We start from the raw sequence: 230,686 nt of genomic DNA, 5'->3' as shown, positions 1-230,686 counted from the left end.
CGTCGCGGAACTCTTCGTACATCTGGACAAGGGCTTGCCATCTGACCTCGTCGTCGTGCCGTGCGTCGATATAGATCTTCAGCTTGTGGCTCCGAACGAGCCGGCAACGGTCCGCAGGCCGGATCTCGTGGTCGTAGATCGAGCTGAGTTCGACCGGTGTGCGGACGGTGCCGCGATCCTGAGCGCTCGCAATGCCCGGCTCGCAGTCGAGATCGTCGCGCTCGGATCCCGCCGAATGGACTATCTGACGAAGCGTGCGGAGTACGCCGAGGCGGGAATTCCGCACTACTGGGTTATTGACCTGAGCCCAGCTGTGCGACTGTTGGCATTGCAGCTCGCTGGAGAACATGGGTATGTCGGTGACGAGGTGACCGGCGCCTTCACGACCACCTCGCCCTATCCACTGACCATCCAGCTGGACCAGCTGGACCAGCTGGACCGCTACTGACTGCGGAAGTCAAAAGCTCACGCTCAGTTGTACTTAGGGAGTTCCTGGATCGCCCACCGGTTTCCGTCGGGGTCGGCGAAGTAGGTGAACTTGCCCCAGTCCAGGGTTTCCACCGGGGGTGCGTCGATTCCGGCGGCTACCAGTTCCTTGTAAGCGTCTTCTGCGCTGGACACCACGATCTGCATGCCGCGCACGCTGCCGGGTGCTGCGTCGGTGATGCCTTCGCCGATGCAGATCGAGCAGCCCGATCCGGGCGGGGTGAGCTGGACGAAGCGCAGGTTCTCGTTGACGCGGTGGTCGTGGTCGGCGTTGAAACCGATCTTGGTGTAGAAGTCCTTCGCGCGATCCACGTCGGTCACGGGGATCGCGATGAGCTCGATTTTCCAATCCATCGCCCGAGCATCCCATCGGTCACCGACAAAGTCTCGGCTTCCGGCCTACCCTGGGGACATGCCTGGTAAGGACGTCAACCGGATCAGGGCCCGCTCGGCCCTGGCAACGGTCAAGGAAAGCCCGGTGATCACCGCCATCGCGGTCGCACCGGTGGTACTCGCACTCGCCGTCGTGTGGTGGCTGCTCGGCGGGTTCGCCGCGTTCGTGCTGCTGGTCGTGCTCGGCGCGGTCGTGGTGGTCGGCGGCAAGCTGCTGCGCTGACGGCCGAGTCAGCGGGGGATGTGGAAACGCACCAGCTCACCGGTTCCCGGATCGACCTGCGTCCACGGCCGGTCGAACTCCAGCACGGCCAGTGCCGAGGTGGGGAACTTGCGGCTGAGCTCGATCGCGGGCGTCGAACTTCGATTGCTCGCCAACTCCCATGCCGTCCACGGCATTCCGGGCGCGTGCCCGATCACCAGCAGCGTCGACACGTCGTCGTCGCTGAGCTGGACCAGCTCGATGAGGCTTTGCGGGGAGGCCTCGTAGATGCCCGCCTCGTAGACCACCGGCGCGTCGATCCCGGTGGCCGCCAGGGTTTCCCGGGTGCGTGTCGCGGTGGAACAGCGCACCGCGTCGATCCGCGGCTGGGTTTTGCGCAACCATTCGCCCGCCAGCCCCGCCTCGCGCTGTCCGCGCGGCGCGAGCGGGCGTTCGTGGTCACCGACACCGTCGGGATACGCCGACTTGCCGTGTCGCATGAGGATCAGAGTCCGCACCATGGGGATACCGTAAGGCCTCCGGTCGCATGGCCTCGAACACACTCGAGGCAAACTGAAAGCGGCGTCACATCGCGGTGGTTCCGCGTCGTGTCGTTTCTGTCCACCTCTGCCCACCGGGTGGCCTACAGCCCACGTACATCTTCGAGGATCTGCACAATATGGCCTACGTAATCACGCAGCGTTGTTGCAACGACGCCAGCTGCGTTTCCGAGTGCCCTGTCGATTGCATCCGTCCGACCCCGGACCAACCGGAGTTCGCGACGACCGAGATGCTCTACATCGACCCCGACACCTGTATCGACTGCGGTGCGTGCGTCGATGCCTGCCCGGTGGAGGCGATCTTCTCCGAGGACGATCTGACCGCGTCGCTGGCCAGATACCGCGACATCAATGCCGCCTACTTCGAACGGCATCCGCTCGAGTCCAACTTCGACCCGATCGTCACCCCGCCGCGGCCGCCGAAGGAACTCGGCACTCTGCGGGTCGCGATCGTCGGTGCTGGCCCGGCGGCCTGCTATGCCGCCGACGAGCTGCTACGCCGGGCGGACGTGGAGATCGAGATGTTCGACCGGGTGCCGACCCCGTGGGGTCTGGTCCGGGCGGGCGTCGCGCCCGATCACCCGGGCACGAAGACGGTGTCGAGCTTGTTCGAGTCCGCGTTCCGGCGCGAGACCCTGCAGTACTACCTCAATGTCGAGATAGGCACGCACATCTCGCACGAGGAGCTGCTGCGGCATCACCATGCCGTCATCTACGCGGTCGGCGCGTCGACCGACCGCCGCCTCGACGTGCCGGGCGAGGACCTGCCCGGCAGCCACTCGGCCACCGAGTTCGTCGCCTGGTACAACGGTCACCCCGACTTCGCGGACCGGCAGTTCGACCTGTCCGGTGAGCGGGCGGTGATCGTCGGCAACGGCAATGTCGCGCTCGACGTCGCGCGTGTGCTGACCGTGGACCCGGACGAGCTGGCCAAGACCGACATCGCCGACCACGCGCTGGACGCCCTGCGGCACAGCAATATTCGCGAGGTCGTCGTGCTCGGCCGCCGCGGCCCGCTGCAGGCGGCGTACACGTCGTCGGAGTTCCTGGCGCTGGCCCACCTGAACGGCATCGACGTCATCGTCGACGAGTCCGACCTCGCGCTCGATCACGCCAGCCAGACCCTGCTGGACGACCCGGACATCGAGCCGTCGCTGAAGCTCAAGTACACCCTCGCCGAGGAGTACGCGGGCGGGCGGCGCGACCCGAGCCACAAGCGGATCGTCTTCCGCTACCTGGCCTCGCCGACCGCGCTCACCGGCACCGAGCACGTCGAGTCGATCGAGTTCGCGCACAACGAATTGTTCGAGGAGAACGGCCAAGTGGTGGCTCGGGCGACCGACCGCACCGAGCGGATCGAGACCTCGCTGGTGCTGCGGTCCATCGGCTACCGCGGCGCGGCCGTCGCCGACGTGCCCTTCGACGAGCGGCGCGGGGTCATGCCGAACGAACACGGCCGGGTGCTCGACACCGACGGCACCCCGCTGTCCGGTGTGTACGCGAGCGGCTGGATCAAGCGCGGCCCGCGCGGTGTCATCGGCTCGAACCGGACCGACGCCGAGGAAACCGTGGAGAACCTGATCTCGGACTTCACCAGCGGCAAACTCGGTGCGCCCGAGGCGGATCGGGCGGCGCTGCGCGCCTTGCTCCGCGAGCGGCAGGCCGATCTGGTGGATCGGGACGGTTGGCGGGCGATCGATCAGGCCGAGAAGGCCGCGGGCAAGTCCGCGGGACGACCGCGGGTCAAGTTCACCACCCGAGAAGATCTGCTGAAGGCGGCGCGCGGCTGACGGACGTACGGCCGACCGGATCCGCGAGGTTCCGGTCGGCTGCCGCCTATTCGGGCGGCAGCGGCATGATGCGGACGACGGTCGTAGTCGTTCCGCCGACCACGAACCACAGCCGGAGCACCGGCCGACCGGAGCGATCGCCCGGCTCGAAGCGGCTGCGCACGGTCACGTGCTGGCGGGCCAGCACCGGCGCGACGTACTCGATCACCGCGCGATGCGGACCGGCGAGCAGCTTGGGGTACTCGACCATGAACTGTTCCACCGCCTGCCAGTAGCAGGCGTTGTTGACGTGGTTGTACTGGTCGATGTCGGTCGCGCGCACCGGAAATGGCATGTCGGTGTCCGACTCCGACGGCGCGGTGTCGGTCAGGTACGGACGCCAGCGCAGCCGGTGCTCCTGCGTGGTCTGCGCCAGATAGGCCAGGCCCTCGTCGCTGATCCGCGCGGGCATCCCGGTCGACTCGCTGATATTGATCCAGAAGCCCTCGGTCTCGATCAACCCACCGTTCGCGCTGGTGACCCGCACTCGCATATTCGTCCAGCGGGTCGACATCGCCGAGCACCAGCGCAGCAGCTGCACCTCGTCCGGCCACAGGATCGGCCGGATGACATCGATGACCGTACGGCGCACAATCCAATTCGGATCGCTCCGGCTCAGGAACGTCTTGTGCAGATTCTCCCAGGCAATGTCCTGCAGATAGCGGGCGACGGCGTCGAATCGCAGCCGATCGTAAGGGTCCACATCACCTGCCCGGATGGGCCACGCCGAAGCAAAGCCCATGCCCTCCTGGGGAAGCGGGGCGAGTGGCTGATCGAGTGACACTGGTGCTCCTCGCGCTGCACGGTGTGCCGCGTTCTTCGTGTGGTGCTGTTGTGAGACGACTTTACGGGTCGTACGTCACACCATCGCGTCGAGTGCGTTGGTAGTCGGCGGTATGCCCGTGAACAACGCCGCTACCAGGCATCATGGACGTCATGAGCGATTCGGAGCTGCCCGGGAACCTCGGCAAACCCGCTGAACGAGCACTGGCCGCGGCCGGAATCCGCGACCTCGACGACCTCACCTCGTGGACCGAGCGAGATCTCGCCGCACTGCACGGCGTCGGCCCGACCGCGGTCACCAAACTCCGCGCCGCCCTCGCCGCGCGGAACCAAACCTTCGCCTGAAGATCGCGCCCGGCTACCCCAGGACGTGTCCCATCCGCACCGGTACGATCCGGCACAGGCACTACAGGGGAGGAACAGGGTTGAAGCCGCTCGGCCGACACGATCCGCGCGTGGCCGGCCGTCACCAGTTGATCGCGGTCATCGGCCAGGGCGCCATGGGCCGTGTGCTGCTGGGCCGCTCACCCGACGGCCGCCTGGTGGCGGTCAAGATGATTCACCGCCACCTCGCCAAGAACCCCGAGTTCCGAGCCCGCTTCCGCCTGGAAGTCCAAGCCTCCCAACGTGTCACCGGCGCGTACACCGCCGCGGTGATGGACGCTGATTCGGAAGCCGAAGAACCCTGGCTGGCCTCGGTTTTCGTGCCCGGCCCTGCGCTGCGTGAGGCCATCGACCAACACGGCCCCATGTCGCTCGGCGGCCTTCGCCTGCCGACTGCGGGTCTCGGTTCCGCGCTCATGGAAATCCACCGCGCGGGCATGATCCACCGCGACCTCAAACCCACCAATGTCCTTCTCGCGGAAGACGGTCCGCGCGTCATCGATTTCGGCATCGCCCGCGCGCTGGAAGCCGATCTGCAGATCACCAGTACCGGCACCCTCGTCGGTTCCCCCGCCTTCATGTCGCCGGAACAGGCGTCCGGTCATGAACTCACCACCGCCAGTGACGTTTTCTCGGTCGGCGCGATGCTGGTCCTGGCGGCGACGGGGGAGAGTCCGTTCCTCGGCGCATCGGCACCGCAGACCTTGTACAACGTTGTGCACAATCACCCCGACACGAGTCGGGTGCCCGCGCCACTGCGTCCCGTCGTGGATGCCTGCCTGGACAAGAACCCCGCGCATCGTCCGGATCCGAGGCAGCTGATCGACTCGGTGGCGGCCATCACGGCACGCTCCGCGTGGCCCGCCGGAATTCGGCAGCAGATCACTCGGGACCGGGCGGATGCCAAGCGCTGGGTCGACAGCGGCGGCGTGCTGCCCGAGCAACCAGCGCCGCGTCGAACCGCGAGATGGATTGCCGCGGCGGCTGTTCTGGCGCTGTTGGTGGCAGGCTCGATCACGGCGTTCCTGATCAACCGCAACAATCCGTCCCCTGATCCGCTGGCGAACCGGACGCTGGAACTGACAGACGAACAGCTGCGCCTCGCCGACACCTGCGCGCTGCTCGGCAACGACGTCGTCGGCAAGCTGGGGCAGCCGGTCAAGCCGGAGCTTGCGGATTCGTCGCTCTGTGGCACGAAGTTCATCGAGCCGGGTGGGCGGCAGACGCAGCTGACGGTCGGTGTCGGGACGTCGGTGGCCGGGAAGCAGCTCGCTGAGCAAGTCGCTGGCCGATCCGTGCTGGACACCACGGTGGCCGCACGTTCGTGTGGGCGGGCCGTCGCGGTGCGCGACCAACCCACGCTCGGTGTCGAGGTGAAAACCATTGAGGCCGAAGGTGATTCCTGCAAGCTGGCCGCGGACGCGTTGAAGGCGGTCGTCACCCGGCTCGTGACGAATCCACCGAGCGTGCATCCGTCGAAACAGTCTGTCGTTCGGATCGTTCCGTGTGAATCGGTTGCCCAGGATGTCATCAGCCCGCAAGTGGGCGCTGGTACACCGCCGACACCGGTCGACGCCCACACCTGCACCTGGTCCGGCTCCCCGTTCGTGATCACCGTGCACACTGCCGAGGGCAAACGAGTCGACTCCGATCCGAAATACACCAGGCTGCTGGTGAATGGCGGTAAGTTGGGCGATTTCCCGTCGGCGCGCCGTATCGACCCCAACGGAACGTGCGCCACCTACTATCTGGTGCGCCCGACCATCGAAGATCGAGGAGAACAGATCGCCGTGACTGCGCAACCGACTGGGGCAGGCGCCGCCGAAACAGCGTGTGCCGCTACCGAAGCGGTACTCACCGGGGTCGCGGCTCGGATGGGGAGTTCCTGATGGTGACCCGCCTGGAGCCCGGCGATCCCGATCGGATCGGCCGGTATCGCCTGCTCGGCCAGCTCGGTTCCGGCGGTATGGGGCGGGTGCTGCTCGGGGTCGGCCCCGACGGCCGCCTGGTCGCGATCAAACAGGTGCACCAGCACCTGGTGACCGAGGACGACTTCCTGCCTCGGTTTCGTCGTGAGGTGCAGACCTCCGCGCAGGTCTCCGGCGCCTTTACCGCCGCCGTGATCGACTTCGATGTCGAATCGGAAAACCCGTGGCTTGCTTCCGTTTTCGTCCCCGGCGTGCCGTTGGACAAGGCGGTCAAGGACTTCGGACCGCTCACCTCGGACGAATTGCACAAGCTGGCGATCGGACTCGCCTCGGCATTGCAGGCCATTCACGGTGTCGGGCTCATCCATCGGGATCTCAAGCCCGCCAACGTGATTCTCGCCGAGGACGGACCACGGGTCATCGACTTCGGTATCGCACGGGCGGTCGAGGGAAAATCCGAGCTCACTCATACCGGCTCGATCATCGGTTCGCCCGCGTTCATGTCGCCGGAACAGGCGCAATCGCTGCCGCTGACACCGGCCAGCGACATGTTCTCCCTCGGTGCGGTGCTCGCGATGGCGGCCGGCGGTTCGAGCCCCTTCGCCGGATCATCGCTGCCACATACGCTGTACAACATCGTGCACACCGAACCCGATCTCAGCGGATTGTCGGCCGAGGCAAGGGAATTGGTGTCCCCGTGCCTGAGCAAAGACCCGCAGGAGCGCCCGACGCCTGCCCAGCTCCTCGACTTCCTCGGACCGCTGCCACCGCAGCATCGACCGTGGTCGGCCCAGGTGCACAAGATGATCGGCGAACAGAAAACGGAGATGTCTGCATTGCTGGCCGACCCGGAAGCCACCCAAATCGTCGGAGCCGACCCGGAACCTGTCGCGGGGTCACAGAGCGTCGACGCCTTCGAACAGCGATTGCAGGCGCTCGTCGAGATCCAACGCGCAGGCACGTTGCGCAGGCGGCGCAAGAAGGCCCTGATCGCGGCTTCGGCGGTGGTGGTTTTGATCGCGGGCGTGCTCGCGGGAACCGCCCTGTTCGGTGGTAGCGACGATGAGCCGACCGAGCCGGGGGTGAATCCGCTTGCGGCGCTGAATCTCACGAAGCTGCGGTCGATCGACCTGTGCGCCGCGGTGCAGGATCCGCTGGTCTCGTCGCTGGGGGAATGGACGAAGGCGCCGAGCTCCGCGCAATGGGGGTCGTGTGCGGCCCAGGCGGGCGGATATCAGTTCGCCTTCGATATCAAGCGCATCGAGGGCTACCGGGACAATGGTCAGCGTGCGGCGGGCGTTCCGGTGCTGGAGGACGTGGCCAGTGGCACCGACAGCTGCGGACGGGCGCTCCTTTCCGCGAAAACGGATCCACAGTTCGGCATTGCGGTGCGGGTGCAGGGCGCGCCGACCGACAAGGTGTGCGGTATCGCGGATGAGGCCGCCGCCCAGCTTGCCCATCGGTTAACCGAAGGGCCGCCGCAACTTCCGAACATTCGCCGTTCGCTCGCCCGGCATGATCCCTGCACCCTGGTCGATTCGACTGTCGTCAAGCTGAACATCGGCGATCACGTCCGCGGTGCTCCGGATTCGCTGCATACCTGCAAATGGATTTCGACTGGCACAATCACCGTTTCCCTCGAGCGCTCGAAGGTTCTGGTACCGACAGAGAAGCCGATTCCGTTCGATCTCGGTGGCGGCAATATCGTTTTCGTGGATGAGGCGGAATTGGGATCACCGACATGCGAACGTCGCGGCCAGTATCGGACCATCGACAGCAGCGACGCAGAGGTGGTGACTGTGCACGTCGAAAACCCGGCCCTGACAGAACATCCCGAATTCAGATGTCTGACAGCACAAACGGTGCTGCAGAACGTCATGGACAACCTTCCGCAGGTGAGTTGATGAACCGGAATCCGCGATTCGCTACGACAATCCTCGCTGTCCTCATCACCGTGGTCGGAGCGGCGGGGTGTGCATCGACAGTGCATGGGACCGGCGTTTCTGCCGAGATCGACGTGCGAGCGTTGGATACGGGCAGGTTTCCGACCGCGCCGCCCAAAATCGCGACTCGGCTGGACGATGTCGGATACGCGCGACTGGAGGCCGCGCGACTGGCCGACGCGGTTCTGAGTCCACACGAGGTAGATCCGAAATACTCGGCCGGTGCGTCGGCACGTGTACACACCGACGTTCATTCGGTGGCGCAGTACCTCGCCGAGCCGACCATTCCGGTGTTGCTGAATCACGGCTTCGTGCTGGGCTTCTCGACCGGTTCCGCCGACGATGTGTTGCCACTAACCACTGCCGCTGTCGGCAGCCGCGAGCGTGACGGTCTCAACGTGACGGTGTTGCGTTTCCCGGACGCGACGGCGGCGAAGGCCGCGGCAGCCGAACTCGACGCCGTGGACTTCGGCCTCAACCCAGAAAACGTCGCAGTCAATCTGCCCAAATACCCTGACTCGCGCGCACATTGGCGTCCGTCAGTGCCGACACTGGGCAGCACGACCGCACATGGTGCCTATGTGATCAGCGTGCTCGCGGATTCGCGGGCCCCGGACATCAATCGGCTGGTCGACGCGACCCAGAAGTATCTCGATGCCGAGGTGGTCGAACTCGACAAGTTCACGCCGACGGCGGTCGGCAAGTTCAGCACGCTGCGCCAGGATCCGGACGGTGTACTGGTTCGCGTAATTCATGACAAAGGCGTTGTCCCCGCGCCCGATGGGCAGGGTGAGGTGGTGTTGACGCTGCGTGGGTACCTGAACTATGTGCTGGATCAATCGGGTCGGTTTCCGGTGCTGCAACGGGCCGGTGTAGATCGGGTGGCGGTGACGCCCGATGCCTTCGGATTCCGGACGCACGATGACGCTGCCGCAACGCGATTCGTCCAGGAATCAGCCGAACTGGGTAATGCCGTGGACCGGCGGGCCGTCGATCCACCGGACGATGTACCCGGCGCACTGTGCGTGCAGGACTACCTCGCGCCGAAGGATGCCCAGTTCCGATGCTTCGTTGCTTACCAGCGGTACGCGGCCCTGGTACTCGGTTCTCGATTGTGGGAAACACAGCAACGAGCGGCCGCGCAATACGCGCTGCTCGCCAACAGTCAGCGATGAGCGGATCGGGGCATCAGTAGCCCCGGTACGCACCACCTGAATTGACCGCCACAACGCCCGGAACATTCTTGACCGAGCCATACGTGTCGATCGAATAGCGAACGCCCGCAATGATGTTGTCCACCGGGTTCCAGATGTCGTCGTGGCCGGGTGCCTTGTAGGCATTGAAGGTGCCGTCGATCGTTTGCATCAGCCCCTTCGACGGATGTCCCGCCACCCAGTTGCTGTCCCACCGGTTTTCCGCGTAGGGATTACCCGCGGACTCATGCTCGATGATCATGGCGATGGCGCTCTCATCGATATCCTTGGGGTCGTAACCCATTTCGATGAGTTTCTGTTTGGCTTCCGCGATCCATTTCGCCATATCGCCGCTCGGCATCGGCCCCGTCGGCGCGCTCGAACTCGGACTCCCCGAACCGCTGTATGGAGTGCCGGAAGACGATCCGGAGTTGTGATTCCCCATCGCGTAATTGGGCTTGTTCGACGAGGACGAAGAGTTGTTGCTCACCGGAGCAGGTGAATTGACACCGGCCGGTGCCGTACTCGCCGCGGGCACCACGTTCGCGTTCGGGTCACCGAGCCCGCTGTACGCCTGCTCCAGCTTCGCCACCGCCGCGTCGACCTGCGTCTTCGCCTGCCCGGCAACGGTTTCCGCGGTCTTGAGCGCGTTGGTCAGCTCCCAGGTCCGCGACGCCGCCAGCAGCGACTCCTGGAAAACGAGGCTCTCGACGTTCGCCTTGTCCGAATGCTCACGGAGCGCCGCGATCCGGGTCGTGGCGTTGACAGTGCCGTTGGGTTCCACGTCGAACGGGGGCGACTGGTTGATCGCGTCGTCGCGCAGTCGCAGCACCTTGGTTTTCGCCTCGACCAGGTTCTGCGTCTGGGAGGTGAACGCCGTCTTCAGTTCCAGCAGTGCGGCACTGACCGCGGAGGACCGGGTCTTCTCGGTGTCCATCCGCGCGTTCGCGGCGGCGCCCGCCGTTCCGGACCACTTCTTGCCGTCTTCCAGCGACTTCGTCTGCGTGGCGCCCTTGCCTACGGCGGTGTCGAGGCCCTGCGAGATCGTGCCCGCCTGTTCGCCTGCGGTGGTGAGCTGTTCGGGCTTCCAGTTGTCCACGTCCGGGATGCTGAGTGTCATGGCAGTCCGATCGCGCGGAGCTTCGCGGCGAAGTCGTTTTCGGCCAGTTCGTATTTCCCCGCGGCGTTGTGCATGTTGTCGGCGATGGTGGTGAGGCGCCCGCCGATCCGCTGCAGGCAACGGTTGACCACGTCGTTCGCCTGCTGTGCCGCGGTACCGAATTCGGTGCCGGGTAGCGCGGTGGCCGCGGCGGACAACGCTCCCCCCGCGTTGAGCGCGGTCACCTCCCCGGCCTCGGTGCCGAGAGTTTGCGCGAACGATCGCAGTGCGTCCGGATCTACCTGCACACTCGTCGACGATGGTTGATTGCGCTCGACCATGAGTCCCCCTTCACGCCCGACCATAGGTCGCGGTCAGCATAGCAAAACGGGGTCGGCTGAACAGGGGCCTCGGGCGTGCCGGGCGAGTGCGCGACGCGGACAGGTTGAGCACGCCGAGTCGACGCGGGTTACGTTGATCACGGCGGCGCCGGCGTGGACGAAGGCCGGTGCCACGACAGAGAGGTCGGCAGATGCGCGCAGCCCAGGTCAGCAAGCTGGAGGGACCGGACTCGGTCGAGATCGTGGACATCCCGGAGCCCAAGGCATACCCGGGAGGCGTGGTGATCGACGTGCACGCGGCCGGTGTCGCGTTCCCGGACGTGCTGATGACACGCGGGCTGTACCAGATGAAGCCGGAACTGCCGTTCGTCGTCGGCGGCGAGGTAGCGGGCATCGTGCGCGAAGCGCCGGCCGACGCGCACGTCAAGGCGGGCGACCGGGTCGTCGCGCTGACGCTGCTTGGCAATGCCATGGCCGAGGTCGCCGTCGCGCCCACCCAGATGGTGTTCAAGTTGCCGGACAACGTCTCCCTGGAGGCCGGGGCAGGCATCCTGTTCAACGACCTGACCGTGCAGTTCTGCCTGCGCAAGCGCGGCAGGCTCGCCGAGGGCGAGACGGTGCTGGTGCACGGCGCCGCGGGCGGCATCGGCACCTCGACGCTGCGGATGGCGGCCGCGCTCGGCGCGGGCCGGGTGATCGCGGTGGTCAGCACCGAGGCAAAGGCCGAGGTGGCCCGCGCCAACGGCGCCACCGATGTGGTGCTGGCCGACGGCTGGCTCGCGGCGGTCAAGGAGCTCACCGGCGGCCGCGGCGTGGACATCGTGCTCGACCCAGTAGGTGGTGACCGGTTCACCGACAGCGTCCGCTCGCTCGCTTCGGCAGGCCGCCTGCTCGTGGTCGGCTTCACCGCGGGCGAGATCCCCACCATCAAGGTGAACCGACTGCTGCTGAAGAACGTCGAGGTGATCGGCGCGGCCTGGGGCGAATGGGTGATGACGCACCCCGGCTACCTGACCGAACAGTGGGACGAGGTGGAACCGCTGCTGGCCGCGGGCAAGATCGAGGCGCCCAAGCCGGTGCTGTATCCGCTGGAGCGGGCCGCCGAGGCGATCGCCTCGCTGGACAACCGCACGGCGACCGGCAAGGTCGTGGTCACGCTGCGCTGACGCGCGGGAGCGAAACATGAAGTTATCCAACCGAATACTGAACCGCACGTTGCTCGCGCGCCAGCACCTGCTGGCGCGTTCCGAGCTCTCCGTGCACGACATGTGCGACCACCTCGTCGGCCTGCAAGCGCAGGACTCGCCACCCCCGTTCGTCGCATTGTGGAGTCGCATAGCGGGTTTCGACCCCGCCGTGGTGTCGGCGGCACTCGAGGACCGTTCGCTGGTCCGAATCACCCTGATGCGCGGCACCATTCACCTGGTGACGCCGCCTGACGCACTGCGGATCGCGCCGCATATCCAGCCGGAACTCGAAAAGATCCCCTTCCGAAAGGGTTTCAACTACGGCGCGATGGTCGGCCTCGACCCCGACGAGGTCCGTGCGCACGGTGAGCAGGTCCTCGGCGACGAGCCGATGTCCGCCGCCGATCTGCGCCTACGTGCCGCCGAGCTGTACCCGGACCGCAATCCGAGCATGGTCGTACAGACGTGGCTCCTCCAACTGCCCGTGCTGCAAACCCCGCCGCGCGGCAAATGGAAGGACAGCAGCAGACCGATCTGGTCCAGGGTCGAGCCATGGCTCGGCGCACCGCTGGACCCCACTTATCCGTTGGCGGAGTTGCTCCTTCGCTACCTGCGCGCCTTCGGCCCGGCCTCCACCATGGACATGCAGACCTGGTCCAAGCTGCTCGGCATGAAGCAGGCGATCGACCAGCTCGGCGACCGCGTGCGCACCTACACCGACGAGCGCGGCCGCACCCTCTACGACGTCGCCGACGGCGAACTGGCCGATCCGGACCTCCCGGCCCCCGTGCGCCTACTCGGTTGGTACGACAATGCCGTGCTCTCCCACCAGGATCGGACCAGGATCGTGCCCGACGGCGGTGCACCACCCCTGCGCGCCTTCGCCGCCGCCGTCGCCCCGGTACTGGTCGACGGCTATCTCGCCGGTCTCTACAAGATCTTCCCGGAATCCGGCACCGCACGCCTGCGCATCAGCCCGACCCGCAAATGGACGAAGGCCGAGCACACGGCAGTGGAAGCCGAATCCCACGCCCTACTCGGCTTCATGGAAGCCGACAAGGAACCACGCGTAGAAATCCTGGAGCTGGACGCCGACCTGCGCCCCTGACTGCGGAGTAGCCGACTACCTTTCGTGCGCCGCGCGATAGGCGGGTGCCTTCGTGCTCCCCGCCGGATCGAGGGTGCGCAACAGCGGCAGCGTGCGGAACGGCACCACGGTCGACAAGACGATGACGCTGTGCGACCGCACCACCGAGGTGGTCCGGTCGATGCTCAGCAGCACCGACTGCAGCCCGGCGTGCGAATCCGCGCCGATCCGGCACCACACGTCACCCGTGCCGGTGGTCGCGTAGGCCTCCAAAACCCCTGGGATCATTTCCAGTTCGGCCGCGACCGCGTCCAGCTTGCCCTGGGCGATCTCCAGCGTGACGAAGGCCTGCACGTCGAAACCCGCTGCGGTGACGTCGATCTGCGGGTCGTAGGAGGCGATGACCCCGGATTCCTCCATCCGCCCGATCCTGGACTGCACCGTGGCCCTGGCCACCCGGGTCCGGCGGGACAGCTCGAGGATGCCCGCTTTCTGGTATTCATGCATCGCGGTCAGAATCGCGAGATCGAGTTCGTCCAGTTTCGCCGGCGTTCGTGACATGGCGGCCTCCGTTCCGAGCACAGGCTGGGCTTCCAGCCATGGATAGCACCAGCCAGCTGATGCTATTCAAATTGTCCAGCATTTCGGGGGACTTCCTAGCCGGATTCGCCAGAGTGTCTATCGAAAATCGCCGCTGTTGCCTATCGGCCGACCCTGACGATTACTTGGTGCATGACCATCGAGCAGATGCCCAATGCCCGGTCCAGCACGGCGCCTAGCCCCGCCAGTACCGCCCCTTCCGACACTGAGCTGCGCAAGCTCGTCGGTCTGGTGGACCACGACACCAGCGTCGACAACTTCCCGGTGATCGGCTGGGACGCCCTCGTCTGGGTCGTCGGCAACGCGACACAGACCGCGCATTTCCTGGAATCCGCCTTCGGCATGCGCCTGGAGGCCTACTCCGGTCCCGAGACCGGCAATCGCGACCACAAGGCGTACGTGCTGCGCAGCGGCGGCGCCCGCTTCGTGGTCAAGGGCGCGGTCGACCCGGACAGCCCCCTGGTCGCGCACCACGACCGGCACGGCGACGGCGTCGTCGACATCGCGCTCGAGGTGCCCGATGTGGATCGTTGCATCGAATGGGCGCGCAACCACGGCGCCACCATCATCGTCGAACCACATGACGAGACAGACGAATTCGGTACCGTGCGGTCCGCCGCCCTGGCCACCTACGGCGAGACCAGGCACACCCTGGTGGACCGTTCCGGCTACAACGGCCCGTACCTGCCCGGCTACATCACCCGTCGCGCGGGCTACCAGCCGCGCGAGGGCGCGCCGAACCGGCTGTTCCAGGCGATCGACCACGTCGTCGGCAATGTGGAGCTCGGCCAGATGGACGAGTGGGTCGAGTTCTACCGCCGCGTAATGGGTTTCACGAACATGGCCGAGTTCGTCGGCGACGACATCGCCACCGAGTACTCCGCCCTGATGAGCAAGGTCGTCGCCAACGGCAACCACCGGGTGAAGTTCCCGCTCAACGAGCCCGCGGTCAGCAAGAAGAAGTCGCAGATCGACGAGTACCTCGAGTTCTATCGCGGTCCCGGCGTCCAGCACATCGCGCTCGCCACCGGCGACATCCTCGCCTGCGTCGATGCACTGCGCCGTGAAGGCGTCGAATTCCTCGACGCCCCAGACTCCTATTACGAGGACCCGGAACTGCGCGCCCGGATCGGCCACGTGCGGGTCCCGGTCGAGGAACTGCAGAGCCGCGGCATCCTGGTCGACCGCGACGAAGACGGCTATCTGCTGCAGATCTTCACCAAGCCGATCACCGACCGCCCGACCGTGTTCTTCGAGCTGATCGAGCGGCACGGCTCGCTCGGCTTCGGCAAGGGCAACTTCAAGGCACTCTTCGAGGCGATCGAACGCGAACAGGAGGCCCGCGGCAACCTGTGATCGGTTGTGGCCCTGAGTATCCGGCAGTACGCTCCGAGGAATTCGCCGGATGCTTAGGGGACTGCCGCAGTGCTCGAGAGATCTGCCGCCGCCCTCGCATTGGCCGTCGCGCTCGCCCTCGGTGCGAGCGCGACGGCGCATGCCGAGCCCGCGCCGACCTATTACCCCACGTTGGACGCCTGCTTGAGCGCCATGTCGAAGTACAAGACGGGCCCGGCACAGTGCACCTACCTCGACTCGATCGGCGTCTACGAGCTGCGCGTCCCGAGCGGGTAGCGGGCGCCGGTGGCATCGCGTCGACCCCGCTGGCGGGCCGTGGGCGTGGGTAGAGTGCAGGCATGCGGATAGGGGCGTTGGTCGGCTGCGCGGCGGTGCTGTCGTTGTTGCTGACGGCGTGCGGTTCCGACGGCGACAAGGACAACAGCAGCACGCCGTTGCGCCCGCCGCCCAAGGTCGCCACGCTCGGCCCGTTCGTCGGCGAGTGCGGCCATGTGACCGACGACGAGGTGCGTGACATCGCCGGCCTCGGTCAGGTCTCCCAGGTGCTGAAGAATTCGGTCGGCTGCAATTGGCAGTCCGCCGGATTCAATTCACCCAGCGTCACTTTCGCGTCCTACCGCGGCAGCCCGATCGCCCGCGAGAAGGCCTGGGTGTCCACCCAGGGCCGCAACCCGCAGACGATCGATGTCGGCGGCCGCACCGGGTGGCAGGCGCTCGACCCGACCGGTGAGGTCTGCGACCTCGCCGTGCAACTCGACGACGACTTCTTCGAATGGTCCATGTCTTTCGGGTTCTTCGCGCCCAGCGGCAACCCGTGTGACCGGATGCACAAACTGGCCGAGTTGACCGTGCAGCGGCTGCAGTGAAGGGGAGACGGCAATGAACCTTCGTCGCGGCTCGACTCGCGGAATGCTTTCGGCGGCCGCCGTGTTGATAATCGCGGTCACCACTATCGGCTGTGGTCAGACGGTAAGCGGTTCGGCACATCCCGCGGGTTCGGGGACCGGGGACAAGGTGAACACCAACTTCGACAAGCTCCTGCGCGAATGCGAAATCGTCTCGCTCGATCAGGTCGCGGACGCGGTCGGCCAGGGCTCGCTGCCGGTGCAGTCGTTCTACGGCGCGATCTGCATGTGGAATCTGCAAGGCGCGCCCGGCGGCAACGCCATGGTCACGCTGAACTGGTATGAGATCGGCGGCCTGAACAACGAGAAGGCCAACAACGACAAGCTCGGCTACCTCACCAACAACATCACCGTGCAGGGTCGGCGCGGGTTGGAAACCAGGCGGCCCAACGACCCGGACTCCTGCGGGGTCAGCGCGGGCGCGGCGGACCAAGGCGTGATCGGGTTCTGGATCAACTATCGCCCCGGCTCCGGACACCCGGATCCGTGCGCGGGAGCCAAGAAACTCGTAGAGTTGACACTGAACTTGGCTAGGTAGCGGGGTCTCCAGTCACCCCGCTTTGACCCTGTGTCGCGACCACGAGTATCGTGGATCGCTGTGCCCGGAAGCATACGGGCAAGTTCGTGCGTAACCGTAGGCCAGCGAAAGCGGCTGACACCTCCAGCGTGCCCGCATTTCGGGCCCTACACCGCGCACGACACGCCCGACCTCGGGGCACGTAAAACGTGGCCGGACGTGCGAGTGAAAGCTCGATGACAAAGACATGAAGTTCCAGACACCGCGTAACTAATAAGGAAAGCCGGTCTATGCCAACCATCAACCAGCTGGTCCGCAAGGGTCGCCGCGACAAGGTCTCCAAGACGAAGACCGCGGCGCTCAAGGGCAGCCCGCAGCGTCGTGGCGTGTGCACTCGCGTGTACACCACGACCCCGAAGAAGCCGAACTCCGCGCTGCGTAAGGTCGCGCGCGTTCGCCTGACCAGCGCGGTCGAGGTCACGGCGTACATCCCCGGCGAGGGCCACAACCTGCAGGAGCACTCGATGGTGCTCGTTCGTGGCGGCCGTGTGAAGGACCTTCCCGGTGTCCGGTACAAGATCATCCGTGGCTCGCTCGACACCCAGGGTGTGAAGAACCGCAAGCAGGCCCGCAGCCGTTACGGCGCCAAGAAGGAGAAGAGCTGATATGCCACGCAAGGGCCCCGCACCCAAGCGTCCGCTGATCAACGACCCGGTCTACGGGTCCCCGCTGGTCACTCAGCTGGTCAACAAGATCCTGCTGGACGGCAAGAAGTCCACGGCCGAGCGCATCGTCTACGGCGCGCTGGAGCAGGCGCGCGACAAGACCGGTACCGATCCGGTCGTCACCCTCAAGCGCGCGCTGGACAACGTCAAGCCCGCCCTCGAGGTGAAGCCCCGCCGCGTCGGTGGCGCCACCTACCAGGTGCCCGTCGAGGTCCGGCCCGGCCGTTCCAACACGCTGGCCCTGCGCTGGCTGGTCAACTACTCCCGCGCTCGCCGCGAGAAGACCATGGTCGAGCGTCTCGCCAACGAGCTGCTCGATGCCAGCAATGGTCTCGGTGCCTCGGTGAAGCGTCGTGAGGACACCCACAAGATGGCCGAGTCGAACCGGGCCTTCGCGCACTACCGCTGGTGACGTCTGCCCGGCCCGTTGTTTCGGGTCGGGAGGCACAGTCGGCCGCGGCGGCAACCTGCCGCAGCCGGCGTTGAACAGAGACGACCACAGGGTCGTCCCCGAAAATCCCATCTAGCTACGAGCGGGGAAGATTTCCGTGGCACAGGACGTGCTCACCGACCTGAACAAGGTCCGCAACATCGGCATTATGGCCCACATCGATGCGGGCAAGACGACCACAACTGAACGCATCCTCTTCTACACCGGCATCACCTACAAGATCGGTGAAGTCCACGATGGCGCAGCCACCATGGACTGGATGGAGCAGGAGCAGGAGCGTGGTATCACCATCACCTCCGCGGCTACCACGTGCTTCTGGAAAGACAACCAGATCAACATCATCGACACCCCCGGGCACGTCGACTTCACCGTCGAGGTGGAGCGGTCGCTGCGCGTGCTCGACGGCGCCGTTGCGGTGTTCGACGGCAAGGAAGGCGTCGAGCCGCAGTCCGAGCAGGTGTGGCGTCAGGCCGATAAGTACGACGTGCCGCGTATCTGCTTCGTCAACAAGATGGACAAGCTCGGCGCGGACTTCTACTTCACCGTGCAGACCATCAAGGATCGCCTCGGCGCCAAGCCGTTGGTCATCCAGCTGCCGATCGGCGCCGAGAACGACTTCGAGGGCATCGTCGACCTGGTCGAGATGAACGCGAAGGTCTGGAAGGGCGAGACCAAGCTCGGCGAAGAGTACGAGGTCGTCGAGATCCCGGCCGACCTGGCCGACCAGGCGGAGATCTACCGCCAGGAGCTGCTCGAGACGGTCGCGGAGTCCGACGAGGCGCTGCTCGAGAAGCACTTCAGCGGCGAAGAGCTCACGATCGATGAGATCAAGGCCGCGATCCGCAAGATGACGGTCGCCTCCGAGCTCTACCCGGTGCTGTGTGGTTCCGCGTTCAAGAACAAGGGCGTTCAGCCCATGCTCGACGCGGTCATCGACTACCTGCCCTCGCCGCTGGACGTGGAGGCCACCACCGGCCACGTGCCCGGCAAGGAAGACGAGCTGCTGACCCGCAAGCCGAGCGTCGACGAGCCGTTCTCGGCGTTGGCGTTCAAGATCGCGGTGCACCCGTTCTTCGGTGAGCTCACCTACGTGCGCGTGTACTCGGGTCAGGTCGCCTCCGGCGCCCAGGTCGTCAACTCGACCAAGGGCAAGAAGGAGCGTCTGGGCAAGCTGTTCCAGATGCACTCCAACAAGGAGATGCCGGTCACGACCGCGTCTGCCGGTCACATCTACGCCGTGATCGGTCTGAAGGACACCACCACCGGTGACACCCTCAGCGACGCGCAGAACCAGGTCGTGCTCGAGTCCATGACCTTCCCGGACCCGGTCATCGAGGTCTCGATCGAGCCCAAGACCAAGTCCGACCAGGAGAAGCTCGGCACCGCGATCCAGAAGCTGGCCCGCGAAGACCCGACGTTCTCGGTCAAGCTCGACCAGGAGACCGGCCAGACCGTCATCGGCGGCATGGGCGAGCTCCACCTCGACATCCTCGTCGACCGCATGCGTCGCGAGTTCAAGGTCGAGGCGAACGTCGGCAAGCCGCAGGTGGCTTACCGCGAGACGATCACCAAGAAGGTCGAGAAGCTCGAGTTCACCCACAAGAAGCAGACGGGTGGCTCCGGCCAGTTCGCGAAGGTCATCATCGGCATCGAGCCGTTCGTCGGCGAAGATGGCGCGACCTACGAGTTCGAGAACAAGGTCTCCGGTGGTCGCGTTCCGCGCGAGTACATCCCTTCGGTGGACGCCGGTGCGCAGGATGCCATGCAGTACGGTGTGCTCGCGGGCTACCCGCTGGTGAACCTGAAGATGATCCTGCTCGACGGCGCATACCACGACGTCGACTCCTCGGAAATGGCGTTCAAGATCGCCGGCTCCCAGGCACTGAAGGAAGCGGCCCGCAAGGCCGGTCCGGTGATCCTTGAGCCGCTCATGGCGGTCGAGGTCATCACGCCCGAGGACTACATGGGCGAAGTGATCGGCGACCTGAACTCCCGCCGTGGCCAGATTCAGGCCATGGAGGAACGCAGTGGTGCCCGTGTCGTCAAGGCGCTGGTTCCGCTCTCGGAGATGTTCGGTTACATCGGTGACCTGCGGTCGAAGACCCAGGGCCGAGCGAACTACTCCATGGTGTTCAACTCGTACGCGGAGGTTCCGGCCAACGTGTCGAAGGAGATCATCGCCAAGGCGACCGGCGAGTAATACCGATGCTGGGGCAGGTGTAAGACTTGCCCCACATCAGCCGGGAGTCAGCACGACCCCAGTAATAACCGCACTGCTGCAACTGCACGCACCAACAAGTCCAGGAGGACACCACAGTGGCGAAGGCGAAGTTCGAGCGGACGAAGCCGCACGTCAACATCGGCACCATCGGTCACGTCGACCACGGCAAGACCACGCTGACTGCAGCGATCACCAAGGTGCTGGCTGACAAGTTCCCGGATCTGAACGCGGCGTTCGCGTTCGATCAGATCGACAAGGCGCCGGAGGAGAAGGCTCGTGGTATCACGATCAACATCTCCCACGTCGAGTACCAGACGGAGAAGCGCCACTACGCGCACGTCGACGCCCCTGGTCACGCGGACTACATCAAGAACATGATCACCGGTGCGGCGCAGATGGACGGTGCCATCCTCGTGGTCGCCGCAACCGACGGCCCGATGCCGCAGACCCGCGAGCACGTGCTGCTCGCCCGTCAGGTCGGCGTGCCCTACATCCTGGTCGCGCTGAACAAGTCGGACATGGTCGACGACGAGGAAATCCTCGAGCTCGTCGAGATGGAGGTCCGCGAACTGCTGGCCGCCCAGGAGTTCGACGAGGACGCGCCGGTCGTGCGTGTTTCCGGTCTGAAGGCGCTCGAGGGCGACCCGAAGTGGACCGAGTCGATCGTTGAGCTGATGAACGCTGTCGACGAGTCGATCCCGGACCCGGTCCGCGACACCGAGAAGCCGTTCCTCATGCCCGTCGAGGACGTGTTCACCATCACCGGTCGTGGCACCGTCGTCACCGGTCGTGTCGAGCGCGGCATCGTCAACGTGAACGAGGAAGTCGAGATCGTCGGCATCAAGCCGACCTCGACCAAGACCACGGTCACCGGTATCGAGATGTTCCGCAAGCTGCTCGACCAGGGCCAGGCCGGCGACAACGTCGGTCTGCTGGTTCGTGGCATCAAGCGCGAAGATGTCGAGCGTGGCCAGGTCATCGTGAAGCCGGGCACCACCACCCCGCACACCGAGTTCGAGGGCCAGGCCTACATCCTGTCCAAGGACGAGGGCGGCCGGCACACGCCGTTCTTCAACAACTACCGTCCCCAGTTCTACTTCCGTACGACTGACGTGACGGGCGTTGTGACCCTCCCCGAGGGCACCGAGATGGTCATGCCGGGCGACAACACCGAAATGTCGGTCGTGCTGATCCAGCCGATCGCCATGGAAGAGGGCCTGCGTTTCGCGATCCGTGAAGGTGGCCGCACCGTCGGCGCCGGTCGCGTCACGAAGATCATCAAGTGATTTCCTGAATCACTGACCTGAACGGCGTCGCTCCGAAAGGAGCGGCGCCGTTTGGCGTTTCGGGGATAACCGCTGAGAAAAGCTGGGCACCACCTCGAACATCCAAGGTAGTGTGGATGTCATGAGTGCAGCCTATGACGTAGTTCCGTTCAGCGACCTGCTACATCGGCCTGCCGTCACCGCCGGGCTCCTCGATCAAGTGCGTGCCGTCCGTCTGCGTCGCCGGGATGCGGGCGATCTCGCATTGATGCGGATCGAGCAGCTGGATGCCGAAGGCGCGGTGGTCGATTTCACCGCGCGTCTCCTTGCCGGACTGGTCCGTCGTATCGGTTCGGATGCCGTGCGCGATGTGCTGCCCGATGCCGTTCCCTGGGTCACGTTCCTCCCTGCGGCAGACGTCGACAAGTTTCTGACCGAGCTCGTCGCAGTGGCACAAGGTGCGGCCGCATTGGAGAATCTGGCTCCGCTGGCGGGCTTGCTCACCCAGTGGCGGCACACCGCAGAGGTATACGCCGACCCGGTATTGCTGGCACTGGTCACGAATGAGCCGGAGGGCGATTTCGGGCCTGCCCCGATGCCCGATCCCACCGAGCACGACCGGTGAGCCCGAAGCGCGGCGACCGTGCCGCGCCTCCCGCGGTCGTCGGCGAATTCGAAATCAGATTGGCCACCAGCGAATCCTGTGTCGGATGGGAGCAATTAGCAGCTCAGGCGCCGACCAATCTGCGTCGCGCGGTCGAGGCGATCAGAGCCGATCCGAGAGCGCGGACGAATCCCGACCGGCAACATCGGCTCAAGGGCTCCCTCAGCTCGGCTACCTGGAAGGGAATCGTGCTCAAGCGCTGGCAATACGAGGTCACCGGCAGCGGCCGAATCTGGTACCTCATCGACGACGATCAGCGCACGGCCTGGATCGTCTATGCGGGCACAGGACATCCGAAAGCCGCTGACTGATCAGGTAACTCCATAACGCGGGGCCGCTGGGTCACCGCGTTGTTCATCGATGAGGTCGCTCACCGTGCCGTGTGCTCGGACCGGTTCGGGTGCGGGTTGCTTCGGCCTTCGCGCAGGTTCAACTCGCCCCTCTTTTCGGAGCTGCTCCAACGTTGTCACGAGGCTAGTTCTCCTTGCCGGGTTTGATGTAGTCGACGTGCAGCAGGAGGTAGGCGGGTTTGGTGCAGGCGTCTGCGGCGAAGGGTTGGGTGACCGGGGGCGATTGGTTTGGGGCGTGGATCAGTAGGGATTGGGCTGGGGTGCGGTCGCAGTCGTAGTTGCCTGCTTGGGAGTAGTGCAGGGTGGCGTGGGCTGCTTCGGTCGGGGCGAGGGCGACCGGTTGGGGGGTGGCGGAGCCGGTGGCGGGTTCGGCTTCCGGGCCGAGTGGGGTCGGTGGGGAACCGGCGGCGAGGGAGACGCCTGGGTAGCCGGACAGCGAGCAGGGGGTGGGGCCGGTGTTCGTGAAGACGATGGGTACGTAGATGGAGCCTGCCGCGCCATCGCGTCGGCCTAGGGACACGGTGAGATTGGCAGGGGCGCAGGCCGGTACGTCAGTGGGCGCGGTAGTGCCCGGTGTTGTCGGCTTGCTCGGGACCGGCGAGGTCTGCTGGCTGGGCGTTGCCGCGGGTGCGGTGGTGGCCGCTGGTTCCGGCGTAGAACCGCCGCATGCGGCCAGTGGCAGTGTCGCAGCGAGGATGACCAGTGCTGTGCCGCGCATGCGGCAACACTAGCCCCGTCCGGCGTGGTTCTCGATGGAATGCCTTGCCGCCGAGGCGTGTCCGTTGGATTCGGCGGAGCGTCGCTCAGCAGCTGAAGGCTCGGCCGATCGACGGCTCCCGCTTCGATTCCGGGACTTCCGCGAGGCAGCCGAAGGGGACGATGCCGTCGTCACTCATCTGCACGCCGGTCCTGGTGGATGGGTTGACGCAGGTCAGGCCGCTGGTCGCGATGCGGCAGACGTAGTTGCCGAAGGTCAGCTTGCTGTCGTACGGCAGCGTCTGCCCGTCGCCGTGAATGAAAAGGCCTGGGTCGCCACGGAATTGGCCGACCGACAGGTGCTGGCCCGAGTAGTCGACGTAGCCGCCGTCCCAGTTTCCGAAGCCGTCGCCGGGTTTCGGGATCGGGTTCTTCAGTTTGACGACGCAGACGAGGCCGTCGATCTGGTACTCGGTTCCGGTGATGCAGCTGATCTTTCCGGAGGGGCTGACGAAGGCGACATCGCTTTTCAAGTCGGCGGCGGCCCCGGAGCCGGTGCTCGCGGAATGGTAATGGCTCGCATCGACCGCGTTGCCCGCCTGCGCCCAACTGATCCGGTCCTTCAGCTGACTCTCCGGACTCTGCGGGGTCGAGGAGGCAGGCGTCGAGATCGACGTCACCGGCGGTTGGTCCGGGGAGGGCTGTGGCCGACCCGAGGTGGATTGGGAGCAGGCGCTCAGCGCCAGGATTAAGGCAGCGAGTGCCGCGATTCGCATGGTCACAACACTAGTCGTTGTGTCGCAACGTAATCCGGTGGTGGTTCGGTCGCGAGGTGATTCCATGACCTCCGAGGTTATCGCGCAGCGGCGGACCACTCCGTTAGCGTCGGAAACGAGAACACGACCAGACGATTCGGAGAACACATGAGTAAGTCCAGCCTCGCCGCCGAACTCGACGTGACCTCAGGGGCGCTGCGGCACGGGATGCCGTACCTGGCGATGGGTGCCGGACGGCCGCTGGTGTTCCTGCGCTGGTTCACCCCGGACCACGCGAATCCGCGCGGGTGGATGCGGGAGTCCGAGATCAAGATGCTGGCACCGCTGGCCCGGCACTTCCGCGTCTACGCCGTAGGCCGGGCGCCGGGGATGGCCGAGGGCACCACGATGGCCGACATCGCCACCGAGCACGCGGACGCGCTGTCAGCCGAGTTCGGTGCACCGGTGGACGTGCTCGGCGTCTCGTCGGGCGGATCGATAGCACTGCAACTCGCGGCCGACTATCCGTCCGCCGTCCGCCGCTTGGTCATCGCCTCCTCCGGCTACCGACTCGATCCCCTCGCCAAGGAAAGCCAGATCCGCTACGGCGAAGCGGCGTTCGAGGGTCGCCGCGCCTTGCACCTCATGGCCTCGACCACCATCTCGTCGCCAGTGCTGGCCCGTGTCGCCGGTGCCGCCATGTGGTTGATCGACCCACTCGCCCGCCCGAAGAACCCCGCGGACACCCTCGCCTTCCTCCGTGCCGAAGACGCCTTCGACCTGTCCGACCGCCTCGGCCAGATCACCGCCCCGACCCTCGTCATCGGCGGCGAACGCGACGCGGGCTACAGCACCGAGAACTTCCGCTACACCGCCGACAACATCCCCAACTCCCGCCTGCTCATCTACCCCGGCACCAGCCACATGGGCGTCCCGAAGCACGCCCGCTTCGCCCCCGACGTCACCGAATTCCTCACCGCAGCCACCCCCCTCACCCGCTAACCGTTCGCGCTCGGCGGGCACACCCGCACTTCGCACACCCGCTTTGCCTTTCACACACGCTTCGAACCGGTACCAGCTGTGTGAAGGGCAAACCAGCTGTGCGAAGTTCAGATTGGCGGCGTCGGTGTCCAGCATCCGCGGCGGCTGGCCTGCGTCGCGACCTCGGCGGCGGAGCGGATGCGTCGGATCAGCTGGGCGGGGTTGTCCAGGTCGTCCCAGGTCCAGCGGACGACCATCCAGCCCAGCGCGCGTAACCTGTCTTCGCGGATCTTTTCCGCGATCACCACCTGCTCTGGTGTGCGCGCACGTCGTAACTCGCTCTGGTACTTGACCTTCCCGTCGAATTCACCCACCACCCCGAGTTCGGCGAACAGGAAGTCGACTCGGCCAACGCAGACTCCGTCATCGGTGAAGACGCGGGCCTGCAGCTCGGCTCCGGGCAACCCACCGCGATGAATGGCTATCCGGCTGCGGGACTCGCCAACGCTTTCGCTGCGACCATCCGCGAAGGAGACAACCTGAGCCGCCTTCCGGCATCCTGGTCGATACCGCGCCCTCAGCAGGTGCGCACGCAATTCGGCGGCTGTGGTCAGCCCTTGGCGTAGGAAGGCATCGGCGACAGCGACGGATTGCTCGAAGCCCTCCGTGCGCGCGATATCGATGACCGTCCGAGCCGGGGTGGTCACCCGAATACCGTTCACGATGGTGATCTCATCCGGTTCCATACGCGACGAGTGGACGACGAGCTGCTTACTCTTGCGTCCGCCGTTGATCCTGTCGCGCGTCATGTGCACACGGTCGAGCGGCAGAGCCCACGCCGGGCCGCCATGGATCACCACCGCCGAGCAATGGCTCGCCACCGCCGCGTCGGACATTGCCTCGCTTGTCGCGAGGGCCAGCAGCAGATGGCGACCCGCCGGAGTGAGCCCCGGTTGTGGCGCTCGCAAATAGCGCCCCGTCCGCACCCGTTGCCATGTACCGGCATGGCACAACCTGCGCAGATCCGTATCGGACATGCCGCAGGCCAAGGCCTGCTGGCGCGAAATCAGTTGCGGTCCTTCCATCCCCCGATCGTCGCCGACCTCCGAACACACCAACACCCCTCGCGCACCGATTGTGGACAACACGCACCCTGTGGATAACTCTCCGCCCGCCTTCGCACACCGAGGCCGCCCTTCACACACGGCTCAATCACCCAATAACTATGCGAAGGACCAACGTGCTGTGCGAAGTGTCAGCCGAGCTGGGTCATTCCCGCGGCGACCACCTGGGCGACGTTGAGGAGGTCGTCGGCGGTGGGTATGGGCACGCCGTCCAGGGCGTGCAGCCGGTCGGTGCTCGCGATGGCGAACATGGCGGAGACCCAGGCGGCGGCGCAGGCGCGCAGGGTGCCGGGGCGGACCGGCACTGTTGCGCTCGCCTGCAGTACGCGCGCGGTGACATCCAGCAATTGATCACGCAGCTGGCGTAATTGGCGACGTACGTCGGGATGGGTGTCGGCCTCGCGCCACATGATCACCCGCAGTACCGAGGAGTGGTGGTCGCGCAGGTTGAGCGCGGCATCGAGGGCGACCAGGCTGGCGGCCGGATCGCCGGGGGCGACCACGGTGTCGATGTCGTCGATCGGATGTGCGGGCACCCGTTCGTCCATCAGCGCCGACAGGATCGAATCCTTGGTCGGGAAGTAATAGAAGACAAGCCCTTTCGGCACCTCGGCCGCGCCTGCGATGGCGGCCGTCGCGGTGGCGTCGAATCCCTGTGCCGCGAAAAGTTTTTCGGCGGCGTCCAGGATGAGTTGCCGGGCGTCGCCGTCCACCTTCGCGCTACGCCGACGCCCGGCCCTCGGTTCCTTCCCCGGTCGCTGGGCTGCTGCCCGGCGACCGGGTTTCGGCATCTGCATCAGTGGTGTGTCGCCGCGCCGTGCAGACGTCCCGACACCGTCGGCAGCGCCGCTACCGCGACCACCGCCGTCACTACCCCGACTACCCATGCGGTCCAGGATGCGCCGCGGTAATCGGTGAAGTCCATCGCCCAGGGGGAAATGAACAGCAATACGCCGAACAGACCCATCGCGTAATCGGCGTTCGCGCCGAGTGCGGGCCGGTACATCTGCGCGAGGCCGGTGAGCGCGATGAGCACGCCGAGCACGACCAGTGACCACATCGCCTTGTCGGTGGTCTCCAACCACAGGGGTGACAGCGCGGCGAAGACTCCGAGCACTACTGCCAGGAAGTCCTGTGCGCGACTTTCGGTGAACATGGTGTGCCTCCTATGGGCTCAGGAATGTGTCCTGTCTTCGGTATAGACCTGATTGACCGCCCGATCAATATCGGAACGGCTACGATTGCACGGCGAATATCGAGTGATCGGGCTCACTCGGGCACCGAACCAAGCGGACGTTAGGGTGAGCTGCGTGGCACCTTCAGCAACAGATTCCGCGCCGATCGTGATCGTCGGCGCCGGGCTCGCCGGTCTGCGCACCGCCGAGGAACTGCGCCGCGCCGGCTACGAGGGCGCGCTGATTCTGCTCGGCGACGAGCCCCGGTTGCCGTACGACCGGCCGCCGCTGTCCAAGCAGTTCGTGCGCGGCGAAACCGACGACACCACCTTGCGTCCCGCCGAGTTCTTCGACGAGAAGCAGATCGACCTGCGGCTCGACACCGCGGCGACCGGCGTCGACACCGCGGCACACCGGCTACTCCTCGCCGACGACTCGACCCTCGACTACGACCAGCTGATCATCGCGACGGGCCTGCGCCCGCGCCGATTGCCCGGCCTGCCCGACCTGAAGGGCGTGCACGTGCTGCGCGGCCACGCCGACGCCTCCGCGCTACGCGCCGAATTGGCCGAGGCCACAACGGCACTCGTGGTCGGCGCCGGCTTCATCGGCTGCGAGCTCGCGGCCAGCTTCCGTACCCGCGGCGTTGCGGTGGTGCTGGTCGAGCCCCAGCCGACCCCGCTCGCCTCGGTCCTCGGCGAACAGGTCGGCGCATTGGTCGCCAGACTGCACCGCGATGAAGGCGTCGACCTGCGCTGCGGCATCGGCCTGGACACCCTGCTGGCCGATGGCGACCGGGTGCGCGGCGCCCTCCTCGCCGACGGCTCCGAGGTCGCCGCCGACCTGGTGGTGATCGGCATCGGCTCACGCCCCGTCACTGAATGGCTCACCGACTCCGGCATCACCCTCGCCGACCCGGCGGCAGGCGGCGGGGTAGTGGCCGACGAGGTGGGTCGCACGTCCGCCGAACGGGTCTGGGCGGTCGGCGACGTCGCCGCCTGGCTGCACCAGACCGGCCACCGCAAGCGCGTCGAACACTGGACCAACGCGGGCGAACAGGCCCGCCTGGTGGCCTGTGCCCTGCTCGGCGCCGCCCCGCCGACCGCGGCCAGGGTCCCGTACTTCTGGAGCGACCAGTACGACGTGAAGATCCAGGCCCTCGGCACGCCGAGCGCCACCGACGAGGTGCACCTCGTCGTCGACGACGGCCGCAAGTTCCTCGCCTACTACGCGCAGGACGGCAAGCTCACCGGCGTCGTCGGCGCGGGCATGACGGCCGGGGTGATGAAGACCAGGGCCAAGATCGCCGCGGGCGCTCCGGTGTCGGAACTGCTTACCCCCAGCTGAGTTCGTCCTTCGCCGTGGCCGGATCACGCCTGGTCGGCCCGCGGTGCGGCGTCGCGCGGCGGGCCGCCTTGGCCGGTCCGGCCGCTGCCGCGCATATCGCGTCGGGGCACTGTAATACGGTTGTCCCTGTGATCGTCGCGCTCATCGATTCGGGTCTCGGGCTGCTGCCCACATCCGCTTGGCTGCGCAAGCTGCGGCCGGACGTGGATCTGCTGCTGCAATTGGACCCCGACGGCGCACCGTGGGGACCGAAGCCGGACCGGTGGACGATCAACCGCGTGGTCGAAACCGCCCGCACCTCGATCGAGTTGGGTGCGGAGGTGATCGTGATTCCGTGCAACACCGCCAGCGTCACCGCGCTGGAACATGTGCGCGTGGAGGTCGGCCCTGATGTGCCGGTCATCGGCACCGTCCCGGCGATCAAACCCGCGGCCGCCGTCTGCCGCTCGGTGGCGGTCTGGGCGACCGCCGCAACCACCGCCAGCCGATACCAGGCGGATCTGATCGCCAAGTTCGGCGGCGACGCGGACGTGGTCGGCGTCGCCTGCCACGGTCTCGCGGACTCGATCGATCGAGGCGACCTGGTCGCGGCCCGCGAATCCATCGCACGCGCCGTGGAACAGACCCCCGACGACGTCGAAGGCGTGGTCCTCGGCTGTACCCACTACCCCCTGGTGATCGACTCCATCGTCGCCGCCCTGCCCGACGGTGTCCGCCTCTTCGACAGCGCGCAAGCCGTTGCCGCACAAACCATTCGGCGCATGGACGCGCTCGGCCGACCCACCCCGGGCAACGGTGAGGTGATCGTGCGCAACAGCGGACGACCGGGCGCGCTGCCCGCCAGCGCCGCCAGCTTCGAATCCGGCCGAATCCTCGGCGCCCAGGAGTGAAGTCCCGCGTCCGAAGGGAATTCGTGCGATGACCGAGCTCACGCCCACCGCCACGAACGTCCAGGCCGCCCTGCGCGCGGTCGCGAGTCCCGCGGACGCGATCCATCTGCAACGGTTCTTCAAGACCGGGCCGGGGGAGTACGGCGAGGGCGACGTCTTCATCGGCGTGCGCGTGCCTGCCACCCGCGGCATCGCGAAAGGCTTTGCGGCACTGCCGCTCGACGAAATCGACGCGCTGCTGGACAGTGCCGTGCACGAGGACCGACTGGCCGGGCTGGTCATCCTCAATGCCAGGTTCGCCAAGGCGTCCAAGCCGAACACCTTCGATGACGCGGCCCGCGCGGAAATGGTGGATCGCTATCTGGCCGCCGTGCGCCGTGGCCGGGTGAACAACTGGGACCTGGTCGATGTGTCCGCCGAAAACATCATCGGCCCATGGCTATTGGACAAACCCCGCGACCTGCTGTTCGAGCTGGCCCGAGCGGATTCGCTGTGGGAGCGCCGCGTTGCGCTGCTGTCCACCTTCGCGTTCATCAAATCCGGTGACGCCACAACCACTTTCGAGCTGTCCGAGCTGCTGCTCGACGACCGCCGCGACCTCATCCAGAAGGCCCTCGGCTGGATGCTGCGCGAGGTCGGCAAACGCGTCGATCAGCGACTGCTGACCGGCTTCCTCGACAAGCACGCGGCCGACCTGGGCCGCACCGCCCTGAGCTACGCCACCGAACACCTCGCCCCCGAACTCCGCGCCTACTACCGCGCGCAGTAACGCACCCCGCGCACGAACTCTCTTCTCGCGCACGATTCGTTCAGCAATTCCGTGCGCGGCAGGCGAACCGGTGCGCGCGAGCGGCAATCAGAACTGGATCTTGAGGTGATCCGTCACCGGATGTGCCTGGCAGCCGAGGATATAACCGTTCTCGATGTCCTCCGGGTCGAGGATCTCGGCATTGTCCATCTCGACCTTGCCCTCGAGCACCGTGCACGCGCACGAACCGCACTCGCCCTCCTGGCAGGAGTACGGCACGTCGAGACCCTTGGCCAGCATGATGTCCACCAGCGTCTGCTTGCGCGGCCACTTCAGCTCGTGCACCTCGCCGTCGAGTTCGACCTCGACCGTCGCCGCCCCGGCCGCCTCCTCGTCGGACACCGCGACCGGCGCCTGATCCGCGAACGGGTCTCCGGCAAGGGAATTGAACACCTCGGCGTGCGTGCGTGAGCGCGGCACGCCGAGCTGACCGAGCGCGTCGTGCACCCGATCCATGAACGGCTTGGGCCCGCACATGAACGCTTCGTAGGCCTGATATGGGGCCACCAGGGTGGCCAGCGCGTCGGCGGTCGGCAGTCCCTGCAGGTATTCGAGCCAGTGGATCACGGTCAGCCGCTGCGGATGCTTGTCCGCGAGCTCGCGCAGCTCTGCGGCGAAGATCACCGATTCGTGGTCACGATTGGCGTACACCAACACGATTCGGCCGTTGCCGCGCGCCAGCGCCGACTTCAGGATCGACATCACCGGCGTGATACCGCTGCCCGCGCCGAACAGCAGCAGATCCGCGTCCAGATCCTTGGGCGTGAAAACGCCTGAGGGCGGCAGTACTTCGAGCGAGTCGCCCGCTTTCAGGTTGTCGCACAACCAGTTCGAGCCGTAGCCTTCCGCTGTCCGCTTGACGGTGACCTTCGGCTGACCGTCGGTGAACGGCGAGCTGGCCAGCGAATAGCAGCGCGCCACCGAGCCGGTCCGCTCGCTGGGGATGCGTAACGTGAGAAACTGGCCCGGCTGGTAGCGGAAGCGCTCGGTCAACTCGTCGGGGACGTCGAAGACCAGCGAGCAGGTATCGGTCGTTTCGGTGATGACCGCGGCTACCCGCAGTACCACTGAACGCGAGCCGTGTGGAACCTCGACTGTGGGCCCACCCGCCACCCGACCGCCGCCCCTCATCGGATCGCTACGCGATGCTTCCATTTCGTCCTCTCGAACCAGGCACGGGCGCTGCACCGCGCCAAAACTAGAACGTGTTGCAGTTTTTATCGTACGTCGGACTCCGGCTGCCGGACAAGCTGAGCTTCCAGACCGGAGATCAGCACCTCCATGCCGAAGTCGTAGGCGTACTTGCCGCGCAGGTCCGCCATGTATTTGGTGGCGCGCTCGACCGTGTCGGGCAGTGCGACGTCCGAGAGTGGCGCGCGATCGCGCGGGTTCACCCGGCTGCGGCCGAACAGGTAGGTGTGGATCGTCGCGTACGCGGCGAGCACGTTGCGGTCGGTGAAGCCCGCCTCGAACAGGATCTCCATGATGGCCGCGATCAGGTCGAGCTGCTTGCCGAGCATCTGCTCGATCAGTACGTCGCCGAGGCCGGGGTGCTTGCGCAGCTTGTCGTCGATCTGGTCGATCAGGTCGCGCAGCCTGCGCTGCCACGGGCCGGATTCCAGTGGTGGCGTGCGCACTCCGGTCAGCGCGGCGGTGGCGACCAGGTCGAGCAGCTCGCGCTTGTCTGCGACGTAGTAGTACGGCGCCATCGGCGAGACGCCGAGTTCGCGGGAGAGTCGTCGCATCGACAACTTCTCTACCCCGTCTTCGCGGACCACCCGCAGCGCGGCCTCGACGATCTCGGACTCCGACAGGGTATTGCCGCCTCCGCTCGCCTGCATTCGTCCGACTCCCATGCCACCTCTACCACCGCGGGCGCGTGTCGCCCGTCACGTCCTGTTCAGCTGCTTTCCATCCGAAGTCTAGAGGGCGCAGTTGTCGCCGGTTCGGTCTGCGTACGACTGGGCGGAACCATCGACCAGGGATATTCGATCCGGCCGAGCATCAGGAGGGCCGTCTTTGTGGGCCTTGAGCAAGTATTCGCGGAGGAACAGGTTCCATTTTGTCAGCGAATGACGTTATCGTGTGATCGCGGCCACCATCGGGGTGGCCGTGGCCACGGATCGCTCGCTCGGAGGTAGAGATGCCGGATTACGGATCCAACGGACACACCGACACCGACCACTCGGGACCGGTCGGCACAGTCGAGGCGCACGACGACGCCGCACCGCTGATCGAGGAGACCCTCATCGAAGAGGTGTCCATCGACGGCATGTGCGGCGTTTACTGACAGGCGGTGGAGACCATGCTCGATCTCGATACCCGATGGCAGCTACATCCGCGGGTGGCCCTGCGGCCGGAACCGTTCGGTGCGCTGCTCTACCACTTCGGCACCCGCAAGCTCTCCTTCCTGAAGAGTCCGCGGATCGTCGAGATCGTGCGGTCGCTGCCGGAGCACACCTCGGCCCGCACGGCCATGCGGGCGGCGGGCATTACCGACGCGAATGCCGCGCAGTACGTGAAAGCGCTGACACAGCTGGTCGATTCCGACATGATCGTCGGTGCGCCGGCCGATGCTCCGCTGGCGCCCGCCGCCGTACGTGCGGCTCCGGCGGCGTCGGCGACGGGGGTGGTCCCGTCGTCCGACGCGGCGGTGCGCCTGGTCGATCGCTTCGAAACCGGCTTGGCCGCACCGATTTGCCTCACCTGGGAACTCACCTACGCCTGCAACCTGTCCTGTGTGCACTGCCTGTCCTCGTCCGGTCGCCGCGATCCGCGGGAGCTGAGCACCGAACAGTGCAAGGCGCTGATCGACGAGTTCGAGCGCATGCAGATCTTCTACGTGAACATCGGCGGCGGCGAACCGACGGTGCGCCCGGACTTCTGGGAGCTGGTCGATTACGCGACCGAACATCACGTCGGAGTGAAGTTCTCCACCAACGGAGTTCGGATCACACCGGAGGTCGCCGCACGGCTGGCCGCGAGTGACTATGTCGACGTACAGATTTCGCTGGACGGCGCCGACGCCGCGGTGAACGACGCGGTGCGCGGCCCCGGCTCCTACGACATGGCCATCCGCGCACTGGAAAACCTTGCGGCAGCGGGCTTCCGCGACGCAAAGGTGTCCGTCGTGGCGACCAGGCACAACATCGGTCAGCTCGACGAGTTCCGGGCGATCGCCGAAAAGTACGGCGCCACCTTGCGATTGACCAGGCTGCGCCCGTCCGGGCGCGGCGCGGACGTGTGGGACGACCTGCATCCGACCCAGGATCAGCAGCGGGTGCTCTACGACTGGCTGGTGCGCAACGGCGACGGCGTGCTCACCGGTGACTCGTTCTTCCACCTGTCCGCGTTCGGTCAGGCGCTGCCCGGTTTGAACATGTGCGGCGCTGGCCGGGTGGTCTGTCTGGTCGATCCACTCGGCGACGTGTATGCCTGCCCGTTCGCCATCCATGATCGGTTCCGTGCCGGAAATGTGGTGTCGGACGGTGGTTTTCGCACGGTGTGGCACGAGTCGGAGCTGTTCGCCGAACTGCGTGAGCCGAGCGGCGGAGGCGCGTGCGCGTCGTGCAGTCACTACGACTCGTGCCGCGGCGGGTGTATGGCGGCCAAGTTCTTCACCGGCCTGCCCGCGGACGGACCGGACCCGGAATGCGTCCAGGGTTACGGCGAGGCCGCGCTGGCCGACACCGCGCGGTTGATCCCGCGCTCGTCGGTCGATCACTCCCGGCGGGTGACGCCGCGGACGAGTGCGCGCAAACCCGCGCCGGTGCCACTGACGCTGTCCGTGACGCGCCCGAGCGTATTTCCCCCTGTTCGTCCCCCGGCACGGGCCTGCGACGAGAACCCGCTCGCCTGATGTCATGGGAGTAACCAGTCGGATGCTGATTGCCGCGCGGCGGCCACCTCCCGGTTCCGACCGGCCGGTTGCCGCCGCGTTGCCGGATGCTGGATTCGAGCAAATCTCGGCGCTTCATCGTCTGCCGCAACACGTGTCAGTGGGTCGCGCGGCACGGTTTCGTGCGGAATTCTGTCCTTTTAACCGAGCTGATGATGCTTGTGCGCGAATCTCCGCCTAGCATGCCAGGAATGCGCCATGATCGCCTGCCCGACGGATTCGGGGTGCGGATTGATCCACGGGTACGCGCATACTCCGGAGGGCGGGTGCTGATCGGCGGTTCGCCCGCCCGGTTGCTGCGACTTGCCCCGGAGGCCGCCGAGATGATCGGCGACGGGTACCTCGAGGTGACCGGCCCGAAGTCCGCGACCGTTGCCAGACGGCTGCTCGACTCCGGAGTTGCCAACCCGCGTCCCCGGCTGCTGCCGTCTCCCGAGGACGTCACCGTCATTGTGCCGCTGCACAACAACGCCGACGGGCTCGCCCGGTTGCTCGCGGCACTGCGCGGGCACAACGTCATCGTGGTCGACGACGGCTCGGACCAACCGGTGCAGATCCCGCGCGACCGGGGCACCCGCTGCCGGGTGACGGTGCTGCGGCACGACGAGAAGCAGGGCCCCGCCGCCGCGCGCAACGCCGGATTGAAGGCCGCGACAACCGACTTCGTCGCGTTTCTTGATTCCGACGTGGTACCGCGCAGCGGCTGGCTCGAGGTGATGCTCGGACACTTCAGCGATCCGGAGGTGGCGCTGGTTGCCCCGAGGATCGTCGCGCTGGACCCGGAGTCCAATGCCCTCGCCCGCTATGAGCACACCCGCTCCTCGTTGGACCTGGGCAGGCGCGAGGCCGCCGTGCAGTCGCACGGGCTGGTCTCGTATGTGCCGAGCGCCGCGCTGCTGGTGCGCCGCCGGGCCCTGCTGGCACAGGACGGCTTCGACGAGTCGATGCTGGTCGCCGAGGATGTCGATCTGTGCTGGCGGCTCGAGCAGGCGGGCTGGCGGTTGCGCTACGAGCCCGCCGCCCATGTCGCGCACGATCACCGCGTCTCCTTCCGCTCCTGGTTCGGCCGAAAGATGTTCTACGGCACGGGCGCAGCGCCGCTCGGCGAGCGTCATCCCGGGATGGTCTCGCCGCTGTCGCTGCCCTCCTGGACCATGCTGGCCGCGTTCCTGTTCGCCACGCTGTCGAAGTGGGGACTGATCGGCGGGGTGATCACCTTGGTCACCGCGCTGGTCCGACTACGCCGGGTCTTCGCCGAGCTGGACAACCCGACGCGGATCGCCGCCATCTACCTGTCGCGCGGTTTCTTCGCCGGTCTGTGGCGGCTGGCCTCGGCGATGTGCAGGCATTACTGGCCGGTGACGTTGCTGGCGATGCTTGCGTCGCGGCGTATTCGGCGTATCGCGATCACCATGGCGGTCGCGGACGGGCTGGCCGACTGGTTCACCCATCGTGATGCCGGTGGCCTCGATCCGGTGCGCTACGTGGCATACAAGCGGCTCGACGACATCGCCTACGGCACCGGCCTCTGGGTCGGCGCCTTCCGCGCCCGCAGCCCGGAATCGTTGAAACCCACTGCGCCGTCACACTGATCGGCGCGGTCACACTGATCGGACAGGTTCGGATGACCGACACGCTCATCGTCGGGGGCGGTACCGCGGGCTGCGTGCTCGCGGCGCGGCTGAGTGAGAATCCGGACCACACCGTGCGACTGCTGGAAGCCGGACCGAGGTGGCTCGCACCGGATGGATTTCCGGCGGAGCTGCTCGACGCGACCCGCCTGCCGGTCGGCGCGGACGCGCTATGGCTGTGGCGCTATCCGGTCACCCTCGCCGACGATGGTGTCGCGATCACGGGAAACATCGTGCGCGGCAAGGTGATCGGCGGGTCCGGCGCGGTCAACGGCAGTTACTTCGCGCGGGCCACCGCCGCCGACTTCGCGGCATGGAGCCGCGAGCTGGGTTCGTCGAAGACATGGTCGTTCGATTCGGTGCTGCCCGCGTACTGCCGTTCGGAGCGTGACGTCGACTTCGGCGATCGTCCATGGCACGGCCGATCAGGCCCTATTCCGGTGCGCCGCAGTATGAATCCGGTTCCGTTGAGCAAGCAGTTCGCCACTGCCTGTGCAGCAGTTGGCTTTCCGGCTATTCCTGATCTCAACGAAGTTTCGGGTTCTGTAGATGGCGTAGGCCCGGTGCCGTGCAATACCGAGGGTGGCAACCGGGTCAGCACGGCATCCGGATACCTGCTGCCCGTGTTGGATAGACCGAACCTCACCGTTCAAGCCGATACGTCGGTGGTGCGCATTCGTTTTCGCGGCCCTCGCGCGGTCGGTGTCGACGTACTGCACGACGACGGGACCGAAACCCTCTGGGCCGACCACATCGTGCTCAGTGCGGGCGCGATCGAATCCGCCACGCTGCTCCTGCGTTCCGGCGTAGGCAACGCCGAACATCTTCGGGCACTTGGTATCCCGGTCGTGCACTCCGCACCGGTCGGTGCCTGGTTCACCGACCACCCCGAGATCGGTCTCGACTACCAACTCGGCGCCCCCGAACGAGCAACCGTCCCAATGGAATACGTGCTCGGGCTGGACGACATCGAAATCCGGCCGTACACGGTCGCTTTCACGCCCGGTGTACAGCACCTCGGCGTCGCCCTGATGCGTCCACAATCCGCGGGCGTATTGCGGCTGCGCGCGGCCGACCCCGCGATACCGCCGATGATCGAGCACCGATATCTCTCGGCCGAGCACGATCGAACCCGACTGCGTGCGGCTGTCGAGACGGCGTCGGAGGTGCTGCAACGGATGCCCGCGCACGTGCGCACCGAACCGATGCCGGGGCCACCGAGGGCCGCCGATGCCTGGCTGCACGCGAATCTGGCTACCTCGCAACATCTGTCCGGTACCTGCCGAATGGGCCCCGCGGACGACGATCGCGCGGTGGTGGACGAGTTGTGCCGAGTGCACGGTCTGACCGGCTTGTCGGTGGTGGATCTCTCCGTCGTCCCGGTGCCGCTGAGCCGCGGCCCGCAGGCCACGACGGTGATGATCGCGGAAAACGTCGCGGACCACCTGAGGCGGTGAAGTGGAAGATGGATAGGTCACATTTGTAAGGGGTACAAACCCGGTGTGACCTGGCGGACAAACCCAGGCATCCGCCCGTGCCGCGGTATAACCGCCGGTACAGTTTGGGCAGGAAAGAAAGGCAAATGGTCAGCAACATTGCAGGTGGGCGGCCCCCACAGCACGGCGTCGAGCCCGGCACGCAACTCGGCGCGCTCGAGGCCTATGCCGCGCAGGCCCACGGATACCTTAGCGCGGGCGGCGATCAGCTCACCCAGCTTGCCGGTTTGTTGCGTCCTGCCGTGCTCGAATCCTGGCTGCGCAGTGTGCGCGGCGGCGTCGATCCGATGGACCTGCTGGACGGCCGCGGCCTGCGCGGCGCCGATCTGCTGCGCTACCGCGAGGCGCACCCGATCGCCACGCTGATGCCGCTGATCGACAAGCTCCTCGTACAGGACACCGCCAGAACGGGTTTGATCGTCGTGGTCGCCGATCAGTTCGGCCGCGTGCTGTCCGTGCACGGCAATCCGGATCAGGTCGGCGCCGCCGCCGAGATCGGCCTGCGGTCGGGCGACGATCTGAGCGAACGCCGCATCGGAACGAACGCGGTCGGTCTCGTGGTGCGCACCGGCCGGGCCGCCTGGATCCACGGCCCAGAACACTTCCTGCAGCGGATGCATCAGATCACCGGAGCCGCTGCGCCGGTGCATGATCCGGACGGCAGGCTGGTCGGCGTGCTGATGATCGCCGGTGGCGTGCGCGTCGCGCAGCCGGAGATTCTCGCACTGGTCAAGGCCACCGCGACCGCCGCGGAAATGGATCTGCTGCTGACCGCGATGCGGTCGAACCGGCACGGCTCGTCGGGTGGGCACGCGCTGGACGCACCGTCGGCGGACCGGTTGGGGCTGGACGTGCTCGGTCTCGGGCAGCCGCACCTGAGCGTCGCGGGCGACCGGGTTCCGTTGTCGCAGCGGCACGCCGAGATCCTGCTGTTGCTCACCGAACACCCGGAGGGGCTCGGCGCCGATCATCTCGCGCTGCTGCTCGACGATACGGATCTGGACAACGGCACCATCCGCGCCGCCGTGTCCCGGCTGCGGGCCGTGGTCGGCCCGACCGTATTCGGTTCGCGCCCTTACCGTTTGCGTGTCCATATCGCAACCGATGTGGAGGCGCTGCGCGCCGCGCTCGACTCCGGTGATGTCGATGCGGCATTGCGGCTCTACGCCGGACCGGTGCTGCCGCGCTCGGCCGCGCCGGGGATCATCGATATTCGGGACGAGTTGCGGGTGCGACTGCGCACCGCGGTATTGAGTTCCGGGGAATCCGGCGTGCTGCGTCGCTGGACGGCGGGCGCCGAGGGCCGCGACGACGCCGCCGCGTGGGCCGCCTACCGGTCGACAGTCGATCGTGATTCGCCCCTGTATGCGCAGATCGAGGCCAAGATTCGGGTGCTCGATCGGCGGCTCGGCGCCGATGCAACGTGGATGCAACGTTCCGGCTCATAGTCTGCACTTCCTAACGTGTGGTAGCTCACAAACGCGGCGCTTTCGAGGTCGCGCAGATACTTCTGTCCGGAGGCTTCGGCCCTGGTAGCCGCCCTGGTCAAGCGTCCAGAAGTTTTTAAGGGAAAAAGTTCCTTTTTATTAACCGAGCGCCTAGTGTTCGCAATGCACGGATCACCCCCGTGTGATGTAGCTGACATAGCCGCGACGCCCGCCGCGCGGCAGTGAAGTTGGAGGAACGAGCACGAGTTAGGCCGACGGCGGGAATCTGTCGGATCACGCGCGGTGATGCCTTCGCGTCACGCGCTTTCACCGAATCGCCTGTGGTGGTCGACGCCATGTGTCCGGGCTCGGCCCGCTGACGCAGGGGCTTATTCGCGCTGCCCAAAAACGTTCGGCCAGCTGTTTTTTCAAGCTAGGAGGCTCTGGTGCACGGTACGGAGTTGGGTGGATTCAGCGCGCCGCCGAAGGTCGCCGAATCGGCGACCCCCGAATCGTTTCCGCTCACCCCCGCACAGCTGGGCATCTGGTACGCGCAGCTGCTCGATCCGGACGTGCCGATCAATATCGCGCAGTACGTCGATGTGCGCGGCGAGCTGGATGCCGAGCTGCTGCAGCAGGTCTCGGCCGAGGCGGGCCGCGAGTACGAATCGGTGCTCGTGCGGCTCGGCGAATCCGGCGGCGTGCCTTGGCAATGCGTCGACCCGGCGCTGTCGATCGACATTCCGCTGATCGACTTGCGCACCCAGCCCGATCCCGTGGCCGCAGCGCACGAATGGATGCGCACCGACGCGAGCACACCGGTCGACCTGCTGACCGATCGCCTCTTCGCGGGTGCGGTGCTGCGGGTCTGTGAGCGCAGGTACTTCTGGTATCTGCGGGTCCATCACCTCGTGCTCGACGGCTACGGGGCGCTGACCAACATGATGCGGATCGCCGAGCGGTACACCGCGCGGCTGCGCGGTACCGAACCCGCGCCGGTGCGGCCGAGCCCGCTGGCCGCCCTGGTGGACGGCGAACTCGGCTACCGAGCCAGCGCCCGCCACACGACCGACCGCACGCACTGGGCCGAGCGGGTGGCCGGGCTGGACGGCGCGACCAGCCTCGACGGACGCACCGCACCGCGCGCGCCGAGCAATCTGATCGCCGGTCGGCCGCTGCCCGCTGCCCTCGTCGCACGCCTGAACATGCTTGCGGCCGACCAGGATTCGACGCCCGCGGTGGTGCTGCTCGCCGCCTTCGCCGGGTATCTCGCCCGGCTGACCGACCGGGACGAAGCGGTACTCAGCCTCCCGGTCACCGGGCGCACCACGGCGGCGCTGCGGCGGTCGGCGGGCATGCTGTCGAACATCGTGCCGCTGCGGCTGCCGGTCGGCGCGACCACCTGGGGTGCGCTGCTGCGGGCGACCAGGGTCGAGGTGACCGGCGCGCTGCGGCATCAGCGCTACCGCCACGAGGACATCCGGCGCGATCTCGAGCAGGACGGCCGGCCCGCGCGGCGGGCGCTGTTCGGGCCGCTGGCCAACATCATGCTGTTCCGCAACGACCTCACCCTCGGCGATACGGTCGGCTACTACCACGTGCTGTCGACCGGTCCGGTGGAAGATCTCAGCCTGAACGTCTACTACGGCGAACGCGACAGCGTGCACGTGGATTTCGAGGCGAACCCGAATCTCTACAGCGCCGACGACATCGCCAGGCACCACGCGCGTTTCCTCCGATACCTGACGCGGTTGCTCGCCACCGATGTCGGCACACCGCTGAGCGTGGTGCCGGTCGCGACCGAGCTGGAGCTCGAGGTCAGCACGCGGATCTGGAATGCCACCGCCTTCGACGTGGCCGCGGTGCTGGCGGATCGGTGCGCGGGCGTCACACCCGCGGCCACGCTGGTCGCGATGTTCGAGGCGCAGGCAGCGCGCACCCCGGACGCGGTGGCCATCCGGTACGCAGGCGCGGCGGATCTGACCTATGCCGAATTGTCCGCGCGCAGCAACCGATTGGCGCGGCACCTGATCTCGCGTGGTGTCGGACCGGAGACATCGGTCGCGGTGCACATCCGGCGCTCACCCGAGCTGGTGGTCGCGATATACGCGATCCTCGCGGCGGGCGCCGCCTATCTGCCGCTGGACCCGGACCATCCGGCCGAGCGCACCGCGCACATCCTGGACACCGCCCGCCCGGCTTGCATGCTGACCACCGAACACGACGCCGCATCTGCGGATTTCCAGACGCCGGTGCTGTACGTCGACCGACTCGACGAGACCCATTCCACGAGTCGCGTGTGGGATTGCGAGCGAACCGCCGCGCTGCGACCGGAGCACCCCGCGTATGTGATCTTCACCTCGGGCTCCACCGGGTTGCCCAAGGGAGTTCTGATCACCCACGAGGCGATCGTGAACCGGCTCGTCTGGATGCAGGCTACCTACCGGCTGAGCACCGAAGATGTTGTCTTGCAGAAGACTCCGGCCACGTTCGACGTCTCGGTGTGGGAGTTCTTCTGGCCGTTGCAGATCGGCGCGACGCTGGTGCTCGCCCACCCCGACGGACATCGCGACCCCGCCTACCTACGCGCGGTGATCGCCGAGTACCGCGTCACCACAGCACATTTCGTGCCGTCCATGCTCGAAGCGTTCCTGGCGAACCACGACTTCGCGCGCCGGACGTCGCTACATACGGTGTTCGCCTCCGGTGAGGCGCTGCCTGCCTCGCCCGCCCAGCGGCTGCGGGTGTCGACCGGCGCCAGGCTGCACAATCTGTATGGTCCGACCGAGGCGGCGGTCGACGTCACCTTTCATGAAGTGATCGACACCGATACCCTCTCGGTGCCGATCGGCGCGCCGGTGTTCAATACCCGGCTCTATGTGCTCGATTCGCGGCTGCGGCCGGTACCGGTCGGGGCGCCGGGTGAGCTGTATCTGTCGGGGGTACAGCTCGCCCGGGGTTATGTGGCGCAGCCGGGCCTGACCGCGGCGCGGTTCGTGGCCGATCCGTTCGACGGGGCGTCGGTGACCGGTGGCCGGTTGTATCGCACCGGCGATCTGGTCCGCTGGACCACCCGTGGCCAGCTCGAATACCTGGGCCGCACCGACTTCCAGGTGAAGCTGCGCGGGTTGCGTATCGAACTCGGCGAGATCGAATCAGTGCTCGGCGCAGTCGATTCGGTGGTGCGCGCCGTGGTCGTGCTGCGCGACGACGCCGGGGTCGGCGAGCAGCTCGTAGCGTATGTGGTCGAATCCGAGCCGGGGACCGTGCATTCCGCGCAGCTGCGCGCCGCCGCGGTGCGCGCCCTGCCCGGCTACATGGTGCCCGCGACGTACCTGGTGCTCGACGCGCTGCCGGTCAACGCCTCCGGCAAGCTGGACCGATCCGCGTTGCCCGCGCCCGTGCGACACCGCACGGAGTACCACGCGCCGCGAACGCCCACCGAGCAGGCGGTAGCGCGCGTGTTCGGCGAGGTGCTCGGCCGCGTGCGGGTCGGCCGGGACGACGACTTCTTCGCCCTCGGTGGCAACAGCTTGGTGGCGACCCAGGTCGCCGCCCGGCTCGGCACCGACCTCGGCTGCCTGCTCCGGGTTCGCGAGGTGTTCACCGCCACAACGGTGTTCGATCTCGCCGAACTCCTCGAGCGGGCGGGTGGATCCGGCGGCGCGCCCGTGGTCGCGCAGCTGCGGGCGCGGCTACGGCCGCCGCTGGTTCCGCTTTCGCCCGCGCAGCAGCGGATCTGGTTCCTGAACCGATTCGAGCGGGCGGGTGCGGCCTACAACATGCCGTTCGTGGTGCGGTTGCGCGGCGCGGTCGATATCGCCGCGCTGCGGCGCGCGCTCGACGATGTCGTCGGCAGGCACGAGGTGCTGCGTACGATCTTCCCCGCGCAGCTGCCCGGCGACGCCAACGGCGCCGCGGCACGGCAGGTGGTGTTGTCGGTCGCCGCAGTGAGCGGTGCGCCCGAATCGATCGGCGCGGACGAACTCGCCGCCGAGCTGGCCGAATTCGCGGCTCGCGGCTTCGATCTGGAACGCGAGATCCCGATCAGGGCACGAATCTTCGTCCTCGACGATGGCAGCTGTGCGTTGGCGCTGGTGCTGCATCACATTGCCGCCGACGGCCTTTCGCTGCGGGTGCTGGCCCGTGACGTGATGATCGCCTACGGCGCACGGCAGCTCGGTGCGGCGCCGGACTGGGCGCCGCTGCCGGTGCAGTACGCGGACTACAGCCTCTGGCAGCGGGAGCTGCTCGAATCATCCACCTATCCCGACCAGTTGGCGTTCTGGACCGAGGCGCTAGCGGGCGCACCGGAACAACTCGACCTGCCCGCCGACCGCCCACGGCCCGCGGTGAGCTCCGGGCGTGGTGCGATGTTCGGCTTCGAGCTACCCGGCTCGGTGCATGTGGGGATCGCAAACCTCGCTCGCACCCAAGGTGTTTCGACGTTCATGGTGCTACACGCCGCGCTGGCGGCGTTGCTGGCGCGGCTGTCCGGCAGCACCGACATCGTGATCGGGACCCCGGTCGCCGGGCGCGGTGACCGGGCGCTCGACGAGCTCGTCGGGATGTTCGTCAACACGCTGGTGCTGCGGACCCCGATCGATGCCGCCGCGCCCTTCTCGGCGCTGCTCGCCCGGGTCCGCGAAGTCGACCTCGCCGCCCTCGGACACGCCGAACTCCCGTTCGAGCAGCTAGTCGATGCCATCAACCCGGCACGCTCGCAAGCACGGCATCCGCTGTTCCAAGTGATGCTCGCCTTCGACAATGCCGAGGCAATCGCGTTCGAACTGCCCGACTTGTCGGTGCTGACTAGTACCCTGGACACCGGAGTGACCAAGTTCGACCTCCTGCTCGCGGTGACCGAGAGCTCCACGGTGACCGGAAGCTCGGAGGTTGCCGCAAGCTCGGCGGTCACGGAAAGCTTCGCCGGTGCCGGACTCAGGGAAGGTTCGGCACCGGCGGGGGATCCGGGCGGAATTCACCTACGCCACGGACCTATTCGACGAATCCACCATCGCCGACTATGCGCAGTGGTTCGTGCGTTTTCTACGGGCGATCATCGACGACACCGACAGCACGGTGGGCGAACTGCCGTTGCTCGACGCCGCAGGGGCACGCAAGGCCATCGAATGCGGGCGCGATACTCGGCGCGCGAGTGACGGCACGCTGCTCATGGCCTTCGAGGCGCAGGTGCGCCGGACGCCGGACGCGATCGCGGTCATCGAGGGTGACCGTGCGCTGACGTACGCGGAACTGGCAGCGGACGTCAATCGGCTGGCGCGGGTGCTGATCGGCGCGGGCGTCGGGCCGGAAGCGCTGGTCGTGCTCGGTATGCGCCGCTCTGTCGAGTTGGTGGTCGCGGTCTACGCCGTATTGACGGCAGGCGGTGCGTATGTGCCGGTCGATCCGGATCAGCCAGCCGCACGGATCGAGCATGTTGTCGCTTCGGCCCGTCCGGTTTGTGTGTTGACCAGATCCGCCGACGGGTGGGCGAGCGGAATCGTCGGCCTGCACGATGACGGAGCGGCGCGCGGCCGGAACCATATCGCGGTCGATGCTCTCGATTACTCCGCATATTCGAGCGCGCCGGTGACGGATGCGGATCGGCTTGCACCGCTGCGGTCTGCGAACACCGCCTATGTCATCTTCACATCCGGGTCGACTGGGCGGCCGAAAGGTGTGGCGGTACAGCACTCTTCGGCGGTAAACCAGATCACCTGGATCGCGGGCGAGTACGGCATCGGACCGAGCGACGTTGTGCTGTTCAAGACACCCGCGACGTTCGATGTGTCGGTGTGGGAGCTGTTCGCGCCGCTGGCCAGAGGTGCTCGTGTGGTCGTGGCCGAGCACGACGGGCATCGGGACAGTGCGTATCTCGCGGATGCCATTGCCGACCACGGGGTCACGATGACGTCCTTCGTGCCGTCGATGCTGACCGTGTTCGCCGCTGCGGTCTCGGCCACTGCCCTGGCCACGATGCGGACCGTGTTCGTTGCCGGTGAAGCGATGACGGGCGAGGCAGCTGCTGCGTTCGCCGAGGTCAGCCGAGCGAAACTGTACAACCTGTACGGCCCGACGGAATTCACGGTGCATGCCACCCACGCGCCAGTCGACCCCGCCGTGCGCGGCCCGGTGCCGATCGGTGGGCCTGTGCTCGGCAGCCACGCGCTGGTGCTCGACGCCCGCCTGCGTCCGGTGCCGGACAACGTGGTCGGTGAGTTGTACCTGTCCGGTGTCCAGGTCGCGCGCGGCTACCACGGGCGCGCCGGCCTGAGTTCCGAACGGTTCGTGGCGAATCCGTACGGGCCGTCCGGTGCGCGCATGTATCGCACCGGAGACCTGGTGCAGCGCAATCGGGCCGGTGCGCTGGAGTACCTGGGGCGCAGTGACTTCCAGGTGAAGCTGCGTGGACAACGGATCGAGCTGGGGGACATCGAGGCCGCGCTGCTCGCGTTGGCTGAGGTGCGTGCCGCTGCGGTCCGCGTATTCGCGCACCGGGCAGGCGAATTGCTTGTTGCCTATGTGGTGATGGCCACGCAACACCAAGACGGTGCGCTGGAGCTCGAGGCACGGTTGCGGGCAGTGTTGCCGTCATACATGGTGCCGACCGCGTATGTGTCGCTCGCGGCGATGCCATTGAGTGGTTCAGGCAAGTTGGATCGTCGAGCACTACCGGATCCGGTGATTGCTGCCAAGGCATTTCGAGAGCCGGTCACTGCTGCTGAGCGGGTTGTCGCCGAGATCTTCGGGCAGGTGCTCGGTGCCGATCGGGTGGGGTTGGACGACGACTTCTTCGCCCTCGGTGGGAATTCGTTGGTGGCCACGCAGATTGCGGCGCGGATCGCCCGAGCTCTCGGTGTCGATGTGCCGGTCCGGGCGCTCTTCGAGTTCCCGACCGTTGGACCGCTTGCCGCACACCTGGCTGCTTCTGGCACCGGAAGGATGCGGCAAGAGCTGACGGCATCACCGCGTCCGGAGCGTGTTCCGTTGTCGTATGCGCAGCAGCGGATGTGGTTCCTGCATCAGTTCGCCGCGGACTCGGTGGCGAACAATCTGGTCGCCGCGATTCGGCTGCGGGGCGTGCTCGAGTACGCGGTGCTGGCTGCCGCGGTCTCCGATGTGTTCGCAAGGCACGAAACGCTGCGCACCAGTTATCCCGCATCCGATGGCATTCCGCGCCAACAGGTGTTGGACGAAGTAGCTGTTGTCCTCGAGCCGGAGCAGGTCGACCGGACCCAGCTCGACGAACGACTGGCTTCCGCTGCGGTGGCACCGTTCCAGGTGGATCGTGAGCCGCCGGTTCGACTCACGTTGCTGCGCACAGGTCCCGACGAGCACGTGCTGGTCGTCGCGATACATCACCTCAATGCCGACGGCTGGTCCATCGCGGTACTGACCCGGGATCTCATGCGGGCCTACGCCGCTCGCCGTGCCGGTGGGGAACCGGACTGGGTACCGCTGCCGGTGCAATACGCCGACTACACACTGTGGCAGCGCGAAACGTTAGGTTCCGAGGACGATCCGGAGTCTCCACTGGCCGAGCAGATCCGGTACTGGTCGACCACGCTCGACGGATTGCCGGACGTGTTGACCTTGCCTGCCGACCGACCACGTCCTGCGACGGCTTCGGGTCGTGGTGCCCGCCATGCCTTCACGATCGATGCTGCCACGCACCGGCGACTGCGTGAGCTAGCCGATGCGGCAAACGCCTCGCTGTTCATGGTGGTACATGCGGCGTTCTCGACCCTGTTGACGAAACTCTCTGGGCAGCACGACATTGCGATCGGTACACCAGTGGCCGGACGCGGTGCGCGTGCACTGGACGACCTCGTCGGCATGTTCGTCAACACCCTCGTGTTGCGGGCCGAGGTGCGGCCGGAGTTGTCGTTCACCGCTCTACTGGCGGCCGTCCGCGACGGTGATCTCGCGGCATTTGCCCACGCCGATGTTCCGTTCGAGCGGCTGGTGGAGGTGTTGCGGCCGCAACGATCTGCGGCGCGGCACCCGCTGTTCCAGGTCATGCTCGACTTCCAGAACACCGCGCAGGCATCGATTGAGCTGGCCGGTCTCGAGGTATCGCGGATCGAGATCAGCACGAATACAGCGAAGTTCGATCTCCAGCTGACCTTGGCGGAAGGTGCCTCCGGCACCGGTGGTCTCGCCGCGGTCTTCGAGTATGCGACCGACCTGTTCGACGTGGCGACGATCGAGGTATTCGCGACCCGGCTGCAACTGGTGTTCGACGCGGTCGTGGCGGACCCGATGGTAGCGGTGGGCGATATCGACCTGCTGACCGCTGGCGAGCGGACGCTGCTGAGCACCTGGAACGACAACGCGTATGTGGTGGATGAGTCGGCGACGCTGGTGTCGATGTTCGAGGCGCAGGTGGGTCGGACGCCTGATGCGGTCGCGGTGACGTTCGAGGGGACGAGTCTGGCCCACCCGTCGCCCGACCACCACCCCTCATCGAGTCGCTACGCGACGCTGACGTATGCCGAGTTCTCGGCCAGGGTGAATCGTCTTGCGCGCCACCTCATCGCGATGGGCGTTGGCCCGGATTCGACGGTGGCGCTGGGCATGCGGCGGTCGATAGATCTGGTTGTCGGCACGTACGCGGTCAGTGTCGCTGGTGGTGCGTACGTGCCGTTGGATCCGGATCACCCGGCCGATCGCACCCGCTACGTGCTCGAATCGGCGCGCCCGGTGTGCGTACTGACGACAGCGCGGGACGTGTTCGATACGGAGGCCGTTGCCGTCGAGATCGACAGTCTCGACTTGTCGAGCTACTCGGATGCACCGGTGACCGACGCGGATCGTCTTGCGCCGCTGCATCCGTCGAACATCGCCTATGTCATCTTCACCTCTGGCTCAACCGGTCGGCCGAAGGGTGTCGCGGTCGCACACGCCGCGATCGTCAATCGCCTCACCTGGATGCAGGCCGAGTACGGCCTGGAGGCCACCGATGTGGTGTTGCAGAAGACTCCGGCCACCTTCGACGTGTCGGTGTGGGAGTTCTTCTGGCCCTTGCAGATCGGCGCGCGCCTGGTTGTCGCGAGACCTGATGGACACCGCGATCCGTCCTACCTTGCGGAAGTCATCAGCACCGAGCGAGTGACGGTGGCTCATTTCGTGCCGTCGATGCTTGCAGTGTTCGTCGCTGATACGGCGACTCAGTGTGATTCGCTGCGTTTGGTTTTCGCCTCGGGTGAGGCGTTGCCGCCCAAGCCTGCCCATCGTCTGCGTGAGCTGACCGGTGCGGCGCTGCACAACCTGTACGGTCCGACCGAGGCTGCGGTCGACGTGACCTTCCATGAGGTCGCTGATACTGACGTAGACACGGTGCCGATCGGCGCTCCGGTGTTCAACACTCAGGTCTACGTGCTGGATTCGCGCTTGCGTCCGGTGCCGGTGGGTGTCGCGGGTGAGCTGTATCTGGCAGGCACGCAGCTGGCTCGTGGATACGTTGGCCGACGGGATCTCACGAGCGACCGCTTCGTAGCGAACCCCTTTGCCACCGGCGAGCGGATGTACCGCACCGGCGACCTCGTTACCTGGACGATGCTCGGCGAGCTGGAGTACTTGGGCCGCACCGACTTCCAGGTGAAGCTGCGCGGGCAGCGGATCGAGCTCGGTGAGATCGAGACCGCGCTCACCGCGCTGGACGAGGTCGCCCAAGCGGTCGTGGTGTTGCGCGCTGACAGTCCGGCGGGGGAGCAACTGGTCGCGTACGTCGTCACCGCAACCGGTGCCGCTATCTATCTCGACGCGGTGAAAGCCGATCTCGCCCGCCGTCTACCCGCGTACATGGTGCCCTCGACGTTCGTGCCGCTGGAAGAGCTACCGGTCAACGCCTCCGGCAAGCTGGACCGTAAAGCATTGCCGATACCGGCATTCGAGGCCGCGAAGTTCCGCGCACCGGTCACACCGGTGCAGCAGATCGTCGCGAGCATCTACGCTGACCTCCTCGGCGCGGAGCAGGTCGGCCTGGACGACGACTTCTTCGCCCTCGGCGGCAACTCGCTGATCGCCACCCAGGTGGTGGCCCGCCTCGGCGCTGCCGTCGACGCGCACCTACCCGTGCGCGCGCTGTTCGATGCGCCGACGGTCGCGGCACTGGCCGACCATGCCGAAGCCCAGCGCGGCATCGGTGGCCGCGCGGCGCTGGAACCACGCCCTCGTCCGGCGCGGATCCCGCTCTCGCCCGCCCAGCAGCGCATGTGGTTCCGCAACCGCTTCCTGGTGGACGAGCAGACCGGTCCGGGCGACGCCGTCGACAACATTCCTGTCGCGCTCCGACTGACCGGTTGCCTCGATACCGCCGCATTGGCGGCCGCGCTCGCCGACGTAGTGCAACGGCACGAGACGTTGCGAACCAGCTATCCGGACGGCCCCGACGGCCCTGAGCAAGTGATAGTCGAAGCAGCGCAAGCTGTTCCGAATCTCCACATCGAGCGGGTCCCCGAAGATGAGGTGGCCGAGCGACTCACCGCGCTCGCCGCGACCACCTTCGACCTCACGCACGAAACCCCGGTGCGGGCAGCGCTGTTCGCGCTCTCCGATGACGAGCACGTTCTCGCACTGGTGCTGCACCACATCTCAGCAGACGGTTTCTCGTTGGCGCCCTTGGCCAGTGACCTGATGACCGCCTACTCGGCCCGCCGGGCTGGCACGGCACCGACGTGGGACGCACTGCCGGTGCAGTACGCCGACTACACCCTGTGGCAGGCCGATTTCGCGCACACGGACCGTCAGCTCGAATTCTGGCGGCAGGCTCTCGGTGGCCTACCGGAGCAACTCGACCTCCCCGCCGACCGACCACGACCGGCAGTGGCCTCTCATCGTGGCGCAACGCATCGACTGCGGATCGACTCCGACTTGCACAGCGAGCTAGGCGAATTGGCCCGCAAGCGCGAGACCACACTCTTCAGCACCGTGCACGCCGCACTCGCGGTCTTGCTGGCCAGGCTCTCCGGCAGCACGGACATCGCGATCGGCACCCCGGTAGCCGGTCGCGGTGTCGCCGCGCTCGACCAGCTCGTCGGCATGTTCGTCAACACCCTCGTGCTGCGCACCCGGATCGACTCCAGGGACCGGTTCGAGACCGTGCTGGATGCCGTACGCGACCAGGACATCGACGCGCTGTCGCAAGCGGATGTCCCGTTCGAGCGCCTCGTCGAACTGCTCGCCCCCGCACGGTCACAGAGCCGCCACCCCCTGTTCCAAGTAGCGCTGACCTTCCAGAACTTCACGCTGCCCCGATTCGAGATGGCCGGTTTGCGCGGAAAGCCCGTCGAATTCGACGCGGCCGCCGCCAAGTTCGATCTGCAGTTCACAGTGGTCGAGGCCATCGATCAGGACGGTCGCGCCGACGGCATGGACATCGAGATCACCTATGCCATAGACCTTTTCGATCCGGACACCATCTCGGTACTCGGCCGTCGATTCACCCAGGTGCTGGCCGCGATCGCGGCCGACCCGACCGTGGTGCTCGGCGACATCCAGTTGCTCAGCGCTGAAGAACAGCATCGGGCGCTCTACGAATGGGCAAGCACCGGAACGGATGAGGCTGCCGCAACCGGCACTCTCGCCGATCGGTTCGCACAGGCCGCCGCGCTGGACCCGACCGCGACCGCGGTTCGCGCAGGCGGCCGCACGCTGACCTACGCAGAGCTCGACGAGTGGTCCAACCGCCTGGCCCGCCGTCTCATTGCCGCAGGCGTCGGTCCGGAAACGTTGGTGGCGGTGGCGCTGCCACGGTCGGCGGAGCTGGTCGTCGCGCTGCTCGCGGTGGTCAAGGCGGGTGCTGGATACCTCCCGATCGATCCGAACCATCCCACCGATCGGATCGAGTACATCCTGGATGACGCCCGCCCGACCTGCGCGGTCACCAGTGCCGCAACGGAATTGGTCGCCGGCTGGTTCGGCGGACCGGTGATCGACATCGACGTGGCGCGGTCGACCATCACCGACGGCTCGCCGGTGACCGATGCCGATCGGCGTGCACCACTGCACCCGGCGCAGGTGGCCTATGTCATCTATACCTCCGGTTCGACCGGGAGGCCCAAAGGCGTTGTCGTCCCGCATCGCAACGTGCTGCGCCTGCTCGACAACACCCAGCGGCAATTCGGCTTCGGCCCGTCGGATGTGTGGACGATGTTCCACTCCTACGCCTTCGACTTCTCCGTGTGGGAACTGTGGGGGGCGCTGCTGCACGGCGGCACCCTCGTCGTGGTCGACTACTACACCTCCCGCTCACCCCAGCAGTTCCGTGAACTGCTGATCGCCGAGCGGATCACGGTGCTCAACCAGACGCCCTCGGCGTTCTATCAACTGATCGCCGCCGAGCTCGCGGCCGAGAACATCGGCGAATTCGCTTTGCGGCACGTCATTTTCGGCGGTGAGGCACTGGAGCCGCAGCGTCTCACCGGGTGGTTCGGCCGCCATCCCGACGGGTCGCGCCTGGTGAACATGTACGGCATCACCGAGACCACGGTGCACGTGTCGTATCGGTCCATCGACGCGGACCCCGGATCGGCGAGCGTAATCGGCGGCGCCATAGCGGGATTGGCGGTTCGGGTGCTCGATGATCGGTTGCGTCCGGTGCCGGTCGGGGTGCCCGGCGAGATCTATGTATCCGGCGGGCAACTCGCGCGCGGCTACCTCGGTCGCCCCGCGTTGACCGCGAGCCGGTTCATTGCCGACCCTTACGCCCAGAACGGTGCACCGGCCTACCGATCCGGCGATCTCGCCCGCTGGACCGTCGACGGCGACCTGGAGTACCTCGGCCGCGCCGATCAGCAGGTGAACCTGCGCGGCTTCCGCATCGAACTCGGCGAGATCGAAGCCGCACTGCTGGACCATCCCGCGATCCGCGAGGTGGCGGTTGTCGTCCGCGCCGATCTGGTCGACGAACCGCGCATAGTCGCCTACTCGGTGGCTGACGAGGACCTCGACGTCGCAGGACTGCGGCAGGCACTCGGGCATCGGCTACCGGAGCATATGGTGCCTGCCGCGATCGTCCCGGTGGACCGAATCCCTCTGACCGTCAACGGAAAGCTCGATCGCGCGGCATTGCCCGCACCCACCTTCGAGTCGAAGGTCTATCGCCGACCCGCCACGATGGCCGAGCAGGTCGTCGCCGCGGTCTTCGCCGAGGTGCTGGGGTCGGCGGCATCGGTGGGCGCGGACGACGACTTCTTCGCCCTCGGCGGCAGCTCCCTGCTGGCGGCCAAGGCTGTCGCGCGAATCGGCGCAGCCATGGACCGAACCGTCGGTGTCCGCACCTTGTTCGAAGCCCCGCGCGTCGCCGATCTCGCGGCACTCGTGAGCGCCACCGCGGCGGGCAATGCACGTCCCGCACTGGTCGCGGGTGCCCGCCCGGACGGAATCCCGCTGTCACCCGCGCAGCAGCGTATGTGGTTCCTGAACCGGTTCGATCGAAACTCGGTCGCCTACAACATCCCCCTGGCACTGCGTCTGTCCGGTCATTTGGACGTCGCCGCTTTGCAGGCCGCGGTCGGCGACGTGATCGGCAGGCACGAATCCCTGCGCACACGCTATCCCGAGCTCGATGGCACGCCGGTGCAGGTGATCCTGCCTGCGGCCGAGGCGGTTCCGTCGCTGTGTCCCGTCGACGTGTGCGAACCCGAACTGCCGCAGCGAATCCGCGAACTTGCCGACACCACATTCGACGTGACCACTGAAGTGCCGGTGCGAATGCGTTTGTTCCGCGTCGGCGACCTCTCCCGCAGCGATGACGGAACGGACGCAGGCGAGTTCGTGCTCGCCGCCGTCCTGCACCACATTGCCGCTGACGGATCGTCGGTCGCGCCGTTCGTCCGCGATCTGATGGTTGCGTACACGGCACGATTGACCGGGTGCGCGCCCGGTTGGGCGCCGATCGCGGTCCAGTACGCGGACTACGCGCTCTGGCAGCGCGCGCTGCTCGGAGCGGAGCACGAAGCCGAATCTGTTGCTGCACAGCAGCTCCAGTTCTGGACCGGGACGTTGACCGGACTGCCCGACCAGTTGACGTTGCCGACCGATCATCCGCGCCCGGCCAACCAGAGCCTTCGCGGCAAGAGGGTGCGGTTCGCGGTGGACGCGCAACTGCATGCGGATCTCGTGGCGCTCGGCAGGAAGCACGGCGCGACGCTGTTCATGGTGGTGCACGCGGCATTCGCGGCCTTGCTCGCGCGCTTGTCCGGCACCGACGATATCGCGGTCGGAACGCCGATCGCGGGGCGTGGGGCGGCCGAGCTCGACGACGTCATCGGAATGTTCGTCAACACACTGATATTGCGGGCCGACGTGCAGGGCGACGAGCCGTTCGAATCGTTACTCCAGCGTGTGCGAGCGGTGGATGTCGCGGCGTTCTCGCACGCGGACGTGCCGTTCGAGCGACTGGTCGAAGTGCTGAACCCGACCCGGTCGACGGCACGGCATCCCCTGTTCCAGGTCGGCTATTCGTTCCAGAACCACGATCGCGGCACTCTCCGACTACCCGGCCTCGAGGTGTACGAGATCGAATTCGACAGCGCGGTCGCACAATTCGACCTGCATCTCTTCGCCGCCGATCAATACGGACTCGACGGAACACCCGAGGGTCTCGACCTGACCCTCGGCTACGCGACGGACTTGTTCGAGGCCGAGACCGCAGAGCGGATCGCCGCTCAACTGCGACGCCTGCTCGAATCGGTAGTGGTCCAGCCTGATGTCGTTGTGGGTAACATCGATGTGCTCGGTGCCGAACGGGATCAACTACTGCGCCAGTGGAACTCCACCGCACATCCGGTCGAGTCGATGACGCTGGCGGACCTGTTCAATGCACAGGTCGCGCGGACGCCGCAGGCGGTTGCCTTGATCGATGCCGCAACCGAGCGCGAGCTCACCTATGCGGACTTCGATGCACGGGTAAATCGGTTGGCGCGCAGGTTGATCGCGTGCGGCGTCGGTCCCGAGACGACGACCCTGCTCGCGATGCGGCGTTCGATCGACCTGGTTGTCGCCATGTTCGCCGTGATTCGTGCGGGTGGAGCCTACGTTCCTATCGACCCCGATCATCCCGTGGATCGCATTGTCTACACCGTAGATACGGCGGCGCCGGTGGTGATCCTGACGACGTCTCGCGATGGCATGCCGATCGAAACATCGCTGCCCGCCCTGGAAGTCGACCGGCTCGATCTCTCCGACATGGCGGCGACAGCCATCGACGACGCGGCGCGAATCCGCCCGCTGCGCCCCGACCATCCGGCGTACGTGATCTTCACCTCCGGCTCGACCGGCCTGCCCAAGGGCGTCACCATCCCGCACTCGGCGATCGTGAACCAACTCGCCTGGCTGCGCGCCTATTTCGCACTCGGATCGGACGATCGCGTCCTGCTGAAGACCCCGGCCACGTTCGACCTGTCCGTCTGGGAGTTCTGGTCTCCGCTGGTGACCGGCGGCCGCCTGGTCATCACCGAGCCAGGCACCGAACGAGATCCGGATCGGTTACGCGCCCTCATCGAACGCCACGGCGGCACCGTGCTGCACGCGGTGCCCTCGCTGATCGGCATGCTGCTGTCGGCCGCACCCGACGCCCCGCTACCAGCTTCCCTGCGCCGGGTACTCGCGATCGGGGAAGCCTTGCCACCGGCGACCGCTATCGAGTTCCGACGCCACACCTCGGCGCAGCTGTTCAATCTCTACGGCCCCACCGAGGCCGCGGTGTCGATCACGGCCTTCGAGGTGGACGCCGATCCCGCACACACGGTGTCGATCGGCTCACCAGTCTGGAACAGTCGGGTCTATGTGCTCGACTCGCGGCTACAGCCGGTCGCGGTGGGCGTTCCGGGCGAGCTGTATTTGGCGGGTGCGCAATTGGCCCGTGGCTACCAGCGCCGACCCGGCCGGACCGCGGATCGGTTCGTGGCCGACCCGTACACGAACGGTCGGATGTACCGGACCGGCGACATCGTCCGCTGGCGATCAGACGGCACGCTCGAGTACCTGGAGCGGGCGGACTTCCAGGTGCAGCTCGGCGGATTCCGGATCGAGCTCGGCGAGGTGGAGGCCGTGCTGCGGCGACAGCCGGGGGTACGCGCGGCTGTCGCGGTGGTCATGGAGAACGAACGATCCGGTGCCCGGCTGATCGCGTACACCGCTGTGCCCGATCAGGATTCGCTTAGGAGCGCGGAACTCGCAGCCAACTTGCGAAGCGCTCTGGCAACCGAACTGCCGACGTACATGGTTCCTGCCGCGGTCGTCGTGCTGAAGGAGTTGCCGCTCAACGCGAATGGCAAGGTCGATCGTGCACGGCTGCCCGAACCTGTGTTCACCGAGGCGGTCTTCCGCGCTCCCACGACGGAGCTGGAGAAGGTGGTCGCGGCGACCTTCGCCGACGTGATCGGCACCGAGACAGCGGGTCTCGACGATCACTTCTTCGCCATGGGCGGCAATTCGCTGATGGCCACCCGCCTGGCAGCGAGACTGAGTGCGGCATTGAGCATCCAGGTGCCGGTGTCCGCGGTATTCGAGGAACCCACTGTCGGCGGGCTCGCCGAGCACCTCGCGGCCGTGGACGGCACCGACGCGCGACCCGTACTGTTGCGGCGGACCGACTCCGGGCCAGCGAAGTTGTCGCCTGCGCAGCAACGGATGTGGGTGGTCAACCGGCTGGCGCCGAATTCCGCGGCCTACAACATCCCGATGGCGCTGCGGCTCAGCGGCGCACTGGACGTACCCGCGCTGACAGCGGCGATCCAGGACATCCTCGCCCGGCACGATGCGCTCCGTACCCGGTATCCGGACACCGCGGACGGGCCGGTGCAAGAGGTGGTCTCGGTCTCGGAGCTGTCCTTCGATCTCACGCCGAGGGCCGTTTCGCAGGCGGACATCGCGGGGCGCATCACCGAATTCGTCTCTGCCGCCTTCGATATCACGGCGGCGCCACCGGTGCGGGCGGCGCTCTTCGCGATCAGCACCGCCGAACACGTGCTCGTCGTTGTGCTGCACCACATCAGCGCCGACGGGTACTCGGTGGCACCCATGACCCGGGATCTGGTGCGCGCCTACATCGCCCGATCGACGGGTCGGGAAGCCAACTGGGCACCGCTGGATGTCCAGTACGCGGACTACAGCACCTGGCAGCGAGACCTACTCGGCTCGGAGGCCGATCCGACCAGCGTGGCCTCTCGCCAACTCGCATATTGGACAAGGGAACTGGCCGGTGCTCCCGAACTGCTCCCAGTGCCGACCGACCGAGACCCGCCCGCCGCGACATGCGCGGAGCGAACGTCGAATTCGATATCGACGCCGAACTCACCGTCCGGTTGGACGAACTCGCCCGCGAACACAACACGACGCTGTTCACCGTGATCCACGCCGCATTCGCGGTGCTGCTCGCCAAACTGGCCGGAACGAACGACATCACCATCGGTGCCCCGGTCGCCGGACGCGGGGCACGCGAACTCGACGACCTGATCGGGATGTTCGTCAATACGGTGGTACTGCGCACCGAGGTCGATCCGCGCGCCGGGTTCCGCGACCTGCTGCGCCAAGCACACGAACGGGACCTGGCCGCGCTCTCGCACGCGGATGTCCCGTTCGAGCAGGTGGTCGATGCAGTCGGCCGCTCCAGGTCCAGTTCCTACCCGCCACTGTTCCAGGTGCTCTTCACCTTCCAGAACCTGCCCGGCACCACCGTCGCGCTACCCGGGCTCGACGTCGAGGCCCTCGATCTCGGCCTCGACGAGGCGAAGTTCGATCTTCAGCTCACGGCTGTCGAACGGTTCGGTAGCAACGGCGCTCGGACCGGTCTGAGCATGCGGTTCGGCTACGCGACAGACATTTTCGAGGCCGCGACTGTTGGCTCCTTCGCCGCACGGTTGCTCCGGGTATTGACCGCGGTGGCCACCGACCCAGAGAGCGCGATCCGCTCGATCGACATCCGCTCAGTGCGGGAACGACAACCACAGGCAGCTCCTGCAGACCTGCCCGCACTCATCGCCGCCGCGGCTCGCCGCGCACCGAATTCCATCGCGTTCACCCACGGCGATCGGGCGATCTCCTATCGCGAGCTCGACGCGAAGCTCACGACGGTCGCCAGGGCCATGGGCGCCGCGGCGAAACCCGAAGCCCTGATCAATGTCTCGCTCGCCGGGCTGGTGCCCGGCATCCTCGCCGGCCTCGGCGGTAGTGGTCTCGCGGCGCTGCTGCGGACCCTGCTGGCCGGCTCGGCGTCGGTGCTCGACTCGGAAGGAAACAGCTGATGTCCCATGAAGATTCGGTCGTACCCGGTGGACTCGGCGCCAGATCAGGGCTCGATGGTGCTGCGGCACTGCGTCGCGCCTACGGAGTCGACGACCTACCCGGCCTGATCGAGACCGTCGCCCAACTGGACCCGCAACGAGTCGCGCTGCGCCACGACGACGTGACCATCACCTACGCGGCGCTTGCCACCGAATTGGCGGCATTGGCCGAAGCCATGGGCGATGGTCTCGGCCCGGAGGCATTGGTGCCGGTGGTGGTGTCGGGTCAGCTTCCCGCACTGCTGGAATCGGCCGATGGGGCGCTGGGTGCGGTGCTGACGGGACTGCTGGACGATGCGCTCGCCGCGGCGGGACGTGTGCTGCCCGCGGACCTCGCTCCCGTCGAGACGCTGGTCAGCGAATTCGAGAAGCAGGTGCGGCTGACCCCGGACGCGGTGGCGCTCGAGTATGCGGGCAACACCCTTACGTACGCCGAGTTCGATGGCAGGGCGAATGCGCTTGCCTACCGGCTGATCACACTGGGTGTGCGCCCAGATGCCTTGGTGGGGCTGGCTGTTCGCCGTTCATTCGATCTGCTGATCGGCATGTACGCGATCCTGAAGGTGGGCGGTGCGTATGTGCCGATCGATCCCGATCACCCTGCCGAGCGCATCGCCTATGTGCTCGAGGTCGCGCGCCCGGTCCTGGTGCTCACCACGACGCGTGACCAGCCGGATCTCGGCGAGGTGCGCGCGCTCCGCATGGACGAATTCCGCGGCGCCGTAACCGAATCGCCGACGACCGATCAGTCCTTGCCGCGGCTGTACGCGGACAACACCGCGTACGTGATCTTCACCTCTGGTTCGACCGGCCGACCCAAGGGTGCCGCCGTATCGCATCGCGCGATCCTGGCCAATCTGCGCTGGCGGCAGCGGCTGTATCGGCTGCGGGCGGACGACGTCGTGCTGCAGAAGACGCCGTTCACCTTCGATGTCTCGGTGTGGGAGTTCTTCTGGCCGTTGCAAGTCGGCGCCCGGCTGGTCATCGCGGCGCCGGATGGGCATCGCGATCCCGGGTATCTGGCGGAGGTCATCGCCGAAAGCAGGGTCACCGTCGCGCATTTCGTGCCGTCGATGCTCGCGGTGTTCGCCGACGAACCGCAGGCACCGGCCGCGGTGGACTCGCTGCGCTTGGTCTTCGCTTCTGGCGAGGCACTTCCGGCCGCGACCGCCGCGGCGTTCCGCAACATCAGCGGGGCGACGCTGCACAACCTGTACGGGCCCACCGAGGCCGCGGTAGACGTGACCGCGCACGAGGTGACGGCCGCCGATGTGCCGAGCGTGCCGATCGGGGCAGCCGCGGACGACACCGATCTGCTGGTGCTGGACGACAATCTGCGCCCGGTGCCTACCGGCGTGGTCGGTGAGCTCTACCTCGCGGGCGTGCAGCTGGCGCGGGGGTACATCGCCCGCCCCGGTCTGACGGCGGAGAGGTTCGTCGCAAGCCCGGACGGACCGGCGGGTGAGCGGATCTACCGCACCGGCGATCTGGTGCGCTGGGTGCCCGACACCGGCGGCGGACCGGACGAACTGGAGTACCTCGGCCGCATCGACTTCCAGGTGAAGCTGCGCGGACTGCGGATCGAGCTGGGGGAAGTCGAGGCGGCACTGGTGCGGCACCCTGGGGTGACCCAGGCGGCGGTCACACTGCACCGACACCGGAGCGGTGATCATCTGGTCGGCTACGTCGTGGGCAGCGGCACGATTGATCCGGTTGCGGTGTTGACGTCGGTGCGGCGTGAGCTACCCGAGTACATGGTGCCGTCGCTGATCGTGGTGCTGGACGCGATGCCGTTGAACGTCAACGGCAAACTGGATCGTCGCGCCCTGCCGGAGCCCGATTTCGGTTCCGGCGCAACCGCATACCGCGCACCGGAGACTGTCGCCGAGTTGACGATCGCCGAGATCTTCGCCGGGTTGCTCGGCATCGACCGGGTCGGCGCCGACGACGATTTCTTTGCGCTGGGCGGGAATTCGCTCATCGCGACCAGAGCCATCGCCCGCATCTCGACCGCGCTCGGCGTCACGATCGACGTTCGAGACTTCTTCGACTGCCCAACAGTGGGTGCGATCGCTGCCTTGTCGCTGCACGGCATGGACCGCCCACCGTTGGTGGCCGGGCAGCGGCCTGAGCACATTCCGCTGTCGCCGCCGCAGCGACGCATGTGGTTCCTCAACCGATTCGGCACCGACGCGGAATCAGGTCGCGAATTCGACACCGCCGCAGTGGACAACATTCCGGTGGCCCTGCGACTCCGCGGTGAGCTCGATGTGCCGGCTCTCTCCGCAGCGATCACGGATCTCGTTGCGCGACATGAAGTCCTACGTACCGTCTACCCGCAGACGTTGGCGGGTCCCGCGCAGTTGATCCGCCGGGTACACGCGGTGTTCGACCTGACGCCGTCCGTGGTGCCGGAGCACAAGCTCGCGGCCGCAGTCCTGATGGTCGCCGCCCAGGGCTTCGATGTCGCCGAGGAGATTCCAGTCAGGGTTCGCCTGTTGCGCTGCGGGCCAACGGATCACACGCTGGTGCTCGTCGTGCATCACATCGCCGCCGACGGTGTCTCGCTCGGTCCGCTGGTGCGTGACCTCGGCACCGCGTACGCCGCCCGGCGCGGCGGGCGTGCGCCCGGCTGGTCTCCGCTGGCTGTGCAGTACGCGGATTACGCGCTCTGGCAGCAGCGGGTGCTCGGCGACGAGGCCGATCCCGACTCGTCCGCCGCCCGCCAGCTGGCGTTCTGGCGTGCCGAATTGGCCGAACTGCCCGCACAGTTGGATCTGCCCGTCGACCGGCCGAGACCGGCACGGGCCTCCTATCGCGGCGCCACCCACGAGTTCCGCATCGACGCCGCGCTGCGCACCGCGATCGACGAGGTCGCCGCCCGGTGCCACGCAACGCCGTTCATGGTCCTGCACGCCGCACTGGCCGCGCTGCTGGCCCGGCTGTCGGGCACGACCGACATCGCGATCGGCACACCGGTGGCGGGCCGCGGCGATGCGGCGCTGGACGACCTGGTCGGCATGTTCGTGAACACGCTCGTGCTGCGCACCGAGATCCATGGCGCGGCCACCTTCGCCGAGCTGATCGGCCACGCCCGCGAACGTGACCTGCGTGCCTTCGCGCACGCGGACATCCCGTTCGAGCGCCTCGTGGAGGTGCTGAATCCGGCACGATCCCAGGCCAGACATCCGCTGTTCCAGGTGGCGCTGTTCATGCAGAACCTGGGACTGGTCACCCCGGCGCTGCCTGATCTTGCCACCGATCTGGTCGATTTCGATCCCGGCTTCGCGAAGTTCGACCTACAGCTGACCGTTTCGGATGCCGATACGGAATACCGCGCTGAATTCACCTACGCGACAGATCTGTTCGACGCGGCGACGGTGCGTGAGTTCGCAGCCAAGTTCGTCCGGTTGTTACGTGCCGCGGTAGCCGAACCGCAGACGCCTGTCGGCGACATCACGCTGCTCGACGCGGGTGAACTCGACTACGTCACCGCGAGCTGGAATGCCAGCGGCCACAAGGTCGCCGACCGGTTCCTACACGAAGGATTCGACAACCAGGTCCGCCGCACCCCGAATGCCGTTGCCCTGGCGACCGATTCGCTGCGGCTGACTTACGCCGAGCTCTCCGATCAGGCCAACCGCATGGCCAGAATGCTCATCGACGCCGGTGTCGGCCCGGAATCCCTCGTCGTGCTGGCGATGCCGCGTTCGATCGAACTGGTCGTTGCCATGTACGCGGTCGCGCGAGCGGGTGGCGCTTACGTGCCGGTGGATCCCTCGCATCCGGCCGAGCGGATCGGGCACATTCTCGATACCGCCCGACCACATTCCATACTCACCACCCGAGCCGCCGGATTCACGCTTCCCGCAACGGTTAGCGTGCGCCACGTCGATGAGATCGATCTATCGGTGTACTCGGCCGCCAAGATCGGCGACCGCGAGCGGCGCGCTCTGTTGCATCCGGAACACCCTGCCTACGTCATCTTCACGTCCGGCTCGACCGGCAAGCCCAAGGGTGTGTCGGTCAGTCATCGCGCCATCGCCAACCAGCTGGCGTGGATGCATGCCGAATACCGCCTGCGCACCGGCGATGTCTACTTACAGAAGACGGCGACCACCTTCGACGTGTCTGTCTGGGGCTACTTCCTGCCGCTGCGCGCGGGTGCGACGCTGCTGCTCGCCGCGCCGGATGGGCACCGCGATCCGCGCTATCTAGCGGAAACCATTGCCCGCCAAGGTGTCACGCTCACCGACTTCGTGCCGTCCATGCTGTCTGTCTTCGCCGTGCATGCCACGCCCGGCGAACTCGATTCTCTCCGTGACGTCTTCGTCATCGGTGAGGCGCTCTCGCCGGAGACGGTGGCCGCGTTCCAGGCGGTGAGCGATGCCGGGTTGCACAACCTGTACGGGCCCACCGAAGCAGCCGTGTCGATCACGTCCCACGAGGTGACCACCGAGGACACAGCGGTCGTGCCGATCGGTGAGCCGGAGTGGAATTCCCAGGTGTATGTGCTGGACGCACGCCTGCGGTCGGTCGCGATCGGGGTGCCGGGGGAGCTGTACCTGGCCGGAAACCAGCTGGCCCGTGGCTATCACGGCCGAGTCGACCTCACCGCCGATCGCTTCATCGCGAATCCGTTCGGGATGAGCGGCGAACGCATGTACCGCACCGGCGATCTGGTGCGGTGGAGTCAGGACGGTGAACTGGTCTATCTGGGCCGCACGGACTTTCAGGTCAAGTTCCGTGGCCAGCGCATCGAACTCGCCGAGATCGAGACGGCGCTGCTGGCGGCGCCCGACGTGAGCCGAGCGGTGGCGCGACTCGTCACCGGTGCATCCGGGGACTACCTGGCGGGCTATGTGGTTCGGACACCAGGGGCCGAGCTTGATACTGCCGCCCTCAAAGTCACTTTGGCACAGCGTCTTCCCGCCTATATGGTGCCGACCGCGCTCGTGGAGCTCAGTGAGTTCCCGCTCGGTAGCAGCGGCAAGCTGGACCGTGCGGCGCTGCCGATTCCGGTGCTCGGGGTCGAGCAGTTCCGGGCTCCGGTTGACGCTGCGCAACGCTTGATCGCCTCGGTATTCACCGAGGTGCTCCGAGTCGACCGGGTCGGCCTGGACGACGACTTCTTCGCGCTCGGCGGAAGTTCGCTGGATGCCACCCAGGTGACCGCCCGGGTGGGCGAGGCCATCGGCGTTCGAGTTCCCTTGCGCGCCTTGTTCGAATCTGCTACCGTGGCAGGCTTTGCCGCCGCAGTGGATGCATTGAGCACTGCGGGGGAGCCCCGGGCGGCGTTGACGCGACGGACTCGGCCTGAGCGAGTGCCGCTGTCGCCCGCGCAGCAACGGCTGTGGTTCCTCAACCGCTTGGAGACCCAGGACGGGTCGTCCAGCGTCTACAACTTGCCGGTCGTGCTCCGGCTCACCGGGCGCCTCGATGTCGCCGCGCTGGAGCTCGCCGTGCTGGACGTGCTGGTCAGGCATGAGTCGCTGCGCACCCTGTATCCGGATACCGAAACCGGGCCCTACCAACTGATCCTGGACGGCGGGGACATCGGTCTAAGTCTCAACCCGGTTCCGGTCGAGCGGTCCCAAGTGGCCTCGGCCGTCGCGGCGATCACGCGGGCGGGATTCGATGTCACGACCGAACTGCCCTCGCGCGTGGCGCTTTTGCTGGTAGACCGAGTCGACGACGCACGCGGTGTCACCGGCGACGAGTACGTGCTCGTGTTCGCCGTCCACCACATCGCTGCCGACGCTTTGTCCATGCCGCCGCTGGTCACCGATCTGGTTCGGGCCTATCTCGCCCGGCTCATCGGCCAAGCACCGGACTGGACGGACCTGCCCGTGCAGTACGCGGATTACAGCCTGTGGCAACGGGAATTGCTCGGCTCGGCGGACGTCCCGGGTGATCCGGCCTACCAGCAGCTGCGATTCTGGCGCGACGTCCTCGACGGCGCTCCGGCACAGACCACCTTGCCGACCGACCGGCCACGACCGGCGGTGCCGTCGAAACATGGTGCGGAAGTGGATTTCATGGTGGATGCAGCGGTGGTCACCGGCCTGCGTGCCATCGCGCAACGCAGCGGCGCGACCTTGTTCATGGTGCTGCACGCCGCGTTCGCGGCCACGCTGGCGCGACTGAGCGGCAGCGACGACATCGTGATCGGCTCACCCATCGGCGGCCGCGGTGAACGCGAACTCGACGCGCTCATCGGCATGTTCGTCAATACGCTCGTGCTTCGGACACCGGTCGCCGCGGATTCTTCGTTCGGCGAGCTCGTCCGACAGGTACGTGATGCCGATCTGGCCGCGTTCGCCAACGCCGACCTGCCTTTCGAGCGGTTGGTCGACGCCATGGCCGTCGATCGAAGCGCCGGTGCGCATCCGCTGTTCCAGGTGATGCTCAGCTTCGGTGAGACACAGCCTGTTCTCCGCACCGGTGCCATCGAGGTGCCCTGGCTTTCGATCGAGCCGGTCGAGATCGAGGACGGCGGAGCCAAATTCGACCTGCACCTGGTGGTGAACGAAGGGCAAGACGGCGCGGGTCTGACAAGCAGCCTGCGCTACGCCACCGATCTCTTCGACGCGGCGACCATCGAATCATTCGTCGCCCGTTTCCTCCGGTTGCTCACTGCCGCGGCGGCGGATTCGGAGCAGCAGGTCGGCGATATCGAGCTGCTCGCCGAGACCGAACGTGAGCTCGTTCTGCGCGGATGGAACGACACCGCGCATCCGCTGGCCGAGACACACACGCTCGCTTCGCTATTCGCCGAGCAGGCGACTCGGACGCCCGATGCCACTGCCCTGACCTTCGAGGGGACGAGTCTGTCCTATGCCGAATTCGCGGGCCAGGTGAATCGATTGGCGCGCTGGCTCGTCGCACAAGGCGTCGGCCCGGATTCGGTTGTCGCGCTAGGTATGCGGCGGTCTATCGATCTGGTGGTCGGCATGTATGCGGTCATCACCGCGGGCGGTGGTTACCTGCCGCTGGATCCGGGCCATCCAGCCGAGCGCACCGCGCATATCCTCGACACCGCCGCACCGATCTGTGTGCTCACCTCAGGCGGCGATCTGAATTACGCTGTCGCGCAGCAGCGTATCGACCGGCTCGACCTGTCCGGCTACTCGGACGCGTCGCTGACCGACGCCGATCGAGGGGCTCCGCTGTATCCCGCGAATATCGCGTACGTCCTGTTCACCTCCGGCTCGACCGGACGGCCGAAGGGCGTGGCGATGAGTCACGCGGGCATCGTCAATCGGCTGCGGTGGATGCAGTCGGCGTATGTCGCGCTCGGTGCCGAGGACGTGCTGTTGCAGAAGACACCGGCCACCTTCGACGTGTCGGTGCCGGAGTTCTTCTGGCCGTTGCAGGTCGGCGCGCGGCTGGTGCTTGCCAAGCCGGACGGCCATCAGGACCCGGTCTATCTGGCGGAGCTGATGCGCCGGGAAGGCGTGACCGCAGCGCATTTCGTGCCATCCATGTTGGCGGTGTTCGTCGCCGACGCGGTCGAGGTGACCACGCTGCGCGACGTGTTCTGTTCCGGCGAAGCACTACCCGCTGGGACAGCGCAGCGGATGCGGGAACTGACGGGCGCGCGGGTGCACAACGGCTACGGACCCACCGAAGCCGCGGTCGAGGTGACGTTCCATGAGGTCACCGACGCCGATACCCGCACCGTGCCGATGGGCGCACCGATCTGGAACACCCGGACGTACGTGCTCGATGCGCGGCTGCGGCCCGTCCCCGCGGGTGTGCCAGGGGAGTTGTATCTGGCAGGGGCGCAGCTGGCCCGTGGCTATTGGGGAAGAGCGGATCTGACGGGTGATCGGTTCGTGGCTGACCCGTTCGGTCCGGCAGGCGATCGCATGTACCGCACCGGCGACCTCGTGGTGTGGACCTCTGCCGGAGAGCTGGAGTACCTGGGGCGCACCGACTTCCAGGTGAAGATCCGTGGGCTGCGGATCGAACTGGGCGAGATCGAGTCGGCACTGGTGTCCATGCCCGCCGTTGCCCAGGCTGTTGTTCTGGTTCGGGGTGACCACTCGACCGGCGACCGACTGGTGGCCTATCTGGTGGCGGAAAGCCCGGTCGACATCGACGAGCTACGTGCCGAATTGGCGACGCGGCTGCCGGGATACATGGTGCCGCAGGCCTTCGTGACGCTTGACCATCTTCCGGTCAACGCTTCCGGCAAGCTGGATCGTAAAGCGTTGCCCGCGCCGGTCCTTCCTTCTACGGAATTCCAGGAGCCTACCGGTCAGGCGGAAGTGCTTGTCGCCGAGACGTTTACGGCCGTGCTCGGCACCGACCGAATCGGCGCGGATGATGACTTCTTCGCGCTCGGTGGCAACTCACTGATTGCCACTCAACTGGCTGCCCGGCTCGGGAAGGCCACCGGCACCCAGGTCCCGGTGCGCACGATCTTCGACGCGTCCACCGTTCGTGGGCTGGCTCGGCGGCTCACGGTCGACCGGCTGGCCGACGCCGAATCCACCGTCCTGCCGCCGCTCACGGCACCTGATCGACCCGACCCGATCCCACTGTCGATCGCCCAGCAGCGCATGTGGTTTCTCAACCGGTTCGACACCACGAGCAGCGGCTACAACATTCCCTTCGCGCTGCGGCTCACCGGCGCGCTGAACGTCCCCGCCCTCGAGGCGGCCATCACCGACGTCATCGCGCGGCACGAGACGCTGCGCACGATCTACCCCGAACACGACGGTGCCGCAATACAGGTGGTGCTCCCCGCAGAGACAAAGCTGGTCGACCTGGTGGCCCGCCCGGTGCGCCCGGGCGAGCTCCCCGAACTCATCGCCAACGCGGCGTCGAACGGATTCGACGTCACGGCCGAGGTTCCGCTGCGAGTTCGCCTGCTGCGTTTGGACGATGGCGAGTCGGCCGTGTCAGCGGGCAGCCGCGTGCACGTCCTGCTCTTCGTCGTCCACCACATCGCAGCCGACGGTTGGTCTTTCGCACCGCTGACGCGCGACCTGGCGGCCGCTTACGTCGCACGATGCGCGGACTCCGCTCCGGCATGGAGTCGGCTGGCCGTGCAGTACGCCGACTTCGCGGTCTGGCAGCGCACCGCGCTCGGCTCGGCCGAAGACCCGCGCTCGGTACTGTCGCGTCAGCTGCGATTCTGGACGGACCGACTCGCGGGCATCCCCGACCTGTTGCTGTTGCCGTCGGACCGCCCGCGTCCCGCGGTCGCGACCAACCGCGGCGGGGCGATCACCGGGCGGCTGGATCCGGCGCTGCATCAAGAGATTCAAGACTTGGCTGCCACCCACCGGGTGACCCCGTTCATGGTGCTGCACGCCGCGCTGACGGTGGTGCTGAGCCGCTACGCCGCGACCACCGACATCGCGATCGGCGCTCCTGTCGCGGGCCGAGGTGACGCGGCGCTCGACGAACTCGTGGGCATGTTCGTCAATACCTTGTTGCTGCGCACCGAGATTCGGCCGGATGCGACCCTGGCCGAGTTGCTCGCCACCGTCCGTGCGACCGACCTCGCCGCATTCGACCACGCGATGGTCCCATTCGAGCAACTCGTCGACGCCCTGAATCCGGTCCGGTCTCAGGCACACTCGCCGCTCTACCAGGTCGCACTCACTCTCCAGAACCACGCGGAACCAGACTTCCAGCTGCACCGGCTGAACATCGCCGCGCTCGAGGTCGGCCCGGCACCGATCCAGCTGGACCTGGACTGGACGCTGACCGACCGCTACGACGCGAACGGCACGCCCGCGGGCATCGACGTCCACCTGCATTACGCGCTCGACCTGTTCGACGAGCCGACCGTGTTCGGTTTCCTCGCCGCCTTCGAGCGAGCCTTGCGGGCAATGGTGCGCGACACTCGCACACTGGTCGGCAATGTCGACCTGATGTCGGGTGCCGAACGCGGCCTGCTGCTGTGCGACCGCAACGCCACCGCCCGGGTGCTCCCGCCGGAGACGCTCGACGATCTGCTCACCACGCGAGCGGCGGCGAGCCCAGAGGAGATCGGGGTGTACTACGAGGGCACTTCGGTGACCTACGCCGAGCTCGCGTCACGGGTGAATCGCCTCGCCCGCTGGCTCATCGCGGCGGGTGTCGGCCCGGAGACGATCGTCGGCCTCGCGGCACTGCGGTCCGTCGACATGCTCGTGACGATGTCCGCGATCGTGCGTGCGGGCGGCGCCTATCTGCCGATCGATCCGGCGCACCCCGCCGATCGCATCGCCCAGCTAATCGATAGCGCTGCACCGGCATTGGTGTTGTCAGTCGGCGGCGCGGTGCTGCCGGAACTCGAAGACACCCGCGTGGTCGAGATCGCTGACCTCGTCCTCGACGACTTCTCCGACGCTCCCGTGACCGAGGCAGAGCGGAGAGTGCCGCTGCGCCAGGACAATACAGCGTACGTGCTGTTCACCTCCGGCTCGACCGGCCGCCCGAAGGGCGTTGCCGTCACCCACCGCGCCATCATGAATCAGCTGCGCTGGCTGGAATTCCGCTACGAGGTGACCGCGGCCGACCGGATTCTGCAGCGGGCCCCGCTGACCTTCGACGTGTCGGTGTGGGAATGCTTCCTGCCGATCGCCGTCGGCGCGCCACTGGTGATCGCCCGCCCCAGCGGGCATCTGGACCTGGCATACCTCGCGGGCCTGGTTCGCACGCACCACATCACCATCGCGGAGTACGTGCCGTCGGTGCTCGCCGCGCTGATCGGTGAGGGCATGGGCGATGCGCTGCGCTCCTTCCGGCACCTGCACTGCGGCGGCGAGGCGCTCACCCCGGATCTGCTCGCGTCACTCCGATCCGGCTTCGACGGTGCGGTGCACAACGCGTACGGGCCGACGGAAGCGGCGATCTCGGCCGTCTTCCACGAGTTCACCGACGCCGACGTCGATTCCGGTCGGGAGGTGGCGATCGGCCGCCCCTGCTGGAACACCCGCGCGTACGTGTTGGACACCCGGCTGCGCCCGGTGCCGATCGGGGTCACGGGTGAGTTGTATCTGGCCGGCGACCAATTGGCTCGCGGCTATCAGGGGCGGCCGGGGCTGACGGCGGAGCGGTTCACCGCGGATCCGTTCGGGGTACCGGGGCGGCTGATGTATCGCACCGGCGACCTGGTGCGCTGGAATCGCGATGGCGATCTGGTGTACCTGGGCCGCAACGACTTCCAGATCAAGCTACGCGGCCAGCGGATCGAGCTCGGCGAGATCGAGGCGGCACTGGCCGGTGTGGCGGGTGTGGCGAACGCTGCCGTGTTGCTCACCCGGGACACATCGGGATACGAATGTCTGGTCGGCTACGCCACCGGCACGGAGCTGATTCCCGAAGCCGTACTCGCCGACCTACGGGATCGACTGCCCGCGTACATGGTTCCCGCGCACCTGGTCGTGCTCGACGAGATGCCATTGAGCACGGCCGGCAAGCTCGACCGTGCTGCGTTGCCCGCCATCGAATTCACCGGCGCCACAGTGGGATTCCGTGCTCCGCGTGAGGGTGTCGAGTCGGTGCTCGCCGCGTTGATCACGGACCTGGTCGGCGCTGCGGGCAACCGGATCGGCGCGGACGACGACTTCTTCGCCCGCGGCGGCAACTCGTTGCTCGCCATGCGCCTTGTCGCCAGAGCGAATGCGACATTCGATTGCGCACTGACAGTCCGTGCGGTGTTCGAGGCACCGACAGTGGCTGAACTCGCCACGCGGGTTGCGCATTCCGCGCGGCTTGCCACGGAGACGCCAAGGCCGGAACTAGCGGCTCGCGAGCGTCCGGCTCGTATTCCCTTGTCGCTCGCGCAGACTCGGATGTGGCTGTTGAATCGCCTCGATCCGGCATCGGCCGTCTACAACATTCCGATCACCATCAGGCTCACCGGCGCCTTGGACACGGACGCATTGCGGGCGGCTTTGCGCGATGTCATCGACCGGCACGAAGCGCTGCGCACCGTATTTCCTGCCGACCAGGCGGGCCCCACGCAGGTGGTGCGCACCGGCGGCGAGGTAACCGAGCTCGACCTGCACCCCGTGGACGTGATCGAAGCAGACCTTGCGTCCTCGGTCCTGGCGGTGACTGCTGTCGGCTTCGACCTGCGCACCCGGATGCCGGTGCGGACAAGCCTGTTCCGTGTCTCGCCGGACGAGCACGTGCTGGTCGTCGTGGTTCATCACATCGCCGCGGACGGTGTCTCTACCGCGCCGCTCGCCCGGGATCTCATGGTCGCCTACACCGCACGGACAACCGGTGTCGCCCCGCAATGGCGTCCGCTGCCGGTCCAGTACGCCGACTTCACCCTGTGGCAGCACGAGGTACTCGGCGCGGCCGACGACCCGGATTCACTGCTGGCCGCGCAGATCGCGCACTGGCGCCATGAGCTCGCCGGACTCGCCCCGGTTCTCGAACTCCCCGCCGATCGGCCCCGCCCGCCCGTGGCCTCCGGGCGCGGTGCGGCCCTCGAGTTCGCCGTGCCGACCGCGTTGACCAGCGCGGTTGCGGATCTGGCACGCAGACATGGTGTTTCGTCGTTCATGGTCATCCACGCCGCCTTCGTCACCGTGCTGGCTCGGCTGGCCCGGGTGGACGACGTGGCCATCGGCACCCCGATCGCGGGCCGGTCCGAGGCGGCATTGGACGACCTCGTCGGCATGTTCGTGAACACGCTCGTGCTGCGTTCCCGAGTAGCGCCCGGCATGTCGTTCGCCGAACTGCTGCGGGAGGTCCGTGACACCGATGTGCGCGCCTTCGCGCATGCTGATCTCCCCTTCGAACGACTCGTCGATGAGCTGAATCCAGTCCGCGCACAGTCACATTCCCCGATCGTGCAAACCCTGCTCACCTTCGAACACCGCGGCGACACCGTGCTGCGACTGCCGGGGCTCGAGGTGTCGGCGTACCCGATGGACAGCCAGGTCGCGCAATTCGATCTCGCCCTCGAACTCACCGAACACCTCGCCGACAAGGGCACCGCACTGCGTGCCGTGCTGCGCTACGCGACAGACCTTTTCGAACGCAGCACCGTCGAGTCGTTCGCGGCCCGGTTCGTGCGCGTGCTCGAAGCTGTCGTGACGAACCCGTCCGTCCTGCTCGGCGACGTCGAGTTGCTGGACGCCGCAGAGCGCACGCTCGTGCTGGAACGCTGGAACGACACGGCACACCCGGTAGCTGCCGGACACACACTGGTCTCACTGTTCGAGGCGCAGGTAGCCAGGACACCGGAGGCGTCCGCGCTGACCTTCGAGGGCACCAGCCTGTCGTACGCGGACTTCGCGGCTCGCGTGCATCGCTTGGCACGGTGGCTCGTTGCCCAGGGCGTCGGACCGGATTCTCTTGTGGCGCTGGGCATGCGGCGATCGGTCGACCTGGTGACCGGCATGTACGCGGTCACCGTGGCTGGTGGCGCATACGTCCCGCTCGACCCAGACCATCCCGCCGAGCGCATCGACCACGTGCTCGAAACGGCCAGACCGGTGTGCGTGCTCACCTCCGGCCTGGACTTGGATGATGTTGCGGCGCGGCAGATCCGGATCGATCGACTCGATCTCATCGCGTACGCGCCGACACCACTGACCCACCTGGATCGGATCGGCGTGCTGACACCGGCGCACACCGCCTATGTCATCTTCACCTCCGGCTCGACCGGCCGCCCCAAGGGTGTCGCCATCCCGCATGCCGCCATCGTGAACCGACTGCTATGGATGCAGCAGACGTACGGGCTTACTGCCGACGATGTAGTGCTGCAGAAAACACCGGCCACTTTCGACGTTTCCGTGTGGGAATTCTTCTGGCCGTTGCAGATCGGCGCGCGCCTCGTGATTGCCCGCCCCGACGGCCACCGCGACCCCGCCTACCTGGCCCGATTGATCATCGAAGAGCGGGTCACCACCGCCCATTTCGTGCCCGCCATGCTGTCGATGTTCATTCTCGAGCGAAGGGCAAACGAGTGCATTACGCTCCGCAACGTATTCGCCTCCGGTGAGGCATTGCCCGCGCTGGCCGCGCAGCGGGCGCGTGAGGTGATCGGAGCGCGGGTGCACAACCTGTACGGACCGACGGAGGCCACCGTCGACGTCACCTGCCACGAGGTGACCGATGCCGATGTGGTGTGCGTTCCGATCGGCAAGCCGGTCTTCAATACCCAACTGCTGGTGTTGGATTCGCGGATGCGGCTGGTCCCGGTCGGAGTGCCGGGGGAGCTGTATCTGGCGGGTGTGCAACTGGCGCAGGGCTACCTATCCAGACCGGATCTGACGGCGGAACGGTTCGTCGCCAATCCTTTCGGCGCCAGCGACCGGATGTATCGGACTGGTGATCTCGTCAAGTGGACTACCAGTGGTGAACTGGAATACTTGGGCCGCACCGATTTCCAGGTGAAACTGCGCGGTCTGCGCATCGAACTCGGCGAGATCGAGACGGCGCTGACAGCGGTGGATTCGATCGCGCAGGCCGTTGCGGTGCTGCATTCCGACGATCGACTCGGCGATCGGCTGGTGGCGTACGTGGTTGCCGCCGCGGGGCATTCGGTGGAGACCGACCGGGTGCGATCCGTGCTCGGCACGGAACTGCCCGCGTACACGGTGCCGTCGGTGATCATGCCGCTGGCCGAGTTCCCGCTCAACGCCTCCGGCAAGCTCGACCGCAATGCCCTGCCCGCGCCGGTCTTCGCGGCGACCGCCTACCGCGCTCCGGCGACCGACACCGAACGCACGGTCGCCGACATCATCGGCGAGCTACTCGGCCTCGACCAAGTCGGCGCCGATGACGACTTCTTCGCCCTCGGCGGCAACTCGCTGATCGCGACGCAGGTCGCGGCCCGGCTCGGCGCCGCCTTCGACGCCGAGATCCCGGTCCGGATGCTGTTCGAGGCACCGACCGTGGCCGGGCTCGCGGCGCGGGCCGGACGGCACATCGGCACCGGCAGCAGACCACCACTCACCGCACGCCAACGCCCCGAACTGTTGCCGTTGTCACCCGCACAGCAGCGCATGTGGTTCCTCAACCGCTTCGACCCGACCGACACCGTGCACAACATCCCGGTCGTCGTCCGGCTCACCGGCTACCTCGACCCGAATACGCTGGCCGCCGCTGTCGCCGATGTGGTCGGCAGGCATGAAACGCTGCGCACCGTCTACCCGGATATCGACGGCACCGGCTACCAACGGATCCTCGAAGCCGAGCACGTGCCGCCGCTGCAAACACTGGATTCGGCTGCGGCACTGCCGGAGTTCGTCGGCACCCCGTTCGACGTGACCAGCGAAGTGCCGCTGCGCATCGGCCTGATCCGGTTGGCGGATCGTGCACACCTACTCGCCCTCGTCGTGCATCACATTGCTGCCGACGGCTTCTCGATGGCCCCGCTGGCGCGCGATATCGCCGCTGCCTACGCCGCCCGCGCCACCAGAACCGCACCGGCCTGGTCCGAATTGACCTTGCAGTACGCCGATTACGCGCTGTGGCAGCGCGAAGTGCTCGGCGCAGAAGACGATTCGGCGTCGGTGGCCGCCCACCAACTGCGCTACTGGCAGCAAGCGTTGCGTACCTTGCCCGTGCAACTCGATCTGCCCACCGACCGCCCGCGCCCGGCGGTCGCCACCCACGAGGCGGCCAGCACGACAATCACTCTGGACAGCGCTGTCCGCGAAGGCATAACAACCGTTGCGGCCCGCTACGACGCAACCCCGTTCATGGTGGTGCACGCCGCGCTCGCCACCCTGCTCGCACGGCTGTCCGGCACCGACGACATCGCTATCGGCGCACCGATCGCGGGCCGTGGCGATGCCGCGCTCGACGACCTGGTCGGCATGTTCGTCAACACCCTGGTGCTGCGCGCCGAGGTCGCCGGGGCGGACCCGTTCGCCGCAGTACTGCGGCGCGTGCGCGACGGCGACCTCGACGCCTTCGCCCATGCGGAGGTGCCGTTCGAGCGCCTGGTCGAGGTGCTCGATCCGCCACGCTCGGAGGCGCGCCACCCGCTCTTCCAGATCGCGCTGTTATTCCAGAATCTCGCCGACATCGAACTCGATATGGCGGGGGTTACCGTCGCCGAGTACGAGTTAAATTACGACACAACACCATTCGACCTCCAGGTGACCGTGACGGAAGACGCGCTCCGGTTCACCTACGCCACCGACCTCTTCGACGAGAACACCATCGCGACCTTCGGCTCGCGGTTCCTTCGCCTACTCGGTGCCGTCACCGCGGATCCGGAACAAGTGGTCGGCGACATCGACCTGTTCGGCACCGGCGAGCTGCATCGAGTGGTCACCGAGTGGAACGACTCCGCACACACCGCCTGCCTCGCCGAAATGCTCCTCGACGAGTTCGAGGCCCAGGCCGCGGCGACACCGGACGATCCGGCGCTGATCTACGTCCCCGACAGCGCCACCGCCGCGACGACGATGACGTATAGCGAGTTGGACCGCAGGACCAACCAGCTGGCCCGCCACCTGATCGCGGCGAACATCGGCCCGGAATCGTTGGTAGCTCTGGCGCTCCGGCGTTCGGTGGACCTGGTCGTCGCCATGTACGCGGTGCTCAAAGCGGGCGGCGCCTACGTGCCGATCGATCCGGACCACCCGGCCCGGCGGATCGCGCACATCCTCGATACCGCGCAGCCCGCGGCGCTGCTCACTGCCACGGCCGATCGGGCGACTGTCGACTACGCCGGCCCGATCATCTGCGTGGATGCCCTCGCCCTCGACGGCTACACCGATGACCCGATCGCCGTGCACGAACGCATCGCACCGATCCACCCACAGCACCCGGCGTACGTCATCTTCACCTCCGGTTCCACCGGAAAACCCAAGGGCGTCAGCGTCTCCCACGCCGCGATCGTCAACCAGATGACCTGGATGCAGTCCGAATACCGGCTCACCGCCGAGGACGTGTACCTACAGAAGACCGCCACCACCTTCGACGTATCGCTCTGGGGCTACTTCCTGCCGCTGCGCATCGGCGCCACCCTGGTACTGGCCGCCCCGGACGGCCACCGCGACCCCGGCTACCTGACCGAGGTGATCGAGTCCTACGGCGTCACCGTGACCGATTTCGTGCCCTCGATGCTCAGTATCTTCGCCGCACACATCGAAACCACTGGGCTACGAGCAGCTCTCGCCGCACTCCGCACCGTCTTCGTGATCGGCGAGGCGCTGCCCGCCGAGACGGTGCGGGCCTTCGGTGCCGTCTGCCAGGCCGAGCTACACAACCTGTACGGCCCGACCGAGGCGGCGGTGAGCATCACCTACCGCGACGTCGCCGGCAACATCGACGGCACGACCCCGCCGATCGGCAATCCGGAGTGGAACAGCCGCGTCTACGTGCTGGATTCACGGCTGCGCCCGACCCTGCCCGGTGTCGCGGGGGAGCTGTATCTCGCCGGTATCCAGCTGGCCCGCGGTTACCACGGCCGACCCGACCTGACGGCGGATCGCTTCGTGGCCAACCCATTCGGCACGCCCGGTGAGCGCATGTACCGCACCGGCGACCTGGTGCGCTGGGATACCCACGGAGCCGCTGCGGAGCTGATGTACCTGGGCCGCACCGACTTCCAGGTGAAGTTCCGCGGCCAGCGCCTCGAACTCGGCGAGATCGAAGCGGCCCTCGCCGCCGTACCCGGCGTATCCCAAGCCGCCGCAGCCGTAGTCACCACCCGCACCGGCGACCAGCTGGTCGGCTACGTGACCACGCACGCCGCAGTGACCGAAGCCGAGGTGCTGCGCGTGGCCGGTGAGACATTGCCGTCCTATATGGTCCCGTCGACCGTCGTAGTGCTGGAGGCTTTTCCGCTCAACGCTTCCGGGAAACTGGATCGAAAAGCACTGCCGGAACCCGTGTTCGACCGAGTCACCTACCGTGCCCCGATCACCCCGGCCGAACGTCTGGTGGCCGAAGCTTTCGAAGCGGTGCTGGCGACCGGACCGATCGGCGCCGACGACAGCTTCTTCGACCTCGGCGGCAACTCCCTGATCGCCACCCGAGTGATCGCCCGGCTCGGCGCCCGCCTCGGCCATCGCGTTCCGGTTCGGCTGGTGTTCGAGGCGCCGACCGTGCGCGCCATGGCCGCTCGGATTGCCGATGAGGCTGCGGCGCTGGAACAGTCGGTGCCGTTGCTCGCGGGCCCGCGCCCGGCGACGATTCCGCTGGCCCCGGTGCAGCGCGGCATGTGGTTCCTCAACCGACTCGACCCCGCGTCGGCCACCCACAACATCCCCGTCGCGTTGCGCATCGAGGGCGAGCTGGATGTAGAAGCGCTGCGTGCGGCGTTCGCCGATGTTGTTGCTCGGCACGAGGTGCTGCGCACGGTGTATCCCGTCGACGCCACCGGCAGCGGCCATCAGGTGGTCCTTCCGGCCGAGCCGACACCGATACCGCTCGCTATCGAAGAACTCGACGGGCGGGCGATATCCGAGCGGATCACCGAATTCCTCGCCGCCGGTTTCGATGTCACCACCGAGATGCCGGCGCGCGCGGTGCTGCTGCGCGCACACGACGCCGAACACGTGCTGGTCGTGGTGCTGCACCACATCGCCGCCGACGGCTATTCGATGACCCCATTGCTACGAGACCTGTTGTCCGCCTATCTATCGCGTGTGCTGGACACGACTCCGAACTGGCCGGAGCTGTCTGCCCAGTACATCGACTACGCGCTGTGGCATAACGAAGTGCTGGATTCGACAGCAGCAGAACAACTCTCGTATTGGGCGGAGACGCTGCGCGACCTCCCGGCGGAACTGGTACTTCCAACGGATCGCCCGCGTCCGGCCGTGGCCACCGAGCGCGGTGCGAGCGTGCGGGCACGAATCGGTGGCGGCATCGCCGCTATGCTGAGCGATATCGCGTTGCAGCACAACGCAACTCCATTCATGGTGGTGCACGCGGCCTTGTCCGTGCTGCTGGCCCGACTATCCGGCTCCACCGATATCGCCATCGGCACCCCGGTGGCCGGACGCGGTGACGCCGCCCTCGACGACCTGGTCGGCATGTTCGCCAACACCGTGGTCCTGCGCACCCGACCGGATCTCGACCGATCGTTCACCGACCTGATCGCCCAGACCAGAACCACCGACCTGGCCGCATTCGGCAACGCGACCGTGCCGTTCGAGCGCGTGGTCGACGAGCTCGGCATCGAACGCTCCCCGGCCAGGCATCCGCTCTTCACCGTCGCGCTGAGCTACCTGAATACCGGTGCGGCCACCTTCTCGGTGCCCGGCTTGGAACTCACCGCGGTCGAATTCGACGAGCCGGTGGCTCGATTCGACTTGCAGTTCACCGTCGCCGCCGAACCGGATGCCGACGGCCACCTCGCCGTCGAACTCGACTACGCCACTGACCTTTTCGACGAAGCCACCGCGGCGGGCCTGCTACGCCGGTTCGGCCGACTACTCGGCTCGCTCACCAACGAACCCGATAAGCCGATCGGCGCAGCGGACCTCTTGGCCCCGGCCGAACGCGCCGAGCTACTAGCCAGGCGCGGCGCGGAACCCGTCGAACCGCGCACCCTCGCCGAACTGATGACCGCCGCCGTGGCCATGAACCCCGCTGCCACCGCACTGATCTCAACGGATCGCACACTGACCTACCGGGCCCTCGATGAACAATCCTCACGCCTGGCCAGGATGCTGATCGGACACGGCATATGCGCCGAGGACGTGGTCGTCATCGCCATCGCGCGCTCGGTCGAGTCCCTGCTCGCGGTGTGGGCGGTAGCCAAGACCGGTGCCGCGTTCGTTCCCGTAGACCCCACCTACCCGGCAGAGCGCATCACCCACATGCTCACGGATTCCGGTGCCGTCGTCGGACTTACGACGAGCCGATCACACCGAGCGCTGCCGTCGGACACCGAATGGCTGGTGCTCGACGCACCCGCCACCGCGGCCAGGATGCGGCACACCAGCGCCGGTCCGATCGCGGAGGATGAGTTGATTCGTCCAGTGCGCGTAGGCAATCCGGCCTGGATGATCTACACGTCCGGCTCGACCGGAACCCCGAAGGGCGTGCTCGCGACCCACGCCGGTCTCGCCGGAGTGGCCCGCGCCCAGCGCGATCGATACGAGATCACCGCGACCGCGCGCATCCTGCACGTGGCCTCGCCGAGCTTCGACGCGTCCATGCTCGAACTGCTGCTCGCGCTGTCGGCGGGAGCGGCACTGGTGATCGCACCGTCCGGCGTGTACGGCGGTGCCGAGCTGACGACACTCCTGCGCGAGCAACGGGTGTCGCACGCCTTCATCACCCCGGCGGTGGTGCGCACCCTGGACCCGACCGTCCTCGACGACCTGCGGCATCTGACCGTCGGCGGCGAGTCGTACGGCCCGGACATGATGCGGCGCTGGGGAATCGACCGCGCCTTCTACAACACCTACGGCCCGACCGAGACGACGGTCATCACCACGATCAGCACCCGCCTGCACCCGGACGAACCGTTCGACATGGGCACCCCGATCCACGGTATGTCCGCGGTGATCCTCGACGCCCGGCTGCGGCCGGTGCCCGTCGGCGTGACCGGTGAGCTGTACCTGCGCGGCCCCGGCCTGGCCCGGGGATACCACGCGCGACCTGCGCTGTCGGCCGGGCGGTTCGTTGCCGACCCGCACGGTCCCGAGGGTGGGCGGCTGTACCGAACTGGGGATCTGGTGCGGTGGACCACGGCGGGCGCGATCCGCTACGTTGGGCGCTCGGATCAGCAAGTGAAGGTACGTGGGTTGCGCATCGAACTCGGCGAGATCGAGGCGGTGCTCACGGCGCACGCGTCGGTCGCGGCAGCGGCCACCCTGGGGCACACCGATGCCGCGGGAGTGACGTCGCTGGTTTCCTATGTGGTCGGCCGGGCGATAGACGCAGAAGAGCTGCGGCGTTTCGCCGGTCGCTCGCTGGCGGCGTACATGGTGCCCGCCATCGTCATGGTGCTCGACGAACTCCCGCTGACCCCGGTCGGCAAGCTCGATCGGAAGGCACTGCCGGAACCGGAATTCCGGGTGGCCGAGTTCCGTGCTCCCCAGACCGTTACCGAGCACGCCGTTGTCGACGTCATCGCCGATGTGCTCGGCCTCGATGGACCGGTCGGGCTCGACGACGACTTCTTCGCGCTCGGCGGAAACTCGTTGACCGCAACGCAACTCGCCGCTCGGCTCGGCAACAGGCTGGCCGTCGGTATCGGTGTGCGGCAGGTGTTCGAGCACCCGACCGTCGCTGCGCTCGCCGCCGCCGCTTCCGGTGCGGCCCAGTCGGGCCCGGTGCTGGCATGGCGTGCCGAGTCCGGCCCGGTGCCACTGTCGCTGGCACAGCAGCGCATGTGGTTCCTCAACCGTCTCGATCGGCAATCCACTGCCTACAACATCCCCCTGGCAGTGCGGTTGACCGGCGATCTCGATATCGCCGCGCTCAATGCGGCGATCGCGGATGTGGTCGACCGGCACGAGGTCCTGCGCACCGTCTACCCGCAGCACGACTCGGGCCCGGTGCAGGTGGTGCTCCCGGCAGGGGAGTCGGGCATTCCGGTGCTCGCGCCCATCGCCGTCCCCGCCGACGACCTCGCCGCCGCCGTCGCGGACTTCGTCGGCGGTGGATTCGATGTCGCCGAAACGGTTCCGGTGCGGGCTCGGCTGTTCGTGCCGGTCGCCGCCGACGCGGTGGCTCGCGAACACGTGCTGGTGGTGGTCGTGCACCACATCGCGGCCGACGGTTCGTCCCTGGTACCGCTGGCCCGCGACGTGATGGACGCCTACGCCGCACGCAAACACGGCCGCGCACCCGAATGGACCCCGCTGCCGGTCCAATACGCCGACTACAGCCGCTGGCAGCGCGAACTCCTCGGCACCGAGGACGATCCTGATTCGCTGGTCTCGCGCCAACTCCGGTTCTGGACCGACACCCTGGCCGGGTTGCCCGCCCAACTGACCCTGCCCACCGACCGGCCGCGGCCCGCCATCGTCGCCACTCGCGGCGGCCACGTCGATTTCGCGATCGACGCGCGGGCGCACGCCGATCTGGTCACGCTCGGCCGGGAATCGGGGGCCACGCTGTTCATGGTGTTGCACGCCGCCTTCGCGGTGCTGCTCGCTCGGTTGTCCGGCACCACGGACATCGCCGTCGGCACTCCGGTCGCCGGGCGTGGTGCGGCCGAACTCGACGACCTGGTCGGCATGTTCGTGAACACGCTCGTGCTGCGGGCCAGGGTCGACACGGGCAACGGGTTCACCGAGTTGCTCGAGCAGGTGCGTGCCGCCGACGTCGCCGCATTCGCGCATGCCGACGTCCCGTTCGAGCGTCTGGTCGAGGTGTTGAACCCGGAGCGGTCCACCGCGCGGCACCCGCTGTTCCAGGTCGGCTTCTCATTCCACAATCAGGTCGGCGCCGACTTCGCATTGGACGGATTGACTGCCACCGCAGCAGATTTCGACTCCGAGGTCGCCCAGTTCGATCTGCATCTGGTGGTCACCGATCGCTACGACGCAGACGGCACGCCGACCGGGATGGCGGCCGCCATTACCTACGCGACCGCGCTGTTCGACGAGACCACCGTCGCCGGATTCGCCGGTCGGCTACAACGACTCCTCGATGGGGTCTGTGTGGCGCCGCACCTGCCCGTCGGCGACCTGGCTCTGCTCGACCCGGCGGAGTCCGAACGCATGCTCGTCGCGTGGAACCGGGTCGAACAGGAATTCGGCTCTGCCACAATGACTTCCGCCTTCGAGGCACAGGTCGCACGGACACCGGACGCGGTGGCCATCGTCGACGACGCCGATACGCTCAGCTACGCCGAATTCGGTGCGCGAGTGAACCGGTTGGCCCGCGTGCTGATCGGCCGCGGCGTCGGCCCGGAATCGGTGGTCGCCCTGGCCATTCCGCGTAGCGTCGATCTGCTCGTCGCCATGTACGCGGTGGTCACAGCGGGCGGCGCGTACCTGCCGCTCGACCCGGCCCACCCGCTCGACCGGACCGTGCGGATACTCACCGCGGCGGCCCCGGAACTGGTGCTGACCTCGGCAACCCATCCGATGCTGCCCGTCACCGTGTCGAACCACGCCGTCGTGCTGGATGTCTCGATGGTCGACCGGTCCGTCGACGCACGGCCGGTGCGCGACAGCGAGCGGTCGGCGCCGCTGTCGCCGTCGAACACCGCGTATCTCATCTTCACCTCCGGCTCCACCGGAACGCCGAAGGGCGTTGCCGTTCCGCACGCCGCCGTCGCCCACCAGTTGGCCTGGATGCAAGCGGAATACGCCCTGGGGGCCGACGACGCCACCTTGCTGATGACCTCGGCGGCCTTCGACCTCTCGGTCTGGGAATTCTGGTGGGCGCCACGGACCGGAGCCCGGATCGTGCTGGCCCCCGCTGCCGCACAGCGCGACCCGGCCCAGGTGCTCGAGCTGATCCGCCGGGCCTCGGTCACCACCGTGACCCTGGTGCCGTCGCTGCTGGCCATGCTGGCCGAGGCGGCGGGCGATCGGCTGCCGCGCTGCTTGCGCAGGCTGCTCGTCATCGGTGAACCGCTGCCCGTCACCACGGTGCATCGGGTGAGCGGCCAGACCGACGCCCGGATCGACAACCTGTACGGGCCGACCGAGGCCGCGGTGTCGGTGACGCGCTATCGGACCGCCGCAGTGACGAGACACACAGTGGTGCCCATCGGCACGCCCGAATCCGGCAGCCGCGTATACGTGCTCGACGATCGGCTGCATCCGGTCCCGGCCGGCGTCACCGGCGAGCTGTACCTCGGCGGCGCGCAATTGGCCCGCGGCTACCACGGCAGGCCCGAACTGACCGCTGAGCGCTTCGTGGCGGACCCGTTCGGCGCACGGGGCACCCGGTTGTACCGAACCGGTGATCTGGTGCGCTGGGGGGCCGACGGGAACCTGGAGTACGTCGAGCGGCGCGACTTCCAGGTCAAGGTCCGCGGTTACCGCATCGAACTCGCCGAGATCGAGCACGCGTTGCGGTCCCGGCCCGCGGTGGCCGAGGCGATCGTCGTCGCGCAGCACGTCGGCGACGAGAACGCCATGCTGGTCGGGTATTTCACCGCCACCGAAGCGGTCGATACGGACATACTGCGTGCCGCGGTGGCCGATCTGCTGCCCAGCTACATGGTGCCCGCGGTGCTGCGGCAACTGGAAACGCTGCCGCGCAACGCGAACGGCAAGGTCGATCGGGCCGCGTTGCCCAAGCCCGAGGTGCGCGTCAACGAGTTCCGCGCTCCCGCGACGGAACTGGAACGGCAGTTCTGCGCGGGCTTCGCCGAGGTGCTCGGCACCGACCGGATCGGCCTGGACGACAACTTCTTCGAACACGGCGGCAATTCGCTGCTCGCCACCCGCCTCGCCACCCGGCTGAGCGCCGCTCTCGGCGAGCCGATTCCGGTGGTCTGGCTGTTCTCCGCGCCCACACCGGCGGCCATGGTGACCCAGTTGGCGCAACACCGGTCCGGCCGGGGCAGAGTCGACGAGGCCGCCGCGTTCGACGTGCTGTTGCCGTTGCGGTCCGGCGGGTCTCGCGAGCCACTGTTCTGCCTCCATCCGGCGGGCGGCGTCGCGTGGTCGTTCGCCGGGCTCGCCGCCCACATCGACCCGGAGCGCGGCGTGTACGGCATCCAGTCGCCCGCACTGAGTTCCGCGGCGCCCCTGCCGGAGTCGATCGAGGACTGGGCCGCCCGCTATGTGCGCGAGATCCGCGCCGTCCAGCCGGAGGGGCCCTACCACCTGCTCGGGTGGTCGCTCGGCGGCGTGCTCGCGCACGCGGTCGCGGTCCAATTGCAGGACGCGGGCCAGCATGTCGCGCTGCTCGCGATGATGGACAGCTCGCGACAGACCACAGTGGACGGATCCGCGCGGGTTTCCGTCGCGGATTTGCTCGGTGGCTTGCTCGGCGCAGAAACCGCCGACGCCGACCTGGACCTCGCCCAAATGGCGCGGCGGCTGGCCGATTTGCCCGAACCGCTAGCCTCGTTCGGCACCGAGCGGCTGGGCCGGGTGCTGGACGCGGGAGCCCGCGCACCGCAGCTGATCACGCGCTACCGGCCGAGGCCCTACAAGGGCAACCTCGTCTATTTCACCGCGGCCCTCGACGATCCCACCGGCGCGACCGGGGCCGCTACCTGGGCGGATGCCGTCGACGGCACCGTACACAACCACGCCGTGCACGCCGCGCACTGGCGAATGACCACCGAATCAGCGTTGGCCAGGATCGGCCACGTCCTCACGGCTCTGCTGGAGCACGCTGACCGCACCTGAGACCCCCACACCTGACCCAACCAGGAAGAAGGAAAAACCCGATGAACAACCCCTTCGATGACGACGGCGCACAGTTCTACGTCCTGATCAACGACGAGGGCGAGCACTCCCTCTGGCCGATATTCGCCGCCGTACCGGGCGGATGGACCATCGCCTACGGCGCCGCCGCCCGTAAAGCCTGTCTGCACTACGTCGAAACGCACTGGCTCGATATGCGGCCCAAATCACTCATCGAGGCCATGTCCAACGAAAGTCCCTGAGGTTCAGGGAAACCGCCCAAAACCACCCGAATACGCGGGGCGCGTCGGTCCACATCCCCCCTGCTGACCGGCGCGCCCCGCCCCCTACTCGTACTTCGCTGCGCCGCAGTGCATCATGGACGTATGACGAATCAACGGATCACCCCCACGTTGCAGGAGACGTTGATCGAAGCGGCCCGTCGCTGGGCGACCGGACGCCCGACACTCGCACAGACGCAACAGATCAACGGCTGGCTGGACGCGGTCATGCACCGCGGCCGCCCGCAGGACGCCGCGAAGTCCTAGCGCCACAGCGGCGCCCGGCGGCGGGTCGACCGGGACCTCACCGATAAGCACTTCGAATGGTGAGTCCGCCGACGGACCCGGGCGTCGAATGCCGGTCCGCTATGCCTTCGTTCGCGCCGAATCGATGACCGAACGGGCATGCTGGCGCCACTCTGCGACCGCACGACCGCGAAAGCCGGTGAGCGCCGAGTCGAACTTCCCGGCCCGCTTGGTGACGGTCAGGCCGATATAGGTGTGATTGCTGGTGATCGCTTGTGTCGCAACGGAACACGCTTCATCGATCTCGCCCGCACTCAGCAACGCGGTGGCGTGTTCGAAGCGGACCAGCGCGGGCTCCATTGTTTCCTGCGGGTCGTACAGGGCAAGGGCGCGGGCGGCGGCCTTGGCGGTTTCCGCGGCGTGGCCGAGATTGGAGTAGCCGATCGCCTGATAGAAAGCAAGTTTTTCCGGTCTATAGGAAAAGATCCCAACCGTAAGATCTTCTTGCCCAACATTTTCCAATGCGCGGCCGGATTTCTCGATACACCGAGCAAACTGGACGGCATTTCCGAGGCTGGCATGCGCTCTGGCTGCCATTCCCCACAGCCAGGCGGCGGCGGGACCGTGCGCCGGATTTTCTTCGAGACGTCCACCGAGCAAGTTCAAGACTTCCTTCGGCTTGTCACTATATGTCGGTAGATATGCGAGACCGGCCAGCGCGATATCCTCGGAATAGCGATCGCCGATGTCTTGCGCGGCATGGATCGCGGTGCCGTACCACATCCGCGCCTGTCCCAAATGTCCTTCGTTGAACAGGATTTCGCCGACCACGTTGGCCAGTCGGCCCGCCGTGCGGACCAGCCGGACCTGATGGTGGGTGGCCTGTCGCTGCGCGAGAGTGCCACGGACAGTGCGGAATTGCTCGAGTGTGGTGTGTAGCAGCTCGTGCGGCGGCACCTGCACCACCCGTTTGCCGAGCGCCTCGGCCGACTGCTCCAGCAGCCCGAGTCGCCGCTCGCTGATCGATCCGGCATCCAGGGTGGCCAGCATCTTCTCCGGTTCGCCCGCGACCAGGTCCGCGGCCTTGCCGGTCAGGCCGACCCCGATGCAGGCCAATAACTCTCGCCTTCTCACGTCGTCATCCTCGACTTCCTTGTCGAGCCCGATGTCCCTACCGAGCTGGGTTTCCGTATCGAGCGCCGAGTCGGCGACTTCGGGTGCGAAGTCGGTGCCCCGGCCCGCGCTCACGGCCCGCTCGAATCGTGCGGCGACGACCGGATCGGCTTCTGACACGACCCGGTCGAGCAAACGTTGGCTTGCGGCATGCATCCGGGTTGTCCGGCCGTTTTCCCACAAGACCACGGTGCGCGGGGTGACGCCCACCAGACGCGCGAATTCGTAACGGCTTCGCCGCATCGCGGCGCGAAGCGCACGGACATCCTCGCCCGTCCAGTCGATCTCAACCATAGGTCCTGACTCCTCGCACCAGGCTGATACAAACGGAAACTACCCGCAATTACCGCATTCGGGTCTGTTATCTATCGAATCGCAACATGCACGCTGAATCAGCACCCGGCGCCGGGGTTCTGCCCAAACCCTTACCGGGGCGCCGGCATTCCGGAATCCGACGCACGGTCCCGACACGGCCCGATCCATCCGTGTCGAAGCGTGATACCGGGGGCGCCTTTAGGTGCCGGGTGCACTGACTTACCTGGAGGTGAACAATGGACGTATTGCACTCGGATGTGCGCGAATTATGGCTGGTCCAGAGCAGCGACTGTACGCAGGATCCGGTAGGTCTCAGCTACGACCGAGCGCAGTTCATCCGCACCGTGCACGGCGGTCACGGCGCCCGTTGCCGCCAGTACCTCGCCGCCTCGGCCTACTGCGTCGGCCGAGCCGCCGAGAAGTGAACAAGGCGGGCTCGACCGCAGTCGAGCCCGCCTTGTTTCGCTGGTTGTCTCAGGCCGCTGCGGACAGCGTCTCGAACTCCTTGTCGGTCAGCGTGATCCGCGCGCCATCGGTGTTCTCCTCGAGGTGCGCGATGCTGGAAGTGCCCGGAATGGGCAGAATCACCGGCGAACGGCGCAGCAGCCAGGCCAGCGCGAGCTGTGCGGGGGTCGCGCCGTGTTCCTTGGCGATCGCGTCGAGCGGGCCGCCGGGCTTGGCGAGTTCACCGGTGGCGATGGGGAACCACGGGATGAACGCGATGTTCTCCCGCTCGGCGTAGTCGAGCACGTCCTCGTCGGTCCGGTTGGTCAGGTTGTAGAGGTTCTGCACCGAGACGATGGTGGCGATCTCGCGGGCCTGGCGCAGCTGTTCGACGCTCACCTGGGACACACCGATGTGCCGGATCTTGCCCTCCTGCTGGAGCAGCACGAGCTCGCCGAGCTGGTCGGCCAGCGGCACCTGCGGATCGATGCGGTGCAACTGGTACAGGCCGATCTGCTCGACGCCGAGGTTGCGCAGGCTGAGTTCGGCCTGCTGGCGCAGGTATTCGGGCCGGCCAACCGGCCGCCAGTCGCCCGGCCCGCTGCGGGTCAGTCCGGCCTTGGTAGCGATCACCAGGTCATCGGCGTAGGGATGCAAGGCCTTTCGAATGAGCTGTTCGCTGACGAACGGGCCGTAGGAGTCGGCGGTGTCGATGAAGTTGATGCCGAGTTCGACGACCCGCCGCAGCACCCGGACCGCCTCGTCGGGGTCCTTCGGATCCCCCCAGACGCCGGGGCCGGTCAGCTGCATGGCGCCGTAGCCGAGCCGGTGCACGGGGAGGTCACCGCCGAGCGCGAAGGTGCCGGACGCTTCGGCGGGCCGTGCGTGGAGGTTGGTGCTCATGACTCCACCTCGCTGGCGCTCGGCTCCGTCATGCGCAAGGCGCGCTGGCACATGATTCGCTCACTTCGTTCGCTCATGAGTTCGATTCCTTCCGAAGTAGAATTACGCGAAAGCGGACGAGCCTGCCTGACGTCGCGCGGCGACGTTGCTTCCGCAAGCAACGTCTCTACCGCGCCGTCGATTCCCCGCACGAGGGTTGTGTTCGCGGCGAGCGAAACCTCAGCCCAGGGCCCGCAGCAATTCCTCGGCCAACGGCGCGGACGAGGCCGGGTTCTGGCCGGTGATCAGGTTGCGGTCGACGACGACCTTCGGCGCCCACGGGTCACCTTCTTGGAAGTCGGCGCCCGCCTCGACGAGCCGATCCTGCAGCAACCACTTGGCCTTGTCGGCCAGCCCGCCCTGCCGCTCCTCCTCGTTGGTGAAGCCGGTGAGCGTGTAGCCCGCGAAGGCGTTGGTGCCGTCGGCGCCGACGGCCGCCAGCAGCGCGGCCGGACCGTGGCACACCACCGCGAGCGGCTTGCCGGATTGCAGTGCGGCGGTGAGGAGTTCGCCGGACTCGGCGTTCACCGCGAGGTCTTCCATCGGTCCGTGGCCACCGGGGTAGAAGACCGCGGCATAGTCGGCGAGGTCGACCTCGGACAGCTTGATCGGGTGCTGCAATTCCGTGCTCGCGGCCAGCACCGCGGCCCGCTTGTCGGCGCCCTCTTGGCCGCCGTTGAATTCAGGGGACAGGCTGCCCTTGTCGACCGGCGGCACGACCCCGCCGGGGGTCGCGACGACGACCTCGTGGCCCGCGGCCTTCGCCGCCTCGTAGGGCACGGCGAACTCCTCGGCCCAGAATCCGGTCGGGTGGGGGGTTCCGTCGGCAAGTGTCCAGGTATCGGCACCGGTCAGTACAAAAAGTAGTTTCGCCATGTCCCCGAGGTTAGGACCGTTTCCGTAGTAATGACAGCATCGCATAGCGATTCCATGGGGGGTGGCGGTCGGGCGACGGGTGGGCCAATGGGATCGCCGATATCAGACATCGGAATTCTGATGGCTCTTCCGCTCGGCGAAAACCGTCCGGGCCACCGCGATTCCGTTGAGCGCGGCGGGGAATCCGACGTACCCGGCCATCTGGATCAGTACCTCGACGACCTCTGTTTCGGTGCCGCCGACATTGAGCAGGCCGTGGATGTGCACCCCGAGCTGGGGCGCGACGCCGAGCGCGGTGCACATGGCCACCGTCACCATCTCGCGCGTCTTCAGGTCGAGCCCGGGCCGGGAGTAGATGTCGCCGAAGGAGAACTCGATGAGGATGCGGGCGAAGTCCGGGGCGATGTCCTGCAGCGACGCGATGACCTGCTCGCCCGCGTGCCCGTCGACCTCGGCCAGGGTGGCCGAACCGCGCTCGAATCGGTCGCCCTCCGGTGCTCCGGCCGCGGCGGTCTCTGCGGGCAGGTCCGTTCGAGTGGCGAACACCTCCTTGGCGGCGGTCAGGCCGTTCAGCGCGGCCGGGAAGCCCGCGTAGACGCTCGCGTGCACCATGACCTCGACGATCTCGGTCCGGGTGCAGCCGACATTGAGCGCACCGTCTATATGGAACCGCAGCTGGGGCGCCGCGTTGCCGAGCGCGGCCAGCGCGCCGACGGTGGCCAGCTGCCGCTGCCGCAGGGTCAGGCCCGGTCGGGAGAGGATGTCGCCGTAGCCGAACTCCACGGTGATCCGGCCGAGGTCGGGGGCGATGTCGGCCAGGCTGTCCAGCACGGCCGGATGCTCCTGCCCGCCGATCTGCCTGAGCAGTGCGAGGCCGCGCTCGTAACGATCGTTGTGGCTGGTGGCGTGCTGGGTGCTGATCATGGCACGACTGTAGAAGTTGGAGTGCGCTCCAGCGCAAGTGCCGACGGCTCATCCTTGTAGGGGAGGTGAGATCAGGGGGAATCTCGGGGTGCGTCCCCGATGTGGGCGGCGCCGCCCTTTCATAGCGTTTCGGGTATGCGATTCGCCCCGATCATCGTCGCCATTTCCGCGATTGCTCTGCTCGCAGGGTGTACGTCGGACAAGAAGGTCGATTCCGCATCTGGTTTGTCGGACAACAAGATTCGTGCCGTGCAGGCCGATATCGACGGCATTGTGGCGTCGGGTGTCACCGGGGCGATCGCCACCGTCACCGATAACGGCAAGACGGTCGTACTCACCAGCGGTGTCGCCGATATCGCGACGGGCGCGAAGATTCCGACCGATCCGGCGCAGCAGGTCAGGATCGGCAGCATCTCGAAGACCTTCACGAGCTCGATCGTTTTGCAGCTCGTCGCGGAGGGCAAGGTGCGGCTGGACGAGCCGGTCGATACCTATCTGCCCGGCTTGTTGAAAGGGGATGGGGTCGACGGTCGTGCGATCACGGTGCGGCAGATCTTGCGGCACCAGAGCGGATTGCCGGAGATCGCCAAGGATCCGCGCATCGACGAGTACCGGGCGGCGTTGGAGAACCGCGTCATGACTCCCACCGAGGGCATGGCGATCGCGCTGGAGCGGCCCGCCGACTTTGCGCCGGGGGCGCGGTTCCAGTACAACAACACCAACTACTACGTCGCGGCCATGCTCGTCGAAAAGGTCACCGGCGCAAAGTATGCCGACGAGCTGAACCGGCGCATTCTGCGGCCGCAAGGACTGGCCGACACCTATCTGCCGGGCGCGGGTGATCGCGAGATCCGCGGCCCGCATCCCAAAGGCTATGCGGTGGTGGACGGCTCGCTCACCGACGTGACGCGCATCGAGCCGTCGGTGTCGTGGGCGGCAGGCGGCTTGATCTCGACGGGCGCCGATTTGAACCGCTTCTACTCGGCGCTGCTCGCCGGTCAGGTGGTTCCCGCGGCCGAGTTGCGCGAGATGCGCGACGGCGTGCTGATGGACGAGGAGACCCAGATGCGTTACGGACTCGGCTTGGGATACACCAAATTGTCTTGCGGCGCTGAGTATCTCGGCCATTCAGGCGGGATATACGGCTACAACACCGTGTCCGGCGCGACGCCGGAAGGTCGCGCGGTGACCTATATGTTCACCAAAGAGCCGGAATCCATGCCGGATCTGGTCGCGATACTGGGCCACGCACTGTGCCCGTAAGTACTTGCTCGATCTATCTCCGCCGCCCGGGCTTTCGTCCGGGCGGCGGTGCCATGTCGCCTCGCTCAGATGAGGTTCTTCTGCTTGCGGATTCGACGGCGCACATCCGCCAGCAAACTGTAGGTTCCGCCGTGCCGGAGGAAGCGCGGGATGAACCGGTTGACGAAGGCGACGAACTCGAAGAGATGCTCGAAGCGCCGCTGGTCGGTGGCGGTCCATTCGACCTGGAGTTGCTCGCGGAAGATCGGCGCGAGAAACCCGATCGTGAGGAACTTCAACAGGTTTCGGAACGGCAGCCGCAGATACCAGCGGATCATCCGTAGGTTCAGCAGATCGTCCAGATAGCCGCCGACGAACTCGTCGATCGCGACCTGCTCGCACGCCTCGTTCCAGTACTGATCGAACTCCGCACGGGTGGCGGGCCACATCTGCTCGGTCACTTGCAATGTGGTGCCGAGCGTCGAGGACGACACGTAGAACGCCTCGGCCTGCTCGTCGCTCATCCGGCCTTGCAGCAGCTGGTAGGTGTCCTCGAAGCCGATGTACAGGCAAGCGGCGACCCACAATTGGAGATTGCGGTCGAACGCGTTGTACTTCACCGGTGCGCCCTGCGCCGAATGTACTTGCCGGTGCGCGACATTCACCGCCTCCCGATAGGCGAGGCGCTCCTCCTCGGTGCCGAGAATGGCGACCGCCAGATACTGCGTGGTGGTGCGGGCGCGCTTCCACGGGTGCTGCATCAATGCGCCGGACTCGACTTTGCTCTCCGCGACGCCGTGCCCGACGCCCGGGCGGGCCATCTGCATTGCGACATTGGCCGCGGCACCCGCGAAAGACCAGAAATCCAGCGCGTCGGTCAGCTTGACCGCCCGCTTGGTGGTCGGCCGGTGGGCGGTGCCGATGTGGATCCGCGTGTGGTCCTTCGACAGCGCGGCGTGCTCCGGGGAGTGGGCGGCGGCGGCGGTCATGAGGGAGTCCTTGTGCGTCCAGTAGGAAAGGTTGGTTGGTTTTGTGAATGACTGACGACTGATTCGTAAGCTCGTCGTCGCTTGCCGGTGTAAGTCCGGTCCGGGTAGCTGTCAGGAGGCCCGGTAGCAGGCTGGCGGTGTCGTCTGGAAACGGGCGGTGCCGAAGCCCAGCGTCGAGCACCCCCGATGGTGGGGTGTGCAACCGAACGGTCCGTAACGTGAAGTGAAGCCTGCCGCGTCGTTACTTCACCTGCCCGGTGACGGGTGGGGCGAGGGAGTGCCGAGCCCGGAAGGACAGGGTGAAGGCCATGGAAGCGGTGAAGATCCTGAAGGTGCAGCCGTGAAGGACTCCCCGGCGTAAGGGGCTCGGAACGTTCGGATAGTGATGGCGGGAACTGGAGAGGCCCTCCCCGGCCCAGCAGACTGCGCAGTGCTGTTGGAGTGCGGCGACCTATAACCGGTGAAGAGCCGGGAAGTGGAAGCGAGCAGGAAGGGCGTCGGAGGTGGTCGTAGTACCGATCGAGCCGAGCGGACAACACAACCGCCGGTGAGGGAAGGGCCACTACTACGTCGATGCGTGCTGATGCAGATGGAGGTGCCCGGTGAGTGCCGTGAAGGCTAGTCCCGCCGACCCCGGAACCGTTGCCGTGGGCAGGGTTTCGGTGGACAAGGTGCGTGCCCTGCAACACACGCTTTACCGGTCGGCCAAGGCCGATCCCGGGCGGCGGTTTCATGCGTTGTGGGACAAGGTCTTGCGCAGAGACGTCCTGTGGCGTGGCTGGGTTGCGGTGCGCGCCAATGGCGGCGCACCAGGTGTCGACCGGACCACCCTGGACCAGATCGAACACGAGTACGGCGCTGACCGGCTCGTGGACGAACTGGCCTGTGAGTTGCGGGACGGGTCGTATCGGCCGCTTCCGGCGCGGCGGGTGTATATCCCCAAGCCGGGAACGAAAGAACAACGGCCGCTGTCGATTCCCGCTGTTCGTGACCGGATCGTGCAGACCGCGTTGAAGATCGTGCTCGAGCCGATCTATGAGGCGGACTTCCTGCCGTGCAGTGTCGGGTTCCGCCCGAAACGCTCGGCGCATGATGGGCTCCAAGTCCTTGTCGATGAGACGTGGCGGGGCCGCCGGTGGGTGGTGGAAACCGATATCGCCAACTGCTTTTCGGCGATACCGAAAGACCGGTTGATGGCAGCGATCGAGGAACGGGTGTGTGATGAGTCGGTGCTCAAGCTGCTGCGTGCGATGCTGCGCGCGGGAGTGATGGAGTCCGGCACGGTAACCCATCCGGTAACCGGGACTCCGCAAGGAGGATCGATCAGTCCCTTGATGTGCAACGTGTACTTGCACCGGCTCGACCGGGCTTGGGACACAAGCGCTTTCGGGGTACTGGTCCGGTATGCCGATGACGCTGTGGTGTTGTGCAGGTCCCGGCAGCAAGCCGAAGCCGCGCTCGCGCGGCTGCGGGGATTGCTGGCTGAACTCGGTTTGGAGCCGAAGGAGGCCAAGACCCGCATCGTCGAGTTGGTGGTGGGCGGAGAGGGTTTCGACTTTCTCGGCTTTCACCATCGGATGGTGCGGTCTCGGGGCGTGCGCGGACGCCGGGGTGTGGAGTTCCTTGCTCGCTGGCCCAGTGATCGGGCGATGCGGCGTGCGCGGGACCGGATTCATGAACTGACTGTCCGGTCTCGGCTGCTGCTTCCGGTCGAGGCGATCGTGAGGGAGATCAACAGGTTCCTGCGTGGCTGGGCGGGCTATTTTCGCTACGGCCACTCCACGATTCGGTTCGACAAGATTGCGCAGTACGCAGGCCAGCGCCTCGCGCTGTTCATCGGCAAACGGCACAAACGCGGACCCGGCTTCGGTTGGATCGCTATCCGTCGCTCGCCGGATCAGTGCGGGTTGATCAGCCTGAATGGAATCGTGATCGCGCCCAGGGCGGGAAAGCCCTGGCGGGAGAAACCGAATGCCGGTGGTGAACGGCGTAGGTAAGCCGTGTGCGGGAGAACCGCATGCACGGTTTGAGGCGGCGGGAGCTGGAGAGGTAACGGCCTGACCAGGGGCACCAGGGGATGCACAACCGACCGGGAAACCGGCGGCATGAAGGCCCTGGGTCCTACCGTCGGTGATCATTTACTACTCCAGTTCCCGACCCGACTCGTGTCCGGAATCGACTCCGGAGGGCGTGAAAAACCTGTGAACTACAGATAACTTAAGTCCGACTGGACTCATGCGTCAACGGGTCGGGCTGCATGGGGATATTCCAGGCTGTCTGGCTGTGAATGTACTCGAAAGGGTTTCGTAAAGTCAGGAATCGTGCGTAACATACGGGCCCATACCGGACCGTGAGGTGTTCGGCTGGATCCAACGGCGGATCCGATTGTCGGTCCTGCCGTGGGCGGCCGGTCGCAGGCGACCGGCACGCGAAAGGACGCGCATGCTCAAGAGGCTGGATCGGATATTCAGCTACGAGATGAAGGTCTCGGAGTTCCTCGGGACGCTGATCATTCTCGGCATCCCGTACGGGTTGATCGGCGTGGTCTGGACGCTCACGCACACCAGCCACCTGCGCGATATGCACGGCATCGACGTGGTCATCTCGTTCCTCGGGTCGATCGTGTGCTGGCCCGTGCTCACCTTCTCGAATGTGTGCATGACCTGATGATGATCTTGGTCTGGTTCATCGACATCGTCGTGATCGGCGTGAAGGTCCTCGGCGGGCGCACCCGGGTCAATCCGGTGCTCCGGTTCGGGCTGTGGCTGGCCGTGCTGAGCACCGTCGTGGCGGGCTTCGCCGTCGTCGGCTACCTCCTCGTTTTGCTGCAGCGGCAGTTGAGCGGCACCGCGTGACCGGGAGAGGCAGTAACCAGTGACCATCACCGAACGACCGCCGGAGCGGACCGATTTAGAGAAAGCGATCGATGACGTCCGGGGTCTGTGGCAGCGGCACCCGCAGCGGTCGCTGGAGACACTGGGCAGGCAGGTGACGCTGGGCCGCGACGCGGTGCTCGAGATGTTCCGTGCGCTGCTCGCGCGCCGGTTCCCGTTTCAAGAGTTCATCAAGCAGTGCGCGTTCATGGCCAGTGTCTCCGCGGCACCGACGGTGTTCGTCGCGATACCGGTGGCGGTGGTGGTTTCGATTCAGTTGGGCGCGTTGGTGAGTCAGGTGGGTGCGACCACCTTCATCGGTGCGGTCAGCGGGCTCGGCATCATTCGCCAGGGCGCACCGCTGGTCACCTCGCTGATGATCGCGGGCGCGGTCGGCTCGGCTATCTGCGCCGATCTCGGGTCCCGCACGATCAGGGAGGAGATCGACGCCATGAAGGTGATGGGCGTCGATCCGATTCGCAGGCTGGTCGCGCCGCGGCTGGCGGCCGCGGTGCTGGTGAGCATGCTGCTGTGCGGGTTCGTGGTGTTCGTCGGCTTCGCCACCGGTTACCTGTTCAACGTCTACGCGCAGGGCGGCACGCCGGGGTCGTTCATCAGCACGTTCGCCTCCTTCGCCGTCGCGAACGACCTGATCGTCGCGCTATTGAAGGCCGCCATCTTCGGGGCGCTCACCGCGATCATCGCCTGCGATATCGGCCTGCACACCAAGGGCGGGCCCGGCGGCGTTGCGAATTCGGTGAACGCGGCGGTGGTCAACTCCGCGCTGATGCTTTTCGCCACCAACATCATCATCACCCAGGTGTACAACACGCTGTTCCCGGCGAAGGTGCTCTGACATGGGCTCGCGCTATACGCCACCGGCGTTGCGGCCGTTCCGGATCGTCGGCGAAGCCGTCCGCGGACCGGTACGGGCCAACCGGCGGTTGGGCCATCAGGCCATCACCTTCGTCGCGGCGATCATGGCAATACCGTTCGCGCTCAAGCACTATCGCAAGGAGGTGCTGCGGCTCACCGCCGACGTCGGGTGGGGCAACGGCTCGCTGATCGTCGGCGGCGGCACCGTCGGCGTTGTCGTGATCCTGTGTGGCTTCGGCGGGATCACCGTCGGCATGGAGTCCTACACCGCGCTGAATCTGCTCACGATGAATCCGCTGACCGGCGCCATCTCCGGATTCGCCACCACCCGCGAGATCGGCCCGATCCTGGCGACCTTGGCCTTCGCGATCCAGGCGGGCTGCCGATTCACCGCGCAGCTCGGCGCGATGCGGATCTCCGAGGAGATCGACGCGCTGGAATCCATTGCCATCCGCCCACTTCCGTATCTGATCTCGACCAGGATGATCGCGGCAACGTTGACCATCGTGCCGCTGTACAGCGTTGGTCTCGCGGTCGCGTACCTGATGACCAAGTTGTCGGTGCTGTTTCTCGGCGGTACCTCGGCGGGCACCTATGACCACTACTTCTTCCAGTTCCTCAACGGCGTCGACGTCTTCTACTCGGTGCTCAAAGTGGTGGTGTTCGTGCTGATTTCGACGTTCCTGCAGTGCTACTACGGATACGTCGCGACCGGCGGCCCGGAGGGGGTCGGGCAGGCGGCCGGGCGCGCGATCAAGATGGTGATCGTTGTCATGGTGTTCGCGAATCTGTTTCTCACGCTGGCGATCTGGGGCATCGATCCCGGCATTCGGATCTCGGGATAGGGGCCGCGATGATCATCGATCCCAGTGGCCGCGGGCCGAGCCCGCGACAGCTCTCGCTCGCCGGTATCGCCCTCACCACGGTGGTGCTGCTGCTGTTGTACTTGCTCGGGCTGCGCTACACCGGTCGTTTCGAGGACAACGTCGACGTGGTCGCCCTGCTCACCAGCACCGGTGACGGGCTGCCCGAACATGCCGACGTGAAGTTCCGCGGCATGATCGTCGGCTCGGTGGCCGGGGTGGAGGTGGTCGCCAAAGGTGAGCGTCAGCGCGCGGAGCTCGAGCTGAAACCTGCTGTCGCGGCGATTATTCCGGCGCTGGTCACCGCGCGCGTCATCCCCAACAACATCTTCGGCGTGACGGCGATCGAGCTCGTCGGCAACGGGCAGACGACCGAAACCTTGCGCGCCGGTGCCGAGATCCCGGAGGACACGAGTGAGGGCACGGTCCAGCTGCAGACCACGCTCAGCGTGCTGCGGGACGTGCTCGATCACATCCAGCCGGAGAAGCTGGGCCGGGTGCTCGCCACCCTGGCCGACGCACTCGATCCGTCCGCGCGCGTACCCGGTTCGACCATCGAACGCTTGGACCTCTGGATCACGCAGATGCATGCCATTCCGGGCATCGGCAACCTGCTGGGCGATCTCGGCCGCGCCACGACGGCGTTGAGCGCGTCCGCGCCGGATCTGGTCGGGGTGTTGTCGGAGTCGGTGACCACCGCGCGGACGCTCACCGAACGGCGCGATCAGTTCGTCGCGCTGCTGACCAACGCGGGCGGGGCGGTCGATTCGGTGAATTCGCTGTTCGCCCGCAACCCGGACGCCGGTAAGGAAGTTGTCTCCGGGGTCGGCGAACTCTTCGGCAGCTTGGCCCAGGATCCGCAGGCGCTGCAGCAGACGGCGGCCAATCTCAATGTCTCCCTGCAGAAGTTGCGTTCGGTGTTCGGTTTCGGGCCGAGTCGCCAGATGGTCTGGAAGATGGACGTGTCCTTCACGCCGTTCCAGCAGTACACGGCCGCGGACTGCCCGCATTACGGCAGCATGGCCGGGCCGCGGTGTGGGGGTGCATCGGTGCCGGAAGTCGCACCACCACAGGAGTTTCCGGCGCAGATGATGCCGAACTGGTTGGATGCGGCCGGGCCTAAACCGGTGGTGCCGACGCTGCCTGCCATTCCCGCCATTCCTGGTATTCCGATGATTCCTGGACTCACCGCACCGGCCGCCGCCAAGGATCCGGCACCGAATAGCCCAAGGTCCAACGGTTTACGTGGCCCGGATGCGGTGGCGGCGATCGTCGGCGGTAAGCCGACGGCCGCGCAGTACCTGCTCCTGTCGCCGCTGCTGGCGGGCGGTTCGGTCACCCCGGCGGACAAGGGCGGTCGCTGAGCATGAAATCAGGTAAGGCCCTGGCCGGCTTCAGCCTCTTCGCCATCGTCGCGATCGTGCTGACCTACACGATCTGGTCCACCTTGCAGCGCTCGGTGTCTGGCGACACCGATTCCTACTCCGCCACCTTCTCCGACGTCCTCGGTCTGCGCGTCGGTGACGACATCCGAATGGCAGGCGTACGAGTCGGCCGGGTGGACGGCATCGACTTCGACGGTGATTACCGCGCGCGCATCGACTTCCGCATTCAGCGCAGGCAGCGGCTCACCACCACCACGAAAGCCTTGGTGCGCTACCAGAACCTGATCGGACAGCGGTACGTCGCGCTGGTGCCCGGGGAGGGCAACGGGCAGGTGCTCGCGGCCGGTTCCGCGATACCGCTCGAGCGCACCGAGCCCTCGTTCGATGTGTCCGCGCTGCTGTCCGGGTTCGAGCCGCTGTTCAGTGTGCTGCAACCGGATCAGATCAACTCGCTGTCGGAGACCCTGATCCAGGCCTTGCAGGGCAACAACGTTTCGCTCAGCGCGTTGATCACCCAGGCCGCCGAGCTCGCGGGCACCTTCGGGCAGCGCGACAAGATTCTCGGCGACGTGATCAGCAACCTGAGCAGTGTCATCGCCGGACTCGCGCATCGCAGCGGCGAGCTGGAAACCCTGATCACCCAGGCACGTTCGCTGGTCGAGTCGCTATACGCACAGGGTGAGTCGCTGAAGGGCTCGGTCGATCAGGTGGCCACCTCGACCGACTCGCTGGCGCGGTTGATCGGCCAGGTGAAGCCGAATATCGCGCGGGCGCAGAACGATGCGACGAGCGGGGTGGCGCTGCTGCTGCTCAACGGCGCCTCGCTGGACCAGGCGGCCGTCGAGCTGCCGAATCTGCTCAATGGCATTGCCAGGTTCAGCAGCTACGGCGCCTACGGCAATGCCTACATCTGCCGCCTCGATGTCTCGCTGTGGGGCGTGCTGCTGCCACCGGGGCTCTTCTCGCAGGTCGGCGGCAATTCGCAATCGGAGGTGTGCCGGTGATGACACGAGCGCGGTCCATGGTCGGACGCGTCCGATTGCCGCGGAACAGGTTGCTGTGGCTCGGCCTGCTCGCGGCGGGTTCGGTGGTGCTGCTATTGGTCTGCTCCAGCGCGTTGTCTCAGGCTCGGTTGGGGGACAAGACGATTCAGGCGGAGTTCGCGCAGGCGGCGGGGCTGCGGGCGGGCGCGTCGGTGGATGTGTCCGGCATCGAGGTCGGTTCGGTGCGCGCGGTACGGCTCGACGGCGCGAAAGTCGTTGTGGACCTGCGGGTGCGCCGGGATATGCGGCTCGGTCCTGACGCGCACGCGGCCATCAAGATGACCACCATCCTGGGCAAGCTGCACGTCGAACTGGTGCCGGGCAATGGAAAGGGACTGCCGGGCAACAGGATCGCGCTCGCGAATACGTCGGTGCCGTACAACCTCGGCAAGGTGATTCGCGATCCGGTGTACAAGTCGTCGTTCGAACGCATCGAGCGGATCGATCCGACCAAGCTGCGCCAGTCGTTGGATCTACTCAGCAGGCAGATGGGTGATTCGCCGCAGCTCACCGTCGAGGCGTTGAACAGCGTCGGCGCGCTCGCGAAGGTGATCAACGACCGCCGCGACGAGGTCGACGTGCTGTTGAAGAGCATGGATCAGGTCTCGCAGCTGGTGTCGGACAATCGCAACAGCGTGTTGCTGCTGCTGACCCGCGGCGAGGCGATCGGCAATGCCGTCGCGGTGCGTCAGAACATGCTGAAGTCGTTGCTGGACAACGTCGCCGAGCTCTCCCGGCTGCTCCAGCAGATGGGTCTGGAGAACAACGATCAGCTCGGGCCGATGATCCAGAGCCTGAACACCATGTCCGAGGGCCTGGAGAAGAACCGGGACAACCTCGACTCGCTCTACGAGATCATGCCGGTCGCCTTGCGGCAGTTCAACAATGCGCTCGGCAACGGCCCCTACGGCGATGTGTGGGCGCCGTGGATCTTCCCGGACAACTGGCTGTGTTTCGCCGGTGCGGTACAGGGGTGTAACTGATGAAGATAGGTACTTTTCTGAAAACCGCCGTGTTGTGCTGGGTGGCCGCGGTGGCCTCCGGCTGCTCGCTGCTGCCGGAGAGCCTGAGCGCGCTGCCGGACCAGTATCTGGGCGAGCATGTGCGGATCAGCGCCGATTTCGAGAACGTCGCCGGTCTGTATGCGGGCAACGACGTCGCGATCCTCGGCGTCCCGGTGGGCCGGGTCGACACGGTGACGGCCAAGGGCAGCTACGTCGAGGTGACCATGTCCATCGACAAGAACGTCAAGGTGCCCGCGGACGCGATCGCCGCACTCGTTTCGCCGCAACTGATCACCAACCGGCACGTCGAACTCGCGCCCGCCTACGAGGGCAACGGCCCGGTGCTGGCCGACGGCGCACACATCCCGCTCGAACACACCCGCACCCCGGTCGAACTCGACCGCATCCTGGACAACTTCGACCAGCTCGGGCGAGCGATGAAGGGCGACAACGAGACCGGGCCGATGGCGAGCCGGGTGCTCTTCCCGCTGCTCGACGGCAACGGGGACAAGCTGCGCGCGACGCTCGACGCGATGTCCTCGGCGTTCGAGGTGAGCCTGGCCAACGGCGACCAGATCTCCAACACCATCATCAAACTCAACGAGATCACCCAGATCATCGCCGAGAACGACCAGACGGTGCGCGATTTCAGCGGCAGGCTCACCGAAATGGTTCAGCTGATGGGTGATCAGGCGCCGGGGTTGCAGGCGGTGCTGACCCAGCTCAACGACTTCGTCACCAACACCTCCACGGTGGTGGGCACCAATCGTGAGCAACTGCTCGGTGCGCTGACCCGATTCACCACGCTCACCGGGCAGATGCGGGCCAACGCGCGATCGGTCACCGAGATCGCCGACGTCACGCCGCTGTTCTTCCAGAACCTGACCAACGCGACCAGCAAGGAACATCAGGCGCTACGCCTGCACGGCCTGCTGGACAAGTCGGTGCTCGACGGCGAGGCGCTGTCGGTGTTCTGCGAACGAGTGCAGATGCGCCTCGACGGCTGCCGCACCGGCAAGATCCAGGACTTCGGCCCGGACTTCGGACTCACCGCGGCATTGCTCGGACTTACCAAATGAGGACGCGAGCCTTGGCCACGGTTGCCATCGCGGTGGCGGTCGGTGCGACCTCTGGCTGCGCGGTGACGGTAGACAACGTGCCGCTGCCCAAGCCCGGCATCGGCGGCCCCGGTTACCCCCTGCACGCGGTGTTCCGGGACGCCCTCAACCTGCCCGCGAACGCGCACGTCAAGATCGGCGGCACCGACGTCGGCATGGTCTCCGCGATCAGCACCACCGACTTCCTCGCCGACGTGGAAATGCAGATCCGCCAGGACATCCAGCTGCCCCGCGGCACCACCGCCGAGCTGCGCCAGGCCACCCCGCTCGGCGACATGTTCGTCGCGATGACCCTGCCCACCAAACAGGCGAGCGCCGAGCTGCTGCGGCCGGGCGACACCATCGCACCCGACCACACCGCGACCGGCGCCTCGGTGGAGCAGCTGATGATGTCGGTCTCGCTGCTGCTCAACGGCGGTGGCCTCAACCAGGCGGCGCGGATCACCTCCGAGATGAACTCCATGTTCGCCGGGCGCGCGCCGGAGCTGTCGCATCTGATCACCGAGATGACCGACGTGCTCGCCGCACTCAACCGGCGGACCGCCGACGTCGACGGTGTGCTGTCCGGGCTGAATACGCTCACCGGCGAATTGGCCAGGCGCAAAGCCGAATTGGGCGCGGCTGCGGACACCTTCCCGCCGCTGATCGGGCTGGTCGCCGAAAACAACAGGGCCATCGCCGATCTCATCGCCAAGGTCTCGGTGACGATGGCCGCGCTCGGCGACTTCACCGACACCACCGGTCCCGACTTCCTCAGCCTGTTCGACAGCATCCAGCGGCTCATGTCCGGATTCGCCCAGATGGGTGACGATCTCTCGGGTGCGCTGGATGGGCTGCACGCCATCTACCCGTCGATCTCGGCCAGCCTGGACGGCCCGGTGCTCGCGGTCGCGGCCACCGTGTCCTATCTGAGCGTCGGCGCGCTGACCGACCCGAAGGGCAGCAGACCACCCGAAATCGGTGATGTGCCAGCGTTTGTCGGCAGCCTGGCGCAGATGATCGAGAAGGTCATCGGCCGACTGCAAGGTGGTGGGCGATGAATCCGCCGCTGTGGCAATGGCTGGTCCGCCGCCGGGTCGCCGTGGCCAATGTCGGTCTGATCCTGGTGCTCGTGCTCGGGGTGTCCTATCTCGGTGCCAACGTGCTGCGGATCAAGCCGCTGCCGAGTACGTACACGGTGCGGGTCGAGTTGCAGAACTCCGGTGGTCTTGCGGCGAACAACGACGTCACCTTCCGAGGCACCCGGGTCGGCAAGGTCGGCGAGGTACGGATCTCCGGTGACGGCGTCGCGGCGATCGCCGAAATCGACAAGACCGCGAAGATTCCGGTGGGTGGCACCGTCGCCGTCGGTCGGCTTTCCGCGGCGGGGGAGCAGTATCTGGACTTCCGGCCGGACGCGGACAGCGGCCCGTACCTCGTCGACGGCACGGTGGTCGAGCGCGCGCGGACGACAACCCCGGTGACGGTGCAGTCGGTACTCGGCAGCATGAGCGGGCTGATCGCCGGAATGAACCCAGGCCGACTCAATGTGATCGTCGACGAACTCGACAAGGCCCTCGCCGGCGGCCCGGATCGGTTGCGCAACATGATCTCCGGCATCAGCAGAGCCATGGCCGGGCTCACCGATCTGCTCCCGCAGACCAGGCAGCTCATCGCGAACCTCCAGGTGATCGCCGACACGACGTCGCACGCGCAACCCGACCTGACCACGCTGACCACCGGCTCCAGCGCGCTGTTCCAGCAGTTGACCGCGGCGGACCAGGAGGTACGCAAGTTCCTCGACCTCGGGCCCGGCCAGCTGGCCACCCTCGGCGGCATCGTGCGCGACACCGAGGACCCGATGACCAACCTGGTCACCAACTTCGTCGCGATCACCAAGGCCGCGAAGCTGCGGGCCCCGGCCATCGCGGCGCTGTTCCCGGCGCTGCGTGCGGGTTCGGAGGCGATCGGCATTCCGGCGCACGACAACGCGTATCACACCCTCATCGATCCGTGGCCACGGCCGACCTGTGACTACGACACCGTGCCCGTGGTGCCGACCACGAAGACCGTGGACACCAGGGTGCGGCTCTACAACTACTGCGTCACCAGCAACCCGGCGCTGCAGGTTCGCGGCTCGGCGAACGCACCACGACCGAACGTGCCGGACAACGGATCCGGGCCGCCGCCCGGCGTCACCGGCAATGAGCTGTCCCGACCGGCACCTGGTAGATAGGAGCACATCTGATGACCGACAACGAGGGCGAGATCGCCGCAGTGCCCGAAGAGTCAACGCCCGATGATTCGAATAGTGCTGTGGTAGAGCAAGAGTCGGCGACCGAGACGACCGCAGGAAAACGGATTCGACTGGTACCCGGCCGAGCCGGACGACTCGCCATTCAAGTGGCGGCCGCCGTGCTGCTTTGCGCCGCAGTCGCTTCCAGCGTCGTCTTCTACCTCCAGAACAAGGGCAACAAAGCCATAATCGACGCCAACGCGGACGCGCGCACCGCCGCCTGCAAGTACGCCCCGATCCTGGCCGACTACGACGCCAAGAAGCTGGACGACTACTTCGCCGCCGTCCTCGACGGCGCGACCGGCGACTGGAAGAAGCAATTCGACAGCACCAGCAAGGAATTGCGCGAGGTGCTCACCCAGGGTGAGGTGGTGTCGAAGGTCAACGACGTCCAGTGCGCGATCGAAACCGGCGACGAAACCTCGGCCGAGGCCATCGTGGTGATCGGCCAGACCATCACCAGCATGGGCACCCAGGGCAAGCCCGCGCCCGGCCAGCTGTCCATGGTGATGCGGTTGGAGAATGTCGACGGCCGCTGGTTGGTGAACAAGGTGAACTCGCCGCTCGCCTCGCCGCCGCAGCAGTAGCTATCCGCCCTGTCGCCCGAAAAGCACGACCCGCATCAGGTGCACGACCCGCTGCCGCGAGCACACCGGGTCGTCGGAGCCGAAGCGCTGACCCAGATCGACGACCAGGGCCAGGGCCGCGTGCACCAGCAACCTGGCGTCGGCGGCGGATAGCTCGGGCCTGACCTCGGCCAGCAGCTTCGCCCACTCTTCGACGTTGAGCCGCTGGATGTTTCGCAGCACCGTCCGATCATCGGCGGGCACATTGCTGATCTCGGCGTAGTAGACGAAGGTCAGCTCGCGCTCGGCGAACGAGCCGGCCACATACAGCTCGATCAGCGTCGTCAGCGCCTGCTCCGGCCCGTCCGCCGCCGCGACCGCCGGTCCGATCGCGGCCGAAACCCGGTCCGCGGCACGGCGGAACGCGGCCGCCAGGATGTCGCCCTTGCTGCGGTAGAAGCGGTACACCGCCGACGAGGCGGGCAGCCCGGCCGCAGTGGCGATGTCCTCGACGCTCACATTCGGATAGCCGCGTTGGTGGAACAGTTCGATCGCCCGCGCGAGCAGCAGCTCGTGCTTGAAGGTCAACGGAATCTCGCTTGCCGCAAGGGTTTCGGTGTGTTCGGCGGAGGGTGGCAGCACGCAGTCGGCGACTGCGCGGCAGGCGGCGCCGAGCATGGTGGCCAAGGCGCGCACCGGGATCGACACATGGTGATCGCCGATGCTGCTGAGCACGCTCAGCACCGCGGCCGACAGCACGGCCCGGTCGGCCTTGGCCAGCTCCGGCCGCGTCTCGCCGAGCAGCGCCATGAGGACCGAATTCACCTGTGCCAGTTGGTTGTCCAGGATCGCCGCATCGGCGTCGTCGAGATAGCGGCGCTGCCAGCGCAGCAGCGCGGCACTGCGGCGATTCGTGATCGAGGAGGCGATGAGCGCATCCATGACGTGCCCGAGCCGTACTTCGGCAGGCAGTCCGCGGGCCGAGTCCGGCAGGCGCACCGCCGCCTCGCTGAGCGTGCCGAGCCGCAGGGCTTCCTCGCGGAACAGCGCGTACTTGCTGGGGTAGTGGCGGTACAGCGCGGCCGAGCTGATATCGAGCCGGGACGCGATGTCCTCCATGCTAATGCCGTGATACCCGAGCGACCCGAACGCTTCCGCGGAGGCCGCCGCGATCTGGGCGCGCCGGTCACGCGGCCGCCGCCGGACCACGCGCGCGGCCGTCCCGTCGGACGCCTTGTCCGCGGCGCGGCCTTCCTGGGCACCCATGGCCGCGATGGTAGCCGAATCGGACGCTCGGTCGCCGGGCCTTGCGGGCCTGAAATCAAACTGAATCGAAGATCACAATGAGAGTATGATTTAACCCGCTACCTTCAGCTATTCGGCTTCAAGGATGTGGAATACCGCTTAACATAAGCGACCGGTCGGTACTCCGGTCGTGCTCGTCTGTCCCGGTGTCTACGCCGCTGCGGGACGACCGAACAGAACCAGCTGCATCAACAACCGCACCCGGCACTGCGCCGCCATCGGCTGGTTGTCGAACGCGCGGCCGAGGTCCACCACCAACGCGAACGCGGCGTGGATGAGGAAGCGCGCCTCGGCGGGCGAAAGCTCCGGCCGTACTTCGCGCAGCAGGCGCGCCCACTCTTCGACGCTGAGCCGCTGGATGTTTCGCAGCACCGTGCGTTCCTCCACCGGAACATGCTGGAACTCCGTGAAATACACGTAGGTCAGCGCGCGCTCGGCGAACGAACCGGCGACGTACTGGTCGATCAGCGTGGTCAGGGCGCCCTCCGGGCTGGCCGCGGTCGCCACCGCCGGGCCGACCGCGCCCGAAACCCGTTCCGCGGCACGGCGAAACGCCGCGGCGAGCAGGTCGCTCTTGCCGCGATAGAACCGGTATACCGCCGAAGCGGCGGAAAGTCCTGCGGCGGTGGCGATGTCCTCCACGCTGACATTGGGATACCCGCGCTCGTGGAACAGCTCCACCGCTTTGCGCAGCAGCAGTTCGTGTTTGAACGAGTCCGGGATCTCGACCACCTGCAGCGGCTCGGCGTGCTGCTCCGCGGGCAGCTGGGTGCCGATGAGCAGCTGGCACGCCGAACTCAACAGTCGGGCAAGGGATTTCGCCGGGAGGGTGGCGTGATGGTCGGCGATGCTGGTGATCGTGCTCAGCAGCGCCATGCGGAGCACCCGGGTGTCGTCCTCGGTCAGCTCCGGCCGCAGCTCGGCGAGCTGGGTGCCGAGCGCGCCGAGCACGGCGAACTGCTGGTCGTTCAGCAGCGTCAGATCGTCGGGCTCGAGGTAGCGGCCCTCCCAGCGCACCAGGGTGATGGTCGGCCGGTTCTCGATCGTGACGGCAATGAGCGCGTCGAGCACGTGTCGCAGCCGCCGCTCGGGCGACCACGCGGCGGCCTCCTCGGGCAGCTCGACCGCCTCGGTCATGGCCCGGCCGACCCGCAGCAATTCCTCGCGGAACAGCGCGTACTTGCTCGGGTAGTGGCGGTACAGCGCGGCCGAACTGATGCCGAGACCGGTGGCGATGTCCTCCATGCTCACGCCGTGGTAGCCCAGCGCGCCGAACGCGGCGGCCGAGGCCGCGGCGATCTGGGCCCGTCGATTCTTCGGCCTGCGCCGGACCTCCCGGGGTGCCGAGTCGCCGGTGCTCGCCTTCCGCGCCGTACGGCGATTGTCGACACTCATGCGGACATCGTACTGATCAGGGCTGGTGAGACGGGCTACGGCTCGGTGCGGGCGGCCCGCTGTACCGGCCGGGTGCCCCAGGTCACCCGGAATCGGCGCCGGACCTGGCGGAAGGCGACAGGCGTCGCCCCGACCTGTAGGCGCAGGTCACGGCGGGTGAGGGTCGCCACAGTCGATCCGTTCCCCGCGCGGCCTGGTCAGCTGCGCGGCGTGATGACCAGTCGCGCCTTGCCCCGGGGGATCGTCGTGATGTTCCGGGTCTTCCCGCGTTCCGGCGCCGCGCCGTCGGGTAGCGAAAGAGAAAGCCGCACAAGGATTTCCCGCAATACCGCGGTGCCCTCCATGAGCGAGAAGCCCGCACCGATGCAGCGCCTGACCCCACCGCCGAAGGGCAGCCAGGTGTTCGGCGCCACCTCGCCCGCGAGGAAGCGGTCCGGCCGGAAGACGGCGATGTCGGGATAGTTGTCGGGGCTGCGGTGCGCGAGCAGGATCGAGGTGTTCACCACCGTGCCCGCGGGCAGTCGTCTGCCGCCGATTGTCATGTCCTTGGTGAGCTTTCGATTGGCGCCGTTGATGACGACGTGCAGCCGCATCGCTTCCTTCATGACGGCCTCGAGGTACTTGTCGTCGCCGCTGTGCGCGGCGTCGAAGGCCGCCTCCTGAATGTCGGGGTGCGCGGCGATCTCGTACAGCGCCCAGGACAGCGCCGACGCGGTCGTCTCATGGCCCGCGAGCAGCAGGGTGATGAGCTGATCGCGCAGTTCGGCATCGGTGAGCGGCGGGTCGGCATCGTCGTCGGAACCCGCGTGCAGCAGCCGGGACAGCACGTCGGTGCGCTCGGCCAGGTCGGGCGCGTGGCGTCGGCTCGCGATCTCGGCGTAGAGCAGGGCGTCGACGGCGTGCAGGTTGTCGGCGAACCGCTTCCACGGGCCGATGCGGCCGAGCAGGGTCGACTTGGAGCCGAGGAACACCAGCGGATTCATGTGCACGATCTGCCGGAGTCGCGGCGCGAGCTCGGTGCGGGTCTGCGCGTCGGTGACCCCGAAGACCACCTGGATGATCACCTCGAGCGTGAGCGCGTTCATTCGGTCGAGCGTCATCAGCGTGGAATCCGTTGTCCAGCGGTCGATCTCGGCGACGGCGATCTCGGCGACCAGGTCGCGGTAGGCGCGCAGCGCCGAGCCGTTGAAGGCGGGCATCAGCAGCCGTCTGGCGCGTGCGTGTTCGTCCTCGTCGGTGAGCAGCAGGGAGTGCTGGCCCATGACGTAGCCGAGGATCTGGTTGCCCTCGCCCGCGTGCAGGTCGCGCGGGTTGCCCGCGAAGATCTCCTTGATGTGCTCCGGGCGGGAGAAGATCACCGCGTGGTCGGCGAACGGCGGGATCCGCAGTGTGAAGACGTCGCCGTACCGGCGCGCCAGGGCGGGCACGAATCGCTGCCGATCGACCTGGAACAGGATGCTCTGCACGATGGCGGGCAGTCGCGAACCCGGCGGATAGGCAGCCGCCTCGTCGCGCGCTCGGACGTCGGGTGCGGCCACGGTGCCACCTCCACTGGGTATGGGACGAACCTGTTTCACCCCACGTTATGAGACATCGGCGGCTGGGTCTATGACGCAGCAGGTAATCAACCGTACTTGACGCGGTATCGCTGAGCAGCCATGCTGAGGCGGTCAGCACCTCGCTAGGCGAGGCTCCTGCGCGAACACAGGCCACTGATCCGACGACGTCGAGAGACGCCCAGGATCAGGACAGATCGCTTCGGATTAAGGGGCGATCCCAGGTGGCTTCCCGATACGGGATACGTCGTGCAGTGCCGAAGCTCTGACGAGAGGGGTGCCCGCCGGGCCGTTTCGGTCGGCGTCCCCCTGCCTCGCGTGGTCCGACACTGTATTCACGACGCGCGCGCGTCTCGGCGGCAAGGAGGTGAGGGACATGAAGTCAGGCGATAGTCCGTATCCGAGTACGGATTCGACATCCCACTCGTTCCCGGCCCGCTGCTGCCGTGTGACCGACTGAACCCGAAGCCTTTCGACCTACCGGGCACTACCGTGCCCGGATATCGAGCGCCTCGGGCGTTCGGTCGTGTCCGAAATCGGTTGTGGTGGTGGGCCTTTCCTTGAAGGAGTCCGTCATGACGTTCGCATTTCCGCGTGAGCTACCGGTATGGCCCGCGCTGGTCCACTCGGCCCGCCGAGTCCTGGCCCGGTACCGGCTCACCCCCGAAGAGCACCACAACCTAGCCGAGGCCCGCGCCGCCCGGGCGGCCATCTTCACGGCTTCCATGGGCGGGCATCCGTACTACCGATCGATCACTCCGGCGGCGGGATGCCTGTTATCGGGAGTTGAAGAGTTTCAGTGCGGTGGTGACTCTTTCGTCGATACCGAGGTACCCCGCCGACGCGGTGAGCTTCCCAGTCGCGTCGAGTTCGATGCGGGGGAGGGCGGTCAGGAGGTAGGTGGTGGATTCACCGGCTTCGGTGCCGACGGGGATGACGAGGCTCTCCAAGCCGGCTCCCGTCGGCCAGGAGGGTGTGCGTATGCGGAGCATACCGACGCTGCGTCGGCTGTCCGGGTCCGCGTCGGTGATCCAGCCGAGCGGGTGGCCGGTGGGGAACACGCTGCCGTATTCGTCTGCGGGCAAACCGGTTTCGCCGGGGCCGTCGCCGCCGTTGTTATTGCGGCCGTTGTTTCCGTCGTTGCCGTTATCGCCGTTATCGCCGTTATCGCCGTTGTTTTCGTTATTTCCTTTGTTGTCAGGATGATTCGGCTCGTCGGGCCGGTCGGGCTCGTTCGGCTGGTCAGGGCGATTCGGCTGATCGGGGTGATTTGCCCCGTGCGGTCCGTTCGGGTGGTCCGGACCATCCGGATGGAGCAGGTCGGGCCCGATGGGCCGGCCGGTCACCGGGTCGGCTCGATAACTGCCGACGATGACGACGTGCAGTTGGAACGCCGGTTCGGCGTTCCGATCACGGACGCGACGTCGACGACCGGCGTCGAGTGTCTCGTAGCCGTCACCGGTTCCGCTCGTGGTGGTCGACTGCGGGATGTTCTGTTCGCCGAGGTCGGTCGTCCCGGTGTGCTCGGGGTACTCGATGTCGTGCCAGTCGGTTCCGTGATCGGTGGTGCGGGTGCTGCTGGTTCCGGTCCGGAGCGCGTAGCCGGTTCTGTCGCTGTCCTCCAGCATGCCGTGCCCCTGGTAATCCGCGATGGCGGCTGCGGTGAGCCCGCCGAGCAATGCCGGTGATGGCGGCGGTCCAGCTCGCCGTCGTCAGCACCGTATGGATGACGGGCGTGCCGAACAGCATGAAGTAGACCGGCGGTGCGCCGACCTCCGGTGCCAAGGCGATGGCAACGAGACCGCCTACGACCGCGCCGCCGATAGCGCCGATGACGATCATGGTGAGCCGCCAGCCGTCGATGTCGAAGAGCCCCGCGGCATGGCTCGCGTTGCGCGAGACGAGACTGCCCGCGGCCGAGACCTCTCGGCCCGAACCGAACATCAACGACGCGTATGTTCCGCCCGGTGCCAGCGCGGTGAGATCGTCGTCGTTCAGGATCGTCGCCACATTGGTCTCGGGATCGAGCAGCAGCGCACCGTTCACCGCCGTGGCCACCGGTGCGTCCGGGCTCGCGGACCACAGTGCCTGCCAGATGTTTTCGGCACGACCGAGCAGCGCGGTGTCGTTGCTGCGTTTGGCCTCTTCGAGGCCGAACAGATAGGGGGATTCCAGGCCGCGCAGCGTGCCGGTGGACTGGACATGGTCGAGCAGCGAGGCGAAGAACGTCAACCGGCCCGCCGCGGGCGCGGCGACCATTTGCCCGAGCGCGGCGCCGACGTCGTTGTGATAAATCGTCTTCGCCTGCTCCGGGGTGAGTTCGACGACCTCGGCCAGCAGGCAGCCCGGTCCGCCGCCGGCCGCCCTGGCGTGTAGTTCCTGTAGCCGGAGCCAGCCGATGGTCGCGGGCACGGCGGTGATCCAGCCGTCCCTGGTGGCGAGGTCCCCGAGCGCGGTGCGCAACCGGAAACGCGATGAGATCCGCTGTGGCATGGCCGTCCTCCTCGATACCCCGACCTGCATCGATGACTGTAAACCCGGGCGTCCTGATGAACACCCGGAACAGCGGAAAACCGGCCCGCCCGGCTCAGGAAGTGGCGGGGCGGACGGCGGCGTACCAGTCCAGCAGGTCCGGGTTGTCGACGGCGCTGCGTTCGACGACCCGGTCCGCCTCGGCGCCCTGGAACAGCTTCTTGATCGGGACCTCGAGCTTCTTACCCGTCCTGGTGTGCGGAATACCGGGGGCGACCAGGATCTCGTCGGGTACGTGGCGCGGGGAGACCTCGGTGCGGATGAGGGTGCTGATGCGGGTCTTGAGCTCCTCGGTGAGTTCGGCGCCCGGCGCGAGCACGACGAACAGCGGCATCCAGTAGCCGCCGTCCGGTTGTTCGGCACCGATGACCAGGGCCTCGGCGATCTCGGGGAGGCCTTCGACGGACTGGTAGATGTCGGCGCTGCCCATCCGGATGCCGTGCCGGTTGAGGGTGGAGTCGGAGCGGCCGTGCACGAGGACGGTGTTGCGGTCGGTGATGGTGATCCAGTCGCCGTGCCGCCACACGCCGGGATACATGTCGAAATAGGCGTCGTGATAACGCTTTCCGTCCGGGTCGTTCCAGAAGCTGACCGGCATGGACGGCATCGGCTTGGTGATCACCAGCTCGCCGACCTCGTCCCGGACCGGCTGCCCGGTGCCGTCGAAGGCGTCGAGCGCCGTGCCGAGGAAGCGGGTCGACAGCTCGCCCGGCCAGGCGGGCACCATGCGGGAGCCGCCGACGAAGGCGGACACCACGTCGGTGCCGCCGCTGATCGAGTTGATCTGGGCGCCGTCACCGGCGTTCTCGGTCAACCAGAGGGCCGACGAGGTCGGCAGCGCCGAACCGGAGATGCCGACCGAGCGCAGCGCGGACAGGTCGTGCTCGCTGCGCGGCACGACGCCCGCTTTGATGCAGGCCAGCACGTAGCCGGGACTGGTGCCGAGCACCGTTGTCCGGGTCTCGGCGGCGATGCGCCACAACCCATCCGTCGCCGGATGGGTGGGGCTGCCGTCGTAACAGACGATGGTCGCGCCGACCAGCAGACCGGAGACCTGGAAGTTCCACATCATCCAGCTCGGGCTGGTGTACCAGAAGAAGGTGTCGTCGACGCCGATATCGGATTGCAGGGCAATGGCTTTGAGGTGTTCCAGCAGCACCCCGCCGTGCCCGTGCACGATGCCCTTCGGCAGGCCGGTGGTGCCGGAGGAGAACACGATCCACAGCGGATGATCGAAATCGACTGCCGCCGTGGTGATCACGGCGGGCGCGGCCTCGTCGTAGCTGATCGCGTCGCGCCATGGCGTCGCGTCCGGAACGTCGAGGCCGAGTTGGGAAACGGCGATGGTGGCGCGCAGCGTGCCGAGACCCGCTTGCAGCGTGGCGATGTCGTCGCGCTTGTCATGGGCCTTGCCGCCGAACCGGTAGCCGTCCGCGGTGATCAGCACGGTGGGTTCGAGTTGGCCGAGCCGATCCAGCGCGGCCTTGGCCGAGTAGTCCTGGCCGCAGGCGCTCCAGATCGCGCCGATGCTCGCGGTCGCCAGGAACGCGACGACCGCCTCCGGGATGTTGGGCAGGTAGCCCGCGACCCGATCGCCTGCCTGCACACCCAAGGAACGCAGCGTCTGCGTGAATGCCGCTGTGTTGTCGATCAATTCGGCCCAGGACACCTCGCGCAGCGGTGTGTCCTCGGAAGCCGCGATGATCGCCGGGCGGTCGGAGCGGAACTGGCGGACGATCTGATCGACGTAGTTCAGCCGGGTGCCGGGAAACCACTGTGCGCCCGGCATTTCCGCGCTGGCCAGTACGTCGCCCGCGACGTTTCCGAGCTCGAAGTAGTCCCAGACCGCGTGCCAGAAGTCGGCGAGTTCATCGACGGACCACTGCCACAGTTCGTGGTAGTCGGATGTCGCTACGCCGGTGCGCGCTTCGACGAACTTCGCGAAGTCGGTGATCCTGGCGTCGGCGATATCCTGCTCGGTCGGCACCCACTGTGGTTGCACCGCGTTCCTCCTGGCTGTTCGAACTGGTGGTCAGGCGCGCTCGGCGCGCCGCACGATCTGCTCGGCATGCCGCAAGACGGGGGCGTCGACCATGCGGCCCTCGAAGGCGAACACGCCACGATGCTTAGGTACCTCTTCGAGTACCCTGCTGGCCCAGTCGATCTCCGCCGCCGACGGCGCGTACGCCGCGCGAATGACCGCGACCTGACTGGGATGGATGGCGACCTTGGCGTCGAATCCGACGGCGACCGCGTCCAGCGACTCGGCGCGCAGACCGTCGAGATCACGGATGTCGAGATACACCGAGTCGAGCGCGAACTTCCCGTACGCCTTGGCCGCGAGCAGCGAGGTGGACCGAACATGGCGCGCCACATCGCGATAGCTGCCGTCGGCGTGCCTGCTCGACTTGCCGCCGAGCCCGGCGACGAGGTCCTCGGCGCCCCACATCACGCCGATCGCATTGCTCGCCGTCAGCGCGGTGCCGACCGTGAGTGCGCCGAGCGGCGATTCGATCAGCGCGATCACCTCGTACTCGGCCAGTGCCGTGATCTGTTCGGCCGATTCGCATTTCGGCAGCATGATGCGCCGGTACCGGGTGTCGGTCAGCGTGGCGAGATCGAGGGCGTGCTCGTCGGTGCCGACGGCGTTGACCCGGACCACCGTGGTCTCGGGATCCAGCGGTGTCTCGACCAGCGCCTTACGCGCCGCCGCCTTGTCCCCGGCGGCGACGCCGTCCTCGAGGTCGAGGATCACCACATCGGCTGCCGCGGCGGCCTTTTCATAGCGTTCCGGCCGGTCCGCCGGGCAGAACAACCACGCCGGTCCCGGCATCGCCCACGTCATGGCTGTCCGGACTCGGGTCGTAGGCGGATCATCGCGTTGCGTACCGCGACCGCCACGACGGTGCCGTGCTGGTTGCGCGCGGTGTGGCGGAAGGTGACGATGCCCTCGCCGGGCCTGCTCTTCGACACCCGCTTGTCCAGCACGACGGTTTCGGCGTAGACGGTGTCGCCGTGGAACAGCGGCGCCGGGAACTTCACCTCGGTGAAGCCCAGGTTGGCGACGGTGGTGCCCTGGGTCAGGTGCGCCACCGCGAGGCCGACCATGGTGCCGAGGGTGAACAGCGAGTTGACCAGGCGCTGATGGAACGGCTCCTGGGCCTCGCTGTAGGCCGCATCGATGTGCAGCCCTTGTGGATTCATGGTCAGCGTGCTGAACAGCACGTTGTCGGTCTCGGTCATGGTGCGGCCCGGCCGGTGCTCGTACCGCACATCGGTCTCGAGCTCCTCGAACCACATGCCGGTCTGCACGACCCTGCGCAAGTTGTCGGTTTCGGTCACAGTCCGAGCTCCCGTCCGATCAGCATCAACTGCACCTCCGTTGTGCCCTCACCGATTTCGAGGATCTTGCTGTCCCGGTAGTGCCGGGCTACCGGGTATTCGTTCATGAAGCCGTAGCCGCCGAAGATCTGGGTGGCGTCGCGAGAATTGTCCATGGCCGCCTCGCTGGCCACCAGTTTGGCGATGGACGCCTGCTTCTTGAACGGCTTGCCCGCCAGCATCAGTGCTGCGGCGTCATAGTAGGCGGTGCGGGCCGTGTGAGCACGCGCTTCCATCCGGCCGATCTTGAAGGCGATGGCCTGATTGCGGCCGATGACCTGGCCGAACGCCTCGCGTTCCTTGGCGTAGCGCACGCTCTCGTCGACGCAGCCCTGGGCGGCGCCGACCGCGAGCGCGGCGATGGCGATGCGGCCCTCGTCCAGGATGCGCAGGAAGTTCGCGTAGCCGCGGCCGCGCTCGCCGAGCAGGTTCTCCTCGGGCACGCGGACGTCGGTGAAGCTGAGCGGGTGGGTGTCCGAGGCGTTCCAGCCGACCTTGTTGTAGGCGGGTTCGGCGACGAAGCCGGGTGTGTCGGTGGGCACCAGGATGGTGGAGATCTCCTTCTTGCCGCCCTGCTGGCCGGTCACCGCCGTCACCGTGACCAGCGTGGTGATGTCGGTGCCGGAGTTGGTGATGAACTGCTTGCTGCCGTTGATCACCCAGTCACCGCTGTCGACGATCGCGGTGGTCTTGGTCCCGCCCGCGTCGCTGCCCGCACCCGGTTCGGTGAGCCCGAACGCGGCGAGCGAGCGCCCACTCGTCAACTGCGGCAACCATTCCTGCTTCTGCTTGTCGTTGCCGTAGCGGAAGATGGGCATCGCGCCCAGGGAGACACCGGCTTCCAGGGTGATGGCCACGCTCTGGTCGATCTTGCCGAGTTCCTCCAGCGCCAGGCACAGCGCGAAGTAGTCGCCGCCCATGCCGCCGTACTCCTCGGGGAACGGCAGGCCGAACAGGCCCATCTCGGCCATGCCCGCGACCACCTCGTACGGGAAGGTGTGCTTCGCGTCGTGCTCGGCGGCCACCGGGGCGACCACCGTCCGCGCGAAATCGCGCACGGTCATGGCGAGGTCGCGGTACTCCTGCGGCAGCGCGCCGGTGGACAGGAAGTCGGTCATACTGGGTTTCCTTCTCGCTCGGCGGTATTCGAGTTTTCCTCGGCGTTGCGGTGCACGCCAGAATCCGGTTGCGACGGCGGCGTTTCGGCGGCAGGCGCCGCGATAATGCGGGCAAGTACTTGATCGAGGCGGACCTGGGTGCCGGGTGTCACCAGGATTTCGACGGTGCCGGCGATCGGTGCGGTGAGCGAGTGCTCCATCTTCATCGCCTCCACGATGACGACGGGGGCGCCCGCGGTGACGGTGGTGCCGGTGTCGGCCTGCACCGCGATGACCGAACCCGGCATGGGGCTCTTGATTTCGGCGTCACCGACGTGTTCGGTCGTGCCACGCACGCCGGCCTCTGGGACCTCGCGCAGCATGGCGATGCCGGTGGGGCCGGCCAGCCACAGTTGCCCGTCGTATTCGGCGACCCGGTATTCGCGGCGGATGCCGTCGAGTGTCAGCGTCAGCACGTGGTCGTCGAAATCGGCTGTGATCGAAGTGGATTCGCCCTCGTCGATGCGGGCCGTCGCGTCTGTAGGTGTGCCGGTGAGGTAGACGTGCTCGATCCGATCACCCCCGGCCAGTCGGATCGAGGTCGGCGCGGCATTGCCGATGCGCCAGCCGGAGGGGACGTGCCAGGGATCGCTCTGTGTGGTCGGCCAGCGCCGCAGCCAGCGGTAGGTGGCGGCGGCCAGGAACATCTCGTCGTCGACCGGGGCGGGGTGGAAGTCGGCGACCCGGCGATCCAGCAGTCCGGTATCCAGGTGTCCCGCCGCGACATTCGGGTCGGCGAGCAGGAAGCGCAGGAACTCGATATTGCTGGTGACTCCGAGCAGCACCGTATCGCCCAGTGCCCGATCGAGTTTCGCGATCGCGGCGGTCCGGTCGGCGCCGTGCGCGATGACCTTCGACAGCATCGGGTCGTAGTCGCTGCCGACCACGGTCCCGACGCGCAGGCCCGAATCCACCCGGACCCCACTGCCTTCGGGCTCGGACAGGTCGAGCACCGTGCCGCCGGTGGGCAGGAAGCCGCGACCGGGATCCTCGGCGTACACCCTGGCCTCGATGGCGTGCCCGATCATCCGGATCTCGTGCTGCTCCACCGCGAGCTTCTGCCCGGCCGCGACCCGGACCTGGCACTCCACCAGATCGACGCCGGTGACCAGCTCGGTGACCGGATGTTCCACCTGCAGGCGGGTATTCATCTCCATGAAGAAGAACTCGTCCGGCCGGTCGGCGGAGACGATGAACTCGACGGTGCCCGCGCCGACGTAGTCGACGCTGCGCGCGGTGTTGCAGGCGGCCGCGCCGATCCTGGCCCGGGTCGCCGCATCGAGCAGCGGCGACGGCGCCTCCTCGATCACCTTCTGGTGCCTGCGCTGCAGGCTGCATTCGCGTTCGCCGAGGTGCAGCACGTTGCCGAACTGGTCGGCGAGGACCTGTACCTCGATGTGCCGCGGGCGGGTGACGAAGCGTTCCAGGAACAGGGTGTCGTCACCGAACGCGGAGGCGGCCTCGCGGCGCGCGCTGAGCAGCGCTTCCGGCAGCTGCGCGGGGTCCTCGACGAACCGCATGCCCTTGCCGCCACCACCGGCCGAGGGCTTGACCAGCACCGGGTAGCCGACCTCGCGCGCCGCGTCGATCAGGTCGGCGTCGGTCAGGCCAGGCCTGGCGATGCCGGGCACGACCGGGACGTTGAAGGCGGAGACGGTGTTCTTCGCCGCGATCTTGTCGCCCATCACCTCGATGGCGCGGGCAGGCGGTCCGAGGAAGACGACGCCCGCGTCCGCGAGCGCCGCAGCGAAAGCGGCGTTCTCGGAAAGGAATCCGTATCCAGGATGCACGGCTTGCGCGCCGGTGCGCACGGCAGCGGCCACCACTTTGTCTATCGCGAGGTAACTTTCGCGCGCGAGGGCCGGGCCCAGCCGCACCGCGGTGTCGGCCTCGTGCACATGCCTGGCGTCGGCGTCGGCATCGCTATAGACCGCCACCGAGCGAATTCCCATGGCGCGCAAGGTGCGGATGACCCGCACCGCGATCTCGCCACGGTTGGCTACCAGAACGGTGTCGAACCCGACGGGATGGGACTTGTTCAGCATCACACTCACATCCGGAAGACGCCGTAGGAAACGGGTTCGAGCGGCGCCTGCGCGCACACCGAAAGGGCAAGTCCGAGGACGGTTCTCGTGTCCGCGGGATCGATCACGCCGTCATCCCACAGGCGAGCCGTCGAGTAGTAGGGATTGCCCTGGCTCTCGTACTGGTCGCGGATCGGCGCCTTGAACGTTTCTTCGTCCTCGGCCGACCACGGCTGCCCCGAGCTGTCGAGCTGATCGCCGCGCACCGTCGACAAGACGGAGGCCGCCTGCTCGCCGCCCATCACCGAGATTCGGGCATTGGGCCACATCCACAGGAAACGTGGCGAATACGCGCGCCCGCACATCGAGTAGTTGCCCGCGCCATACGATCCGCCGATCACCACGGTCAGCTTCGGCACCCGCGCGCAGGCCACCGCGGTGACCATCTTGGCGCCGTGCTTGGCGATGCCGCCCGCCTCGTAGTCGCGGCCGACCATGAAGCCGGTGATGTTCTGCAGGAACAGCAGCGGGATCTTGCGCTTGTCGCACAGCTCGATGAAATGCGCGCCCTTCATGGCGGATTCGCTGAACAGCACGCCATTGTTGGCGACGATGCCGACCGGGTGGCCGTGGATATACGCGAAACCGGTGACCAGGGTCTTGCCGTACTCGGCCTTGAACTCGTGGAAGGCGCTGTCCCCGTGCGGGTCACCGTCGACCAGGCGATGAATCACCTCGCGGACGTCGTACGGGGTGCGCAGGTCGACCGGCACCACGTCGTACAACTCGGATTCGGGTGCGGCGGGCGCCACCGGCGGAAGGATCGCCCACGGACTCGCCGGACGCGGGCCGAGGGTCGCGACGATGCGGCGCACGATGCGCAGCGCGTCCTGATCGTCCTCGGCCAGATGATCCGTGACACCCGAAGTGCGCGAATGCAGTTCGCCACCGCCGAGCTCCTCCGCGGTAACCACCTCGCCGGTCGCGGCCTTCACCAGCGGCGGTCCGCCGAGGAAGATGGTGCCCTGATTGCGCACGATCACCGCCTCGTCGCTCATCGCCGGCACGTACGCGCCGCCCGCTGTGCAGGAGCCGAGCACCGCGGCGATCTGCGGAATTCCCTTGGCGCTCATGGTCGCCTGGTTGTAGAAGATGCGTCCGAAGTGCTCCCGGTCGGGGAACACCTCGTCCTGCTCGGGCAGGTAGGCGCCGCCGGAATCGACGAGATACAGACACGGCAGCTGATTCTGCAGCGCGATCTCCTGGGCGCGCAGATGCTTCTTCACCGTCATCGGGTAGTAGGTGCCGCCCTTGACGGTGGCGTCGTTGGCCACGATCACGCACTCGCGGCCGGACACCCGCCCGATGCCGGTGATGATCCCGGCGCCGGGGGATTCGTCGCCGTACATCCCGGTCGCGGCGAGTGGGGAGAGTTCGAGGAATGGGCTGCCCGGGTCGAGCAGTTGGTCCACCCGCTGGCGCGGCAGCAGCTTGCCGCGCGCCACGTGACGGTCCCGTGCTTTCACGGGGCCGCCGAGCGCTGCGGCGGAGAGCCGGGCGCTCAGGTCGTCCACCAGCGCCTTGTGGGCGACTCGGTTGTCGACGGCCTCTTCGGTAACTGTCATCACGTGATCCTCGGGGTCAGCGTCGCGGAGCGACTCGATGAGGGGTGGTGGTCGGGCGACGGGCGGGCCAGTTAGTCGCCGATAACTGGAATCCAGGTTAATCTTGGTTAACCGAGATGTCCAGATAGGGCGAAAGGAGCGCGTGTGACCAGCACTGACCCTGTCACGCTCACCCGCCGTGAACAGCTGAAGGCGCAGCGGCGGGAACAACTCCTCGATGCCGGTGCCCGGCTCATCGCCGACCGGGGGTTCCTCGGCATGCGGCTGGACGACCTCGGCGCGGCCGTCGGTATCAGCGGGCCCGCGGTGTATCGCCATTTCCCGAACAAGGAAGCGTTGCTGGTGGAGCTCCTCGTCGGCGTCAGCCAGCGGCTGCTCGACGGCGGTAAGGCGGTAGTCGCGCGCACCGCGGACGCGGCCGAGGCGCTGGACGGGCTCGTCGACTTCCACCTGGACTTCGCGCTCGGCGATCCGGACCTGATCCGGATCCAGGACCGCGATCTCGAGAACGTGCCCACCACCGCCCGGCGGGAGCTGCGCCGCACCCAGCGTCAGTACGTGGAAATCTGGGTCACGGTGCTGCGCGAGCTGCATCCCGGGCTACCCGAGGAGACGGCGCGGGTGCAGGCCCACGCCGCCTTCGGACTGATCAACTCCACCCCGCACAGCGCGACCACGGCGACCGCGGTGCGCGCCAGGCCGATCCTGCGCCGAATGGCGCTGTCCGCCTTGGGGTGAGGGCTCGATCATCGAGCGCTCCACCCGCCGTCCATGGTGTAGGAGGCGCCGGTCACCATGCCCGCGTCGGCCGAGACGAGCCAACTAACCAGTGACGCAACCTCTTCCGGCTCGACCAGGCGTTTGATCGCGCTCTCGGTGAGCAGGATCTTCTCCAGCACCTCTTGCTCGGGGATGTTGTGCGCCTTGGCCTGATCGGCGATCTGCTTGTCCACCAACGGGGTTCGGACATAGCCCGGGCTGACGCAGTTACTGGTGACGCCGTGCCTGCCACCCTCCAGCGCGGTGACCTTGGACAGGCCTTCCAGGCCGTGCTTGGCCGTCACATAGGCGGACTTGTATTCCGACGCCCGAATCCCGTGCACCGACGAGACATTGATGATCCGGCCGAAGCCTTGCCGGTACATGTGGGGCAGGGCGGCGCGGATGAGCAGGAACGGCGCCTCGACCATCAGCGTGAGCAAGGTCCGGAACTGCTGCGGGGCGAAGTCCTCGATCGGGTTGATGCTCTGCACCCCGGCGTTGTTCACCAGGATGTCCGTCTCGAGGTCGAGCGTTTCCAGCGCCTCGACGTCGAGAAGATCCACCGCCCAGGACTTTCCGTCGAGTTCGCGGGCCAGCGCCTTGGCGCCGACATCGTCGACGTCGGCGATGGTGACCAGCGCACCCCGCGCGGCGAGTTCCCGCGCGCAGGCCGCACCGATTCCACTCGCGCCGCCGGTGATCAGGGCGGAACGTCCGGCTAAGTCACTCATTTGGCGGCCACCGGGGTGGCGGGCCTGCCTGCCAGGTATTCGGCATCGGCGAGATCGATAGTTGCCAAGTCCAGACCTTTCGTTTCGCGGGCGAAGAAGACGGCGACCACGGTGACCGCCGCGGCGATGGCCAGATAGATCGCGATGGGCACCGCGGACTTGTAGGTGTTGAGCAGGCGGACGGCGATGATTGGCGCGAGCGAACCGGCCACGATCGAGGTGACCTGATAACCAAGGGACACACCGGAATACCGCATGCGGGTCGGGAACATCTCGGCCATGATCGCGGGCTGGCCCGCGTACATGAACGCGTGGAATACCAGGCCGATGATGATGGCGAACAGGATGACCGCGTTGTGCCCGCTGTCCATCATCGGGAAGGCGAAGAAGCCCCAGGTGCCCGCGGTGAGCGCACCGATCAGGTAGATCGGTCGCCTGCCGAAGCGGTCGGACAGCCGCCCGACCAGCGGGACCGTCACGAAATGCACGGCGTGTGCGGCGAGCAGCCACCAGAGAATCACCTTGGTGTCGACGTGCACCTGCACCTTGAGATAGGTGATGGTGAAGGTGACCACCAGGTAGTACAGGATGTTCTCGCCGAAACGCAGACCCATGGCGGTGATGACGCCGCGCGGGTAGCGCTTGAGGACCTCGACGACGCTCAGCGAGGTCGCCTTGATCTGTTCCAATTCCTGTTGCGTGGCAACGAAAATGGGGGCGTCGGTGACCTTCGTGCGGATGTAGTAGCCGACGAGCACGACCACCGCGGACAGCCAGAAGGCCACGCGCCAACCCCAACTGAGGAAGGCCGCGTCCGACAACCATGTGGTCAGCACCAGCAGCACTACTGTCGCGAGCAGGTTTCCCATCGGTACTCCGGCTTGCGGCCAGCTCGCCCAGAAGCCGCGACTACGGCTCGGACTGTGTTCGGCCACAAGGAGAACCGCGCCACCCCATTCACCGCCGACGGCGAAGCCCTGGATGAAGCGCAGCACGACCAGTAGCGCGGGCGCCCAGTAGCCGATCTGACCGAACGTCGGCAGACAGCCCATCAGGAACGTCGAGGCGCCGACCAGGATCAGGCTGAATTGCAGCAGCTTCTTGCGCCCGTACTTGTCGCCGAAATGCCCGAAGACGATGCCGCCCAAGGGGCGTGCGGCGAAGCCGACCGCGTAGGTGATGAAGGCGGCCAGGATCGCGTCCAGATCGCTGGTGCCCTTGGCGAAGAACACCTTGCTGAACACCAGCGTCGCGGCGGTGCCGTACAGGAAGAACTCGTACCATTCGACGACCGTGCCTGCCATCGACGCGGCGACCACCCGTCTCAAGCCGGTCGGCACCCCACCTGGGTCGCTTGGCCACAAAGCACTGCGCACGCTCATCGAACTCTCCTTCGTGCCAGGGGTCACATCGGGGTGTAGATGTGATGGCCCCCACAAATCTTGGCTGCAACGAAGTATTAGTGCAGATGGGTTTGTCCGCAATGACTAGATGTGCAGTACGTATCTGCGAGGATGCAGATATGAACGTCGGTTCCGCGGGGTCCGCCCGTCGACCGAGCGCGGATGACCTGCTGGTTCTGCTGGCAGTCGGCCGATCGGGGCGCTTCGTGTCGGCCGCCGAGGAACTCGGCATCAACCACACCACCATCTCCCGGCGCATCGCCGCCCTGGAACACACCCTCGGCGGTCGAGTTCTCACCCGCGCCGCGGGCGGCTGGGAACTCACCGAACTAGGCAAGGAAGCACTGGCCGCCGCCGAGGTGGTCGAGTCGGCCGTCAAGTCCCTCGCCGCCGACGCCGACGGCAGCAGAGTTCTAGAAGGCGTAGTACGGATCTCGGCAACCGACGGCTTCAGCGCCTACCTAGCCGCCCCCGCCGCCGCCGAAGTCCAACGCCAACACCCCAAGATCACCGTAGAAATCGTCGCCACCACAAGACGAGCCTCCACCCAACGCTCCGGCCTCGACCTAGAAGTAGTCGTCGGCGAACCACAAGTCCACCGCGCCACCGCAATCCGCCTCTCCGACTACTGCCTCGGCCTCTACGGCAGCCGCGACTATCTAGCCGAACACGGAACCCCGACAACCATCAACGACCTAGCCGCGCACCCGCTCGTCTACTTCATCGACTCCATGCTCCAGGTAGACGACCTCGACCTGGCCTCCAGCTTCGCCCCCGCCATGCGCGAATCCGTAACCTCCACCAACGTTTTCGTCCACGTCGAAGCAACCCGAGCCGCCGCAGGCATAGGCCTGCTCCCCTGTTTCATGGCCGACCGCCACGCAGACCTGGTCCGGGTCCTGGTCGACGAGGTCTCGGTCAAACTGGCGTATTGGCTGGTGGCTCGCGCGGAAACCCTCCGACGACCAGAAGTCGCCGCCTTCATCGACGCCCTACGCGCAAAGGTCCATCAGCAACATGACGCGCTCCTCGGCCTACCTGGCTGACGGCCTCAAGCCCCGATGACGCGGGCCGGGGTGTGGGCGGTCGTGTCATCGGTGAGGTGGCCGTCGGTCATGTTGTAGACGGCGGTCATGCGGTGGAGGTGGGTTCGGTCGTGGGTTACCAGGAGGGTGGCGGCGCCGTGGTTGTGGACGATGGTGAGGATCAGGTCGATTATGGCGGCGCCGCGTTCGGTGTCGAGGGCGCTCGTTGGTTCGTCGATGACCAGTAGGGCGGGGTTGTTCATTAGGGCACGGGCGATGTTGATGCGTTGGCGTTGGCCGCCGGAGAGTTGGGCGGGGCGTTTGGACTGTTGGTCGGCTAGGCCGACTGCGTCGAGTAGTTCTAGTGCCCGGGTGCGGGTTTCGTGGCGTTGGTGGGCTGAGGTGTGTAGGTGTTGACCTAGGTGGGTCATCACCTCGAGCTGTTCGAGGGCGGTGAGGGCGGGGATCAGGTTCGGTTGTTGGAAGACGATGCCGATGGATGAGCGGCGTAGTTCGGCGGCTTCGCGGCGGCCTACGGTGGCGAGATCGACACTGCCGCTGGGGGTTCGGAGATCGATTCGGCCTGAGTCCGGGTGGATAAGGGTGGCGGCGACGGCGAGGAGGCTGGATTTGCCGGAGCCGGATGGGCCGGTGATGGCGGCGATCTCGCCGCCTGCGACGCGGAGGTCTACGCGGTCGAGGGCGGTTAGTCTGCCCGATCCGTCGGGGTAGGTGAGGGTGACGTCGTCGAGGGTGAGGGTGGTGGTCATCGGTCGGAAACTCCAGTGGCTCAATGCTTATGGGTCAGCGGCCCGCGCCGAGGGCGGTCAGGGGGTCGGTGGTGAAGAGGAAGCGGAGGGCGAAGGCGGCGCCTAGTAGACCGAGGACTATCAGCGCTACGGCGGGCAGCAGTGTGGTTGCAGGGCTCAGGACGAAGGGGAGTGCGTCGCCCATGAAAGCGGCTGCGGCGACTGTTATTCCGAGGCCGACTGCGACACCGGCGGTCAAAACGATGGCGGCTTGGGCGAGGGCGTCGCGGACCAGGGAGCCGGAGGTGGCGCCTAGTGCTTTGAGAGTGGCGATGTCGGGCATGCGTTGGACGGTCCAGACGGTGAAGAAGGCACCGATTACCAGGGCCGAGATGGCGAAGAGGAGCACTGTCATCAGGGTTAGGGAGCCGTTTTCGGCCTTATATGCGCTGAGCGCGGAGAGTGCGCCGGACGAATCGGTTGTCTGCGTGTGTGCGGTGGCGTTCACCGCGGCCTGGTCTGGCACACCGGATACCGCGAGCACAGTGGCAGCGCCGGAGCGGGGGCTCATCGCCTGCCAGTCGGCCAGGGGTGTCCAGACGACGGGAGTGTGGCTGTACCAGTCGTCTCCGCGCACTGCGGCGACGGTGAAGGGGCGGCCGCTGATGGTGACGGAGTCGCCCGCGGCGGCGCCGAGATCCTTGGCCGCGCCGGTGCTGAGGACGACGCTGCCGTTCTCGGTTGCGGAGCGGTTGCCGAAAGCTGTTCCGGTGGTACCGAAGAAGGCGACCTGCACCGAGGCGCGGCCGCCGGGGTCGACCTTGCCGTGGCTGATACCGATCGGGTCGACGGTGCCGTTCGGGCCCGCCGCGGCCTGCCATGCCGCGATCTGTTCCGCGGTGAGGGTCGAGGCGTCGAACGACGGGGCGGCGCCGGTGTCGGCGAAGACGACGGTGTCGCCGGGGAACGATTCGACGGCCGAGATGTTCTGGTGCGCGAGCCCGGCCGTGAGCCCGCTCAGGAAACTCACCAGCAGCGCCACCAGGGTGACGACCAGGGTGATGAGCAGGAAGCGGCCGCGGGCGGCGCGCAGGTCTCGGAGTGCGACGAACATGCCTTCACTGTTCCGCGCGGCGCGGCATCCGCCATCGCGCGCGGGAAGGAAAGGCGCACCATCGAAGGGTGGGTGGCGGTTTACACCTTTCGATGGATGCCGCCCGGGTAGCCGCACATAAGCTGGCAAGGTGCACTCGTCACCGCTCACCCCCGTCTTCACCGCGCTGCGGCTCGGGCTGCATGTGCTGGTGACGGCGTTGGCGGTGGTGATCGCCGTGCGTGCGCTGCTGCCCGGCGCGCCGCATCCGATCCCGGTCGTGGCGTTGACAGTGGGCTTCCTGGCGACGTACTTCGCAGGTCACGTACTGAGCGGACGCCGCGGCGGGATCGCGATCTGGCTGACCGCCCTGACGGTGTGGTGGCTCGGCTTGGTCCTGCTCGCCCCCGACGCCGGTTACCTGGCCTTCGGACTGTTCTTCCTCTACCTGCATCTACTCCCGCGCCCGTGGAACATGGTCGCGGTAGCGGCGGCAACGGCCATCGCGGTGGTGGGTTTCGGTGCACATCGAGGTTGGTCGGTGGCAGGTGCGATCGGCCCGATCTTCGGCGCGGCGGTCGCGGTCGGCATCGGCCTCGGTTATCAGGCGCTGTTCCGTGAGTCCGCCGAACGACAGCGGCTGATCGACGAATTGATCAGTACCCGAGCGATACTCGCGGATCAGGAACGCACGGCGGGCAAGCTGTCCGAGCGCGAGCGACTGGCCCAGGAGATCCACGACACCGTCGCCCAGGGCTTGAGCAGTATCCAACTGCTACTGCACGCCGCCGAACAGTCAGCGCCGGATCATCCAGCGTTGCAACGGATTCAGCTGGCCAGAGAGACCGCGGCCGAGAACCTGGCCGAAACCCGAAGGCTCATCGCCGAATTGGCCCCGGCAGCACTCGACGGTCAGTCACTGGCCCAGGCATTGGAGCGAATCTGCCTGCGCGCCAATGCCCCCGGACTCGCCACCCAACTGGTGGTGGAAGGCACCCCTGAGCGCCTGCCGATGCCGGTGGAGGCGGCGCTGGTGCGCATCGCGCAGGGCGCGGTCTCGAATGTCGTGCAGCACGCGAAGGCCGACCGAATGCGCCTGACTCTGACCTACGCCGACGCCGACGTCCTGCTCGACGTGGTGGACGACGGGATCGGCATCGAACCCGACGTCCTCGATCACTCTCCCTCCGGCTCGTTCGGCCTCGCCGCAATGCGGTCGCGGGTGGAGCAGCAGGGCGGCACCATGGCGGTGGAATCGGAGCCGGGACACACCGCGGTCACCGTCTCCTTCCCGCTCGAACCCGCCGCACCCGAACCGGATTCGGGAGAACACGCATGATCCGCCTCCTGCTGGCCGACGACCACGCCATCGTCCGCGCCGGCCTGCGCGCGCTGCTCGACGGCGGCGACGACATCACCGTCGTCGGCGACGTACCGGCCGGTGAGGCGGCCGTCGCGTTCTGCGCGACCACCCCGGTGGACCTGGTGCTGATGGACCTGAGCTTCGGCCCGGGCCGCTCCGGCGCGGACGCCACCGCCGAGCTGCGCGCCCTCCCGCAACCGCCGAATGTCTTGGTGGTCACCAACTACGACACCGACGCCGACATCCTCGGCGCCATCGAAGCGGGCGCCTGCGGCTACATCCTGAAGGACACCCCGCCCGCCGAACTGCTCGCCGCCGTCCGCTCGGCCGCCGCGGGGGAGAGCGTGCTGTCGCCCGCGGTGGCCTCCAAGCTGATGACCCGCGTGCGCCGCGCCGACACCACCTTGAGCGCACGGGAAATCGAGGTGCTGCGGCTGGTCGCCGACGGCCGCTCCAACCGTGAGATCGCCAAGGAGCTGTTCCTCAGCGAAACCACCGTCAAGTCCCACCTGGTGCACATCTACGCGAAACTCGGTGTCCGATCCCGTACCTCGGCCGTCGCCCGGGCACGTGAGCAAGGCGCGATCTGAGATACGAGCGTCGCAGAACCTCGCGACATGCCCCCGCAGGTACCCCGTCCGGCCACCTGCGTGGCTCTAGGGTGAGCCAATGGCTTCTCTGTCGGATCCTCAGGTGCGCGAGTTCCTCTCCGAAGGCACGCGGACGGGCAAGGTCGCGTTCGTCGCCGCCGACGGCCGACCGGTGGTGACCCCGGTCTGGTTCGTGCTCGAGGGTGACGAACTGGTCTTCAACACCGGCAAGAGCACCGCCAAGGGCAAGGCGTTCGCCCGCGACGGCCGCATCGCGGTGATCGTCGACGTCGAGGCGGCGCCGTACCCGTCGGTGCAGTTGCAGGGCACCGTCACCCTGTCCGAGGATCCGGAAGAACTGGTCCGCACCGCCACCGAGATCGGCGGCCGCTACATGGGCGCCGACCGCGCCGAGGAATTCGGCAAGCGCAACGGTGTGCCCGGCGAACTCGTCGTCCGCCTGCGCCCGACCAAGGTGCTCGCCCATTTCGACGCGACGGCCTGACCCGACCGGCGTTTTACACTCACCCGCATGACCGTGCACTTCATCGGGGCCGGACCGGGCGCGGCCGACCTGCTCACCGTCCGCGCGGTCACCCTGCTCGGCACGTCGCCGGTATGCCTGTACGCGGGCACCTACCTGGATCCCGAGGTCCTCGGCCACTGCGCACCCGACGCCGAACTGATCGACACCCAGCACCTCGACCTCGACCAGATCACCGAACACCTGGTGCGCGCCGATGAATCCGGCAAGGACGTAGCCCGCCTCTGCTCGGGCGACCCGTCGCTGTACTCGGCCCTCACCGAACAGACCCGCAGGCTCGACGCACACGGCATTCCGTGGGACGTCACCCCCGGCGTTCCCGCCTACGCCGCCGCGGCCGCGCTACTCGGCACCGAACTCACCGTCCCCGAAGTGGTGCAGTCGGTCGTGTTGACCCGCACCCGAGCCCGCTCGACCGCGATGCCCGGCTCCGAGGCCTTGGCCAACTTCGCCGCCACCGGCGCCACCCTCGTGCTGCACCTCGCGATCACCCGCATCCGCACGCTGGCCGCCGAGCTCGTTAGCGACTACGGCCGGGACTGTCCGGTCGCCGTCGTGTACCGCGCCAGCCAGCCTGACCAGCTGATCCTGCGCGGCACCCTCACCGATATCGCCGATCAGGTCGAGGCCGCCGAACTGCGGCAGGCCGCGATCATCCTGGTCGGCAAGGCCCTCGCGAGCACGGTGTCGTGTGCCGAATCCCACCTCTACGATCCGGCCCGCACCCGCCATCGGTGACCCGCCGCACCGCCCGCACAGCGCGTCGCGCAGGATGTGAGGTCTGCAACACGAGGCCCGCAAATTGCTGACACCTCAACTGCCTGTGATGATGTCGGTCGGCTATCGAGGTTGGTTGGTTCGGTGCGGGCGGCGACGGTAGATTGGTTCGGTGATCTGCAGCGAGAATCCCGGCATCGCCGGTCGGTGGGTAGTGGGCGCGGTCGCGCCTATGTAACAAGGTCACCCTGGCGAACAGATAGTGCCAATGAGCTTTTTTTGTCTGATTGATTAGAGAACTGAACCCCGAGACGCGGGCGCCACGCTTGGATAGGTGAGCGTCCTGTCCGGGTGTCGTCGGGGAGCGCTTGCGTGGTGTTCCGGAAGCGAGGTTACGGTTGGACCGGCTGGATTTCGGCGGAAACGGCGAAGCTGGTGGCGAACGGGCGGACGCTGGTTCGGGCTACTTCCCGCTGTCTCCTGCGCAGCTGGGCATCTGGTACGCGCAGCATGTCGACCCGCAGGTGCCGGTCAACATCGCGCAGTACGTGGATCTGCACGGTGAGCTGGATGTCGAGATCCTGGAACAGGCGAGCATCGACGCGTCGCACGAGCTCGGTTCGGGCTTCCTGCGCATCATCGAACGCGACGGCGAGCCGTTGCAGTTCATCGATCACAGCATCGCCGACTACGACAAGGTCACCTATGTAGACCTGCGTGCCGAGGCCGATCCGGCCGCGGCCGCGATGACGTGGATGCGCGCCGAGTACAGCCGCCCGATGGACCTGACGACCGACCGGCTGATCGCGGTCGCGGCGCTGCAACTGGCCGACGACCACTGGTACTGGTACTCGCGGGCCCATCACGTCACCCTCGACGGCTTCGGCGCGATGACCAACCTGAACCGGATCGCCGAGCTGTACACCTCGTACGCGAACGGCACCGAGCCCGCCGTTTCTAAGGCCACCGACCTGCACACGCTCTATGAGCAGGAAATGGCCTACCGGGAGAGCAAGCGGTTCGGCACCGACAAGGAGTACTGGGCCGAGCGCGTCGCCGGGCTGGAGGAAGGCACCAGCCTGACCGGCCGGTCCGCCCCGCCCGCCGCGATCAACGGGATCGCCAGTGCGGCCCTGTCCGACGACCAGAACACGCTGCTGGATGCGGCTGTGCGGCGCCATGATTCGTCGCCCGCCGGTTTGCTGCTCGCGGCGTTCGCCGGGTACCTGGCGCAGTGGAACGGCGTCGAGGACGTCATCCTGAGCCTGCCGGTGACCGCGCGTACCACCGCGGCGATGCGCCGCTCGGGTGGTGTCTCGTCGAACATCGTGCCGCTGCGGTTGCACGTCGGCCACGACACGACCGTCAGCGAACTGCTCAAGCAGGTGACGGTGGAGGTGTCCGGCGCGCTGCGGCATCAGCGGTACCGGCACGAGGACATCCGCCGCGACACCGCCGGCGACGGCGTGGTGACCACGGAGTTCTTCGGCCCGTGGGTCAACATCATGCTGTTCCACGACGAGCTGGTGATGGGCCCGATGGTCGGCCAGCTGCACGTGCTGTCCACCGGCAGCATCGAGGATCTCGGCGTCAACTTCTATCAGTCGGTCGCGGGCACCCGCTCGCACATCGACTTCGAGACCAACCCGAACCTCTACACCGAAGACGAAGCGCGCCGCCATCATTCGCGCTTCCTGGAGTTCTTCGACCGGTTCCTCGCGGCCGACGACGACGCCGCGATCTGGGCACTGGACGTCACCACCACCGACGAGCGGGAGCGCTCGCTGCTGGAGTGGAACGACTCCGACCAGGACGTGCCCGACACCACGCTGTCGGCGCTGCTCGATGCGCAGATGCCGTTGGCGCCGAACAACATCGCGCTCGACTTCGAGGGCACGACCCTTACCTACGCAGAATTCGACGCGCGGGTCAACCGGCTGGCCCGGTTCCTGATCGCCGACGGTGTCGGCCCGGAATCGCTTGTCGCGCTTGGCATGCGGCGGTCACTGGAGCTGGTCATCGGCATGCACGCGGTGCTGAAGGCCGGTGGCGCATACGTGCCGATCGATCCGGATCATCCGGCCGATCGCACCGCCTACATCCTCGACAGCGCGGCACCGGTCTGTGTGTTGACGCTGTCGGCCGATGAGCTGGAACTGCCGGAGTCGGTGCGGCGGGTGCAGATCGACACCCTGGACGTGTCGGAGTTCTCCGCCGAGCCGGTGACCGACGCGGATCGCCTCGCGCCGCTGCGCCCGGACAACACCGCCTATGTCATCTACACCTCGGGTTCGACCGGACGCCCCAAAGGTGTTGCGGTCACTCATCACGCGATCGTCAACCAGCAGCTGTGGATGCTCGACGAGTATCGGCTCACCGCGGATGACGTGTACTTGCAGAAGACCGCGACCACGTTCGACGTGTCGCTGTGGGGCTACTTCCTGCCGTTGCTGGTCGGCGCGAAGCTGGTCATCGCCTCGCCCGACGGGCACCGTGATCCGCTGTATGTCGCGGACATGATCGAGCGGCACGGGGTCACCGTGACCGACTTCGTGCCATCGATGCTGACGGTGTTCGTCTCGCACGCGACGCGGGCGCAATGTGCCACGCTGCGTGCGGTTTTCGTGATCGGTGAGGCACTGCCGCCGGAGACCGCGGCGGGTTTCCGCGCGATCACCACGGCTGGCCTGCACAACCTGTACGGCCCGACCGAGGCCGCGGTCTCGGTGACCTACTGGGAGGCGACCGCCGCCGACACGGTGACCGTGCCGATCGGTATCCCGGAGTGGAATGTCTCGGTCTACGTGCTGGATTCGCGGCTGCGACCGGCCGCGATCGGCGCCCCGGGTGAGCTCTACCTCGGTGGCCGTCAGCTGGCCCGCGGCTACCGCGGCCGCCCGGACCTGAGCGCGGACCGCTTCGTCGCGAACCCGTTGTCGGACACCGGCGAACGCATGTACCGCACCGGTGACCTGGTGCGCTGGAACGACGCGGGCACGCTGGAATACATCGGCCGCACCGACTTCCAGGTGAAGTTCCGTGGTCAGCGCATCGAGCTCGGCGAGATCGAGACCGATCTGCTCGCTCATCCCGCGGTGAGCCAGGCCGTGGTGCTGGTGATGGATACCGCCACCGGTCAGCAGCTGGTGGCCTATGTCGTTGCCGCGCCGGGACATTCGGTGGAACCAACCGAGTTGACCAGGTTCGCGGCCGAGAAGCTGCCGAGCTACATGGTGCCCGCCTCGATCATGGTGCTGGCCGCCTTCCCGCTCAACACCTCGGGCAAGCTGGACCGAAAGGCCCTGCCCGAGCCGGTGTTCAGCGTGGACGCGACCAGCTTCCGTGCCCCGCGCACCCAGGCCGAGCAGATCGTGGCGGGCGTCTTCGCCGACGTGCTGAGCCAGGACCGCATCGGCATCGACGACAACTTCTTCGACCTCGGCGGCAACTCCCTGGTCGCGACCCAGGTGGTCTCGCGGATCGGGGTGGCGTTCGGCACCCAGATCGGGGTGCGGGCGCTGTTCGAATCCCCGACCGTGGCCGGGATCGCCGCCCGCGCGGAGAACGCCAGCCAAACCGAGGGCGCCCGGCCGCCGCTGGTGGCCCAGCAGCTGCCCGAACGGGTGCCGCTGTCGCTGTCGCAGCAGCGAATGTGGTTCATCAACCAGTTCGACTCGACCGTGCCCGCCTACAACCTGCCCTTCGTGGTCCGGTTGCGCGGCGAGGTCGACCTGGACGCGTTGGCGGCCGCGCTGACCGATGTGGTCGCGCGCCAGGAATCGCTGCGCACGATCTTCCCCGAGTCCGGTGACGGCGGCTACCAGCAGGTGCTGCCGGTCGACCAGGTCGACCTCGGCATCGCGATCGAACCGATCGACGAAACCGAATTGCAAGCTGAACTGACAGCATTCGCGTCCACCGGCTTCGATGTGTCACGCGAGCTGCCGATCCGGGTCCGGGTCTACGCGGTGACCGGCGGCCGCGAGAACGGCACCGCCGATTACGCGGTCGCGTTCGTGGTGCATCACATTGCCGCGGACGGCTTCTCGTTCGGCCCGCTGGCCCGCGACGTCGCCGCCGCCTACCTCGCGCGCGCCGCGGGGCAGGCGCCGAGCTGGGCGCCGCTGCCGGTGCAGTACCAGGACTTCAGCGTCTGGCAGCGCGAGCTGCTCGGCGCCGAGTCCGACCCCGGCTCGATGGCCGCCCGCGAGATCGCCTACTGGCGCCGGGCTTTGGCCGGACTGCCCGATCAGCTCGACCTGCCCGCGGATCGCCCGCGCCCGCCGGTGCAGAGCTTCTCCGGTGGCCGGGTCACCTTCGACATCGATGCCGAACTGCACCAGCAGCTTTCGGCATTGGCCCGCGCGCAGGGCGTCAGTCTGTTCATGGTCATGCACGCCTCGCTCGCGGTGCTGCTGGCTCGGCTGTCGGGCACCAACGACATCGCCATCGGCACCCCGGTCGCCGGTCGCGGCGAGCAGGCCCTCGACGACCTCATCGGCATGTTCGTCAACACGCTGGTGCTGCGCTCGGAGGTCGACGGCAGTGAACCGTTCACCGAGTTCCTCACCCGTACACGGGAAACCGACCTCGCTGCGTTCGCCTTCGCCGACGTGCCGTTCGAGCGCCTCGTCGAGGTGCTCAACCCGACCCGTTCACAAGCCCGGCATCCGCTGTTCCAGGTGATGCTGTCGTTCCAGGAGATGTCGCACGCGACACTGGAACTGCCCGGACTCTCGGTCACCGCCGACGAACTCGACGTCGACATCGCCAAGTTCGACCTGCAGTGGACCGTCACCGAAGAACGCGGCGCCCAAGGCGAACCGGCAGGCATGGCGGCTGTGGTCTCCTTCGCCACCGACCTGTTCGACGCCACCACCGTCGCCGAATTCGGCCGCCGCTACCTGCGCGTGCTCGAAGCCGCCGTCAGCACACCGCAAGCCGCGGTACGCGACATCGACATCCTCGACGACACCGAACGCACCCTCGTCCTCACCGGCTGGAACCAGACCGGACACGAGTTACCCGCGGCGACCGTGCTCGACCTGTTCGAGGAGCAGGTACGCCTGCGCCCCAACGACATTGCCGTGCTGTTCGACGGCGGCACCCGCAGCGCGGGCGAATTCGGCCCGCAGGTGCAGCTGAGCTACGCCGAGTTCGCGGCGCGGGTGAATCGCTTGGCGCGCAAGCTGATCGCCGAGGGCGTCGGCCCGGAGAAGCTGGTTGCCGTCGGCATCCGCCGCTCGGTGGACATGCTGATCGCCATCTACGCCACCATGACCGCGGGCGGCGGCTACGTGCCGATCGACCCCGATCACCCGGCCGAACGCACCGAGTACGTGCTGGCCAACTCGACGCCGGTGTGCGTGCTGACCACCCTGTCCGACGATGTCAAGAGCGCAGGGCGGGATGGGGCGGGAGCCGACACTGCCTGCCCGGTGATCGCCGTCGACACACTGGATCTGAGCGAATTCGGCGACGAGCCGATCACCGACGCCGAGCGCCGCGCACCGCTGCGCCCGACGAACACCGCGTACGTGCTCTACACCTCCGGCTCCACCGGCCGGCCCAAGGGTGTGGCCGTCAGCCACGCCAGCGTGCTCAACCAGATCGCCTGGATCACCGGCGAATACCGGATCGGCCCGGCCGATGTGGTGCTGCAGAAGACACCGGTAACCTTCGACGTGTCGGTGTGGGAGTTGTTCGGCTCCTTGGCCGTCGGCGCCCGCATGCTTATCGCCGCGCCCGACGGGCACCGCGATCCGATGTACCTCTCGGAGATCATCGGACGGCACCAGGTCACCATGACCTCGTTCGTGCCGTCGATGCTCTCGGTGTTCGCGGGTGCCGCGTCTACCGCCGAATGTGCTTCGCTGCGTGCGGTTCTGGTCGCTGGTGAGGCATTGCCGCCGGCCACCGTCGCCGCGTTCCGGCAGTTCTCCACCGCCGCGATGCACAACCTCTACGGGCCGACCGAATTCACCGTGCACGCCACCGCCTGGCACCTCAACGAGGTCGCCCCCACCTCGGTGCCGATCGGCCGTCCGGTGTGGAACGCGCAGGCCTACGTCCTCGACGAGGGCTTGGATCCGGTTCCCGTCGGCGTTCCCGGTGAGCTCTACATGGGCGGCGTGCAGACCGCCCGGGGTTACCACGGCCGCCCCGACCTGAGCGCGGAACGTTTCGTCGCCAACCCGTTCGGCGCGCCGGGCAGCCGCCTCTACCGCACCGGCGACCTGGTGCGCTGGGTCGAGCCGCACGACCCCGAGGTCGGCGCCGCGGGCGTGCTGGAATACATCGGCCGCACCGATTTCCAGGTGAAGTTCCGCGGTCAGCGCATCGAGCTCGGCGAGATCGAGTCCGCGCTGCTCGACCACCCGGCCGTCACCCAGGCGGTCGTGCTCGTGCTGGACACCGTCGCGGGCGATCAGCTCGTTTCGTACGTGGTCACTCCGGCGGGCCCGGTCGACATCGACAACATCAAGAACGCCCTGCACCGCACGCTGCCCGCCTACATGGTGCCGTCGGCGATCGTGGTGCTGGAAGCGTTCCCGCTCAACCCGTCCGGCAAGCTGGACCGCAAGGCGCTGCCCGCGCCGGTGTTCGAGGTACGCGAATTCCGTGCGCCGACAACGCCGATCGAGGAAATCGTCGCGCAGATCTTCGGCGAGGTGCTCGGCATCAACCGGGTCGGCGTCGACGACGACTTCTTCGAACTCGGCGGCAACTCGCTGATCGCGACCCAGGTCGCCTCGCGTCTCGGCATCGCGCTGGATACCCGCGTCCCGGTGCGCATGCTGTTCGAGGCGTCCACCGTCGCCGCGCTCGCGGCCCGGGTGGAGTCGCACGCCGGTGACGGTGCGCGCAAGGCGCTCGTCGCCCGCGTCCGCCCGGAGGAAGTGCCGCTTTCGCTTGCGCAGCAGCGCATGTGGTTCCTCAACCGGTTCGATACCGCCTCGGCGGTCAACAACATCCCGGTCGCCATCCGGCTGTCCGGCGATCTCGACGTGGCCGCGCTGCAGGTCGCGGTCATCGACGTGATCGACCGGCACGAGTCGCTGCGCACCGTGTTCCCGGAGACCAAGACCGGGCCGGTGCAGGTGGTGCTGGACGCGGCGCAGATCGTGCCCGACCTGACGCCGGTGCCGGTGACCGAGCACAACCTGATCGACCACCTGGTCCAGCTCGCCTCGATGGCGTTCGACGTGACCAACGAAGTGCCTTTGCATGCAAGGCTTTTCGAGATCAGCGAGACCGAGTACGTGCTCGGCATGGTGGTGCACCACATCTCCGCCGACGGCTGGTCGATGGGCCCGCTGGCCCGCGACGTGATGGTGGCCTATGCCGCCCGCACCTCGTGGGAGGCGCCCGCGTGGTCGGCGTTGCCCGTCCAGTACGCGGACTACGCGCTGTGGCAGCGCGAGGTGCTCGGCTCCGAGGACGACCCGAGTTCGTTGATCGCCAACCAGATTCGGTACTGGGCGCGCGAACTCGCCGATCTCCCGGACGAATTGGTGCTGCCCTCGGACCGCCCGCGGCCCGCCGCGGCGTCCTATCGTGGTGGCACCTACCCGTTCGTGATCTCCGGCGACACTCAGCGCGCGCTGGTCGACCTGGGCCGCAAGCACAATGCCTCGCTGTTCATGGTCATGCACAGCGCGCTGGCCGTGCTGCTGGCCCGCGCCAGCGGCACCGGCGACATCGCGATCGGCACGCCGGTGGCCGGCCGCGGTGAGGCCGCGCTGGACGACCTGATCGGCATGTTCGTCAACACCCTCGTGCTGCGCACCGAGGTGGACGGCGCGGCCAGCTTCGCCGATCTGCTCGCGCAGGCCAGGGAAAAGGATCTGCACGCCTTCGCGCACGCGGACGTGCCGTTCGAGCGCCTGGTCGAGGTGCTCAACCCCGCGCGCTCGCAGGCCAGGCATCCGCTGTTCCAGGTGATGCTGACCTTCCAGAACACCAGGCAGGCCAGCCTGGAGCTGCCCGGACTGTCGGTCAACGGCGTCGACTACGACGCGCGCCTGGCCAAGTTCGACCTGCAGCTGACCCTGCAGGAGACCCAGGACGAGCTGGGTGACGCGGCCGGCATGTCGGCCGAATTCTCTTACGCCGAAGACCTTTTCGATGAGGACACGGTCGCCGCGTTCGCGCGCCGGCTGGACCGCGTGCTCGCGGCCGTCACCGCCGACCCGACCGTGCCGATCGGCGATATCGACCTGCTCGCGCCGGAAGAACACGCGCAGGTGCTGGTCGACTGGAACGACACCGCGCACCAGGTGCCCGGTGGCACGCTGGTCTCGCTGTTCGACGCGCAGGCCGCGGCAACGCCGGACGCGCAGGCGCTGCTCTTCGACGAAGAGCGGCTCACCTACCGCGAGCTGCAGGTGCGGGCCAACCGGATCGCCCGGCAGTTGATCAAGGCGGGCGTCGGACCGGAATCGCTGGTCGCGCTGTCGATCCGCCGCTCCAACGAGCTGGTCATCGCGATGTACGCGGTACTGCAGACGGGTGCGGCGTACGTGCCGCTGGACCCGGATCAGCCCGCCGACCGGATCAACCACATCGTCGACACCGCGCGCCCGCGAATGGTCCTGTACCGGTCCGCGGACGGGTTCGACATCGACCTGCCGCGTGCGGTCTCGGTCATCGCGATCGAGGGTATCGAGGGTGTGCCCGGCATGGCCGCCTCCAGCGGTGCGCCGATCACGGATGCCGAACGCACCCAACCACTTCGGCCGGGTAACACTGCCTACGTCATCTTCACCTCGGGCTCGACCGGTCGCCCGAAGGGTGTGGCGGTCAGCCACGCCGCGATCGTCAACCGGCTGCTGTGGATGCAGCACGAGTACCCGATCGGGCTCGGCGACGCCGTGCTGCAGAAGACGCCCGCCACCTTCGACGTGTCGGTGTGGGAGTTCTTCTGGCCCTTGCAGACCGGCGCGCGACTGGTCGTCGCGAAGCCGGACGGTCATCGCGACCCGGTGTACCTGGCACAGCTCATCGCCGAACACGGCATCACCACGGCGCATTTCGTGCCGTCGATGCTGTCGGTGTTCGTGTCCACCCTCGGCAACGAGAACGGTGACGCGGACGGCTACCCGTCGTCGCGGCTGCGGCAGGTCTTCGCCTCCGGTGAGGCACTGCCCGCGCAGACCGCCGCCCGGCTGCGCGAGCTGACCGGCGCCAAGCTGCACAACCTGTACGGCCCGACCGAGGCCGCGGTCGACGTCACGTATCACGAAGTGACGGACGCGGATACGGTCTCGGTGCCGATCGGACGGCCGGTGTGGAACACCCGCGTGTTCGTGCTCGACGCCAGGCTGCATCCCGTCGCAGCGGGTGTCGCGGGTGAGCTCTATCTCGCGGGCGATCAGCTCGCCGTGGGCTACCTCGGCCGCCCGGACCTGACCTCGGATCGCTTCGTCGCCAATCCGTACGACGCCGCGGGCGCACGGATGTACCGCACCGGTGACCTCGTCACCTGGACCGCGGACGGTGAGCTGGAGTACTTGGGCCGCACCGACTTCCAGGTGAAGCTGCGCGGCTTGCGGATCGAGCTCGGCGAGATCGAGGCCGCGCTGCTGACCCAGCCCGGCGTCGCGCAGTCCGTCGTCGTGGTGCGCAGCGACGCGCACGCGGGCGATCAGCTGGTGGGTTACGTTGTCGCCGAATCGGATTCGGTCATCGACACCGATGCCGTCAAGGCCGCGCTCACCGGTTTGCTACCCGGCTACATGATTCCGGCCGCGCTGGTCGTGCTCGACTCCTTCCCGGTCAACGCCAGCGGCAAGCTCGATCGCCGGGCGCTGCCCGCGCCGGTATTCGAGGCCAAGCGTTTCCGGGCGCCCGCCACCCCGATCGAGGAGATCGTGGCGGAGGTCTTCGCCGATCTGCTCGGGCTGCCGCGCGTCGGCGTGGACGACGACTTCTTCGAGCTCGGCGGCAACTCCCTGGTCGCCACCCAGGTGGTGGCACGGCTGAGCGCTGCGCTGAACACCGAGGTCGGCGTGCGCGCGCTGTTCGAGGCGCCGACGGTGGCCGCGCTGGCCGCTCGCGTCGAGTCGCGGGCGGGAACCGGTGCGCGCCAGGCACTCACGGCACAGGTCCGGCCCGAGTACCCGCCGCTGTCGCTGGCACAGCAGCGGATGTGGTTCCTCAACCGCTTCGACGCCGACTCGGCCGCCAACAACATTCCGGCCGCGGTGCGGCTGGAGGGCGCGCTCGATCTGGCGGCGCTGCGCGGTGCGGTCGCCGACGTGGTCGCGCGGCACGAATCGCTGCGCACCGTCTACCCGTCGCAGAGCGGCGTCGCCTACCAGCGGGTGCTGCCCGCGACCAGGGCGATCCCGGACCTGGAGGTCTTCCCGGTCGCCGAGGGCCAATTGCTCGGCGCCCTCTACGAATTCGTCGAACGTGGCTTCGACGTGACGGCCGAGCCGCCGGTGCGGCTGCGCGCCTACCAGCTCGGCGACCAGGATTACGTGCTGGTTGTCGTGGTGCATCACATTGCGACGGACGGCTTCTCGATGCGGCCGCTGGTCCGCGACCTGATGACCGCCTACGTGGCGCGCACCTCGGCGTCCGAGCCGGGCTGGCCGCCGCTCGCGGTCCAGTACGTGGACTTCTCGCTGTGGCAGCGGGAAACGCTCGGCTCCGAGGACGATCCGACCTCGCTGATCTCCGAGCAGCTCGACTACTGGCGCACCGCGCTCAACGGTCTGCCCGACGAACTGCGCCTGGCCGGGCGGCCCCGGCCCGCGGTCGCGTCGTATCAGGCTGGGACACACCGGTTCCGGGTGCCCGGCGAGCTGATCGACGAGCTGAACCGGGTCGCGCACGCGCACGGCACCACGCTGTTCATGGTGGTGCACAGCGCCTTCGCGGCACTGCTCGCCCGGCTGAGCGGTTCCGACGACATCGCTATCGGTATCCCGGTGGCGGGTCGTGGCGAGCAGGCCCTGGACGACCTGGTCGGCATGTTCGTCAACACCCTGGTGTTGCGCGCACAGGTCGACACCGACGCGTCGTTCGCCGACCTGCTCGCGCAGGTGCGTGAGCGGGACCTGCAAGCCTTCGCACACGCCGCCGTGCCGTTCGAGCGGCTGGTCGAGGTGCTCAACCCGGCCCGTTCACAGGCGCGGCATCCGCTGTTCCAGGTGATGCTGTCGTTCCAGAACCTGGGCCGCGCATCGCTGGAACTGCCCGGCCTGCTGGTGTCCGAGCTCGGCATCGACCAGCCGACCGCGAAGTTCGACCTGCAACTCACGCTGAGCGAGGTGCAGGGCAGCGAGGCGTCGATGGACGCCGAACTCATCTACGCCACCGACCTTTTCGACGGCGTGTTCGCGAACACCTTCGCGGAGCGCTTCCTTCGCGTGCTCGGTGGCGTCGCCGCCGAACCGACCGCGGCCGTCGGCGATATCGAACTGCTGGACCAGGCCGAACGCGAGCTGGTCGTCGAGCGGTGGAACGACACCGAATTCCCGGTGGACGCGGCGCTGACCTCGCCGGTGGGCGATGCCGCCGCGACGCTGGTCTCGCTGTTCGAGGCGCAGGTCGCGCGGACGCCCGAGGCACACGCAGTGACGTTCGAGGGGACAAGTCTGTCCTACGCCGAGTTCGCCGGACGGGTACACCGGCTGGCGCGCTGGCTGAAGAAGAACGGCGTCGGGCCGGAATCGTATGTCGCCCTTGGCATGCGCCGCTCGATCGATCTCGTCGTCGGCATGTACGCGGTGAACGCGGCCGGTGGCGCGTACGTGCCGCTGGACCCGGATCATCCGGCCGAGCGCACCGACTACATCCTGGAGACCGCGCGCCCGGTATGCGTGCTCACCTCGGGCACCGACCTGGAGTCCACGGCCTCCCGGCAGGTGCGCATCGACGAGCTCGACCTGTCGGAGTACTCGGACGCGCCGCTGACCGACGCGGATCGGCACAAGCCGCTGCGCCCGGCCAACACCGCCTACGTGATCTTCACCTCGGGCTCGACCGGCCGCCCGAAGGGTGTCGCGGTCTCGCACGCGGCCATCGTCAACCGCCTGGTCTGGATGCACGCGGAGTACGGCCTCGCCGCCTACGACGTGGTGCTGCAGAAGACACCGGCCACCTTCGACGTGTCGGTGTGGGAGTTCTTCTGGCCCTTACAGGTCGGCGCCCGCCTGGTCGTCGCCAAGCCGGACGGCCACCGCGATCCCGCCTACCTGGCCCGGCTGATCATCGAAGAGCGCGTCAGCACGGTGCATTTCGTGCCGTCCATGCTTTCGGTGTTCGTCGCCGAGGAGCGCGCGGGCGAATGCGTCAGTCTGCGTAATGTTTTCGCCTCCGGTGAGGCGCTGCCCGCCGTCACCGCGCAGCGACTGCGCACGCTGACCGGCGCCAGGCTGCACAACCTGTACGGCCCAACCGAGGCCGCCGTCGACGTCACCTTCCACGAGGTGACCGAGGCCGACACCAGCTCGGTGCCGATCGGCGCCCCGGTGTTCAACACCCAGGTGTACGTGCTGGATTCGCGGCTGCGGCCGGTCCCGGTCGGCGTGCCCGGCGAGCTGTACCTGGCCGGCGCGCAGCTGGCGCACGGCTACGTGGCCCGCCCGGACCTGACCACCGACCGGTTCATCGCGAACCCGTTCGGCGATGCCCAGCGCATGTACCGCACCGGCGACCTGGTCCAATGGGTGAAGGCACCGCGAAGCGGTTCGATGAGGGGTGGTGGTCGGGCGACGGGTGGGCCCGAGGACGGCGAGCTGGAGTACCTGGGCCGCACCGACTTCCAGGTGAAGCTGCGCGGTCTGCGGATCGAGCTCGGCGAGATCGAGAACGCGCTCACCGCACTGGAATCGGTGGCGCAGGCGGTCGTGCTGGTGCGCACCGACGAGCGGACCGGCGATCAACTCGTCGCCTACGTGGTCGGAAACCCGGACCGGGCCCTGGATGTCGAGTCGGTCAAGGCCGCGCTCGGCGAGCAGCTGCCCACCTACATGGTGCCCTCGGCCTACGTGGAGCTCGACGAGTTCCCCCTGAACCCCTCCGGCAAGCTGGACCGCCGGGCCCTGCCCGAACCGACGTTCGCGGCCAAGACCTTCCGTGCGCCGACCACCCCGGTGCAGGAGATCGTCGCCGACACCTTCGCCGCGGTGCTCGGCGTCGAGCGGGTCGGCCTCGACGACGACTTCTTCGAGCTCGGCGGCAACTCCCTGGTCGCCACCCAGGTGGCGGCTCGACTCGGCGAAGCCCTGGACACCCAGATCCCGGTGCGCGCGCTGTTCGAGGCGTCGAGTGTCGCCTCGCTGGCCGCGCGCGTGGAATCGGCTGCCGGACAAGGCGGCCGGGCGCCGCTGGTGCCGCAGGAGCGCTCCGGCCTGGTGCCGCTGTCGCTGGCACAGCAGCGGATGTGGTTCCTCAACCGGTTCGACAACCGCACGGCGGTCAACAACATCCCGGTCGCCATCCGGCTCACCGGCGAACTCGATGTCGAGGGGCTCAATGCCGCCATCGGGGATGTGCTGGCCCGCCACGAGGCGCTGCGCACCGTCTACCCCGAGGTGGAAGGCACCGGCTACCAGCGCATCCTGCCCGTCTCCGAGGTGTCGTTCGCGGTAACCGCCGAGCCGGTGACCGCTGACGAGCTGCCCGCGCGCATCGTCGAACTGGCGAGCTTCCACTTCGATGTGACCCGCGAGATCGCCTTCCGCGCCGACCTGCTCAGCCTGGACGAGCGCAATCACGTTGTCGTGCTGGTCATGCACCACATCAGCGCGGACGGCTTCTCGCTGCGACCGCTGCTGCGCGACGTGGTCGTCGCCTACAGCGAGCGCACCCGCGGCGAGACACCGTCCTGGGCGCCGCTGGACGTGCAGTACGCCGATTACGCGCTGTGGCAGCGCGATGTGCTCGGTATCGAGCACGATCCGGAATCCGTTGCGGCCCAGCAGATCGCGTACTGGGTGGAGCAGCTGCGCGATCTGCCCGATCAGATCGAGCTGCCCGCCGACCGCCCGCGTCCGGAGATCGCCTCCAATGCCGGTGGTACACACAGCTTCTCGGTCGATGCCGAACTGCACACCGCGCTGGCCGAGCTCGCTCGCCGCCGCGGGGTCACGCTGTTCATGGTCGTGCACGCCGCGCTGGCCGCGTGGGCGGGCCGGCTGTCCAACAGTTCCGATATCGCCATCGGCACCCCGATCGCCGGACGTGGCGAGCGGGCCCTCGACGACCTGGTCGGCATGTTCGTCAACACGCTGGTGCTGCGCAGTGAGGTCGATCCCGCCGCGCGGTTCAGCGAGCTGCTCGAGCAGGTGCGCCGGACCGATCTGTCGGCCTTCGGCAATGCCGATGTGCCGTTCGAGCGGCTTGTAGATGTCATCTGGGGGCGGCAAGGCGGCGGAGCCGCCGGGGTGGGTAAACACGGCCCGGCTCGCTCGCAGGCGCATCACCCGCTGTTCCAGGTCGCGCTGACCTTCGAGGCGGCCTCGGCCGCCGACATGGGCACCGTGGCACTGCCGGGCCTCGATCTCGATGTCGTCGAATTCGATGCGGGCACCGCCAAGTTCGACGTGCAGCTGACCGTGGGTGAGCACGCGGACGGCTCACTGGCCATGTCGTGGAACTACGCGACCGAGCTGTTCGATCCGGAGACGGTGGCCTCGTTCGCCGACCGGCTGGTGCGCGTGCTGCACACCATCGCCGAGGATCCCGAGATCGCCGTCGGTGACATCGACCTGCTCGGCGAGTCCGAGCGCCTCGATGTCTCGCAGCGCTGGGTGTCCTCCGGAATGGACGGCGGCGCAGGCGTTTTCGACGATGCCGACGCCACCCTGGTCACCGTGTTCGACGCGGCCGTCGCCGCGCACCCGAACCGCATCGCGGCGCGCTTCGGCGTCGAGACGCTGACCTACGGCGAGCTGGACCGGCGCGCGAACATCCTGGCGCGCAGGCTGATCGCGGACGGCGCCGGGCCCGAGTCGCTGGTCGCGGTGATCCTGCCGCGCTCGCTCGACCTGGTGGTCGCGCTGGTCGCGGTGGTCAAGACCGGCGCAGGCTATGTCCCGGTCGACCCGACCTACCCGGCCGACCGCATCGCCTACGTGCTCGCCGATTCCCAGCCGACCAGCGTGATCCTGGACTCGACGGTCCAGGTGACGGTGCCGGTGGAGCTGCCGAGCGTGGTGCTGGACGGCTTCGCCGTGGAGACCGGCAATATCGAGGACGCCGACGACGCGCCGATCACCGACGCGGACCGTAACGCGGCGCTCTCGCCCGATCACGTCGCGTACGTGATCTACACCTCCGGTTCGACCGGCCGCCCGAAGGGTGTCGCGGTCGCGCACCGGAATGTGGTGCGGCTGTTCGCCAATACCGATCGCGACTTCAACTTCGGCCCCGACGATGTGTGGACGCTGTTCCACTCCTACGCCTTCGACTTCTCGGTGTGGGAGCTGTGGGGCCCGCTGCTGTTCGGCGGCACCCTCGTGGTGGTCGACTACTACACCTCGCGCTCGCCCGAGCAGTTCCTGGAACTGCTGCGCGCCGAACGCGTTACGGTGCTCAACCAGACCCCGTCCGCGTTCTACCAACTGGCGGAAGCGGATCGCAACGCCGCACCCGACGCCACCCCGCTGGCCCTGCGCTACGTGGTGTTCGGCGGCGAGGCCCTGGAGCTGCGCAGGCTCTCCGATTGGGTTGCCCGCCACGGCGCTGGGCCCAATGACCGCTCCGCAAGCTCCGCGGCTGGGGCGCCACTGCTGGTCAACATGTACGGCATCACCGAGACCACGGTGCACGTGTCCTACCGCGCGCTGGACGCCGCGACCATCGCGGCCGCCTCCGGCAGCGTGGTCGGCCGGGCCATCGCCGGACTGCGGGTGTTCGTGCTCGACAACCGGCTGCGGCCGGTGCCGGTCGGTGTCGCGGGCGAAATGTATGTGGCCGGACCGCAATTGGCGCGCGGCTACCTCGGCCGTCCCGACCTGTCCGCGACCCGGTTCGTCGCCAACCCGCTCGGCGGCTCCGACGCGGCGGGCTCGCGCCTGTACCGCTCGGGTGACCTCGCGCGCTGGAACCGCTTCGGCGAACTCGAGTACCTGGGCCGCGCCGACGATCAGGTGAAGGTCCGCGGCTTCCGCATCGAACTCGGCGAGATCGAGTCCGCGATCCTGGCCCAGCCGGGCATCGCCCAGGCGGCGGTCATCGTGCGCGAGGACCAGCCGGGCGACCAGCGGATCGTGGCCTACGTGGTCGCCGAGCCCGATGTCGTCCCGGCGCTCGACCGCGTCCGCGACGGCGCCGCCGAGCGGCTGCCGTCCTACATGGTGCCCTCGGCGCTGGTGCGGCTCGAGTGGATTCCGTTGACGGTCAACGGAAAGCTCGACCGGCGTGCGCTGCCCGCACCCGCCGTGCAGTCCCGGGCCTTCCGCGCACCGGTCACCCCGGTGCAGGAGACCGTGGCCGCGGTGTTCGCCGAGGTCCTGGATCTGCCCCGGGTCGGCGTCGACGACGACTTCTTCGATCTCGGCGGCAACTCGCTCATCGCCACCCGGGTCGTCTCCCGCATCGGTGCCGCGCTCGGCACCACGGTCGCGGTGCGCGCGCTGTTCGAGGCGCCCACCGTCGCCGCCCTGGCCGCGCGGGTCGAATCGCATGCCGACGGTGCCGCGCGGGCCAGGCTGGTCGCCCGGCCGCGCAAGGCCGACGAACTGGTGCCGCTGTCGTTCGCACAGCAGCGCATGTGGTTCCTCAACAAGTACGACACCTCCTCGGCGGCCTACAACCTGCCGGTCGCCATCCGCCTTACCGGCGCTCTCGACGTGGCCGCGCTGCGGCTCGCGGTGGCCGACGTGGTGCGCAGGCACGAATCGCTGCGCACCCGCTACCCGGAGCACGGTGGCACCCCGGTCCAGGTGATCGTGCCCGCCGAGAACATCGCGCTCGACCTGCACCCAGTGCAGGTCGATCCGGCCGAGCTGACCGCCGTGGTGACCGACTTCGTCACCACCGGATTCGATGTGGCCGAACAGGTTCCGCTGCGCACCCGGCTCTACAGCGCGGGCCCGAACGAACACGTGCTCGTCGTCGTGGTGCATCACATCGCGGCGGACGGCTTCTCGATGGGGCCGCTGACCCGCGACGTGATGCTCGCCTACTCGGCGCGCACCCAGGACAGCGCGCCCGGCTGGGCGCCCCTGGCAGTGCAGTACGCCGACTTCGCCGTCTGGCAGCGCGAAGTCCTTGGCACCGAAGACGATCCGGACTCGCTGATGGCGCGCCAGGTGGCGCACTGGCAGCAGGCCCTCGACGGTGTCCCGGACGAGCTGACCCTGCCCGCGGACCGGCCGCGTCCGGCGATCGCCTCGTTCCGCGGCGCGACGCTGCACCGCGAGCTGCCCGGCGACCTGATCGCCGCGCTGGAAGACATTGCGCGGCAACGCGGTGCGTCGCTGTTCATGGTGATGCACGGCGCGCTGACGGTGCTGCTGTCGCGGCTGTCCGGCGCGGACGACATCGCGGTCGGCACGCCGATCGCGGGCCGCGGCGAGCAGGCCCTCGACGACCTGGTCGGCATGTTCGTCAACACCCTGGTGCTGCGCACCGGTATCGACGCCGCCGAATCGTTCACCGAGCTGGTCGATCGGGTGCGGCGCACCGACCTGGACGCGTACGGCAATGCCGACGTGCCGTTCGAGCGCCTGGTGGAACTGCTCGCACCGGAACGCTCGCAGGCGCGCAACCCGCTGTTCCAGGTGATGCTGGCCTTCCAGAACCTGGACCGCACCAGCCTCGAACTGCCCGGGCTCTCGGTGTCCGCGCTCGATCTCGAAGAGAACGTGGCGCGCTTCGACCTGCAGTTCACGCTGTCCGAGCTGGGCGAACCCGGCACGGCCGGAATGGCTTTGGCGCTCACCTACGCCACCGAGCTGTTCGACGAGTCGACCGCCGCTGAGATCGCGCAGCGCTGGCAGCGGGTCCTGGAGGCCATTGCCGCCAACCCGACGATCGCGGTCGGCCAGATCGACGTACTCGATGCCGCAGAGCGGGCCGACCTGACCGCCCGCACCGGCCCGCAGGCCACGGTGGCGCGGACGTTGCCGGACCTGATCGCCGAGGCGGCCGCCATCGATCCTGCGGCACCCGCGGTGGTGTTCCAGGGGCGCAGTCTGTCCTACGGCGAGCTCGACGAACGCTCGAACCGCCTGGCCCGCTTGCTGATCGAGCGCGGCCTGGGCACCGAGGATCTGGTCGCGGTCGCCGTGCCGCGATCCGACGACTCCTACTTCGCCGAATGGTCGGTCGCCAAGTCCGGTGCCGCCTTCGTGCCGATCGACCCGAGCTACCCCGCCGATCGCATCGCGCACATGGTCACCGACTCGGGCTCGCCGATCGGCCTGACCGTGACATCGGTGCGGGCCGACCTGCCCGACTCGGTCGAATGGCTGGTGCTCGACGAGCTGGATCTGACCGCGGTCGACGCGGCCCCGATCACCGATGCCGACCGCGTCCGGCCGGTGCGCCCGGAACACCCGGCCTACGTCATCTACACCTCCGGCTCCACCGGCGTCCCGAAGGGCGTGGTGGTCACCCACTCCGGTCTCGCCAACTTCCGGGACGAGCAGAACGCCCGCTACGACGTCGACTCGTCCACGCGCGCACTGCATTTCGCGTCGCCGAGCTTCGACGCGTCGATCCTGGAGTTCCTGCTCGCGATCGGCCGCGGCGGCACCCTGGTGGTCTGCCCGCCCGGCGTGTACGGCGGCGACGAGCTGGCCGAGCTGATCCGCACCGAGCGCGTCACGCACGCGTTCATCACCCCGTCCGTGCTCGCCTCGCTGGACCCGGCCGCGCTGGCCGACATGCGGGTGATCGTGGCCGGTGGCGAGGCCGTCCCGGCCGACCTGGTCACCAAGTGGGGTGGCGCGGCCGACGGTTCCGGGCGACGCTTCCACAACGGTTACGGTCCGACCGAGACCACGATCATGACCAACATCAGCGACGCGCTGACGCCGGGCGATCTGGTCACCATCGGTGGCCCGACCCGCGGCATGCAGTCGCTGATCCTGGACGCCCAGCTCCGGCCCGTTCCGGTGGGTGTCGCGGGTGAGCTCTATCTGTCGGGTGTTCAGCTGGCCCGTGGCTACCACGCGCGCGCCGGGCTGTCCGCCGATCGTTTCGTGGCGAATCCGTATGTCGCCGGTGCGCGGATGTATCGCACGGGTGACGTGGTCCGCTGGACCCGTACCGGCGAGGTCGAGTACGTCGGCCGGTCCGACTTCCAGGTCAAGGTGCGTGGTTTCCGCATCGAGCTCGGCGAGATCGACGCGGCGCTGGCCGCGCACGAGAACGTCGACTTCGCGGTCACCGTCGGGCACAAGGGTTCCGCCGGTGCCACCTCGCTGGTGGCCTATGTCGTTGCGGCACAGGGCCGGACGATCGATGTGGCGGCGCTGACCGCACACGTCGAGGACCGGCTGCCCGCGTACATGGTGCCGTCCTCGATCATGGTGATCGACCGGGTGCCGCTCACCCCGGTCGGCAAGCTGGACCGAAAGGCGTTGCCGGAGCCGGTATTCGCGACCGAGGTCGTGTTCCGCGCGCCGCGCACGCCGATCGAACAGGCCATCGCCGAGGTCTTCGCCGAGGTGCTCGGCGTGGAGCGGGTCGGCGTCGACGATTCGTTCTTCGCGCTGGGCGGCGACAGCATCGTCTCCATCCAGCTGGTGTCGCGGGCCAAGGCGCGCGGCGTGGTGTTCACCCCGCGCAACGTCTTCGAGCAGCGCACCGTGGCCGGGCTGGCTTCGGTCGCCGGAACCGCTGATACCGCGGCGGCTTCGGCCGTGGTGCTTGCCGAGTTGCCCGGTGGGGGAGTCGGTTCGATGCCGCTGACCCCGGTCGTGCGGTTCATGGCGGAGCGGCGCGGTTCGTTCGGCCGGTTCAACCAGACTCTCGCGCTGGAACTGCCGGTCGGCATCGATCGAGCGGGCATCGTCGCGACGGTCGGCGCGGTTATCGACCGCCACGACATGCTGCGGTCGAGCCTGCGTGAGGTCGACGGGGAGTGGATCCTCGAAACCGCCGCTGCCGGAACGATCGACGTGGACGCGTTGGTCGATCACCGCACCTTCGATGCCGGTGTCGACGATGCCGAGCTGGTCGAGATCGCTGCCGCCGCACTGGATTCCTCGCTGGATCGACTGGATCCCGCTGCGGGCGTTGTCATTCGGTTCGTCTGGCTGGAGCCGTCGAGCAGCGAGCGGGCCGGACGGTTGATCGTCGTCGGTCACCACCTGGTGGTCGACGGTGTCTCCTGGCGCATCCTGGTGCCGGACTTCGTCGCGGCCTGGGGTCAGCGCACCGCGGGGCAGCAGCCCGAGCTGGTGGCACCGGCTACTTCGATGCGGGCTTGGGCGCACGGGCTCGAACGTGAGGCACGCAGTCCCGAACGCGTTGCGGAACTGGAGCATTGGCGTTCGGTGGTCGACGCGGCCGATCCGCTGCTCACCGAGCGGGCGATGGACCCGGCGATCGACACCTCGGGTGTCATCGAGAAGTTGCAGGTCGAGGTGTCCGCCGAGGTCACCAAGGCGCTGCTGACCAAGGTGCCCGCGCTCTTCCACGGCGGCGTGAACGACGGTCTGCTCACCGCGCTGGCCCTGGCGACCGCGAAGTGGCGGGCGCGCAGGGCGGGTGCCCGCGGCGATTCGCTGCTGATCCGCCTGGAGGGCCACGGCCGCGAAGAAGACGTCGTGCCCGGCGCGGACCTGTCCCGCACGGTCGGCTGGTTCACCGCGATCTTCCCGGTTCGCTTCGACCTGTCCGGCATCGACATCGATGCCGCGCTGGCCGGTGGACCCGCGCTCGGCCAGGCCGTCAAGGCGATCAAGGAGCAGCTGCTCGCGGTGCCCGACAAGGGTGTCGGCTACGGCCTGCTGCGCTACCTGAACCCGGAGACCGCCGCCGAACTGCCCGTCGAACTGCCGGGCCAGGTGAGCTTCAACTACCTGGGCCGTGTCTCCGAGGGCGATGTGCCCGAGTCGCTGCGCGGCTTCGGCTGGATCCCGGCCGCCGAGTTGGGCGCGCTGGGCGGGGCCTACGACCCGGACATGCCCGCGATGGCGCCCCTGGACATCAACGCGATCGTCACCGGCGACAAGCTGACCGCGAACATCGGCTACCCGTCGACGTTGCTCGACGCTGCCGCCGTCCGGGAGTTCGGCGAGCTGTGGACGACCGCGCTGGAAGCGGTTGCCCGGCACGCCAATTCGACCGGCGCCGGTGGACACACACCGTCGGACTTCGCGCTGGTGCCCAGCACACAGGGCGATATCGACGGTTGGGAGCGGCGCTTCCCGAACCTGGCCGACATCTGGCCGCTGTCCGCGCTGCAGGCGGGGCTGCTGTTCCACGCCAGGCTGGCCGCCACCTCGGTGGACGTGTACACCGCGCAGGCAGTGCTCACCCTCACCGGCCGGGTGGACGCGGCTCGGTTGCGTTCGGCCGCGCAGGCTTTGGTGGACCGCTACGAGAACCTGCGCACCGCGTTCGTCACCGATCGGGACGGCAGCCCGGTGCAGGTGGTCCTGGACAGCGTCCGGGTCGCCTGGTCCGAGCACGACCGGATCGAGCAGGGCAACGGCGACGACCTCATCGCCGCGGACCGGACCAAGCGCTTCGACCTGACCGAGCCGCCGCTGATCCGCTTCACGCTGATCCAGGTGGCGCGCGACCGCTGGCAGTTCGTGGTGGCCAACCACCACATCCTGCTCGACGGCTGGTCCATGCCGCTGCTCATGCAGGACCTGCTGGTGCTCTACGCGGCACACGCGGACACCAGCGTGCTGCCCGCCGTGCGGTCCTACCGGCATTTCCTGGAATGGACGGCGCAGCAGGATCATTCGGCCTCCGTCGCCGCTTGGGCCACCGCGCTGCGCGGCGTCACCGAGCCGACGCTGCTGGCCCGCCCGGATGCCGGACGCGAGATCACCTCGCTCTCCGGCGAGTACTTCTTCGAGCTCGACGAGACCGCCACCGCGCGGCTCACCGCGCTGGCCGGCTCGCTCGGCGTCACGCCGAACACCGTGCTGCAGACCGCGTGGGGCATCCTGATCGGCCGGATGACCGGTCGCGACGACGTGCTGTTCGGCACCACGGTGTCCGGACGTCCGGCGGATCTGTCCGGCGTGGAGTCGATGGTCGGCCTGTTCATCAACACCGTGCCGGTGCGGGTGCGCTTCGACCCGGCGGAGTCCGCGCAGCAGCTGCTGGCCCGGACCCAGGGCGAGCAGGCGGATCTGCTCGATCACCACTACGTCGGTCTCGCGGATATCCAGACCGCCGCGGGCATCGGTGGCCTGTTCGACACGCTGGTGGTGTTCGAGTCCTACCCGGTGGATGCCGAGGGTCTCCAGGCGCAGGCCTCGGACATCGACGGTATGGCCGTTGTCGGCCTGGATGCGGCCGACGCGACGCACTACCCGTTGACGCTGATCGCCCAGCTGGATTCGCGGCTGCGGATTCGCGCGGGCTACCTGCGCGACCTGTTCGACGAGCAGACCGTGCGGCGGATCGCCGATCGCCTGATTCGGGTGCTGACCGCGATCACCGTCGAACCCACTGTGCCGGTGGGCGATATCGAGCTGCTCGACACCGTGGAGCGCGAGCTCGTGGTGTCCGGCTGGAACGACACCGCGCACGAGGTGGATTCGGCCGCGACGCTGGTCTCGAAGTTCTACGAGCAGGCCGCGAGCACGCCCGACGCGACCGCGCTGAGCTTCGAGGGGACAAGTCTCTCGTACGACGAGTTCGCCAGCCGGGTGAATCAGCTGGCCCGCTGGCTGATCGCCCGCGGTGTCGGCGCGGAATCGTATGTGGCGCTGGGTATGCGGCGCTCGATCGATCTCGTCGTCGGCATGTACGCGGTCGCCGTGGCCGGTGGCGCGTATGTGCCGCTGGATCCGGATCACCCGGCCGAGCGCACGGAATACATTCTGGCGACGGCCGATCCGGTGTGTGTGCTGACCTCCGGTAGCGATCTCGATATCGATACCGCGCAGGTGCGGATCGATCTGCTCGATCTGAGCGGACTGTCCGAAGCGGCGATCACCGATGCGGATCGCTGGGCGCCGTTGCGTCCGTCGAACACCGCCTACGTGATCTTCACGTCCGGTTCCACCGGTCGCCCCAAGGGTGTTGGTGTTTCGCACGCGGCGATCGTCAACCGTCTGGTGTGGATGCAGTCTGCGTACGAGCTCGACGCCACCGATGCGGTGTTGCAGAAGACTCCGGCCACCTTTGACGTGTCGGTGTGGGAGTTCTTCTGGCCCTTGCAGATCGGCGCGCGTCTGGTTATCGCGAAGCCCGATGGGCATCGGGATCCGGCGTATCTGGCCGAGATCATCAGTGCCGAGCGGATCACCGTCACGCACTTCGTGCCGTCCATGCTCGCGGTGTTCGTCGCCGATGCGGCTGCGGCACACTGTGATTCGCTGCGTTTGGTGTTTGCTTCCGGTGAGGCATTGCCGCCCAAGCCTGCGCATCGTTTGCGTGAGCTGACCGGTGCGGCGTTGCATAACCTGTACGGCCCCACCGAGGCCGCGGTCGACGTCACCTTCCATGAGGTCATCGATACCGACACCGATACGGTGCCGATCGGTGCACCGGTATATAACACCCAGGTCTACGTGCTGGATTCGCGTTTGCGTCCGGTGCCGGTGGGTGTTGCGGGTGAGCTGTATCTGGCGGGCACCCAGCTGGCCCGTGGGTACGTCGCGCGTCCGGATCTGACCAGTGATCGGTTCGTGGCCAACCCCTACGGCGCCACCGGTGAGCGGATGTACCGCACCGGTGACCTGGTCTCGTGGACCTCGGCCGGTGAGCTGGAGTACTTGGGCCGCACCGACTTCCAGGTCAAGCTGCGTGGTCTGCGCATCGAACTCGGCGAGATCGAGACCGCGCTGACCGCGCTGGACGAGGTCGCCCAGTCCGTCGTAGTGGTCCGTGGTGACCAGCACACCGGCGATCAGCTCGTCGCCTATGTCATTCCCGCGCCGAACGTCCGGGTGGACACCGAGCTGCTGCGCGAGGACCTGGCGGAGCGGTTGCCCGCGTACATGGTGCCGTCCGTGGTGCTCGTGCTCGACGAGTTCCCGCTCAACGCCTCCGGCAAGCTCGACCGCAAGGCGCTGCCCGCGCCGGTCTTCGAGGCCGCGGTGTTCCGCGCGCCGACGACGCCGGTCGAGGAGATCGTCGCGGCGACCTTCGCCGAGGTGCTCGGCCTGGAACGGGTCGGCCTGGACGACGACTTCTTCGCGCTCGGCGGCAACTCGCTGACCGCCACCCGGGTCGCCGCGCGGCTGTCGGCCGCGCTGGACGCCGATCTCGGTGTCCGGGAACTGTTCGAGGCGTCCTCGGTGGTCGCGCTCGCGGCCCGCGCCGAGACGCACACCGGTGCCGGTGCCCGGGCGGCCCTGGCGCCGCAGCAGCGGCCCGACCTGGTGCCGCTGTCGCTGGCGCAGCAGCGGATGTGGTTCCTCAACCGCTTCGACCCCGACTCGGCCGTGGACAACATCCCGGCCGCGGTTCGGCTGTCCGGTCTGCTGGACCGGCAGGCGCTGCAGATCGCGGTCGCCGACGTGCTGGCCAGGCACGAGTCGCTGCGCAGCTTCTACCCGGAGGTCGACGGCACCGCGCATCAGCAGACCGTGCCGACCGCCAAGGTGATTCCGGACCTCGCGCCCTTCGAGGTCACCGAAGCCGAACTGCCGCAACGGCTTTCCGAGCTGGTGCTGACCGCCTTCGACGTCACCACCGAGGTGCCGTTCCGGGCAAGGCTGTTCGAGGTCAGCCCGACCGAGCACGTGCTGGCCCTGGTGGTGCACCACATCTCGGCCGACGGCTTCTCCATGGGCCCGCTGACCCGGGATGTGATGACCGCCTACGGCGCCCGCGTCGAGGGCGGCGAGCCCGCCTGGCGGCCACTGGAAGTCCAGTACGCCGACTTCGCGCTGTGGCAGCGCGCGGTCCTCGGCGACGAGGACGATCCGGAATCGGTGATCGCCCAGCAGATCGCGTACTGGTCGAACTCGCTGGCCGGGCTGCCCGACCAGCTCGACCTGCCCACCGACCGGCCGCGACCCGCGGTCGCGTCCGGTCGCGGCGCGACGCACAGCTTCGAGATCGACGCCGAAACCCACGGCAGGCTCACCGAACTCGCCCGCACCAGGGGTGCGACGCTGTTCATGGTCACCCACACCGCCCTGGCGGTGCTGCTGGCCCGCCTGTCCGGCGAAGACGACATCGCCATCGGCACCCCGGTCGCGGGCCGCGGCGAGCGTGCCCTCGACGACCTGATCGGCATGTTCGTCAACACCCTGGTGTTGCGCACCCCGATCGACAGCGGTGCGACGTTCACCGACCTGCTGCGCACGGTGCGCGCCACCGATATCGCCGCGTTCGGGCACGCGGACCTGCCGTTCGAGCGGCTGGTCGAGATCCTGAACCCGGCCCGCTCGCAGGCGCGGCACCCGCTGTTCCAGGTGCTGCTGTCGTTCCAGAACCTCGGCCAGAACAGCCTCGAACTGCCGGGCCTGACGGTCAGCGGCGTCGAATTGCCGATCGACACAGCCAAGTTCGATCTGCAGCTGACGCTGTCGGAGAAGAACGCCACCCCGGCGGTCAATGGTGTGGGTGCGGCTCCGGCGGGTATCACCGCCGAGTTCATCTACGCCACGGACCTTTTCGATGCGGCGACGATGGCGGAGCTCGGGCAGCGGTTCAACCGCCTGCTCGGTGCGCTCGCGGCGGAACCGGATCGGCCGATCGGCGATATTGCGCTGCTGGACGAGCGGGAGACCGAGCAGGCGTTGCGCGGGTGGAACGACACCGCGCGTGATCTCGGTGCGCCGACCACCTTGGTCGCCGAGTTCGGGGCTCAGGCACAGGCCACCCCGGATGCGGTCGCCGTGGTCGACCCTGCCACCGGAAACTCGTTGAGCTACGCCGAGTTCGGTGCCCGCGTGCACCGGCTGGCGCGCAAGCTGATCGAGGCCGGTGTCGGCCCGGAGTCATTGGTCGCTCTCGGACTGCGGCGCTCGGTCGACCTCGTGGTCGCCGCCTACGCCGTGCACGAGGCCGGTGGCGGTTACGTGCCGCTCGACCTCGATCAGCCCGCCGACCGAGTGAACTACGTGCTCGATTCGGCTGATCCGGTGTGCGTGCTGACCACGTCCCGTGACGCGTTCGACGCGAATGGGCGCACCACGCTGTCGATCGATGAGCTGGACCTGTCCGGCTACTCGGACGAGCCGGTCACCGACGCAGACAGGCTCGCGCCGCTGCGGCCGGAGCACCCGGCGTACGTGATCTTCACGTCCGGCTCGACCGGTCGCCCCAAGGGCGTCGCGGTGCCGCACGCCGCCGTGGTCAACCAGATCCGTTGGATCACCGGCGAATACGGCATCGGTGCCGACGACATCGTGCTGTTCAAGACGCCCGCCACCTTCGACGTGTCGGTGTGGGAGCTGTTCGGCCCGCTGACTACCGGTGGCCGCATCGTGGTGGCCAGCGCGGACGGGCATCGCGATCCGCAGTACCTCGCGGACGTGATCGCCGCCGAACGCGTCACTATGACGTCGTTCGTGCCCTCGATGCTCACCGTGTTCGCCGGAAACGTCGACGTCACCGGTGGCAGCGACGCTCTCGCCTCGCTGCGGACGCTGTTCATCGCCGGTGAGGCGTTCACCGGCGATGCGGTCGACGCGATCCGTCGGGTGAGCTCTGCCGAGCTGTACAACCTTTACGGCCCAACGGAATTCACCGTGCACGCCACGCACGGCCCGGTGGCCGCCGACGTGACCGGCGCGGTCCCCATCGGTCTGCCGGTGTGGAATGCCCAGGCCTACGTGCTGGATGCCCGGCTCAAGCCGGTCCCGTCCGGTGTCGCGGGCGAGCTGTACCTCGCGGGCGCCCAGCTGGCGCGCGGCTACTTCGGCCGCACCGACCTGACCTCGGATCGCTTCGTGGCCAACCCGTTCGGTGCCGCGGGCGCCCGGATGTACCGCACCGGTGACCTGGTCACCCGCGACGACACCGGCGCCATCGTCTACATCGGCCGCACCGACTTCCAGGTGAAGCTGCGCGGCCTGCGGATCGAGCTCGGCGAGATCGAAACCGCCCTCGCCGCACACGATTCGGTGGCCCAGTCGGTCGCCATGGTGCGCTCGGACGCGCACACCGGCGATCAGCTGGTCGGCTACGTGGTGCCGGTCGGCGGCGCGACGGTGGACGTCGACGAGCTCAGGACCCACCTGAGCAGCCGACTGCCGTCGTACATGGTGCCCGCCGCGCTCGTGGTGCTCGACGCCATGCCGCTCAACCCGAACGGCAAACTGGATCGGCGCGCGCTGCCCGAACCCGCCTTCGAGGCAAGGGAATTCCGCGCACCGTCCACCCCGATCGAAGAGATCGTGGCCAACACCTTCGCCGAGGTGCTCGGGCTCACCAGCGCCGACGGCGAACGCGCCGTCGGCATCGACGACGACTTCTTCGAATTGGGCGGCAACTCGCTCATCGCGACCCAGGTGGTCGCCCGCCTCGGCGCCGCACTGGACACCCGTGTCCCGGTGCGGATGCTGTTCGAAGCGCCGACCGTCGCCGCGCTGGCCGCCCGGATGGAAGCCCACCAGGGCACCGGGCGTCGCCGCGAACTCGTTGCGGGACCGCGTCCGGCCCGGATTCCGTTGTCGCTCTCGCAGCAGCGGATGTGGTTCCTCAACCGGTTCGACACCGACTCGGCAGTCAACAACATCCCCCTCGCGGTCCGGCTCACCGGCTCGCTCGACACCGACGCGCTGCGCCAGGCCGTCGCCGACGTGGTCGACCGGCACGAGGTGCTGCGCACCGTCTACCCGGAGACCGCCGACGGCCAGGGTGTCCAGGTGGTGCTGCCCGCCGGGCAGGAAACCATCGAGCTGACCCCGATCGAAGTGTCCGAGACCGAAATCCAGGACCGGGTCAGCGAATTGGTGCTGACCGGCTTCGACGTCACCGCCGAGGTGCCGGTGCGGGCCCAGCTGTTCCGGGTCGCCGGCTCGATGGACGGCTCGCAGCCGGACACCCACGTGCTGGTCTTCGTGGTGCACCACATCTCCGGCGACGGCTGGTCGGTCCGGCCGCTGGCCCGCGACGTGATGATCGCCTACGCGGCCCGCTCGCGCGGCGAGGCCCCGGCCTGGCCACCACTGCCGGTGCAGTACGCCGACTACGCGCTGTGGCAGCGCGAAACCCTTGGCTCCGAAGACGATCCGGCCTCGCTGATCGCGCAGCAGGTGGCCTACTGGTCCGGCAGCCTGGCCGGGCTGCCCGACCAGCTCGACCTGCCGTCGGACCGCTCGCGGCCCGCCGTCGCGTCGAACCGCGGTGGGGTGTACGAGTTCTCGCTCGACGCACAGCTGCTGCGCGACCTCAACGCGCTCGCCAGGGAACACGGCGCGAGCCTGTTCATGGTGGTGCACGCCGCGTTCGCCGCGCTGCTCGCCCGGTTGTCCGGCAGCGACGACATCGCCATCGGCACCGCCGTGGCCGGTCGTGGTGAGGCCGTGCTCGACGACGCCATCGGCATGTTCGTCAACACCCTCGTGCTGCGCAGCGAGGTCGACCCCGCGGCGCCGTTCGCGGACCTGGTCGCGCACACCAAGGACCGCGACCTCGCCGCCTTCGGGCACGCGGACCTGCCGTTCGAGCGGCTGGTCGAGATCCTCAACCCGGCCCGCTCACAGGCGCGGCATCCGCTGTTCCAGGTGATGCTGTCGTTCCAGAACACCGGGGAAGCCTCGTTCGAGCTGCCCGGCCTCGAGGTCGCCGGTGTCCCCCTGGATGTGGTGACGGCGAAGTTCGATCTGCACCTGAGCCTGTCCGACCGGTTCGATGTCGAAGGCGCCGCCGACGGCATGACCGCGGAATTCGCCTACGCGACGGACATGTTCGACGCGGGCACGATCGCCGGAGTCGCGGAACGCCTCGTCCGCCTGTTGACCGCTGTCGTCGCGGATCCGTCCGTGGCGATCGGCGATGTCGAGCTGCTGGATTCGGCCGAGCACGCGCAGGTGGTCGCACGCTGGAACGACACCGCGCACGCGGTGGACGATTCGGCGACGCTGGTGTCGATGTTCGAGGCGCAGGCCGCTCGGACGCCGGACGCGATCGCGGTGACGTTCGAGGGGACGAGTCTGTCCTACGCCGAGTTCTCGGCCAGGGTGAATCGTCTTGCGCGCCAACTGATCACGCTCGGTGTCGGACCGGATTCGATGGTGGCGCTGGGTATGCGCCGGTCGATCGATCTGGTTGTCGGCATGTACGCGGTCAGCGTCGCCGGTGGTGCCTATGTGCCGCTGGACCCGGATCACCCGGCCGACCGCACCCACTACGTGCTCGATACGGCGCAGCCGGTGTGCGTCCTGACGACCGTGCGTGACGAGTTCGACGCAGGGAAGACACCTGCCGTCGAGATCGATCGCCTCGCGCTGGCGGACTACTCCGACGCACCGGTGACCGACGCGGATCGTCGTGCGCCGCTGCGTCCGTCGAACACCGCGTACGTCATCTTCACCTCCGGTTCGACCGGCCGCCCGAAGGGTGTGGCAGTCAGCCACGGCGCGATCGTGAACCGTTTGGTGTGGATGCAGGCCGAATACGGCCTGGAGACCACCGATGTGGTGTTGCAGAAGACCCCGGCCACCTTCGACGTGTCGGTGTGGGAGTTCTTCTGGCCCTTGCAGATCGGTGCGCGCCTGGTCGTCGCGAAGCCGGACGGCCATCGCGATCCCGGCTACCTGATCCAGGTGATCACCGAGCAAGAGGTGACCACCGCGCACTTCGTGCCGTCGATGCTCTCGGTGTTCGTCGCCGAGCAGCGCGCGGACGAATGCACCAGCCTGGTCAACGTTTTCGCCTCCGGTGAGGCACTGCCCGCGGCCACCGCGCAGCGGATGCAGGAACTGACCGGCGCGCGCCTGCACAACCTGTACGGCCCGACCGAGGCCGCCGTCGACGTCACCTTCCACGAGGTGGACGAGGCCGACGCGGTGTCCGTGCCGATCGGCGCCCCGGTGTTCAACACCCAGGTGTACGTGCTGGATTCGCGGCTGCACCCGGTACCGGTGGGTGTCGCCGGTGAGCTGTACCTCGCGGGTGCGCAGCTGGCTCGCGGCTACGTCGCGCGGCCGGAACTGACCGCGGATCGGTTCATCGCGAACCCGTTCGGCGCGGATGGCGAGCGGATGTACCGCACCGGTGACCTCGTCACCTGGACCTCGCGTGGCGAACTGGAGTACTTGGGCCGCACCGACTTCCAGGTGAAGCTGCGTGGCCTGCGGATCGAACTCGGCGAGATCGAATCCGCGCTCACCACACTGGATTCCATCGCGCAGGCCGTGGTGGTCGTGCGCTCGGACGACCGGCTCGGCGATCAGCTCGTCGGATACGTCGTGCCGACCACCGGCCACTCGATCGACATCGACGGCGTGCGTGGCGAACTCGGCGGCGAGCTGCCCGCGTACATGGTGCCGTCGGCGTTCGTGGTGCTGGAATCGTTCCCGCTCAACGCCTCCGGCAAGCTCGACCGCAAGGCGCTGCCCGCGCCGGTGTTCGAGGCCAAGGTGTTCCGCGCACCGTCCACCCCGATCGAGGAGATCGTCGCGGGCACCTTCGGCGACGTGCTCGGTGTCGCCAGGGTCGGCCTGGACGACGACTTCTTCGAACTCGGCGGCAACTCGCTGCTGGCCACCCAGGTGACCGCGCGACTCGGCGCCGCCCTGGACACCCGACTGGCCGTCCGCGACCTGTTCGAGGCGTCCACGGTGTCCGCGCTGGCCACCCAGGTCGAGCGCAACGCCGGATCCGGCAGGCAGCGGCCCAAGCTGGAGACCGGCGAGCGTCCCGCGCGGATCCCGCTGTCACCGGCGCAGCAGCGCTACTGGTTCCTCAACCAGTTCGACACGACCACCTCGGCAGTCGACAACATCCCCCTGGCCGTGCGCCTGTCGGGTGCCCTCGACGTCGCCGCGTTGGAACAGGCGATCGGCGACGTGTTCGCCCGCCACGAAGTACTGCGCACCACCTACCCGCGCTCCGCGGAGGGGCCGCACCAGGTGATCCGGCCCGCGGCCCAGGCCGCGGCGGCGCTCACCCCGGTCGACGTCACCGAGGACGATCTGCTCAACGCCGTCATCGCGTTCGCGCTGACCACCTTCGACGTCACCGTCGAGGTGCCCCTCGCGGTGGCGCTGTTCCGGATCGCGCCGGACGAGCACGTCCTCGCGTTCACCGTGCACCACGTGGCCGCCGACGGCTCCTCGATGGGCCCGCTGGCCCGCGACGTGATGGCCGCCTACGTGGCCCGCGTGCAAGGCGATGTACCGCAGTGGCTGCCGCTGTCGGTGCAGTACGCCGACTACGCGCTCTGGCAGCGCGCGGTGCTCGGATCCGAAGAGGACCCGGAATCACTGGCCGCTCAGCAGGTTTCGTACTGGCAGACCGCGCTGGCGGAACTGCCCGATCAGCTGGAACTGCCCGCCGACCGGCCGCGCCCGCCCGCGCAGTCGTTCCACGGCAAGGCGATTCGCTTCGAGCTCTCCCCGGAGCGGCACGCCCGCCTGCACGAACTGGCGCGCGCCAACAACGCGTCGCTGTTCATGGTGGTGCACGCGGCACTCGCCGTGCTGCTGTCGCGCCTGTCCGGCACCGACGACATCGCGGTCGGCACCCCGATCGCGGGCCGTGGCGAACGCGAACTCGACGACCTCATCGGCATGTTCGTCAACACCCTGGTCTTCCGGACCAAGGTCGCGCCGAGTGACCGCTTCGCCGACCTGCTCGCCGACGTCAAGGAACGCGACCTCGAGGCGTTCGCCAACGCGGACGTGCCGTTCGAGCGCCTCGTCGAGGTGCTCAACCCGGTCCGCTCCACCGCGCGCAATCCGCTGTTCCAGGTGGGTCTCTCGTTCCAGAACCTGGCCGAGACCACCTTCGAACTGCCCGGCCTCTCGGTGAGCGCGGTCAACTTCGACTCGCAGCTGGCCAAGACCGACCTGCACGTCACGCTGTACGACCGATACGCCGAGGACGGCACGCCCGCCGAGATCATCACCGAATTCGGTTACGCCATCGACCTGTTCGACGAGGACACGGTCCAGGGCTTCGCCGACCGCTTCGTGCGGGTGCTGGACGCGGTCGTCGCCGACGCCACCATGCCGGTCGGCGAGATCGACCTGCTGGCCGCGGACGAGCACACCCGCATCCTCACCACCTGGAACGACACCGCGCACGAGGTCGACACGGCCGCGACGCTGGTGTCGCTGCTGGACGCCGCGGTCGCGGCCACACCGGACGCGGTCGCGCTGGTCGCCGACGAGCCGACCGGTCAGCAGCAGCTCACCTACGCCGAGCTGGACAGCCGGGTGAACCGCCTGGCCCGCTACCTGATCCAGCGTGGCGTCGGCCCGGAGGACCGGGTGGCGCTGGCCATCCGCCGCTCCGCCGATCTCGTGGTCGCGATGTACGCGGTCGCGAAATCCGGTGCGGCCTATGTGCCCATCGATCCGGACCAGCCTGCCGAGCGGACCGACTACATCCTCGAGACCGCGGCACCGGTCTGCGTGCTGACCACCGGTCGCGACGGATTCCGCACCGCCGCAACCGAAATCGTGCAGATCGACGCGCTCGACCTGACCGCGTTCGCGGCAAGCCCGGTCACCGAACGTCGCGGTGCGCTGACTCCGGCGAACACCGCGTACGTGATCTTCACGTCCGGTTCGACCGGCCAGCCCAAGGGTGTCGCCGTGCCGCACGCGGCGATCGTCAACCAGTTGCAGTGGGAGATCGCGACCTTCGGCCTCGGCGCGGACGACGCGATCCTGCTGAAGACCGCGGCCACGTTCGACCTCTCGGTGTGGGAGTTCTGGACCGCGGCCGCATCCGGTGGGCGCCTGGTGATCTCGGCGGCCGACGGCCACCGCGATCCGGCCTACCTCAACGAGCTGATGCGCACCACCGGGGTGACCACCCTGCATGTGGTGCCGTCGATGCTGGACTCGCTGCTCACCGAATCCGCCGGCCACCTGACGCATTCGCTGCGCCGGGTGCTCGCCATCGGTGAGGCGCTGCCCGCGGCGACCGCGCAGCGGTTCCGTCGTGACAACGCTGCCGAGCTGCTCAACCTGTACGGCCCGACCGAGGCCGCGGTGTCGATCACCAGCCACCTGGTCACCGATGCCGATCAGGTCTCGGTGTCGATCGGTGCGCCGGAATGGAACAGCCGCGTCTACGTGCTCGACGCGCGGCTGCGGCCGGTCCCGGTCGGCGTCTCCGGCGAGTTGTACCTGGCCGGTGCGCAATTGGCGCGTGGCTACTTCGGCAAGGCCGAGCTGACCGCCGACCGGTTCGTCGCCGACCCGTTCGGCGCGGCGGGCGAGCGCATGTACCGCACCGGTGACCTGGTGGCGTGGAACGCCGCCGGAGAACTGGATTACCGCGGCCGCACCGACTTCCAGGTGAAGATCCGTGGCTTCCGCATCGAGCTCGGCGAGATCGAGGCCGCGCTGCTGCGTCAACCCGCGATCACCGCGGCCGCCGTGCTCGCGCACACCGATCCGAGCATCGGCGACCGCCTCGTCGCGTACGTCGTGCCGCGGGCGGGCCAGCTCGACAAGCGTGGCCTCCAGGCCGCGCTCGCCGCGGAGCTGCCGTCGTACATGGTGCCGTCGGTGCTCATCCAGCTGAATGCGTTGCCGCTCAACGCCAACGGCAAGCTGGACCGGAAGGCATTGCCGCAGCCCACCTTCGAGAAGGCGGTGTTCCGCGCGCCGGTCACGCCGATCGAGCAGATCGTGGCCAACACCTTCGCCGACGTGCTGCGCATCTCGGATCGCGAAGGGGCGGAGTCGAAGCGACTCGGCCTGGACGACGACTTCTTCGCCTGGGGCGGTAACTCGCTGCTGGCCACGCAGGTCGCGGCCCGCCTCGGCGAGGCGCTGAACACCCGCGTGCCGGTCCGGTTGATGTTCGAGGCGTCCACGGTTGCCGCGCTGGCGGTCCGGGTCGAGCAGCACGCCGACGCCGGTGGCCGCAAGGCGCTGACCGCGGGCCAGCGGCCGGAACACATTCCGCTGTCGCTCGCGCAGCAGCGCATGTGGTTCCTCAACCGGTTCGACACCCAGTCGGCGGCGTACAACGTGCCGATCGCGGTGCGGCTCACCGGTGCGCTCGACGTGGCCGCGCTGCGTGCCGCGATCGCGGACCTGGTCAGCAGGCACGAGATCCTGCGCACCATCTACCCGCAGACGGACAGCGGTCCGGTGCAGGTGATCCTGCCGCCGGCCCAGGCCGTGCCGCGGCTGGAGGTGCGCGTGGTCGCGCCCGCGCAGATCGAATCCGCCGTGGTGGCACTGACTTCGACGATGTTCGACGTCACCACCGAGGTGCCGATGAAGGTCGCGCTGTTCCAGATCGCCGGGGAAGCACAGGAACCGGACGCTGTGTCTTCGGGTCGCTCCGCAGGCTCCGCTCCCGCCGAGGTCGAATACGTCCTCGCGATGGTCGTGCACCACATCTCCGGTGACGGCTCGTCGGTCGGCCCGCTGACCCGCGACCTGATGATCGCCTACGCCGCGCGTTCGGCAGGGGAGGCCCCGAACTGGGCGCCGCTCGAGGTGCAGTACGCCGACTACAGCATCTGGCAGCGCGAGCTGCTCGGCAGCGAAGAAGACCGGGAGTCGTTGGCGTCCAAGCAGGTCGCCTACTGGCGCCAGGCGCTGGCAGAGCTGCCGGATCAGCTGGATCTGCCGTCGGATCGGCCGCGTCCCGCGGTGCAGTCCTTCGCCGGTGGCAAGGTCGAGCTGCGCATCGACGCCGAGACGCATCAGGCGCTGATCGAGCTGGCTCGGACCGAGGGCGCGACGCTGTTCATGGTCGTGCACACCGCGCTCGCGGTGCTGCTGGCCCGTCTGTCGGGCACCGACGACATCGCGATCGGTACGCCGATGGCGGGTCGTGGCGAGGCCGTCCTGGACGACCTGATCGGCATGTTCGTCAACACGCTGGTGTTCCGCACCAGGGTCGACGCGGGTGAGGCGTTCACCGAACTGCTTGCGCGCCAACGTGAGACCGATATCCAGGCGTTCGCCAATGCCGATGTGCCGTTCGAGCGGCTCGTCGAGGTGCTCAACCCGGTTCGGTCCACCGCGCGGCATCCGCTGTTCCAGGTGGGTCTTTCGTTCCAGAACCTGGCCCAGGCCGGACTGGAGCTGCCGGGTCTGGCGGTGTCCGGGCTCGATATCGACACCGCGCTTTCGCAGTTCGATCTGCACCTGATCGCGACCGACCGCTACAGCGACGCGGGCGAGCCCGAGGGCATCACCGGGTTCTTCACCTACGCCACCGACATGTTCGATCAGGGCACGGTGCAGGGCTTCGTCGATCGGTTCGCCCGGTTGATCGGTGAGATCATCGCCGCGCCGCGCACCTCGGTCGGCGACATCGAACTGCTCGATGTCGCGGAGCGCGCGCAGCTGGTGACCGGCCGCAATGCCACCGACAACGCGGTGGACGACTCCGCGACGCTGGTTTCGCTGCTCGACGCCTCGGTGGCGGCCGGGCCGAAGGAAGTCGCGCTGGTCACCGAGGACGGCGCGTCGATCACCTACGGCGATCTCGATGCTCGGGTGAATCGTCTTGCGCGGCATCTGATCTCAATCGGGGTCGGGCCGGAGTCGCGGGTCGCGCTGGCGTTCCGGCGTTCGGTCGATCTGATCGTGGCGATGTACGCCGTCGCGAAGTCCGGTGGCGCGTATGTGCCGGTGGATCCGGCGCAGGCTGCCGAGCGGACGAGCTACATCCTCGAGACCGCGGCACCGGTGTGCGTGCTGACCAACGCCGATGCCGAGTTCGATACCGACGTCGCGCCTTTGGTGCGGATCGATCAGCTGGATCTGGCCGAGATCGCCAAGACCCCGATCACCGATGGTGACCGGGTGGCGCCGTTGCGTCCGGAGAACACCGCGTACGTGATCTTCACGTCGGGTTCGACGGGTCGTCCGAAGGGCGTTGCGGTTTCACACGGCGCGATCGCGAATCAGTTGCAGTGGAAGATGACCGAGTTCGGTCTCGACGCCGCCGATGCGATTCTGCTGAAGACCGCAGCGACATTCGACCTTTCGGTGTGGGAGTTCTGGTCTGCGGCGGTGTGTGGTGGCCGACTGGTCATTGCCGCGCCCGACGGTCACCAGGATCCGGCGTACCTGAACGAGTTGATGGCTCGCGAGTGGGTTACCACGCTGCATGTGGTGCCGTCGATGCTCGACGCGCTCACCGCCGGTGATTTCCCGAATTCGCTGTGGCGGGTGCTCGCTATCGGTGAGGCGCTGCCGGGTGCGCTGGCGCAGCGGTTCGTGCGCGAGCACTCGCGTACCGAGCTGTTCAACCTCTATGGCCCGACCGAGGCCGCGGTCTCGATCACCAGCCATCGGGTGACCAGGGCGGACGAGACCTCGGTGTCGATCGGTCTGCCCGAGTGGAACAGCCAGGTCTACGTGCTGGATTCGCGACTGCGGCCGGTGCCTGCCGGTGTCGCCGGTGAGCTGTACCTCGCCGGTGCGCAGCTGGCGCGTGGGTACTTCGGTCGGGCGGATCTGACCGCGGATCGGTTCGTGGCCAATCCGTTCCAGACCGGTGCCCGGATGTACCGCACCGGTGACCTGGTGGCGTGGAACGCGACCGGTGAGCTGGAGTACCGGGGTCGTACCGACTTCCAGGTGAAGATCCGTGGTTTCCGCATCGAGCTCGGTGAGATCGAGGCCGCGCTGCTGGCGTTGCCGGAGATCGCGCAGACCGCAGTGGTCGCGAAGTCCGATCCGAAGATCGGTGATCGTCTGGTCGCGTACCTGGTGCCGTCGAACGGTGATCTCGATGTCGCTGAGGTGAAGTCGGCGTTGACCGCCGGTTTGCCGTCGTACATGGTGCCTGCTGCGTTCGTCGTTCTCGATGCATTGCCGCTCAATGTGAACGGCAAGTTGGATCGAAAGGCGCTGCCGGAGCCCGAGTTCGAGGCTCAGGCGTTCCGTGCACCGTCGACTCCGATCGAGGAGATCGTGGCCTCGGTGTACGCCGAGGTGCTCGGTGTCGAGCAGGTCGGTGCGGATGACGACTTCTTCGGTCTGGGCGGTAACTCGCTGCTGGCCACGCAGGTCGCCGCCCGCATCGGCGCCGCACTCGATGCACGGGTGCCGGTGCGCGCGCTGTTCGAGGCGTCCACGGTTGCCGGTCTGGCCGTGAAGGTCGAGCAGCACGCCGGTGCCGGTGGTCGTCGCGCCCTCGAGGCGGGCCCACGCCCGGAGCAGGTTCCGTTGTCGCTCGCTCAGCAGCGCATGTGGTTCCTGAACCAGTTCGACACCGCCTCGGCCGTCAACAACATCCCGGTCGCGGTGCGGCTCACCGGCGACCTCGATGTCGCCGCGCTGCAGGACGCGGTGGGCGATGTCATCGCCAGGCACGAAACCCTGCGCACGGTGTACCCGGAGCAGGGTCGCGCCGCCAGCCAGGTGATCATGCCCGCCGAGCAGTCGGTGCCGGACCTGACGCCGGAAACCGTTGCCGTCGAAGACATTCAGCAGCGGATCGTCGACGTGATCACCGCGGGCTTCGATGTCACCGCCGAGATCCCGTTGCGGGCCAAGCTGTTCCGGGTCACCGACGGCGAGTACGTGCTCGTGTTCGTGGTGCACCACATCAGCGCGGACGGCTGGTCGATGGGCCCGCTGACCCGCGACGTGATGCTCGCCTACGCGGCCCGCTCGAACGGGGTGCCCCCGGGCTGGGCGCCGCTGCCGGTGCAGTACGCGGACTTCAGCCTCTGGCAGCGTGACGTGCTCGGCTCGGAGGCCGATCCGGCCAGCCTGATCTCGCAGCAGGCCGAGTACTGGCGCGCCGCGCTGGCCGGGCTGCCGGACGAGCTCAACCTGCCCGCCGACCGGACCAGGCCGACCACCCAGTCGTTCGCCGGTGGGCGCGTGGTGTTCCCGATCGACGGCGAGCTGCATCGCAAGCTCACCGAGATCGCGCGGGAACAGAACGCGACCATGTTCATGCTGGTGCACGCCGCGCTCGCGCTGTTCCTGGCGCGCATGTCGGGCACCGACGACATCGCCATCGGCACGCCGATCGCGGGTCGTGGCGAGGCCGAACTCGACGACGTGATCGGCATGTTCGTCAACACGCTGGTGCTGCGCTCGCACGTGGAAGGCGACCTCACCTTCGGGGAGCTGCTGGCCCGGACCAAGGACGCGGACCTGCAGGCGTTCGCGCACGCCGACCTGCCGTTCGAGCGGCTCGTCGAACTGCTCAACCCGGAGCGCTCGACCGCGCGGCACCCGCTGTTCCAGGTGGCGCTGTCGTTCGAGAACCTGCCGGAGACGAGTTTCGAGCTGCCCGGATTGCACGTGGGCGCGGTCGATTTCGAGGTCGAGACGGCGAAGTTCGATCTGTCGCTGACGATTCGGGAGGCGGCGGCGTCGGCCGACGGCGCGGGCATGTACGCCGAGTTCTCCTTCGCCCGTGACCTTTTCGACGACGCCACGGTCGAGGTCTTCGCGCAGCGATTCACCAGGCTGCTCGACGCCATCGTCACCGAACGTGAACTGCCGATCGGTGACCTGCCGCTGCTCGACGCGGACGAGTACGAGCTGCTCACGCACGTGCACGGTGAAGACGTGATGGCCACCGGGCTGCTGCCGGATCTGCTGCAGCGCGGCGCGAAGCTGAACCCGGAGCAGATCGCGGTCCGCTACCAGGGTCGCTCGATCACCTATCGCGAGCTCGACGAGTACTCGTCGCGGCTGGCGCGGGTGCTGATCGATCGCGGTGTCGGTCCGGAACGCATTGTGGCGCTGTCCTTCCCGCGTTCCTACGAGATGGTCGCGGCGTTCTGGGCGGTGGCGAAGGCCGGTGGCGCGCACGTGCCGGTCGACCCGACCTACCCCGAAGACCGCATGCGGCACATGATCAACGACTCCGGCGCGGTCATCGGTATCACCGCCAGCGAGCACGTGGATCGGCTGCCGCGCGACGTCGAATGGCTGCGGCTGGACGATGCGGCGCTCGGTGAGCTGATCGAGGCCAAGTCGCCGGACTCGGTGACCGACGCGGATCGGATCTCGTCGCTGGCCATGCGGCATCCGGTGTATGTCATCTACACGTCGGGTTCGACGGGTATGCCCAAGGGCGTCACCGTGACTCACGCGGGCATGGGTGGCCTGGTCGGTGTCGCCACGGATCTGTACCAGCTCGAGGCGCACCACCGGTTCCTGCACATCTGCTCGCCGAGCTTCGACCCGTCGGTGCTCGAATGGCTGTGTGCCGCTTACACCGGCGCGACGCTGGTGATCGTGCCGTCGCACATCATCGGCGGACCGGACCTGGCCGAGCTGCTGCGCACCGAGCGGGTGACGCACACGATCATCACCCCGGCTGTCCTCGGCACGGTGGATCCGGCGGGCATGGAAGCGCTCGAAGTCGCTTCCGTCGGTGGCGATGTCACCACGCCGGAACTGCTGGCCAAGTGGTACCCGGGCCGCAAGTACTTCAACGCCTACGGTCCGACCGAGACGACGATCATCTCGTCCTACGCCAGCCTGACCCCGGGACGGCACGTCACCATCGGTCTGCCGGTGCGCGGCATGTCGGCGCTGGTGCTCGACGGGCGACTCAACCCGGTGCCGCCGGGTGTCGCGGGCGAGCTCTACCTGGCCGGTGGCGCGGTGGCGCGTGGCTACCACAACCGGCCGGACCTCACCGCGGAACGGTTCGTCGCCAACCCGTGGAGCAACGAGGGCGCGCGGATGTACCGCACCGGAGACGTGGTGCGCTGGTTCGCCGAACCGGGCGAGCGCGCGGGTAATGCCGCGGTGCCCGAGGTGCGCTGGGAGCTGGACTACGTCGGCCGCTCGGACTTCCAGGTGAAGATCCGCGGCTTCCGTATCGAGCTGGGCGAGATCGACACGGTCCTCGCGGCCCATCCCGATGTCGAGTTCGCGATCACGCTCGGCAAGGAGACCGCGGCGGGCGCCACGATTCTGGTGTCCTACGTGCTCGCGGTGCCCGGCCACGAGATCGACACGGTCCGGCTCGGTGAGCATGCGTCGCGCAGCCTGCCGCCGCACATGGTGCCGTCGGCGATCGTGGTGCTCGACGAGATCCCGCTGACCCCGGTCGGCAAGCTCGACCGCAAGGCGCTGCCCGAGCCGGTGCTCGCGCCGCGCGAGTTCCGGGCGCCGGCCAGCGAGGTCGAGGCGGTCATCGCCGAGGTGTTCGCCGAGGTGCTCGGGGTCGAGCAGATCGGTTTGGACGACTCGTTCTTCGCGCTCGGCGGCGACAGCATCCTGTCCATCCAGCTGGTGTCGCGGGCCAAGGCGCGCGGCGTGGTGTTCTCCCCGCGTGAGGTGTTCGAACGGCGCAGCGTGGCCTCGCTGGCCGAAATCGCCACGCTCGGTGCGGGTTCGGAACAGGTGAAGCTGGAGGAGCTGCCCGGTGGCGGGGTCGGCGAGATTCCGCTGACGCCGATCATGACGCAGATCCTCGCGAGTGGCTCGGCCTACGACCGCTTCTCGCAGACGATGGCGCTGCGGCTGCCGGACGGTATCGATCGGGCGACGCTCGTCGGGACCATCGCGGCGGTGTTCGACCACCACGATGTGTTGCGGACGCGGTTGCGCCGCAACGATGATCGGTGGGCGTTCGAGGCGCTGGCGACCGGTGCGGTCGATGTGGATGCGATGGTGCATCGGGTCGAGCTCGCCGCCGACGTCGACGACGCGGAGCTGAAGCGGGTCGGTAGCGAGGCGTTCGACGCCGCGCTCGGCCGGTTGGATCCGGCGAATGCCGTGATGGCGCAGTTCATCTGGTTCGCCTTCGACGCGGCGGGAGCGGAAGGCCCGGAGGAGGCAGCCCGCGTAACCACGGAGGGACCCGTGGACGCCGCCATCGGGCGCAGCGAGCGGCGCGATGTGCTGCTCATCGTCGCGCACCACTTCGTGGTCGACGGTGTGTCCTGGCGCATCCTGATTCCGGACTTCGCGGTCGCGTGGTCGCAGCTGGCCGCCGGTCAGCAGGTTGCGTTGCCCGCCAACGGAACTTCGATGCGGCGCTGGGCGACCAGCCTGGTCGAGGCGGCCTCGTCGCCGGAGCGGGTGGCGGAACTGCCGTTCTGGCAGCAGGTTTCGACGACCCCGGATCCGTTGCTCGGTGCGCGTCCGTTCGACCCCGCGGTCGATACGTTCGCGACGGTCGAGCGGGTCGAGGTCACGTTGCCTGCCGAGGTCACCGACGCGGTGCTCACCGCGATCCCCGGCCTCTACCGCGGTGGTGTGAACGACGGGCTGCTGTCGGCGCTGGCCATGGCGGTCGCCCGCTGGCGTGGCGAAGGCGCTGCGGCGCTGGCCCACCCGTCGCCCGACCACCGCCCCTCATCGAGTCGCTACGCGACGCTGATTGACCTCGAGGGTCACGGTCGTGAAGAGGAAGTCGTGCCCGGCGCCGATCTGTCGCGCACGGTCGGCTGGTTCACCACGGCCTACCCGGTCCGGCTGGATCTGGGCGGCGCCGACCTCGCCGACGCGTTCGACGGTGGCGCCGCGCTCGGCGAGATCGTGAAGTCGATCAAGGAGCAGCTGCTCGCGGTGCCGGACAAGGGTCTCGGTTACGGCCTGCTGCGGCACCTCAACTCGGCGACCGGTCAGCGACTCGGTGCCTCGGGCCAGATCAGCTTCAACTATCTGGGTCGCATGTCGGCCGGGGAAATCCCCGAGCAGCTCGCCGAAATCGGCTGGGTGCCGGTGGCCGACCTCGGTCAGCTGGACGGCGACATGGATCTCGACATGCCCGCCAACGCGACGATCGACATCAACGCGATCGTCACCGACGGTGCGGATGGCCCGGAGCTCGGTGCGGCGTTCGCCTTCCCGACCGGGTTGCTGACCCGGGAACAGGTGCAGGAGTTCGCCGATCACTGGGTCGCCGCGCTCACCGCGCTGGCCACGCACGCGCGCCGGCCGGACGCGGGTGGCTTCACGCCGTCCGACATGTCGCTGGTGCGGGTCGACCAGACCGATATCGAGCTGTGGGAACGGAACTACCCGGCGCTGGCCGAGGTGTGGCCGCTCTCGCCGCTGCAGTCCGGTCTGCTGTTCCACGCGATGATGACCCAGGCGACGGTCGACGTGTACACCATGCAGGCCGTGGTCGATCTCGGCGGCGCGCTGGATGTCGAGCGGCTGCGTGCGGCCGCACAGGGCATCATCGATCGCTACCCGAACCTGCGCACCGCGTTCGTCACCGACTCCGACGGGCAGGCCGTGCAGGTCGTGCTCGATCGGATCGAGGCGCCGTGGCGCGAGGTGGATCTCACCGCGCTGCCCGCCGACGAGCGGACCGCGGAACTGCGCAGGCAGGTCGCGGCCGATCAGGCGACGCACTTCGACATGGCGGTGCCGCCGTTGCTGCGGTTCACCCTGTTCCGCACCGACGAGAGTCAGTGGCACCTGGCGATCACCACCCATCACATCCTGTTGGATGGTTGGTCGATGCCGCTGCTGATGCGGGATCTGCTGGTGCTGTACGCGGTTCGCGGCGATCAGACGGCGCTGCCGCGGGTTGCCTCGTACCGCAACTTCCTCGGCTGGCTGGCCGGGCGGGACCGCGAGGCCTCGCTGCGGGCGTGGGCGACCGCGCTCGACGGCGTCAGCGAGCCGACTCAACTTGCGCCGCAACCGCGTTCGGCCGAGCAGTACGAGATCGGCAAGCTGGTCACCGAGCTCGACTCCGATCGCACGCGCCAACTCACCAAGCACGCCGCCGAATTGGGCGTCACGGTGAACACGCTGGTGCAGGCGGCCTGGGGCATCCTGCTCGGGCGGCTCACCGGCCGCGGCGATGTGGTGTTCGGCGCCACCGTCTCCGGGCGGCCCGCCGAACTGCCCGGTGTGGAGTCGATGGTCGGCCTGTTCATCAACACGCTGCCGGTGCGGTTGCGGATCGATGATCGGCAGACGATCGGCAAGTTGCTGGAGCGGTTGCAGCACGATCAGGCCGATCTGCTCGAGCACCACTACGTGGGACTCACCGACATCCAGCGGGTCGCGGGCACCGGATCACTGTTCGACACCCTGCTGGTGTTCGAGTCGTATCCGATGGATAAGGAGGCCATTTCGGCCGCCAGCTCCATCGACGGCATGTCGGTGACCGGTGTCGGCGTCAACGACGCCACGCACTACCCGCTGACCCTGCTGGTGACCGCCGAGGCGACGATCGAGCTGACGCTCAAGTACCTGGGCAGCCGGTTCAGCGCGGACGAGGTGGAGATCATGTCCGCGCGGTTGGTCCGCGTGCTGGAGGCGCTGCTCGGCGATCCGGACGGACTGGTCGGCGACATCGACATCCTCGATGCCGGCGAACGTGCCCGGCTGCTCGTCGAATCCGGCATCACGGCAACCACTTCCGCGCCGGAACCGGCCGGACGGGTCGGCGCGCACACGGTCGCCAAGGTGCTCGCCGAGGTGGTCGAGGAAGATCCGGAGGCGCCCGCGCTGCTCGCCGACGGCGACGAAATCGCTTACCACGTACTGGATCGACGCTCCTCGCAGTTGGCGCGGGTGCTCATCGATCGGGGTGCGGGGCCGGGCGACATCGTCGCGGTGGCGCTGCCGCAATCGCTGGACGCGGTCATCGCGGCCTGGGCGGTGCAGAAGGCCGGTGCCGCACTGTTGTTCGCCGGTGATCTCGCCGCCGACGACATGGTCGCCGCCGGAGCCACCTTCGGCATCACGCCGAACCCGGTGCCGGACAGCCCGATTCGCTGGTTGGTCCCGTCCGAGCCACGGATGCAGGCCGACCTGGCCGCGGCCCCGTCGCACCCGGTCTCCTACGCCGACCGGGTCCGCCCGCTCGGCGAAGACGACCCGGCCTTCGTGGTCCCGACCGGCGACGGTGTCCTCGCGGTCACCCAGACCGCGGCCCTGGCCCAGGCCGAACATGTCCGCGAGGAGTACGGCATCGACTACGAGTCGACCACGTACACCACGGCCCCCTCCGGCCGCGCCGCCATGCTCGAGTTCCTGGCCTCCGCCACCGCAGGCGCCCTCTCGGTCCTCCCGACCGGCGAACTCGCCAACGACCTAGCCGACGGCGAAGTCACCCACTGGTTCGTCACCCCGACCGAGGCCACCGACGCGGCAGACCCCGAGATCAAGATCGTGATCGCGGAGTAGAACGGACAACCGCCAGCCGCCGGTGAAGAGCACAACCAGTGCTCTTCACCGGCGGTTTCGTCAGCATGTTCAGTTAGACTCGGACGGAATCAGCAGGCTTCAGTTGCTCCCGTTCAACGAGGTTGGAGGTGTTCCGATGGCGATGCCGGTGCCCCACGCCGACCATTGGACGGCTGCGGACCTCGACAACATTCCCGACGACGGACTGCGTTACGAGGTGTTGAATGGCTTGCTCGTCGTGAACGCCGCCCCCAAACCCAAGCATCAGTGGCTGATCAAGTGGCTGGGCCGCGCGCTTGACGCAGCGCTACCGTCGGGTCTGTTCGTGATGGAAGGCGTCGGCGTTCTGATCGGCGAGGACGAACCGATTCCCGACCTCGTCGCGGCCGTTGGCCCGATCGAATGGGATAGCCGGGGGATTCCAGCCGACCAGGTCAGACTGGTTGTCGAAGTGGTCTCCCGATCAACGACTCTGCAAGACCGGATGGTCAAGCCCGTTGTCTACGCCGAGGCAGGCATCCCCAACTACTGGCGATTCGAGATCAACCCGTTCAAAGGCCAGCTACCGGGTGAGTCCCTGCCGATCCTGTTCGCCCACGAACTCGGCGCCGACAAGACCTACGAGCTGACCCACCGGGTGTCGGCCGGAGACACCGTCACCCTGCGCAGCCCTTTCGAATTCACCATCGATCCAGGATCGCTGTTGCCCTGACGGTCAAGTGATCGCTGCGGATGAACAGTTCGATGGTCATCATGGGGCCGCTCGTTTCGCGGGGGTCAGGGTGCGGGTGATGATCAGGAGGAAGGCTAGGAGGGCGCAGGCGGTGCGGGCGAAATGGAATGCTTCCCAGCGGCTCAGGATTTCGGCGTAGTCGGGTGGTGGGGAGGTTATCGACCAGACTTTGATGTGCTGGTTGATCGGGACGTTGCCGAATCGGGTGATGAGGAACGAGGCGATGGCCAGTGCTGCTGCGGTTGCGGCGAACCAGCGGTCGCGGGCCGTCGTTCGGAAGGCCAACACCAGGCAGCTGAGGATGGTGAGGCCCATGAGGGATTGCATGACGAGGCCGTTCACGGACATCAGTGCGGTGTGGAAAGTGAAGCGGACGTCGAGTGGGACTTTGCGGAACGCGTAGACGACGTTGATGGCGCCGTAGCCGAACGCGCCTGCCAGCAAGCCGCCGAAGCACAGGGTGGATGCTCTTGCCAGGGTGGGCTTTTCGAAGGTGGTCAACGGCGTGGCTCCGGAGTGGTTGCGAGGGTGAGCAGTTCGTCGACGGACCACTGGTCGTAGACGTGTGCGCCGTGTTTGGCGGCGAGTACGCGGCCGTCGGGGGCGATGAGGAAGTCGGCGGGGAGGCCGAGGCTGCCGCCCTCGGGTTTAGTTGGGGGAGTGGGTTGTTGCTTGCGGAGGGTGGCGACGGCGGCGTGGACGACGCCGCGGAGGATGGCGGGCCAGCCGCGTGGGTCGAGCAGGGCTCGCGGTGACGACTCGACGCCGAACTCTCGGTACAGCTCGCGGGTGGGGTCGGCGATCAGGTCGAGCGGAACGTCTTCGGTGTAGGTGCGCAATTCCGCTGCACTGGAGTGGAATACGACTACCTCACGGATGTTCGCGGCCGTGATCTCGGTGTGGCGCGCGACGATCGAGCGCAGGTGCAGATTGCAGACCGGGCAGCCGGCGAATCGTCGAAATTGCAGGTGTATCAGGCAATCCGGGTCGGGGATATGCACGGGTGCACCGGAGATGGTGGTCAGTACCCGATCGGAGACGGAGGTCGGCAGTGGCATGAGGTTCCTTTCGTAGGCGTACCTTGTACGCCTACGACCAGTATGCGCATAGCTTGTACGCTGTCAAGCCATGCCACGTCCTCGTTCGCTGACGAAACACGATCTCGGCGTCGCCGCGCTGGCGGTGATCGACCGCGATGGGCTGGCCGCGCTCACCATGCGGGCGGTGGCGAAGGAACTGCACATGGCCACGATGGCGCTGTACCGCTACGTCTCGGACCGGGAGGAACTGGAGGTCCTCGTCGTAGACGAGGTACTGGCGGGCATCGACGTGTCGACCCCCGCCGAGGCGCACTGGCGGGACCGGCTGACCGCCTTGCTCGAGCGGATGCGGGCGGCCATCTCCGCGCACCCCGCGACGGTGCCGTTGGTACCTCGGCACCGGAAGTCCTCGAACGGCACGCGGCGCTGGATGGAGGCGATGCTGTCGGTGCTCAACGAGGGTGGCTTCGACGGAGCGGATCGGGTGATCGCCCAGCGCACGCTGGTCGCGTTCCTGCTCGGGTCGTTGGAGAACGAGCACTACGCGTCGATCAACGCGCCCGCGACCACGGCCATTGCGCAACTCTCCCCCGAGGAGTATCCGATGCTGACGCAGACCGCGGCGCAGGCCAGGAAGATGTCGGTCGACGACGAGTTCCGCGGTGGACTCGCGATCGTGTTGCGCGGGTTGGCGGATCGCGCCTAGCTATGCGGGAGCGGCGCACGTTCGCGCCCCGTGCCTCCGGATGACCACGAGAGCCGTTGCACCACAACGCACAACGGCTCTCGCTTCGTGATTCAGCCGAACAGTGCCGCGATGTCGACGGTTTCGGCCATGGCGCGGTAACCCGCGTCGTTGAGGTGCATGCCGTCGCCGCTGTCGAAGGCTGGGTGGATGAAGCCGGGGCGATCGGGGTCTTCCACGGCGCGAGCCACGTCGAAGACGGCGTCGAAAACGTCAGTGGTGCGCAGCCATTCGTTCACTTCGCGGCGGGTCGGCTGGGTTTCCTCGAGCGGCATGCCCGGATAGACGCAGCCTGCGTAGGGGCCGATGGTGGCGGCGTGGATGATCAGGCCCGCGTCGTGGGCGCGGCGGGCGATCTCGGTGAAACCAGCGATCAGTTCGTCGGTGGTGGCCGCGGGTTCGCCCGACATGCCGCCGAGGATGAGGTCGTTGATGCCGAAGTTGATCAGCATCCTGCTGACGCCGGGGACGCTGAGTACGTCGCGGCTGAATCGATCCAGGCCGGGGATGCCGATTTCGTTGGTCAGCAGGCGGTTTCCACCGATGCCCTGGTTGACGACCCAGCCGCGGTCGAGTCGGCTGTTGAGGGCATCGACCGAGCGGAGGTTCGCGCTCATGGTCGAGCCGACTCCCTCGAACCACGAGTCGCCGAGCGCGACGGCGACCGGGGTATCTGCGGGGGCAAGCACATCGACGCCGGTGACGAAGAAGCGTGCGGGAACCTCTTCGGCGGCAGCGAGATTCGCCTCTGCGGTGACGTTTCCTTCAGTCACGTAAGCGATTTCGCTCGGCTGGTGCGAGAAGGTGGCGAGCCCGGTCGGCTCGGGCAGGTAGAGGCTCAGCATGAGGTCGGTGCCCGCGGTTCCGGCGAGCTCGACCGGATCGCTGATCGCCGCACCGCCCACCGGGATGGTGAGCTGGTCCGCACCGTCGAACCGCAGCACGGTGTCGGTCTCCGTGATGATCTCGTTGCCTGTCTTGCGCAGCGCGACCCGGGCGGCACCGACGACCAGCGGCGCCTGTCCGTAAAGGTTGGTCAGCCGGATCCGGAACTGCTCGCCGCCACCGGCCAGGTGCAGCGGCTGACGCACGGTCTCGTCGGCGAAGGCCCGCGATTCGGCGAGCTTGACCTGCTCGTATGGGCTGATGACCGCGGAACGGAAACCGGCGACCCAGGCGGTGGTGGCAGACATCGAAAGCTCCAGTAGTTGTCGTGCGGAATAATGCGTTGGCATATTTCTACAACGGAGTATTCCTCGTGTCAACTATCCGCATGGCAAGCATTTCGGGTAGGTTGGTTGCCATGGATGCGACCGAACTGTTCGACGACCCCCGGCTGACCACGATGGGTCTGCTGTTCGAGGCGTACGAAGGGGTGGTCACCAGGCTGGAGTCGGTCTGGAAGGCGCACGGCCTGTCCGGGCTGGATCTGAATGCGCTGATGCGCCTGAGTCGTTCGCCGAAACGACGGCTGCGCATGACGGATCTGGCCGTGCAGACCAAGCTGTCCACCAGTGGTGTCACCCGGCTGGTCGATCGGCTGGCGCGCGAGGGGCTGGTGGAGCGTGAGCTCGACCCTGCTGATCGGCGCAGTGCGTATGCGGTGCTGACCGAACCGGGTGCGGAGCGGCTCGTGCAGGTGCTGCCGGACTATCTGGACGCGGTCGAACGCTGGTTCACCGGGCTGCTGACGCCGGTGCAGCTCGACGGGTTGATCGCCGCGTTGCGCGTTGTTCGGGACGTGACCAATCCTGATGCGACGGTCGGCATCGACCGATCGGCAAAGGTGTGAGCGTCAGTCGGCGGATTCGTCGAGGAGTCGTTCGAGTCCGTCGAGGATCAGGTTCAGTCCGAAGGTGAAATCGGCTATGCCCGTATGCTTTCCGTCGATCACCAACTGGGACAGCGCGTTCATGTACGGAAACTGGTCCGCCGGGATGAGTGGCAGGAATTGCTGTGCGGCGGAGGCGTATTCGTCCGGCTGCAGCGGAAAGTTCACCTGCTGCAAGGTGAATCCGTAGATGTGACTGTCCATTGCGTTCCATGCGCGATCGGCCAGCTGATAGGAGAAGCCTGCGGCGCGCAGGCAGCCGACGGTGGCGTCGATGTATCGCAGCATGGCCGGGCCCACGTTCAGTCGTGCGCCGATCAGTCCGTTGGCCCACGGGTGGCGCAGCAGCGCCTCGTGCGCTGCGTTCGCCCGCGCGCGCATGGCCGCCTTCCAGTCGCCGCCGATCTCGGGCACGCCCATCTCGGCGACCACTAGATCGGCGATGCCGTCGAGCAGGTCGTCCTTGTTGGTCACGTGGTTGTACAGCGACATCGCCTCGACGCCGAGCGTCTGCGCCAGTTTGCGCATGGACAACGCCGCGAGGCCCTGCTCGTCGGCGAGCCGAACGGCCGTGTGCAGCACCTTTTCCCGGTTGAGCGGCGCGCGCGGGGTGCCGTTGGCGGAGGTCTTGGGCATCGGCCCCTTCCTTGACGTACTTACGGTGTAAGCGTACCGTCCGTGGTGAGCAACTTACGCTGTAAGTATCCGTTTCATGCGAGGAAATCCCATGTCCGAGGCCCAGAGCCCGCAATCCACAGTCGATGTCGCCACGATGACGGCGATCATCGCGCCGCAGTACGGTGCCGGTTCGGTGCTCCGGACGGAGGTGGTGGCCCGGCCCAACCCGCGCCCCGAAGAGGTCCTGGTCCGGGTGCGTGCCGCGTCGGTATGTCAGGGCGATGCCCACCTACTCACCGGCACGCCCTACCTGCTGCGGCTCGGCTTCGGCCTGCGTCGACCCAAGGATCCGATCATCGGGCACGACCTGGCCGGGGAAGTGGTGGCGGTCGGGCGCGAGGTGACCGGATTCCGGCCCGGTGACGCGGTATTCGGTTCGGTGAACTCGGGTGCGTTCGCGGAGTACGTCTGCGTCTCGGCGCAGCGACTGGCACTCGCTCCCGCCGGTATCTCCGTCGAAGAGGCTGCGGCCCTACCTGATTCGGGGATGACCGCGCTCCAAGGGCTGCGCGATGTCGGTCAGTTGCGGGCCGGGCAGCGCGTGCTCGTCAATGGCGCGTCGGGCGGTGTCGGTACCGCCGCTGTCCAGCTCGCCAAGGCGCTCGGCGCCGAGGTCACCGCCGTGTGCAGTACCCGGCACATCGAGGTGCTGCGATCGCTCGGTGCGGATCATGTAATCGACTACACCACTGATGATTTCACGGCGAGCGGACGAACCTACGATGTGCTGCTCGACCTGATCGGCAACCGCTCGCTGCGGGACTGCCGACGGGTACTCGCCCCGAAGGGCGTCTTCGTCTCCTCGGCCGGTGCGCCTGGTGGTGACTGGGCCGGTCCGATCGTATGGATGGGAAAGATGGTGCTGGGCAACCTGTTTGTCAGCCAGAAGATCGGCATCCTGCTCATGCGGCCTTGCCGCGCTGATCTGGAGTTCCTGGCCGGACTGGCCGCGGACGGCAAGTTCCGGCCGCTGATCGAAAAGCGCTACCCGTTGGCTCGCGCGGCCACGGCGGTGCAGCACATCCTGGACGGGCATGCCCAAGGCAAGACGGTGATCGTCATCTGAGCTGCTACTCGACCGATTCGGCGAGCCGAGCGCTCAGCTCCCGGACATGCGTGATGAGTTCCGCAGGCTCGTGCACGCGGAACGGAAATCCGAAACCGGCTACGTAGATGGCCAATTCGTCGAGTGAGTCGGATCCTGTTTGCAGCACGCATGTTTCAGCGTCCACGGCTTCGATGACACCGACGGTCGGGGCAATCCGATCGGCGGCGACCTCGACGGAAACACCGAGGGTGATGCGGGCGGAGTAACGGTACGGCGAACTCGTCACTCCCCGAGAGAGATAGCCGGACAGGTCGACGTCGGGTGCCTCGCGCGGGGTGAAGCGGGGCCCGGTCGGGATGGGGGGATGCAGTCGATCGGCGCGGTAAGTGCGCCAGTCGGCGCGGTCGACGTCCCAGCCGATGAGGTACCAGCGGCGGCCGTAAACACAGTGCCTGCCCGTTCGTGTCTCGTGGTCGTGAGCCATACGCCAATGATTAGGATCACGATGTGCAGCTCCGATACCAGTTCCGCGTCTATCCGACGCCCGGCCGCCAGGGCTCACGCCACGGTGGCCGATACGCGACGCGACTTCGCACACAAACTGTCTACGGCGATCATCCGTGAAAACCAAGCGGTGTACGTCGAGGATCTGTGTGTGAAGGGGCTGGCGCGGACCCGGCTGGCGAAATCTGTGTACGACGCCGGATGGGCGATGTTCACTCGCATGCTGGCGGAGAAGGCTGCCCGGTACGGGCGGTACTTCGCCAAGGTCGACAGGTTCTTCCCGTCGTCGCAACTGTGCTCGGACTGCGGGGTGATCGACGGGAAGAAACCATTGTCGGTGCGGTCGTGGACGTGCCGGTGTGGCGCGGTCCACGATCGGGATGTGAACGCGGCACGAAACATACTCGCCGCCGGGCAGGCGGAGAGACGAAACGCTTGTGGAGCGCAGGTAAGACCGGAACCTGTTCCCGCACCGCGCAGTGAAGCAGGAACCCGCCGAGAGCGCCGTTCGGCGCTGGTAGGAATCCCTAGCCTTTAGGCCCGGGAGGATGTCAAATCGCGATTCAGTCCACCCGCCCGCAGACGCTGGCCTATGGGCTGGTGGATTCGCCGGTCGGGCAGCTCGCCTGGATCATGGACAAGTTCCGGGAGTGGACACATCCGCGAAACGTGGACCCGGACAAGATCATTGATCGAGATCGGCTGCTCACGAACGTAATGCTGTACTGGCTCAACGGAACCGCGGGTTCGGCGGCGTATGTCGGCTACGCCCACTCGGGCGCATGGGGTGCGTCGAAGGCGAACTTCGGCGTGCCGACCGCGGCACTGGTACTCGCCCACGACGTCGGCATTCGGCGTTACTCGGAACCCGAGCACACCATCACCCGGTGGACCGACGTCGACCACGGCGGTCACTTCGCCGCACTGGAAGAGCCGGTGCTGCTGACGACCGATGTCCGCGAGTTCTTCCGCGACCTGCGCTGAAAACCGAAGCCAGTGGGCCTGTTCCGGCATGTCGCCGCCGGAGCAGGCCCACAATCATGGGAGCAGGACCCGTCGGCGAGGTGCAGCCCATGGATAAACCCAAACCATTCACCCAGGAACACCGGGAAGACTTCTGGCGCCGCTGCGGGTGGTCGCCCGAACTCCCGGACGCCGAGCGCGCGGCGATCGAACGCGCGTGGGACGACGAGGCGATCGACATGGCCGAGCTGTTCGGCTGGTGAATTCGGGGCTTGCCGTGGCCCGACCGGTGGCGCACCATCAGGTCGGGAGGAACATCATGGATACAACGGGGTTGCCGAGTCGTAGGAATCGCACGATGGTTTCGTCGCGGGTGGATCCGGTCCTGAACTACTTCGGCAAGTGTCCGCTGTGCGGGTATCCCGCACACGCGTCGACGATTACCGCGCGATTCGACGACGACGAGGTCGAGCAGCTGGTGGTCGCCACGTGCGGATTGCCGTGCGGCTGGACCGGACCCGTCGTCCCCACGACGATGACCTGACCGTCGCTATCCTGCCGAGAGTTCACCGGCGAGCTGCCACGAGTTGCGTTCGGCGGCAAAGGCTGCTGCCTGCGTGGCGCGGAAATCGGTGATGGAGCCGTCGTTTTCGGCGAGGAACTTGCGATAGTCGGCGAGCCGGAACTCTCCGTCCTCGGCGCGCACCTCGATGTTGCCCGCGGCGAAATCGGCGCGCAGCTCGAGGAGTTCGTCGGCGGCCACCGGGTACCAGCGGATCCGATCGAAATAGCGCAGCAGCCAAGGGGTTTCATCGCCGGACGGATGCCGGTCCGCACCGGGGCGACCGGCGAGCGGACCCGCGTGGTGGTTCCACACCTGGGTGGTGCGGCCGACGAACTGGTAGCCGCCGGGGCCCTCCATGCCGTAGATGCACAGGTAGGCACCGCCGATGCCGACCGCGTTCTGCGGGGTCCAGGTGCGGGCGGGGTTGTACTTGGTGGTGACCAAGCGGTGCCGCGGGTCGGTCGGGGTGGCGACGGGGGCACCGAGGTAGACATCGCCGAGACCGAGGACGAGGTACTCGGCGCCGAAGACGGTGTCGTAAACGTCTGCTACCGAGGCGAGTCCGTTCATGCGGCGAATGAACTCGATGTTCCACGGGCACCACGGAGCGTCGGCGCGGACGCCGTGCATGTAGCGGGTGATGGCCTCGCGGGTGGACGGGTCGTCCCAGGACAACGGGAGGTGCACGGTGCGGCTGGGAACGACGAGCTGGTCGGCGGCGGGCAGATGCTGTTCGGCTTCCGCGAGCAGATCGAGCAGGGCTGGCACCGGCAGGACGTGTGGGTCCACCCGGATCTGAAGTGAGCGAATGCCGGGGGTCAGCTCGGTCACGCCGCGCACGCCCGCGGCCAGCAGGTGCTGGTGCAGCGCGTGCACGCGGGCGCGCAGGGCGAGATCCAGTGTCATGGTGCCGTATTCGACGAGCACGGCATCGTCGCCCGCGCGGCGATAGGTCACGCCGGTCTCGTCGTCGACCTCGGTGCGCCGCAGGATACCGTCATCGCCGTCGCCGCCCGAGGACAGCACGGTGGACCAGCCGGCGCGCCGCCCGGTGCCCAGTTCTCGAATCGAGGCGGCGTGCTCGCTGCGGATCGGCACGAAACGCACTGCGTCGCCGGGCGATAACTGTCCGAGCTTCCAGCGGTCGGCGGCGACCACGGTGACCGGGCAGACGAAACCGCCGAGGCTGGGGCCGTCGGGACCGAGCAGGATCGGGGTGTCGCCCGTGAAATCCAGCGCACCAACCGAATACGGGGTGTCGTGGATGTTGGACGGGTGCAGGCCCGCCTCGCCGCCGTCGGTGCGTGCCCAGTCGGGTTTCGGTCCGATCAGCCGGACGCCGGTGCGGTCGGAGTTGAAGTGCACCTCGTAGTCGGTGCCGATGATGGTGTCGAAGTCGGCGCGGGTGAAGAACTCCGGTGCGCCGTGCGGGCCTTCGGTCACCGCCAGCTCCCAGCGCCTGGCCAGCACCGGCTGGTCATCCATCGGGACGGCGGTCGCGATGGGGGCGCGGGCTGCCCCGAGCGTCAACGCCTCTCCGATCTTCAGGGCATTGCCGTCGCTGCCGCCGAACCGGCCGAGGGTGAATGTTGCAGTGCTGCCTAGATATTCGGGTAACTGGATGCCGCCCGCGAGCAGCACGTAGCAGCGCATGCCCGGTGCGCGAACCGCACCGACCTCGAGGACACCGCCCGCCGGGATCTGGATGGTCCGCCACTGCTCCACGCGAACGCCGTTCACCGTGACCTCGGTCGGTGCGCCGGTGACGCACACCCAGGTAGCCGCCGAAAACCGCAGTGCGGGACCGCCGAGGGTGCATTCCAATCCGGCCGCGCCCTCGGCATTGCCGAGCACCCGATTGCCGAGCCGGAACGACAGATCGTCCATCGGCCCCGACGGCGGGACCCCGACGTGCCAGTAGCCGGTTCGCCCCGGCCAATCCTGCACTGTCGTCAGCATTCCGGGCCGGACGACCTCGACGGAGGTGAACAAGGGTGCGGGGTCTGTCGATTCGTCTTCGGCGGCAGACACTCTCGACCAATCGTCGGATAGCTCGGTGATGGTCATCTCGACACCACCATCCGCACCGGCGTGGGGTCGAAACCATTGCAGGGGTTGTTGATCTGCGGGCAGTTGGAGACCAGCACGAGGGTGTCGATCTCGGCGCGAAGCGTGACTTTCTTTCCCGGAGCCGACAATCCGTCGACGATGCCGAGCGTGCCGTCGGCCTCCACCGGAACGTTCATGAACCAGTTGATGTTCGACACCAGGTCCCGCTTGCCGAGACCCCATTGCAGCGCCGCGGTGAGGAAGTTCTCCACGCAGGCGTGCTGCTGCCGGGTGTGCTGGCCGTAGCGGAGTGTGTTCGACTCCTGGGAGCAGGCGCCCGCGATGGTGTCGTGATTGCCGACCTCGTCGGCGATCACCGTCATCAGCGCGGTGCCCGCATCCGTCAGCAGCACGCTGCCGGTGGTCAGGAAGATGTTGCGCTGTGCGGCGATCGTGGCCTGCGCGCTGTAGCGGTCGGTGTGGTCGGCCGCCGAATACAGCAGGCAGTCCACCGCCTGGTTGCCGTGCAGGTCGATGATCTCCAGCTGCTCGCCCGCCTTGACCACCGCGGACCAGGGGGCGCGGGCGGGGACGGTCTCGTCGAGCACGATGGTGCGTGGGGTTGCGGTGTTCATCGGGTGTTTGGCGCGGTTACTCCTCCGTTCACGGGGGAGAGGAAGCGCCATCCTCCTTTCCTGGGATGGGACGTGTGATCTTGTCGGTGGTCCCGGTTAGGTTCTCGGGTGTGGAGGAGTTGGTGCGTTACAACTACCGGCTGCGTCCTGGGGTACAGGCGGAGCGGGCGTTGGTCGGGGAGTGGGATCGGTGCCGGTTTCTGTGGAATGAGGCTGTGCATCAACAGAAGTCGGGTGCGCGTCCGACCTTCGTCAAGCTGGGAAAGTTGCTGACCGAGGCACGGGGACGGACCGCGTGGTTGCGGGCTGGGTCTCAGGTCGCCCAGCAGCAGACCTTGCGTGCGTATGCGCAAGCCCTCACGGATTCGTTCAAGGTCAGAGGGCGCGGTCGCCCGGCGTTCAAATCGCGGAAGAAGGCGCTGCCGTCGCTGGAATACACCGTGCGTGGGTTCAGCATCCGCGAGGGCAGGCTGATTCTGTCTAAAGGGGTGAGTGTCCCGGTGGTGTGGTCGCGGGAGTTGCCGTCGGCGCCGACGTCTGTCCGCGTCACGCGCGACAGTTCGGGGCATTGGTATGCTTGTTCGTTGTCCGGCGTGAGGTTGAAACTGCGCCGGTCGCCGAGGGAGGTATCGGTGTCGACTGGGGCGTGAGTGTGACGGCCACGGCAACCGATGCCGAGTTCGATCTGCCGTATCTGGGGTATCGGAAGCGATGCGCAGCGGAGCTGGCGAAGGCGCAACGCCGGATGGCGCGTCGGCACTGCGGCGGACGTGGCCCGCAGTCTCGCGGTTACCAGCGGGCCGCGCGTGAGGTTGCGAAGTTGCACAAGAAGGCGGCCCGTCAAACCCAGCACGATTCGCGGGTGTGGGCAAAACATGTTGTCGCTGAGCATGGGTTGATCGCGGTGGAGGATTTCTGGCCCAAGTTTCTGGCGAAGTCCACGATGGCTCGTAAGGCCGCGGATGCGGCGATCGGCGCGGCGAAGCGGGAGTTGATCGAGCGTGGTGTGCGGGCTGGCCGGAGGGTGGTGTTGGTTCAGCCCGCCTATACGTCGATGACGTGCAGTGATTGTCTTGCGAGAGCCAAGCGACTGGAACTGCGCGAGAGGACTTTCCGATGCTCTGCCTGTGGCTATGTCGCGGGCCGGGATCGGAACGCGGCCAGAGTGATTCTGGTGGTGGCAGAACGCGGCCACAACAGTGTTGAGGATGTGAGACAAGTGGATCACCTCCCTCGGGTGGTGGTTCGGTTGTGGTCTGAGCTGTGAAGCTCCTGCCTCTCAGACAGGGGAAGCGTTAAGGCCTGACCTCCAACGTGAGTGCGGCCGTCCAGGCGCGTTCGGTGTTCTGCACGGCCCGTTGGTATTCCGGGTCGCTGCTGTGGGTGACGGCGAGATCCTCCGGCGCCGCCCAGGCGACGACATCGAGATCCGTTGCGGCGCGGTCGTCCAGCGGGTGCGCGGCATTGGCGACGAGCAGAATCACCGGGAGGTGCACCAGCAGGTCGACCGAGGAGCCGGGGGCGGCGTTGCCGGTGGCGGTCAGTGCGCCATCGGATTCCACTCGCACACCGCGGAAGAACGACACCGTCGGCCCGATGTCGCGCGGTTCGAGGCCGTGCTTGGCACCGGCCAGGCGCAGCAGCTGCCGCGCCTCGGCGGTCGGTCCGCACAGGGTGTCGTGGCTACTCGAGGTGTCGGCGAGCACGGTGGCCAGAATGCGGCCCTGGTCGGACAGCAGGGGATGCCCGTCACCGAGGTAGGCCTGCCACGGAACCTTGACCGTGTCGGCGACATTCAGCCGTTCCCACGGGGCGTCGGTGCGGACCAGCAGGAGATGGGCGCAGGCGGCGCCTGCCGGGTCGATCAGGCGGATCCGAGTACCGCGGCCGAGCACGATATTCGCGTAGCCATTCCGCGGAATGCGCTGGGCGAAAGTGATTCTCGCCGACTCGACGCCAGCGGGTAGCGCGGGTCCCTCGATGGTCGCCGCAGCTGCCTGCGAGCGCGCGTGCGCCCTGGCGCCCTCGGTGGATGCGGTACTGGTCATCATTGCCCCCTTCGGTGGGTGTGGCCTCGGACATTCGTCGCTGCGAGCGTCTTGCGGCCGGTCGGATACTGCCGTGTGCGCGGTGGTGGCCGGCACCACCACCGCGCATCCGGTCAGGCGGATTGTGTTGCGGGTTCCGGGTTTTCGGCGGTGCCCGGCGTGCGGACGACGAACCGGTGCACGCTCACACCGACGCCGACCACCAGCAGCACGAACAACGGTGCGGCCCAGAGCATCCACCAGCCGCCGCCGTTCGGGGTGTAGACCTCGGCGCGCGGCCACGCCAGGTTCACCGCCATCGCGACGCCCCAGAGCACGGCGAGCACGTTGATCGGAATTCCCAAGCGGCCCAAGCTGAACAGGCCGGTCTCGGTGGCTTCGTCCGCGGGCATGCCCTTGATCCGGCGTACCAGCAGCGGCACGGTGACCAGCAGATACGCCAGATAAAGGGTCACGATGCACACGCTGGCCAGCGTCGCGAAGATCGCGGCATTACCGAGATTCAGCACCAGCAGGCCGATGCCGAGCACGCCGATGATCACAGACGGCAGCACCGGGGTACCGAAGCGCGGGTGCACGGCGGCAAGCTGCCGGGCGAACGGCAACTTCCCATCCCGCGCCATCGAGAACATGAGCCGCGAGCCTGCGGTCTGAATTGCCAAGGTGCACACCGTGATCGCCACCGCGACGCAGCAGAGCAGCACCGTGCCCGCCGGGCTGTCCAGCTTCGAGGTGAGCACGTAGGCCAGTCCCTCGGTGGCCAGTGAACCGTCGGACAGGCTCGGCGCGGCCATCAGCGCACCGATCAGCAGCAGTCCGCCGCCGAGCGCGGACACCGCCAGCGCGGTCAGGATGGTGCGCGGTGCCACTCGGCGCGGATTCTTCGTCTCCTCGGAAAGCTCACCGGCGGAATCGAAGCCGACCATCACGTAGGCGGCCATCAGCCCGGACACCAGGAACGCGGCCCAATACGACCCGGGCACAGCCTGATCGGTTTCGAGCACCACGCCGGGACCACGCTCGGTGTGTGTGAAGAACAGCCCGATGATCGCGAGCACGCCGACGATCTCGACCGTGACGCCGATCGAGTTGATCCGCGACATCAGGTCGATGCCGATCACATTGATCACCGTGGTGACCACAAGCAGGATGCTGCCGAGCAGCACTGCGTTGGTGGCACCGGAGGACGAGGTGAGCGCGGTGTCGTCGCCGACGAGCTGGAAGCCGCTCCAGATCGACGGCAGCACCACCTGCAGCGCGATCGCCGCGGCGGCCGCGGTCACGATCTGCGCGATCACCATCATCCAGCCCGCGAACCAGCCGACGAGCTCGCCACCGAGGCGGCGCGACCACTGGTAGATGCAGCCCGAAATCGGGTAGCGCGCGGCCAGCTCGGCGAAGTTCAGCGCGACGAGGAACTGCCCGGCGAACACGATCGGCCAGGTCCAGAAGAACGCGGCGCCGCCGAACGAATAGCCGAAGCCGAAGAACTGGAAGATCGTGGTGAGGATGGAGACGAACGAGAAGCCTGCCGCGAACGAGGCGTAGCGGCCGAGTTTGCGATGGAGCACCGGTTCGTAGCCGAATCGGGCCAGGTCGGCGCCGTCGCGGCTGGTGTCGGGCGGAGGGGCGGGGGCGAACGTTGTGGCCATGAGGGTCCTTCGGCGAGCGGCCAATACCTATCAGATGACAGTTTTGCGGTGGCGATCGCGCTTTCGGTGACCCGCGTGTATCGCTTGCAGTAACCCCGGTAACTTCTGCGTTGCCGAGGTTTCTATCGAGTGACAGAAACCTCTCCACCGGCTACCGGGGGGCCGACCGTCGCGGATCGGTCCAGCGGAGACCTGCCAGAATGGGCCCTGTGGCAAACCTCGGCCCCGGCCGTCCTCGTGTGGAGCAGCGACGCCGTCGCGGCCAGACGCCGCGCGCCGAGATCCTGGACGCCGCCGGGGAGTTGTTCACCACCAATGGCTACGCGAACACCTCCACCCGTGTGGTCGCCGACGCGGTCGGCATCCGTCAGGCATCGCTCTATCACCACTTCGCCGCCAAGGATGACATCCTCGATGCGCTGCTTGCCGAAACCATAGCTGCCCCACTGGAACTCGCCGAGCGACTGGGGAACGTGTCGGCGCCGGTGCCGACACGGCTTTACGCGCTCGCCTGCTTCGACGTGCGTCAACTGTGTGCCGCGCGCTGGAATCTCGGTGCGCTGTACCTGCTTCCGGAGCTGCGCACCGAACGCTTCGCGGCGTTCCGGCTGCGGCGTGACGAATTGCGCGGGCACTACGAGACTTTGGCCGCCGCGGTGCTGGCCGAGGCAGGTGGCGCGGGCATCGTAGGGGCGGCGGCGCTGCCGTTTCGGCTGGTCGAGATGGTGATCAGCATCCGTTCGGACGAGGGCTCCGCGCCCGTGGACGCGGAGCGTGCGATCCCGGAGGCGGCGCTGCGCGTGCTCGGCTGGCCCGGTGATCTGGACCTGCTGCGGGTCGAGGCGGGACGGCTGCTCGATCAGCTCGAAACAGCGTGAGCCTTACTTCCCCGCGCTACGTCCCCACTTGAGACCCCAGCCGTAAGCCTGGTCGACTTCCTTCTTGCCCCACAGCGGACGACCGGCGGGCGGCCGAATGAAGACGCCCTGGCGATGCACCACGAACTCGCCGTTGATGTTCTCGATCAACGCGAGCACCATCTCGCGCGAGTTGTCGGTGCACCCGTCGACCAGCATCTCGATCGGCGGCGAGCCGACCGGGTACAGCGTGGCCGTGGCATGCACGCCACGGAAATCGTCCGCGCCGGCGTACAGCGAGGCGAACACCAGGATCCTGCGGAACTTCGCGGTGTGATCGAGATTGATGTCGAGGTTCTCGCCGGTCGCGACGGCACCGGTCCGGTCGTCCTGATCAAGCTGGATGAACGGTGCCTTGTGCAGCGAGCCGAAGCTGTCGAGCGGGCCGATCGAGCCCTTGGTTCCGTCGGTCATCTCCCAGAAGCAGCACAGGTCCAGGTCGAGACCGCCTGCGCCCTTGCGCTTTCCGAACCTGCGCGGGGCGGCGGGGGTGGCGCCGGTCCAGTTCAGGTTGACCCGCATCACGCCGCCGGTCGCGCCCTGCTTGGTCAGCGAGATCGACGGTGACTCCTTGGTCAACGAGATCTTGCTCAGGTTGACCGGAGCACCGGACTGTTGTGGTGGAGCCACATTCGGCGGTGGCGAGCCGTATGTGCCGGGCGGCGGCGGCAATCCGGCCGGTGGCGGGAACTGCGGCTGCGGCGGGGCGTACTGCGGCGCGGGCGGAGCCGGGGGCGGCGGCGCGGTGAACTGATGCGGCGGCGCGGCGGGCGGTGGTGGCGGCGTGAACTGATGCGGCGGTGCGGCAGGCGCGGGCGCGTCGTCCACCGAGATGCCGTAATCGGTGGCCAGACCGGCCAATCCGGAGGCGTACCCCTGCCCGACCGCACGGAACTTCCACGCGCCCTGGCGTCGATAGAGCTCGCCGAGCACGAACGCCGTCTCGGTGGTCGCGCCGACGCTGTCGAACCGCGCTACCTCGGCGCCGGAGCCCGGGTCCACCAAACGCACATAGAGACCATGGAATTGGCCGAAGGTGCCGCCGTCCGCGGAGGCCGCGATGACGATGGTGTCGATCTGCGGTTCGACCTGGCTCAGGTTCGCCGACAGCACATCGAGCACGGTCGGCCCCTGCTGCTTGCCCTCGTGCCGGACCGCACCGGAGGAATGCACCGGCTGGTTGTAGAAGACGAAGTCGCTGTCGGTCCGCACCTTCCCGGCCACCAGCAGTAGCGCCGAGGCGTCGGCGTCGGGCACCCCCGGCCCGCTCTGCCAGCCCAGTTCGATGCGAACGGCGGACATCGGCACCGGAACGTTGGAGCCCTTCGTCATCGACACACTTGCCAACGTATCGGAAACTGTCCGATTGTGTTCCTGGTCAGCGCGTCGGCGGCGCTATCTCCCAGTGCTGCTGGAGCGCACCGGCGATTTCCGGGAGCACCGTGATCGGAATCTTTTTGCGCCGCAACAGCGCTCGGATCTCGTTCACCTGTTCCCGCTTGCGCAGATCGTAGGCGCCGGAAACCGGGCGGAGCACCGGTGGAATCGACAGCAGCACCAACTCGCCGTGCTGTTCGTCCCCGCCGACCAGGTCGAGCGCCAGTGACCAGCGGGACCGTTCGTCGAGGGTGAAGCGTCCGGCGACCACCCGGTCCCAGTCGATGCTCGATTCGGTCCACGGCGTGCGCCGGTAGATCACCCGCTCGGTGAGCACGACGGCGTCCCTGGTGAACAGCGCGGCCACCACAGCGATGCCTGCGACGGCCCCGGCCAGCAAACCGGTGAACACCCGGTTCACGCCGAACAAGGCAACCACCGCCGCGCACAATACGACGGTCGCCAGAATCCCGAGAGAGCTGTACAGCGCCGCGCGCCGCGTGGGCACCACACCCGCCCGCACCATTGTCATGTCACCTACCCGCTTCCGGCGTGCTGCGGCACACGCTACCGGTCGCCGTACCGCCGCACACTTTCTGATCTCCCGCCACTAGTGCAGGAGATCAGAAAGGTGGGTCAGGCTTCCAGTGCGACCGCGGCCTCGGCCGTGTACACCAGGAACGTCAGGCTCTGCTGGAAGTACAGCTCCACCGACTCGGCGTCGTGCGACAGGTAACCGATCGACAGGTCCTGGCCGATCCGCAGGTCGTAGTCGCCGCCGCGGCAGGTCAGCACGAACGCGCCGTCGATGGCGGGCGCCCAGATGATCTCGCCGTCCGGGATGAGCCGCTCGATGTGCGTGCGGATCGGATGCCCGTGATCGGAGGTCTCGCTGACCGCCGTGAACAGCTCCGCGCTCAGCAGCACCGAGTACGGCCCGTCGACACCGGCCAGCCGCAGCGCGGTGAGCGCCTGGGTGACCGACTCCGGCACCAGCCGGGGATCACTCGGCAGCGCGATCGCCTGGTTGGTCGAACTCGCCCGGATGCCGGTGATGTTCGCGGCCGGGTAGCCCTCGAAGATGGCCCGGTCCTCGGCGAACGCGATCTTCTTCGCGGCGTCCTTCACCGCGTCCAGGTCGGGGTCCATCGCGCCGCGTTCGACGTTGTCGAGTTCCTCGCGCGACAGCCGGAACGGCACCCGCAGCTCGACCAGCGGCGCGACCACCCGCTGCCTGGCCTGCACGCCCTCGTCGGGCGCGGCGATCGGGGTGGTGTGCCCGGTGCCGACCGCGGAGTAGTCGAGCCCGTGCGGACCGGACAGGTCGACGACGCGGCGCCCGGCGATGTGCCGCTTGAAGGTGCGCGTCGCCTCTTCCTCGATCGCCGACCATGCCTCGGCGGTGATCGGCGCGAGTTCGCGGTAGAGGTTGTTCATGCTTGCATGCTCCTTTTCAACGTGCCGATACCGAGTGAGCCCGAGCCGATCTCGTTGGGCTGCACGTCTTGCGCTGCGATGGCGTCGTCCGGCGGCGGGGGAAGTTCATCGAAGAAGTCGAGGGACGGCGCGAAGAACGACGTGCCGGTGACCGCGATGGAGAAGTCGAGGATGCGGTCGTAGGCCGCCTCCTCGGTGCCGACGAACATCCGGGTGAGCATCAACTCGGTGACGCTCGGTGTCGCCGCGTAAGCGATGTAGTACGTACCGAATTCGCCGTCCTTGACGCTGCCGAACGGCATGTTGGCGCGCAGGATCTCGCGTTCGGTGCCGTCGGCGTCCACGATGGTGTTCACCGCGACGTGCGAGTCGGCGGGCTTGTCGGCGTCGGACAGCTCGAAGTCGTCGAGCTTGGTGCGGCCGATCACCTTCTCCTGCTCCTCGACCGACAGCGCGCGCCAGTCCGCCATCGGATGCAGGTACTTCTGCACGATGACGTAACTGCCGCCCCGGAATTCGGGATCCTCGTCGCCGACCAGCGCGGCCGAGTAGGCGCCCTGGCCCTCCGGATTCTCGGTGCCGTCCACGAAGCCGAGCAGGTCGCGCTGCTCGAAGTAGCGGAACCCGACGGTCTCGTCGATGATCGTGGCCGCCCCGGCCAGCCGGTCGCCGATGGTCATGGCCAGCTCGAAGCAGGCGTCCTGGTTTTCCGCCCGGATGTGGAACAGGAGATCGCCCGGCGTCACGGGTGCGGTGTGATGCTCGCCGACGAAGCCGGGGAAGTCGTGCAGTTCGGCGGGCCGTGGTCCGGCGAAGAGCCGGTCCCAGGCCGCGGACCCGATCGAGGTGACGCAGTTGAGGCCGGCACCGGGGATGCGGAAGCCGACCGAGCGGCGCAGACCCTGGATATCGGCGAGGGCATCCCGGACGACCGCCTCGCCGCCCTCGTCGATGGTGGCGACGAGGAAGATCGCGGCCGGGGTGAGCGGATCAAGGATCGGCTGCGGCTCACTCATGATCTTCAGCCTAGTGCCCGGCACCGACACAACTGCCGGGTGGCACGGGCACCGCGGCTACTACTTCGCGACCGTCAGCAGGAAGGCCACATCGTCCACGGCCATGACGCTGTGCCTGGCCTTGGGCACCACGAGCAGATCGCCCGCCGAACCCTTCCATTCGTTGCTGCCGCTGATCAATGTCAGCGTGCCGCTGAGCACAAGCAGCGTGGCCTCGCCCGCGTTGTCGTGCTCGGCCAGGCTCTGTCCCGCGCTGAGGCCGACCACGGTCTGCCGCAGCGAATTCGCGTGGCCTCCGTAGATCGTTTGCGAACTCCGTCCGCTGGTGGCGGTGCTCGCGATCTTGAGCTGTTGTCGAGCAACCGCAGTCAGCGATTTCTTGTCCATGGACCGCCTTTCGCAAATGACAACAGCCGGTGCGGGGGCTGGCCACACCGGCTCGGGGGCCCGGACGGACGAAGGCCCGGCCCCACTTACACCAGGAGTATGCCCGACCGTGGTAGGACTCGGGACGGGTTTGCGCGGCCGGGATGTTCTGTGATCGAACGGTGTTGTGCGGCCGCAATGATCGATGCGGAGAGTTTGCCGACTAGTCGGATTCGCGGCGGGTGTAGCGGCGGATCCGGTACCGCAGACCGGAGCTCGACTCGTGCCACGGCTCGGTGTCGTCGGCTGCCCACTCGCGGCCGACGGCCGGGGCGTAGGCATCGCCCGCGACGGCGGTGTCCACCTCGGTGACGAGCAGGTCGGTCGCGAAATCCATAGCGGCGCGGTAGATCTCGCCGCCGCCGGCGATCCACACGGTGTCCGGTCCGCTCAGTGCGAGCGCCTCGTCCACCGATCCGGCGCGTTCGGCGCCCTCGGCCGCCCAGTCGGCCTGCCGGGTCACCACGATGTTGCGGCGGCCGGACAGCGGACGGAATCTCGGTGGCAGCGAGTCCCAGGTGCGCCTTCCCATCACCACGGGATGTCCCATGGTGACAGCCTTGAAGTTCGCCATGTCCTCGGGCACGCGCCAGGGGATGGTGTTCTCGAAACCGATTACCCCGTCGGCGGTCTGCGCCCAGATCAGTCCGATCGTGCGCCTCACGGCTACGCCTCGCTGGCGCTCGGCTACGCCGTTCGCCGGGGCGCTGTGCCTTCGGTTCGCTCGCTCGCGCTCGCTCACACGGCCACCGGCGCCTTGATGGCCGGATGATGCTGGTAATCGACAACTTCCACGTCTTCGTAGACGTAGTCGAACAGCGATGTCGCCGGGCGCAGGTGCAGCGTGGGGAACGGGAGCGGATCGCGGGTGAGCTGTTCGCGGACCTGCTCGAGGTGGTTGTCGTAGATGTGGCAGTCGCCGCCGGTCCAGATGAAATCGCCGAGCTCCAGCTCGGTCTGCTGCGCGACCATCTGGGTGAGCAGGGCGTAGCTGGCGATGTTGAACGGCACGCCGAGGAACAGGTCGGCGCTGCGCTGGTACAGCTGGCAGGACAGCTTTCCGTCGGCCACATAGAACTGGAAGAACGCGTGGCACGGGGCGAGCGCCATCTTGTCCAGCTCGGACACGTTCCACGCGGAGACGAGCATGCGCCGGGAATCGGGGTTGGTGCGCAGGGTGTGCAGCACCTCGGAGATCTGGTCGATGTGCATGCCGTCCGGCGTCGGCCAGGACCGCCACTGCACGCCGTAGACCGGGCCGAGTTCGCCGTCGGCGCCTGCCCATTCGTCCCAGATGGAGACGCCGTGCTCCTGCAGCCAGCGCACGTTGGAATCGCCGCGCAGGAACCAGAGCAGCTCGTAGACGATCGACTTCAGATGCACCTTTTTGGTGGTGATCAGCGGGAAGCCGGCCGCGAGGTCATAGCGCAGCTGATGGCCGAAGATGCTGCGCGTTCCGGTGCCGGTGCGGTCCGACTTCGCCGTGCCGGACTCCAGCACCAGCCGGAGCAGATCCTCGTACTGGGTATCGGTCGCCACGGCTGCCAACTCTAGGGGATGGTAGGAGGCGAAGCCGACGGGGCGGGTGAGCACTAGTCTTTCCGCCGCCTGACAAACTCGGCGCATGCGCGAGCTCTATGTGATCGGCATCGGCGCGGGCGACCCCGACCAGGTGACGGTGCAGGCCATCAAGGCGATGCGGCAGGTCGAGGTGTTCTTCGTCATCGGCAAGGGCGCCGAGAAGCGGGAGCTGGTCGAGGTGCGGACCGCGATCCTGGCCGAGCACGTCGATCGGCCGTACCGGATCGTGGAGATCGCGGACCCGCCGCGGGATCGGGCGCCCGCGGACTATCAGGGGGTCGTCGAGGACTGGCACGAGCGGCGCTCGGCGGTGCTGGAAGCGGCTTTCGCGCAGGTCGACGGGGTCGGCGGGATCCTGGTGTGGGGTGATCCGTCGCTGTACGACAGCACCCTGCGGATGATCGAGCGGGTGCTCGCGCGCGGGACGGTGCGGTTCGATTACACGGTGATCCCCGGGGTGACCAGCGTGCAAGCGCTGGCCGCACGGCATCGGATGGTGCTGCATCGCATCGGCGAACCGGTGCACATCACCACCGGTCGGCGGCTGCGCGAGGAGGGGCTCACCGATTCGGCGGTGGTGATGCTGGACGGCGACTGCTCGTTCACCGAGGTTCCGGGCGCGGATGTGCACATCTGGTGGGGCGCCTACCTCGGCATGCCGGATGAGACGTTGATCGAGGGACCGCTGCGCGAGGTGGAGCAGGAGATCGTCGAGCGCCGCGGCCGACTGCGCGCCGAAAAGGGCTGGATCATGGACATCTACCTGCTCAGTCGGAGCTGACTGCCCTGCTCTTGTCGGTATCGGCCGGTAGCCTGAGCAGGTGCCCGAACTACCTGAAGTAGAGGCGTTGGCGCAGTTTCTGCGGGAGCATGCGGTCGGCGCTGTGGTGGGGCGTGTGGATGTGGCGGCGCTGAGTGCCGTGAAGACCTTCGATCCGCCGGTGACGGCGCTGTCCGGCCGGGACGTGACCGGGGCGGGGCGCTGGGGGAAGTTCCTGGGGATGGACTGTGGCGGGTTGTGGCTGATCACGCACCTGTCCCGGGGTGGCTGGCTGCGGTGGATCGACGAACCGAGCCAGACGCCGCCCAAGCCCGGCGGTAAGAGTCCGCTGGCGTTGCGGGTGCACTTCTTCACGCCGGAGGGTGCGACACCCGCCATCGATCTCACCGAGGCGGGAACCAAGAAGCGGCTCGCGGTGTACATCGTCGACGACCCGAAGCTGGTGCCGGGCATCGCCCGGCTCGGGCCGGACGCGCTCGAGGTGACCGAGGAGGAGTTCACCGCGATCCTGCGCGGCACCTCGCAACGGATCAAGACCGCGATCGTCGACCAGACGCTGTTGGCGGGCATCGGCAATGCCTATTCCGACGAGATCCTGCACACCGCGAAGATCTCACCGTTCGCCAATACGAAAACCCTTGCGGCAGAAAAGGTTGCCGAGTTGTACGCGGCCATGCGGGCGGTGCTCACCGATGCCGTGCAGCGTTCGTTCGGTCAGGACGCCGCCCGGCTCAAGGGTGAAAAGCGCTCCGGCATGCAGGTGCACGCGCGCACCGGGCAGCCGTGCCCGGTTTGCGGCGACACCGTGCGCGAGGTGTCGTACGCGGAGCGATCCTTCCAGTACTGCCCGACCTGCCAGACCGGCGGCAAGATCCTTGCCGACCGGCGAATGTCGCGGCTGCTCAAGTAAGACGCGCGTCAGGTCATCGTTGGTACGCGAATGCCTTGCCAGGCAAGGCGTTTGGCCTTGTCCGGGTCGTGTTCCAAGCGGGTGGGGCTATCGATGATCAGGGTGGTGCGACGGGATTCGGAGTAGGCGGGCCACGAAGGCAGCGGTGCTCCGGTGCGGGCGAATTCCAGCCAGTTGTCCTGGAATTGGTGGCTGACGGACTGGAGGCCGCGTCGGCCACCCGCGGCAGTGATCGCACAGCCGAACGCGGCATCGCCACCGCCGAAGACCGGGATCAGGTCGGAGGCGTGGGTAGCGCCGAGGCCCGCGAGCTGCATCGAGCGCGGGGCGAAGTCGTAGCGGTAGGCGTAGGTCGGCGCGTGCCTGCTGTGCCCCGCCATGACCGTGACCGACGGGCGCCAGAAGACGAAGTCGCCACCGGCCCGCACGGCGGCCTTGGCATCCGGATAGCCGGGATACGCTGCGGCGATTCGGGATTCGGCTTCGTCGTCGGACAGCGCGGCGCGTAGCCGCTCCGGGGTGGTCGGCAGCGAATCCGCGAACTTGGCGAACAGGGTGCCTTCGTCCCGGTTGGTGCCGATGATGAGCGGCACGCGATGGGCGTTGCCGTCGACGATCGCCTCGATCGGCGCCTGCGGTAGCAACGTGCCGTCGACCACCGGGGCAATCGGGAACAGGCCGCGTCGTTCGCGCAGGACCCGGTTGCTGGTGCGGTCGACCGCGCGCCGAATGTCGTTGGCGCTCGCGGTGCGTAGCGCCTCGCCCGCATGCTCCGGTGTGGTGCCGAGTGCTTCGATGCAGCGCCGGGCGAACAGGCGCGCATCGTCGGCGGTCATCGCCCAGTCGGCGGGCGGGCTTTGCGAAATAGCCTGGTGGAAAAGGCCTTTCGCGGCGGGTGTGGCGAGCAGGCTGAGTACGGCGTGTGCGCCCGCGGATTCGCCGAAGATGGTGACGTTGCCCGGACCACCGCCGAACGCGGCGATATTGGTGCGCACCCACTCCAGCGCGGCGACCTGATCGCGCAAACCCAGGTTCGACTCGAAAACGTGCTCCGGCGTGGAGAATTCACCGAAATCGACATAGCCGAAGGCGCCGAGCCGATAGTTCAGCGACACCAGCACCGCGTCCCCGCGCACCGCGAGCCGAGCGCCGGAATACAGCCCCAGCGCCGAGGTGCCGGTGAGGTAGCCGCCGCCATGGATGAACACCAGCACCGGACGCGGCTTGTCCGACGGCGTCACGGGCACGGTGACATTCAGTGTCAGCGAGTCCTCGTGGGTCGGCTGGTACCGGCGCGGTCCGATCCGCGCGCCGGCCCGGTGCTGCATCGCGGCGAACCCGAACTCGGTGCTCTCCCGCACCCCGGTCCACGGCGTGACCGGTCCCGGTGCCCGAAAACGCAAGTCGCCCACCGGTGCGGCCGCGTAGGGCAGGGACCGCCAGCGCAATACGCGGCGGCCACGACGACCGCGAACGACTCCGTCGGCGGTTTGGATATCTGTCGATGCCACCATCCGCCAATGGTACTTAGGCGCGCCGTGTCTCCAACAGGCGTAACCAGAACTCGCTCACCGCGGGAAATGCGGGCACCGCGTGCCACAGGGTTGCCAACGGCACCTTGCCGACCACCGCGATGGTGGCCGGGTGCAGCTGTTCGCCCGCCTCCGGACCGACGAAGGTGGCGCCCAGCAGCGTGTCGGTGGCGGTGTCGATGACCAGCTTCGCGTGGCCCGCGAAGTCGTTGCGCGCCAACGAGGAACCGGCAACGGAGATGTCGAGCTCCACCGTCTCGACGTCATGGCCCGCGTCGCGAGCGGCCGCTTCGGTCAATCCGACGGACGCGACCTCAGGGGCGGTGTAGACCACCTGCGGGACCTGCCCGTGGTCGGCGCTCGCGGTGAACCTGGCGTCGGTGAGCGGCCTGCCCTCCGCGCGGGCCGCGATCACGTCGCCGCACACTCTGGCCTGGTACTTGCCCATATGGGTCAGCGCGGCACGGTGATTCAGATCGCCGACGCAGTACAGCCAGTCACCGTCCACGTCACGCGCGGTCAGCTGATCGTCGACCTGCACATAGCCGTCCTTCAGCCCGACGGAGTCCAGGCCGAGGCCCTCGGTCGCGGGAGTGCGTCCGGCGGCCACGATGATCTCGTCGGCCTCGATCTCGGTGTCGCCCTGCGCGCTGTGCAGCTGCACGGTGACCGGGCCACCGTGAATCCGTCCCTCGCCGGTGTCCTTGGCGTCGGGTCGGTGCACGCTCGTCGGTTCGGTATTGAGCAGGACGTGCACGCCGCTGCCTTTCAACGCCGCGATCACCCGCTCGCTCGCGAACGGTTCGGCGGCGGCGAGCAGCGCTTCGCCGCGCACCACCATGCTGACGTCCGCGCCGAGCGCGGCCAGCCAGGTCGCCGCCTCGCAGGCCACCACGCCGCCGCCGATGATCACCACGCGGCCGGGGACCTCGTGCAGGTTGGTGGCGTCGCGGGAGATCCACGGCAGCGCGTCGCGCAGGCCGGGCACGTCCGGGATGCTCGCCCGGGTGCCGGTGGCCAGCACCACCGCGTGCCTGGCGCGCAGCACCTGTCCGTCGACCTCGACCTGGCGCTCGCCGACGAGCCGCCCGGTGCCGCGGACGACCTCGATGCGGTGGTCGCGAGCCCATTTCACCTGCGACGCGTCATCGTGATTGCTGACGAAGTAGTCGCGTCGCCGCAGCACGGCCTCGACGTCGAGGCCGGTCGCGCTGAGTCCGTCCATGGCCTGCGCGGTGGCCAGCACATGGCCGGGCCGCAGCAGCGCCTTGCTCGGAATGCAGGCCCAGTAGGAGCATTCGCCGCCGACGAGTTCGCGTTCCACGATCACGGCGGTGCGGTCGCTCCCGGCGATGGCGTAGTCGGCCGCGTTCTCGCCGGCCGGGCCGCCACCGATCACGATGACGTCGTATTCGGTAGGTGCGCTCGGCATGGCGATTACTGCAGGTAGCCCTCGACCTGACTGGGGGAGCTCGGTTCGGCGGTGTCCGGCGACTGGCCCTGATCGATCCGCGCCCGGCGGTGCCGCAGCAGATCCCACGCCTGATCCAGCATCACCTCGAGCTCGGCGAGCTGCTGGCGTTCCGCCTTCGGGTCCAGGTCACCCTTGGCGGCCTGGGCGCGGAGCTCGTGCTCCTGGTCGACCAGTGCCTTGATGCGGGCCAAAACGTCCTGTTCGGTCATGTCGACCATGCTACGGCCGCGCCAGGCACTCGGCGGCTATCGGCACCGCCGTGGCCAGGTCGGGCCAGGAGAGCGCGGTGTAGCCGAGGGTGACGCCGAAGTGGTGGCGCCGCGGACCGAGGTGATAGCGGGCCAGCGCGTCCAGCGCGACGCCCCGTGCGCGGGCCGCGGCGACGCTGCGATCCTCCGCTTCGGCCGAGGCGAGCGGCACCACCACGTGTGAGCCCGCGTCGTCACCGACTACGTCGAGCCCGCGGCGGCGCAGCTCGGTCACCACGAGAGCCCGGCGCGGCGGCAGCGCGCGGCGCAGTCGGCGCAGATGCCGGGCCAGATCGCCGTGCGCGGCAAGGGAAACGAAGACCTGCTGACCGGCCGGGCTCGGGCTGGTTCCGGTGCGGTGCCGATGCGCGACGACCGCGTCGGCGATCTCCGGTGCGGCGACCAGCCAGCCGACGCCGAGGCTCGGCGAGAGGATCTTGCTGGTGGTGCCGAGATGCACGACGACGTCCGGTGCCATCGCGGCCAGCAGGGGCAATGGTGCAGTGTCGTAACGCAATTCGCCGTCGTAGTCGTCCTCGATGATCAGCAGTCCGGCGCGGCGCGCGTGCTCGACGAGCTCGACCCGGCGTGCGGCGGGCAGCCGGGCGCCGAGCGGAAACTGGTGTGCCGGTGTGCAATACACGGCCTTGATATTCGGCGGCAGCAGATCGACGCGGAGTCCGTGCGCGTCGACCGGGACCGGCAGCACCCGGACTCCGGCCGCCGTGAAAGCGCCTGCGGCGCGCTGATATCCCGGATCCTCCATGGCGATGGCGTCGCCGGGGGACAGGAGTGCGGCGGCGAGTTCGCCTACGGCGGAACTGGTTCCGGCTGTGGCGAGCAGCACCGTCTCGCTGCCCGCACCGAGACCGCGATGACGCAGTAGATGTTCGATGATCGCCGCGCGGTAGTCCTGCTCACCCGCGCGGTCCTTGCGCACCAGCGGGGACAGGTCGGCCGCGGCCCGCCAGGCGCGGCGCCACGCGGGACGATCGATCGCGTCGGCGCAGGGCGCGCCGGGTTCCAGGTCGAGCAGGGTCGGACCGGCGCTCGTGCCGTCGGATGGGAGTGCGTGTGGGGGAGCGGCGGGTGGCGCGGTGGTCAGGTAGGTGCCGGAACCGCGCTTGCCGCTGATCCAGCCCTCGGCGTGCAGCTGATCGAAGGCGGCGGCCACGACGGTGCGGCTCACACCGAGCCGTTCGGCGAGGGAACGCGACGACGGCAACCGGTCGCCACCGCGCAGCAGACCGTTGCTCGCCGCGGCCCGCAAACCATCGGCGACCTGCACCGACAGTGGCTCTGGCAGTGCGCGGTCGAGGTCGAGGGGTAGTTCGTCGAGCACCGGTCACCTCACGAATGGACTGTGCGAATTTCCTTGAATTGGCACTTTCATAATGCCACTTCTCGACCGATCCTGGTCATATGACCCAATCGGCCAACCTCAGAACCCCGCTCTCGCCGACCCCGCGCAGCACGCTCACGCGGTCGAAGGAACGAGCACGGAATGAGCGAGCGGATCTGGACGCGGTCCTCGATGCCGGTCTGGTCTGCCACCTCGGCGTGCTGCTCGGCGGCGCGCCGGTCGTGCTGCCGACCATCTACGGACGCGACGGCGACACCCTCTACGTGCACGGTTCGACCGGCGCGGGCAACCTGCGCGCGGTCTTGGCCGGGGACATCTCGGTCGCGGTCACCTTGGTCGACGGCATCGTCTACGCCCGCTCGGCGTTCCACTTCTCGATGAACTTCCGGTCCGCTGTGGTGCACGGCCGCGCGGTGGAGGTCACCGAGGCGGCGGACCGGTTGCACGCGCTCGAGGTGATCACCGAACATGCCGCGCCGGGTGCCTGGTCGCGGGTGCGCCTGCCGAACAAGAAGGAACTGGCCGCCACCGTCGTGCTCGCGCTCGATCTCACTGAAGCGTCGGTGAAGGTCCGGGCCGGAGGTCCCAACGACGACCCGGCGGACATCGAGGACGGCGGTGTGTGGGCGGGTGTGCTGCCGATGCGCCAGGTGTGGGGCGAGCCGATCGGTTCGGCCGACCTCGAGCCGGGGCTCGCGGTGCCGAGCGAGGTGCTCGCGCGCGTCGAACCCGGCCTCGTGCCGGTGCGGTGAGGTCGACACGAATCTGTTTGCCTGAACATAGCCAGGCGGCGGGTAGATCGGACCCTATGGTGGGGTGGTTGCTCATGTTTCGCACCACCTCACCTGGGCCGGAGGCAAGTGTGTCGAGATTCCGAAAGACCTTCGCGGCGCTGGCCGCCGTCGTTGCCGTGGTTGTCGCGATGGTGATCAGTCTGACGCTGTACCAGGTGCAGAAGGAGCACGGCCAGACGATGCACGTCATCGGCGACACGGAGGTGGCCGACCGTGTCGACGTGGAAGTGGCGATCATTCGGATCGACGCCGCCGTCCAGGAACTGACGGTTCAGGTGGTGCCGTCGCCGCACGGCGCACTGGCCGACGAATTGGGCCGATTCCGTACGGACGCAACGATTTACACCTCCGGCATGAAACCGGACCCGATCAAGGTCAAGGCGGGCGACCTGATTTCGGCGTCCGAGATTCGGATCGCCATGGGCGGCGGCGGAATGATCACCGACTATCCGTTCGACAAGTACCGCGCGCACATTGCTGTCGTCGCGGACAGTGGCGACAAGTCCGTGCCCGTGGTGGTCAACATGTACAGCCTCGACGCGTTCTTCAAGATCGTGCCGAAGGCGGACGACGAGCAGTACGGCGACGCGATCGGCACCGCGGTGACGGTCGCCCGGTCGACCGCGTCGCTCACCTTCGCGCTCTTCGTCATTGCCCTGATGCTCGGATTGGCTTTGGCCGCAGCGACTGCGGCGTTCTATGTGCTCGCGGGTCGCCGCGGACTCATCTGGCCCGCCAACACGCTGATGGCGGCCGTGTTGTTCGCGATGATTCCGCTGCGCAACGCGGTGCCCGGTGCGCCACCGATCGGATCGGTGATCGACTTCGGGTCCTTCTTCATCGCCGAAACCGTGGTGGCGCTGTCGTTGATCTGCACGGTGCTCGTCGGCTATCGGCACGAAATCGTGAAGGAGCGCACGGAGGTGTAGGGCGTCGCCTCGGTCACCGATGTAGTTGCCCGGTAGAGCGGGTCAAGGTTCGCACGCCAAGGAATCGGGCCCGGTACTTGTGCATCGGACGGGACAGGGGGCTTGGGCGCGTGCACTAAAGATGTTGGCTGGAACTGCCTATTGTGCGGATAGGTTTGTTTGTGCAAACAATGTGCGGGTGACTGCTGCCCCCGATCCCACCGCGCTGGCCGACTTCTCCGACTCCCTGCGGGCAGCGTTGCCCGAGGTTGCTCGCGACGTGCTATCCGGGGTGTTCGGCGAGGTGCCCTCGTATCGGGAGTTGTCCGCCGACTCGACCGGACGGGACCTACCGCTGGCCGCCGAGGCGAATCTGCGGCTGTTCCTGCGGTCACTGGCCGAGGGACGGGCGCCGCGCGGGGACGAGCTGACCGAACTGATCGACATCGCGGTGCGGCGAGCCAGGGCCGGGATCCCGCTGGACACCGTGCTTTCGGTGTATCACCACGGCGCGATCGCCGCCTGGAATTCGGTGTCCGCCATGGCGACGACGCCCGAGCAGCGCGAACAGCTCTTGGCCGCAGTGCCTTACGTGCTCGGCTACCTCGGTGCGGTGACGCCCGGCGTCGCGGGCGCGTACCTGCGTGAGCGTCAGGATCTGCACTGGGAGCAGCGGGAGGCCAGACGCGCGGTGGCGCAGGCGCTGGTGCACGGCAATCCCGTCGACCTGCTGGCCGAACGGTTCGGGATCTCGCTGGATGGTGGGTTCGACGTGCTCGTTTTCCGGGTGGCCGAGCAGGATTCGATCGGCGGGAACCGGCCGGTGCTGCGCATTGTGCAGACCGAGATCGATGCGGTGTCCAGCCGGGTGCTGAGCAGTGTCGAGCGTGGCGGTGGTGTGCTGCTGGTGCCGGGCGGGGAAGGTGAACTCGGCACTGCGCTGGACGTTTTCGTCAATCGGGTCGCGCAGGGCACCGGTGTGCGGACGGTCGCCGGGTTCGCGACTGCCGCCAGCGCGGACGACGTACCCGCGGCGGCGGAGGAGGCGGGTGAAATCGCCAGGCTCGCATACCAACTCCGCCGACCGACTGCGGTGTACCGGATGGCCGACCTGGCCTTGCAGTACCAACTCGCTCGCCCTGGTCCAGCCCGCTCGTGGCTGCTCACGCTGCTCGATCCGCTTCGTGATCAGCCGCATCTGCTGGAAGCGCTGCGTGCGCTCATCGCCAACGACTACAACCGTCAGCAAGCTGCCGCAGCTCTTGTCGTGCATCGCAATACGCTCAACTACCGCCTCAACCGGATCGGCAAGGTAACCGGCTATGACCCGAACCGGCCGGACCATGCCCAGTTGTTTGCCGCCGCGCTTACCGCCAGCGATATCGACGCGATGGAATGACGGCCGCGGTATTACCAAGCGCGAGCGTGCAGGCCGTGGTTCAGCACGGTCTGCTGCGCCAAACCTGCTAGTGCCGTGGAGGATTCGATCGCTGTTGGATCGAGACTGACCAAGGACAGGAGGTAGTCGTCGGCGATGCGGCAGAGATAGCCGGACAGACGGGTCCTGGGGAGCTGCGCGGCGGTCAGGCCCGGGTGGATGGCGCGGGCGGCGACGCCGAGGCAGCGGTGTGGGCCCAGTGTGCGCAAGGTGGCGGGCAGGGTTCCGATGTTGGAGCACAGGATGTCTCGCTCACCGGCTCCCTTGGATAGCCGGTAGGCCCAGCGGTCGGGGATTACCTGGAGGAGCTCCTCGGGCATGCCGCCGGGGCTGGACATGCGGTGCTCGTATGCGGCGCGTGACTTCTCGCGGATCGTCGAGGGGGTGTCGGTGTGGTCGATCGTGATGTCGGTCATCGCCAGGTCGTTGTCGACCCGTGGTTCGTCGCGGGTGTCGACGGGGAGGCTGGCGGCGATCGTGTCCTGCTGGAAACCGCTGGCCCACAGCATGTTTGCGATCAGCGAGATGAACAGGCTGTTGGCGGTGCCGTTCTGTGCGGCGGCCGCACGGTCCCAGTCGGCCACTGCGCATTGCAGTATCGCGCCGTGCGTGGGCGCGGACCCGCTGGCGAGGTTGCGTGGAGTCGCTTGGCGCGGCTGGTTTGGAATTCCGTGTCGCAACGCTCTGGCTGTACCGCGCAATACGATCGACCACTGCCTGCTCGCATCGGACCAGTCCGACCGGGGTGCCGATGAACTCGTCGATTGGGCGGTCAGGGATGTACCGCCGAGCGCGTCGTCCGCTGCGAGAACCAGTGCTCGACCATCGGCGAGAGTATGCGAACAGGTAAGGGAGACAAGAGAACCGCCATCATCCAGAGCTACGGCGGACAGTCGCCAACCGGGACCGAATTCAGGATCGAGGTCGGCGCCCTGTGTATCCGCCCACGCCATGAGCGCTGTGGTGGGGATCGGCTCATCGATGAGTACGAGCGGATAGGCGCGGGTATTGAGCTGCCAGGAACGTCGGGCGCCCGGCACACGTGGCCGAATCACCCGCCGTCCCAATGGACCGATGCGCAGCGCCGCGTGCACGTCATGCAGCAACTGCGGGTCGATGCGGTCGCCGGTACGCCACAAGCCTTGCAGCGCAATGGGAGTGCCGAGGCCACGGTGGGTGCGCAGGAAGATCTCGTCGACGACGCTCAACCGGCCCATCGGGCGCACGGCTACACCTCGCTCTCGACCGCGCTCGGTTGCCCTGCGCCGATGGTTGTTTCGCTCACTACACCGTCTCGTCCGGCACAATCGTGCCCGATGGCTCGCCGTGTAGTCGGTTCACCCGCTCACGCCCGCGCGCCGTGTCGCCCCTCGCCCGAGGCGAAGCGCTGAGCTCCGTCCAGCGCGCCGTTGGTCAGTGCGGCGATGCCGTGCCGAAGCTCGTTGCGCAGCGCGGTCTCCTCGTCCATGCCGTCCTGCTCCAGCAACGACATGCGGTCCGAGCGCAGACAGACCTGCGGCAGCGCGGCCAGTTCGGCGGCGAGTTGCTCTGCGGCACTGCGGGCTTCGCCGGTCGGGACGACGCGGTTCGCCAGGCCGATCTGCAATGCCTCGGCGGCGTCGACGGGACGGCCGGTGAGCACCATGTCCATGGCCCGGCTGGAGCCGATGAGGCGCGGCAGACGCAGCGTGCCGCCGTCGATGAGCGGCACACCCCAGCGACGGCAGAACACGCCGAAGGTGCTGTCCTGCTCGGCAACTCGCAGATCACACCACAGTGCGAGCTCGAGCCCGCCCGCGACCGCGTAACCGGAGACGGCGGCGATCACCGGCTTGGACAGCCGCATTCGGGTCGGACCCATCGGTCCGTCGCCCTCCTCGGTGACCACATTGGACCGTTCGGTGCCGAGACCCTTGAGATCGGCGCCCGCACAGAAGGTCCCGCCGTCGCCCCAGAGCACGGCCACCGCCGCGTCGGGATCGGCATCGAACTCGCGGAAGGCGTCGGCCAGCGCCGCCGCGGTCGGTCCGTCGACCGCGTTGCGTGCTTCGGGCCGATGCAGGATCACCGTGGTCACCGGTCCCTGACGCTCGATTCGTACGCTCACGATTGCACCTCACTGGTTCGCTCAGACACGACCCCGACCATACGCCGTAAAACCCCCCTTGTGGCAAGAAATGAATTCATGGTTCACTTCTTCTGTGGCCTACCGCAGAACCCCCGCCGTGCAGGCCCGCCTGGACGCCCAGGCGGGGCTGATCGTGCAGGCCGCGACCAAGGTTCTGTCCAGCGCGGGCTACGCCGGGCTGTCCATGGCGGCCGTCGCGGCGGAGGCGGGCGTGGCCACCGGAACCGTCTACAAGAACTTCGCGGGCAAGGCCGATCTGGTCAGCGCGGTGTTCCGCAAAGTGGTCGCCTGGGAGGTAGCCGCGGTGGCCGCCGCGAGCGCCGAGGGCACCGCGATCGAGCGGGTGACCGCCGCGGTGGAGACCTTCGCCGGGCGTGCGCTGAAGAATCCGAAACTCGCCTACGTGCTGCTGGTCGAGCCTGTCGACACCATGGTCGACGCGGAACGGCTGCATTTCCGCCGCGCCTTCGCCAAAGCCTTCGAATCGGCTGTCGTGGAAGGTGTTTCGCGCGGCGAGCTGCCCGCACAGGACGCGCGGACCAGTGCGGCCGCGTTGGTCGGCGCGATCGGCGAGGTGCTGGTCGGCCCGCTCGCCTCGGCGCCACACGGGGAATCCGTTGTCCCCGAACTCATTACCTTCGCATTGCGCGCACTCGGGGTGCGCGCGGAGTCGAGCGGTTCGGTCGCTCGGCAGGAATCAGGAGTGTCCGATGCAGACGCATGAAGTCTTGAATCAGGTACCCGACATCGCGCCGTTCGATGTCTCGCGGAATCCGGCGCTGCTCGAGGGCCTGCACCGCGAGGGCGCGGGCTGGGCCGAGGCGGAGGTGCGTGAACTCGGCGTGCTCGCAGGCGGATCCGAGGCCCAGGAGTGGGGGCGTCTCGCCAACGAGAACCCGCCGGTGCTGCACACACACGACCGCTACGGCAATCGGATCGACGAGGTCGAGTTCCACCCGCACTGGCACGACCTGATGAATGTCGCTGTGTCACACGGCCTGCACGGTTCGCCGTGGCTGGACGACCGGCCGGGCACACACGCGGCCCGCGCGGCGAAGTTCTTCACCTGGGGCGCCGCCGAGGCCGGGCACATGTGCCCCATCTCGATGACCTACGCGGTGGTGCCCGCGTTGCGGCACAACAAGGAGCTGTCCGCGAAATACGAAGCGCTGCTGGGCTCCCGGGTCTACGACTTCGGGCTGCGCGAGCCGTCGTCGAAGGCCGGACTGATCGCGGGCATGTCGATGACCGAGAAGCAGGGTGGCTCCGACGTCCGCGCCAACACCACGACGGCGACACCGCAACCCGACGGCACGTATCGGATCGTCGGGCACAAGTGGTTCACCTCGGCCCCGATGTCGGACATGTTCCTCACACTGGCCCAGGCGCCCGGCGGCCTGTCCTGTTTCCTGCTGACCAGGGTGTTGCCGGACGGCACGCGCAATCCCATTCGCATCCAACGGCTCAAGGACAAGCTCGGCAACAAGTCCAATGCCTCCTCGGAGATCGAATACGAGAACGCCACCGGCTGGCTGGTCGGCGCCGAGGGCGCCGGGGTCAAGACCATCATCGAGATGGTGAACATGACCAGGCTGGACTGCGTGATCGGCTCGGCGACCAACATGCGGACCGGCGTGGTGTTCGCCGCGCATCACGCCAGGCATCGAGAAGCGTTCGGCGCCAAGCTGATCGATCAGCCCGCCATGCGGAATGTGCTGGCGGACTTGGTGATCGAGTCCGACGCCGCGACCACGGTGATGATGCGACTGGCCGGTGCCACCGACCGCGCCACCAGTGACCCGGCCGAGGCCGCATTGCGGCGAATCGCGCTGGCGGTCACCAAGTATTGGGTGTGTAAGCGGGCGCCGTCGCACGCGGCCGAGGCGCTGGAATGCTTCGGCGGCAACGGTTATGCCGAGGAATCGGGTATGCCGCGGCTCTACCGGGAGGCGCCGCTGATGTCCATCTGGGAAGGCTCCGGCAATGTCGCGGCGCTGGATGCGTTGCGCGCCATGGGTCGTCAGCCGGAGACGGTCGAGGCGTACTTCAACGAGGTCTCGTTGGCGCGCGGCGCGAACCCGCGGCTCGACGACGCCATCACCCGGGTCGGCAAGGAGCTCGCCGACCTCAGCGATATCGAGTTCCGCGCCCGCCGCATCGTCGAGCTCATGGCCCTGGTGCTGCAAGGCGCGCAGCTGGTTCGGCACGGACATCCGGCCGTCGCGGATGCGTTCTGCGCCACCAGGCTCGGCGACGATTGGGGCATCGCCTTCGGCACCCTGCCGACCGGTGTGGACACCGGAGCCATCCTGGAACGCGCATTCGTCTGAGCTTGTTCCGCTGCTCTTCGATAACCGGAATGGATTGGGTAGCAGCGGTTCTGGCATGTTCAACGACGTAATTGTTGATCTTTGGCATGGGTACAGAGTCGTACCTCCAACGACTCGGGATGCGAAAAGCGTTCTCTCTGAGCGAATTAGCGGCCGGTTTCTCGGCAGCTGAGCTCGATCAATACGATTGAAGTAGGTGTGCGTCGATGGGTAAGGCGTTGCTACGCCCGACATCGTTGAATTCGAAAGATATTCGCGCATAACACTTCAGGGTCCGGTTCAACCCGTTAGCTCGAAGATTCCCAGCCTCGTTGAACCTTTCCCCAGTCTCGTCTCCAGTCGAGTTGACCGCTCGTATGTGGTTCTACTTGGTCATGAAACCCACACATAAACGGGCGGGTAGAAATACCGCCTTTGCGATAATTGCCGTCGGGGCAATGATCTTCGCGTCTGGCCCGGGTGCCAGCGGTCAGCCACCGACTAGTCCATCCGCACCGACGGGTTCCGACCTTTCGTCCGTGCCGAAAGAAGTGACGACAGATCAGCAAGGCGCGGTCCAGCAGGTGGTCCCCAAGGAGCCGATCAAGGCTCCGGCGGGAACGGCCGCCGAAGCACCGGCCGCGGCGCAGGCGCACGCGAACGGTGTGCAGAAGGCGCTCGGCGGAAATGGCGATACCGCCGGTGCTCTGGTCGTGGAGTCTGTGTTCCAGGTTGGTGAGGGATCCACGGTCCGACTGCGTCAGGAAATCGACAAGGTACCAGTGTTCGGCGCATCGGCGGCACAGTCGCTGACCAGCGACGGTTCGCTGATCTCGGTGACCGGTTCGCTGTCGAAGAAGTCGCAGGGCAAGTTCTCCTCGACGGCTCCGTCCGCCGCGGTGCAGGCGACCGCGCTGAAGAAGGTTGCCGAGCAGAGCAAGGCGGCGCCCGACCAGCTGAGCGTCACCGAGACGAAGGCCTACTGGTACGACGCGAAGCTGGCCGCCAAGGACGAGGCGCAGACCACCGCCGTCCCGGCGTTCAAGGTCGACATCACCGGTGTCAGCGCCGACAAGAAGGGCGAGCCCGCCACCTGGGTCGTCTTCGTCGACGCCAACAGCACGGGCAAGGTGCTGGACAGCTGGAGTGAGACCAAGCACCTCAACCGGGTCGTGTGCGACAACGCGAACCGGCGCATCGACCCCAACCGGGCCGGCTGTGGCACCGGCAGCATCCGCTCCACCAGGTCGGAAGGCCAGGCTGCCAGCGGTATCGCGGATGTCGACAAGATCTACGACTTCCTCGGCAACACCGAGCGGTTCTACGCGCAGTACACCAAGGTGCCGAACCTGACCAACCTGATCGGTTCGGATACCGGCGACGGCAAGGGTAAGGCACTGCGCGCCACCGTCCGGCTCTGCACCACCACCGAATGCCCGTACCAGAACGCCTTCTGGTCCGGCAGCTACATGGCCTACGGTTCGGGTCTGACCACCGAGGACATCACCGCACACGAGCTCACCCACGGCGTGACCCAGAACACCAACGGTCTGGTCTACCGCAACGAGCCGGGCGCGATCAACGAGTCCATGTCGGACGTCTTCGGCGAACTCACCTTCCTGGTGGACACCGCCAACACCTGCAACACCGCCGCCAACCGGTGGAAGCTCGGTGTCTGCAGCTCCATCGGCGTGATCCGGGATATGAAGAACCCCAAGGCATACCAGGATCCCGACACCTACAAGGGCCAGTACTGGTACGCCGGTAGCGGCGACAGTGGCGGCGTCCACACCAACAGCGGAGTGGGCAACCGGACCGCGTCGATCATCACCGACGGCGGCACCCTCAATGGCGTGACCGTCACCGCGCTCGGCATCCCGAAGACCGCCGCGCTGTACTGGACCACGCAGACTCTGCTGTCGTCCAATTCCAACTACGGTGCATTGTCGACCGCGCTGAAGAACGCGTGCAACACCAATGTTCGTAACAACACCGCGGGAACCACGGCCGCTGACTGCGTCCAGGTGGCCAATGCCACCAAGGCGACCAAGCTGCCGCAGCTGGCGACACGCGACTAACAATCACTATCGGTAGAACCGAACGTCTCACCGCGCCCATCATGGGCTCGGTGAGACGTTCTTTTGTTGCTGGACCGCGATTGTTTCCAGCACTCGCTCGACCAGTGCCGTGTCGCAGTTGTTCGATCACCTTCGTCAATTGCCCGTCGGTCACTCGGAACTCGGGCCGGCAGTACAGTGGCACCGGTGGACAGGGCGTATGCCGAAACATCGTTGAGCGCGCTGGTCCGACGGGTGCACGAGCGTGCGGACGGCCGCGGTGGCCGGTATCTGCTCGGCATCGTCGGACCGCCCGGCGCGGGGAAGTCCACCCTGTCGGTGCGGCTGCGCAATGCGCTCAACGTCGAATCGCGGATTGCCGAGATCGCGCCGATGGACGGCTACCACCTGACCAATGACGTATTGCGCGCCGCGGGAAGCCTTGCGCGCAAAGGCGAACCGGACACCTTCGATACCGCGGCCTTCCTCGCCAACCTGCGCAGGCTCCGGGACACCCCGATCGGCGAACCGGTGCCGTGGCCGACTTTCGACCGCGCCATCGACGCTCCGGTCCCCGCGGGCGTCGTCTTCGATCGGCAGCAGATCGTGCTCACCGAGGGAAACTACCTGCTGCTCGACGATGTCGGGGGCCGGGAATGGTCGGCGGTGCGCAAGCTGCTGGACGAGTGCTGGTACCTCGATGTGCCGCGCAAGCTGATCGAGGATCGGTTGGTGCGCCGCCACATTCGCGGCGGGCGCACTCCCTCGGCGGCCAGAGTCAAGGTGCGTGACAGCGACCTGCTGAACGCCGACCTGATCGGCACCACGAAAGCGCGAGCCGATCTGGTGCTACGGCAGCAGGGTCGGCGTTACGAGGTCGTGCCGCGCGGGTCTACTTCTTCGCGCGATACCAGCGGATGAGCGCGTCGGTGGACGAGTCCCCTTGTGGCGCAGGATCTTCCGGCGAGGTGAGCAGCGGTGCGAGTTCGAGCGCCTGCTGCTTACCGAGTTCCACGCCCCACTGATCGAAGCTGTCGACGCCCCAGATGGTGCCTTCGACGAACACCTGATGTTCGTAGAGCGCGATCAACTGGCCGACGACCGACGGGGCGAGCAGCGGTGCGAGGATGGTGGTGCTCGGCCGGTTGCCCGGCATCACCTTGTGCGGCACCACCTTCGGGTCGGTGCCCTCGGCCGCGATCTCCTCGGCGGTCTTGCCGAACGCGAGCACCTTGGTCTGTGCGAACAGGTTGCTCATCAGCAGGTCGTGCATGCTGCCGGTGCCATCGCGGGTGGGCAGATCGTCGGTGGGGCGGGCGAAGCCGATGAAGTCCGCCGGGATGAGGCGGGTGCCCTGGTGCAGCAGCTGGTAGAACGCGTGCTGGCCGTTGGTTCCCGGTTCGCCCCAGAAGATTTCGCCGGTGGACGTGCTGACCGGGCTACGGTCGGCGCGCACCGACTTGCCGTTGGACTCCATCGTGAGCTGCTGCAGGTAGGCCGGGAAGCGGGCCAGATCGTTCGAATAGGGCAGCACCGCACGGGATTCCGCGCCGAAGAAGTTCGAGTACCAGACGCCGAGCAGGCCGAGCAGCACCGGCGCGTTCGCCTCGAGCGGCGCGTTCGCGAAATGCTCGTCCACGGCGTGCATTCCGGCGAGGAACTCGGCGAAACGCTCCTTGCCGATGGTCGCCATCACCGAGAGACCGATCGCGGAGTCCACCGAGTAGCGGCCGCCGACCCAGTCCCAGAAGCCGAACATGTTGGCGGTGTCGATGCCGAAGTCGGCGACCTTCTCGGCATTGGTCGAGACGGCGACGAAGTGCTTGGCGACGGCGTCCTCGCCGAGCGCGCCGACCAGCCAGCGCCGGGCGGCGGTCGCGTTGGTCAGCGTCTCCAGGGTGGAGAAGGTCTTCGAGGCGACGATGAAAAGCGTTGTCGCCGGGTCGAGTCCGTCGAGCTTGGCGACCAGGTCGGCCGGGTCGACATTGGACACGAACCGCGCGCCGATGCCCGCGTCGGCGTAGTGCCGCAGCGCCTGGTAGACCATCACCGGCCCGAGATCGGACCCGCCGATGCCGATATTGACCACGGTGCTGATGCGTTCACCGGTGGCGCCGCGCCATTCGCCGGAGCGCAGCGCGTCGGTGAACTCGCCCATCCGCCGCAGCACCTCGTGCACCTCTGCGCCCGCGTCGACACCGTCCACCAGCACCGACTCGCCCTCGGGCACGCGCAACGCGATGTGCGCGACCGCGCGATCCTCCGAGGTGTTGATGTGCTCGCCGCGATACATCGCGTCCCTGCGCTCGGCGACCTTCGCCTCGCGCGCCAATTCGACGAGCAGGCCGAGGGTTTCCCGCGTCACGCGGTGTTTGCTGAAGTCGATGTGCAGATCCGCCACGTCGAGGGTCAGTGCACGGCCACGGGACGGATCGTCGGCGAACAGCTCTCGCAGGTGCCGCCCCGCGATCGCGTCGAAATGCTCGTGCAACTTCCGCCAGGCCGCCGTCGCGGTGATGTCGCTGCTCACGCTCGCCGAGGTTACTCACCGCCCGACGGCGGCGCACGGCAAACACCCCCGGAGACTCGGTGAGAACTGATGCGGCGCGGCCTACGCTGGCCTCATGGTGTCCGAACGCGAAGTTCTCGAATCCGTCCCGACGCAGCTATGGATCGGTGGGCCGGTGGCCGCCACCGGTGGTGGCACGTTTCCGGTGCACAACCCGGCCACCGGGGAGGTGCTGACCCAGGTCGCCGACGCGACACCCGAAGACGCGGTGCGCGCGCTCGACGCGGCCGTCGCGGTGCAGGCCGACTGGGCTGCGCGGCCGTCGCGCGAACGCGGCGAGATCCTGCGCACCGTCTTCGAGCAGATCACCGCGCGGGCCGAGGAATTCGCGCTGCTGATGACCCTGGAAATGGGCAAGGCGCTGCCGGAGAGCCGCAACGAGGTGAAGTATGGCGCGGAGTTCTTCCGGTGGTTCAGCGAGGAAGCTGTCCGGGTGCACGGGCGCTACCTGCACGCACCGTCGGGCACCGGCCGGATCATGGTGCACAAGCAGCCGGTCGGGCCGTGCCTGGCGATCACGCCGTGGAACTTCCCGCTGGCCATGGGCACCCGCAAGATCGGCCCTGCGCTGGCCGCAGGCTGCACGATGATCGTCAAGCCCGCCTCGGCGACGCCGCTGACCATGCTGTTGCTCGCCAAGCTGTGTAGCGAGGCGGGGCTGCCGGACGGGGTGCTCTCGGTGATCACATCGAGCCATTCCGGTGCGGTGACGCAGCCGCTGCTCGACGATCCGCGGCTGCGCAAGCTGACCTTCACCGGATCCACCGAGGTGGGCAAGAAGCTGGTGGAGAAGTCGGCGAACGGGCTGTTGCGCACGTCGATGGAGCTCGGCGGCAACGCGCCGTTCGTGGTGTTCGACGACGCGGACATCGACGCGGCCGTGCAGGGTGCCATGCTGGCGAAGCTGCGCAACGGTGGCGAGGCGTGCACCGCGGCCAACCGCTTCCACGTGCAGAACGGCGTGCTCGAGGAGTTCACCAGCAAGTTCGTCGAGGCGATGGCCGACAGCGTGACCCTCGGCCCCGGCACCGACCCGAACACCACCCTCGGCCCGCTGATCAACGAGGAGCAGCTGAACACGGTCAGCGAGCTGGTCGAGGACGCCGTCTCGGTGGGTGCCAAGATCCGGCTCGGCGGCAAGGCGCCGGGCGGTCCCGGCTGGTTCTACCCCGCCACCATCCTCAGTGACATCCCGCCGCAGGCCAGGATTCTGCGCGAGGAGGTCTTCGGCCCGGTCGCGCCGATCGTCGGGTTCGCCACCGAGGAGGAGGGCATCGCCGCGGCGAACGACACCGAATTCGGTCTGGTCAGCTACGTCTACACCCGCGACCTGGACCGCGCGTTGCGCGTGGCCGAGGGCCTGGAGTCGGGCATGGTCGGCGTCAATCGCGGCGTAATCTCCGACCCCGCAGCACCTTTCGGCGGCGTCAAGGCCTCGGGCTTCGGCCGCGAGGGCGGCAGCGAAGGCATCGAGGAATACCTCTCCACCAAATACATCGCCCTCAGCTAGCGCGGGCGGAGACGAAACGACCGCCCCGGGGTGATGAACACCCGGGGCGGCCTTGGGGATGCGGTTGTCGTACTTTTTGCCGCATGGGTCTAGGGCCGCGCGAAGCGGCCGACAGAGGAGGGGTCGTCAGTGACCGAGGCGGCCGCGGCCGAGGCGCAGCAGGAGCATCGCGAGCGTGTGGCCTTCCTGGCCCAGTTCGCTGAATCGCTCCAGCACCTTCATTTCACGGTTGTGCACGAGGCGGGGCCCGCCAGAGGCCATTCGGGTGCGACCGATGATCCGGGAGATCTCCGTGCGACGCTTGATGGCGGCGAGGATCTCGGCATCGAGGCGATCGATCTCCTTGCGGAGCTTGTCGATCTCCGCGTCGCTCTGCGGCAACGCCGAATCGGACCCGGTCGTCGTGGCGGGGGTGCTCATCATTCATCTCCTCGTGTCAGAACATGGATCGGCGGGTGAGCCCGGCTCGTTACCGATCGGTTCTTTCACCGTGAAACAGACCTGGTAGGGGCCTTCGAATTGTCCCCCCAGGATGTGCGCTCAGATACAGGTGCCGCGATCACGATATCCGGTCGGTAACCGAAACGGATGTATCGCGTGGGCACTCATCATGTCGCCAGTCTGCCACGGGCCGGTAGGTATGCAAAACATTTCGTTTTGTGAATCTGCTGAGAAGCAGGACACGGAATGGTCGCGGCGCCTGCCTGGGGAGTTCACCCTCCGTTCGCCGGGGTGGTACCGAACTAGGGGCGCTTGCGAGCCGCGAATGCGCGAGGCCGCTCATCGAGGTGACCCGGGGCTTCAACTCTGTCGGTGTGCGCCGGTAGCGTGGATGGGCGATGGACATCACGGTGGCTCCCAAGACGCAGGCCGGTCGCGCCCTGCAGCCGGATTCGACACAAAAACCGCAGGTCACCGGTGGTAACGCCGACGAAGCGGTCAGGCCTGTTGAGGAGGTGCGTGCGGTGCGGGAAACGCAGCGAGCCGCTGTCCCCGAGCCACCGCCGTCGGCCACCGAACTCGAACAGCGGCGTGTCGAACGGGAGCGTCGGCGCGCCGAGGAAGCCGTACACCTGCTCGACGGCCTGAATCCGCAGCAGCGGGCGGCCGTTGTGCACAGTGGCGCACCCCTGCTCATCGTGGCCGGCGCGGGTTCCGGCAAGACCGCCGTGCTCACCCGGCGCATTGCATATCTGCTCGCCGCGCGCGGCGTGACGCCCGGCCAGGTGCTCGCGATCACGTTCACCAACAAGGCTGCTGCGGAGATGCGGGAGCGGGTAATCGGCCTGGTCGGTCCGCGTGCGAACAACATGTGGGTATCCACGTTCCACTCCAGTTGTGTTCGCATCCTGCGCATGCAAGCCGCCCTGCTGCCCGGCTTGAATTCGAATTTCTCCATCTACGATGCCGATGATTCGCGGCGACTGCTCACCATGATCAGCCGCGACTTCGACATCGATACCAAGAAATACACGGCGCGGCTGCTGTCGACCGCGATCTCGAATCTGAAGAACGAACTGATCGGACCGCAGCAGGCGGTCGCGGATGCCGAGTCCGACGAAACCGAACTGCCCGGCTTGGTCGCGCGTGTCTACGTCGAATATCAACGGCGGTTGCGCGCGGCGAACGCGCTGGATTTCGACGACCTGATCGGCGAGACGGTGGCACTGCTGCAGCATCATCCGCAGGTCGCCGAGTACTACCGGCGCCGGTTCCGGCACGTGCTGGTCGACGAGTACCAGGACACCAACCACGCTCAGTACATTCTGGTGCGCGAGCTGGTCGGCCATCACCGGGAGGACCGCAGCGAGGATGAGGCGCCGCCGAGCGAGCTGTGTGTGGTCGGTGACGCGGATCAGTCCATCTATGCCTTCCGCGGCGCGACCATTCGCAATATCGAGGAGTTCGAGCGCGACTTCCCGGACGCGGAAACCATTCTGCTGGAACAGAACTATCGCTCCACCCAGCACATTCTGTCCGCCGCCAACGCGGTGATCTCGCGCAACGAGAATCGGCGCGACAAGAAGTTGTGGACCGATTCCGGCGAGGGTGATCTGATCACCGGTTACGTCGCCGACAACGAGCACGACGAGGCCGCGTTCGTGGCGCGCGAGATCGACAAGCTGGTCGATCAGGGCGAGGCCAACTACGGCGACGTCGCGGTGTTCTATCGGACCAACAACAACTCCCGTGCGCTGGAAGAGATCTTCATCCGGATGGGACTGCCGTACAAGGTGGTCGGTGGCGTCCGGTTCTACGAGCGCAAGGAGGTGCGCGACATCGTCGCCTACCTGCGGGTGCTGGAGAACCCCGAGGACGCGGTGAGCGTGCGCCGGATCCTGAACACCCCGCGCCGCGGTATCGGCGATCGGGCCGAGGCATGCGTTGCGGTGCACGCCGAACAGCGTGGCATCGGCTTCGCCGCGGCGCTGCGGGACGCGGCCGACGGCAAGGTCGCGCTGCTGAACACCCGCGCGCAGCGGCAGATTGCCGGATTCCTCGATCTGCTCGAAGAGATCAGGGCGGCGGGTGTGCAGGAGAACCTGGACTTCCCCGACGTCGGCAACGTCGTCGACGCGGTGCTGGAACGCACCGGCTACCGGGCCGAGCTGGAGGCGTCCGACGATCCGCAGGACGGCGCCCGGCTGGACAACCTGAACGAACTGGTCAGCGTCGCACGGGAATTCAGTTCCGAGGCGCACAACAACGCGGAGGCGGCCCGGGAAGAGGGGCTGCTGCCGGAGGCGGCCGAGGGCGAGCCCGATCCCGGGTCTCTCGCCGCGTTCCTGGAGCGGGTCTCGCTGGTGGCCGACACCGATCAGATCCCGGACGAGGGCACCGGCGTGGTCACGATGATGACCCTGCACACCGCCAAGGGTCTGGAGTTCCCCGTCGTGTTCGTGACCGGCTGGGAGGACGGTCAGTTCCCGCACATGCGGGCGCTGGGCGATCCGACCGAGCTGGCCGAGGAGCGGCGACTCGCTTACGTCGGCATCACCCGGGCCAGGAAGCGGCTGTACCTGACCCGCGCGGTGGTGCGCTCCGGGTGGGGTCAGGCGGTCTCCAACCCGGAATCTCGCTTCCTGCAGGAGATTCCGGATCATCTGATCGACTGGCGGCGGCTGGAGCCGACCGGGTCCGCGGCGACCCGTGGTATTCGTCGGCGTGGTGACGACGACCGGATGGAACGTGATTGGACCCGCGGTGACGGCTGGTCCGAGCAGCAGCGGCCCGGTGTTCGCGGCGGAGACCGTGGAACGCGTCGTCCCGCGCCCGGTGGTGCGGCGCGCAACAACGCCAATCTCGTGCTGGCCGTGGGTGATCGGGTCAGTGATGACAAGTACGGGCTCGGCAAGGTGGTCGCTGCCGAGGGGTTCGGCCCACTGGCGACGGTCACCATCGACTTCGGTTCCGCGGGCAAGATTCGTCTCATCCCGCAGTACAGCAGGACGCTGGTGAAGCTGTGACCCGTCCGCAGCGGTGAGCGCACATCGAGGCGAGTCGAATGGTCGCTAATCGATCTTCAACAGCGACCATTCGACTCACCTCGATTTCCGGAGCTCTCTCAACCGGACCACAGCCAGTCCTCACGCTGGGACTCAGGCATTGCCCATCACAGGCCGCGGAAGAGAAGGCCGGGTACCCACCTGACGTGCTCAGCACTACTCGGTCATCCCCTGGGTAGGTGTGCTGGCTCGGATGAGTACACCTAAGGATTCGATGCGTGTACCTATCCGGGTGAGTACAGCTAAGGCCGACCCAACGTGACCAGCCCAGTGAACTGAAGACCTACCCAGGTTTTCCCGTGAGTAGTGTGGGCGCGTCGTGTGCCGTACCCGGCTTTAGGTGCGCGTCAGGCGCGCGGTGTCGCGTTCCCGAGGTGGTCATCTGGCTGGGGTTGCGTCACAAGCGCTTTGACGAGAGCTGGGCCGGTCAGCGGTGGTTTCGGTGGTCGATCACGCGCGCGAGGCGCTCTCCGACGGGTATCGCCACAGATCCGCACTCTCTCTCGGAATCTGCACTCGGAATAGGGCCCTAAAGCCGGTGCAGATCCCGAGAGAGAGTGCGGATCTTGCTGTTTGGGTCGGCTCAGTGGGGGAGGAGGTTGGTCAAGGCTTCGTCGAGGGTTGGGTAGCGGAAGGTGAAGCCGTTCTCGCGCAGTACTTTTGAGGTGGCGTGGCGGCCGGTGAGGCCGAGGGCTGGGTCGGTGCGGAGGAAGATCGCGCCGACCTTAAGGATCGCTGCCGGGGTGGGCGGGGCCGGTGGGCGGTGCAGGTGCCTGCGCAGGGCGGTCATCAGGTCTCGGTTGCGGGCCGGGAAGTCGGTGGCGGCCACCAGGATTCCGTTCGGCAGGGTGACCTGGGGGTCGAGGCCGAGGGCGGCGCGCACGATGGCCAGCCAGTCCTCGACGTGAATCCAGCTGAACCACTGGTCGCCGAGGCCGACGCGCCCGCCGAGGCCCGCTTGGTCAACTGGCCCAGGCATTTCAGCGCGGGGGCTTGCGGGTCGAGCACGATCGAGGTGCGCAGGATGGTCGAGTGGGTGGCGTTGGCGCCGTCGAACGCCCGCTCCCACGGTTCGGCCACACCGGTCATCTGTGGCAGTCCTACCGGTATCGGAGTTGTTTCGACACAACGGGTTTCGCCTGCGTCCGACCAGATCGCGGTGGTGCTGGCCTGCACCCAGTAGTCTATGGGCGCGTCCAGCTCGGCGGCCGCATCGACCAGCACGCGGGTGGAATCCACTCGGCTGCGGCGTAATTCGTCGACATTGCGTTTGCTGGGGCGGCAGTCGACCAGTTTGCCCGCGAGGTTGATGATCGCGGTCGGCCCCGGATTGCGCAGCGCGGCAACCCAATTGCCTACTGACTTACCGTCCCACTTCACTTGGTTGAACGGGAGTCCGGCGTCGCGCCGTCGGGTGAGAATCGTCACCCGATAGCCGCGGCAGGTGAGGTCGGCAGCGATGTGCTTCCCCAATGCTCCTGTACCACCGGCGATTACCGCGGTAATCGCCGTCGCCGCGGGTTCGATACCGGCCAGCTGGGCCAGCCGCGCGAAGCAGACGCGAGCGTCTGTCTCCAGCAGTGGTCCGACCACCATCCTGGCGATCGGCGCCGACGGCCCGGTGAAGGTGAGCCGCTGAGTGATCTCGGTGCCCCCGTCGCGCGGTGTCAGCGTCCACGTCAGCCGCATCCGTCCCACCGGTTCCGGCTGCTCGATGCTCAATTCCCGTCCGGGAACCAGCGTGCTGATGACGAACGGCGGTGCCGTCCGTCCATGCAATGTCTCGTAGACCCGCCCCCTAGGCAGGTAGTCACCCGTAGTGCCCACCGCGACCGGACCGTGCAGCCGAACCGAGGTGACGCCCGGATTCCAAGCCGGCCACCGCGTCGGATCCGCCACCACCCCCCACACGAGTTCCGTTGGAAGCGCAATGAACTGGGTGTACAACGTTGTACGTGCCATATCTCAGACGCTAGCCCCCACAAGCGTCGAGCAGTACGTGCGCATCATCACCACTCCGAGCGCCCCGAGCCCTGCCGCCCGACGACGCCACACCAACCGTGCACTTCGCACACCCGCTTGATCCTTCACACACCTGACAACGGCCTGATCCCTATGTGAAGAACGAAACAGATCTGCGAAGTCCGGCGCAAGCCTGCGGGACCCCAACCCGGTCTGCTTGTTCGCGCATCCATCGGTCACTTCGGACATGCGCTTAGTCGTTCACACACCGGGCAGAGCCCTGATTCCGATGCGAGAACCCACCCAGCTTGCGAACAGGCCACACGCCCGCAAGAGCGTGATCAGTTCTGCCGGAACCTCCCCGGAGGGACCGGAACAGCTCAGTCGCGCTGGCTGCCTAGGCTGATGCCACGCGTGGCCAGCCACGGGATCGGATCAATCTTGTCCGACCCGTTCAACCACACCTCGAAGTGGCAGTGCGGCCCGGTCGAGAAGCCCCGGTTGCCGATGGTGGCGATCTGATCGCCCGCCATCACGCGCTGGCCCTGCGACACCGTGGCGGTGTCGATGTGGCCGTAGATGGTGACGGTGCCGTCGTCGTGCAGCAGCCGGACCCACATGCCGAAGCCTGCGGCGGGTCCCGCCTCGATCACGGTGGCGTCGGCGACAGCGACGATCGGGGTGCCGATGGGGCCCGCGATGTCGACGCCGAGGTGCTGGACGCCCCAGCGGGCGCCGTAGCCGGAGGTGAAGGTGCCTGCCGCGAACTTGGTGAACAGCGGGCGCAGCTTCGCGGCTTCCTGGGCGGCCAGGTCTTGCGCGTACTTCTGGCCCTTTTGCAGGATGTCGTTGAAATCGCCGACATTGGTCGCGCCCGAAACGTTGAGGACCTGAGGCGATTCCGGCGAAGCGGCCGGGTCGGCCAGGCTGACGGACTGCGCGGCGATCTCGTGGATCTGCCCGGCGGCCTCGTAGTCGACGGCCTGAGACGGCTGGTCGGGCGAGGCGAACGCGGCCTGTCCGGCGGCGACGACCGCACCGGCGGCCACCGCGGCGACCGCGGCACGACCCTTGAGGGCGGCGGGCGGTGCGGGGAGCCGGTGTGCGCCACCGCGCTTGGCGGCGCGGCGGCCGGGGATGACGGTGGGGGTGGCCGGGGTGTCCGACTCGGTCTCGGGTGCCCAGGACTCTTCCGGAGCCCAGGAGCCGTCTTCGGGCGCCTGGTAATCGTTCTCGGCGTTCCAGGCGGCGCCGTCGGACCAGGAGTCCTGCGGGGCCCACGAATCCTGCTGGGACCACGAGTCGTTCGTGGGCCAGGAGTTGTCGCGGCCACCTTGGTACCCGGCGTTATGGGGCGCGGCGGTGCCGTAGTCGTCCTGCGGCCGAGCGGGCGTCGCGTTGTACAGCGAGTTCCGTTGCCGGTCGACCGACGGGCCTGCGGGCCTACCGTGCGAAGCCTGGGCGCCGAAGGCGTCGTCATCGTTGCGATAACGATGTCCGGGCTGGGCGCGATGTTCAGGAATAAGGGCGGAACGATAGTTCATCGGCTGTGCCACATCGTGAAGCGGGAGATGTTCGCGGGGCCGAACGGCCAGCTGATCAGCGGCGTCGACGAGTCGTCTGCGGAACGGCTCTCCATCTGCGGAGTGCTGTGCTGCGTCAAGCTTGCCGTCCTCCTAGTCGTGACCGTGCTGTGACATCGACCGCAATGACGGTAACGAAACGATTGCAGGGTCCGCAAGCGCTGCGGCCTATCTGTCCGAACATGTGAGATTGATCACGGTAACACCACGGAATATCTATCTGTGCATTGGGCACGCGAGGTGGGTCGACCAACGACGTTTGGTAGTAGATCCAGCCGTGCCCGCGGGTTCGGCGGCTCTACCTGGTGAGGTGTCAACAACCTACTGATGAGTAGCGTTGGCCAGGGGTTTTTCCGCCACGCGTATCTGCCCGTGACCTGCGCCACTTAGGATGAACGTGGCCGATTGGCCGTCCATGTGACTGATTAGAGTCCGACCCGACCCGCTTCCGACGTCGGGCCGCCAACAAAGACGTTGTCATCACAACGCAGACGAGACGGTGAGTACATGGATCTCTTCGAATACCAGGCGAAGGAGCTCTTCGTTAAGCACGGAGTGCCTTCGTCCGAGGGCCGCGTCACGGACACGGCCGAAGGCGCCCGCGCCATCGCGGAGGAAATCGGCAAGGCGGTGATGGTCAAGGCTCAGGTGAAGGCCGGTGGCCGCGGCAAGGCGGGTGGCGTCAAGTTCGCCGCCACCCCGGACGACGCGTTCACGCACGCGCAGAACATTCTCGGCCTGGACATCAAGGGCCACATCACCAAGAAGATCCTTGTCGCCGAAGCCAAGGACATCGCGGAGGAGTACTACATCTCCTTCCTGCTCGACCGGTCCAACCGCACCTACCTGGCCATGTGCTCGGTGGAAGGCGGCATGGAGATCGAAGAGGTCGCCGCGACCAAGCCGGAGCGCCTCGCCAAGGTCGCCGTCGACGCCGTCAAGGGTGTCGACCTCGCTTTCGCCCGCTCGATCGCCGAGCAGGGCCACCTCCCCGCCGACGTGCTCGACGCCGCGGCCGTGACCATCCAGAAGCTGTGGGAGGTGTTCGTCAAGGAAGACGCCACCCTGGTGGAGGTCAACCCGCTCGTGCGCACCCCGCAGGACGAGATCCTCGCCCTCGACGGCAAGGTCACCCTGGACGAGAACGCCGAGTTCCGGCACCCGGATCACGAGGCCTTCGCGGACAAGGACGCGACCGATCCCTTGGAGCTCAAGGCCAAGGAGAACGACCTCAACTACGTCAAGCTCGACGGTGAGGTCGGCATCATCGGCAACGGTGCCGGTCTGGTCATGTCGACCCTGGACGTGGTCGCCTACGCGGGCGAGAACCACAACGGCGTCAAGCCGGCCAACTTCCTCGACATCGGTGGCGGCGCCTCGGCCGAGGTGATGGCCGCCGGCCTCGACGTCATCCTGGGTGACTCGCAGGTCAAGAGCGTGTTCGTGAACGTCTTCGGTGGCATCACCGCCTGTGACGCGGTCGCCAACGGCATCGTCAAGGCGCTGGAGATCCTCGGCGCCGAGGCGAACAAGCCGCTGGTCGTCCGTCTCGACGGCAACAAGGTGGACGAGGGTCGCCAGATTCTGGCCGACGCCGCGCACCCGCTGATCACGCTTGCGCAGACAATGGACGAAGGCGCCGACAAGGCCGCCGAACTGGCTTCCCGGTAACCCCGAGCCAAGTAAGGAATATTCTGAAATGTCTATCTTCCTCAACAAAGACTCGAAGGTCATCGTTCAGGGCATCACCGGCGGCGAGGGCACCAAGCACACCGCACTGATGCTGAAGGCAGGCACCCAGGTCGTCGGCGGCGTCAACGCGCGCAAGGCGGGCACCACCGTCGCGCACACCGACAAGGACGGCAACGCCGTCGAGCTGCCGGTCTACGGCACGGTCGCCGAGGCCATCAAGGAAACCGGCGCCGATGTCTCCATCGCGTTCGTGCCGCCGAAGTTCGCCAAGGACGCCATCATCGAGGCCATCGACGCGGAGATCCCGCTGCTCGTGGTCATCACCGAGGGCATCCCGGTGCAGGACACCGCGTTCGCGTGGGCCTACAACGTGGAGAAGGGCAACAAGACCCGGATCATCGGCCCGAACTGCCCCGGCATCATCACCCCCGGCGAGGCACTGGTCGGCATCACCCCGGCCAGCATCACCGGCAAGGGCCCGGTCGGCCTGGTCTCGAAGTCGGGCACCCTGACCTACCAGATGATGTACGAACTGCGTGACTTCGGCTTCTCCACCGCCATCGGCATCGGCGGCGACCCGGTCATCGGCACCACCCACATCGACGCCATCGAGGCGTTCGAGAAGGATCCCGAGACCAAGCTGATCGTGATGATCGGCGAGATCGGTGGCGACGCCGAGGAGCGGGCCGCGGCCTACATCAAGGCCAACGTCACCAAGCCGGTCGTCGGCTACGTCGCGGGCTTCACCGCCCCCGAGGGCAAGACCATGGGCCACGCGGGCGCCATCGTCTCCGGCTCGGCGGGCACCGCCCAGGCGAAGAAGGACGCGCTGGAGGCCGCGGGCGTGAAGGTCGGCAAGACGCCGTCCGAGACCGCCGCGCTGGCTCGCGAGATCCTGGAGAAGGCAAGCGTAGAGGTCTGACGAGCGGCGCGCAGCGTCTCCCTTGAGGGTGGTGGGGACGAGGCGGGCCTGATCCGTAGGAATGACCGAGGCCGCCTTTCCGATTAGGAAGGCGGCCTTCGTCATGTCGCGGGGCCGATAGCGAAACGAAGGCCGCCCCTGGTTCGAGGGGGCGGCCTTCGTCATGTGCGGTGGCGGGCTCAGCCTGGGCAGAAGCCGAGCGTCCTGGCCAACCATTCGCCATTTCATCTCCCATAATGGATACGAACTGCGACGCCGTCCGGTTCAGTGTCAAGATCATCGACATTCGGGGAGACGCGGACGTACCGGACAGGGCATGCTTGTCGGCGTGGATGTGCTGGTGTTGGGTCCAGTGCAGGCGTGGGCTGACGGTGTTGCGGTGACCGTCGATCGGCCGCTGGAACGGGCAGTGTTGGTGCGGTTGGCGTTGGCGAATCGCGTACCGGTGCCGGATGGGCGACTGGCCGAGGATCTGTGGGGGGCCGAGGTTCGAACGGCCGGTGCAGCGGCTGCGCGTGGTGGTGTCGCGACTGCGGGCCGCGCTCGGGCCGTTGGCGGACGTCATCGGGCGCACGCCCGCGGGCTATCAGGCGACGGTGTCCGCGACGGATCTGCTTGCCGCCGAGGCGGCGGCGCAGCGGTTGCATACCGCGCGGCGCGCAGGCGATTACGCCGCCGTCGCGGCCGCGGCCAGGGCGGCGCTCGCGCTGTGGCGGGGGCACGCGCTGGCCGATCTGCGCACGATTCCGTTCGCGGCGGCCGAGGGGGAGCGGCTCGACGACTGGCGGCTTTCGCTGACCGTTGCGGGGCTGGAGGCGAACCTCGAACTCGGCGCGGCCGGTGAGGTGGTGACCGAGCTGACCGGGCTGGTCGCTCGGCATCCGTTGCACGAGCCGCTGTCGTGTCTGTTGGCGTTGGCGTTGTATCGCACGGGACGGCAAGCCGACGCGTTGGAGCGGCTGGCGCGGCTGCGGCGGGCGTTGTCCGACGAGTTGGGCGTCGACCCGTCGCCGGACACGAGCGCGTTGGAACTGCGCATCCTGGACCATGATCCGGCGTTGCGGGCGTCGGCGCTGCCGGTCGCGGCGACGATCGAGCCACCCGCGGCGAACCCGGGCGCCGATCCAGCAGGTGCCGAGGCGAGCGAATCCGCGACGGAACCGCGGCCGTGGCCCGCGCCGGTGGTGGTGCCGATGACGAGCTTCGTCGGCCGTGGCCGTGAATTCGCCACGCTCACAACGCGTCTCGCCGAGCCCGGACTGACAACGGTGGTCGGCGTCGCGGGCAGCGGCAAATCCCGCCTGGCCGCCGAACTCGCGCGATCCATCGGACAGTCCGGCAGGCCTGTCGTGCTCGTCGAACTGGCACCGCTCGGTCGTGCCGAGGACGTACTGCCTGCCGTAGCGGCGGCACTCGAAGCGGGCGGCCTGGCATCCGACGGGTCGATCGATCCGAACGGGCCGTTACCGGGGATCATCGCCGCGCTCGACTCGAGCGCCGACCGGGCGCGCACGCTCCTGGTGCTGGACAACGCCGAACATGTCCTCCATTCGGTGGCCGAATTGGTCACGGCAGCAAGCGAGTTCAGCGTCCTTGTCACCTCGCAACAGCCGCTGGGTGTGCCGGGGGAGTCGGTGTACCCACTCGGCCCGTTGGATCGCAGCGTCGGGGTGGCGTTGTTCATCGAGCGGGCCGGGCTGCACGGGCTGGTGACGGCGACGGAGCGGGACGAGCTGGTCGCGATCTGCGCCGCGGTGGATTGGCTGCCGCTCGGCATCGAGCTGGCCGCCGGTCTCACCAGAACGTTGACGATTTCCCAACTGGCACAACGGATCGACGATCGGGTCCGGCTGCTGGTCGGTGGCGCGCGCGGTGCCGCGGGCGGGCGGCACACCAGCCTGCGGGTCGCGCTCGACTGGAGTCACGAACTGCTTGCCGCGCGGGAGCGAGCGGTGCTGCGCAGGCTCGGCGTTTTCGCGGGCGGGTGCACCCTGGAAGCGGCCGAGGCGGTGGTGCCGGTCGGCGATCTCGAGCAAGGCGACGTCGCACCGGCGCTGGCGGATCTGGTGAACCGAAACCTCGTCACCGTGCAAACCGACGGTGCCACAAGACGATTCATGCTCCTGGAGACGGTCCGCGACTATGCGCTGGCCCGGCTGACGGAGGCGCACGAGGTCGAGGAGCTGCGCGCCGGGCACCTGCGATGGTGTTTGAACCTGGCGCGCACCATCGGCGCACCCGACGATTTCGCCGCGGCCGAATCGGTCGCCGCGGTGTTCGCGGAATGGCCGAACATCCTGGCCGCGCTGGAGCGCGCGCCCGGAACCGCAAGGGCCACCGATGGTTTGCGGCTCGCGGTGGAAATACATGTGCCCTGGCTCGCCAGAGCCTGGTTCCGCGAGGCGCAACGCCACTACGCGGCGCTCACCGCCGCGGCCGACATCGCCGCGCACGAGTTGGCACAGGCCTTGAGCCACTACGGCTTTCACACGCTGATGACCGGCGACCTGGAGGCCGCGGCCGTACAACTGGCCAAGGCAGGCGAATTGGCCGCGCCGCTCGACGATCCGGAACTGGCCCAAACGGTCCGCTACTACCAGGGCATCGTCGACATCGAACGGTGCAAGCTGCCGGAGGCGGTGGCGCGGCTGCGCGAGGGCGAGCGGCTGGCCGTGCGCGACACCCAGGGCTCGTCGTTCGCCGACGCGCTCGGCACGGCCCTGTTGTATTCGGGTGACCCGGCCGAGGCGCTCGCGGCCTACACCCGATCCACCAAGGTGGACGCGGCGCACGAAGACGAGCACGGACTCTCCGCGGACTGAGCAATCAGGCCAAGGCGCTGCTCGCGCTCGGCCGCGTCGACGAGGCATTGGCCACCGCCGAGGAGTCCGACCGCTACGCCTGTCGGCTGGACGACCGGCAGATCCTGCCGCTCAACGACCTGACCCGCGCCGCCGCCGCGCTGGCGGCAGGCCGCCTCGACGCGGCCGAGTCGTACTGCCGCGCCGCCCTCGGACAGGAAGAGGACGCGACCGGCCTGGCCCGGATCGACCTCGCCGACGTGCTGCTCGCCAAGGGCGAGACCGCCGACGCCAGGGTGCTGCTCGACGAGTTCTTCGCGGCGGCGCCCGGCGGCGTTCCGCTGCTGGCCGCCCGCGCGGTCTCGGTGACGCTGCGGCGCGCCGAGGGCGACGACGCGGGCGCCCGATCGCTGCTCGAGCAGGTCCGCGCCGAGTTCACGGCGGCCGGATTCGGCTGGCAGCGCTACACGGACCGGCTGGTCACGCCCGGTCGGAACGCGTGAGACGCGCGTGAAACCACGCTGAGACGGTCGGCCTGAAGTCTGGTCCTCGCAACGCACCACACCAGACCAGAAAGCGAAGACCATGACAACCACCCGCATCGCGGCCGCCCGCGGCGCCGCCACCGCCGCCCTCATCGTCGCCGGGTTCTTCGGCGCCACCGGACCCGCCTTCGCGGGCCCCTTCGACAGCGGCTCGGCGGCCCCCGCCACCCCGGGCAACCTCGGCCCGTTCGAGTACGAGCACCAGTGCCTCGAACGCGGCAACGAAGGCATGGAGCACGGCGAATGGTCCAACTACGACTGCGTGGGCAGCTACGGCGCCTGGCAGCTCATCCCCCGGCACTGACCACCACTTTCACCTCGAAGGACGAACCGACATGACCATCGCACGCATCACCGCCGTCACCGTGATCACCTTCGCCGGGTTCTTCGGTGCCGGACTCGCCGACGGCATCGCCGCGGCCGACCCGGCACCCGGCCGGCTCGGCCCGTACGAGGCGCTCGCCACCTGCGAGCGGGAGGGCAACATCGGCATGGAGACCGGCGAATGGGCCGACTACGAGTGCACGGGCGCCGCGGGGGCTTGGTACATCGCGCCACGCAACTGACTCGAGCGGCCTCGGCCCGGAGCGCGCAACCGCGTGGCTCCGGGCCGAACTCGTTTCCAGGGCTGCTTAACTCATTTCCGGGGCGGGGCTTCAACTGCTTCCGGATGGTCGTGCTAGCTGTCGGCAAACCCCCCGCGACCAGGCCTGGAACGGCTGATCAGGTCGTCCGCCCGGTCGGTTAAGGGTGACCTGGACCGAGGAGTGCAGTAGCGTCAGGTGCAGATCCAGCAGTTGAAGACCACGTATGACTCGACCTAGGAGACGACGACATGTCATACCCGTCCGGGGGCTCCGGGTACAACACACCCGCGCCCTCCAGCCCATCCAGCTCCGGTTCGACGGCGGGTGGTGCCAGTTCCGGTTCGAGCGCTACCGGTGCCGAGGCCAAGGGGCTGCCGTTCTTCCTGGTGGTCGGTGTCGCGGCGCTCGGCGTGATCAACTTCCTGCTCGGTTTCCTGCCCTATGTCGGCACCAAGGCGGTCGATTTCGGCGGCGCCCGGGTAGCCAGCAGTGAGACCGCGAGCCTGTTCGAGGCCGGCGGCTCGGCGCTGCTCGGCATCCTGCTGCTCGGCGGACTGCTCGCCGGTCTGTCGGTGCTGCCCAAGCAGGCCTGGACCGGCGCGGCCGCGGCGGCCTCCGTCGCGGGCTTCCTCGCACTGCTGCTGCACTCGTTCACCCTCTCCGACGGCATCGAGCTGAAGTTCGGCGCGTACGTCCTGCTGGTGCTCGGCTTCGCGCAGGCCGCGGTCGCGGTGGGCGCGGTGCTGTTCGAGGCGGGCATCGTCAAGGCGCCCGCGCCGCGGCCGGCCAGCGCGCCCGCGTTCGGCCAGGGCCAGCCGGGCTACGGCCAGCAGCAACCCTCGGCTTTCGGGCAGAGTCAGCCGGGCTACGGGCAGAGCCAGCCCGGCTACGGCCAGGGCCAGCCGGGTCAGCCTTACGGCCAGCCGCCGGCCTACGGACAGCAGCCCGGTTACGGTGCGGCGCAGCAGGCTTCGCCGTACGGCCAGAGCCAGCCGAGTCAGCCCGTGTACGGTCAGCCGGGTCAGACGTACGGCCAGCAGCAGCCCGCATACGGTGGGCAGCAGCCGCCGACCACGGCTTTCGGTGGGCCGCAGCAGGCTTCGCCGTACGGGACGCCGAGCACGCCCCAGCCGCGGCCGGACGAGGGTGCCACCCAGCACTTCGGTTCCAGTCAGCAGCCCGCGCAACAGTCGCCGTACGGTTCGTCGAACTACGCGCAGCCTGGCCAGCAGAGCGCACAGCAGGGCCAGCCGTTCGGCGGCGAGCAGGGGGCCGACCCGGCCAACGACGCCACCCAGGCCTTCCGTCCGTCCGACGACAACAAGTAGCAGTAGTTCCCCGGCGCGAGTTACGCGGCGCGCCTGACCCGCTCGCGCCGGGGGAGCTGCCACGCTGAATTGTCATGAGTGAGCGTCAGCGAGTGAATCAGGGATGCAGCGCGCCTGAGCGCACGATGGAGCCGAGCGTCAGCGAGGCGGAGTCGTGAGCGAGCGTCAGCGAGTGAACCAGAGACACAGCGCGTCTGAACGCACGACGGAGCCGAGCGTCAGCGAGGCGGAGTCGTGAGTTCATCTCGAAACTCTCTTGCGCGGCGGACCGGTGGGTCGCGCAGTGTGCCCGAGCCGGAGCCGGAAGAGTCCGGGTTCCTGTCGCTGACACCGGAACGCGCCAGGGTGCTGGTCCTGGTCGCCGGGCGTCCGACGACCTACGCGCTCACCGCGATCATCGTTCTCGTCCTCGCGACATTGCTGACGTCGGGTAGCAATCTGGCGGGCACGTCGGGTGCGATCGCCGCGGGATGGCTTGGCACGCACCAGGTTCCGCTGGTGATCGGCAAGACCTCGCTCGGCCTGCTCCCGCTGTTGCCGACCGCGCTGGTGGTCTGGCTGGCGGGGCGGGAATGTGCCCGCGCCGTCGAACCCGATTGCACGCGTGCCGATCTCGGCTGGATCGTCGGTGCCGCACTGGCCGGGCCGCTGCTGATCACAGCCATCTGTCTCGCGGTCGCCGAGGACGCGTCCGGGGTCGTCGCGCTGCAACCGCCGAACACCCTCGCCGCGTTCGCCTGGGTGGGCGGCCTGTATCTGGTTGCGGCCGTAGGCGGTATCGCGACCAGGAACCGGCGCCAGCTGTTCGCGCTGCTTCGCCTGCCCGAGTGGGCGATCTCCGGCCTGTACGGCGCGGGTCGCGCGGTGCTGCGCCTGCTCGGCTGCGCCACCGCGCTCATCGTGCTCTCGTTCCTGGTGCACATTCCGCGGGTCGGTGACACCTACCAGAGTGCGGGCAATGCCGCCGGGGTGATCGGCCTGAGCCTGCTCTCGCTGGCCTACCTGCCGAACCTGGTGGTGCAGGCGGTGGGCGTGCTGGTGGGCTCCAGCGCGCAGATCGGCGTCGCGTCGTTCGGCGTGTTTTCCGTTGTCGGCGGCCCGATTCCGGCCGTGCCGCTGATGGCGGCGGTGCCGACCGGTCCGGCGGCGGGCTGGTGGCCGGTGCTGCTGCTGATCCCGGCCGCGATCGGGGTGCTCGGCGGGCTCGACCTCGCCCGCCGCTCGACCGACCGGATCGGCGCGCCGTGGGCGACGCTGTGCTCGGCGGGCCTGGCCACGCTGGCGCTGCTGCTGCTCGGCGCGATCGCGGGCGGGGAGCTGGGCACGTTCGGCCGGATCGGGCTCGACCTGCCCGTCTTCGCCTTGATCACCTTCGCGTGGCTGGCCGTCCCCGGCTACATCGGTCTGGTGTTCGCGCGCTGGTTCCTCGTCCCGGTCGGCACCGCGCCCGACGACTACGCCGACCCGTACGACGCCGACGACTACTACGACGACGATTACGCGGACGACTACTACGCGGACGACGACTACACCGAGGACCGCGACTACTTCGAGGACGACTACGCCGACTACGACGGACCGGACCTGGAAGTCGAACTGGACGGCGAACTCCTCGACGAGCAGACCTCGATCGGCACGGTGCGCACCCCCAACCCGATTACCACACCCGACATCGTCGATGCCGAGGTGGTCGAGGCGGACCTGCCGGAAAGTGACCGGGTAGACGGTCGTTAGGCTCTACGCGGCGGAGCTCTTCCGTCCGCCATCCGATCGACCGCAGGAGTAGAGCCCTGAGCTCACCCACCCCGCCGGCTTCGCCGGCTGCCGACCCCAGGCCGTCCTGGACCCCCGCCGCGGCCCCGGCCACTGTGGTCGTACTCGCCTCGGGCACCGGATCGCTGTTGCGCGCGCTGCTCGACGCGGCCGCCGCCGCGGACTTCCCGGCGCGGATCGTCGCCGTCGGCGTCGACCGGACCTGCGCGGCCACCGAGCACGCCGACGCCGCAGGCGTACCGCACTTCAAGGTGGCGCTGAACGACTTTCCCGATCGCGCCGCCTGGGATGCCGCGCTGACCGACACGGTCGCCGGCCACGCACCCGATCTGGTGGTCTCCGCCGGGTTCATGAAGATCCTCGGCCCGGCCTTCCTCGGCAAGTTCGGCGGCCGGATCATCAACACCCACCCCGCGCTGCTGCCTGCCTTCCCCGGCGCGCACGGGGTACGTGACGCGCTCGCCTACGGGGTGCGGGTCACCGGCTCGACCGTGCACCTGGTCGACGCGGGCGTGGACACCGGGCCGATCCTCGCGCAGGAGGCCGTGCCGGTGCTGCCCGAGGACGACGAGGCCGGCCTGCACGAGCGCATCAAGGTTGTCGAAAGGCGGTTGCTGGCGGAGGTTGTCGCCGCCGTCGCGACGCGGGGCATTGTTTCCGACGGACGAAAGGCAGTTATCCCAGATGAGCGAGTACTCCGGTGAGTGAGCGCAAGCCGATCAAGCGGGCGCTGGTGAGCGTCTACGACAAGACGGGGCTCATCGAGCTCGCGACCGGTCTGCACGCCGCGGGCATCGAGCTGGTATCGACCGGTTCGACCGCGGGCAAGATCGCCGACGCGGGCATCCCGGTGACCAAGGTCGAGGAGCTCACCGGCTTCCCGGAGACCCTGGACGGCCGGGTGAAGACGCTGCACCCGCGGGTGCACGCGGGCATCCTCGCCGACACCCGCAAGCCGGAGCACGTCGACCAGCTGGTCGAGCTGGACGTCGAGGCGTTCCAGCTGGTGGTGGTGAACCTGTACCCGTTCACCCAGACCGTGGCCAGCGGGGCGAGCCCGGACGAGTGCGTCGAGCAGATCGACATCGGCGGACCGTCGATGGTGCGGGCCGCGGCGAAGAACCATCCCTCGGTGGCCGTGGTCGTCGACAGCGGCGACTACGACGAGGTGCTCGGCGCGGTCAAGTCCGGCGGCTTCACGCTGGCCGAGCGGACGGCGTTGGCGGCCAAGGCCTTCCAGCACACGGCAAGTTATGACGTCGCGGTGGCGAGCTGGATGACCTCGGTGCTGGCACCCGGCGTCGCGGAGCCGACCGAGGACAGTGGCGTGCAGTTCCCCGCCTGGCTCGGCGGCACCTGGGAGCGCTCCGCGGTGCTGCGCTACGGCGAGAACCCGCACCAGGCGGCGGCGCTGTACGCCAACAACGACGGCAGTCTCGGCCTCGCGCAGGCAAAGCAGTTGCACGGCAAGGAGATGTCGTACAACAACTACACCGATGCCGACGCCGCCTGGCGCGCCGCCTACGACCACACCGCGCCGACGGTGGCGATCATCAAGCACGCCAACCCGTGTGGCATCGCGATCGGCGCCGACATCGCCGAGGCGCACCGCAAGGCGCACGCCTGCGATCCGGTGAGCGCGTTCGGCGGCGTGATTGCGGCCAACCGTGAGGTGACCGTGGAGATGGCCGAGCAGGTCGCGGAGATCTTCACCGAGGTGATCGCGGCCCCGGCCTACGCCGACGGCGCGGTAGAAGTGTTGCAGCGCAAGAAGAATGTGCGCATCCTGATCGCCGAGCCGCCGCGTCGCGCGGGTGCCGAGCTGCGCCCGATCAGCGGCGGCGCGCTGCTGCAGCAGCGCGACATCCTCGACGCCGCGGGCGACGACCCGGCCAACTGGACGCTGGCCACGGGTACCGCGGCCGATGCCGAGACCCTCGCCGACCTCGAATTCGCTTGGCGCGCTTGCCGTGCCGTGAAGTCCAACGCGATCCTGCTTGCACACGACGGCGCCTCGGTCGGCGTCGGCATGGGTCAGGTCAACCGGGTGGACGCGGTGCAACTCGCCGTGCAGCGCGCCGGTGACCGGGCCAAGGGTTCGGTCGCGGCCTCGGACGCGTTCTTCCCGTTCCCGGACGGCCCGCAGCAGCTGATCCAGGCGGGTGTCCGCGCGATCGTGCAGCCCGGCGGCTCGGTTCGCGATCAGGAAACCATCGACCTGGCCCGCGAGGCCGGAGTGACGCTGTACCTGACAGGTTCCCGCCACTTCGCCCACTGAGTCGACCAACCTCGAACGCCACGCCGGTCCGCCGACGTGGCGTTCGGCGTATCCGCACGTGGTGAATGCCCGTGGTGCTTGCACTGGTTTCGTACAGTAGCGGCATGTCGATTCGTGCGGTGGCAGCCGGTGTGGTCGCGCTGGTCGCTGCTGCGGCGGTGTCGTTCGGCGGACAGCCAGCGGCGCACGCGGAGGGACCGCCGCCGCGGACACTGCCTTCGCTGAAGGCTTGGCATCCCGGCGGGACCGGGTTCACGCTCGGCGCGCACGCGCGGGTGTTGTACGAGCGGGACGCATTGCGGGACACCGCAACGGATTTCGCTTCGGCACTGCATGCCTTTACCGGCAATGACGTTGTCGCGCAGGCGGGTTCGTCCGGAAGTCCCGGCGATATCGTGCTGGGCACCGGGCCGGTGACTGAAGCGCCGGAAACCACTGAGGCGTACCGGATTTCGATAGGTGAGACGCTCGACCTACGCGGCGTGGACACCGCGGGCACCTACTACGCCACTAGCTCGGCGCTACAACTACTGCGCCAGCGGATCTCGATCCCCGGTGGCA

146 protein-coding genes, 3 pseudogenes and 1 riboswitch (2 of these 150 running past the window's edge) are annotated in these 230,686 nt (G+C 67.5%); of the genes and pseudogenes, 88 read left to right on the top strand and 61 right to left on the bottom strand.

Annotated features, from left to right (window positions below; all coding sequences use genetic code 11):
* Positions 1 to 448: the 3' portion of a Uma2 family endonuclease gene (locus ACQPW1_RS44635; RefSeq protein ID WP_433659649.1), read on the top strand. It extends 140 nt beyond the left edge of the window; only the last 448 of its 588 coding nucleotides appear in the window; the start codon falls outside the window, past its left edge; it ends in the stop codon at positions 446 to 448.
* A 23-nt stretch (positions 449 to 471) separates the two neighbouring features.
* On the opposite strand, the gene ACQPW1_RS44630 is transcribed toward ACQPW1_RS44635, so the two are convergent.
* Complete coding sequence (locus tag ACQPW1_RS44630) at positions 472 to 840, bottom strand: glyoxalase superfamily protein (RefSeq protein WP_433659647.1); 369 nt, start codon at positions 838 to 840, stop codon at positions 472 to 474.
* A 58-nt stretch (positions 841 to 898) separates the two neighbouring features.
* On the opposite strand from ACQPW1_RS44630, the gene ACQPW1_RS44625 reads away from it, so the two are divergent.
* Entirely contained in the window at positions 899 to 1,102 is a 204-nt protein-coding gene (locus ACQPW1_RS44625; RefSeq protein ID WP_150399729.1) for a hypothetical protein, read from the top strand.
* An 8-nt stretch (positions 1,103 to 1,110) separates the two neighbouring features.
* On the opposite strand, the gene ACQPW1_RS44620 is transcribed toward ACQPW1_RS44625, so the two are convergent.
* Positions 1,111 to 1,602 carry a SixA phosphatase family protein gene (locus tag ACQPW1_RS44620; RefSeq protein ID WP_433659645.1) on the bottom strand — a complete coding sequence of 164 codons (492 nt, stop codon included), beginning with the start codon at positions 1,600 to 1,602 and terminating at the stop codon, positions 1,111 to 1,113.
* Positions 1,603 to 1,760: 158 nt separating this feature from the next.
* Here ACQPW1_RS44620 and ACQPW1_RS44615 point away from each other — a divergent pair, with 158 nt between their 5' ends.
* A complete protein-coding gene (locus ACQPW1_RS44615) occupies positions 1,761 to 3,431 on the top strand; it encodes an FAD-dependent oxidoreductase (protein WP_433659643.1) in 1,671 nt (556 codons plus the stop codon).
* Positions 3,432 to 3,477: 46 nt separating this feature from the next.
* On the opposite strand, the gene ACQPW1_RS44610 is transcribed toward ACQPW1_RS44615, so the two are convergent.
* A complete protein-coding gene (locus ACQPW1_RS44610) occupies positions 3,478 to 4,254 on the bottom strand; it encodes an acyl-[acyl-carrier-protein] thioesterase (RefSeq protein WP_433659641.1) in 777 nt (258 codons plus the stop codon).
* A 152-nt stretch (positions 4,255 to 4,406) separates the two neighbouring features.
* Between ACQPW1_RS44610 and ACQPW1_RS44605 the strand changes: the two genes are divergently transcribed.
* The 4 genes from ACQPW1_RS44605 to ACQPW1_RS44590 all read left to right on the top strand — a co-directional run bounded on the left by ACQPW1_RS44605 (position 4,407) and on the right by ACQPW1_RS44590 (position 9,683).
* Positions 4,407 to 4,598, top strand: a complete 192-nt coding sequence (locus tag ACQPW1_RS44605) for a hypothetical protein (RefSeq protein WP_433659639.1) — start codon at positions 4,407 to 4,409, stop codon at positions 4,596 to 4,598.
* Between the two features lie 110 nt (positions 4,599 to 4,708).
* Complete coding sequence (locus ACQPW1_RS44600) at positions 4,709 to 6,526, top strand: serine/threonine-protein kinase (RefSeq protein WP_433659637.1); 1,818 nt, start codon at positions 4,709 to 4,711, stop codon at positions 6,524 to 6,526.
* Positions 6,526 to 8,469 (top strand): protein kinase domain-containing protein, encoded by a 1,944-nt coding sequence (locus tag ACQPW1_RS44595; protein ID WP_433659635.1) that lies wholly within the window; start codon positions 6,526 to 6,528, stop codon positions 8,467 to 8,469. The genes ACQPW1_RS44600 and ACQPW1_RS44595 overlap by 1 nt, the downstream gene beginning before the upstream one ends.
* The gene (locus ACQPW1_RS44590; protein WP_433659633.1) at positions 8,469 to 9,683 is read left to right on the top strand and encodes a DUF7373 family lipoprotein; all 1,215 of its coding nucleotides are present in this window, start codon (positions 8,469 to 8,471) and stop codon (positions 9,681 to 9,683) included. The genes ACQPW1_RS44595 and ACQPW1_RS44590 overlap by 1 nt, the downstream gene beginning before the upstream one ends.
* Positions 9,684 to 9,696: 13 nt before the next feature.
* On the opposite strand, the gene ACQPW1_RS44585 is transcribed toward ACQPW1_RS44590, so the two are convergent.
* Complete coding sequence (locus tag ACQPW1_RS44585; RefSeq protein WP_433659631.1) at positions 9,697 to 10,821, bottom strand: transglycosylase SLT domain-containing protein; 1,125 nt, start codon at positions 10,819 to 10,821, stop codon at positions 9,697 to 9,699.
* Positions 10,818 to 11,141: a type VII secretion target gene (locus ACQPW1_RS44580; RefSeq protein ID WP_433659629.1), complete on the bottom strand. Its 324-nt coding sequence runs from the start codon at positions 11,139 to 11,141 to the stop codon at positions 10,818 to 10,820. Before ACQPW1_RS44580 ends, ACQPW1_RS44585 begins: the two co-directional genes overlap by 4 nt.
* A 191-nt stretch (positions 11,142 to 11,332) precedes the next feature.
* Here ACQPW1_RS44580 and ACQPW1_RS44575 point away from each other — a divergent pair, with 191 nt between their 5' ends.
* Positions 11,333 to 12,307, top strand: a complete 975-nt coding sequence (locus tag ACQPW1_RS44575) for an NADPH:quinone oxidoreductase family protein (RefSeq protein ID WP_433659627.1) — start codon at positions 11,333 to 11,335, stop codon at positions 12,305 to 12,307.
* 16 nt (positions 12,308 to 12,323) lie between these two features.
* The gene (locus tag ACQPW1_RS44570; protein WP_433659625.1) at positions 12,324 to 13,436 is read left to right on the top strand and encodes a winged helix DNA-binding domain-containing protein; all 1,113 of its coding nucleotides are present in this window, start codon (positions 12,324 to 12,326) and stop codon (positions 13,434 to 13,436) included.
* Between the two features lie 15 nt (positions 13,437 to 13,451).
* Here ACQPW1_RS44570 and ACQPW1_RS44565 read toward each other — a convergent pair whose 3' ends face one another.
* The gene (locus ACQPW1_RS44565) at positions 13,452 to 13,976 is read right to left on the bottom strand and encodes an Lrp/AsnC family transcriptional regulator (protein WP_433659623.1); all 525 of its coding nucleotides are present in this window, start codon (positions 13,974 to 13,976) and stop codon (positions 13,452 to 13,454) included.
* Between the two features lie 186 nt (positions 13,977 to 14,162).
* Between ACQPW1_RS44565 and hppD the strand changes: the two genes are divergently transcribed.
* The 10 genes from hppD to ACQPW1_RS44515 all read left to right on the top strand — a co-directional run bounded on the left by hppD (position 14,163) and on the right by ACQPW1_RS44515 (position 22,430).
* Positions 14,163 to 15,371, top strand: coding sequence for a 4-hydroxyphenylpyruvate dioxygenase (hppD, locus tag ACQPW1_RS44560; RefSeq protein ID WP_433665515.1), 1,209 nt, complete (start codon positions 14,163 to 14,165; stop codon positions 15,369 to 15,371).
* A 69-nt stretch (positions 15,372 to 15,440) separates the two neighbouring features.
* On the top strand, positions 15,441 to 15,647 hold the full coding sequence (locus tag ACQPW1_RS44555) for a hypothetical protein (protein ID WP_433659621.1): 207 nt from the start codon (positions 15,441 to 15,443) through the stop codon (positions 15,645 to 15,647).
* A gap of 62 nt (positions 15,648 to 15,709) precedes the next feature.
* Positions 15,710 to 16,237, top strand: a complete 528-nt coding sequence (locus tag ACQPW1_RS44550; protein ID WP_433659619.1) for a DUF3558 domain-containing protein — start codon at positions 15,710 to 15,712, stop codon at positions 16,235 to 16,237.
* A gap of 13 nt (positions 16,238 to 16,250) precedes the next feature.
* Positions 16,251 to 16,814, top strand: a complete 564-nt coding sequence (locus ACQPW1_RS44545; protein ID WP_433659617.1) for a DUF3558 domain-containing protein — start codon at positions 16,251 to 16,253, stop codon at positions 16,812 to 16,814.
* A 269-nt stretch (positions 16,815 to 17,083) separates the two neighbouring features.
* Positions 17,084 to 17,458, top strand: a complete 375-nt coding sequence (gene rpsL, locus ACQPW1_RS44540; protein WP_019049359.1) for a 30S ribosomal protein S12 — start codon at positions 17,084 to 17,086, stop codon at positions 17,456 to 17,458.
* A gap of 1 nt (position 17,459) precedes the next feature.
* A complete protein-coding gene (gene rpsG / locus ACQPW1_RS44535) occupies positions 17,460 to 17,930 on the top strand; it encodes a 30S ribosomal protein S7 (protein WP_150399709.1) in 471 nt (156 codons plus the stop codon).
* Between the two features lie 136 nt (positions 17,931 to 18,066).
* Positions 18,067 to 20,169 carry an elongation factor G gene (gene fusA / locus ACQPW1_RS44530; protein WP_433659614.1) on the top strand — a complete coding sequence of 701 codons (2,103 nt, stop codon included), beginning with the start codon at positions 18,067 to 18,069 and terminating at the stop codon, positions 20,167 to 20,169.
* A gap of 116 nt (positions 20,170 to 20,285) precedes the next feature.
* On the top strand, positions 20,286 to 21,476 hold the full coding sequence (gene tuf / locus ACQPW1_RS44525; protein ID WP_396971787.1) for an elongation factor Tu: 1,191 nt from the start codon (positions 20,286 to 20,288) through the stop codon (positions 21,474 to 21,476).
* Between the two features lie 121 nt (positions 21,477 to 21,597).
* Positions 21,598 to 22,080 carry a hypothetical protein gene (locus tag ACQPW1_RS44520; protein WP_433659612.1) on the top strand — a complete coding sequence of 161 codons (483 nt, stop codon included), beginning with the start codon at positions 21,598 to 21,600 and terminating at the stop codon, positions 22,078 to 22,080.
* Positions 22,077 to 22,430 (top strand): hypothetical protein, encoded by a 354-nt coding sequence (locus ACQPW1_RS44515; RefSeq protein WP_433659610.1) that lies wholly within the window; start codon positions 22,077 to 22,079, stop codon positions 22,428 to 22,430. Before ACQPW1_RS44520 ends, ACQPW1_RS44515 begins: the two co-directional genes overlap by 4 nt.
* Positions 22,431 to 22,593: 163 nt before the next feature.
* On the opposite strand, the gene ACQPW1_RS44510 is transcribed toward ACQPW1_RS44515, so the two are convergent.
* Complete coding sequence (locus ACQPW1_RS44510; RefSeq protein WP_433659609.1) at positions 22,594 to 23,187, bottom strand: DUF4232 domain-containing protein; 594 nt, start codon at positions 23,185 to 23,187, stop codon at positions 22,594 to 22,596.
* Between the two features lie 85 nt (positions 23,188 to 23,272).
* Positions 23,273 to 23,941: a hypothetical protein gene (locus ACQPW1_RS44505; RefSeq protein WP_433659607.1), complete on the bottom strand. Its 669-nt coding sequence runs from the start codon at positions 23,939 to 23,941 to the stop codon at positions 23,273 to 23,275.
* 147 nt (positions 23,942 to 24,088) lie between these two features.
* Here ACQPW1_RS44505 and ACQPW1_RS44500 point away from each other — a divergent pair, with 147 nt between their 5' ends.
* A complete protein-coding gene (locus ACQPW1_RS44500; protein WP_433659605.1) occupies positions 24,089 to 24,922 on the top strand; it encodes an alpha/beta fold hydrolase in 834 nt (277 codons plus the stop codon).
* Between the two features lie 107 nt (positions 24,923 to 25,029).
* Here ACQPW1_RS44500 and ACQPW1_RS44495 read toward each other — a convergent pair whose 3' ends face one another.
* The 3 genes from ACQPW1_RS44495 to ACQPW1_RS44485 form a co-directional block, all read right to left on the bottom strand.
* Positions 25,030 to 25,986, bottom strand: coding sequence for a hypothetical protein (locus ACQPW1_RS44495; RefSeq protein WP_433659603.1), 957 nt, complete (start codon positions 25,984 to 25,986; stop codon positions 25,030 to 25,032).
* Between the two features lie 170 nt (positions 25,987 to 26,156).
* Positions 26,157 to 26,822 (bottom strand): TetR/AcrR family transcriptional regulator, encoded by a 666-nt coding sequence (locus tag ACQPW1_RS44490; protein WP_433659602.1) that lies wholly within the window; start codon positions 26,820 to 26,822, stop codon positions 26,157 to 26,159.
* A complete protein-coding gene (locus ACQPW1_RS44485; protein WP_364723282.1) occupies positions 26,822 to 27,181 on the bottom strand; it encodes an SPW repeat domain-containing protein in 360 nt (119 codons plus the stop codon). Before ACQPW1_RS44485 ends, ACQPW1_RS44490 begins: the two co-directional genes overlap by 1 nt.
* Before the next feature lie 187 nt (positions 27,182 to 27,368).
* Here ACQPW1_RS44485 and ACQPW1_RS44480 point away from each other — a divergent pair, with 187 nt between their 5' ends.
* From ACQPW1_RS44480 to ACQPW1_RS44470, 3 genes are all read left to right on the top strand, one after another.
* A complete protein-coding gene (locus ACQPW1_RS44480; RefSeq protein WP_433665514.1) occupies positions 27,369 to 28,547 on the top strand; it encodes an NAD(P)/FAD-dependent oxidoreductase in 1,179 nt (392 codons plus the stop codon).
* Between the two features lie 128 nt (positions 28,548 to 28,675).
* Complete coding sequence (locus ACQPW1_RS44475; RefSeq protein ID WP_433659599.1) at positions 28,676 to 29,437, top strand: glutamate racemase; 762 nt, start codon at positions 28,676 to 28,678, stop codon at positions 29,435 to 29,437.
* A 28-nt stretch (positions 29,438 to 29,465) separates the two neighbouring features.
* Positions 29,466 to 30,206 (top strand): DNA alkylation repair protein, encoded by a 741-nt coding sequence (locus tag ACQPW1_RS44470; protein WP_433659597.1) that lies wholly within the window; start codon positions 29,466 to 29,468, stop codon positions 30,204 to 30,206.
* A gap of 87 nt (positions 30,207 to 30,293) precedes the next feature.
* Here ACQPW1_RS44470 and ACQPW1_RS44465 read toward each other — a convergent pair whose 3' ends face one another.
* Both ACQPW1_RS44465 and mftR2 read right to left on the bottom strand, forming a co-directional pair.
* On the bottom strand, positions 30,294 to 31,376 hold the full coding sequence (locus tag ACQPW1_RS44465; RefSeq protein WP_433665513.1) for a 2Fe-2S iron-sulfur cluster-binding protein: 1,083 nt from the start codon (positions 31,374 to 31,376) through the stop codon (positions 30,294 to 30,296).
* Between the two features lie 86 nt (positions 31,377 to 31,462).
* Complete coding sequence (mftR2, locus tag ACQPW1_RS44460; RefSeq protein ID WP_433659596.1) at positions 31,463 to 32,086, bottom strand: mycofactocin system transcriptional regulator MftR2; 624 nt, start codon at positions 32,084 to 32,086, stop codon at positions 31,463 to 31,465.
* Positions 32,087 to 32,466: 380 nt separating this feature from the next.
* On the opposite strand from mftR2, the pseudogene mftA reads away from it, so the two are divergent.
* The 11 genes and pseudogenes from mftA to ACQPW1_RS44405 all read left to right on the top strand — a co-directional run.
* Positions 32,467 to 32,535 (top strand): annotated as a pseudogene (gene mftA / locus ACQPW1_RS44455) (mycofactocin precursor MftA); the annotation flags it as partial.
* A gap of 15 nt (positions 32,536 to 32,550) precedes the next feature.
* Positions 32,551 to 34,104, top strand: coding sequence for a mycofactocin radical SAM maturase (gene mftC, locus ACQPW1_RS44450; RefSeq protein WP_433659595.1), 1,554 nt, complete (start codon positions 32,551 to 32,553; stop codon positions 34,102 to 34,104).
* A gap of 230 nt (positions 34,105 to 34,334) precedes the next feature.
* A complete protein-coding gene (gene mftF, locus ACQPW1_RS44445; RefSeq protein ID WP_433659593.1) occupies positions 34,335 to 35,735 on the top strand; it encodes a mycofactocin biosynthesis glycosyltransferase MftF in 1,401 nt (466 codons plus the stop codon).
* A 32-nt stretch (positions 35,736 to 35,767) separates the two neighbouring features.
* Entirely contained in the window at positions 35,768 to 37,231 is a 1,464-nt protein-coding gene (gene mftG, locus ACQPW1_RS44440; protein WP_433659591.1) for a mycofactocin dehydrogenase MftG, read from the top strand.
* A gap of 125 nt (positions 37,232 to 37,356) precedes the next feature.
* Positions 37,357 to 38,718 (top strand): GAF domain-containing protein, encoded by a 1,362-nt coding sequence (locus ACQPW1_RS44435; RefSeq protein WP_433659590.1) that lies wholly within the window; start codon positions 37,357 to 37,359, stop codon positions 38,716 to 38,718.
* Positions 38,719 to 39,143: 425 nt separating this feature from the next.
* Positions 39,144 to 43,859: an amino acid adenylation domain-containing protein gene (locus ACQPW1_RS44430; RefSeq protein ID WP_433659589.1), complete on the top strand. Its 4,716-nt coding sequence runs from the start codon at positions 39,144 to 39,146 to the stop codon at positions 43,857 to 43,859.
* 13 nt (positions 43,860 to 43,872) lie between these two features.
* Positions 43,873 to 51,714: pseudogene (locus ACQPW1_RS44425) on the top strand (amino acid adenylation domain-containing protein); the annotation flags it as partial.
* A pseudogene (locus ACQPW1_RS44420) lies at positions 51,700 to 56,951 on the top strand (amino acid adenylation domain-containing protein). The pseudogenes ACQPW1_RS44425 and ACQPW1_RS44420, both read left to right, overlap by 15 nt.
* Positions 56,951 to 82,201: a non-ribosomal peptide synthase/polyketide synthase gene (locus ACQPW1_RS44415; RefSeq protein ID WP_433659587.1), complete on the top strand. Its 25,251-nt coding sequence runs from the start codon at positions 56,951 to 56,953 to the stop codon at positions 82,199 to 82,201. The pseudogene ACQPW1_RS44420 and the gene ACQPW1_RS44415 overlap by 1 nt, the downstream one beginning before the upstream one ends.
* Positions 82,202 to 82,242: 41 nt before the next feature.
* Positions 82,243 to 82,461, top strand: a complete 219-nt coding sequence (locus ACQPW1_RS44410; RefSeq protein WP_150408068.1) for an MbtH family protein — start codon at positions 82,243 to 82,245, stop codon at positions 82,459 to 82,461.
* Between the two features lie 123 nt (positions 82,462 to 82,584).
* Entirely contained in the window at positions 82,585 to 82,746 is a 162-nt protein-coding gene (locus tag ACQPW1_RS44405) for a hypothetical protein (protein ID WP_433659585.1), read from the top strand.
* Between the two features lie 99 nt (positions 82,747 to 82,845).
* Here the strand turns inward: ACQPW1_RS44405 and ACQPW1_RS44400 are convergent, their stop codons facing one another.
* Positions 82,846 to 84,192 carry a helix-turn-helix domain-containing protein gene (locus ACQPW1_RS44400; protein WP_433659584.1) on the bottom strand — a complete coding sequence of 449 codons (1,347 nt, stop codon included), beginning with the start codon at positions 84,190 to 84,192 and terminating at the stop codon, positions 82,846 to 82,848.
* 257 nt (positions 84,193 to 84,449) lie between these two features.
* Between ACQPW1_RS44400 and ACQPW1_RS44395 the strand changes: the two genes are divergently transcribed.
* Entirely contained in the window at positions 84,450 to 84,638 is a 189-nt protein-coding gene (locus ACQPW1_RS44395) for a hypothetical protein (RefSeq protein ID WP_433659582.1), read from the top strand.
* Between the two features lie 49 nt (positions 84,639 to 84,687).
* Here ACQPW1_RS44395 and ACQPW1_RS44390 read toward each other — a convergent pair whose 3' ends face one another.
* From ACQPW1_RS44390 to ACQPW1_RS44380, 3 genes are all read right to left on the bottom strand, one after another.
* On the bottom strand, positions 84,688 to 85,560 hold the full coding sequence (locus tag ACQPW1_RS44390) for an aldo/keto reductase (protein ID WP_433659580.1): 873 nt from the start codon (positions 85,558 to 85,560) through the stop codon (positions 84,688 to 84,690).
* A gap of 219 nt (positions 85,561 to 85,779) precedes the next feature.
* Positions 85,780 to 86,475: a type 1 glutamine amidotransferase domain-containing protein gene (locus ACQPW1_RS44385; protein WP_433659579.1), complete on the bottom strand. Its 696-nt coding sequence runs from the start codon at positions 86,473 to 86,475 to the stop codon at positions 85,780 to 85,782.
* A 102-nt stretch (positions 86,476 to 86,577) separates the two neighbouring features.
* Positions 86,578 to 87,399 (bottom strand): carboxymuconolactone decarboxylase family protein, encoded by an 822-nt coding sequence (locus ACQPW1_RS44380; protein WP_433659577.1) that lies wholly within the window; start codon positions 87,397 to 87,399, stop codon positions 86,578 to 86,580.
* Between the two features lie 135 nt (positions 87,400 to 87,534).
* On the opposite strand from ACQPW1_RS44380, the gene ACQPW1_RS44375 reads away from it, so the two are divergent.
* Positions 87,535 to 88,662 (top strand): serine hydrolase domain-containing protein, encoded by a 1,128-nt coding sequence (locus ACQPW1_RS44375; RefSeq protein ID WP_433659575.1) that lies wholly within the window; start codon positions 87,535 to 87,537, stop codon positions 88,660 to 88,662.
* Between the two features lie 65 nt (positions 88,663 to 88,727).
* Here the strand turns inward: ACQPW1_RS44375 and ACQPW1_RS44370 are convergent, their stop codons facing one another.
* Positions 88,728 to 89,630 carry an oxygenase MpaB family protein gene (locus ACQPW1_RS44370; protein WP_433659574.1) on the bottom strand — a complete coding sequence of 301 codons (903 nt, stop codon included), beginning with the start codon at positions 89,628 to 89,630 and terminating at the stop codon, positions 88,728 to 88,730.
* A gap of 602 nt (positions 89,631 to 90,232) precedes the next feature.
* On the opposite strand from ACQPW1_RS44370, the gene ltrA reads away from it, so the two are divergent.
* The 12 genes from ltrA to ACQPW1_RS44310 all read left to right on the top strand — a co-directional run bounded on the left by ltrA (position 90,233) and on the right by ACQPW1_RS44310 (position 101,654).
* On the top strand, positions 90,233 to 91,627 hold the full coding sequence (gene ltrA / locus ACQPW1_RS44365; protein WP_433659572.1) for a group II intron reverse transcriptase/maturase: 1,395 nt from the start codon (positions 90,233 to 90,235) through the stop codon (positions 91,625 to 91,627).
* A gap of 445 nt (positions 91,628 to 92,072) precedes the next feature.
* Complete coding sequence (locus ACQPW1_RS44360; RefSeq protein WP_433659570.1) at positions 92,073 to 92,297, top strand: hypothetical protein; 225 nt, start codon at positions 92,073 to 92,075, stop codon at positions 92,295 to 92,297.
* Positions 92,297 to 92,485, top strand: coding sequence for a hypothetical protein (locus tag ACQPW1_RS44355; protein WP_433659569.1), 189 nt, complete (start codon positions 92,297 to 92,299; stop codon positions 92,483 to 92,485). Before ACQPW1_RS44360 ends, ACQPW1_RS44355 begins: the two co-directional genes overlap by 1 nt.
* Positions 92,486 to 92,504: 19 nt before the next feature.
* Entirely contained in the window at positions 92,505 to 93,359 is an 855-nt protein-coding gene (locus ACQPW1_RS44350) for an MlaE family ABC transporter permease (RefSeq protein ID WP_433659567.1), read from the top strand.
* A gap of 1 nt (position 93,360) precedes the next feature.
* The gene (locus ACQPW1_RS44345) at positions 93,361 to 94,224 is read left to right on the top strand and encodes an ABC transporter permease (protein WP_433659566.1); all 864 of its coding nucleotides are present in this window, start codon (positions 93,361 to 93,363) and stop codon (positions 94,222 to 94,224) included.
* A gap of 8 nt (positions 94,225 to 94,232) precedes the next feature.
* Positions 94,233 to 95,606 carry an MlaD family protein gene (locus ACQPW1_RS44340; protein ID WP_433659565.1) on the top strand — a complete coding sequence of 458 codons (1,374 nt, stop codon included), beginning with the start codon at positions 94,233 to 94,235 and terminating at the stop codon, positions 95,604 to 95,606.
* Between the two features lie 2 nt (positions 95,607 to 95,608).
* Positions 95,609 to 96,631 (top strand): MCE family protein, encoded by a 1,023-nt coding sequence (locus ACQPW1_RS44335; RefSeq protein ID WP_433659563.1) that lies wholly within the window; start codon positions 95,609 to 95,611, stop codon positions 96,629 to 96,631.
* A complete protein-coding gene (locus ACQPW1_RS44330; RefSeq protein WP_433659561.1) occupies positions 96,631 to 97,653 on the top strand; it encodes an MCE family protein in 1,023 nt (340 codons plus the stop codon). The genes ACQPW1_RS44335 and ACQPW1_RS44330 overlap by 1 nt, the downstream gene beginning before the upstream one ends.
* Positions 97,653 to 98,753, top strand: a complete 1,101-nt coding sequence (locus tag ACQPW1_RS44325) for an MCE family protein (protein ID WP_433659559.1) — start codon at positions 97,653 to 97,655, stop codon at positions 98,751 to 98,753. The genes ACQPW1_RS44330 and ACQPW1_RS44325 overlap by 1 nt, the downstream gene beginning before the upstream one ends.
* Complete coding sequence (locus ACQPW1_RS44320) at positions 98,750 to 99,832, top strand: MCE family protein (protein WP_433659557.1); 1,083 nt, start codon at positions 98,750 to 98,752, stop codon at positions 99,830 to 99,832. The genes ACQPW1_RS44325 and ACQPW1_RS44320 overlap by 4 nt, the downstream gene beginning before the upstream one ends.
* On the top strand, positions 99,829 to 101,007 hold the full coding sequence (locus ACQPW1_RS44315; RefSeq protein WP_433659555.1) for an MCE family protein: 1,179 nt from the start codon (positions 99,829 to 99,831) through the stop codon (positions 101,005 to 101,007). The genes ACQPW1_RS44320 and ACQPW1_RS44315 overlap by 4 nt, the downstream gene beginning before the upstream one ends.
* An 11-nt stretch (positions 101,008 to 101,018) precedes the next feature.
* A complete protein-coding gene (locus ACQPW1_RS44310; RefSeq protein ID WP_433659553.1) occupies positions 101,019 to 101,654 on the top strand; it encodes a hypothetical protein in 636 nt (211 codons plus the stop codon).
* Here ACQPW1_RS44310 and ACQPW1_RS44305 read toward each other — a convergent pair whose 3' ends face one another.
* From ACQPW1_RS44305 to ACQPW1_RS44250, 12 genes are all read right to left on the bottom strand, one after another.
* Positions 101,655 to 102,899 (bottom strand): TetR/AcrR family transcriptional regulator, encoded by a 1,245-nt coding sequence (locus ACQPW1_RS44305; RefSeq protein ID WP_433659552.1) that lies wholly within the window; start codon positions 102,897 to 102,899, stop codon positions 101,655 to 101,657.
* Positions 102,900 to 103,088: 189 nt separating this feature from the next.
* Entirely contained in the window at positions 103,089 to 104,333 is a 1,245-nt protein-coding gene (locus ACQPW1_RS44300; protein ID WP_433659550.1) for a TetR/AcrR family transcriptional regulator, read from the bottom strand.
* A 35-nt stretch (positions 104,334 to 104,368) separates the two neighbouring features.
* Positions 104,369 to 104,503, bottom strand: a complete 135-nt coding sequence (locus ACQPW1_RS44295; protein WP_433659548.1) for a hypothetical protein — start codon at positions 104,501 to 104,503, stop codon at positions 104,369 to 104,371.
* Positions 104,504 to 104,530: 27 nt separating this feature from the next.
* Positions 104,531 to 105,871, bottom strand: coding sequence for a cytochrome P450 (locus tag ACQPW1_RS44290; RefSeq protein ID WP_433659546.1), 1,341 nt, complete (start codon positions 105,869 to 105,871; stop codon positions 104,531 to 104,533).
* 132 nt (positions 105,872 to 106,003) lie between these two features.
* Positions 106,004 to 106,173, top strand: a riboswitch (M-box (ykoK) riboswitch).
* Between the two features lie 492 nt (positions 106,174 to 106,665).
* The gene (locus tag ACQPW1_RS44285; RefSeq protein ID WP_433659545.1) at positions 106,666 to 107,235 is read right to left on the bottom strand and encodes a hypothetical protein; all 570 of its coding nucleotides are present in this window, start codon (positions 107,233 to 107,235) and stop codon (positions 106,666 to 106,668) included.
* A 109-nt stretch (positions 107,236 to 107,344) separates the two neighbouring features.
* Complete coding sequence (locus ACQPW1_RS44280; RefSeq protein WP_433659543.1) at positions 107,345 to 108,382, bottom strand: hypothetical protein; 1,038 nt, start codon at positions 108,380 to 108,382, stop codon at positions 107,345 to 107,347.
* A 94-nt stretch (positions 108,383 to 108,476) separates the two neighbouring features.
* The gene (locus ACQPW1_RS44275) at positions 108,477 to 110,423 is read right to left on the bottom strand and encodes an acetoacetate--CoA ligase (protein ID WP_433659542.1); all 1,947 of its coding nucleotides are present in this window, start codon (positions 110,421 to 110,423) and stop codon (positions 108,477 to 108,479) included.
* Positions 110,424 to 110,453: 30 nt separating this feature from the next.
* Positions 110,454 to 111,266, bottom strand: coding sequence for an HpcH/HpaI aldolase/citrate lyase family protein (locus tag ACQPW1_RS44270; protein WP_433659540.1), 813 nt, complete (start codon positions 111,264 to 111,266; stop codon positions 110,454 to 110,456).
* Positions 111,263 to 111,763 carry a MaoC family dehydratase gene (locus tag ACQPW1_RS44265; RefSeq protein ID WP_433659538.1) on the bottom strand — a complete coding sequence of 167 codons (501 nt, stop codon included), beginning with the start codon at positions 111,761 to 111,763 and terminating at the stop codon, positions 111,263 to 111,265. The genes ACQPW1_RS44270 and ACQPW1_RS44265 overlap by 4 nt, the downstream gene beginning before the upstream one ends.
* Complete coding sequence (locus ACQPW1_RS44260; RefSeq protein ID WP_433659536.1) at positions 111,760 to 112,920, bottom strand: acyl-CoA dehydrogenase family protein; 1,161 nt, start codon at positions 112,918 to 112,920, stop codon at positions 111,760 to 111,762. Before ACQPW1_RS44260 ends, ACQPW1_RS44265 begins: the two co-directional genes overlap by 4 nt.
* Entirely contained in the window at positions 112,917 to 115,004 is a 2,088-nt protein-coding gene (locus ACQPW1_RS44255; RefSeq protein WP_433659534.1) for an acetyl/propionyl/methylcrotonyl-CoA carboxylase subunit alpha, read from the bottom strand. Before ACQPW1_RS44255 ends, ACQPW1_RS44260 begins: the two co-directional genes overlap by 4 nt.
* Before the next feature lie 5 nt (positions 115,005 to 115,009).
* Positions 115,010 to 116,608, bottom strand: coding sequence for a carboxyl transferase domain-containing protein (locus ACQPW1_RS44250; protein WP_433659532.1), 1,599 nt, complete (start codon positions 116,606 to 116,608; stop codon positions 115,010 to 115,012).
* A 144-nt stretch (positions 116,609 to 116,752) separates the two neighbouring features.
* On the opposite strand from ACQPW1_RS44250, the gene ACQPW1_RS44245 reads away from it, so the two are divergent.
* Positions 116,753 to 117,346, top strand: coding sequence for an SACE_7040 family transcriptional regulator (locus ACQPW1_RS44245; RefSeq protein WP_433659530.1), 594 nt, complete (start codon positions 116,753 to 116,755; stop codon positions 117,344 to 117,346).
* Between the two features lie 8 nt (positions 117,347 to 117,354).
* Here ACQPW1_RS44245 and ACQPW1_RS44240 read toward each other — a convergent pair whose 3' ends face one another.
* Both ACQPW1_RS44240 and ACQPW1_RS44235 read right to left on the bottom strand, forming a co-directional pair.
* On the bottom strand, positions 117,355 to 118,101 hold the full coding sequence (locus tag ACQPW1_RS44240; protein ID WP_433659529.1) for a 3-hydroxybutyrate dehydrogenase: 747 nt from the start codon (positions 118,099 to 118,101) through the stop codon (positions 117,355 to 117,357).
* On the bottom strand, positions 118,098 to 119,483 hold the full coding sequence (locus ACQPW1_RS44235; RefSeq protein ID WP_433659527.1) for an MFS transporter: 1,386 nt from the start codon (positions 119,481 to 119,483) through the stop codon (positions 118,098 to 118,100). The genes ACQPW1_RS44240 and ACQPW1_RS44235 overlap by 4 nt, the downstream gene beginning before the upstream one ends.
* A gap of 140 nt (positions 119,484 to 119,623) precedes the next feature.
* Between ACQPW1_RS44235 and ACQPW1_RS44230 the strand changes: the two genes are divergently transcribed.
* The gene (locus ACQPW1_RS44230; protein ID WP_433659524.1) at positions 119,624 to 120,550 is read left to right on the top strand and encodes a LysR family transcriptional regulator; all 927 of its coding nucleotides are present in this window, start codon (positions 119,624 to 119,626) and stop codon (positions 120,548 to 120,550) included.
* Between the two features lie 5 nt (positions 120,551 to 120,555).
* Here the strand turns inward: ACQPW1_RS44230 and ACQPW1_RS44225 are convergent, their stop codons facing one another.
* Complete coding sequence (locus ACQPW1_RS44225) at positions 120,556 to 121,299, bottom strand: ABC transporter ATP-binding protein (protein ID WP_433659522.1); 744 nt, start codon at positions 121,297 to 121,299, stop codon at positions 120,556 to 120,558.
* A gap of 34 nt (positions 121,300 to 121,333) precedes the next feature.
* Entirely contained in the window at positions 121,334 to 122,392 is a 1,059-nt protein-coding gene (locus ACQPW1_RS44220; protein WP_433659521.1) for an ABC transporter permease, read from the bottom strand.
* 130 nt (positions 122,393 to 122,522) lie between these two features.
* Between ACQPW1_RS44220 and ACQPW1_RS44215 the strand changes: the two genes are divergently transcribed.
* The 6 genes from ACQPW1_RS44215 to ACQPW1_RS44190 all read left to right on the top strand — a co-directional run bounded on the left by ACQPW1_RS44215 (position 122,523) and on the right by ACQPW1_RS44190 (position 170,594).
* Positions 122,523 to 123,710: a sensor histidine kinase gene (locus tag ACQPW1_RS44215; protein WP_433659519.1), complete on the top strand. Its 1,188-nt coding sequence runs from the start codon at positions 122,523 to 122,525 to the stop codon at positions 123,708 to 123,710.
* A complete protein-coding gene (locus ACQPW1_RS44210; RefSeq protein WP_433659517.1) occupies positions 123,707 to 124,324 on the top strand; it encodes a LuxR C-terminal-related transcriptional regulator in 618 nt (205 codons plus the stop codon). Before ACQPW1_RS44215 ends, ACQPW1_RS44210 begins: the two co-directional genes overlap by 4 nt.
* A 79-nt stretch (positions 124,325 to 124,403) precedes the next feature.
* Positions 124,404 to 124,829 (top strand): PPOX class F420-dependent oxidoreductase, encoded by a 426-nt coding sequence (locus ACQPW1_RS44205; protein WP_433659516.1) that lies wholly within the window; start codon positions 124,404 to 124,406, stop codon positions 124,827 to 124,829.
* A 27-nt stretch (positions 124,830 to 124,856) separates the two neighbouring features.
* The gene (gene cobM, locus ACQPW1_RS44200; RefSeq protein ID WP_433659514.1) at positions 124,857 to 125,606 is read left to right on the top strand and encodes a precorrin-4 C(11)-methyltransferase; all 750 of its coding nucleotides are present in this window, start codon (positions 124,857 to 124,859) and stop codon (positions 125,604 to 125,606) included.
* A 377-nt stretch (positions 125,607 to 125,983) separates the two neighbouring features.
* Positions 125,984 to 169,882, top strand: a complete 43,899-nt coding sequence (locus ACQPW1_RS44195; RefSeq protein ID WP_433659512.1) for a non-ribosomal peptide synthase/polyketide synthase — start codon at positions 125,984 to 125,986, stop codon at positions 169,880 to 169,882.
* A 136-nt stretch (positions 169,883 to 170,018) separates the two neighbouring features.
* The gene (locus ACQPW1_RS44190; protein WP_433659510.1) at positions 170,019 to 170,594 is read left to right on the top strand and encodes a Uma2 family endonuclease; all 576 of its coding nucleotides are present in this window, start codon (positions 170,019 to 170,021) and stop codon (positions 170,592 to 170,594) included.
* Positions 170,595 to 170,633: 39 nt separating this feature from the next.
* Here the strand turns inward: ACQPW1_RS44190 and ACQPW1_RS44185 are convergent, their stop codons facing one another.
* Both ACQPW1_RS44185 and ACQPW1_RS44180 read right to left on the bottom strand, forming a co-directional pair.
* Positions 170,634 to 171,116: an anthrone oxygenase family protein gene (locus tag ACQPW1_RS44185; RefSeq protein WP_433659509.1), complete on the bottom strand. Its 483-nt coding sequence runs from the start codon at positions 171,114 to 171,116 to the stop codon at positions 170,634 to 170,636.
* Positions 171,113 to 171,673: a peroxiredoxin-like family protein gene (locus ACQPW1_RS44180; protein WP_433659507.1), complete on the bottom strand. Its 561-nt coding sequence runs from the start codon at positions 171,671 to 171,673 to the stop codon at positions 171,113 to 171,115. The genes ACQPW1_RS44185 and ACQPW1_RS44180 overlap by 4 nt, the downstream gene beginning before the upstream one ends.
* A 70-nt stretch (positions 171,674 to 171,743) precedes the next feature.
* Here ACQPW1_RS44180 and ACQPW1_RS44175 point away from each other — a divergent pair, with 70 nt between their 5' ends.
* Complete coding sequence (locus ACQPW1_RS44175; RefSeq protein WP_433659505.1) at positions 171,744 to 172,361, top strand: TetR/AcrR family transcriptional regulator; 618 nt, start codon at positions 171,744 to 171,746, stop codon at positions 172,359 to 172,361.
* Between the two features lie 92 nt (positions 172,362 to 172,453).
* Here the strand turns inward: ACQPW1_RS44175 and ACQPW1_RS44170 are convergent, their stop codons facing one another.
* Entirely contained in the window at positions 172,454 to 173,593 is a 1,140-nt protein-coding gene (locus tag ACQPW1_RS44170; protein WP_433659504.1) for a GDSL-type esterase/lipase family protein, read from the bottom strand.
* Positions 173,594 to 173,703: 110 nt separating this feature from the next.
* Here ACQPW1_RS44170 and ACQPW1_RS44165 point away from each other — a divergent pair, with 110 nt between their 5' ends.
* Positions 173,704 to 174,192, top strand: coding sequence for a MarR family winged helix-turn-helix transcriptional regulator (locus ACQPW1_RS44165; RefSeq protein ID WP_433659503.1), 489 nt, complete (start codon positions 173,704 to 173,706; stop codon positions 174,190 to 174,192).
* A 3-nt stretch (positions 174,193 to 174,195) separates the two neighbouring features.
* Here ACQPW1_RS44165 and ACQPW1_RS44160 read toward each other — a convergent pair whose 3' ends face one another.
* Positions 174,196 to 174,867, bottom strand: a complete 672-nt coding sequence (locus tag ACQPW1_RS44160) for a TetR/AcrR family transcriptional regulator C-terminal domain-containing protein (protein WP_433659501.1) — start codon at positions 174,865 to 174,867, stop codon at positions 174,196 to 174,198.
* A 91-nt stretch (positions 174,868 to 174,958) separates the two neighbouring features.
* On the opposite strand from ACQPW1_RS44160, the gene ACQPW1_RS44155 reads away from it, so the two are divergent.
* Complete coding sequence (locus tag ACQPW1_RS44155) at positions 174,959 to 175,975, top strand: NAD(P)-dependent alcohol dehydrogenase (RefSeq protein WP_433659500.1); 1,017 nt, start codon at positions 174,959 to 174,961, stop codon at positions 175,973 to 175,975.
* Positions 175,976 to 175,979: 4 nt separating this feature from the next.
* Here the strand turns inward: ACQPW1_RS44155 and ACQPW1_RS44150 are convergent, their stop codons facing one another.
* Positions 175,980 to 176,441 (bottom strand): helix-turn-helix transcriptional regulator, encoded by a 462-nt coding sequence (locus tag ACQPW1_RS44150; RefSeq protein WP_433659499.1) that lies wholly within the window; start codon positions 176,439 to 176,441, stop codon positions 175,980 to 175,982.
* Between ACQPW1_RS44150 and ACQPW1_RS44145 the strand changes: the two genes are divergently transcribed.
* From ACQPW1_RS44145 to ACQPW1_RS44130, 4 genes are all read left to right on the top strand, one after another.
* Complete coding sequence (locus tag ACQPW1_RS44145; RefSeq protein ID WP_433659497.1) at positions 176,322 to 176,999, top strand: RNA-guided endonuclease InsQ/TnpB family protein; 678 nt, start codon at positions 176,322 to 176,324, stop codon at positions 176,997 to 176,999. The genes ACQPW1_RS44150 and ACQPW1_RS44145 overlap by 120 nt on opposite strands.
* A gap of 62 nt (positions 177,000 to 177,061) precedes the next feature.
* Positions 177,062 to 177,445 (top strand): hypothetical protein, encoded by a 384-nt coding sequence (locus ACQPW1_RS44140; RefSeq protein ID WP_433659495.1) that lies wholly within the window; start codon positions 177,062 to 177,064, stop codon positions 177,443 to 177,445.
* An 89-nt stretch (positions 177,446 to 177,534) separates the two neighbouring features.
* The gene (locus tag ACQPW1_RS44135; protein WP_433659493.1) at positions 177,535 to 177,687 is read left to right on the top strand and encodes a hypothetical protein; all 153 of its coding nucleotides are present in this window, start codon (positions 177,535 to 177,537) and stop codon (positions 177,685 to 177,687) included.
* A 95-nt stretch (positions 177,688 to 177,782) separates the two neighbouring features.
* Positions 177,783 to 177,968, top strand: coding sequence for a hypothetical protein (locus tag ACQPW1_RS44130; RefSeq protein ID WP_433659492.1), 186 nt, complete (start codon positions 177,783 to 177,785; stop codon positions 177,966 to 177,968).
* Positions 177,969 to 177,974: 6 nt separating this feature from the next.
* On the opposite strand, the gene ACQPW1_RS44125 is transcribed toward ACQPW1_RS44130, so the two are convergent.
* Together ACQPW1_RS44125 and ACQPW1_RS44120 are read right to left on the bottom strand one after the other, a co-directional pair.
* Entirely contained in the window at positions 177,975 to 179,948 is a 1,974-nt protein-coding gene (locus ACQPW1_RS44125; RefSeq protein ID WP_433665512.1) for a 5-oxoprolinase/urea amidolyase family protein, read from the bottom strand.
* 104 nt (positions 179,949 to 180,052) lie between these two features.
* Positions 180,053 to 180,673 carry an urea amidolyase associated protein UAAP2 gene (locus tag ACQPW1_RS44120; RefSeq protein WP_433659490.1) on the bottom strand — a complete coding sequence of 207 codons (621 nt, stop codon included), beginning with the start codon at positions 180,671 to 180,673 and terminating at the stop codon, positions 180,053 to 180,055.
* Between the two features lie 505 nt (positions 180,674 to 181,178).
* On the opposite strand from ACQPW1_RS44120, the gene ACQPW1_RS44115 reads away from it, so the two are divergent.
* Entirely contained in the window at positions 181,179 to 181,940 is a 762-nt protein-coding gene (locus ACQPW1_RS44115; RefSeq protein ID WP_433659489.1) for an RNA-guided endonuclease InsQ/TnpB family protein, read from the top strand.
* 28 nt (positions 181,941 to 181,968) lie between these two features.
* On the opposite strand, the gene ACQPW1_RS44110 is transcribed toward ACQPW1_RS44115, so the two are convergent.
* Together ACQPW1_RS44110 and ACQPW1_RS44105 are read right to left on the bottom strand one after the other, a co-directional pair.
* The gene (locus ACQPW1_RS44110; protein ID WP_433659487.1) at positions 181,969 to 182,721 is read right to left on the bottom strand and encodes a DUF1989 domain-containing protein; all 753 of its coding nucleotides are present in this window, start codon (positions 182,719 to 182,721) and stop codon (positions 181,969 to 181,971) included.
* A 113-nt stretch (positions 182,722 to 182,834) separates the two neighbouring features.
* Positions 182,835 to 184,373, bottom strand: a complete 1,539-nt coding sequence (locus tag ACQPW1_RS44105) for an amino acid permease (RefSeq protein WP_433659485.1) — start codon at positions 184,371 to 184,373, stop codon at positions 182,835 to 182,837.
* 209 nt (positions 184,374 to 184,582) lie between these two features.
* On the opposite strand from ACQPW1_RS44105, the gene ACQPW1_RS44100 reads away from it, so the two are divergent.
* On the top strand, positions 184,583 to 185,251 hold the full coding sequence (locus ACQPW1_RS44100) for a TetR/AcrR family transcriptional regulator (RefSeq protein WP_433659484.1): 669 nt from the start codon (positions 184,583 to 184,585) through the stop codon (positions 185,249 to 185,251).
* A 3-nt stretch (positions 185,252 to 185,254) separates the two neighbouring features.
* Here the strand turns inward: ACQPW1_RS44100 and ACQPW1_RS44095 are convergent, their stop codons facing one another.
* From ACQPW1_RS44095 to ACQPW1_RS44065, 7 genes are all read right to left on the bottom strand, one after another.
* Complete coding sequence (locus ACQPW1_RS44095) at positions 185,255 to 186,622, bottom strand: TerD family protein (protein ID WP_433665511.1); 1,368 nt, start codon at positions 186,620 to 186,622, stop codon at positions 185,255 to 185,257.
* Positions 186,623 to 186,668: 46 nt separating this feature from the next.
* Entirely contained in the window at positions 186,669 to 187,199 is a 531-nt protein-coding gene (locus ACQPW1_RS44090; RefSeq protein ID WP_433659482.1) for a hypothetical protein, read from the bottom strand.
* 104 nt (positions 187,200 to 187,303) lie between these two features.
* Entirely contained in the window at positions 187,304 to 188,104 is an 801-nt protein-coding gene (locus ACQPW1_RS44085) for a family 1 encapsulin nanocompartment shell protein (protein WP_387232845.1), read from the bottom strand.
* Positions 188,101 to 189,120 (bottom strand): Dyp-type peroxidase, encoded by a 1,020-nt coding sequence (locus ACQPW1_RS44080; RefSeq protein ID WP_433659480.1) that lies wholly within the window; start codon positions 189,118 to 189,120, stop codon positions 188,101 to 188,103. Before ACQPW1_RS44080 ends, ACQPW1_RS44085 begins: the two co-directional genes overlap by 4 nt.
* A 60-nt stretch (positions 189,121 to 189,180) precedes the next feature.
* Entirely contained in the window at positions 189,181 to 189,507 is a 327-nt protein-coding gene (locus ACQPW1_RS44075; protein ID WP_433659478.1) for a cupin domain-containing protein, read from the bottom strand.
* Positions 189,508 to 189,709: 202 nt separating this feature from the next.
* A complete protein-coding gene (locus tag ACQPW1_RS44070; RefSeq protein ID WP_433659476.1) occupies positions 189,710 to 190,210 on the bottom strand; it encodes a dihydrofolate reductase in 501 nt (166 codons plus the stop codon).
* Between the two features lie 74 nt (positions 190,211 to 190,284).
* Entirely contained in the window at positions 190,285 to 191,085 is an 801-nt protein-coding gene (locus ACQPW1_RS44065) for a thymidylate synthase (RefSeq protein WP_433659474.1), read from the bottom strand.
* Positions 191,086 to 191,170: 85 nt separating this feature from the next.
* Here ACQPW1_RS44065 and cobF point away from each other — a divergent pair, with 85 nt between their 5' ends.
* Both cobF and ACQPW1_RS44055 read left to right on the top strand, forming a co-directional pair.
* Entirely contained in the window at positions 191,171 to 191,908 is a 738-nt protein-coding gene (gene cobF, locus ACQPW1_RS44060) for a precorrin-6A synthase (deacetylating) (protein ID WP_433659472.1), read from the top strand.
* Between the two features lie 40 nt (positions 191,909 to 191,948).
* Positions 191,949 to 192,818, top strand: a complete 870-nt coding sequence (locus tag ACQPW1_RS44055) for an Fpg/Nei family DNA glycosylase (RefSeq protein WP_433659470.1) — start codon at positions 191,949 to 191,951, stop codon at positions 192,816 to 192,818.
* 8 nt (positions 192,819 to 192,826) lie between these two features.
* Here ACQPW1_RS44055 and ACQPW1_RS44050 read toward each other — a convergent pair whose 3' ends face one another.
* From ACQPW1_RS44050 to ACQPW1_RS44035, 4 genes are read right to left on the bottom strand one after another with little or no spacing between them, the layout of a single operon-like run.
* Positions 192,827 to 194,332, bottom strand: a complete 1,506-nt coding sequence (locus ACQPW1_RS44050; protein WP_433659468.1) for a carboxylesterase/lipase family protein — start codon at positions 194,330 to 194,332, stop codon at positions 192,827 to 192,829.
* Between the two features lie 13 nt (positions 194,333 to 194,345).
* Positions 194,346 to 195,782, bottom strand: a complete 1,437-nt coding sequence (locus tag ACQPW1_RS44045) for a dihydrolipoyl dehydrogenase family protein (protein ID WP_433659466.1) — start codon at positions 195,780 to 195,782, stop codon at positions 194,346 to 194,348.
* Positions 195,783 to 195,787: 5 nt separating this feature from the next.
* Complete coding sequence (locus ACQPW1_RS44040; protein WP_433659464.1) at positions 195,788 to 196,033, bottom strand: DUF2630 family protein; 246 nt, start codon at positions 196,031 to 196,033, stop codon at positions 195,788 to 195,790.
* A gap of 10 nt (positions 196,034 to 196,043) precedes the next feature.
* Complete coding sequence (locus ACQPW1_RS44035) at positions 196,044 to 197,414, bottom strand: PLP-dependent aminotransferase family protein (RefSeq protein ID WP_433659462.1); 1,371 nt, start codon at positions 197,412 to 197,414, stop codon at positions 196,044 to 196,046.
* An 80-nt stretch (positions 197,415 to 197,494) separates the two neighbouring features.
* Between ACQPW1_RS44035 and ACQPW1_RS44030 the strand changes: the two genes are divergently transcribed.
* The 3 genes from ACQPW1_RS44030 to ACQPW1_RS44020 all read left to right on the top strand — a co-directional run bounded on the left by ACQPW1_RS44030 (position 197,495) and on the right by ACQPW1_RS44020 (position 200,536).
* Positions 197,495 to 198,187: a pyridoxamine 5'-phosphate oxidase family protein gene (locus ACQPW1_RS44030; RefSeq protein ID WP_433659461.1), complete on the top strand. Its 693-nt coding sequence runs from the start codon at positions 197,495 to 197,497 to the stop codon at positions 198,185 to 198,187.
* Positions 198,188 to 198,297: 110 nt separating this feature from the next.
* Positions 198,298 to 199,158: a DUF4436 domain-containing protein gene (locus ACQPW1_RS44025; RefSeq protein ID WP_433659459.1), complete on the top strand. Its 861-nt coding sequence runs from the start codon at positions 198,298 to 198,300 to the stop codon at positions 199,156 to 199,158.
* Between the two features lie 178 nt (positions 199,159 to 199,336).
* The gene (locus ACQPW1_RS44020; protein ID WP_433659457.1) at positions 199,337 to 200,536 is read left to right on the top strand and encodes a PucR family transcriptional regulator; all 1,200 of its coding nucleotides are present in this window, start codon (positions 199,337 to 199,339) and stop codon (positions 200,534 to 200,536) included.
* Positions 200,537 to 200,547: 11 nt separating this feature from the next.
* Here the strand turns inward: ACQPW1_RS44020 and ACQPW1_RS44015 are convergent, their stop codons facing one another.
* Both ACQPW1_RS44015 and ACQPW1_RS44010 read right to left on the bottom strand, forming a co-directional pair.
* Positions 200,548 to 201,792, bottom strand: a complete 1,245-nt coding sequence (locus tag ACQPW1_RS44015) for a hypothetical protein (protein WP_433665510.1) — start codon at positions 201,790 to 201,792, stop codon at positions 200,548 to 200,550.
* A 128-nt stretch (positions 201,793 to 201,920) separates the two neighbouring features.
* Entirely contained in the window at positions 201,921 to 202,682 is a 762-nt protein-coding gene (locus ACQPW1_RS44010; RefSeq protein WP_433659455.1) for a crotonase/enoyl-CoA hydratase family protein, read from the bottom strand.
* Positions 202,683 to 202,776: 94 nt separating this feature from the next.
* Between ACQPW1_RS44010 and ACQPW1_RS44005 the strand changes: the two genes are divergently transcribed.
* The 4 genes from ACQPW1_RS44005 (at position 202,777) to ACQPW1_RS43990 (ending at position 207,990) form a co-directional block, all read left to right on the top strand.
* Positions 202,777 to 203,427 carry a TetR/AcrR family transcriptional regulator gene (locus ACQPW1_RS44005; RefSeq protein WP_433659453.1) on the top strand — a complete coding sequence of 217 codons (651 nt, stop codon included), beginning with the start codon at positions 202,777 to 202,779 and terminating at the stop codon, positions 203,425 to 203,427.
* Positions 203,414 to 205,033: an acyl-CoA dehydrogenase family protein gene (locus ACQPW1_RS44000; protein ID WP_433659451.1), complete on the top strand. Its 1,620-nt coding sequence runs from the start codon at positions 203,414 to 203,416 to the stop codon at positions 205,031 to 205,033. The genes ACQPW1_RS44005 and ACQPW1_RS44000 overlap by 14 nt, the downstream gene beginning before the upstream one ends.
* A 518-nt stretch (positions 205,034 to 205,551) precedes the next feature.
* Positions 205,552 to 207,090 (top strand): M4 family metallopeptidase, encoded by a 1,539-nt coding sequence (locus tag ACQPW1_RS43995; RefSeq protein ID WP_433659449.1) that lies wholly within the window; start codon positions 205,552 to 205,554, stop codon positions 207,088 to 207,090.
* A gap of 186 nt (positions 207,091 to 207,276) precedes the next feature.
* Entirely contained in the window at positions 207,277 to 207,990 is a 714-nt protein-coding gene (locus ACQPW1_RS43990) for a nucleoside/nucleotide kinase family protein (protein ID WP_433659447.1), read from the top strand.
* Here the strand turns inward: ACQPW1_RS43990 and pgi are convergent.
* Positions 207,962 to 209,599 carry a glucose-6-phosphate isomerase gene (gene pgi / locus ACQPW1_RS43985; RefSeq protein WP_433659445.1) on the bottom strand — a complete coding sequence of 546 codons (1,638 nt, stop codon included), beginning with the start codon at positions 209,597 to 209,599 and terminating at the stop codon, positions 207,962 to 207,964. The two genes, ACQPW1_RS43990 and pgi, sit on opposite strands and share 29 nt — an antisense overlap.
* A gap of 94 nt (positions 209,600 to 209,693) precedes the next feature.
* On the opposite strand from pgi, the gene ACQPW1_RS43980 reads away from it, so the two are divergent.
* Complete coding sequence (locus ACQPW1_RS43980; protein WP_433659444.1) at positions 209,694 to 211,148, top strand: NAD-dependent succinate-semialdehyde dehydrogenase; 1,455 nt, start codon at positions 209,694 to 209,696, stop codon at positions 211,146 to 211,148.
* 126 nt (positions 211,149 to 211,274) lie between these two features.
* On the opposite strand, the gene ACQPW1_RS43975 is transcribed toward ACQPW1_RS43980, so the two are convergent.
* Positions 211,275 to 211,568 carry a chorismate mutase gene (locus ACQPW1_RS43975; RefSeq protein WP_014988338.1) on the bottom strand — a complete coding sequence of 98 codons (294 nt, stop codon included), beginning with the start codon at positions 211,566 to 211,568 and terminating at the stop codon, positions 211,275 to 211,277.
* 419 nt (positions 211,569 to 211,987) lie between these two features.
* Between ACQPW1_RS43975 and pcrA the strand changes: the two genes are divergently transcribed.
* Positions 211,988 to 214,615, top strand: coding sequence for a DNA helicase PcrA (pcrA, locus tag ACQPW1_RS43970; RefSeq protein ID WP_433659441.1), 2,628 nt, complete (start codon positions 211,988 to 211,990; stop codon positions 214,613 to 214,615).
* A gap of 622 nt (positions 214,616 to 215,237) precedes the next feature.
* Here the strand turns inward: pcrA and ACQPW1_RS43965 are convergent.
* The 3 genes from ACQPW1_RS43965 to ACQPW1_RS43955 form a co-directional block, all read right to left on the bottom strand.
* Positions 215,238 to 215,483 carry a DUF1731 domain-containing protein gene (locus ACQPW1_RS43965; RefSeq protein ID WP_433659440.1) on the bottom strand — a complete coding sequence of 82 codons (246 nt, stop codon included), beginning with the start codon at positions 215,481 to 215,483 and terminating at the stop codon, positions 215,238 to 215,240.
* Complete coding sequence (locus tag ACQPW1_RS43960; RefSeq protein WP_433659438.1) at positions 215,444 to 216,616, bottom strand: SRPBCC family protein; 1,173 nt, start codon at positions 216,614 to 216,616, stop codon at positions 215,444 to 215,446. The genes ACQPW1_RS43965 and ACQPW1_RS43960 overlap by 40 nt, the downstream gene beginning before the upstream one ends.
* 380 nt (positions 216,617 to 216,996) lie before the next feature.
* Entirely contained in the window at positions 216,997 to 218,160 is a 1,164-nt protein-coding gene (locus tag ACQPW1_RS43955; protein WP_433659436.1) for a M23 family metallopeptidase, read from the bottom strand.
* A gap of 15 nt (positions 218,161 to 218,175) precedes the next feature.
* On the opposite strand from ACQPW1_RS43955, the gene ACQPW1_RS43950 reads away from it, so the two are divergent.
* The 12 genes from ACQPW1_RS43950 to ACQPW1_RS43895 form a co-directional block, all read left to right on the top strand.
* The gene (locus tag ACQPW1_RS43950) at positions 218,176 to 218,313 is read left to right on the top strand and encodes a hypothetical protein (RefSeq protein WP_433659434.1); all 138 of its coding nucleotides are present in this window, start codon (positions 218,176 to 218,178) and stop codon (positions 218,311 to 218,313) included.
* A gap of 393 nt (positions 218,314 to 218,706) precedes the next feature.
* Positions 218,707 to 219,870, top strand: a complete 1,164-nt coding sequence (gene sucC, locus ACQPW1_RS43945; protein WP_433659432.1) for an ADP-forming succinate--CoA ligase subunit beta — start codon at positions 218,707 to 218,709, stop codon at positions 219,868 to 219,870.
* Positions 219,871 to 219,898: 28 nt separating this feature from the next.
* The gene (sucD, locus tag ACQPW1_RS43940; protein WP_433659430.1) at positions 219,899 to 220,813 is read left to right on the top strand and encodes a succinate--CoA ligase subunit alpha; all 915 of its coding nucleotides are present in this window, start codon (positions 219,899 to 219,901) and stop codon (positions 220,811 to 220,813) included.
* Between the two features lie 500 nt (positions 220,814 to 221,313).
* The gene (locus tag ACQPW1_RS43935; protein ID WP_433659428.1) at positions 221,314 to 223,635 is read left to right on the top strand and encodes an ATP-binding protein; all 2,322 of its coding nucleotides are present in this window, start codon (positions 221,314 to 221,316) and stop codon (positions 223,633 to 223,635) included.
* Positions 223,636 to 223,682: 47 nt separating this feature from the next.
* Positions 223,683 to 224,117, top strand: a complete 435-nt coding sequence (locus ACQPW1_RS43930; protein WP_433659426.1) for a tetratricopeptide repeat protein — start codon at positions 223,683 to 223,685, stop codon at positions 224,115 to 224,117.
* 82 nt (positions 224,118 to 224,199) lie between these two features.
* On the top strand, positions 224,200 to 224,463 hold the full coding sequence (locus ACQPW1_RS43925) for a hypothetical protein (RefSeq protein ID WP_433659424.1): 264 nt from the start codon (positions 224,200 to 224,202) through the stop codon (positions 224,461 to 224,463).
* A 31-nt stretch (positions 224,464 to 224,494) separates the two neighbouring features.
* Positions 224,495 to 224,725 carry a hypothetical protein gene (locus ACQPW1_RS43920; protein ID WP_433659422.1) on the top strand — a complete coding sequence of 77 codons (231 nt, stop codon included), beginning with the start codon at positions 224,495 to 224,497 and terminating at the stop codon, positions 224,723 to 224,725.
* Positions 224,726 to 224,994: 269 nt separating this feature from the next.
* The gene (locus ACQPW1_RS43915; RefSeq protein WP_433659420.1) at positions 224,995 to 226,074 is read left to right on the top strand and encodes a DUF5336 domain-containing protein; all 1,080 of its coding nucleotides are present in this window, start codon (positions 224,995 to 224,997) and stop codon (positions 226,072 to 226,074) included.
* 234 nt (positions 226,075 to 226,308) lie between these two features.
* Positions 226,309 to 227,808, top strand: coding sequence for a cell division protein PerM (locus ACQPW1_RS43910; RefSeq protein WP_433659418.1), 1,500 nt, complete (start codon positions 226,309 to 226,311; stop codon positions 227,806 to 227,808).
* 134 nt (positions 227,809 to 227,942) lie between these two features.
* Positions 227,943 to 228,551 carry a phosphoribosylglycinamide formyltransferase gene (gene purN, locus ACQPW1_RS43905; protein ID WP_433659416.1) on the top strand — a complete coding sequence of 203 codons (609 nt, stop codon included), beginning with the start codon at positions 227,943 to 227,945 and terminating at the stop codon, positions 228,549 to 228,551.
* Positions 228,548 to 230,125 carry a bifunctional phosphoribosylaminoimidazolecarboxamide formyltransferase/IMP cyclohydrolase gene (purH, locus tag ACQPW1_RS43900; RefSeq protein ID WP_433659414.1) on the top strand — a complete coding sequence of 526 codons (1,578 nt, stop codon included), beginning with the start codon at positions 228,548 to 228,550 and terminating at the stop codon, positions 230,123 to 230,125. Before purN ends, purH begins: the two co-directional genes overlap by 4 nt.
* 104 nt (positions 230,126 to 230,229) lie before the next feature.
* Positions 230,230 to 230,686, top strand: partial view of a family 20 glycosylhydrolase gene (locus ACQPW1_RS43895; RefSeq protein ID WP_433659412.1) — the start only. Its footprint extends 1,109 nt past the window's final position; the window shows 457 of its 1,566 coding nt (coding positions 1-457); its start codon is at positions 230,230 to 230,232; its stop codon lies off the right edge, out of view.

This window comes from Nocardia sp. CA-128927, assembly GCF_050955855.1.
GTDB lineage: Bacteria > Actinomycetota > Actinomycetes > Mycobacteriales > Mycobacteriaceae > Nocardia.
This window is presented reverse-complemented; position numbering and strand designations above follow the sequence as displayed.

Coding starts and splice junctions, on each gene's coding strand:
- ACQPW1_RS44630 (WP_433659647.1), bottom strand. CDS start 840: ATGGATTGGAAAATCGAGCTCATCGCGATCCCCGTGACCGACGTGGAT.
- ACQPW1_RS44625 (WP_150399729.1), top strand. CDS start 899: ATGCCTGGTAAGGACGTCAACCGGATCAGGGCCCGCTCGGCCCTGGCA.
- ACQPW1_RS44620 (WP_433659645.1), bottom strand. CDS start 1,602: ATGGTGCGGACTCTGATCCTCATGCGACACGGCAAGTCGGCGTATCCC.
- ACQPW1_RS44615 (WP_433659643.1), top strand. CDS start 1,761: ATGGCCTACGTAATCACGCAGCGTTGTTGCAACGACGCCAGCTGCGTT.
- ACQPW1_RS44605 (WP_433659639.1), top strand. CDS start 4,407: ATGAGCGATTCGGAGCTGCCCGGGAACCTCGGCAAACCCGCTGAACGA.
- ACQPW1_RS44595 (WP_433659635.1), top strand. CDS start 6,526: ATGGTGACCCGCCTGGAGCCCGGCGATCCCGATCGGATCGGCCGGTAT.
- ACQPW1_RS44590 (WP_433659633.1), top strand. CDS start 8,469: ATGAACCGGAATCCGCGATTCGCTACGACAATCCTCGCTGTCCTCATC.
- ACQPW1_RS44585 (WP_433659631.1), bottom strand. CDS start 10,821: ATGACACTCAGCATCCCGGACGTGGACAACTGGAAGCCCGAACAGCTC.
- ACQPW1_RS44580 (WP_433659629.1), bottom strand. CDS start 11,141: ATGGTCGAGCGCAATCAACCATCGTCGACGAGTGTGCAGGTAGATCCG.
- ACQPW1_RS44575 (WP_433659627.1), top strand. CDS start 11,333: ATGCGCGCAGCCCAGGTCAGCAAGCTGGAGGGACCGGACTCGGTCGAG.
- ACQPW1_RS44570 (WP_433659625.1), top strand. CDS start 12,324: ATGAAGTTATCCAACCGAATACTGAACCGCACGTTGCTCGCGCGCCAG.
- ACQPW1_RS44565 (WP_433659623.1), bottom strand. CDS start 13,976: ATGTCACGAACGCCGGCGAAACTGGACGAACTCGATCTCGCGATTCTG.
- hppD (WP_433665515.1), top strand. CDS start 14,163: ATGCCCAATGCCCGGTCCAGCACGGCGCCTAGCCCCGCCAGTACCGCC.
- ACQPW1_RS44550 (WP_433659619.1), top strand. CDS start 15,710: ATGCGGATAGGGGCGTTGGTCGGCTGCGCGGCGGTGCTGTCGTTGTTG.
- ACQPW1_RS44545 (WP_433659617.1), top strand. CDS start 16,251: ATGAACCTTCGTCGCGGCTCGACTCGCGGAATGCTTTCGGCGGCCGCC.
- rpsL (WP_019049359.1), top strand. CDS start 17,084: ATGCCAACCATCAACCAGCTGGTCCGCAAGGGTCGCCGCGACAAGGTC.
- rpsG (WP_150399709.1), top strand. CDS start 17,460: ATGCCACGCAAGGGCCCCGCACCCAAGCGTCCGCTGATCAACGACCCG.
- ACQPW1_RS44520 (WP_433659612.1), top strand. CDS start 21,598: ATGAGTGCAGCCTATGACGTAGTTCCGTTCAGCGACCTGCTACATCGG.
- ACQPW1_RS44510 (WP_433659609.1), bottom strand. CDS start 23,187: ATGCGCGGCACAGCACTGGTCATCCTCGCTGCGACACTGCCACTGGCC.
- ACQPW1_RS44505 (WP_433659607.1), bottom strand. CDS start 23,941: ATGCGAATCGCGGCACTCGCTGCCTTAATCCTGGCGCTGAGCGCCTGC.
- ACQPW1_RS44500 (WP_433659605.1), top strand. CDS start 24,089: ATGAGTAAGTCCAGCCTCGCCGCCGAACTCGACGTGACCTCAGGGGCG.
- ACQPW1_RS44495 (WP_433659603.1), bottom strand. CDS start 25,986: ATGGAAGGACCGCAACTGATTTCGCGCCAGCAGGCCTTGGCCTGCGGC.
- ACQPW1_RS44490 (WP_433659602.1), bottom strand. CDS start 26,822: ATGCAGATGCCGAAACCCGGTCGCCGGGCAGCAGCCCAGCGACCGGGG.
- ACQPW1_RS44485 (WP_364723282.1), bottom strand. CDS start 27,181: ATGTTCACCGAAAGTCGCGCACAGGACTTCCTGGCAGTAGTGCTCGGA.
- ACQPW1_RS44470 (WP_433659597.1), top strand. CDS start 29,466: ATGACCGAGCTCACGCCCACCGCCACGAACGTCCAGGCCGCCCTGCGC.
- ACQPW1_RS44465 (WP_433665513.1), bottom strand. CDS start 31,376: ATGAGGGGCGGCGGTCGGGTGGCGGGTGGGCCCACAGTCGAGGTTCCA.
- mftR2 (WP_433659596.1), bottom strand. CDS start 32,086: ATGCAGGCGAGCGGAGGCGGCAATACCCTGTCGGAGTCCGAGATCGTC.
- mftC (WP_433659595.1), top strand. CDS start 32,551: ATGCTCGATCTCGATACCCGATGGCAGCTACATCCGCGGGTGGCCCTG.
- mftF (WP_433659593.1), top strand. CDS start 34,335: ATGCGCCATGATCGCCTGCCCGACGGATTCGGGGTGCGGATTGATCCA.
- mftG (WP_433659591.1), top strand. CDS start 35,768: ATGACCGACACGCTCATCGTCGGGGGCGGTACCGCGGGCTGCGTGCTC.
- ACQPW1_RS44435 (WP_433659590.1), top strand. CDS start 37,357: ATGGTCAGCAACATTGCAGGTGGGCGGCCCCCACAGCACGGCGTCGAG.
- ACQPW1_RS44415 (WP_433659587.1), top strand. CDS start 56,951: ATGTCCCATGAAGATTCGGTCGTACCCGGTGGACTCGGCGCCAGATCA.
- ACQPW1_RS44410 (WP_150408068.1), top strand. CDS start 82,243: ATGAACAACCCCTTCGATGACGACGGCGCACAGTTCTACGTCCTGATC.
- ACQPW1_RS44405 (WP_433659585.1), top strand. CDS start 82,585: ATGACGAATCAACGGATCACCCCCACGTTGCAGGAGACGTTGATCGAA.
- ACQPW1_RS44400 (WP_433659584.1), bottom strand. CDS start 84,192: ATGGTTGAGATCGACTGGACGGGCGAGGATGTCCGTGCGCTTCGCGCC.
- ACQPW1_RS44395 (WP_433659582.1), top strand. CDS start 84,450: ATGGACGTATTGCACTCGGATGTGCGCGAATTATGGCTGGTCCAGAGC.
- ACQPW1_RS44390 (WP_433659580.1), bottom strand. CDS start 85,560: ATGAGCACCAACCTCCACGCACGGCCCGCCGAAGCGTCCGGCACCTTC.
- ACQPW1_RS44385 (WP_433659579.1), bottom strand. CDS start 86,475: ATGGCGAAACTACTTTTTGTACTGACCGGTGCCGATACCTGGACACTT.
- ACQPW1_RS44380 (WP_433659577.1), bottom strand. CDS start 87,399: ATGATCAGCACCCAGCACGCCACCAGCCACAACGATCGTTACGAGCGC.
- ACQPW1_RS44375 (WP_433659575.1), top strand. CDS start 87,535: ATGCGATTCGCCCCGATCATCGTCGCCATTTCCGCGATTGCTCTGCTC.
- ACQPW1_RS44370 (WP_433659574.1), bottom strand. CDS start 89,630: ATGACCGCCGCCGCCGCCCACTCCCCGGAGCACGCCGCGCTGTCGAAG.
- ACQPW1_RS44360 (WP_433659570.1), top strand. CDS start 92,073: ATGCTCAAGAGGCTGGATCGGATATTCAGCTACGAGATGAAGGTCTCG.
- ACQPW1_RS44355 (WP_433659569.1), top strand. CDS start 92,297: ATGATGATCTTGGTCTGGTTCATCGACATCGTCGTGATCGGCGTGAAG.
- ACQPW1_RS44345 (WP_433659566.1), top strand. CDS start 93,361: ATGGGCTCGCGCTATACGCCACCGGCGTTGCGGCCGTTCCGGATCGTC.
- ACQPW1_RS44340 (WP_433659565.1), top strand. CDS start 94,233: ATGATCATCGATCCCAGTGGCCGCGGGCCGAGCCCGCGACAGCTCTCG.
- ACQPW1_RS44335 (WP_433659563.1), top strand. CDS start 95,609: ATGAAATCAGGTAAGGCCCTGGCCGGCTTCAGCCTCTTCGCCATCGTC.
- ACQPW1_RS44330 (WP_433659561.1), top strand. CDS start 96,631: ATGACACGAGCGCGGTCCATGGTCGGACGCGTCCGATTGCCGCGGAAC.
- ACQPW1_RS44325 (WP_433659559.1), top strand. CDS start 97,653: ATGAAGATAGGTACTTTTCTGAAAACCGCCGTGTTGTGCTGGGTGGCC.
- ACQPW1_RS44320 (WP_433659557.1), top strand. CDS start 98,750: ATGAGGACGCGAGCCTTGGCCACGGTTGCCATCGCGGTGGCGGTCGGT.
- ACQPW1_RS44315 (WP_433659555.1), top strand. CDS start 99,829: ATGAATCCGCCGCTGTGGCAATGGCTGGTCCGCCGCCGGGTCGCCGTG.
- ACQPW1_RS44310 (WP_433659553.1), top strand. CDS start 101,019: ATGACCGACAACGAGGGCGAGATCGCCGCAGTGCCCGAAGAGTCAACG.
- ACQPW1_RS44305 (WP_433659552.1), bottom strand. CDS start 102,899: ATGGGTGCCCAGGAAGGCCGCGCCGCGGACAAGGCGTCCGACGGGACG.
- ACQPW1_RS44300 (WP_433659550.1), bottom strand. CDS start 104,333: ATGAGTGTCGACAATCGCCGTACGGCGCGGAAGGCGAGCACCGGCGAC.
- ACQPW1_RS44280 (WP_433659543.1), bottom strand. CDS start 108,382: ATGCCACAGCGGATCTCATCGCGTTTCCGGTTGCGCACCGCGCTCGGG.
- ACQPW1_RS44270 (WP_433659540.1), bottom strand. CDS start 111,266: ATGACGTGGGCGATGCCGGGACCGGCGTGGTTGTTCTGCCCGGCGGAC.
- ACQPW1_RS44260 (WP_433659536.1), bottom strand. CDS start 112,920: ATGACCGACTTCCTGTCCACCGGCGCGCTGCCGCAGGAGTACCGCGAC.
- ACQPW1_RS44255 (WP_433659534.1), bottom strand. CDS start 115,004: ATGCTGAACAAGTCCCATCCCGTCGGGTTCGACACCGTTCTGGTAGCC.
- ACQPW1_RS44250 (WP_433659532.1), bottom strand. CDS start 116,608: ATGACAGTTACCGAAGAGGCCGTCGACAACCGAGTCGCCCACAAGGCG.
- ACQPW1_RS44240 (WP_433659529.1), bottom strand. CDS start 118,101: ATGAGTGACTTAGCCGGACGTTCCGCCCTGATCACCGGCGGCGCGAGT.
- ACQPW1_RS44235 (WP_433659527.1), bottom strand. CDS start 119,483: ATGAGCGTGCGCAGTGCTTTGTGGCCAAGCGACCCAGGTGGGGTGCCG.
- ACQPW1_RS44230 (WP_433659524.1), top strand. CDS start 119,624: ATGAACGTCGGTTCCGCGGGGTCCGCCCGTCGACCGAGCGCGGATGAC.
- ACQPW1_RS44225 (WP_433659522.1), bottom strand. CDS start 121,299: ATGACCACCACCCTCACCCTCGACGACGTCACCCTCACCTACCCCGAC.
- ACQPW1_RS44220 (WP_433659521.1), bottom strand. CDS start 122,392: ATGTTCGTCGCACTCCGAGACCTGCGCGCCGCCCGCGGCCGCTTCCTG.
- ACQPW1_RS44210 (WP_433659517.1), top strand. CDS start 123,707: ATGATCCGCCTCCTGCTGGCCGACGACCACGCCATCGTCCGCGCCGGC.
- ACQPW1_RS44205 (WP_433659516.1), top strand. CDS start 124,404: ATGGCTTCTCTGTCGGATCCTCAGGTGCGCGAGTTCCTCTCCGAAGGC.
- cobM (WP_433659514.1), top strand. CDS start 124,857: ATGACCGTGCACTTCATCGGGGCCGGACCGGGCGCGGCCGACCTGCTC.
- ACQPW1_RS44190 (WP_433659510.1), top strand. CDS start 170,019: ATGGCGATGCCGGTGCCCCACGCCGACCATTGGACGGCTGCGGACCTC.
- ACQPW1_RS44180 (WP_433659507.1), bottom strand. CDS start 171,673: ATGCCACTGCCGACCTCCGTCTCCGATCGGGTACTGACCACCATCTCC.
- ACQPW1_RS44175 (WP_433659505.1), top strand. CDS start 171,744: ATGCCACGTCCTCGTTCGCTGACGAAACACGATCTCGGCGTCGCCGCG.
- ACQPW1_RS44170 (WP_433659504.1), bottom strand. CDS start 173,593: ATGTCTGCCACCACCGCCTGGGTCGCCGGTTTCCGTTCCGCGGTCATC.
- ACQPW1_RS44165 (WP_433659503.1), top strand. CDS start 173,704: ATGGATGCGACCGAACTGTTCGACGACCCCCGGCTGACCACGATGGGT.
- ACQPW1_RS44160 (WP_433659501.1), bottom strand. CDS start 174,867: ATGCCCAAGACCTCCGCCAACGGCACCCCGCGCGCGCCGCTCAACCGG.
- ACQPW1_RS44155 (WP_433659500.1), top strand. CDS start 174,959: ATGTCCGAGGCCCAGAGCCCGCAATCCACAGTCGATGTCGCCACGATG.
- ACQPW1_RS44145 (WP_433659497.1), top strand. CDS start 176,322: ATGCAGTCGATCGGCGCGGTAAGTGCGCCAGTCGGCGCGGTCGACGTC.
- ACQPW1_RS44150 (WP_433659499.1), bottom strand. CDS start 176,441: ATGGCTCACGACCACGAGACACGAACGGGCAGGCACTGTGTTTACGGC.
- ACQPW1_RS44135 (WP_433659493.1), top strand. CDS start 177,535: ATGGATAAACCCAAACCATTCACCCAGGAACACCGGGAAGACTTCTGG.
- ACQPW1_RS44130 (WP_433659492.1), top strand. CDS start 177,783: ATGGTTTCGTCGCGGGTGGATCCGGTCCTGAACTACTTCGGCAAGTGT.
- ACQPW1_RS44125 (WP_433665512.1), bottom strand. CDS start 179,948: ATGCTGACGACAGTGCAGGATTGGCCGGGGCGAACCGGCTACTGGCAC.
- ACQPW1_RS44120 (WP_433659490.1), bottom strand. CDS start 180,673: ATGAACACCGCAACCCCACGCACCATCGTGCTCGACGAGACCGTCCCC.
- ACQPW1_RS44110 (WP_433659487.1), bottom strand. CDS start 182,721: ATGACCAGTACCGCATCCACCGAGGGCGCCAGGGCGCACGCGCGCTCG.
- ACQPW1_RS44105 (WP_433659485.1), bottom strand. CDS start 184,373: ATGGCCACAACGTTCGCCCCCGCCCCTCCGCCCGACACCAGCCGCGAC.
- ACQPW1_RS44095 (WP_433665511.1), bottom strand. CDS start 186,622: ATGACGAAGGGCTCCAACGTTCCGGTGCCGATGTCCGCCGTTCGCATC.
- ACQPW1_RS44090 (WP_433659482.1), bottom strand. CDS start 187,199: ATGACAATGGTGCGGGCGGGTGTGGTGCCCACGCGGCGCGCGGCGCTG.
- ACQPW1_RS44085 (WP_387232845.1), bottom strand. CDS start 188,104: ATGAACAACCTCTACCGCGAACTCGCGCCGATCACCGCCGAGGCATGG.
- ACQPW1_RS44080 (WP_433659480.1), bottom strand. CDS start 189,120: ATGAGTGAGCCGCAGCCGATCCTTGATCCGCTCACCCCGGCCGCGATC.
- ACQPW1_RS44075 (WP_433659478.1), bottom strand. CDS start 189,507: ATGGACAAGAAATCGCTGACTGCGGTTGCTCGACAACAGCTCAAGATC.
- cobF (WP_433659472.1), top strand. CDS start 191,171: ATGCGCGAGCTCTATGTGATCGGCATCGGCGCGGGCGACCCCGACCAG.
- ACQPW1_RS44050 (WP_433659468.1), bottom strand. CDS start 194,332: ATGGTGGCATCGACAGATATCCAAACCGCCGACGGAGTCGTTCGCGGT.
- ACQPW1_RS44045 (WP_433659466.1), bottom strand. CDS start 195,782: ATGCCGAGCGCACCTACCGAATACGACGTCATCGTGATCGGTGGCGGC.
- ACQPW1_RS44040 (WP_433659464.1), bottom strand. CDS start 196,033: ATGACCGAACAGGACGTTTTGGCCCGCATCAAGGCACTGGTCGACCAG.
- ACQPW1_RS44030 (WP_433659461.1), top strand. CDS start 197,495: ATGACCCAATCGGCCAACCTCAGAACCCCGCTCTCGCCGACCCCGCGC.
- ACQPW1_RS44015 (WP_433665510.1), bottom strand. CDS start 201,792: ATGGGCCGGTTGAGCGTCGTCGACGAGATCTTCCTGCGCACCCACCGT.
- ACQPW1_RS44000 (WP_433659451.1), top strand. CDS start 203,414: ATGCAGACGCATGAAGTCTTGAATCAGGTACCCGACATCGCGCCGTTC.
- ACQPW1_RS43980 (WP_433659444.1), top strand. CDS start 209,694: ATGGTGTCCGAACGCGAAGTTCTCGAATCCGTCCCGACGCAGCTATGG.
- ACQPW1_RS43975 (WP_014988338.1), bottom strand. CDS start 211,568: ATGAGCACCCCCGCCACGACGACCGGGTCCGATTCGGCGTTGCCGCAG.
- pcrA (WP_433659441.1), top strand. CDS start 211,988: ATGGACATCACGGTGGCTCCCAAGACGCAGGCCGGTCGCGCCCTGCAG.
- ACQPW1_RS43960 (WP_433659438.1), bottom strand. CDS start 216,616: ATGGCACGTACAACGTTGTACACCCAGTTCATTGCGCTTCCAACGGAA.
- ACQPW1_RS43955 (WP_433659436.1), bottom strand. CDS start 218,160: ATGAACTATCGTTCCGCCCTTATTCCTGAACATCGCGCCCAGCCCGGA.
- sucC (WP_433659432.1), top strand. CDS start 218,707: ATGGATCTCTTCGAATACCAGGCGAAGGAGCTCTTCGTTAAGCACGGA.
- sucD (WP_433659430.1), top strand. CDS start 219,899: ATGTCTATCTTCCTCAACAAAGACTCGAAGGTCATCGTTCAGGGCATC.
- ACQPW1_RS43925 (WP_433659424.1), top strand. CDS start 224,200: ATGACAACCACCCGCATCGCGGCCGCCCGCGGCGCCGCCACCGCCGCC.
- ACQPW1_RS43920 (WP_433659422.1), top strand. CDS start 224,495: ATGACCATCGCACGCATCACCGCCGTCACCGTGATCACCTTCGCCGGG.
- ACQPW1_RS43915 (WP_433659420.1), top strand. CDS start 224,995: ATGTCATACCCGTCCGGGGGCTCCGGGTACAACACACCCGCGCCCTCC.